Annotated in this window: 143 protein-coding genes, 1 tRNA gene and 2 pseudogenes (2 of these 146 only partly in view); 66 read left to right on the top strand and 80 right to left on the bottom strand. The window is 58.6% G+C overall.

The genetic code is table 11. The annotated features are described in order from the left end of the window. Window positions 1-1,147 carry the start of a heavy metal translocating P-type ATPase gene (locus Enr13x_RS35120; RefSeq protein WP_390621053.1) on the bottom strand. Its footprint begins 1,301 nt before the window's first position, so 1,147 of the gene's 2,448 nt are visible here — the first part of the coding sequence; its start codon is at window positions 1,145-1,147; its stop codon lies beyond the left edge, outside the window. A gap of 530 nt (window positions 1,148-1,677) precedes the next feature. Here Enr13x_RS35120 and Enr13x_RS35115 point away from each other — a divergent pair. Then, a tRNA-Arg gene (locus Enr13x_RS35115) sits at window positions 1,678-1,751 on the top strand. A 292-nt stretch (window positions 1,752-2,043) separates the two neighbouring features. On the opposite strand, the gene Enr13x_RS35110 is transcribed toward Enr13x_RS35115, so the two are convergent. Both Enr13x_RS35110 and Enr13x_RS35105 read right to left on the bottom strand, forming a co-directional pair. Continuing rightward, window positions 2,044-3,414: a FecR domain-containing protein gene (locus Enr13x_RS35110; protein WP_145391610.1), complete on the bottom strand. Its 1,371-nt coding sequence runs from the start codon at window positions 3,412-3,414 to the stop codon at window positions 2,044-2,046. 16 nt (window positions 3,415-3,430) lie between these two features. Next, entirely contained in the window at window positions 3,431-3,967 is a 537-nt protein-coding gene (locus Enr13x_RS35105) for a sigma-70 family RNA polymerase sigma factor (RefSeq protein ID WP_145391609.1), read from the bottom strand. A gap of 101 nt (window positions 3,968-4,068) precedes the next feature. Here Enr13x_RS35105 and Enr13x_RS35100 point away from each other — a divergent pair, with 101 nt between their 5' ends. Together Enr13x_RS35100 and Enr13x_RS38640 are read left to right on the top strand one after the other, a co-directional pair. Further along, window positions 4,069-4,425, top strand: coding sequence for a hypothetical protein (locus tag Enr13x_RS35100; protein ID WP_145391608.1), 357 nt, complete (start codon window positions 4,069-4,071; stop codon window positions 4,423-4,425). A 151-nt stretch (window positions 4,426-4,576) separates the two neighbouring features. Further along, a complete protein-coding gene (locus Enr13x_RS38640) occupies window positions 4,577-4,729 on the top strand; it encodes a hypothetical protein (RefSeq protein WP_197455594.1) in 153 nt (50 codons plus the stop codon). A gap of 205 nt (window positions 4,730-4,934) precedes the next feature. On the opposite strand, the gene Enr13x_RS35095 is transcribed toward Enr13x_RS38640, so the two are convergent. After that, the gene (locus Enr13x_RS35095; RefSeq protein WP_145391607.1) at window positions 4,935-5,633 is read right to left on the bottom strand and encodes a DUF1349 domain-containing protein; all 699 of its coding nucleotides are present in this window, start codon (window positions 5,631-5,633) and stop codon (window positions 4,935-4,937) included. A 49-nt stretch (window positions 5,634-5,682) separates the two neighbouring features. Next, on the bottom strand, window positions 5,683-6,531 hold the full coding sequence (locus tag Enr13x_RS35090; protein WP_145391606.1) for a hypothetical protein: 849 nt from the start codon (window positions 6,529-6,531) through the stop codon (window positions 5,683-5,685). A 458-nt stretch (window positions 6,532-6,989) separates the two neighbouring features. On the opposite strand from Enr13x_RS35090, the gene Enr13x_RS39970 reads away from it, so the two are divergent. After that, window positions 6,990-7,253 (top strand): hypothetical protein, encoded by a 264-nt coding sequence (locus Enr13x_RS39970; protein WP_390621122.1) that lies wholly within the window; start codon window positions 6,990-6,992, stop codon window positions 7,251-7,253. Here the strand turns inward: Enr13x_RS39970 and Enr13x_RS39965 are convergent. The 9 genes and pseudogenes from Enr13x_RS39965 to Enr13x_RS35045 all read right to left on the bottom strand — a co-directional run. Continuing rightward, window positions 7,138-7,377 (bottom strand): annotated as a pseudogene (locus tag Enr13x_RS39965) (carboxylesterase family protein); the annotation flags it as partial. The gene Enr13x_RS39970 and the pseudogene Enr13x_RS39965 sit on opposite strands and share 116 nt — an antisense overlap. Window positions 7,378-7,403: 26 nt before the next feature. Next, a complete protein-coding gene (locus tag Enr13x_RS35080; protein WP_145391604.1) occupies window positions 7,404-10,082 on the bottom strand; it encodes a DUF1592 domain-containing protein in 2,679 nt (892 codons plus the stop codon). 18 nt (window positions 10,083-10,100) lie between these two features. Then, on the bottom strand, window positions 10,101-11,168 hold the full coding sequence (locus Enr13x_RS35075; RefSeq protein ID WP_145391603.1) for a DUF1592 domain-containing protein: 1,068 nt from the start codon (window positions 11,166-11,168) through the stop codon (window positions 10,101-10,103). A gap of 22 nt (window positions 11,169-11,190) precedes the next feature. Further along, window positions 11,191-11,802: pseudogene (locus tag Enr13x_RS39960) on the bottom strand (DUF1552 domain-containing protein); the annotation flags it as partial. A 74-nt stretch (window positions 11,803-11,876) separates the two neighbouring features. Then, window positions 11,877-13,196: a hypothetical protein gene (locus Enr13x_RS35065; RefSeq protein WP_145391602.1), complete on the bottom strand. Its 1,320-nt coding sequence runs from the start codon at window positions 13,194-13,196 to the stop codon at window positions 11,877-11,879. Between the two features lie 488 nt (window positions 13,197-13,684). Next, a complete protein-coding gene (locus tag Enr13x_RS35060) occupies window positions 13,685-14,410 on the bottom strand; it encodes a rhamnogalacturonan acetylesterase (protein WP_145391601.1) in 726 nt (241 codons plus the stop codon). A 198-nt stretch (window positions 14,411-14,608) separates the two neighbouring features. Next, window positions 14,609-16,090 carry a sulfatase family protein gene (locus Enr13x_RS35055; RefSeq protein WP_145391600.1) on the bottom strand — a complete coding sequence of 494 codons (1,482 nt, stop codon included), beginning with the start codon at window positions 16,088-16,090 and terminating at the stop codon, window positions 14,609-14,611. 346 nt (window positions 16,091-16,436) lie between these two features. Then, entirely contained in the window at window positions 16,437-17,990 is a 1,554-nt protein-coding gene (locus Enr13x_RS35050; protein WP_145391599.1) for a FecR domain-containing protein, read from the bottom strand. Next, window positions 17,987-18,535: a sigma-70 family RNA polymerase sigma factor gene (locus Enr13x_RS35045; protein WP_145391598.1), complete on the bottom strand. Its 549-nt coding sequence runs from the start codon at window positions 18,533-18,535 to the stop codon at window positions 17,987-17,989. The genes Enr13x_RS35050 and Enr13x_RS35045 overlap by 4 nt, the downstream gene beginning before the upstream one ends. A gap of 375 nt (window positions 18,536-18,910) precedes the next feature. Here Enr13x_RS35045 and Enr13x_RS35040 point away from each other — a divergent pair, with 375 nt between their 5' ends. Next, window positions 18,911-20,002, top strand: coding sequence for an SGNH/GDSL hydrolase family protein (locus Enr13x_RS35040; RefSeq protein ID WP_231743960.1), 1,092 nt, complete (start codon window positions 18,911-18,913; stop codon window positions 20,000-20,002). A gap of 61 nt (window positions 20,003-20,063) precedes the next feature. Here Enr13x_RS35040 and Enr13x_RS35035 read toward each other — a convergent pair whose 3' ends face one another. Then, window positions 20,064-22,037, bottom strand: coding sequence for a sulfatase-like hydrolase/transferase (locus tag Enr13x_RS35035; protein ID WP_145391597.1), 1,974 nt, complete (start codon window positions 22,035-22,037; stop codon window positions 20,064-20,066). 96 nt (window positions 22,038-22,133) lie between these two features. Further along, the gene (locus tag Enr13x_RS35030; protein WP_231744474.1) at window positions 22,134-23,663 is read right to left on the bottom strand and encodes a sulfatase; all 1,530 of its coding nucleotides are present in this window, start codon (window positions 23,661-23,663) and stop codon (window positions 22,134-22,136) included. Between the two features lie 699 nt (window positions 23,664-24,362). On the opposite strand from Enr13x_RS35030, the gene Enr13x_RS35025 reads away from it, so the two are divergent. Together Enr13x_RS35025 and Enr13x_RS35020 are read left to right on the top strand one after the other, a co-directional pair. Beyond that, window positions 24,363-25,235 (top strand): DUF1206 domain-containing protein, encoded by an 873-nt coding sequence (locus Enr13x_RS35025; RefSeq protein ID WP_145391595.1) that lies wholly within the window; start codon window positions 24,363-24,365, stop codon window positions 25,233-25,235. Window positions 25,236-25,343: 108 nt separating this feature from the next. Beyond that, complete coding sequence (locus tag Enr13x_RS35020) at window positions 25,344-26,732, top strand: phospholipase D-like domain-containing protein (protein WP_231743959.1); 1,389 nt, start codon at window positions 25,344-25,346, stop codon at window positions 26,730-26,732. 126 nt (window positions 26,733-26,858) lie between these two features. On the opposite strand, the gene Enr13x_RS35015 is transcribed toward Enr13x_RS35020, so the two are convergent. The 4 genes from Enr13x_RS35015 to Enr13x_RS35000 form a co-directional block, all read right to left on the bottom strand. After that, on the bottom strand, window positions 26,859-27,878 hold the full coding sequence (locus Enr13x_RS35015) for a YheT family hydrolase (RefSeq protein ID WP_145391594.1): 1,020 nt from the start codon (window positions 27,876-27,878) through the stop codon (window positions 26,859-26,861). Between the two features lie 90 nt (window positions 27,879-27,968). Continuing rightward, entirely contained in the window at window positions 27,969-28,307 is a 339-nt protein-coding gene (locus Enr13x_RS35010) for an ATP synthase subunit B family protein (RefSeq protein WP_145391593.1), read from the bottom strand. A 185-nt stretch (window positions 28,308-28,492) separates the two neighbouring features. Next, on the bottom strand, window positions 28,493-32,134 hold the full coding sequence (locus Enr13x_RS35005) for a protein kinase domain-containing protein (RefSeq protein WP_197455592.1): 3,642 nt from the start codon (window positions 32,132-32,134) through the stop codon (window positions 28,493-28,495). 357 nt (window positions 32,135-32,491) lie between these two features. Next, window positions 32,492-33,238 carry an RNA polymerase sigma factor gene (locus tag Enr13x_RS35000; RefSeq protein ID WP_197455591.1) on the bottom strand — a complete coding sequence of 249 codons (747 nt, stop codon included), beginning with the start codon at window positions 33,236-33,238 and terminating at the stop codon, window positions 32,492-32,494. A 456-nt stretch (window positions 33,239-33,694) separates the two neighbouring features. Here Enr13x_RS35000 and Enr13x_RS34995 point away from each other — a divergent pair, with 456 nt between their 5' ends. The 4 genes from Enr13x_RS34995 to Enr13x_RS34980 all read left to right on the top strand — a co-directional run bounded on the left by Enr13x_RS34995 (window position 33,695) and on the right by Enr13x_RS34980 (window position 46,085). Further along, window positions 33,695-35,698 (top strand): O-linked N-acetylglucosamine transferase, SPINDLY family protein, encoded by a 2,004-nt coding sequence (locus Enr13x_RS34995; RefSeq protein ID WP_197455590.1) that lies wholly within the window; start codon window positions 33,695-33,697, stop codon window positions 35,696-35,698. Then, a complete protein-coding gene (locus Enr13x_RS34990) occupies window positions 35,695-39,768 on the top strand; it encodes an Ig-like domain-containing protein (RefSeq protein ID WP_145391589.1) in 4,074 nt (1,357 codons plus the stop codon). Before Enr13x_RS34995 ends, Enr13x_RS34990 begins: the two co-directional genes overlap by 4 nt. A gap of 99 nt (window positions 39,769-39,867) precedes the next feature. Next, window positions 39,868-40,536 (top strand): PEP-CTERM sorting domain-containing protein, encoded by a 669-nt coding sequence (locus Enr13x_RS34985; protein ID WP_145391587.1) that lies wholly within the window; start codon window positions 39,868-39,870, stop codon window positions 40,534-40,536. 56 nt (window positions 40,537-40,592) lie between these two features. After that, window positions 40,593-46,085: a beta strand repeat-containing protein gene (locus Enr13x_RS34980; RefSeq protein ID WP_145391585.1), complete on the top strand. Its 5,493-nt coding sequence runs from the start codon at window positions 40,593-40,595 to the stop codon at window positions 46,083-46,085. A 143-nt stretch (window positions 46,086-46,228) separates the two neighbouring features. Here Enr13x_RS34980 and Enr13x_RS34975 read toward each other — a convergent pair whose 3' ends face one another. From Enr13x_RS34975 to Enr13x_RS34940, 8 genes are all read right to left on the bottom strand, one after another. Further along, entirely contained in the window at window positions 46,229-47,776 is a 1,548-nt protein-coding gene (locus tag Enr13x_RS34975) for a sulfatase family protein (protein WP_145391583.1), read from the bottom strand. Between the two features lie 97 nt (window positions 47,777-47,873). Continuing rightward, complete coding sequence (locus Enr13x_RS34970) at window positions 47,874-49,265, bottom strand: sulfatase (protein ID WP_145391581.1); 1,392 nt, start codon at window positions 49,263-49,265, stop codon at window positions 47,874-47,876. A gap of 116 nt (window positions 49,266-49,381) precedes the next feature. Further along, window positions 49,382-51,892 (bottom strand): DUF1588 domain-containing protein, encoded by a 2,511-nt coding sequence (locus Enr13x_RS34965; protein WP_197455589.1) that lies wholly within the window; start codon window positions 51,890-51,892, stop codon window positions 49,382-49,384. Between the two features lie 45 nt (window positions 51,893-51,937). After that, window positions 51,938-53,209 (bottom strand): DUF1552 domain-containing protein, encoded by a 1,272-nt coding sequence (locus tag Enr13x_RS34960; protein WP_145391578.1) that lies wholly within the window; start codon window positions 53,207-53,209, stop codon window positions 51,938-51,940. An 84-nt stretch (window positions 53,210-53,293) separates the two neighbouring features. Beyond that, on the bottom strand, window positions 53,294-54,646 hold the full coding sequence (locus Enr13x_RS34955; protein ID WP_145391576.1) for a DUF1552 domain-containing protein: 1,353 nt from the start codon (window positions 54,644-54,646) through the stop codon (window positions 53,294-53,296). Window positions 54,647-54,699: 53 nt separating this feature from the next. Further along, window positions 54,700-57,255, bottom strand: coding sequence for a DUF1592 domain-containing protein (locus tag Enr13x_RS34950; protein ID WP_145391574.1), 2,556 nt, complete (start codon window positions 57,253-57,255; stop codon window positions 54,700-54,702). Then, window positions 57,252-58,634 carry a FecR domain-containing protein gene (locus tag Enr13x_RS34945; RefSeq protein ID WP_145391572.1) on the bottom strand — a complete coding sequence of 461 codons (1,383 nt, stop codon included), beginning with the start codon at window positions 58,632-58,634 and terminating at the stop codon, window positions 57,252-57,254. Before Enr13x_RS34945 ends, Enr13x_RS34950 begins: the two co-directional genes overlap by 4 nt. Then, on the bottom strand, window positions 58,631-59,167 hold the full coding sequence (locus tag Enr13x_RS34940; RefSeq protein ID WP_145391563.1) for a sigma-70 family RNA polymerase sigma factor: 537 nt from the start codon (window positions 59,165-59,167) through the stop codon (window positions 58,631-58,633). The genes Enr13x_RS34945 and Enr13x_RS34940 overlap by 4 nt, the downstream gene beginning before the upstream one ends. A 348-nt stretch (window positions 59,168-59,515) precedes the next feature. Between Enr13x_RS34940 and Enr13x_RS34935 the strand changes: the two genes are divergently transcribed. Together Enr13x_RS34935 and Enr13x_RS34930 are read left to right on the top strand one after the other, a co-directional pair. After that, complete coding sequence (locus tag Enr13x_RS34935) at window positions 59,516-60,595, top strand: DUF3500 domain-containing protein (RefSeq protein ID WP_145391561.1); 1,080 nt, start codon at window positions 59,516-59,518, stop codon at window positions 60,593-60,595. 109 nt (window positions 60,596-60,704) lie between these two features. Beyond that, window positions 60,705-62,183: an arylsulfatase gene (locus tag Enr13x_RS34930; RefSeq protein ID WP_145391560.1), complete on the top strand. Its 1,479-nt coding sequence runs from the start codon at window positions 60,705-60,707 to the stop codon at window positions 62,181-62,183. A gap of 36 nt (window positions 62,184-62,219) precedes the next feature. Here the strand turns inward: Enr13x_RS34930 and Enr13x_RS34925 are convergent, their stop codons facing one another. The 5 genes from Enr13x_RS34925 to Enr13x_RS38630 all read right to left on the bottom strand — a co-directional run bounded on the left by Enr13x_RS34925 (window position 62,220) and on the right by Enr13x_RS38630 (window position 72,526). Next, window positions 62,220-64,739, bottom strand: coding sequence for a sulfatase-like hydrolase/transferase (locus tag Enr13x_RS34925; protein ID WP_145391558.1), 2,520 nt, complete (start codon window positions 64,737-64,739; stop codon window positions 62,220-62,222). Window positions 64,740-64,742: 3 nt separating this feature from the next. Then, complete coding sequence (locus Enr13x_RS34920; protein ID WP_145391556.1) at window positions 64,743-66,488, bottom strand: arylsulfatase; 1,746 nt, start codon at window positions 66,486-66,488, stop codon at window positions 64,743-64,745. Between the two features lie 55 nt (window positions 66,489-66,543). Further along, on the bottom strand, window positions 66,544-66,885 hold the full coding sequence (locus Enr13x_RS34915) for a hypothetical protein (protein WP_145391554.1): 342 nt from the start codon (window positions 66,883-66,885) through the stop codon (window positions 66,544-66,546). Window positions 66,886-66,988: 103 nt separating this feature from the next. Then, window positions 66,989-68,575: a hypothetical protein gene (locus Enr13x_RS34910; RefSeq protein WP_145385934.1), complete on the bottom strand. Its 1,587-nt coding sequence runs from the start codon at window positions 68,573-68,575 to the stop codon at window positions 66,989-66,991. Between the two features lie 48 nt (window positions 68,576-68,623). Further along, complete coding sequence (locus Enr13x_RS38630) at window positions 68,624-72,526, bottom strand: sulfatase-like hydrolase/transferase (RefSeq protein WP_197455588.1); 3,903 nt, start codon at window positions 72,524-72,526, stop codon at window positions 68,624-68,626. Window positions 72,527-72,819: 293 nt separating this feature from the next. Between Enr13x_RS38630 and Enr13x_RS34900 the strand changes: the two genes are divergently transcribed. Further along, window positions 72,820-74,205, top strand: a complete 1,386-nt coding sequence (locus Enr13x_RS34900) for an IS4 family transposase (RefSeq protein ID WP_145391552.1) — start codon at window positions 72,820-72,822, stop codon at window positions 74,203-74,205. Window positions 74,206-74,236: 31 nt separating this feature from the next. Here Enr13x_RS34900 and Enr13x_RS34895 read toward each other — a convergent pair whose 3' ends face one another. The 3 genes from Enr13x_RS34895 to Enr13x_RS38625 all read right to left on the bottom strand — a co-directional run bounded on the left by Enr13x_RS34895 (window position 74,237) and on the right by Enr13x_RS38625 (window position 77,119). Beyond that, window positions 74,237-74,917 (bottom strand): transposase, encoded by a 681-nt coding sequence (locus tag Enr13x_RS34895; protein ID WP_145391550.1) that lies wholly within the window; start codon window positions 74,915-74,917, stop codon window positions 74,237-74,239. A gap of 339 nt (window positions 74,918-75,256) precedes the next feature. Beyond that, entirely contained in the window at window positions 75,257-76,642 is a 1,386-nt protein-coding gene (gene tnpC, locus Enr13x_RS34890; RefSeq protein ID WP_197455587.1) for an IS66 family transposase, read from the bottom strand. Window positions 76,643-76,894: 252 nt separating this feature from the next. Beyond that, window positions 76,895-77,119 carry a hypothetical protein gene (locus tag Enr13x_RS38625; RefSeq protein ID WP_197455586.1) on the bottom strand — a complete coding sequence of 75 codons (225 nt, stop codon included), beginning with the start codon at window positions 77,117-77,119 and terminating at the stop codon, window positions 76,895-76,897. A 224-nt stretch (window positions 77,120-77,343) separates the two neighbouring features. Between Enr13x_RS38625 and Enr13x_RS34885 the strand changes: the two genes are divergently transcribed. After that, window positions 77,344-78,789 (top strand): IS1380 family transposase, encoded by a 1,446-nt coding sequence (locus tag Enr13x_RS34885; protein WP_145385855.1) that lies wholly within the window; start codon window positions 77,344-77,346, stop codon window positions 78,787-78,789. A gap of 154 nt (window positions 78,790-78,943) precedes the next feature. Here Enr13x_RS34885 and Enr13x_RS34880 read toward each other — a convergent pair whose 3' ends face one another. From Enr13x_RS34880 to Enr13x_RS34870, 3 genes are all read right to left on the bottom strand, one after another. Then, complete coding sequence (locus Enr13x_RS34880) at window positions 78,944-79,702, bottom strand: imm11 family protein (RefSeq protein ID WP_145391546.1); 759 nt, start codon at window positions 79,700-79,702, stop codon at window positions 78,944-78,946. A gap of 442 nt (window positions 79,703-80,144) precedes the next feature. Continuing rightward, the gene (locus tag Enr13x_RS34875) at window positions 80,145-81,056 is read right to left on the bottom strand and encodes an IS3 family transposase (protein ID WP_145391544.1); all 912 of its coding nucleotides are present in this window, start codon (window positions 81,054-81,056) and stop codon (window positions 80,145-80,147) included. Between the two features lie 47 nt (window positions 81,057-81,103). Beyond that, a complete protein-coding gene (locus Enr13x_RS34870) occupies window positions 81,104-81,418 on the bottom strand; it encodes a transposase (protein WP_145391542.1) in 315 nt (104 codons plus the stop codon). A gap of 269 nt (window positions 81,419-81,687) precedes the next feature. On the opposite strand from Enr13x_RS34870, the gene Enr13x_RS34865 reads away from it, so the two are divergent. Then, window positions 81,688-82,719, top strand: a complete 1,032-nt coding sequence (locus Enr13x_RS34865; protein WP_197455584.1) for a DUF1573 domain-containing protein — start codon at window positions 81,688-81,690, stop codon at window positions 82,717-82,719. Window positions 82,720-83,133: 414 nt separating this feature from the next. On the opposite strand, the gene Enr13x_RS34860 is transcribed toward Enr13x_RS34865, so the two are convergent. Further along, the gene (locus Enr13x_RS34860) at window positions 83,134-84,720 is read right to left on the bottom strand and encodes a hypothetical protein (RefSeq protein ID WP_145384871.1); all 1,587 of its coding nucleotides are present in this window, start codon (window positions 84,718-84,720) and stop codon (window positions 83,134-83,136) included. Between the two features lie 425 nt (window positions 84,721-85,145). Here Enr13x_RS34860 and Enr13x_RS34855 point away from each other — a divergent pair, with 425 nt between their 5' ends. After that, window positions 85,146-85,961 carry a hypothetical protein gene (locus tag Enr13x_RS34855; RefSeq protein WP_197455583.1) on the top strand — a complete coding sequence of 272 codons (816 nt, stop codon included), beginning with the start codon at window positions 85,146-85,148 and terminating at the stop codon, window positions 85,959-85,961. 320 nt (window positions 85,962-86,281) lie between these two features. On the opposite strand, the gene Enr13x_RS34850 is transcribed toward Enr13x_RS34855, so the two are convergent. The 3 genes from Enr13x_RS34850 to Enr13x_RS38620 all read right to left on the bottom strand — a co-directional run bounded on the left by Enr13x_RS34850 (window position 86,282) and on the right by Enr13x_RS38620 (window position 88,871). Beyond that, window positions 86,282-86,752: a DUF1016 domain-containing protein gene (locus Enr13x_RS34850; RefSeq protein WP_231744473.1), complete on the bottom strand. Its 471-nt coding sequence runs from the start codon at window positions 86,750-86,752 to the stop codon at window positions 86,282-86,284. Window positions 86,753-87,093: 341 nt separating this feature from the next. After that, window positions 87,094-88,650 carry an IS66 family transposase gene (gene tnpC, locus Enr13x_RS34845; RefSeq protein WP_145385599.1) on the bottom strand — a complete coding sequence of 519 codons (1,557 nt, stop codon included), beginning with the start codon at window positions 88,648-88,650 and terminating at the stop codon, window positions 87,094-87,096. Window positions 88,651-88,709: 59 nt separating this feature from the next. Then, on the bottom strand, window positions 88,710-88,871 hold the full coding sequence (locus Enr13x_RS38620; RefSeq protein ID WP_197455582.1) for a hypothetical protein: 162 nt from the start codon (window positions 88,869-88,871) through the stop codon (window positions 88,710-88,712). 1,041 nt (window positions 88,872-89,912) lie between these two features. Here Enr13x_RS38620 and Enr13x_RS34840 point away from each other — a divergent pair. Then, on the top strand, window positions 89,913-90,938 hold the full coding sequence (locus Enr13x_RS34840; RefSeq protein ID WP_145385672.1) for an IS630 family transposase: 1,026 nt from the start codon (window positions 89,913-89,915) through the stop codon (window positions 90,936-90,938). A 513-nt stretch (window positions 90,939-91,451) separates the two neighbouring features. Further along, window positions 91,452-93,008, top strand: coding sequence for an IS66 family transposase (gene tnpC, locus Enr13x_RS34835; protein WP_145385599.1), 1,557 nt, complete (start codon window positions 91,452-91,454; stop codon window positions 93,006-93,008). Window positions 93,009-93,323: 315 nt separating this feature from the next. Here tnpC (Enr13x_RS34835) and Enr13x_RS34830 read toward each other — a convergent pair whose 3' ends face one another. The 7 genes from Enr13x_RS34830 to Enr13x_RS34800 all read right to left on the bottom strand — a co-directional run bounded on the left by Enr13x_RS34830 (window position 93,324) and on the right by Enr13x_RS34800 (window position 102,707). Further along, window positions 93,324-94,004: a transposase gene (locus tag Enr13x_RS34830; RefSeq protein WP_145391536.1), complete on the bottom strand. Its 681-nt coding sequence runs from the start codon at window positions 94,002-94,004 to the stop codon at window positions 93,324-93,326. A gap of 500 nt (window positions 94,005-94,504) precedes the next feature. Next, entirely contained in the window at window positions 94,505-94,909 is a 405-nt protein-coding gene (locus tag Enr13x_RS34825; protein WP_145391535.1) for a hypothetical protein, read from the bottom strand. A 13-nt stretch (window positions 94,910-94,922) separates the two neighbouring features. Next, window positions 94,923-96,824 (bottom strand): RHS repeat-associated core domain-containing protein, encoded by a 1,902-nt coding sequence (locus Enr13x_RS34820; protein ID WP_145391533.1) that lies wholly within the window; start codon window positions 96,822-96,824, stop codon window positions 94,923-94,925. Window positions 96,825-97,200: 376 nt separating this feature from the next. Continuing rightward, window positions 97,201-98,466, bottom strand: coding sequence for a peroxidase family protein (locus Enr13x_RS34815; RefSeq protein WP_197455581.1), 1,266 nt, complete (start codon window positions 98,464-98,466; stop codon window positions 97,201-97,203). A gap of 1,327 nt (window positions 98,467-99,793) precedes the next feature. After that, on the bottom strand, window positions 99,794-100,654 hold the full coding sequence (locus Enr13x_RS34810; protein WP_145391529.1) for an Rpn family recombination-promoting nuclease/putative transposase: 861 nt from the start codon (window positions 100,652-100,654) through the stop codon (window positions 99,794-99,796). Window positions 100,655-101,215: 561 nt separating this feature from the next. Next, window positions 101,216-101,818, bottom strand: coding sequence for a hypothetical protein (locus Enr13x_RS34805; RefSeq protein WP_145391527.1), 603 nt, complete (start codon window positions 101,816-101,818; stop codon window positions 101,216-101,218). Between the two features lie 556 nt (window positions 101,819-102,374). Beyond that, on the bottom strand, window positions 102,375-102,707 hold the full coding sequence (locus tag Enr13x_RS34800; RefSeq protein ID WP_145391526.1) for an RHS repeat-associated core domain-containing protein: 333 nt from the start codon (window positions 102,705-102,707) through the stop codon (window positions 102,375-102,377). Between the two features lie 479 nt (window positions 102,708-103,186). Here Enr13x_RS34800 and Enr13x_RS34795 point away from each other — a divergent pair, with 479 nt between their 5' ends. From Enr13x_RS34795 to Enr13x_RS34780, 4 genes are all read left to right on the top strand, one after another. Then, a complete protein-coding gene (locus Enr13x_RS34795) occupies window positions 103,187-103,369 on the top strand; it encodes a hypothetical protein (protein ID WP_145391524.1) in 183 nt (60 codons plus the stop codon). Between the two features lie 211 nt (window positions 103,370-103,580). Continuing rightward, window positions 103,581-105,191, top strand: a complete 1,611-nt coding sequence (locus tag Enr13x_RS34790; RefSeq protein WP_145391522.1) for an ArnT family glycosyltransferase — start codon at window positions 103,581-103,583, stop codon at window positions 105,189-105,191. A gap of 411 nt (window positions 105,192-105,602) precedes the next feature. Then, window positions 105,603-106,865 (top strand): DUF1559 domain-containing protein, encoded by a 1,263-nt coding sequence (locus tag Enr13x_RS34785; RefSeq protein WP_145391520.1) that lies wholly within the window; start codon window positions 105,603-105,605, stop codon window positions 106,863-106,865. Between the two features lie 150 nt (window positions 106,866-107,015). Further along, a complete protein-coding gene (locus Enr13x_RS34780; protein ID WP_231743957.1) occupies window positions 107,016-108,188 on the top strand; it encodes an SGNH/GDSL hydrolase family protein in 1,173 nt (390 codons plus the stop codon). A 20-nt stretch (window positions 108,189-108,208) separates the two neighbouring features. On the opposite strand, the gene Enr13x_RS34775 is transcribed toward Enr13x_RS34780, so the two are convergent. After that, window positions 108,209-109,606, bottom strand: a complete 1,398-nt coding sequence (locus Enr13x_RS34775; protein ID WP_145391518.1) for a multiheme c-type cytochrome — start codon at window positions 109,604-109,606, stop codon at window positions 108,209-108,211. 389 nt (window positions 109,607-109,995) lie between these two features. Here Enr13x_RS34775 and Enr13x_RS34770 point away from each other — a divergent pair, with 389 nt between their 5' ends. Further along, window positions 109,996-112,026: a multiheme c-type cytochrome gene (locus tag Enr13x_RS34770; RefSeq protein WP_197455580.1), complete on the top strand. Its 2,031-nt coding sequence runs from the start codon at window positions 109,996-109,998 to the stop codon at window positions 112,024-112,026. Window positions 112,027-112,078: 52 nt separating this feature from the next. Here Enr13x_RS34770 and Enr13x_RS34765 read toward each other — a convergent pair whose 3' ends face one another. After that, on the bottom strand, window positions 112,079-112,492 hold the full coding sequence (locus Enr13x_RS34765; RefSeq protein ID WP_231743956.1) for a hypothetical protein: 414 nt from the start codon (window positions 112,490-112,492) through the stop codon (window positions 112,079-112,081). 663 nt (window positions 112,493-113,155) lie between these two features. Between Enr13x_RS34765 and Enr13x_RS34760 the strand changes: the two genes are divergently transcribed. Next, window positions 113,156-115,684 (top strand): U32 family peptidase, encoded by a 2,529-nt coding sequence (locus tag Enr13x_RS34760; RefSeq protein WP_145391516.1) that lies wholly within the window; start codon window positions 113,156-113,158, stop codon window positions 115,682-115,684. Between the two features lie 38 nt (window positions 115,685-115,722). Here Enr13x_RS34760 and Enr13x_RS34755 read toward each other — a convergent pair whose 3' ends face one another. Then, the gene (locus tag Enr13x_RS34755) at window positions 115,723-116,220 is read right to left on the bottom strand and encodes a response regulator (protein WP_145391515.1); all 498 of its coding nucleotides are present in this window, start codon (window positions 116,218-116,220) and stop codon (window positions 115,723-115,725) included. A gap of 230 nt (window positions 116,221-116,450) precedes the next feature. On the opposite strand from Enr13x_RS34755, the gene Enr13x_RS34750 reads away from it, so the two are divergent. Continuing rightward, on the top strand, window positions 116,451-117,731 hold the full coding sequence (locus tag Enr13x_RS34750; protein ID WP_197455579.1) for an OmpP1/FadL family transporter: 1,281 nt from the start codon (window positions 116,451-116,453) through the stop codon (window positions 117,729-117,731). A 15-nt stretch (window positions 117,732-117,746) separates the two neighbouring features. Here the strand turns inward: Enr13x_RS34750 and Enr13x_RS34745 are convergent, their stop codons facing one another. Further along, entirely contained in the window at window positions 117,747-123,677 is a 5,931-nt protein-coding gene (locus Enr13x_RS34745; protein ID WP_145391511.1) for an ATP-binding protein, read from the bottom strand. 195 nt (window positions 123,678-123,872) lie between these two features. On the opposite strand from Enr13x_RS34745, the gene Enr13x_RS34740 reads away from it, so the two are divergent. Further along, entirely contained in the window at window positions 123,873-125,318 is a 1,446-nt protein-coding gene (locus Enr13x_RS34740) for an SAM-dependent methyltransferase (RefSeq protein WP_145391509.1), read from the top strand. 441 nt (window positions 125,319-125,759) lie between these two features. Here the strand turns inward: Enr13x_RS34740 and Enr13x_RS34735 are convergent, their stop codons facing one another. Together Enr13x_RS34735 and Enr13x_RS34730 are read right to left on the bottom strand one after the other, a co-directional pair. Further along, window positions 125,760-127,355, bottom strand: coding sequence for an NfeD family protein (locus Enr13x_RS34735; protein ID WP_145391507.1), 1,596 nt, complete (start codon window positions 127,353-127,355; stop codon window positions 125,760-125,762). Between the two features lie 138 nt (window positions 127,356-127,493). After that, window positions 127,494-128,087 carry a hypothetical protein gene (locus tag Enr13x_RS34730; RefSeq protein ID WP_145391505.1) on the bottom strand — a complete coding sequence of 198 codons (594 nt, stop codon included), beginning with the start codon at window positions 128,085-128,087 and terminating at the stop codon, window positions 127,494-127,496. Window positions 128,088-129,142: 1,055 nt separating this feature from the next. Here Enr13x_RS34730 and Enr13x_RS34725 point away from each other — a divergent pair. From Enr13x_RS34725 to Enr13x_RS34685, 9 genes are all read left to right on the top strand, one after another. Continuing rightward, window positions 129,143-130,162, top strand: a complete 1,020-nt coding sequence (locus Enr13x_RS34725; protein ID WP_145391503.1) for a glutamine synthetase beta-grasp domain-containing protein — start codon at window positions 129,143-129,145, stop codon at window positions 130,160-130,162. 743 nt (window positions 130,163-130,905) lie between these two features. Continuing rightward, window positions 130,906-135,264 carry a PVC-type heme-binding CxxCH protein gene (locus Enr13x_RS34720; protein ID WP_197455578.1) on the top strand — a complete coding sequence of 1,453 codons (4,359 nt, stop codon included), beginning with the start codon at window positions 130,906-130,908 and terminating at the stop codon, window positions 135,262-135,264. 830 nt (window positions 135,265-136,094) lie between these two features. After that, entirely contained in the window at window positions 136,095-136,682 is a 588-nt protein-coding gene (locus tag Enr13x_RS34715) for a peptide chain release factor family protein (RefSeq protein WP_231743955.1), read from the top strand. Further along, window positions 136,682-138,442, top strand: coding sequence for an FMN-binding protein (locus tag Enr13x_RS34710; protein ID WP_145391500.1), 1,761 nt, complete (start codon window positions 136,682-136,684; stop codon window positions 138,440-138,442). The genes Enr13x_RS34715 and Enr13x_RS34710 overlap by 1 nt, the downstream gene beginning before the upstream one ends. A 318-nt stretch (window positions 138,443-138,760) precedes the next feature. Continuing rightward, window positions 138,761-139,792, top strand: a complete 1,032-nt coding sequence (locus tag Enr13x_RS34705) for a zinc ribbon domain-containing protein (RefSeq protein WP_145391498.1) — start codon at window positions 138,761-138,763, stop codon at window positions 139,790-139,792. A gap of 90 nt (window positions 139,793-139,882) precedes the next feature. Then, on the top strand, window positions 139,883-140,305 hold the full coding sequence (locus tag Enr13x_RS34700) for a GntR family transcriptional regulator (protein ID WP_145391496.1): 423 nt from the start codon (window positions 139,883-139,885) through the stop codon (window positions 140,303-140,305). Window positions 140,306-140,343: 38 nt separating this feature from the next. After that, window positions 140,344-141,288: an ABC transporter ATP-binding protein gene (locus Enr13x_RS34695; protein WP_145391494.1), complete on the top strand. Its 945-nt coding sequence runs from the start codon at window positions 140,344-140,346 to the stop codon at window positions 141,286-141,288. 242 nt (window positions 141,289-141,530) lie between these two features. Further along, a complete protein-coding gene (locus tag Enr13x_RS34690; RefSeq protein WP_145391492.1) occupies window positions 141,531-143,942 on the top strand; it encodes a hypothetical protein in 2,412 nt (803 codons plus the stop codon). Between the two features lie 13 nt (window positions 143,943-143,955). Next, window positions 143,956-146,424: a hypothetical protein gene (locus Enr13x_RS34685; protein WP_145391490.1), complete on the top strand. Its 2,469-nt coding sequence runs from the start codon at window positions 143,956-143,958 to the stop codon at window positions 146,422-146,424. A 417-nt stretch (window positions 146,425-146,841) separates the two neighbouring features. Here Enr13x_RS34685 and tnpA read toward each other — a convergent pair whose 3' ends face one another. After that, window positions 146,842-147,294: an IS200/IS605 family transposase gene (gene tnpA / locus Enr13x_RS34680; protein ID WP_145391488.1), complete on the bottom strand. Its 453-nt coding sequence runs from the start codon at window positions 147,292-147,294 to the stop codon at window positions 146,842-146,844. A gap of 726 nt (window positions 147,295-148,020) precedes the next feature. Here tnpA and Enr13x_RS34675 point away from each other — a divergent pair. Further along, window positions 148,021-148,743 (top strand): redoxin domain-containing protein, encoded by a 723-nt coding sequence (locus tag Enr13x_RS34675; RefSeq protein ID WP_145391486.1) that lies wholly within the window; start codon window positions 148,021-148,023, stop codon window positions 148,741-148,743. A 156-nt stretch (window positions 148,744-148,899) separates the two neighbouring features. Then, complete coding sequence (locus Enr13x_RS34670; protein ID WP_145391484.1) at window positions 148,900-158,682, top strand: tetratricopeptide repeat protein; 9,783 nt, start codon at window positions 148,900-148,902, stop codon at window positions 158,680-158,682. A 374-nt stretch (window positions 158,683-159,056) separates the two neighbouring features. Here Enr13x_RS34670 and Enr13x_RS34665 read toward each other — a convergent pair whose 3' ends face one another. Beyond that, window positions 159,057-160,586 carry a TrkH family potassium uptake protein gene (locus Enr13x_RS34665; RefSeq protein WP_145392857.1) on the bottom strand — a complete coding sequence of 510 codons (1,530 nt, stop codon included), beginning with the start codon at window positions 160,584-160,586 and terminating at the stop codon, window positions 159,057-159,059. Window positions 160,587-161,182: 596 nt separating this feature from the next. On the opposite strand from Enr13x_RS34665, the gene Enr13x_RS34660 reads away from it, so the two are divergent. Further along, window positions 161,183-161,923 (top strand): SOS response-associated peptidase, encoded by a 741-nt coding sequence (locus tag Enr13x_RS34660; protein ID WP_145391482.1) that lies wholly within the window; start codon window positions 161,183-161,185, stop codon window positions 161,921-161,923. Between the two features lie 358 nt (window positions 161,924-162,281). On the opposite strand, the gene Enr13x_RS34655 is transcribed toward Enr13x_RS34660, so the two are convergent. From Enr13x_RS34655 to Enr13x_RS34640, 4 genes are all read right to left on the bottom strand, one after another. Next, a complete protein-coding gene (locus tag Enr13x_RS34655) occupies window positions 162,282-162,854 on the bottom strand; it encodes a sigma-70 family RNA polymerase sigma factor (protein WP_145391480.1) in 573 nt (190 codons plus the stop codon). Between the two features lie 50 nt (window positions 162,855-162,904). Then, a complete protein-coding gene (locus Enr13x_RS34650) occupies window positions 162,905-163,765 on the bottom strand; it encodes an ATP-grasp domain-containing protein (RefSeq protein ID WP_145391478.1) in 861 nt (286 codons plus the stop codon). A gap of 22 nt (window positions 163,766-163,787) precedes the next feature. Then, entirely contained in the window at window positions 163,788-164,570 is a 783-nt protein-coding gene (locus tag Enr13x_RS34645; protein ID WP_145391476.1) for a superantigen-like protein SSL4, read from the bottom strand. A gap of 447 nt (window positions 164,571-165,017) precedes the next feature. Then, a complete protein-coding gene (locus tag Enr13x_RS34640) occupies window positions 165,018-165,626 on the bottom strand; it encodes a hypothetical protein (RefSeq protein WP_231743953.1) in 609 nt (202 codons plus the stop codon). On the opposite strand from Enr13x_RS34640, the gene Enr13x_RS38615 reads away from it, so the two are divergent. Further along, a complete protein-coding gene (locus Enr13x_RS38615) occupies window positions 165,625-165,930 on the top strand; it encodes a hypothetical protein (RefSeq protein WP_197455577.1) in 306 nt (101 codons plus the stop codon). The genes Enr13x_RS34640 and Enr13x_RS38615 overlap by 2 nt on opposite strands. Before the next feature lie 359 nt (window positions 165,931-166,289). Here Enr13x_RS38615 and Enr13x_RS34635 read toward each other — a convergent pair whose 3' ends face one another. The 5 genes from Enr13x_RS34635 to Enr13x_RS34615 form a co-directional block, all read right to left on the bottom strand. Then, window positions 166,290-166,925 (bottom strand): PDZ domain-containing protein, encoded by a 636-nt coding sequence (locus Enr13x_RS34635; RefSeq protein WP_145391474.1) that lies wholly within the window; start codon window positions 166,923-166,925, stop codon window positions 166,290-166,292. Window positions 166,926-167,148: 223 nt separating this feature from the next. After that, window positions 167,149-167,760: a hypothetical protein gene (locus Enr13x_RS34630; protein WP_145391472.1), complete on the bottom strand. Its 612-nt coding sequence runs from the start codon at window positions 167,758-167,760 to the stop codon at window positions 167,149-167,151. Between the two features lie 438 nt (window positions 167,761-168,198). Further along, window positions 168,199-171,975 (bottom strand): serine/threonine-protein kinase, encoded by a 3,777-nt coding sequence (locus Enr13x_RS34625; RefSeq protein WP_145391470.1) that lies wholly within the window; start codon window positions 171,973-171,975, stop codon window positions 168,199-168,201. A 159-nt stretch (window positions 171,976-172,134) separates the two neighbouring features. Next, complete coding sequence (locus Enr13x_RS34620; protein WP_145391468.1) at window positions 172,135-173,145, bottom strand: hypothetical protein; 1,011 nt, start codon at window positions 173,143-173,145, stop codon at window positions 172,135-172,137. Further along, window positions 173,142-174,263 carry a vWA domain-containing protein gene (locus Enr13x_RS34615; protein WP_145391466.1) on the bottom strand — a complete coding sequence of 374 codons (1,122 nt, stop codon included), beginning with the start codon at window positions 174,261-174,263 and terminating at the stop codon, window positions 173,142-173,144. Before Enr13x_RS34615 ends, Enr13x_RS34620 begins: the two co-directional genes overlap by 4 nt. Window positions 174,264-174,388: 125 nt before the next feature. On the opposite strand from Enr13x_RS34615, the gene metK reads away from it, so the two are divergent. Both metK and Enr13x_RS34605 read left to right on the top strand, forming a co-directional pair. Continuing rightward, entirely contained in the window at window positions 174,389-175,573 is a 1,185-nt protein-coding gene (gene metK / locus Enr13x_RS34610) for a methionine adenosyltransferase (protein WP_145391464.1), read from the top strand. A 273-nt stretch (window positions 175,574-175,846) separates the two neighbouring features. Then, window positions 175,847-176,641 carry a metallophosphoesterase family protein gene (locus tag Enr13x_RS34605; RefSeq protein ID WP_145391462.1) on the top strand — a complete coding sequence of 265 codons (795 nt, stop codon included), beginning with the start codon at window positions 175,847-175,849 and terminating at the stop codon, window positions 176,639-176,641. A gap of 319 nt (window positions 176,642-176,960) precedes the next feature. On the opposite strand, the gene rplL is transcribed toward Enr13x_RS34605, so the two are convergent. The 4 genes from rplL to Enr13x_RS34585 form a co-directional block, all read right to left on the bottom strand. Then, entirely contained in the window at window positions 176,961-177,374 is a 414-nt protein-coding gene (rplL, locus tag Enr13x_RS34600; protein WP_145391461.1) for a 50S ribosomal protein L7/L12, read from the bottom strand. 75 nt (window positions 177,375-177,449) lie between these two features. Then, a complete protein-coding gene (gene rplJ / locus Enr13x_RS34595) occupies window positions 177,450-177,974 on the bottom strand; it encodes a 50S ribosomal protein L10 (RefSeq protein ID WP_145391459.1) in 525 nt (174 codons plus the stop codon). A gap of 39 nt (window positions 177,975-178,013) precedes the next feature. Then, on the bottom strand, window positions 178,014-178,691 hold the full coding sequence (gene rplA, locus Enr13x_RS34590; protein ID WP_145392856.1) for a 50S ribosomal protein L1: 678 nt from the start codon (window positions 178,689-178,691) through the stop codon (window positions 178,014-178,016). Between the two features lie 646 nt (window positions 178,692-179,337). Next, a complete protein-coding gene (locus tag Enr13x_RS34585; RefSeq protein WP_145391457.1) occupies window positions 179,338-179,823 on the bottom strand; it encodes a CinA family protein in 486 nt (161 codons plus the stop codon). A 174-nt stretch (window positions 179,824-179,997) separates the two neighbouring features. On the opposite strand from Enr13x_RS34585, the gene Enr13x_RS34580 reads away from it, so the two are divergent. Beyond that, complete coding sequence (locus Enr13x_RS34580; protein WP_145391455.1) at window positions 179,998-180,852, top strand: hypothetical protein; 855 nt, start codon at window positions 179,998-180,000, stop codon at window positions 180,850-180,852. Between the two features lie 19 nt (window positions 180,853-180,871). On the opposite strand, the gene Enr13x_RS34575 is transcribed toward Enr13x_RS34580, so the two are convergent. Then, a complete protein-coding gene (locus Enr13x_RS34575; RefSeq protein WP_145391454.1) occupies window positions 180,872-182,689 on the bottom strand; it encodes a response regulator in 1,818 nt (605 codons plus the stop codon). Between the two features lie 1,229 nt (window positions 182,690-183,918). Here Enr13x_RS34575 and Enr13x_RS34570 point away from each other — a divergent pair. The 7 genes from Enr13x_RS34570 (at window position 183,919) to odhB (ending at window position 196,460) form a co-directional block, all read left to right on the top strand. Next, window positions 183,919-186,039 carry a hypothetical protein gene (locus Enr13x_RS34570; RefSeq protein WP_145391452.1) on the top strand — a complete coding sequence of 707 codons (2,121 nt, stop codon included), beginning with the start codon at window positions 183,919-183,921 and terminating at the stop codon, window positions 186,037-186,039. A 208-nt stretch (window positions 186,040-186,247) separates the two neighbouring features. Beyond that, window positions 186,248-186,577, top strand: a complete 330-nt coding sequence (locus tag Enr13x_RS34565) for a hypothetical protein (protein WP_145391450.1) — start codon at window positions 186,248-186,250, stop codon at window positions 186,575-186,577. Further along, a complete protein-coding gene (locus Enr13x_RS34560) occupies window positions 186,574-188,937 on the top strand; it encodes a hypothetical protein (RefSeq protein WP_145391448.1) in 2,364 nt (787 codons plus the stop codon). The genes Enr13x_RS34565 and Enr13x_RS34560 overlap by 4 nt, the downstream gene beginning before the upstream one ends. A gap of 59 nt (window positions 188,938-188,996) precedes the next feature. After that, window positions 188,997-189,923, top strand: a complete 927-nt coding sequence (locus Enr13x_RS34555) for an ABC transporter ATP-binding protein (protein WP_145391447.1) — start codon at window positions 188,997-188,999, stop codon at window positions 189,921-189,923. Next, the gene (locus tag Enr13x_RS34550) at window positions 189,920-191,629 is read left to right on the top strand and encodes an ABC transporter permease (protein WP_145391445.1); all 1,710 of its coding nucleotides are present in this window, start codon (window positions 189,920-189,922) and stop codon (window positions 191,627-191,629) included. Before Enr13x_RS34555 ends, Enr13x_RS34550 begins: the two co-directional genes overlap by 4 nt. Window positions 191,630-191,674: 45 nt before the next feature. After that, on the top strand, window positions 191,675-195,052 hold the full coding sequence (locus Enr13x_RS34545) for a DEAD/DEAH box helicase (RefSeq protein WP_231743952.1): 3,378 nt from the start codon (window positions 191,675-191,677) through the stop codon (window positions 195,050-195,052). Window positions 195,053-195,164: 112 nt separating this feature from the next. After that, window positions 195,165-196,460: a 2-oxoglutarate dehydrogenase complex dihydrolipoyllysine-residue succinyltransferase gene (gene odhB, locus Enr13x_RS34540; protein ID WP_145391443.1), complete on the top strand. Its 1,296-nt coding sequence runs from the start codon at window positions 195,165-195,167 to the stop codon at window positions 196,458-196,460. Between the two features lie 151 nt (window positions 196,461-196,611). On the opposite strand, the gene proC is transcribed toward odhB, so the two are convergent. Beyond that, a complete protein-coding gene (gene proC, locus Enr13x_RS34535; RefSeq protein WP_145391441.1) occupies window positions 196,612-197,418 on the bottom strand; it encodes a pyrroline-5-carboxylate reductase in 807 nt (268 codons plus the stop codon). Window positions 197,419-197,610: 192 nt separating this feature from the next. Between proC and argB the strand changes: the two genes are divergently transcribed. The 4 genes from argB to Enr13x_RS34515 all read left to right on the top strand — a co-directional run bounded on the left by argB (window position 197,611) and on the right by Enr13x_RS34515 (window position 201,384). Further along, the gene (gene argB / locus Enr13x_RS34530; protein WP_145391439.1) at window positions 197,611-198,474 is read left to right on the top strand and encodes an acetylglutamate kinase; all 864 of its coding nucleotides are present in this window, start codon (window positions 197,611-197,613) and stop codon (window positions 198,472-198,474) included. A 59-nt stretch (window positions 198,475-198,533) separates the two neighbouring features. Beyond that, window positions 198,534-199,469, top strand: a complete 936-nt coding sequence (gene argF / locus Enr13x_RS34525) for an ornithine carbamoyltransferase (protein WP_145391437.1) — start codon at window positions 198,534-198,536, stop codon at window positions 199,467-199,469. 183 nt (window positions 199,470-199,652) lie between these two features. Further along, window positions 199,653-200,348 (top strand): ribonuclease PH, encoded by a 696-nt coding sequence (rph, locus tag Enr13x_RS34520; RefSeq protein WP_145391436.1) that lies wholly within the window; start codon window positions 199,653-199,655, stop codon window positions 200,346-200,348. A 7-nt stretch (window positions 200,349-200,355) separates the two neighbouring features. Then, window positions 200,356-201,384 carry an L-threonylcarbamoyladenylate synthase gene (locus tag Enr13x_RS34515; protein ID WP_231743951.1) on the top strand — a complete coding sequence of 343 codons (1,029 nt, stop codon included), beginning with the start codon at window positions 200,356-200,358 and terminating at the stop codon, window positions 201,382-201,384. A 7-nt stretch (window positions 201,385-201,391) separates the two neighbouring features. Here Enr13x_RS34515 and Enr13x_RS34510 read toward each other — a convergent pair whose 3' ends face one another. Together Enr13x_RS34510 and Enr13x_RS34505 are read right to left on the bottom strand one after the other, a co-directional pair. Then, window positions 201,392-202,813: a coiled-coil domain-containing protein gene (locus tag Enr13x_RS34510; protein WP_145391434.1), complete on the bottom strand. Its 1,422-nt coding sequence runs from the start codon at window positions 202,811-202,813 to the stop codon at window positions 201,392-201,394. Between the two features lie 18 nt (window positions 202,814-202,831). Beyond that, window positions 202,832-203,209 carry a DUF6384 family protein gene (locus Enr13x_RS34505; protein ID WP_145391432.1) on the bottom strand — a complete coding sequence of 126 codons (378 nt, stop codon included), beginning with the start codon at window positions 203,207-203,209 and terminating at the stop codon, window positions 202,832-202,834. Window positions 203,210-203,369: 160 nt separating this feature from the next. Between Enr13x_RS34505 and Enr13x_RS34500 the strand changes: the two genes are divergently transcribed. The 4 genes from Enr13x_RS34500 to Enr13x_RS34485 all read left to right on the top strand — a co-directional run bounded on the left by Enr13x_RS34500 (window position 203,370) and on the right by Enr13x_RS34485 (window position 209,349). Further along, complete coding sequence (locus tag Enr13x_RS34500; RefSeq protein WP_145391430.1) at window positions 203,370-204,587, top strand: cell surface protein; 1,218 nt, start codon at window positions 203,370-203,372, stop codon at window positions 204,585-204,587. Window positions 204,588-204,591: 4 nt separating this feature from the next. Then, window positions 204,592-204,858 carry a hypothetical protein gene (locus Enr13x_RS34495; protein WP_145391428.1) on the top strand — a complete coding sequence of 89 codons (267 nt, stop codon included), beginning with the start codon at window positions 204,592-204,594 and terminating at the stop codon, window positions 204,856-204,858. Window positions 204,859-205,044: 186 nt separating this feature from the next. Then, on the top strand, window positions 205,045-208,962 hold the full coding sequence (locus Enr13x_RS34490; RefSeq protein WP_197455576.1) for an FtsK/SpoIIIE domain-containing protein: 3,918 nt from the start codon (window positions 205,045-205,047) through the stop codon (window positions 208,960-208,962). Between the two features lie 54 nt (window positions 208,963-209,016). Next, window positions 209,017-209,349 carry a histidine triad nucleotide-binding protein gene (locus Enr13x_RS34485; protein WP_095739753.1) on the top strand — a complete coding sequence of 111 codons (333 nt, stop codon included), beginning with the start codon at window positions 209,017-209,019 and terminating at the stop codon, window positions 209,347-209,349. 170 nt (window positions 209,350-209,519) lie between these two features. Here Enr13x_RS34485 and Enr13x_RS34480 read toward each other — a convergent pair whose 3' ends face one another. Then, entirely contained in the window at window positions 209,520-210,104 is a 585-nt protein-coding gene (locus tag Enr13x_RS34480) for a hypothetical protein (protein WP_145391426.1), read from the bottom strand. 353 nt (window positions 210,105-210,457) lie between these two features. Between Enr13x_RS34480 and Enr13x_RS34475 the strand changes: the two genes are divergently transcribed. The 4 genes from Enr13x_RS34475 (at window position 210,458) to thrC (ending at window position 216,934) form a co-directional block, all read left to right on the top strand. After that, window positions 210,458-210,691 (top strand): hypothetical protein, encoded by a 234-nt coding sequence (locus Enr13x_RS34475; RefSeq protein WP_145391425.1) that lies wholly within the window; start codon window positions 210,458-210,460, stop codon window positions 210,689-210,691. 216 nt (window positions 210,692-210,907) lie between these two features. Next, window positions 210,908-214,759: a chemotaxis protein CheB gene (locus Enr13x_RS34470; protein WP_145391424.1), complete on the top strand. Its 3,852-nt coding sequence runs from the start codon at window positions 210,908-210,910 to the stop codon at window positions 214,757-214,759. A 2-nt stretch (window positions 214,760-214,761) separates the two neighbouring features. After that, on the top strand, window positions 214,762-215,481 hold the full coding sequence (locus tag Enr13x_RS34465; RefSeq protein WP_145391423.1) for a response regulator: 720 nt from the start codon (window positions 214,762-214,764) through the stop codon (window positions 215,479-215,481). Between the two features lie 91 nt (window positions 215,482-215,572). Then, window positions 215,573-216,934, top strand: a complete 1,362-nt coding sequence (gene thrC, locus Enr13x_RS34460) for a threonine synthase (protein ID WP_145391422.1) — start codon at window positions 215,573-215,575, stop codon at window positions 216,932-216,934. A gap of 69 nt (window positions 216,935-217,003) precedes the next feature. Here thrC and Enr13x_RS34455 read toward each other — a convergent pair whose 3' ends face one another. After that, window positions 217,004-217,693 carry a class I SAM-dependent methyltransferase gene (locus tag Enr13x_RS34455; RefSeq protein WP_145391421.1) on the bottom strand — a complete coding sequence of 230 codons (690 nt, stop codon included), beginning with the start codon at window positions 217,691-217,693 and terminating at the stop codon, window positions 217,004-217,006. Between the two features lie 15 nt (window positions 217,694-217,708). After that, window positions 217,709-218,173, bottom strand: coding sequence for a hypothetical protein (locus Enr13x_RS34450; RefSeq protein WP_145391420.1), 465 nt, complete (start codon window positions 218,171-218,173; stop codon window positions 217,709-217,711). Window positions 218,174-218,420: 247 nt separating this feature from the next. Between Enr13x_RS34450 and Enr13x_RS34445 the strand changes: the two genes are divergently transcribed. The 4 genes from Enr13x_RS34445 (at window position 218,421) to Enr13x_RS34430 (ending at window position 225,862) form a co-directional block, all read left to right on the top strand. Beyond that, window positions 218,421-220,046: an outer membrane protein assembly factor BamB family protein gene (locus Enr13x_RS34445; RefSeq protein ID WP_197455575.1), complete on the top strand. Its 1,626-nt coding sequence runs from the start codon at window positions 218,421-218,423 to the stop codon at window positions 220,044-220,046. 804 nt (window positions 220,047-220,850) lie between these two features. Continuing rightward, complete coding sequence (locus Enr13x_RS34440) at window positions 220,851-221,714, top strand: GxxExxY protein (protein WP_145391418.1); 864 nt, start codon at window positions 220,851-220,853, stop codon at window positions 221,712-221,714. 876 nt (window positions 221,715-222,590) lie between these two features. Continuing rightward, window positions 222,591-224,102 (top strand): sulfatase family protein, encoded by a 1,512-nt coding sequence (locus Enr13x_RS34435; protein ID WP_145391417.1) that lies wholly within the window; start codon window positions 222,591-222,593, stop codon window positions 224,100-224,102. 314 nt (window positions 224,103-224,416) lie between these two features. Beyond that, entirely contained in the window at window positions 224,417-225,862 is a 1,446-nt protein-coding gene (locus Enr13x_RS34430; RefSeq protein WP_197456221.1) for a sulfatase family protein, read from the top strand. A 118-nt stretch (window positions 225,863-225,980) separates the two neighbouring features. On the opposite strand, the gene Enr13x_RS34425 is transcribed toward Enr13x_RS34430, so the two are convergent. Together Enr13x_RS34425 and Enr13x_RS34420 are read right to left on the bottom strand one after the other, a co-directional pair. Next, complete coding sequence (locus Enr13x_RS34425) at window positions 225,981-228,284, bottom strand: glycoside hydrolase family 2 protein (RefSeq protein WP_145391415.1); 2,304 nt, start codon at window positions 228,282-228,284, stop codon at window positions 225,981-225,983. A gap of 102 nt (window positions 228,285-228,386) precedes the next feature. Next, window positions 228,387-230,686, bottom strand: partial view of a DUF6797 domain-containing protein gene (locus Enr13x_RS34420; protein WP_145391414.1) — the 3' portion only. It continues 2,245 nt past the right edge of the window; only the last 2,300 of its 4,545 coding nucleotides appear in the window; its start codon lies off the right edge, out of view — the gene reads right to left on this strand; its stop codon occupies window positions 228,387-228,389.

The raw sequence follows: 230,686 nt of genomic DNA, 5'->3' as shown, positions 1-230,686 counted from the left end.
TAGCCTCAATCACGAGTGCTCCCGTTTGGTTTAGCGTACCGCCAGTCACATCATCGTCTTCTGATTTTTTTACCGGAATCGGCTCACCGGTCAGCATCGATTCGTCCACACTGCTCGAACCACTCACGACCTTGCCATCAACGGGCACCTTCTCTCCCGGACGTACTCTCAGTCGATCACCTTTTTGAACTTCATCGAGCGAAACTTCTTCTTCACCATCGTCAGTAATTCGGTGTGCGGTGTCCGGTGCCAACTGCATCAACTCACGGATGGCCCCGCCGGTCTGCTGCCGGGCTCGCAATTCCAAAACTTGCCCCAAGAGTACCAAGGTGATGATTACCGCAGCCGCTTCGAAATAGAGCGGCGGAACGCCATTTTCGAAAAAGGCTTCGGGGATTGCTCCAGGAACCAGCACAACAACAAGACTGAAGAGATAGGCGGCCAGCGTTCCGACCGCTATCAACGAGAACATATTTAGGCTCATCGAGCGAAACGACTTCGCTCCGCGCGCCAATAGTGGCCATCCACACCAGAACACGACTGGAGTAGCCAACACGAGCTGCAGCCATGATGACACGCCACTTGACAAAAAATCCGTCAAACGAACTCCTACCATCGGACCCATCGCAATCACCAACAGCGGGAGCGACAGCGTAACGCCGACCCAGAAACGTCTCTTCATATCAATGTACTGATCGTGATCGCCGTGGCTTTCCACTTGGGCAACCTTCGGCTCCAAATCCATCCCGCAAATCGGGCAGTCTCCCGGCCCAGCCTGCTCGATTTCAGGATGCATCGGACAGGTGAAAATCGCCGTTGACCTTTCTAGAGTATCGTCCGCACCGGTCGACTCCGATGCACCACTTTCATGGCCACCAGGCGACAAGGGGTCGGAGTCACTCATCGCCTGTGTCGATTCTTTTTCGGCACGTGCCGCCAACACGCCAGCAGGATCGGCCTCAAATTTTTTCTGGCACCCCTCGCTACAAAAAAAGTAAGAGGTCCCCTGATACTCCGTGTGTCGCGCCTGCCCCGACTGCACGTTCATTCCACATACAGGGTCCTTTGTAGCTAGCTCGCGGGTAGACATCGTTGCTTTCCGGGCGGTTGAATTGGCATGAAACGCATACCCTACCATGGTATGCATGGTTAGGCTCAGAATTGTGCGAGAGTAATTGGCGAATCAGAGTTTTTTTCGACTTATTTTGCGGAGCACTAACCAGATGCTTTGACTGGCCTCCTACACGGTAAGCCCGGCAACAGAACGGTAGTGTTGACTAGCCGGAGCAAGGCTCCAATGCATGACGCGGCATTGGGAGGCTACAAGGACTCAGCTTCAATGCTGCTAGCTGAAGCCGTCAACAACGATTTGCAAAATCAGGAGCTCATACATCAGATCTGCTTCGTAGCGGAGCTGCGCGGCACTACCGAAACAGCTAGCTTAGTTCGTTCCACCTTCATTACGAAATTGCCAAAGTGGCTGAACCGGTATGAGCTGTACTGAAACTTTCAATCCCAAATGATTGCATCATGATTTGTCCGAGAAGTGTCCGAGAAGTGTCCGAGAACTCCTGTGACAAGTCCGAAAACTATGTAAAATCTGGACTGTTGGTGACTGAACTAGCTTCTTTTGATCTGCCCGTAACACATTGGACGGCAACGAGTTAGGAAAGACGAGCACCCGTGGCACAACTGGATAGCGCATCGGTCTTCGGAACCGAGGGTTGCAGGTTCGAATCCTGCCGGGTGTATTTCTTTTCTTTTGCGAACGCGGGACGCCCCGCTCGTTCGCTCTCTTTTCGATGCTGGCCGGCTTCGTTTGGGACACAACAAACACGCTTGCCCGCTCATCGAATTGTTTCGGGCGCAGTCCGATGGAACGGAGGGCATCGGCGATCGGCCGTTGTTCCAATCGGCATCGACTTGCGTGCAATTGCCCTGCATGTACACGCCGGTGACTGCGCCAGGATTGTCGGCGGGAATCGGGTCGGGGTCGCTGTTCACCAAAACGCCTTCAGTTCTTTTGGGCCACGCAATATGGTTTCAAGGGTTGCCGGGATTGGCGAGTGCGACTTCACTGATTCGCAGTCCCGATGGCGTCTCGGAATGGGTAAAGCTCCAAACTCCGTTGACAAACAACCCCTCGGGGGACGGTGCGAGTTTGTCCTTGTAGGCGGCAACGGACGGGTCGAGCCCGAAGTCGGAAAGATCCGCTCTGGCGACGAAATTGCCCGAATTGTCGCGCCGGACAATGCACTTTGCCCGAAACTTGCCTGCGAAATCGCCGTTGGCGTAGGCCACTTGAATTCCAAAGTAAATCTCCGTCTGGACGTCGATCTTTCCATGGATCTCGAAGCGTGAGTCCTCGTTCACTTCAATGGGAGCACCTTCATCGCTGCGGACTCCCAACCCCAACAAGTAAAGGACCACATTTGGATTTTGCTCGGGGACAAACGCCACGGCCTTCAGTAATGCCGGGGAAGTCTCGGTAGCGGCAATCCACTTTCCAAACGTCTCATCGGGACCTTGGTCGATGCGGCTTTCCCAGTTTCGAATCACGCCGGCGATTTGCCTGCGTTCGAAGTCCTGGTCGGCAGCCGCAACGACGCGATGATTTGCCGACACATCGATCTCCTTGCCGTCGCTGGTGCGCGTCACGCGCACCGTTCCTTCTCGGACGCTGACTGCGGTGGCCGGCAACTCGGCCTCGACGTCGAAACTCGTTCCCAACACGGTTAGCGTTGCAGAACGAGTTTGAATGACCATCGGCTTGCCAACCGGTTGCGGAGCCACATCGGCTGACATGCGGCCTTCACGCAGACGCAATCGCTTCTGTCCGTCGTCGCTAAACGTCAACATGGACGCGCCGGAGGTCGTGACCTCGGAGCCGTCGTTGAACTGCAATTCGAACCAGGAATCCGGTGAGAGCCCCTCAATCGTGCCTCCAGCCAACTCGGTGCTGACGCGAATGTCACGCACCAACTCGCCCCGATCACCGGTCCAAATCAGCGAACCGCTCAGCCCGGTAATGCGGGCGACAGAGCCGCTGGATTGATCAGTGGCGATTGTTTCGGGGGCGGCCTCTTGATTTACTAGTGCGTAGGACAGAGCAAGAATCGTCGTCGCGGCGACGGCCAGCAGTGCTCGCATGATTGCAGGCGTTCGCCGTGGCTGCATGTCATCCTTACCGGCGAGCAAGGTTGCCATCTCGGATTGACGATCACCGCCGCTGCGAACCACTTCGGTCAACTCGGTATCCCAGGTGGCCTGTCGCACAAAGTCTTCGCGAAGCGAGGCATCGCTGTCGAGCCATCCCGCGAGTTGTTCTTGTTCGCGCTGGTTCAGCTCACCTCGCAAGTGTCGCTCAACCAGATCATCCCATACGTCATCATCGGGTTTGTCAGAATCACTCATTGCACCGCACTACCCATTAGATTGGCCTCAGCTTCGATTCGACACACTCGCGCACCTGCTTCTTGGATCGGAACAGTGATTTCCGGACGGCTTCGATCGACATACTCAATCGCTCACCGATCTGTGGGTATCCCAGTTCATCTGCCATCCGCGCCTGCAAGACTCCTTGCGCCTGCTCAGAAAGCATTTCAACGCAGTCCGCCAAGGCATCTCTTCGCCGGTCGGCATCCATTTGCGACCGTGACTTTTGAAATTCTTCAAACGCAGCGTCAACGGAATCATCGAGCACTCGTTCGATCAGGCTTCGGTCGCGATGGTAGCGATCTTTTGCCTTCAAGACCTCGATTCGCACGATCGCCCGACACCACGCCAGCAACGATGTCCCCTCTTGGAAGTTCTCGTGTTTCTTGACCACGACCAGAAACGCTTCCTGGACGGCATCTTCGGCGGCGGCATAGTTACCCAATAAGGACCGGGCATACGCCAACAGATGCTCGCGGAGCTCGAAGGCTGCTCGTAGCACCTGTTCGCGATGTTCGTCGGAGCCAGTCATGGTTTCCTTGGGCCTCGAAAGACAAATGGAGCGTCACTGACCAATTTACCCTGGATCACGGCACATTCGTGGACATCAGATTTGCAGATTTTGGAAATCGAATGTCCACGATCACGGTGGCCGATTGGTCTAGTGGGTCACCCATCATTGCAGCAGGGCATCTCTACATTGCAGATGGGCGTGGTAGCATGCCGCAGAATTCTCTCGATACATTGATTTTGCCACCTCGCGCTGGTCGATGCATCCGCTGCCTTGGGGATTGCGACGACGTCAAACGGGCGACCATCACTGTTTCGAATCGGATGATGATGGCCGGCGACGACCCCTTCGGCAGTCCCACGCAAGCGTTTTCAATGGGCACGATCGAGCTCACCGAAAGCGTCCGAGTGGTCTTTGAATTGGACGCGGAGAAGAAAAGGGCTGCACCGCATGTGGCGCAGCCCTCGCATCGCGGGTGATAGCACTGCCCCTAGTCGTTGGATGATGCGAACGTCGCACGGAGGGTGACAGCAACAGTTCAGTCGTCCTGAGCTACGTGCCATTCGTTGGGCAACCCGACGCGAATTGCACGGGCAGCCAACTGTGTTCGGTGTTCACAACCGAAGCGGGATGCGCGGCATCATTCAAACGTTTCAGCGGTACTCGCCTTCGGCCCTGTTTCCATGCTTCGGTGGCGCGACCGATGCGACTTACACCGGCTCCTCCGGCGCGGCGGTCGATGCAACCGAGGAGAGTTACGCAACCGAATTGCCGAGCCTCTAATGGCCCATTCCACACCCTTGCGTCCGCTGGCGCGACCGATCAGTGTGATATTCAACTTGATAAGGCGACTCCGGCGCGCTGCGCAATGTCGCGGCTTCATGCGCTGTTCGCCCAACGAATTGCCGACTTCATCAAACCGTTGCTGGGACCTTCGCTTCCTTGTCGACATCGCGTCGTCGCGCACTCGGTTCCGAGACTCTCGAACCTAAATATCTGTTGTCTCAAGACTAAATCCTCGGAACTGAACCTTGGCACCGCGATCGGTGTTGCTGGTCATAGAGACTCCCACCTTAATTTTTCTCGGCCAATCTTTGAGTGACTGCTCCGGGAAACCTTTCCAGGTGTCGCCGTCATCCTGGCTGAACGAAGCCATCAATTTTGTGCCGCGACGTTCAAGTTTCAAAATCGTCGGAACGTCCTCGATACCGAAAGCGCGAATGAACGATTGTTTCCTATCCTTCCAGACTTCCAAGACGCAAGCTGGAGATTGTTTGCCTTCAAGGTTCTTGCTGATTCGTTCAAGTCGAACACAGCTTCGATCGTCAAGCCGGAGTAGCAAGGAACCTGCATGGTAGGCTGTTGGGAAACTTTTCAGGACTTTGTGGACAGAATTCGGCTTCGCTTCATCGACGTGGATCACGCCTACCTGCACGGTAAAGTCGCCCGAGACGTCTTGTAAAACGCGGGGCGCGTTGACTCTACCCGATGGATGGTTATCGACGTAGTCGTCGGGAGCGGTCAGTGTCAACGTCTTGTTATCAAAATCGATTTTGGATTCGTTTGTGGGATCTTCAACGAGGCCCCAGCCCTTGATTGTTTTCGCCGGTTCATCGGCCCGCGCAGTAACCGCATCAATGCCAGTCAAAAGAATCATGCACAGGAAAGGAAGAGTGTGAGTTCGCATTGTACGCTCCGACGAAGGCAATAGGTTTTTGAGATCAACTTGGTCCGATTTATTCGCCGGACGTTTTCTCGGATTGGAACGGATATGGAATTGGTTTCTCCCAGTAATGCCGATAACTGTTTTGGTGATCGGGATGGTTCAACTTTGGGACTTTATAGACGACATTTCCGTTTCGCTCAACGGTCAGCGCGTAACCGGTCAGCCGCGAGATGCCGCAGTGCCATTGAACCTGGTTATTGCGTCGAATAGCTTCGACAATGACGACCGCTTCTGGGTTTGTTCCTTGTACAAACGCAAAAACAGCACCATCCAGCAGGCCTGCCTCCTTTGATGCATACCGATATAGCGGTCGTGGTATTAATCTGAGTTGATACGGCTCACCGTCTCCCTCACCCCATGTATCCTCTATTGCAAAGTCCGCCGCCAATTGTCGCATTTGGACAAGTCGGCCTACGCTCGACTGCACAGGGCTCGAGTCGCGCTCGACCGACACGTGTTTCAATGCAGATTCTTTTGGACGCCAAATCGTCTGATCTTGATATTTCAGAAGCAGACTGTCGGATAAAAACACGCTGGACTCGACGTAGTGCTGCTTGCGATCGTTGACGTGGCATTTCGTCATCGCCACAGGACGTTCGTCGATTGTCCAGAGGAAAACGCCGCCCCTGGCACCGCTAATCGGGTTGTCCCATCGGAAGAGTGGAGATGTTTGCAGTACGGCAATTCGTTCGTCGCTAACGCGTTCCAGCGTGTAAGCTTGCTGGCGTTTAACGAGATACTCAAGATGTTGTTCGTTGCCGGTTTCTTGATCAGCCGCATCAGAATCTGCTGACACAACTTGCGGTATCGCAAGCCCAGCCAGCACAACACAAACCAATGCACGAAGCTTCGCAATCATACCTTCTCTCTCCGTAAATGGCGTTTGCAAGTAGTCACGAGCGATATCCGCAAAGGGACGGAGTCGCTCGCATCGGGGTGACTCGTAGGAAAGCCAATAAGGAGGCTGATTTTGCTTTGACGCCTCCTTGTGGCCGGCCCACACTCCAACTGCGACGTTAACGTTCTAGTGTATCAAATGTCGAGCTTCGGTGTCCTTTCTTCCGTTTGGGCGGCTTTCTCGCCTGCTTCGGTTAGTCAAACCGATTTTACGAAGCGTTTTCAGTTCGGCGCGGATGTGGTTTTCACCGACGCGACTTAGATCGGTTTCTTCGAGACAGCGGGCGATGCAACCGACTGCGTCATCAGTTGTCAGTCTTTGTTGCTCGACTGGACAACGAACGATGGGCACGATGATGGGGGCAAAACGATCAGAGCCTAAAATTGTTTTGCCCCCATTGTTTTGCCGTTGCTCCGAGGATGCCCGTTCACATCACGGCATGCCACCCGGCTGTGAAGGCCAATCGGAACCGAATCGCGCTGACGCGAGGTCCCTTTGTTCTCTGTGCCGAAGGAGTCGATAACGGAGGTACGACACAACGATTCTTCTTCGCAAGCCGAGAGCACCGAGGCGATAGTGGATGGTCACCACCACTGCGCCCCGCTTGGCCAGTTGAGTGCCGTCGTAGCCGCCCTGATGCCCGGAACCCTGTGCGAATCCGCCGCCGTGAATCCAAACCATGACGGGACGTTTGTCCTGCTTTCGCACTCGATTCGTCCAGACATTCAAATACAGGCAGTCTTCGCTCTGACGGGGGCGATCATTCTTCTGCAAAGACCTCTGTTGTGTGGACTTGAAGTTGATCATTGGGGCCGATGGTCATTTCATTGATTTTATTTCGTTTTAAACGCTTTGTGTTGCACGAGTGCGTGAACGAATTCGCTGAGTGCGAACTGTTTGCTCTTCGCGGAGCTGACCATTTCGCTGGCCAGGTCTTCATCCGTGAAGCCGAACGGGCGGCCTGACGCGTACTCAATCAGGTGTTCGGCAAAGCCGCGAGCGAAGTCTTCTTCGCGTTCGGCGATGAGGTCTCGTAGTTCGTTGTAGTCGCTGAAGGCCGGCCCCTTATGAAACGCTCCTGAAGCGTCGATCGTCCAGGTTTTCCCGTTCTTCCCTTTGCCTCCGGCATGGTCCGTGGTCCGCCACTTACCGGCGGCGCCCCAGTTCTCCAGGCCGAAACCGATCGGATCGATCTTGCGGTGGCAGCTGGCGCACTGGGCTTCTTCCTGGTGCGCCAGCAGGCGCTCGCGGGTGGTCAGGATCTGATCGTTCAGCCGTGAGATTTGCGGGACATTGGGTGGCGCCGGCGGTGGTGGGTCGTTTAAGAGATGGCGCAAGACCCAGGCTCCGCGCTCGACCGGACTGCTAACGATGCCGTCGCTGCCCATGGCGTGGATGGCGGCCATTCCGAGTAATCCACCGCGTGGCGAGTCGGCGGGCAATTTGATTTTTCGGAACTCGTCGCCCGTGACGCCTTCGATGCCGTAGTACGTGGCGAGCAGGCCGTTGACGAACACGTAGTCGCTCTTGATAAGCTTGCCGATGCGACCGCTTCCCTTATCGCGAAGCAGGTGGGCGAACGACTGATAGACCTCTTTGCGTGTGGCTGCCCTGGTGCTTTCATCGAAATCCCGGTAGAGGTTGACGTCGAACTGAAAGAAATCGAGTCGCTCCATGTCCAACCATTGGTGGACGAAGCCGGCCACGAATTCATTGCTGCGCGGATCGTCAATCAGTCGATCAACCTGCTGACGAAGGGTTTCCGGGATGTGCAGTTCGTTCTTTTCGGCGAGTTCGAGCAGTTCTGCATCCGGTGGTCCGCTCCAGAGGAAGTAGGAAAGCCGCACGGCCAGTTCGCGATCATCAAGCTGGCGTCGCAGAGCTTCGTCACCAGGCTCGTAGAGATAGAGGAATCCCGGCGAAGCAAGAATGACGCTTAGTGGCTTGCGAATGGCAACATCAAAGGAATCTCCCGCTGCAAGTCGGGTCTGAAAGATTCTGACGAGGCGATCGATGAATTCGGGTTCTGGCGACACGTCTCGAAAAGCGTGTTGCGCAAACTGCTCAAGTATCTTTCGGGCTCGCGGCGTTTCCTCACGGTCTGCATCGTGATGCGCCCACGAAGCTGTGAACGCGGATGGACCTGACGCGTTCGCGATCGGACCTTCGAGTTCCACCCAGTCGATCCAGATGGCGGGCGGGTGTCCATAGCCGTTCTCTTTCTTCCACCTGTTGTGCGCATCCCAAAGTGCTTTGAGGTTTCCGTTGTTGGGCTGTTTCTCCTGCACCGCGAACTCACGAATCGTATTGGCGGTGACCTCAAGCGGGATTTCGATCGTTTCGGGGTTCTCGATCGTTCCGGTGACTTGATGAGTACTGATCGCGCGGCCTTCGAGTCCCCAGTTTCTGCTCTCGATTTGGCGTTGAGGATGCCCTACCTGGATGAAACGTCGTTCGGCCGGAGTGCCTTCGACCGCTCCGACACGCACGCGGATGACATAGCTGCCGGGCGACAGATTCGTTTTCTTCGGAGGAACAATGATGCGACCGGTGCCGTGAGCGAGCTTCAAGTAAGTGCCACGGTCGCGATGTGGGAGGGCGGCGTAGTGTTTGTGATAGGCGAGGTTGCGACGGTCCCCCTCGGGATTGCCGCTAGCGGCTTTTGGCGAGTCGCGAAAACCAAAATCTTTCGGATCGGGGGTTTCCTCCAGACGATCGGCATAAGCGTAGAAGCGGATGGGGTGATCGATCAGGCGATCCGTCTTGCGAATCTCGGCAATCCTCGCCTGATTCTGCGGAGTCTTTGCGGCTGCATCCACTCCCTTTTGCCAGCGGGTGAAGCGGGCATATTCGTCTTCGATGTTCGCGATTTCTTTTTCGTTCGCCGGATTGACCGTCGTTTCTGGCTCGACGCGGAAGGGATTCGTTTCCCGTCCCGTTGTTTTCCGCCGCTCGAAGGCTTCATCGATCGCGCTGCGTCCAAGCTTCAGATACTGCTCGAACTGATCGCTGGAGATAAATTGCGATGCCCCCACCGTGTCAAAGGTGCCCGAGCCGCCATCGCTGGGCAGTGAGCCGACATCGACATGCGCGCCGGTCAAGTGTTCGATGGTGTTGCGGTACTCGCGTTGGTTAAGCCGTCGCATCGTGATCTTGCCGCCTGAATCCGACAGAGCCTGCCGCGCGGTCACCATGGTTCGAGCGAGGTCATCAAGGAAATCCGCCTTTTCCGTGTTGCCCGGCTGCTCAGAATCATCCGGCGGCATTTCACCAGCGTTTAGCGCGTTGAGTACCCTCTGCCAGAGTTCCGCCTGCTCGATGGTGGTGATGCTCAGCGGCAGCGTCTCCAGATCGACTTTTTCTTCCTGGGTCTCGGAGTCGTGACAGTCGAGGCAGTGTGCTATGAAGAACGCCCGGTGTTTCTCGGGAAGACTCGCTTCGGGCGGCGCAGCTTGCGCGAGAGAACAAAGCGAGAAAGATGTAATGCAGATTGTGAATACGATACGAGTCATTTGTGTATCCGTCGTTCTTTATCTCCGACCGAAGGCGGGGTGGGCGACGATGGCGTGGATGGCGGCGCGAAGTGAGAAGTCCTCTTGTGAAATCGACTCGAAGACTGCGTCGACATGCGGACGATCGGCCCGGGTGACTTCGCGGCCATGGGCATAGCTGATGAGTTTCCCGATGACGCCTTTCAGGATGTCTTCCTTGTCGGCCATCAGCGCGGCCTTGAGCGTGGGCAGGTCACGCACCTCGCGGCCGCCCGGAAGTTTCATGGCGGCGTCGATTGGAGCCTCGGTGAATTTGATCTTCTTCGTGAACGTGGTGCTTTTTACGTCGACAATCAACTCTTCCACATGACGATACTTGTCCCGCTTGCGCCCAACCGGATCGTAATATTCCAGGGCGAATCCCAGCGGATCGATCTTCGAGTGACAGCGCGAGCAACTCTCGAGTTCCTGATGTTTAAGAATGGCTTCACGAATCGTGGTGGTGCCACGAATGTCGGGCTCGTTGATCAACACGTCGGCGGGCGGTTCGATCCGTTCGTTGTACAGATTCTTGAGAATCCAGGAGCCCCTGTGAATCGGTGACGTGGCAAAGTCGGTCGACGTCAGCTTGAGGAAACCGGCCTGGGCCACGAGCCCGCCCCGTTCGCTTTCCTTGGGAAGCTTCACCGGTACGAAGGCATCACCCTCTACTGCGGGCAAGCCGTAGAAGCGGGCGAGTCGGTCGTTGGCCATGACAAAATCCGAATCGATGAAGTGTTCCATGCTCAGGCCGTTCTCGAGTAGGTGGCGGAAGAGTTCACGGCCTTCGCGGCCCATGGAATCGACGGTCATGCGGCGAACATCCTTGAACACACGAACGTCCGGCCCGAAGTCGTCGACCTTGTCGAGTTGCAGCCACTGACGGGTGAAGTCGTCGATGAAACGCCCGACCTTGGCGTCCTTGAGCATACGCTCCACCTGGGCCGATGGATCTTTGCTTAAGTCGCCGGACTTGGCAGTGCTGAGAAGCCTGGCATCGGGCGCGGAGTTCCAGAGGAAATACGACAGACGATACGCCCGCTCCACGTCGGTTAGCCACGTAGTCATCCACCGACTTGCGGTCGAAGTCTTCGATTTCGTAGTCCACTTGCGGCTTGGAACGATCGGCCCAGTAGGCGCGACGTTTCACGGTCTTCTCCACTTCGCGAACCGAGGTCAGATACTCATCCAATTTCGCCCGGTCAGTGGAATTCAGACGCTTTTCCATTGATCTGGCCTGGGCAAGCACCGCGTCGAGAATACTGCGGTCTTCGGCGAGTACTTGCTGTTGCGTCTTCTCGTTTTCGTTGACCTGGAAGAGCAGGTTAAAAATCTTGCGCGGCGAGTCGATTTGTTTCACCGGCAGTCCGTGCTTGTCCCAGGAGATCTGGGAAAAGTTCAGGTTCTCGCCGGCTTGAAAAACCAGCGATTTGAAACGCGTGTCGCCGCCAATCCGATCGGCGACCGCCTGGTCAATCGATAGTCGGTTCTTGCGCTCGAGCTTGTTGAAATAACCCGAGAGAATGCCGACGCACGGCGTGTGACCGAAACCGTTCTGGACCGCCGGGTTGTCCAGCCCGCTGAAGATCTTCAGGTGGTCAAAGTGATCGGATAACTCGTTCAGCAGGGGCGGGGCATTCTGGAATGCGCCCTCCGCCTGCGGGATCAACGCGGGCTGATAAAAGCTGAGGTGATTGACGATCGTGAGTAGGCGGCGCGGCGCATCGATTTCGCTAACCTGACCAATGAGGCAACCCCGTCTGAGAAATCAAGCGACTACGACGTCACAGCAGCACCGGGTGTTTGAGAATGCGCGTTCTGCGGGAAGTCAAAGGTCAACACGAGCGGTTCCGTTCCCGTGTTCTCGATTTCCACACCGCCGCTGGAAAGTGCGGCCTGAGTGATGAATCCGATCTCGGGATAGATCTCGCCAAGCTTCATATTCTGATGATATCGCACTTCGAGCTTTCCAACGCGGCCGCTTCCGCCATTGGTGTGGAACAGCGCGGGGCTCTCCGGGCAGAAATTTGTCTTGCCACCTGGCTCCACCGTGAGTCGGAGAATGGAGCACTTCTGGTCGCCGAGGAAATCGCCGTAAACGATCCACTTCGCGTCGACTCCGTCGCCCGCGAATTCTTCGGCGGTGATTGCCGGACGCGAATTCTTCATGACGAAGTCCGGGTCCTGGTTCGCATCGAAGTCGAGCTTTTCAACCAGGTACTCCCAGTCTTCGTGCCGGTCCTTCGGATAGTCCTCTTCCCGGCAGGCGTAAAACGCGTCCGCCGCTCCGATGCGTCCGTCAAGCGTCAGGTCCTCGGCCAGGAAGTGCTCATCCATCGTGACGTGCAGCTCATGCGTGCAGAGGTCCGTCGGCGAGTGCAGCACACCGTTGGGCATCACGAAACCGTTGTCGATATGCATCATTGTGTGCGGCGACAAATGCCGCACCCCGTTGTACTCGCCCTGTCCGAAACGCTTCATGCATTCGAGAAATTGGTCCTTTGTTACGAACGGGTACAAACCCATCGCCGTGGTGTGATAATGCGACGGGCTGACTCCAGGATTGTCAAAGGAATTGATGTCGTAGACTTCCCACTTTGTCCAGTGAAGATGATGCGGAATCGGATTCAGATTGTCGAACTTCTTTGACACAATCGGCCAGGTCGGATCGCCGAACAGCGATTTCGAAAAGGCTGTCATCTTCTCACCCATGACCGCTTCCGGATTCACGACGATCAAATCCTGCAGCGAGATGACTTGTCCGTTCGGGGTCAGGACGTGCGATTCCCCTTCGCGAAATGGTGCTTTCTTCGTGCGCGTATCGACGACCCCCGTCACGATGGGAACGGTGCAGCACATCCAAAGTTCATCGAGCCCCGTCCCATTCATGTAGTCCGGATAGTACGATCGTTCATCAAGGCGAAGGCGTTTGCCTGGCGTGCAAAATGTCCGGCCGGCGTAGCGGTGCAGCAACTGCAACACACCGCCATTCTTATCGAGGCAGTCATCAAGAATCGATGCCGATCCCCCGTCGATGACATCCTGTTGGGGGTACTCGTGCAGTTTATCCGCGAGAATTGCCGTCGACGTAGCCATGAGTGATTGACCTCAATGAGCCTGAAGAAGCGTGTCGCTTCCCAGGAAAGTTCTGGAGAGATGTTGGGGGGTTCGAATCTTCGACAACACAACGAGCCGGGCTGAGGACCGAACTATCCGAGGTGCTGGCAGAGCAGAAAGTGTAAAAAAAGAGTGGCAGGAGAGAAAGGACCGGGAGTCGCGCCGGCTCGTCGATTCACCCTGCATTTCAGGTAAAATGCAGCTTCGCAAGACCGATGGGTGTGTGGTTCATTCTAATTCGACTCCCGATTGCTCGGCAACAGTTGCAGAGCATCAAGGATCACGAATCCGACGGTGTTTGAGTTGATCGATCCAGAAGTCGTGGCCTCGCTCGCGGATCGGGTTTCCTTCGTTTCAGAACAGCCAGTTGTTTGGGCTACATCGTATCGCTTCCGCCACCGTCCCACCCTCGTACCAAGCCATGGCGTTCCCTTTTTCCAGCCGATATGCCTGCTTGGATCCACCTCCTACAAAGGCTGGTTCGATTCGTTTGTTTGGGGGCCAGCGACTTTCAAAAAGGTAGCAAGCTCCGGAACTTCCGTTTTGAGTTCGTCGAGTATCAAATCCGTGATCGCCTCCGCCCCTTTTTGATTGAAGTGGGTGGTGTCGCCCTCTTTGAAATTGTAGGCCATGCTCTGCTGGCGGCCGATCTTGTTGTGGTGCGCGATGCTGGATCGGTGCAGATCGATGAATGGCAAGTTCAATTCGCCCGCCACCGCTTCGGCGGCATTTGCGTAGTCTGTCAGCGTCCCTTGGAAGCTGTACTTTTCGTTTTTGATCAAGTTGGACACGATCTTCCCGTCAGCGCCGAAGCTGCGACGGGTGACCGAACTGACGATCACCGCTTTGCCGCCAGACTTCCTGATGCGCTGCACGTACGATCTCAGGTGATCGCTGTAGACAGTCGTGTCATATCGTTTTTGGTCATTATGGCCGAACTGAATCAGAACGTAATCGGGTTTGAGCCTGACGAGGTCATCCAGCTTCTTTGACAGAGATTGAAGCGTGGCTCCATTCTTCGCGTAGTTGAGAATCTTTGCGCGACGATCAAACCGCTCCGCAAAGGCCGGTCCCCACCCGGATTGCACCGCGACGGTGGAATCTCCTATGAGGCCAACGACGACAGCCTCCTCCTGAGCCTGACAGACAGCCGAAGTCACTAGTATTAATGCGATTGCCAAGACGTTTTTCATATCACTCTGTTGTTGTTACTCTGCGAATCCACCACGGTGCTCTTGTCTTCCCCGTGGGGGCACACCTGCTGGAGCTGAATGTGGGTAGGGTTCTCATTCTGACTTCTTTCTCCGCCTGATTGTCGGAGATGGCTTCGAACAAGGTGATGGCTCTTTTCGATTGGATAAAGTTGCGGGGACTCATGTTTTTTGTCTTTATCAATAATCCCCGCCCTTGTCGCTGGCGTTGACGGAGGCTTTCCACTGTTCCCAGGCGGCGACCATGGCTTGGAGTTTCTCGGATTGAGCCGCGGCGTGATTGTTCGTTTCCCCCGGGTCATCCTTCAGATTGTAGAGTTCCCAGTCGCGCGAATTGACCTTAGCGCAGTAGGCTTTCCAATCGCCGTCGTGCCAGGCGGCTTGGCCGCGGATGTGAAATCCGAGGGGACGCGGACGTGTCTCCATGCCGCCCTCCAGCAAGGGGACCAGGCTGACGCCGTCGAGCGGGCGGTCGTCGGGCATGTCGACGCCGACGATGTCGAGGATGGTAGGAAAGTAATCGACGGTGCAAGTGGCTACGTCGCTGCTGGTCCCGGGCTTGATCTTAGCCGGCCACTCGAGCAGGCCGGGCACGCGCACGCCGCCCTCGTACAGGCTTCGCTTGCGCCCTTTGAATCGTCCCTGGCGGCCGGGAGCCTTGTCGTTGCCCTCGGGACCGTTGTCCGAAGTGAACGCGACCAGCGTGTTGTCGGCGATGCCGTGCTCCCTGAGACGGGCGCGCAGCTTGCCGACGGCCCGGTCGAGCGCGGTGACGCAGCCGTAGTAATTGAGGTGGTATCCGTCCAGCTTGCCGTCAGCGTCGGCATAGCTGTCGGTGTCTGACTTGCTGGCGACGACGGGCAGGTGCGGGGCGTGGAACCAGACGACGGCGAGAAAGGGAGTTTCGCGATGCGTGTCGATGAAGCCGAGCGCGCGGTCCATGATCAGGCCTGAGTCGTCGCCGAGCAAATCCTCGGACTCGGGATCGATGAAAGTCTCCTCCCCGGTCCAGTAGTGGGTGCCATAGAATTCGCGGCCGGCGCCCTCGGCGATGGCGTGCCAGCCCTTGCCCGAGGCTCCGCGGAAATCCCCTTTGCTGACGTTGTTCCTTTTCGTGCCCTTCGAACCCGCCGGCTGCCACATCGGATCGTAGGTGGGCGTCTTGGCTTCGGTCGCGAAGGTGGTGTTTACCGCGTGCTGCCAGGGCGGTGAGTAGTTGGACTTGTCCTTGCCGCCGCGATTGGAGTCTTTTCTCTCGCGGGTCAGGGTGCCCATGTGCCACTTGCCGAAATGGCCAGTCGCATAACCCTCCGCGGCGAGCGCCTCGTAAAGGGTGAACTCGCCTTCACGGAGGTGGCCATTGTTGGCGGTGTAGATACCGGTGCGGTCGTGATGCCGGCCGGTCACCACCGAAGCTCGGGTCGGCGAACACACCGGCGCCTGGGCGTAGAAGCGAGTGAAATTGAGGCTGTTGGCCGCCATTTCGTCCAGGTGCGGCGTGCGGATGTGTTTCCCGCCGTTGAAGCCGACGTCGCCCCAGCCGAGGTCGTCGCACATGATCAGGATCACGTTGGGTTTCTCGCCGGCATTCGCTCCGGCGGGAAACGGTGCAGCAAGAATGGCTGTCAATAAGAGCAAAGGAATATAAGTGGCCAGCTTCATTGTTTATTTCTCCGGTCCAGAACCATTCGAGCCATCGACGCTGTGCTGGATGATACCGGCTTTGGGTCCGGCGATCACCTGGATGGCTACAGCGAAACCTTTGAAAGTGATGTCAAAGCTGTCGCCCGGCTGCTGTCCGATCAACTGCGGCCGCTCGTTCCGACCCACTCGCACCTTTCCGCCTTCTGTTGCGGCATCGTAGTCGGTCTGAACTGCGAACCCGTTCAGGTTTGTGAAGAACCGGAGGGCTCGCGCCCTGCCGCTAAAACCTCAAGAAACACATGGGGAAAATGCTTCACAGCGTTGCCGTGCAGGGTGCTCTTCATCGTCTCTCTCAGGCTACGATTTACTCAGCCACCCTCCACACCGCTTCTTCCGAAACAGAAAACGATCCCATCGTCCTCTGGCCCAAATGATCCACCAGCCGCTTGAACTCCGCAGCCTCTTCTGCACTCGGGGTTTCAGTCAGAAAGAGCGGCCACTTCGGCTGACCCCAGAGTGTCTCTTCGTAGGTCTCACCTTCCCGTTCAACGAGTAGTAGCCCAGACGTGGTGTTGCCACCGACTTCTCCAAACAGAATGTCGAGACGAACCGGATCATTCCCCACTTCGACCCACTCGCTGCAGGCGAAACCGGCCGGTGCAATCAGGCATGGCAAAGCAGGGTTATCGGTGCGTTCAATACCGAGCTCCTTGAAAGAAGAATTCTTCCGCGACCCTTCAAAGACAGGCTTTCCATTGATCGCAAGGAGCAGGTGGTTGTCTGCATAACCCCAGAATCGGTAACGTCCCGCACGAGCTGGAGTCACCTGTCCGTGGTACCACACCAGCCAGCCATCTTCGCGCGAGTACGGTGCCAGACCTGTTCGGTCAGGGAACTCGTGAAAGGCTCCCGCAATGCCGCGGAAACTGAGCGGCTCTCCTTGCTTGAGTGCTTCCAAATGCGAACCATCATTGAATCCCGAACGAATGAGCGGCAACAGTTCGCGTGCGATCACGTCCTCGTTCGGACCGTTCTTCGTCATTGCGGCCCGGCTTTCGTAACCCAGAACGATTCCCCGCAATGAACTGTCACCCGCACGTGTTGCTTCCAGAGACAGTTCGGGCAATGCCTGCGACAGGCGAGTCGGCGTTCGTTTCTTGAGCTTGCCATCGCGATCGAATCTGGCAAATTCTCCTTCGTTCATCAGCTCCGCAGAAGTGCCTTCGTGATCATCGACAGAGATTTGCCCATCGAGAACCAGAACCTCAGAGCCCTTCGCACCTGCCGTGACAACAAAACTCGTCCCGAGATCGACAAACTTCCGCTGAGCCGTATCGACAACAAATCCCACACCCTGCGGCGGGACGACCAGCTTGACCTGACCCTCATGAAGTGACACTCGCTGATCACTGCTGAGCATCATCCTAAGCGGAGCTGTCGCGACGACATGCACTCCGGTTTCGCGAAACGCCAGTTCGATCAGCCCTCGCTGCATTTCGAGTTCTTCGCCAGCGAACAGTTCCGTCCCATCGGCAACATTCCGGTCTTTTCCGGTGGTGCCATCGCCTTCGATCCGTATGACTCTGGCAATGCCGTGCCGGATCTCACCGGCGCGCTGTCCAGGGGCGCGAAACCAGCCGAACGCGCCGAAAATCACCGAAGCGGCGATAGCGCTGAAGGTCAGCCACCATGGAATCGCCTTCCTCGTCATTCGCGACGCGGTGACGCTGTCGCTGGGCGCCGCTACCAGCTCTTCGGTCGCAAGCTGTTGCCACTTCGCGTCAATCGTCGCGAGCGAACGCAACGTGGCACGAGCTTCCTCACTGGTCCGCAGCAGATCCTCCAAGGGCTCCAGCTCGTCAGGAGTGATTGCACCATCCAGATATCGATGCAGCAGATTGAGTTCTTCGTTTTTCATGATTCAGCTCCCGGGAGCGTACTTTGCATGCAGCGATACAACTCCTTACGAATGCGTGAGAGGAGTTGATATAGCGAGCCTTCTGTGCGTTTAAGCTGTGCGGCTAGCTCGCGAATGGTTGTGTCCTTTGCGTAGGCCGCTAGCGCCAATTCTCGATGCTCACGCGGCAGCTTGTTGATGCACTGATCCAAAGCTCGCAGCTGCCGCTCGCGCAAAGGCAATTCGTCGGACCCTTCGTCAGCGAGCAGCTCTACGATATCTTCCGCCAACACCAATCGATCCCGCGCAAACCGACGCCGAGCCGAAAGCAGTTCATATCGCGCAATCAGGCAAGCCCACGCCCCAAACGCCGAATGATCATCGAGCGTCGAAAACTTCCGCAAGGCCGCAACACTCGCCTCCTGCATCACGTCGTCCACCTCCTGAGCCTTCGGACAGCAAGATCGCACATACGCGCGCAACTCCGGCTCATGTTGCATCCACAACCGCAAGAAAATCTCATGCGGATCAGGGGGTTCGTCTTGCCGATCGGATTCTGTTGCCATCTTCACTCCTCACCTGGTCGCTACCGATCCACGCCGAATCTAACGCACGGTTTTTTGATTTTTTCTGAGCGCCCTCACCCAGCACTCGGCCACCTTGCCACCGCACACCACACGATTTTCATGCTCCCCTCTCGCACTCGAAATGGAGGGGAAACCGAGAGAGTCTTCACCAATACCGTTGCTTCCGCTGTATAGCAGGCTTCTCCTGACACGCCTGCACGTGCCGGGAAGGGGCTTTCAATTTCCCGCCCCGTTTTCTAGTTCACATTTTCACGGTCGATCCGCTTCCCGGCGCTCCCCTTTTTCTGCCCGCGATTTTTCTGCCATCTCCGTCGCTCCCTGTGAGACGGCTTTCACGCGATCAAGTCTCCGCATGTGGATCCAACGTGTCGCCTCGGGGATCCCTGTATACTAACGAAAGTCGACGGTCATTTTGTGGATCGATCGATTGGCAGCGAGGAGGGGGCGACCGACTGGTGGGGCTCCCTCACCGCAGTGGACGGCATGGCGAGCGGAATGAAGATGAAACAGCAGCGAGGCAAGACACGGCAGCTGATCCTGATCGCGACTGCATTGATCGTGATTCCCGGGTCATTGGGCTACATCGAGTTTTGTTTATCACGGCCGATCGGCGAAGGCCCGGCCGGACCCGAGGTCGATCGAACTCCGTTTGAAACGGTTTGGACGGATCGTGCCGTGCGCGTGGTCGGCATCGGAGACAGTATCACGGCGGGGCTGGGCGCGAAATCACCCAAGCACACGTTCTTCAACCGGTTGATTCAAAATCCATCGGATGAGTTTGATCCGATGCGTGGCGTCTGCCTTTCATCCGTGTTGCCAAATCTTGTCGCTGAAAACTTCGCCATCTCCGGCTCGGAATCGAATGTCCATCTGGACGTGATTCGTGAGACGCTTCCGACTTACCCGGACGCCTACGGAATCGTCCTGATGACGTCCGGCGGCAATGATTTGATCCACAGCTACGGTCGCAGCCCGCCTCGTGAGTGCGCGATGTACTCCGCGACGCTCGAGCAAGCGAAACCTTGGATCGACAATTTTCGGGACCGCCTGGACACGATGTTCCGGGAGATTGCGACAAAGTTTCCAGCGGGTTGTGAAATCTACATCGGTGATATCTACGACCCGACCGACGGTGTCGGCGATGCGCCAAGCATCTTCTTGCCGGACTGGCCCGACGGATTAGCGATCCACGCCCGCTACAACCAGGTGATACGAGATGTTGCGTCCAATTACGAGTACGTGCATGTCGTTCCTCTTCATGAAACGTTTCTTGGCCACGGATCGCACTGCAGGCAGTTTTGGCGTTCCAATTACGACAGCGACGACCCGCACTATTGGTTCTTCACCAACATCGAAGACCCCAATGATCGTGGATACGATGCGATCCGGAGAGTGTTTCTCAATACCATCCTTGCCAAGACGACGCTCAAACAGAAAAATGGATGACAAGAAAATCGGAGAGGATCGTCGAGAACAAGGAGTCCACGTCTGAGGCCGGCGCGATCGGTCAGGTTCCGTTTGGATACTTGAAGGTGAGGTTTTCAATCGTGCCGGTGTAGTGGTTCGGGGCGGTGTAGGTCCCGACGGGTTGGGCCAGGTCCGCACCGATCTGAATGGAGTCGTCGGGTTCGTGCGGGAGGATGCCTGCTTCCGCCTTGGCGGCAAGCTTGCCATTGACTTTCAGGAGCATCTGCCCCTTTGAATTCCAGTTGGCTTCGAAATGGGTCGGACCGGCGATCGCGGCGGAGGAACGGACCACGGTGCGCTCTTCGCCCGCGCACGCGGCAAAGCACAGATGTCCCTGATCGAGGTAGACGCTGTAGCCGGATCGGCTGTCGCCGTGAGCGAGGACCACGCCCGAGGGAGAATGAGAGTGAAGGGTCCCCTTGATCTGAAGTGCTCGGCCTCCCGCGACTTTCGGCGCACGAAACGCCGGCAGGTCGAGCCAAGACGTTCCATCCAACTGGAGCGAACCGGTGTCGCCTTTGACGCCATGGTTGACGAATCGAAGAAGTTGATTGCTGGCGAGGATTGCGATCGTGGGCACGGGTGCGTCGAGGGGAGCTTCGTCATCGAATGCAAAGCCGACGTCGTCGGCCCAGGCCGCGATCTGGCGGGCCATCGCTGCGGCCCGCTCCGGCTGCACCGAGAGAAGATTGGTCGTCTCGCCTTCATCCGATTCGAGATCAAACAGTTGGGCTTCACTGCCATCGGGATTGACCAGGAATTTCCAGTGACCGTCGCGAATCGCAAACGTGGGGCTCTGGTGCTCCGGCTTGCCGCCTTTGAGAATGGCGTGCGGATGGCCGTATTGCCAGAACACCGGTTTGCCGCGAGGGGCGGGATGGCCCAGAAGCACGTCGCCGCGGTCGACACCGTCGAGGTGATTCTCGACCGGAACGCCGGCGAAGCGACAGATGGTCGGTGAAAGATCAATCGCGGCGACGACGCTGGTGGTGTCTTCGATGCCGGCCGGGATCGTTCCCGTCCAGCGAGCGATAAAGGGCATGCGGATACCGCCTTCGAACAGGGACCACTTCCGACCTCGAAACGGGCCAGTGAAACCCGCCGGAGGACCTGTCTTGTATTTGCGCGGCCAGTCGGTGGGGCCGTTGTCACTGGTGAACAGAATCAGCGTCTGGTTGCCGAGATTCAGTTCATCAATCGTGGCGACGACTCGCCCAATGTGTTCATCCATGGCTTCCAACACCGCGAAGAAATCACGGACATAAGGGTCATCGGAAACGGATTTGAACTTGTCGGCACTGCCGGGAAGCGGCACGTGCGCGTCGTGAACGTCGTTGGGAAACAGCCTGACGTAGAACGGGCCATCGCGGTGGCGCCGGATGAAATCGATCGTGCGATCAGTCTGGATCTGCATCCTCTCCCAACGCTCACAGGGGATGATTTTTCCGCGACCCAGGGCATGCGCACGTTTGATGGCGTTTGGATTGTTTTCGATGATGCGGTCACCAAGGCCTTCGAATGAAACCAGGGACTCGTCGAATCCATACGCCTGAGGCAGAGGCGCGTCGTCGACGTCACGACCGCCTCCCATGTGCCATTTGCCGAAATGAGCGGTCGCGTAGCCGGCGGCTTTCAGTTTCTTTGCGGTCGTCGGGGCGGACGGGTCCAGGTAATCAGCCATGCTGCGGTTCGCGTTTCCCGCCCGAGTGTTCAGGTACGAATGGATTTTCCAACGCCCCTGATACTGACCGGTGGTGAGCGCGACTCGCGAGGCGGAACAGATCGGCGAGTTGACGTAAAAATGGGTCAACTTGATGCCATCGGCGGCGAGCTTGTCGATGTTCGGCGTCTGGATGAGCGGGTTACCAAAGCAGCTCGGATCGGCGAACCCCATGTCATCGATAAAGATGACAACGATGTTTGGCGTTCTGCTGCCGGAAGCTTCTGCAGCCGGCAACACGTGGCACGTCGACATTGCGGCAAACGCGAGAACGGCAAGAGTGTGTCGATTCATCGTGACAGGACCTTTCTCTCTGGGACAGGGCTCGATTCGGCATCAATACGAGTGGGATCGGAGTACCGTTCCACTGCAACCGCAGCACGCGCCGGTCTACCGGTTCGGTTTGGCGACGCGTGCCCCCGGTGCGGGCTTCGACGTTGCGGTTTTGGGATACGGCATCTTGGCATCGACTTCGTCACGCCAGTCGTGCAGCATCTGCTTCAGTTTTTTAACGATCATCGGCTGGGACTTCGCAAGGTCGTTCTGTTCTCTCATGTCATTTTCCAAGTCGAACAGCTGCACCGTTCCGTTTTCGTAGTACTCCAGCAATTTGTATCTTCCGCTACGAACAGCTCCACCCGGGCTTTGGAAGCCGTGATTGCTGTAGTGGGGGAAATGCCAATAGATGGGTCCGCGATCGTAGTCTTCTGCTTTCAATGCGGGGACGAAACTCCGGCCGTCAACGTGCTGTTCCGGTAACGCGGGAAGATTCAGCATCTCGAGCAGTGTTGGGTAGTAATCCGTTCCCGTGACGATCGCGTTTGAAGTGGAGTTCGCTTGAATCTCGCCGGGCCAGTGGACAATCAACGGCACTCGAATTCCGCCTTCGTAGTTCCAGCCCTTGGCCCCGCGAAGCGGCAGGTTGGAGCTTGCGAAACGTGAATTCAGGGTCTTGCGGGGATGATTGATGCCACGATACTGGTTCGAGGCCGCCATGCCTCCATTGTCGGACGTGAAGATAATGATCGTGTTTTTTTCCAGTCCGAGTTCTCTCAGCTTCGCGCGGATTCGACCGAGGCTTTCATCCGTCGCCTCAACCATCCCGGCGAATTCGACGTTGTCCTGTTTCTGCTTCACCCACCACACTCGCTCATTTTGGTGCAATGTGCCGTTGTCATTTTCTTCCAGGGCATTGAGCTTTTCCGCTGAGATAGCCGGTCCATCCGGGTTGGGTTCGAGGAGGTAGTCGGGTCCTTCCTGACGGGGCATCGTCGCAAGTTTCTTCTCGTACTTCTGAACCAGATCCTTGCGACCCTGGATCGGGTCGTGAACGGAGAAGTGTTCAAGGTGCACGAAAAACGGTCGATCTTTGTTCCGCTGAATGAAATCGAGGGCAGCATCGGTCAGCTTATCGGTGTAGTAGTCGCCCTGTTCGGCTGGCAACGTTTTGGTGTACGTTGGCGAGAACGGATGATAGTAGGATCGAACCCATCCCGTAATCGCTTCATCAAAGCCGTAGGTCTTCGGGGCCTTGTTTAAATGAGCCTTGCCATAGTTTGCAGTGGCATAGCCATGCTTGTGCAATGTCTCTGCCAGTGTTTGCTCTTCATCAGGCAGAGCCGTGAGCTTTTCTCCGTGATGCAACATCTCGTAGTCGCGCTCAGGCCGCCCGCCCAGCCACTCCGTCAGATTCGTGCGTGCCGGATACTTCCCGGTCAGGATACTCGCGCGACTCGGCGAGCAGACGTGGCATGTCGAGTAGGCATTCTCGAACAGCATGCCTTCTTTTGCCAACTGATCGATCGCCGGAGTTTCATAGAACTGGCTGCCGTAGCAACCCACGTCCCGCCAGCCAAGATCGTCGACGAGAAAGAAGATCACATTGGGCTTTGACTGCGCGTGCACGTCGGTGCAGGGCATCAGTGACAGCAGGGCGCAAAGCGCGAGCAACGGGGTGCTATTCCAGGTTCTCATCGTTTGTTTCTCTTGATCGTAGCCTCGTCCACTGCATCCCGTCACTTCATGTTCCGATGGCCGTTACTCCCTGACGACTTTCACTTGGTTCCGGTAGGCCCATTCGTTGCAAGTTGACAGGCTGGAATCGTATCGCACGTCGATTATTCATTATTCCACAGCGGCAGGGAAAAAGGGTCAGGAGCCGAATTGGTAGATTAGATAATCTGACTTTCACTGTCTCTTGGCTCGCGACCTCTTGGCTCGCGACCTCTTGGCTCGCGACCTCTTGGCTCGCGACCTCTTGGCTCGCGGCGGACGAGTGACGTGAATGCAGGACCGAGCCAACGGGAACGATTGAAAATTTGCATGGTTCGATTCCGTTGCGCCAGTGCCGTTGGGGGCCAGTGCCGTTGGGGGCCAGGCCCCAACCCCCGGGAGTTTCAGCGACGTTCTCCCTCTCGCCGTTGTGCTCGGGGATGACGCCTGGACCCCTGGCCAAGATTGTGAGTCCGTATCAGACGACAAACCGATCGCTGAGTGCGTTTGACAGGGAATTCTCCACAAGCCGGCACGCTGCTTCTGCGAACCTTGACTGACGGCATGACATTTGCGTCAGCTGCGTTGAACGTCTTCCAGTCCCAACTCAACCAACGGAGTTCCCTCATGTCCGTCAGTCAGCCCACGGCTCGTCGCACCGCTTCCGGCCAATCGTGGCATGGATTTGAAACCCGCTCGATGCCCGAAGTTCCATCGTGGATCGAATCGCTTGGGCGTGCCGGACATCTCGCCAAAGGAATCGTGTATTTCATCATCGGATTCTTAGCGTTTCAGTTGGCGATCGGCGCAGGAGGCGAAATCTCCGGTTCTCGTGACGCGATTCGAGAGATCGGGCAACAACCGTTCGGCCGCGTCTTGCTTGGCGTGGTTTCGATCGGGTTGCTCGGTTACACCGCATGGCGATGGGTGCAGGCCGGAAAAGACACCGAGGGAGTCGGGCAAGATGTAAAAGGTGTCTGCAAGCGAATCGGCTATGCAGTCAGCGGACTAGGGTATCTGGCGCTGGGGATCTTCGCCGGATCGCTGGCCTTGGGCTTTGGTTCCGGATCGGGAAGTTCGCAAAACAGTGCGTCAAGCCCGTTATTGGATTCATCCTGGGGGCGAGTCGCCCTGGGGATCGTTGGTGTCATCACGATCGGCGTCGCGATCTACTTCGTTTACAAGGCCTATCAGGCCAAGTTCATGACGAAGTACGACTTGTCCGCAATGAGCGAAACGACTCGCAAGGTCGCGTTGCATGCCGGGCGGATGGGACTCAGCACTCGCGGGATCGCAGTTGCCATCATCGGAGCTTTCATTCTCGTTTCTGCAATTCGCGGCACCGCCGACGGAGAAATCGCTGGAATGAGCGATGCGTTGGCTGCTATCGCTGCACAGACGTACGGAAAGATTTTGATCGGCATCACCGGCTTCGGGCTGATGTGCTATGCCGTTCATATGATGCTGATGGGCTGGTTCCGCAAGTTCAACGTGGCGTGATCAGATGTCCGATCAATGGATTTCCATGTCGCTGGCCCAACTCGCCGGCCGAGTATCGTGCGGCGAGCAGTTAGCGGACCCGGGAATCGAATAATCATCAAGGAAAACATGATGCTTTGGATCGTCGCCTATTTCAGTTCCGTTTTGGGGGCGTTCTTAACGATTCTGGCGATGACCATGATCCGGAACGAGCAGCGGCATAGCATCGGTCGGATCGGGTGGTTGGGGTTGATCCTACTTTCACCGCCCATTGGGTTGGTACTCTTCCTGTGGCTTGGGGGTCGAAAGATCTCGGTGGAACATGAGCAACGCAAGCTCGTCGAGATACCAAGTCTTCCTGGTGCCGAAAAGAATCCCATCGACGCGTTCGAAACGTTGCTGCTGGCAAGGAATCTCTGTCCGCCGACATCGGGCAATCACGTGCGTCTGCTCAGTCATCCTTCAGAGGTGCGTGAGGCATTCATGGAACTGATCGACTCGGCCGAAGAGGCGATCTACGTCATGACTTTCATCTTGGATGAAAAGGATAGTAGCGATGCGATGATCGATCGCTTGTGCGAAAAGGCGCGAAGCGGTGTCCAAGTGCGACTGCTGGTCGATGGATTTGGATCGTTCGTGTTGTCGGAAGACCAATTGCAACGGGTTCGCGACGCCGGCGGAAGAGCCCATCGGTTCAAGGCGATGTCAGCACTATCGAGGCTGGCATACCTGAACTTTCGCAATCACCGAAAGTTAGCAGTCGCGGATGGCAAGCGCGCCATCCTCGGCGGCGCAAACATCGTCGAGGACGAAGTGTGCGACGACCCCGGTGAGGATGCTTGGATCGACTTGAGCCTGTGGATCGATGGACCCGCAGCGACTCAATTGCAGTCGGTCTTTTGCAGCGACTGGAATTTCGAAACCGAGGAGGACTTGCCGCCCAGCAAATTGGAGGAAGACGATGCCTGTGAACCGGAAGAGGGTTCGCGACTGACGATCATGCCGATCGGCCCCGACGGACCTGACGAAATCCTGGAAGACTTCTGGCTGTTCGCGATCCACCAAGCCCAGAAGCGGATTTGGATTTGCACGCCATACTTTATTCCGCCGCCGCAGACGATGCGGTCGCTGGAACTGGCGTGTCGACGTGGAATCGACGTTCGAGTCGTTGTGCCACAAGTCAGCGACCTGCGTCCGGTCGACTATGCCCGTTTTGATTACTTCAAGGACTTACTCGACGTCGGTTGCAAGGTGCACCGGTTTCCCGACCGAATGGTCCATGCCAAGATTGGAATCGTTGACGACCGGGTCGCGTTGGTTGGGTCCGCAAATTTCGACGTCCGCTCGTTCTTCCTGAATTATGAGCTGTCGGTGTTGATCCACGATCAGGAAACCATCGCAAAAATCAGCGACTGGTATGAAGATCTGGCCGATCAGTGTGAACCTGGATTGACCAATCGTTCAGGTTTCCGATCGGCGATGGCGACCACGGTTCGTCTGTTCGCTTCGGAACTGTGACCCCGTAGCCACCGACACGGAACGTCAGGTGTTTCACCTCTGCTGATTGCGGCATCCTGCAGCGTCTCAGCATCGGCTGGCTGGAATCCTATCCCAGATATTTTTCACGCGTTGCTTGGCTTGCCGCTACCGTTGCGAATGAAAGAAACGCACGGCATTGCGCTCGTGCCAACGCCTGCCTTCGCGGTCGATGAATCCTGTGTGCCCCCCTGAATGCGCGAATGCCGCGAACAGCGGACCCTCCGGGTTCCAATCTCGTTTTGTGAACACGTCTTCATCCACGACGGGATCGTCCGCCGCGTGAAACAGCAAGGTCGGAGTGCAGATCTGATCCAGGACATCAATGGCGGAGTTGTCGCGATAGAAAGCCTCCGCTCCGTCATAGCCCAGTCGTCGCGACGTGAATTTGTCATCCAGTTCCCACACACTCGACGCGTTCTTGATTGCCTCGCGTTCCTCTTCGTTCAGCTCAGCGTTGGGACGAAGCAGTTCCTGTTTCTGTCGCTTCAATAAATACCGGTCGAATACCCGATTCCATCCTCGCCGCAAGTTCTGTGACGTGATCTTCATGTCGATCGGTGCGGAAACACTGACGGCAGTCGAGAATGCCGAGTCGTTGCATGTCTCGGCGAGATATTTCAACAGCAGGTTCGCACCCAATGAAAAGGCAACGGCATTCAATCCATGCTCGGTCCACGACGGATGGTTTTCATGCAAGTGATGGATTAACCGCTTGCAGTCTTCGGTGTATCCGGGGTGATGAAACCGCTGGCAGGTGCGAGCCGATCCTCCTGCTCCTCGGTTGTTCCAAAGGATCACGGGGAAGCCATCTTTCAGCAGGCATTCTGCCATCGAACGCATGTAGCCGCTTTTCGCATGGCCACCCATTCCATGAAACACAATGACCGTCGGCTTGCCCTGCGAGTCGTCTTCAGGGGGAAGGTAATAGCCGGAGAGCGTGTCAGGTGGCGTTTGATCGTCTGGCACATCGAAGGCGACGCAGCCAGGATGCGAGGAAACGTCAATCTTGGGACGCAGCGTCTTGATGGAAGCCGTTTGCAGCCAACCGCCGCGCCACAACGGATGCGGCTCGAAGCGATCAAGCCAATCAAAATGATTGACTGCTTGGTTATGTGATTGAGGCACAGAATCGTCCAGGTTGGAAGCGGATCGGTCAAATTGCCACAAGCTGCCGGCACGTAAGCTGTCTGGAGCCGACAAGCTGGCAGCTTGTGCCTACGGGGACTCTGATTCCGCATCTTCGCTTGGCCTCGGATCCACCGTCGATGACTTGCCAAGCGCATCCAGTTTCTCAGTCAATTCCTCCTTTGCGTCGGAGATCATCTTTGCCGCTTCTCGCTTTGCATCTTGCATTTCCTCTTTGGCCTCCACGCGTGCATCGGCAACGATGTCCACCGCCTCCTCTTCCGAATCGGCAATCACTTCCGCCGCCTGCACTCGGGCGTCTTCGAGATTCTCTTGAGCCTGCTCAGCTTCCTCACGAAGCGTTGTGGGTTCGCCCTGGCATCCGACAATCAAAAGGCACCACGCAGCGGCAAGGTATCGAAGTTTCATTGGTTTGATCTCCAGGATCAGGGACGATTGAATGAGGTCGCGAAAGTTGCCGACGCAATCTGCGTGCCAAGCGTCAGTCGTGCCTGCAGGTTGGAGGACTGTCAACATTGGCACTCCGGTCCGAGCAGGAACACACTTGAAAGCGTGGCCCCCTCTCGGTCTTTACCGCTATGACTCCGTAACCGTCAATGACCAAATTCCAGGTCGGGTGCGTTTTTCAGCCACTCCTGTGCCCACGTCGTGTAGTCATCCACTTCGGAGGAGTTTGCCAGACGGTCGCGCATCATCAGAAAGCTGGTTGGAGGTACCGTCGCGGTGATGTTGGTTCCCTGCTCAAATCGCAGTCCGGCAACAGCTTCCAGGAAGGCCGGGAACCACGCTGGGATATTGGGTGGCGGGACGGGGACATGCCAGAGCAGTGATTCGGGGCTGTCGCACGCAAGGAAGACCATGTTGCCGTCGGGCGTGAATCCAGGGCCTCCGGTGTTTGATTGGAAACCGATGCCACCCTGTAAGATTTGGGGCAGATGAACGGTCAGTGGATGGCCTGTGGCGACGTCCCATAGTTGCAGACCGCGAAAGTCGAGTGTCAAGAGTCGTTGACTGTCGGGGCTGAATCGCACGTTCCGAACGGCCTGTTTGTGCATCAAGCTGCCCGAGTGGGCACGTCCCGTTTCAGCATCCCAAATCACGGCGGTTCGGTCGCGGGACGCGGTTGCGATATAGCGTCCGTCAGGACTGAAGATTGCGTCGATGACTTCACCCTGGTGTGACAGGCGGGCGATCTCGTGGCCGCTTGTGGCGTCCCAAATCCGGGCCGTGAAGTCCTGTGACGCCGTGACCACGCGACGACCGTCAGGTGCGAACGAGACGGCCATCACTTCGTTTCCATGTCCTTTCAGCTCAATCTCACACGTACCTGTCTCCGTGTCCCAGAGGCGCGTGATGCGATCTTCACCCGCGCTGGCCAGTCGCGCGCCGTCGGGTGAAAAGTCTAACGCGTTGATTTCGCTACCGTGCTTCATGGCGTGAACGACGCGACCTGTCGCCGCATCCCAAAGTCTCGCGAAGCCATCGGTGGAACCGGTGGCGAAGTGACGGCCGTCAGTGGTGATCTCTGCAGGTTGAATCATGGTGTCCAGCTGCACCGGCGCGTCGACGAGTTTCCCACTCGCGACATCCCACACACAGACCTGACCGCGTGATGTCGTCGTGATGACGCGTTCGGAATCTGGGCTAAAGAGAAGTCCCCACGCACCGCCGTTCACCTTCAGTGGTCCACACACCGGATGACCCGTGGCGGTGTCAATGACCCAGGCCTCCTCAGTCGTCTTGCCGATGACGATCCGCGCGGCGTCGCGACTGAGTCTTCCTCCATCGTAAGTGGATGGCTCGACACCGACGTGCCTGCTGATCGGTTTGACCCTGTCGTGAATCCACCACAACATCGCCGCTCCCGTCCCGGATTCTCCTGGACGCATTTTCGTATGCGAGAGCGTCGTCAGGATGACGTCGTGATCGGACAGCGTGCCAAGTTCGGCATGCTTGACACGGTGAGTGTGTCTTATCGGTTCACACAGCTTACTGCCCGACGTTGCATCCCAAAGCTGCGCGAGGGAGTCGTCGGCCCACGTCAAAACGCGGTCTCCCCTCGCAGAAAACGCGACTCCGTTGACAAGATAGGAGTGCGAGAGTTCCGGTGTGACCGGCAGCCCGGTTGTTGTGTTCAAGATGCGGGCCCAGTGGTTTCGGCCCACGGCCGCAACACTCTCACCGTCAGGGCTGAACAGGACATCGGTCATCTCACCATTGCCGGTCGTGATCTCGTGCAACTGTTTTCCGGTGGTCGCGTCCCAGATCGAGGCCAAGCGGCCGGCCGTCACCGTCGCCACGCGCTCCAGTCCAGCGGAGAGATCTGCGGCGACGAGTGGACTCGTCGCCAGCCGCAGTCGCTGCTTGCCCGACGCGATGTCCCAAGCCTGGACAAGCGAGTCCTGTCCGGCGCGTTGGGCGGTGAAGAACGTTTCGCCATCGGGCAGGAATCTGGCTGCGACGACCTGCCCCTTGTGTTTTAAGGGGCCGACCAGCCGTCGCTGGTCATCGGCGTTGAAGATTGAAACGAAGTGATTGGTGCGGGTCAGCAAGTAGCGACCGTCGCGATTGAAATGGACGCGCAGCACGCGTTCGTCGTGCACAATCGGTTGGCCCTCAGGCTGGCCTGTGTTGATGTTCCAGAAACGCACCGTTTTGTCGTCCGAACAGGTCGCGAGTGTCTGTCCGTCGGGCCTGAACGACGCCCAGTTGACCACGCCTTCGTGCTGCAGTGCTGGAAGAACCTGTTTGGACGTGCGCGAATCCCAGAGCCGTGCCGTGGCGTCATACGATGTGGTGACGATCCGACGACCGTCCGGGCTCAGCCTTGCGGCGCGCAACTCGGCACCGTGGGGATGCCGGATGGGTGTCGAGACAGGGAGCGGAAAGCGATGCTGTTGCATGATCGACATGCCGAACATCGCCGCTTTCCAGTCGGTTTCGTCCTCGCGAATCAGTGAAGCTACTTTGGCCAGAGCGCGGGCGGACTCACCGGCCTGCAGCATGGCGGCGATCTCACGCCACTGTAGTTGTTCAATGCTGATGGTAAGATCAACGTTCGCTGTTTCAGCGCGTCGCCACTGCCACAGCGCCGAAACGGAGCCGATGACAATCGCCAGCAACAGCGACATGGTCATCACTGCGACGACCGGATTTCGTTGCATCCAACGCCATGCGTATTCGCTCCGGCCAATCGGTCGTGCACGAATCGGCTCGCCACGCATGAACCGTTCCAGTTCGTCCGCGACCGCGGCAGCACCTGCATACCGTCGCTCCGGCTGCTTTTCCAGACACTTAAGCGTGATCGTTTCGAGATCGGGGTGGATGTTGTGGCCGAATTGCGAGGGCCGGACCGGTGGCCGCTTGATGACCTGTTGCATCGTTTCCAGCGCCGTCGTGCCCACAAACGGAGGCTGGCCGGTGAGCAGTTCGTACAGCACCGCGCCGACGCCGTAAACGTCAGCGGATGTGGTTACCTGATCGAGACTGCCGACCGCCTGTTCCGGGGCCATGTAACTCGGACTGCCAAGAACGGCTGACGACAGTGTCAATCCGCTCGCTTCACGCCCCGTCAACTTGGCGAGGCCAAAATCTGTCAGGTGCGGTGCGCCGTCGCGATCGACCAGGATATTGCCTGGCTTGACATCACGATGCAGGACTCCACGTTCGTGCGCAAAGGCCAGCGTGCGGGCGATCTTTTCGATCAGCGACGCAATCACGCTCTGCCGCCGACGGGCCTCTGCCTCCGACATCGCCGCCGTCAATGCGAACTCGCCAAGCCGCTCTGACAGGCTCGCCCCGTCGATCAGCTTCATGCTGAAAAAGTGTTGCCCCTGGAACTCGCCAACTTCGTAGATCGGGACGATTCCTGGATGATCGAGTTTCGCGGCGGCTTCGGCCTCGTTGCGGAACCGCTGAATCGACTCCTCGGTGGCCAGTTGCCCGGCCAGAATCATCTTGATGGCGACCGGCCGACGCAGGCTAAGCTGTTCGGCAAGGTACACCACCCCCATGCCACCACGGGCAATCTCGTCGACCAATTCATAGTCGTCAAAGCGTGGTAACACGCCCTGTTTAAGGAATTCCAGTCCATCGTGTCCCGACAGAATACTGCCTGTCGAACTCTCTGCGCCAGCCACCAGTTTCAGCAGGCAGTGAGCGCATTGGTTGCCGGCAACGGTTGACAGGATCTCCTGACCGCACTCCACACACCGGTTGACTGCATCGAACGTCATGCGATTCGCGAATTTCAGGAGAGGGGAATTCAGAAAAGGCGATGCGCCCGGACACATCTGCCGTCAAACTAGTACAACGTGATTTGTAGAACGAAATAACAGATTATTTTGCAACGGCGACATCCGCAAAGGCTGCGCGCGAATCCGGTGGCCGCTCGTCGCCCAGGGTGACCCGTTGATGACCTGTACTTCCTGGCTGACGACCAACGGCAAACTGGCGTCTCGTGCAGGTCGTGCCGGAATTTCTGAGGACCGTCGGAAGAATAAGGTGGGATAGGCTTCCAGCCTGGCATGGCGAAAACGACAGGCTGGGAGCCTATCCCACAATCAATCCCCGCACCTATTCTTCCGACGGTCCTAAGTCGCCGCGAACACCGCCAACAGTCGACTGAGTTCATCCTCAATGTCCTCCGGATCGGCGACCGTGCTGGCAATTGCCTCGCGGATGACGTGTGCGTACCGCTGGCGTAACCGATGAATGGACATGGCGACGGCCGCCTTGGTCATCTCAAGTTGATCGGCAATGTCGGCCTGCGGGACCTTTTCGCTGCTGGCCACCAGATGCGGATGGATCGCTTCGAACAGCACTGATTTTCCGGCTTGAGCGTATTCGCGTCTTAATCGCTCGATCCCGCTGCGGAGCAGTGTGTCAATCCAACTCCGCTCGAACAACATTTCGGGAGTGCAATCATCGGCGAGTTGCTGCTGGTATTGCTGGCGAAACGCGTCGTTGTCCACGGACACCGTGGTCGTGTTGCCGCCGCGTCGAACCGCCCCGCGTGCGCGCCAGTCGTTCGTCATGAAGTTCTTCACCGACGCCAGTAAGAATGCTCGAAAACGGCCATTCTGCGGGTCCGCGTGATGGAGCGATTGCTTTTCCATTAGTTGCGTGAAGAAACCCTGGGTCAAATCCACTGCATCATGATGATCGTTCCCGCGCCGCCGAACAAATGCGTAAATGGGATACCAATACGTCTGGCAAAGTTCTCCAAGGGCGCTTCGAGCGTCCTCGCCACCGTCCACCCCGGCGCGCAGCACGACACTCCAATGCGTGCTTTGAAACGCTGATTGATGATGCGGCGTTGTAAGGCTGTCTTCCTGCATTGCCTCGCGTGGATTGTTCTTCGAACCAGGGATTCGCGGTCTCCCGTGCCGCTCGACCTGCCGTCGCGTCAACATTCTGCAAGTTTAATGGCGAAGAAAGCAGACCGCGTCTGCCATGCGTCCGTGTTGGCAACGCATTGTGACACAACAACTTGCGTCGATCCAGAAGCGATCGAACGAAAATCCTCAACGGCTTGTTGATCTAAGCCCGTACACGTTCGCAAGGGGCCACGCATCGCCGCTCGCTCACGCGTCGCGCCTGGCATCATCGGGTTCATTGCAGAACATCGATTAAATCGACAAACCGTCAATAAATTTCGTTAACTGACCTCAAGAAATGTTTTGAGCAGTACGGGCGAGGAGCGGTCCGAGCGCGATGTAGCGGTGGACCGCCGCATCGTCCTGGTTTTTTCGATGGCCAAGGGAAGCCACCACCACTCGATGGGAAAGCGAGCCATGAACACCATTCTTGCGACACAGCCGACGCGAGCCGACCTGACGGTGGATGAAGCATTGCAATTTGCGAATGACCGCCACCAAGCCGGCGACGTTCGCACGGCGGCCGAGGTCTATCAACAGATTCTGCGGAGCCACCCAGATCATGTGCGGACCCTGATTTCGATGGGTTTGATTGCTCGCCAAAAGGGTAGCAGCACGACCGCGCTTGAACTCTTTCGGCGGGCTCTCGATTTAAATCCGCAGGAGTCCGAAGTTCATGACGCCTTGGGAGAACTGTGGTACGGACAGGGGATGCTGGATGAAGCCATCGCCTGCTACCGACGCGCTCTGGAATTAAACCCCCAGCGGGTCGATTCGCTCACCGACCTGGCAAGCTGCCTGCGATTGTGCGGCGAACTCACCGCGGCGGTGCCACTTTATCAGCGAGCCGTCCAGCTACAGCCGGATTTCTCGGTCGCTCACAGCAATCTTGGCGAAACGTTGTTGCTGCTGGGCAGGCTGGACGAGTCGGCCAGCAGCCATCGTCGAGCCATCCAGCTGAGACCCGATGTCGCCGAGTTCCACAACAGCCTGGCCGTCGCTCTCAAGGAACTCGGTCGTTTGGACGAAGCCATCTGCTGCTGCCGTCGCGCGATAGAACTCAAACCGAATTTCTCAAAGCCGTACACGAACCTCGGCCTGGCGCTGATGGATCAGGCACGTGGCGACGAGTCGATTGCGTGCTACCGGCGCGCCCTCCAGTTGGATCCGACAGATCGCGTTGCCGGCAGCGGTCTGCTGTTTGCGCGAAATTATTTCCCGGGCAACGATCCGCACGTCGTGCGCGCCGAGCAGCGTCAGTGGAACGACACGCATGCGGCCCCACTGTCACAAGACATCCCGCCCCACACGGATGACCGCCGAACCGAACGGCCGTTACGGATCGGATACGTCTCGCCGAATTTTCGCGGCCATTGCCAGTCGTTGTTCACCACACCGCTGTTGTCCGCGCACGATCACGAGCAGTTCGAGGTTTACTGCTACAGCGACGTTGTGAACCCTGACGCCACGACTGAGCGACTGCGCGGTTACGCCGACCATTGGCGGCCGGTGCATCGGCTTTCCGACGAGCAGCTCGCCAACACGATTCGCGAAGACCGGATCGACGTGCTCGTGGACCTGACCATGCACATGGCCGGGAACCGCTTGCTGACCTTCGCCCGCAAACCGGCGCCGGTGCAGGTCTGCTGGCTGGCGTATCCGGGCACGACCGGAATGGCGGCGATGGACTACCGCTTGTCCGACCCTTCTCTCGACCCGCCCGGACAACACGACCAGCTCTATAGCGAGCAGACGATGCGGTTGCCGGACACGTTCTGGTGTTACGCTCCGCTGGAATCGTCGCCTCCTGTTAGCGCGCTGCCGGCAGCATCGGGATGTGGAATCACTTTTGGATGCCTGAACAACTTCTACAAGGTCAGCGACTTGGCGTTGCGGATGTGGGCCGCAGTGTTGAAGGAAGTTGTCGGTTCGAGAATCGTGATTCTGTCCGGCGGGGGCTCGCATCGCCAGCGCGTCCTGCGGACATTCGCCAGCGCCGGCGTCCACGCGGACCGTGTCGACTTCGTTCCTCGCCAGGCACCTGCCGATTATCTGCGTCTGTTTCACCAGATCGACATCACGCTGGACCCGGCTCCGACCAACGGACACACCACCAGCCTCGATTCATTTTGGATGGGCGTGCCCGTCGTCTCGCTGGTCGGCCGCACAGCGCCGGGGCGAGCCGGACTGTCGCAGTTGACGAATCTCGGGCTGCCGGAACTGATCGCCCACACACCGGAGCAATACGTTCGGATCGCGGCGGAGTTGGCGCGCGACCTGCCCCGGTTGATCGAGTTGCGCGGCACACTCCGCGACCGAATGCAGTTATCCCCGCTGATGGATGCGCCGCGATTCGCCGGCAACATGGAGGCTGTTTATCGACAGATGTGGAAACGCTGGTGCAGCGGAGGACAGCCATGAATTCAACACACAAGCTGGCGCTCGTCGTGCCGTACCGTGATCGCGAGGCACACCTTCAGCAGTTTCTGCCGCATATCAAACGCTACCTGCAACAGCAGCAGATCGACTACCACGTTCACATCGTCGAACAGGAAGCCGGCAAGCCTTTCAACAAAGGCGTGCTGATGAATCGACCCGCACTAACACTCAAAATCGCGAGCACTCCGTTGTCCCATCCCAATCCGTTTCCAAAACCTTTTTCCATGAAACGACGCAAGCCAAAGAAATCGCCCCGATCGTCCAGGCGACGGTCGTTGTCCCGCATACTCGGGCTCGAGCCTCTTGAACCGCGGAAGATGTGGGCGGTTGTCAATATCGGAGTGTCGGCAGCCGAGATTCAGGAGAATCCGGACCACGGCCTCAACAGCATCGTTGTCGCCGCGACGACGGACGAGCCGGTAAACGGCCAGCAGGTGGTGGACGTTGTTGTCAGCGGCAACGGAATCACCCCGGCCGACTATACGCTGTCAAGCGTCTCGATCGTCATTCCCGATGGTGAGTCGAGTGGCGCGGTGACGTTCACCAGCGTGAACGATCCGGACCTGGAGATTCGTGAAACGGCAACGCTGACGCTCACGAACCTCTCGGCCGAGCTGCAGCCGGGCGCGACCCTGTCGCAGGATGTCGACATTCGCGATTCGTTTCTTCCCGATCTCGAACTCTCCGATATGCAAGCCTTGCGCAATGCGCTATCGCCGGTCGTTAATTGGGTGGGGGACCAGCCGTGTACCTGGCAGGGCGTAACTTGCACTTCGACGAACGTCGCATCGTTAATCGTCGAAGGAGAGAACGCGGAACTCTTGACCTTGCCACCGACGCCCAACCTCACGGAAATGTTCAGTTTTCAGCTCACGAAGATTGAACTCACCGGCTCATTGCCAAACATCGAACACTTGCCACTTCGTATTCTTCGCCTCGATGACAATCAATTGAGCGGCCCCTTGAGGGAATTGTCCGATGACCTGGCGCGTAGCAACCCAGATATTGCTTTCTTCAATGCCGCAGCAAATGCGCTCACCGGCCCGATCCCTGCTGGCCTAGCGATCAACAACGCCGCCATGCAAGTCATTCTGAGCCGGAATCAGCTCAGTGGTCCTCTTCCGACCGATCCGAATGCCGTTGGCCATACCCGGTTTGACTTTTCTGGAAACATGATCGACGGGGTTGTCCCAGACTACATCACTGACCCAGATAGTCCGATCAGCCTGCTGCTTTACAACATGCTCGACGTTGTCAACTCGCCGCAACCGGGCACTTTTTGGAGGTCGACACAGACCGTCCCGCCAACGGACGTTCAGGTCAGTTCGCCGATCGACGGAACGGCGGTACTGACGTGGACACCGATCTTGTATCAGGGTGATGGCGGCCATTACGAAGTTCTGTCGTCAACGACGCCCGGCGGTCCGTACACCTCGCGCGGCACGACCGCCGCTTCCGGGGCCAAGACGGCCACCGGGCTGACCGTCACCGGCTTGCCTAGCGGCACAAACTACTTTGTCGTTCGGACATTCACCCCAAAGCACTCCCTCAACCCCAATGACCTGACCAGCATCTACAGCGAGGAAGTCTCGACTGATACCGGGCCGCTGACTGTCAGCCTCTCGGCATTCGACGCCGTCGCGGACGAAAGCGGCGACCCAGGCATGTTCCGGCTGACGCGTGACAACCCGAATGACGCGTTGACCGTCAACCTGACACGCAGCGGCGCCAGCACCGCCGCGGACAGCGAATTTGAATTGACCGTCGGTGCCGATCCGCCGATCGATGTCAGCGGCGGCAACTTCTCCGTCACGTTCCCCGACGGTCGGGATACGCTCGACATCACGCTGACCGCACTGGTCGATGCCAACGACGAAGCCGAAGCCGACGAAACCATCACACTCGACCTGGCGGCAGGTGACTACGTCATCGATGGTTCGGCCAATACAGCCGCGGTCACGATTGCTCAAAACGGTTTCCTCGTGACCACCGATAGCGACGGCGGCACCGGGTCGCTGCGACAGGCGATCCTGAACGCCGACGCGATTCCCGGCCCCAATACGATCACGTTTGGTGATGGTTCGGCATCAGGTGGAACGAACTTCCTGGATGCCACGCCCGACACGATTGGATTGAACAGCGAACTGACGATCACCGAAGATCTAACGATCGTGGGCAACGGATCGTCCCTGACCATTCTGGACGGGCAGGATGCCACGAGACTTTTCAGCATCCCAGCATCGGCCGGCGACGTGACCTTGCAGGGGCTGACCTTCACACGCGGTCAGGCGCCGGCGAACGATGTCGGCGGCGCGATCGCAAACAGTGCCAATCTTCACATCGACGATTCGGTCTTTACCGCCAACGAAGCCTCTCTCGGTGCGGCGATCAATACGGACGGGTCGCTGACGATCAACCGTTCGTCTTTCCTGACAAACCACGCCGGGGTCAACGGAGGAGCGATCCGCGTCTTCGGAACCGCGACCATCAGCGAGTCAACCTTCGCGTCAAACTCGGCCGGCAACGGCGGTGGCGCGATCATCAACCACGGCGGCTTGCAGTCGGCGAACGCTACGTTCTCTGACAACCAAGCGGTGACCGGCGGGGCGATCGAGAATTTCGGAGCCGGCACCACCGCAACAATCACCAACACCACGATCCACCAAAACTCTGCCACCCTGGGCGGTGGCATTTACAACAACGGAGGCACGGCAACGCTGCAGAACACGATCGTGGCCGGTAACCCGTCGGGCGGTGATCTGATTTCAACAACCGCGCCTGGATCGTTTTCGGGCACGAACAATCTGGTCGGAGACGGGAACGTTCCCTCCGGACTCTTGAACACCCTGACGAGCGATCCCCTGCTCGGCCCGCTGCAGAACAACGGCGGCCCGACCGCGACGCACGCCCTGCTGCCCGGTTCGCCCGCGATCAACACCGGCGCAGCCAGCGGCGCTCCCGTGACGGATCAGCGTGGTGTGACTCGCGATGCCGTACCCGACATCGGAGCCTTCGAGGTCCACAGCACGGCTGTTGTGGGAGCAGCAAACACCGTGACTGTTGCGGGGAATCAGATCACGATCGACATCATCGTCGAGAACTTCGGCACGGAAACGGCCGGCAATCTGACGCTGGTGAATGATCTGGACGGTACGTTTGGCGCAGGCAACTACGTGCTCGCATCGGCTCCCGTGTTGGTCAGCCATCCCGGTACGTTGACACTCAGCGCCTCGTATGACGGCAGCAGCACCACCGACCTCCTGTCTGCAGGCAGTACACTTCCAGCAGGCGAGACGGCGCAGGTCCGGATCGTTGTGACACTCACGACGATCACCGATCGAGGTCGCGGGCTCGGCGTTTACTCGAATCAGTCTGTCGTGACGTCAACGGATCCCGGCAGCGTGCTGTCCATCGATCGGTCTGACTCCGGTGCCGATCCCGACCCCAACGGCAACGGCGTGCCTTCGGAAGCCGGCGAAAATGATGCGACCGAGTTCAGGCTTGACACGGTCGCCCCTCAGGTTGAGCAGATCGAGATCAATGGCGGTGATACGCAGCGCAGCATGGTCTCCGAAATCACCGTTCGTTTCAGCGAGATCGTTTCGGCGGACGCCAGCTCATTCTCGGTGCAGAACACGACAACGAACACCACCTTCGTGCCCACGGTGTCCTCGCAAGTCGTGGCCGGAAAAACGGTCGCCACGTTGACCTTTAGCGGACCAGGGATCATTGGCGGGTCGCTGCCGGACGGGAACTACACGCTGACCGTGATCGACACTCAGGTGACGGACACGGCTGGCAACATTCTGGACGGTGACGGTGACGGCCAAGCGGGCGTCTCCGCCACCGACGATTTCTTCCGGCTCTTCGGTGACGCCGACGGAGACCGGGACGTCGACCGACGAGACTACCTGTTCCTGCTGCAAACGTACGACCGCGGCGTCGGCGACGCAGGGTTCAATTCAGCGCTGGACTACGACGGCGACGGCGATGTCGACTCCCAGGACTTGCGGTCGTTTCGATCCAACTATCGCCGGATCCTTCTCCCCTGACCGAATGGAAAGCACACAAACCCTTCCAGCGCGGCCACGTCGGTCGCCACCACGATCACCTTTCAGAGAACGTATCCGCTCACATTCAGGAATCTTCCGATGAAACGAACCTCTTTACTGTTTTTGATTCTGACCATTTTCGTGAGTCCGACCGCGTCAGCCGGACTGATCTTCACCTTCGACCAGGCAAACTACATCGTTCAGCCCGGTGCGACCGTGGAAACACAGATCTTCCTCACGCAAACGAATCCGGACACCGTGCTCACGACCGACGGTCTGTTCAGCGGCGGCGTCCGAGTGTTCTTCAATGACACACCGCCGACCGATCCGGCGACCGTTTTGTCGTTGGCCGACATCCAGCCGTCGGCGGCGTTCGACGACCTGCTGTTGGGACCTGACCTGAGCCTCGATCCTGGCATCAGCGCGGGCTTTGTCGACAGCGTTGCCGATCCGTTTGCGCCAATCACTGGCAACAGCCTTCTGTTGGGAACGCTGACCTTCACGGCCGGGAACGTTCCCGGAGAGGTCACATACCTTCGCGCTACCGACTTCGATCCCTTCACGGACGATCTGATTTCCGGCTGGGGAATCGCGTTGGATGCGCAGATCACCGACGGTTTCGCGACCATCACAACCAGCGCCATCACAAACAGCACTGTCCCCGAACCGAGCAGTGCCTTGATCTTTGGTTTCGCAATCGCGTGCCTAGCCTTCCGCCGATTCAGAAGGAAATTTGAATCCTGTGCGCACTTGCGTTCTGTCGCTTGAGAGGCGGCCAGACGTTGTTGGTCCGCGAAAACTTCACACCAAACGAAGAACTCACCATGTTGAATTCATTCATCGATACGCTGACGCGAGCTACCAGAAACAGACGGCGAAAGATCAAAGCGGCCCGCCGCGCGATGCGGCGGAGGGCGGGGCTGGAGCGACTGGAGGTTCGCGCGTTACTCGCCGCGTTCACACCCAGCGATGTGGCCGACCTGATCTCCGCCATCGACCAGGCCAACGTCAACGGCGAAGTGGACGAGATCGATCTCGGCGGCAACACGTTCACCCTGACAGCCGCCCTGCCTTTCCGGGATAGTGGACTCCCACGGATCGCTGCCGATGGTGGGAACGGGCTGACGATCCGCAACGGAACGATCCAGCGCGACACCAGCGCTGCCACGCCCGAATTCCGGATTCTCGAGGTGGGATCCGCCACGGATCTCACCATCGCGGAAGTCACACTCTCCGGCGGGAGCTGGATCTTCGGCGGCGGCGCGATCGACAACTACGGCACGCTGACCGTCACGGGCTCGACATTCTCCAATAATTCGGCGGATAGCGGCGGCGCGATCGAAAACGTTCTTGGCACGCTGACCGTCACGGGTTCAACATTCTCCAACAATTCGGCGGATAGCGGCAGCGGCGGCGCGATCGAAAACTTTCTTGGCACGCTGACTGTCACAGGCTCGACATTCTCCAACAATTCGGCGGATAGCGGCAGCGGCGGCGCGATCAGCAACGACCGAGGCACGCTGATAGTCACGCGCTCGACATTCTCTAATTCGTCCGCATTCACCAGCGGCGGCGCGATCGACAACTTTTTTGGCAAACTGACCGTCACAGGCTCGACATTCTCCAACAATGCGGCCGAAACTGGCGGCGCGATCTTCAACGGTGGCACGACGACTCTGATTCAATCGACGCTGTCGGGCAACTCTGCAACTTCGGTATTCGGGAATGGCGGAGGGGCGATCGCGAATTTTTCAAGGCTCAACGTCATTCAGTCAACCATCACCGGGAACACCACGAGCTCGGGTGCTGGCGGAGGAATCAGCGGCGTAAGTTCGTTTGACACCAGCCCCGTGACGAACATCCACAACAGCGTAATCGCAGGAAACACGGCGGGCGGCGCGAACGATGACCTCTCCCATCTCAGCTCTGTTGCGGGCACCCTCAACAGCAATGGCGCGAACTTCGTTGGCGTTCCGTCCAACATCACGCTCGCCGCGACGGACAAGACCTTCGCCAACACCTCCACCACGATTGCGGACATCCTCGACACGACCCTGGCCGACAACGGCGGCCCCACGCAGACGCACGCCCTCGTCCCCGGCTCGCCCGCGATCGACAGGGGCAGTAACGATCACGCGACCGCAGACGGCACGCCCGTGTCGTCCGGCGGCACGCCACTGACTACCGACCAGCGGGGCGCGCCGTTTGTCCGCAGCTTCGGTGCGAGTGTCGACATCGGCGCGTTCGAGGTCCAGTCGCTGATGCTGGAAGTCGATACGGCCGTGGACGAAGTGGACGGCGATTACAACGACGGCGACCGCAGTCTCCGCGAAATGATCCTGTTGGCCAACGCCAATCCCGGCCCCGATACGATCACGTTCGATCCATCGTTGAACGGCACACCGATTTTGCTGTCGCTCACGGGCCCGCTAGACGACACAGCGCAGTTGGGCGATCTGGACATCACGTCCGAGATCACGATCCAGGGTAACGGTGCGGCGAACACGATCATCGATGGCGGCAGTGACCTGGCCTCCGGCGGTAGCAATCCCGGTATCGGAGAACGTGTGTTGCACGTGCTCGACGGCGGCAACCTGGCGCTGGACGATGTGAGCATCACAGGCGGGAACGCCAACGGGACGTTTCCCGTCAGTCTGGGTGGTGGCATTTACATCGAGTCCGGTGGCGCGGCGACGGTCGCCAACTCAACACTCACGAGAAACTCGGCCATGCGCGGCGGCGGCGTCTACATCGAAAGCGGTGGCGCGATGACGGTCACCAACTCAACACTCTCCGGAAACTCGACCGAAGAACACGGCGGCGGCATCTTCAACCGTGGCACGGCGACGGTCACCAACTCAACACTCTCCGGAAACTCGGCCAACGGCGAGATCGGCGGCGGCATCGTCAACTTCGGCACGGCGACGATCACCAACTCGACGCTTTCCGGAAACTCGTCCGCAAGCCTTGGCGGCGGCATCTACAATGGTAGGACGACGGCGATCACGAACTCAACGATCTCCGGAAATACGTCCAACGTCGGTGGCGGAATCTACAACAGCGGCACGGCGACGCTGAATAACACGGTCGTGGCTGGCCCCTGGGGCGGGGATTTGCATGATGCCTTCGGCTCCGGAACATTCTCAGGGACCAACAACCTAGTTCAAGACGGCTCGGGAACTGGGCTGACCGGCACCGTGACCGGTGACCCGCTGCTCGGCCCGCTGCAAAACAACGGTGGCCCAACCGCCACGCACGCCCTGTTGCCCGGCAGTCCCGCCATCGACGCCGGCAGCAACGCCAATGCCACCGATAACGGCACGGTCGGCGGCACACCGCTCGCCACGGATCAACGCGGCGTGCGGCGGATACAGTTCGGCAGCGTCGACATCGGCGCGGTCGAGCAAACGCCGGAAGACATCGGATCCACCATCGTGACGACAGGAGACGCGTCCTGGTATCTCGGGCCTGTCGCCGTCGGCAACGACTTTCGAGTCTATCGTCAGCCAACGGACGAGGATCCCGTCTGGGTCGACGGTGGTCTGGCGACTCGCATTGGCCTGGCACAGGATGGTACCGTCGTCGTGCAAAACGACATCGGAATGGTCTTCGCACGCACCGGATCGGCCGACGGCATCGGAACGTCCTGGTCGCCACTGGTGTCCGTGACGGCCGGTGATGGTGCCACCTGGTTCGTGGGTCAAAACTCCCTGGCGGTCTATCGCTGGGCCGACGGCGAACTGCCCGTCGATTCAGGTGGAATCGGCGAGACCCTGTTGGTCGCCAACGATGGCTCGATTCTGACACGTAATTCAGCAGGCGACGTCTACCAACGCATCGGTTCGGATTCTGGACTCGGCACCCGTTGGCAACTACTCAGCGAATCGCTGATCGTCACCACACAAGTCGACGAAAACGACGGTGCCAGTGTTCCCCAGCTCGGCACCGGCGTCAGTCTCCGCGAAGCCATCCTTTTCGCCAACAACAACCCCGGCCCCGACACGATCACGTTTGGTGATGGTTCGGCATCAGGTGGAACGAACTTCCTGGATGCCACGCCCGACACGATATTGTTGAACAGCGAACTGACGATCACCGAAGATCTAACGATCATGGGCAACGGATCGTCCCTGACCATTCTGGACGGGCAGGATGCCACGAGACTTTTCAATATCCCCGGATCGGCCGGCAACGTGACCTTGCAGGGGCTGACCTTCACACGCGGTCAGGCACCGGCGAACGATGTCGGCGGCGCGATCGCAAACAGTGCCAATCTTCACATCGACGATTCGGTCTTTATCGCCAACGAAGCCTCTCTCGGTGCGGCGATCAATACGGACGGGTCGGTGACGATCAACCGTTCGTCTTTCCTGACCAACCAAGCCGGGGTCAACGGAGGAGCGATCCGTGTCTTCGGATTCGCGACCATCAACGAGTCAACCTTCGCGTCAAACTCGGCCGGCAACGGCGGTGGCGCGATCATCAACCACGGCAGCTTGCAGTTGGCGAACGCTACGTTCTCTGACAACCAAGCGGAGACCGGCGGGGCGATCGAGAATTTCGGAGCCGGCACCACCGCAATAATCACCAACACCACGATCCACCAAAACTCCGCCACCCTGGGCGGTGGCATCTACAACAACGGAGGCACGGCGACGCTGCAGAACACGATCGTGGCCGGTAGCCCGTCGGGCGGCGATCTGATTCCATCAGCCGCCCCCGGATCGTTTTCGGGCACGAACAATCTGGTTGGAGACGGGAACGTTCCCTCCGGTCTCTTGAACACCCTGACCGGCGATCCCCTGCTCGGCCCGCTGCAGAACAACGGCGGCCCGACCGCGACGCACGGCCTGCTGCCAGGTTCGCCCGCGATCAACGCCGGCGCAGTTACCGGCGCTCCCCTGACGGATCAGCGTGGTGTGACTCGCGATGCCGTACCCGACATCGGAGCCTTCGAGGTCCACAGCACCGCTGTTGTGGGAGCAGCAAACACCGTGACTGTCGCGGGGAATCAGATCACGATCGACCTCTTCGTCGAGAACTTCGGCACGGAAACGGCTGGCGATCTGACGCTAGTGAATGATCTGGACGGTACGTTTGGCGCAGGCAACTACGTGCTCGCATCGGCTCCCGTGTTGGTCAGCGATCCCGGCACATTGACACTCAGCGCGGCGTATGACGGAAGAAACGCCACCGACCTCCTGTCCGCAGGCAGTACGCTTCCAGCAGGCGAGACGGCACAGATCCGGATCGTTGTGGCACTCACGACGATCACCGATCGAGGTCGCGGGCTCGGCGTTTACTCGAATCAGTCCGTCGTGACGTCAACGGATCCCGGCGGGGTGCTGTACATCGATCGATCTGACTCCGGTGCCGATCCCGACCCCAACGGCAACGGCGTGCCTTCGGAAGCCGGCGAAAATGATGCGACCGAGTTCACCGTGACCGACATCGCTCCGCCGACGGTCGACATTGTCGATGTCACCCCGGACCCGCGCAACTCTCCGGCCGGAATCGTCACCGTGCAGTTCAGCGAAGACGTCAGCGGCGTGGAAATCAGCGACTTCACTTTGACGCACAATGGCCAAAGCGTCGATATCGGCGGCCTCGCTGTCAGCGAAATCAGCGCCAGTCAATACACGATCGATCTTTCGTCCGTCACCACCAACGATGGGACTTACGAGCTAAAACTCAGTCACGCCGGCTCGGGCATTGAAGACGCGGCCGGCATCGCATTGTCAACCGATGCGGCGGACCAGTTTATGCTTGACACGGTCGCTCCTCAGGTTGAGCAGATCGAGATCAATGGCGGTGATGCGCAGCGCAGCATGGTCTCCGAAATCACCGTTCGTTTCAGCGAGATCGTTTCGGCGGACGCCAGCTCATTCTCGGTGCAGAACACGACAACGAACACCACCTTCGTGCCCACGGTGTCCTCGCAAATCGTGGCCGGAAAAACGGTCGCCACGTTGACCTTTAGCGGACCAGGGATCATTGGTGGGTCGCTGCCGGACGGGAACTACACGCTGACCGTGATCGACACTCAGGTGACGGACACGGTCGGCAACATTCTGGACGGTGACGGTGACGGCCAAGCGGGCGTCTCCGCCACCGACGATTTCTTCCGGCTCTTCGGTGACGCCGACGGGGACCGGGACGTGGACCGCCGAGACTATCTATTCCTGCTGCAAACGTACGACCGCGGCGTCGGCGACGCAGGGTTCAATTCAGCGCTGGACTACGACGGCGACGGCGATGTCGACACCCAGGACTTGCAGTCATTTCAATCCAACTATCGCCGGATCCTTCTCCCCTGACCGAATGGAACGCGAACGCAAACGAATCCGGACACCGTGCTTACCGACGACAGTCTGTTCACCGGCGGCGTGCGAGTGTTCTTCAACGACTCACTGACGCTCCGCAACAGAATGCTCCAACGCGATATCGGCGTTCTTACTTCCTACAGGCCTTTTGGCTTTTTCGTGAACGGGATCACAGGACGCTTCATCTCGCTGTCGACATCGCGGAACACCCAAGGCTCCCAGATCTCTCGCACCGCTCGCCATTGTTGGAGTGTTCGCGTTGGATACCAGGAAGGAACTCCGTGGGTCTTGAAGTCATATTCATCTGCATGATCCTGGACCCATTGACCCACCGTTTGCTCCGCGGGACGCTCCAACGGGAAGACGCCTTCGGCGCGAAAAGCGTCGGAAACTCCCTGATCGCGAATCACTTCTTCTCGCCAACGATTGAGTTCGGTCAGTAATTCGGACTTCACGTCAGCGTATTTCGGATCATCGGCAATGTTGTTGACCTCGTGCGGATCACTGCGCAAGTCAAATAATTCAACCGGCGGCTTATTGGGTGACAGAAAAGCGGCTTGTTCAGGCGTGAGTTTGCCTTCCAGATTCAGGATGTTCAGTTCGGCGAGCGGTGGATACGCGCCCTCTTTGTAGAAACTGAATTGGCAGTAAGCCCGCTCCGGCATCAGATTCAAAATCAGCTTGTATTCCTTTGACCGAATGCTGCGCATCGCGTCGTGCGTCGTGTCCATTTTGTCACGGGCGGCAAAGGTGTAACGGCGATTCTTAACCTCGTCGCTCAGCAAGCTCTTGCCGTGCAGTGGCACCGGAGGGGTGACACCGGCCGCTTCGAGGACGGTCGCACAGATGTCGATCGACATCACCATATCGTCATTGACCTGTCCCGGCTGAACTTTTCCGGGCCAGCGCATGATCATGGGGATTCGCGTTCCTTCGTCGTAGAGAAACTGTTTTCCGCGAATGTGGCAGCGTCCATGATCGCCAATAAAGAACACAATCGTGTTGTCGGCCAAGCCTTCATCCTCAAGCCGCTTCAAAATCGCTCCGACTTCACGATCGACGAGCTGCATCTGCTCCAGCCCGTTCGCCCAATCGCGGCGTATGAACGACGTATCCGGGTAGTACGGTGGCAATTCAACGTCCTCGATCGCGATGGGCCGCTCGGGATCACGATTCCAAGATCGGTGTGTGCCACCGAACGTGATGCGGGCAAAGAAGGGCTGATCCGGCTGGCGGTTCTTCCAGTCCTTCACATCCATGAACAGCTCGTCCTTTTTGTCGGGAAGGAAATTGCAGTCCGTTTTCCAACTCATCAAGACGGTGTAATACCCGGCATCGGCAAGCAAATGCGGGATCGGACGGATGCCATACGGCAGCGGCTTTTTATCCTCGGTCCGGTGTTGATGCGCCCCGATGTAGTTCTGATGAAAACCGGTCATCATCGCCGAACGAGATGTCGAACAGACCGGCGAAGTCGTGAAGGCACGCTGGTAGCGAATGCCCTCCGCAGCCAGTTGGTCCACGTTTGGCGTGTGAATGCCCTTCGTGCCGTAGCACGAAAGATCGGGACTCCAGTCCTCAATCGTGATCCACAAAATGTTCGGCCGGGAGTCTGCCGCCAGCGCGGACACGTTGGCGGTGACAAGCAAGAGAACATTCAGGGCTGTGAGCAACAAAGATTTCATGTTTTGCAAATTTGTGTTTCGTGTTTCGTCATGAACCCTGGATGCCAACCTCGCCGGAGAGACCATGGGCGGCCTTCCATTCTTTCAAAGGATGACGTCACTTCACCCCGGAGTATTGTTCGACGTTCATCCGCTCCTCCCACTCGACCAGTTTCTTCGTGAGTTGCTTCGCGATGCCGGGCCGAGTTTGCGCGAGATCGTTTTGTTCGCTCTCGTCTTCTGCGATGTTGTAGAGGTTGACTTTGCCACTGCGGTAGGCGAGCAGTTTCCAATCACCTTCTCGGACGGAGGCGTAGAGGTCTTGATAGGCGCGGTAGCCGAATAGTGGTTCACCACGATCGAGCGTGCTGTTCTCGCGAATCACTGAGACCAGGGAAACACCGTCGAGGTCGGGATGCTTGGCATGATCACCGCCGGCAATTTCGACGAGCGTCGGAAACAGGTCCGTCGATTGAACGAGGCTGTTGTTCTTCGACTTCGGCTTCGTGACGCCCGGCCAGTGAATCAATAGCGGGACGCGAGCGCCACCTTCGCAGAGCGTGTCGACTCGTTTGTTTCCCCGAAGTGGCAGGTTCTGATACCAACTGCCTTGATCGGACAGGAAAATCACGATCGTGTTTTCACCGATGCCCTTTTCCCTGATGGCTTGACGAATGCGACCAACCGATTCGTCAACCGCTTTGACTTGAGCCGCATAGACTGCGTCGACTTTGCTGTACCCTTTCGCCTCGAAGTCCTTCACCAGATCGGCGCGTCCAACCGGCGGTCGGTGAACGTTGTAGTACCACATCGAAAGCATGAACGGCTGTGCCCGGTCATACTGCTCGATAAACCGGATTGACTGATCTGTCAACGCGTCCGTTAGATACCGGTCCTGCACGTCGGCGAAGACATCGGAGTTCTTGAAGAACGGTGGATCGTAAGACTTTGGATGGCCCGCGTTGGTCGTGCCAACTTGCCCGTCGAAGCCCTGCTTGATTGGATGGAAAGCTTCGTGACCAAGATGCCACTTGCCGAAGAACTGGTTGTAGTATCCGAGTTCATTGAGCGCCTCGGCGTAACTGGTGTGTTCCAGCGGAAGCCAGTTGCGGCAGGGGAACTTTGCAGGGTCGCCCTCCCAAAAGTTGAATTCTTTGTCCGTCCGTCCAAACTCGTCAAACCCATGCTTCGTGTCATTCGGGATGTGGCGGACCATTTGCAGCCGTGCCGGATGTTTGCCGGTCAACAAGGTCGCTCGACTGGGACTGCAAGTCGGGCTGGCGATGTACGCCCGCTGAAAATCGAGACTTTCGCTGGCGAGTTGATCGATGTGGGGCGTTTCAAATTTAGGGTTGCGGTATCCAAGGTCGTACCAGCCCAGATCGTCCACGAAAAACAACACGATATTCGGTTGCTTTCCGTTGTCCGCGTGCTCGTCGTTCGCACCTGCAATCGCCTGGCCGCAGGTCGACGCGATCAGGATTAGGATGGCTCTCAGTATCGAATTCATCTCGTTCGACCTCTCGGCAGTGTCTTCATATTGAAGGATCGTCGGAACAATAAGTGGGATAGGCTTCCAGCCTGTCGTTTCAGCATCGACAGGCTAGAAGCCTATCCCACTTGTCTCTAACGCTCGGATTCTGACGTTTTGCACTCACGGAACAGGGGGCTGTGGATGATGGCTGCCAGCGTTTCGATGCTGTTGTAGTCGTGCGACGCGGATTGTTTGACGATCGATTCCACTTCGGTGAAATTCTCAGGCTCGATTCCGTTCGCGTACGTCAGGACTTTCGTGACGAAGCAACGGACGAATCGGTCGCGGCTGGAATCGCTTTGCATCAGCTGGCGGAATTCGGTGATGTCCTTGTACTGGGCGCCGCTGACAAACGTGGAAGACGCGTCGATCGGAATTGCTTCAAATGAAGGCGTGCGGTCGCGACGTTTCTTTGAATTGCCAGCCTCATCCGCATCCGCTCTCTGGGATACATCGATGTACTCGTCACGCCATGCACCGACCGGGTCAAAATTCTCAAACGCGTATCCGAACGGATCAATGTTCAGATGACATGCGGCACAGGATGCGTCGCTTTTGTGGGCGTCCAGCACTTCTCGAATCGTTCGCGCCGAGCGAACATCGGGTTCCAGGATTTCTACATCTGCCGGCGGTGGAGAAGGGTGGATGCCCATGAAATTTTCCATCACGAAAACCGCGCGATGGATGGGCGAGGTGCTGAGCGTGTCGGCCGTCAGCGTCAAGAAAGCTGCCGCGCCCAGCAAGCCGCCGCGTTTGCCGTCGCCAAAGGTGACCTTCCGCAACACCGAATCGCTGGGGACACCTTCAAGCCCGTAGACTTTCGCCAGGTCGGCGTTGACAAAGGAATAGTCGCCGCTGAGCAATTCCGGTAGCGGCCGGTTGTTCTCCGCGACGTGACGAAACAACGCAAGCACTTCGTTGACCATATCTTCATTGAGCCGTTTTTTCTCGTACAACGGATACTGGTCAACATCGGGAGACATGAAGTTGATGCGGTCCAGTTCCAACCATCCATACGGAAACTCGCGAAGAAACGCGTTCGCCTTGCCGTTGGCAATCCGTCGCTTCAGCTCATCGCGAACTGCACCAAACGAGTCGAGTTCTCCCTTGCGGACCCGGGCAATCAAGTCAGCGTCCGGCGTGGTGCTGCCGAGCAAATAGCTGAACTTGACGGCAAACAGCTCTTCGGGAGTCACGTCTTCGGAGTTCAGCATTAGGAACGAAGGCGAAACGAAGAGCGCCACGATGCCTTCTCGGATCGCACCGAGTTCTCCCAGCGACGAGGATTGAGATTCAACCAGCCGGATGATGGGTGCCAGTTCCTGGTCGGAGACGTCGCGTCGCCAGGCTCGCTGGGCGATCGGTTTCAGAATCGCCGCCGCATTGGCGACCGTCGGTTGCCTGCCAACCAGGTCGACTTGTCGTTGCGGCGGCCACGATTGGTAAAACGGGCCTTCAATTTCCACGCTCGACAGAAGAGGTCTTGGCCCCTGCCAGTAGGGAACCCAGTGAACCCAATGACTCGGTTGAGTGCTTCGGGATTTCGCGTTGGGAACTTCTTCCTTGACGATGCGTTGGTACAAGTCAGGGTCGTGCGTCTTGATGTAATCGTGAGCGATCCGATGCTGGAATTTGAAGTTGCCGTTGCCGATCAGCCTCAGCCCGTCGGTTTGGAATGAAAACCGGATCGGTGTGTTTTCAGCCAGCCAATGGGTCGCGGTGAATTCCTGCATCGCTCCTTCATCCAGCGGCAAATCGACATGGCGGCTTCCCAGTTCCATCCTCAGAATCAATGGGTCGTCGTCATAGATGCCCGTCTTGTCTTGCGAGTAGACGTGCCGGTCGAGTGCTTTGGCTTTCACGGTGATCCGATACCAGCCAGCGGATTTCGTGTGGGGAAAGTTTTCGCAATAGAGTTGATCTTCAGGGTCTTTCAGCTCAACACCGTCATCACGACGGATCGTCTTGTCACCACGCCGTCGATTGTCCGTGTCGACGACAAACATCTGATCGGCGGTGGCCGTCAACTGCTGCGATGTGGGTTGTTCGTCCGACAGGATGACGTTGTCCAGCACACGCCGAATGGCGGTGACTTGCTGATCCAGATGAAATTCGCTCATGCCGAGAGATTCGCCATGAGTGTCAAACCCGTCATGCAGAGTGTCACCGGGCAGCATGGCAAGCGGATCGTGGGTGCCAATGTGATCGAGCGACAGGACGTCACGTACACTGTTCTCGAACTCTCGGTTATTTAATCGTCGCGGCGGCGTCTGCAGCGGTTGTTCAACGCGCTCTTCAAAAAGCACGATTTGCTTTTGCAGAAACTGTTGCAGTTCTGCAACTTCCTGCCTGGTCATTTTGTTTTCTTCGGCGGGAGGCATCTCGCCATCGCGAACCCGCTGGAGGCTTTCGACCCAATGCGCGAGGTTTTTTTGATCCGGTGACTTCCGCAAGTCGTGCAGGCTGAAATCGCCTTCCGGATTAGGGCCGGTGTGGCACGCTGAACAGTGCTGCTTGAGGATGCCCAGGTCAGCCTGAGCGAGATTCGGGATTGCGATCAGGGCGATCAGGCTCGCGATCACGATTTGAGTTCGTCGTGTCATTTCGATTGAGTTTAACGTCCAGTGGATCATGTTCTGCAGTTGAAGCTACGCCTTGCCGGTTTTGAAATCGAACGCCGCCGTGCTTTGGTTGAACTGCTCATATTCCAGTCCGAAATGCTGGAGCAACGCCAGGAACAGATTGCACAACGGCATGTTGTTGCCACTTGAGTCGCGTGTGTCGACGTGACCGCAATGTTCCAGCCCGCCGCCGGCGACCAAGATCGGAAGGTTTTTGTTGGAGTGGGTGCCTCCATAGCCCATGCCGCTGCCGAACATCACGACCGTGTGATCCAACATGCTGCCATCGGCGTTCGGTTCGGGAGTGTCATCGAGCTTCTTCAGACAGCGTGCCATCTGCTCGACTTGAAACGACTCAATGGCGACCAGTTCAGCGACCGTCTCTTCGTTCTTGCCGTTGTGTGTGCAGCCGTGATAACCACGGTTGACACCATCGACATCGGTGTAATTCAACTCTGGCGAATATCCAATGACGGCAACGCGAGTGAGATCGGTTTGGAATGCATAGGCCACCATGTCGAAAACCGCGTTGTAGTCGTTTTCGATGGTGATCTCACTTCCCTGAAAGTACTCCGAGAGATCGAGCGAGGGTTTATCGCGATCGACCCATTTTTCTCGGTTGACGAGGTTCTTCTCCATGTCTCTCAACGAATTCGCGTACAAGTCCAATCGGACCTGGTCGCTGCGTGACGCTCGCTTGCGTACGCCGGCGAACTGTTCGCGGACGGCGTCCAGAACGCTGCTGTTTTGATGCAGCAACTGCCTCGCCGTTTGCCGCTCTTTTTCGGTCAGGTTCTGGAACAGGTGGTCGTACATCCTTTGCACGTCGGTGAACGGTTTGATATCGACACCGTTCGCATTCCAACTCATCCGGATACTTCGCCCCAGACAGGCATGCAACGACGCGTATCGGGTGTTGGCGCCCACACGACGAGCCACGATCTGGTCGATCGACATGTTCTTTTCGGCAAATGCCGCACTCATGTCCGGCAACACACCGCTCAGGAATGAAATTTCCCGTCCATGCCCACTTTTCATATTGTGGTCGGTGTGCGACAGGATGCTGATCCGATCGCGAAGCCACTCCAGCGAACGGATTGTTTTGGGCAAGCGGAAGTCTTTGCCGAACTGCACTGGGAAGAAGTGCTCGGGGTGCGCGCCGTACGGGTTGCCTACGACCAGCAACCGTGAAGGCGTGTCTTTTGCGTTGGCCGCTGTCGCCATAGAGGTCGACTCGAGCAATGGCAGAGCGAGAGCGCCGCCTCCCAGCGTCTGGACAAATGAACGTCGATTAAACATGTGAGGTTCTCTATGAGTGTGAGGCATCAATTGTACCGTGAGGCCCGGCACTAAGGATCGTCGGAACACTAAGTGGGATAGGCATCACGATGTCTGAAACAGTTCGTCGATAACGCCAGTCGCGTCACCGAACGTTTCGGCTCGAACGCCGCTGCCGCGGAGGATGCTGAGCCAAAGGTTGCACAGCGGGGTCTTCTTTTCCATCACAAGGTGACGGCCGTGCTGGAATCCAGCACCGCCGCCGGTGACCAGCGTCGGACAGTTGTCCAGGCTGTGGACCGTCCGCAGATTGCTGCCAAACGTGAGCGTCGCGTTGTCGTAGAGCGAGGAACCATCGGGTTCTTTCGACTCCTTCAGCTTCCGAATGAATCCGGCCAGCAACTCGGCGTTCTTCTGGTCGCGAAGAATGGAATCGCGAGTGCGTTCCGGTGAACCGGGATGGTGACTCAGGTTGTGCACGGAGTAGCTGGAACCGAGGCTGCTCACGAAACTGTCACCCGGCATGCGGTAGGTGAAGACTCGTGACGCGTCGACCTGCATGGCGGCCAACATCAGGTCATAGGCCATTTCGACTTCCGGAATGCCCTCGAGTGTGTCCGATGGTTCTTTAATCGGGCTGGCTGGCTGCTTCTTCGGAACGGTCAGCCACTTTTCATCCTTGGCGATGCGGATTTCGATTTCGCGAATCGACTGAAAGTACTCGTCGATCTTGTCTTTGTCGGTCTTCGTGAGCCCCTTCGTCACCGACCGGGCATCGGACAGCACGGTGTCAAGAGCCGAACGGTCGTCGGCCAACAGTGCCTGACGCTCGGCCAGGGGCATGTTGTCGGACGAAAATAGCTTGTGGTACATCGCCACCGGATGCGGCATCCCGGCAATCGGCTTGCCCTGGTTGTTCCAGGAAATGGAACCAGGGCCATGACCGTTGTCGTCTCCGCCGTTGAGGTGCAGGGAAGTGAATCGGGTCCCGCCGCCGAACTGAGCCGCAGCCACCTGATCAACAGAAACCGTGTTGTGGAAACTCTGGCCGGGAATCGCGTAACGGTCCGCACCGGTCAGCCAGAAAGTGGAACCGGAATGCCCATCCCTCGAATTGGCATGTTCCAGGTTTTGAAAAATCGTGATGTCCTGTTTGTATTCGGCCAGCGGCTGCAGTGACTCCGGTAGCTCATAGTCGGCTCCGGGCGTGTTGATGTCCGGATACCAGGTGTCCGTTGTGACACCATATCCCATTCCCAAAAAGACCAGACGCTTGGGAGCGGTCGTCGTCGCTTCGGCGGCGGACGCAAACCTTCGGAAGCCGAATGATTCAAGGAATGGCAGAGCGATCAAGGCGCTGCTACTGGCAAGGAATGCTCTTCGAGAAGGAGGGAATGAGGGGCGGGGAGAGGGGGAGTTCGGTGACTGCGTGTTGCGGTTGACTTTTCTAGTGTTCATATTTTGCTCAATTTTGCTTTTAGCGTTGCGTTCAATCTCCCCATCCCTCTATCTCACTTCCTTCGGAAGGCTTTCGACTGTACCAACGCATGGATGAACGCGTCGATTCGATCGCCTTCTCGGGACGCTTGCTGTGTGATTTCGGTGGCGAGGTTGTGGTCAGAGATCTGGTAGGGACGCCCGAGCGCATACGCGATCAGATGTTCTGTAAATCCACGCGCAAAGGCGTCGTCGTAGCTGGCAATCGCATCGCGAAGCTCAAAGAAGTTGCTGAACGCTTCGCCTCGGATCAGTGCTCCCGACGCATCAATGTCAAACGATGCAGACTTGGGAAGCTTGAATTGTTTCGCATTAGACGACTCGACGTAAACGGTCTCTGTATCCCTCCAAAGACCGGCGGCAGTAAAGTTCTCCAAGCCGAATCCGATCGGATCGATCTTGCGGTGACATTGAGCACACTGCGGCGCCTCCTGATGAAGCGTTTGCAGATCGCGACCGCTGCGAGGTTCACCTGACAAGCGACTCAACTGAGGAATATTGGCCGGCGGAGGCGGCGGTGGATCGTGCAACAGATGCGTCAGAACCCACGCCCCACGGACCGCTGGCACGGATCGTGTTCCATCAGCACCCATCACATGCATCGCCGCCGTGCCGAGCAGGCCGCCGCGAGGCGACGTTGCGGGGAGAGGAACTTGGCGGAAGTGAGAGCCCTCAACACCCGGCAGAGAATAAAAGTCCGCGAGCACATCGTTGACCATCACGAAGTCTGCTTTTAACAGTGTCCCGAGTGGCAGCCTTTGATCCAGAACGTGACGGATGGTGGCGTAAACTTCCTGGCGGGCACTACGTCGAACGGCCTGGTCAAACTCTGGATGCAACCGGGCATCGAAGTCGAACATGTCCAGTCGCACCATGTCCAGCCACTGATGAGCAAAGCTGTTGATGAACTCACTGGATCTTTGGTCTTTCAACAGACGAGCCGTTTGAGCACGCAGCATGTCGCCATGCGAGAGTGTTCCTGCGTCCGCCGCCGCATACAACTCAGCGTCCGGCGGAGCACTCCAGAGGAAATACGCCAGGCGGACCGCAAGTTCTCGATCGGTCAGTCGCTTCGGTTGATCACTGCCTCGCGGCTCAAGCATGTAGAGAAAGCTGGGGGAGGACAGGACCAACGCATAGCTGTCGATGATCGATGCAACATGGTGATTGCCGTTCTTGCGTTTTGCCAGATACCGCTCGACGAGCTTGTCGATAAATTCATCGGCAGGCGGCCGCTTGCGAAAGGCTCGAGTCGCGAATGATTCGATCAGCCGTCGAGCGTAGCTCGCGTGATCCTCACCGCTGCGTCGCGGTGGTACCAGATCGTCCTTTGCCGGATTCAGCCACTCATCGAAGACAGGTCCTTCCACTTCCACCCAGTCCACCCACACGACCGGCAATTGACCGATACCATTGATTTCCCTCTGAAAGAGGTGAGTCACGAATCGGGAGGCCTGTTCTTTGTAGTCGCGCCACAAAATTTGAAACGCGCCCGATGTTCCCGGATCCAGATCGATGGGAACTTCGACGACCGTCGGTTTGGAAACCGTTCCCGGTATTTTGACCTGTCCCAGAACCCGATACTCCTTCGGATTGCCGATCCCGTATTCCAGGTATCGCTGCCGCTGAGGTGAATCGTCGTAAGCCCCGGCTCGGACTCGCAAGATGTAGCGCCCGCCGGCCGTGCTGACTTTGGGTGTGCTGATCGACGGTCGTTTATGCCCTTCATAGCGAAGCAGAAACGCACCATCTTTAGCCTGAGGACGGCGTGTGTAGTCCTGCATCTGCTTCAGGTGGACTCGCGATCTTTCCGATTGCTTCTTGGCATGGGCGAAATCGCGAAAACCAAAATCCTGAGGCGGTTTTTTGTCCTGTGCCAGGAACGCATCGGCTCTTTTGATGGCGTCAAGTAAACTCTCCTCCCGATCAAAGTATTCCTTCGAGTGCGTCTCTTCAGGCTCGACGCGATGGACCTCCGAGCGAGGCTTCTTTCGATCGGACAACGCGATCTTTAACGCGGACGTCGCCGTTGCGCGATATTGCTCAAACTGGTCGGCTGAGAAAAACAGAGACGCTCCCGCGGTATCAAATCCACCTGTACTGTCGTCGGCTGGAAGGCTGGAAACATCGGGGCGAAAGCCCAGCAGCGCTTCGAGCGTGTTCTGGTACTCCCGTCGATTGAGTCGCCTGAGAGTGATCTCGCCGCCGCTGTCACTGAGGATGTTGCGAGCCTTCACCATCTGAACGGACAGATCTTGCAGCAGCGCCGCCTTTTCGGCATCCGTGATTTGCTCGGCATCCATCGGCGGCATCTCGCCGGCATTGAGTGCCGCCAGAATCTGTGACCACCACTGGGCAGTCGGAATGTCCCGGCTGATCTCCAGTGAGAGCGATTCAAGGTCGAGCTGCCCTTCTTTCGATGCCGCGTCGTGGCAGTCGAAACAGTACTTTTCGAAGACCGCCAGATGTTTCGTCGGCATGACGGCCTGCTGCTCGGGCGATGGGCCGTCGGCACTGACAGTGCAGCAAAGCAGCAAGGCGAGAAGCGATAGTGATGAAGCAAGTCTCATGGCAAGGTGAATTCAAGCATGGGGCCGACGTATTCCGGGTGTGAGTCGCTGGCGAACACGTGAGTCAAGCCGGCACCAACACCTTCAATTTGCGTTGTCTCGCGGACAAGGATAAACGTGACAGGTCGGTCGTGGTTGGCTTTCAGGAAGTCCAGCAAGTGGTCGTTCTGAATACCAAAGGTCCCTCGCTGCTGGCTGCGAGGGACTTCGAACGTGCCCAGCAAGACACCGTCCTCGGGCCCCGGCGATTCGTCCCACGTGCCACCATACTTCCAGTCATCCTTGTCGCGATTTGTCAGGCCATAAATCCCGAACCGATTGACCGTTGGCAAACGCGATGCAAGTCCGCGTGTCGACGGTACGAGGTTCAACCGCAGTCGTGCCGCGGCAACCTGATTCAGGTCGACAGAACTCACGTCGAATGCAAAGAACGATCGGTGATCCCACTTTCCTGATTCGGTATGCTTCACCGACAGCAACTCTCTGGCGATGAACTTGTGACGCTTCTGATCTCGCCTCATGGCTGAACCGGTCCGCCCGCCTGTTCCGATTCGAATGACATTGGTCGATGGCTTTGTGACGTCGTCCTCCTGCTCGGGGTCCACGACAACCAGGGACTTGTCGGACACCGTCGCGGATTTGCCCTGGCCGGTCAGCCGTACCTCATTGCCGCTGCCTGGATGATGGACAGCGATTTCACCCTCGATAATCTCAAAATTCGATTGTTTCTCTTGTTGGTCGACACGCACGGCAAATCGAGTCCCGTAATCGACGGCGTAGCCATCCGGCGTTTCGATCACGAACCCAATCGCCGAGTCTGGCACGTCAATCACGGCCGCCCCGGACAACAATTTGCCGCGCATCGATGACACCAACTCCAATTGCGCCGGCGCCTCAACGATCACCTCTGCGCCCGAATGAAACCGTACCGTGGCGACACCGGTCCTCAGACTCAGCAACCCCGGCGTCAACTCCGATCCCGGTGTCGTCGGCAACTCGCTTTCCCAGGCTGCGTTCTCGCTCGACGTCAGCGTTGCAATCGATTTTGTCGCGGATGCCCCATGCCACCACTGAATCCCCACTGCGACAACCAGGCCTGCTGCGATTGCGGAAACCACCATCAGCCAGACCGGCCAAGGACGACTACGCAAGGTTCGGCTTCCGCTCTGCAGTGTTGCCGCAGGGATGTCGGAAACGCGCTCCACGGCGTCTTCAGCCGCGGCACAATGCAGCAAGCCGTGCAACCGCGACTCGGCCGAAAACGTTCGACGAGCTTCTTCGGACTCACGAAGAATCTGATTCAACGCTTCGGCCTGCGTTTCTGAGAGATCATCGTCACGCCATGCGTCGATCAACTGACTCAGCCGTTCAGCGTTCATAGAGCCTTCTCTCCGGATCGCCCGAGACATTCCCGCAGCGTGTTGCGAGCCCGCGTCAGGGCGACCCGAACCGCATTGGTCGTCCAGTCGATTTCGTCTGCAATCTGCTCGGGCATCAAGCCCGCGTGATAGCGAAGATTGACAAGCTCGTGGGATTTCGGAGCCAACTTTCTCAAGCATTCACGCAATGCCGAAACCTGTCCTTGAAACTCCGAAAAGTCGTCTTCGGTGTGCTCAGCCAGCAGTTCAACGACATCTTCCGCCAACCGACGGCTTTGACGTCCGCGGTCACGTTGAAAACCCATCGTCTTGAACCGTGCGATCGCGCAAGCCCAGGCCAGGAAGTTCGTCCCGGCGGTCCATGTCGCGGCTTTTCGACTGGCCGTGACAAACGTCTCCTGAACAATCTCCTCCGCGTCGTGAATCCCCGGCTCAAGCGACAAGACGAACGCCATCACCGCCTGCTGGTGCTGCACGAATAGGGTTTGAACCTGCAGAGTATGCTCGTCGAGATGGATTGGTGCTTCGCTCATCAATTAGTCATTCCAATACGCCACAAGGAATTAGCAGGAATTTCTGACATTTTTTTATTGTGAGCTCAACACCGCGAGGAGTCGTGGGGTGGCCCGGTGTGGACGCCAGCCACGAAAAATCAAAGAAACAGACGATTTGACACCAATTGCGAGAATGGATTCCGAATTTTGTGCTGCTGAGATGAGTAGCTGCATGCAGGGAACGTCTTGGACCAAGCTGAAAACGCACTCCTAACGGATTAAATGGCCGACTTTTGCGGTCTCAATGGCGAACCTAAGGTCGGTTTTGAGGAGTAAACTGGATGACCGGATCTCAACTTTCCCGAATTCCGCCAAGGAAAACTAAACATGAAACCATTCTTTCTCCCTGTGATTCTCCTCGTCGGCGTCACTGTCACCAATGCTCAAGAAAAGAAGGTGCCACACAAGGCTCCGGTGGCTGAAATTCGTCAGGCGGCGGTCGCCTTTCTTGAAGGCCTCGGCCCAGAGCTGCGACAACAAGCTTCATTTACCCTGAGCGACAAGGAGCGTCGGGCGTGGAGCAATCTCCCGGCGACTTCATTCAAGCGAGAGGGGGTTAGTTTCAAAGAGATGTCACCCCAGCAACGATCGCTTGCGCATCAACTGCTTCAAAGCACTCTCAGTAGCCAAGGTTATCTCAAAACGACAGGGATCATGCACCTTGATGAGCTTTTGAAGGCGATGGCTGCCGAGCGCCGCCCAAACAATACGCCCATGTTTGGACATGATCTTTATTGGATCGGCGTCTTTGGCGATCCGGCCAAGGACAGCTCGTGGGGATGGCAATTGGACGGACATCACCTTGCGCTGAATATCACGGTGATTGGGGATGAAGTTTCGGTCAGACCCGCATTCATGGGATCCGACCCTGCCCGACTGCCAGAGGGAACGTACTCGGGGTGGATGGTTCAAGGCGCGGAAGATGAAAAAGGGAAACAGTTCTTCGCATCTCTCGATAAGAAGCAGCGTGCCAAAGCGGTCATTGACGACATTGCACCCCGTGACGTGATCACCGGTCCGACACGCGGCGACCAACTGAAGACGCCGACTGGTTTGCCTGCATCGGATCTCGATGCTGATCAGCGACAACTCTTGATCTCTCTGATCAATGAATACGTTCACAACTACGAACACAACATTGCCCACATCCAAATGGATCGGATCTTAGCCGCCGGGTTAGAAAAGATTTATTTTGCATGGGCTGGCACAGAGGAGGGCAAGCCATATTACTACCGGATCCACGGTCCCACCGTTATCATCGAATTCGACAACCACTTCCCTCCCGGACGCAACTCCGGCGCTGTCAACCATATTCACACCGTGTTTCGCGAACCGGGCAACGACTACGGTGAAGACCTGCTTCGAAAACACCTGCTGGAAAGTCCGCATCACCAAGTCGAAGAGTGACGTCCACAGTGCGACGACGGTTTGCACAGCTTTGCGAGATGGATTCGTGGCGGCGCAACCGCCACTGTGGCGTGTCTCGAATTGAACGAGCCCATTGAAGGAACCAATCATGAAGTCATCTGTTGCATTGAGCGTGGGAATCCTCCTGCTAGTCGCCTTCGCTGGTTTCGCGGAAGCAGAAACCCTCAAGGGCAGTCGTCCGAACATCGTGCTGGTCATGACCGACGATCAAGGGATGGGCGATCTTTCCTGTATGGGAAACAAAGTCGTCAAGACGCCGCACATCGACCACTTCTATGAGCAGGCAACGCGTTTTACCGATTTTCAAGTTAGCCCCACATGCGCGCCGACCCGAGCCGCACTGATGAGCGGACGTGCTCCGTTTAAGAACGGCGTCACACACACCATCATGCAGCGAGAGCGGATGGCGCTGAGTACGTTCACGATGCCGCAGGCTTTGCAGAACGCCGGTTACAAAACGGGGATCTTCGGCAAGTGGCACCTGGGTGACGAGGAAGCGTATTTGCCCGGCAGCCGTGGCTTTGACGAAGTCCTGATCCATGGGGCCGGAGGAATCGGACAAGTCCCGCTGGGCGATTTTCCGCCTAATAAAGAAAATGTCTACTTCGACAACGTGCTGCTGCACAACGACACGATTGTCCAGACCAAGGGCTTTTGCACGGATCTGTTTTTTCAATCCGGTTTGGCTTGGATCAAGGAGCAACATCAATCGGGCAATCCCTACTTTGCCTACATCGCACTCAACGCGCCACATGCGCCGCTGGTTGCCCCAGAGAAATACACCGAGCGGTTTTTGGATCTAGGCTGGGACAAGGGAACGGCGGGCCGCTACGGAATGATCGAAAACATCGACGACAATTTCGGTCGCATGATGGAAAAACTTGACCAGTGGGGCGCACTTGATCACACGTTGGTCATTTTCATGACCGACAACGGGGCGACTCATTTGAGCGGCAAGTTGAACGGCAAGAGGGTCAAGCACTTCAACGCCGACCTGAAAGGCGGCAAGAATTCGCCCAACGAAGGCGGTTCGCACGTGCCCGCGTTCTGGTATTGGAAAGGTGTGTTGGGAGAAGGCGTCGACATCGATGCGCTGGCGGCACACATTGATCTGTACCCGACGTTTTGTGACCTGGCGGGCGCGAAGTTGCCTGATGATGCGCAAGAATTTGACGGGCGGTCACTCTTGCCGTTGTTGAAAGATCCCAAGGCCGAGTGGGCCGACCGCGAACTGTTCTTCCATTGTGGTCGTTGGCCGACTGGTGATCAGGATAAGTTCAAGTTCCAAAAGTGCGCGGTGCGGACCGATCGCTGGCGTTTCGTCAACAACGAACAGCTCTACGACATTTCTGCCGATCCGGGTGAGACGACGGATGTTGCCGACTCGCATTCTGACGTCGTCGGCAATTTGCGCATGTCCTACGACGCTTGGTGGGCGTCCGTGACTCCGCTGTTGGTCAACGAAAACCTGCCCAGGGTCAAGCCGGCGGAACAGCCGTTGGCGATCCGCTACCACAAACAACTCGAACAAAAAGGGATCCCTGAATGGGCGCCGGAAGGAATCTGATCGCGATGCAAGTCTCCCCGATCCCGAAATGTTTCATCATTGAATCGGCGTCAGCGGGATGTGAACGTTGAAGGAATGCGTCTTCTGTTTGGTTTCTTCAGCGGCACAGAACAGCACCTTCGGCACGCCGTTTTCCAACCAAAGTTGCGGACGTTCCAGTCGATGGAACGATTGTTCGCTGCCATCAGCCCATGTCACTTTTCGTTGCAACACCCATGGATGAGACGCGACGGACCAATCGAGTCCGTCGTTTGAGGTGAACAACGCCAATGAGTCTTCGCCGGTTTGGTTGAAATGGCCGTTGTGATCGTTGACGATGGCCCAACACTGCTGGCCGTCGAACCAAACATACGGATCTTCGGCCGGAAACTTGACGCCCGGTGCAGTGAACAGCGGTTTCAGCTGTTTCGTGAACGGCCCGGTGGGCGAGTCAGAGGTTGCAGCCAGATGCACGACGGGACCGCCGAAGGGTAACCGACCCTTCTTGCCGACCGCTTTGTAGATCAGGACGTAGGTGCCATCGGCTCGTCGCAGGATCGACGGATTGCTGGTCATCAGTGCATCCGGTGCGTCCGATGATTCGCTGATGTCGATAACGGGTTGGTCGAACCGCTTCCACGGGCCGCTGAGGTTGTCCGCCACCGCAACACCAATGCGTTGGTGGTTGCGGTGAATCGAATTCAGCTTTGCGGTCGCATTGCCGTCACCGAAATTTCCCATGTAATAAAGATAGTATTTGCCATCGAACTGATGCACCGTCGGGTTGTGGGTACACATGCCGTCCCAGTACTGGGAGCCTCGTGGCGGCAAGGCGACATCGACGTGCGTGTACGGCCCCAGCGGATCGTCGGCAACGGCATGAGCGATCTCGCTGTGCGTGACCCAAGCGTTGTGGCCCAGTTCACGCGGCCAGCGGCTGTAAAGCAAGTGACATTTTCCGTCAGCATCGCGAGCCATGCTGCCGCCCCAGATGTAGTAGTCGGGATCAATGAATTTGGCCGAAGCCGGTACCGGCTGAACCAACGCCTTGAAGTTGAGACTTGGCTGTTCGGCGGAGACTTGACCGCTTTGGCGGATGCGTAGGTATTCGTTTCTCAGTTGCTCGACCCGCTGAGCATGTGCAGGATCATCGACTTTGTTCCCTGCTGGATGCTCGGTCGGGTTTTTATCCAAGTTGAACAACGCGATCGGTTCAAATTTCGATAGCTGATGATCGCTTTGCAGGATCAGTTTCCAACCCTCTTTGCGGAACATCACTTCGTTTTTGCTGCCAGCCTGCATCGCCAGGTAGTCGCGAGGCTGAAAATCATCCTGTCCCAGCAGGAGCGGTAGCAGGTTCAGCGAATCCATTGCCTGTCCGTCAGGGATTTTCGTTCCAACCAACGCCGCAAGCGTCGCAACGAGATCCTGGTTGACCGCCAACTCGTCGGTGATGCCCGGATTGATGTGCCCTGGCCAAACGGCAAAGAACGGAACGCGATGCCCACCTTCTAGCGGTGAGTTCTTGTTGCCGTTCCATCCGCCGTTGGAAAAGTGACCCTGCTTGCCCGCCGCACCGTCGCTGAGACCGCCGTTGTCCGACGTCACCACGATCAGCGTGTTCTGCAACTCTCCAGAAGCGTCCAGCGCATCGACGATTCGCTTCACTTGCATGTCCAAGTCGAGAATCATGTCCAAGTGACGTGTCGGCGTTTCGCCTTTGATCGGTTTCCCATCAAATTCGTCCGGTGGGCAGTGCGGAAGATGCACCATCGGCGAGCAATAGTACAGAAAGAACGGATCGTCACCGGCAGCGGAATGTTTGATGAAGTCGGCCGCTTTGGCCGACAGCAGCTTGCCGATTTCGCGTGTGTCCCAGTTTGAATCACCGAGCCCCGGCCCCTTGTCGCTGATGCTTTTGGGGTCGATCGCGTTCTCCTCGCTGAGGAAAACGATGTGTGAATCGTCAGCCAAGGGACTCCAAACCTGGTTTTCGTACAGCAGGTAAATCGGCCCCTGGATTCCGCAGGGCGTGGTGAAGTCATAATCGAACCCGCAGTCTTTCGGGCCGCCCGAAATCAGACGTGTCATGTCGACCTTGCCGGTCAAGTCGCCATTCTTTTTGCCGCGGTAGATCTCCTCGCTTCCGGGAACATAAAAGTCGCCGCCAAGGTGCCACTTGCCGACGAATCCGGTTTGATAGCCGGCATCACGCACGACCGTGCCCAGCGTCGCGTGCCCTTGCTTGAACGCGGACTGACCAAACGTGCTCCAGACACCCCACGGAGCGTAGGAACGATAGTTGTTGTTGCCGCTCATCACCGCGTAACGAGTCGGAGCACACAATGCGGTCGCCGAGTGGCCGTCAGTGAACCAAAGCGATCGCGCGGCGAGCGCATCGAGCGTCGGGGTTTCAACGATAGGCTTCTGTTTTTGGATGGAGCGCACATGAAAGCTGACATCGCCCAGACCCAGATCGTCCGCCATGATGACGACGATATTAGGACGCTCGGCCGCACGAGACGGAATCGCTGATGCGACGACGCAAGCGGCGAGAATGGCTAAGAATCTGGTCATGGTCTAATCTCCGAATAACGGTTGCCGCTCGACATGCACAAAATACGCGCCGCGTACGACACCTGCTTGGCTGGTCAGCCAGGTTTGCAACGTCGCCGGTCCTTGCGGCAGGTCCAGCGTGAACGTCACGGACGTCTCATTGCCGTCGAGCTTCTTTTCAAGTTCCTGGTTTCCGATCTTCAGCCGCGCCTTGGTCGCCCGCATTGCCTGAGGGGCATCATCGGGGAACCTGGATAGCCGAATCGAATACCGGCCAGCTTGCACCACGTTGACAGCCCAAAAACCGTTGATGGCGAGTGCGTCATCGCTGAGTTGCTCTTGTTTCCAAATCACCCTTCCTTCGGTCGGATGCCAGTCGCGCACCGTGAATCGAGTGGGATTCTCTTCCGCCGCGCCGAGCTGAAACCGTGTGTAGGACGGGCCGTTTGGAAAGACATCGTTGAAATGGTCTTCGTAACGCGACCAGAGTTTTTCGACGATGTCCATGTGCTGCGCCGCCACGTTGTTTTGCTGCCCCGGATCGTCGATGACGTGAAAGAGTTCGCCGTCGACCAAACGCCATTTTTCGGTGAGTACTGCATAGTGCGGGAATCGGTTTCCAGATTCGGACAATTGCCTGAGCGTAGGGCGATCTTGCTGTCGATCGATGAACAGAGTGCGATCCGGCCAGTCGTCAGCATCTCCATCCATCAGCGGGCCGAGACTTTGTCCGTCGAAGTGGATGTCGCCAGAAACGTTCAGATCACACCACTCGATCAAGGTTGGAAGCCAGTCCCGACAAGAGGTGAGTTGTTCGATCTGCCGTCCCGCATCCAGTCGAGCAGGCCAACGCGCAAAGCAGGCGACTCGATGCCCGCCCTCGTAAACCGAGCCTTTCTTGCCGCGCATTCCTGCATTGAACCCGTCATCCGGCCCACGGCCGCTCGCACCAGCTGCCGTGCCATTGTCGCCCATGAAAATGACAATGGTATTCTCCGCCAGCTTTCGTTCATCCAGCCGGCCCAGCAATCGCCCCAGGTTCTGATCGAAATTGATGATCTGGCCAAAAAACTTGGCTCGCGCAACAGAATGTCCTTGGGCGACGAACGGAGCGGAATATTCGTCGGCGACCGTGTGCGGACTGTGCATCGCATTTAAAGGCAGATAAACAAAAAACGGCTTGTCGGAGGCTTGGTCAATGAACCGTTGGCACTCTTCGAAAAACACATCGGTACAGTAGCCTTCGATTTTCTGCGGCACTCCGTTTCGATAGTAAGTGTCGTCGAAATAGTCGTTGCCGATGGGATTGCCGATCTCATCAATGCCGCCGGCGAGATGACGCAGCACCTTCTGAAAGCCGCGGAATCTTGGCGCATACGGCCAAGCGTCACCGAGGTGCCACTTGCCGATCATTGCCGTCCGGTAACCCGCATCGGAAAACACTTGAGCCATCGTCACTTCGTCCGGCCCGAGCAATTGTCGGCCCTGGGTGACCGTCCAGGCTCCGACGCGAGACGAATAGCGTCCTGTCATCAGCGCCGCGCGGGTGGGGGTGCAAACAGGATCAACGTGATAGTCCTCCAGGCGAACACTCTCGGCGGCCAGTCGGTCCAGGTTGGGCGTTCGCAGCCAGGGATTCCCGTGACACGACATATCGCCGTACCCCTGGTCATCGGTGACGATCAGAATCACGTTGGGTCGATCGCTCGCCCCAGACGTCGTCGTCAGGCAGACGGTGATCAGCACGACAAGGTTGATGATAAATTTCATTCTCTTCACTGGCTTGACTCGTTAGCGATTTTCCGCGAACGTCTATTCACATCGACTATTTGCGTGATTCCTGTTTTGAAATCATTGGCAACGCGATTCGGCCATCGTTGGCGTCCGGAGCGTAGTTGCTGATGTGCACTTTGTCTCCCCCATGCTTCGTCCAAACGACTTCCACTCGACCGTCGCCGAGCACGATGTCTTGCAGTTTGGTGCGCAACGCATCGAGCACCGGGCGATAACGTGGATCAAAAGCAACGTTGTGAATTTCATCCGGATCATTGCGAAGATCGAAGAGCGTCGGTTCGATGTCCTTTAACTTCGCGTTCACCGCCCATCTAAAATCTTTCCCCGCAGTGGCCACGGTCATCGTGTGACCGGCTCGGGGACGTGTCTTCATGGCAAATTTGTAATCTTTGGTTCGGATGACGGCGCGTGGACCGATCACCCAAGTCGGTTCCGCGATGAGGGTGCATTCCCATTTAGTTGACGCAAAAATCACGTTAATCGTCGGCCGAAAGGAGTTGTTGGTCAGTGGCTTCAACTTTGCAGCTCATTGGACGAGGCTCCCAGTGCCAACTGTCGCTTGCCTGGGTGCGACGGAATTCGGCCAGCTCGCCGATTGATTCATCCCAACGATTAGGAATCAGATGAGCGCGAACTTGAAGCATCTGCTCCGCGTTTTCGCTTTTCCAAAACATTGCATTGCTCTTTAGACGCAAATTGATCACGCGGCGAATGCTGCTTTCGATCGCCCCGCTACCACAAGGGATTCCGCTGCGACGATAGGCAGGGTAACTCAACCGACCCGCTTCACCATGTCGGCAAAGGTAATGGATTTCTGTTTCCAGTTCTGTGGCCGATTTTCCGACGCGTTCTAGGCCGGCGAGCTCATCAACCACTCGCCGCCATTGACCGTTTCGCAGCAGCGTTCGGTACTGACGATAAAGCCCCTGGCGGACGTCTGCGTCGAGCCCAAGCGAAGCAAGCGCTTTGGAAACGTGATGCACCGCATGGCAGCAGTCCAAGACCTGATGCGTGACGACGCTCGTGAGTCCCGCATATTGAATGATGCGATCAATACGATCCCAAATCCAGGGGGCGCCATCGGCGACGAACGTCACGCTATGTGCCTCCGCGGCTCCGAGCCGATGCAGATGCATCGCAACCAATTCGGCGATCGCGTCGGGCCCAGTCAGGGTGCCATCGATCGTCGCTTCATGCTCCTTCACCATCCGCCCCTGCTCGTCGTGAACAAAAATCGTCATCAGTTTAGGCTCCCGCCAGTCCGCTTCAAACGAGCGTGCAGGTTTCTTTGCCGAGCGTCCGGGCGAGTCAGCTTGCCCCTGAGCGACATCATCGCTTGACGCATTGGAAGTCGATGCAGGTAGCATTTTGCCGCGTATTTTCATTCTTCCGCCATCAATTTGCACCGACACTCGTTTCCCGGCCAATTCACCGGTGCTCGCCAACTTGCCCTGCCGAAACAGTTTGAGCCGATGCCGTCGTAGGCGCAATAAGCCGTCGCCAGATTGATAGGCGATCCGTTTGACCGCCTTGATATCAAGTGTGATACCATCGCGAACCAGTTCTCGGTGAGCCACTTCGATCGAAGGACACAATGCCACTTGGCGTGCCACGCGACTCTCCAGCGCGGGCGAGACGCCTTTGCCGAACCCGAATTGAGCAAGCGAAACATGCAAGCCGACGCGGGGCGAATCGTCTCGACCAAGCAACTTTTTCTTAGGGGCACAGTAGAGCGCTGTGGCCCAGAACAGCATGCCGCCGAGCAATCGAACGGCGACCCTAGTCTCGCGCCCTTTCTGAAGCGGTCTTGAGAAGTTGACCCGACTCGATTGGCATGCTTTTTCAAAACCTTTTTCGATCATGGTCGCGGAGATCAGCCCGGCGACGACCATGTCCGCACCGCGGGCAAAGGCATCATGGATGGTTCTTTCCAGCGTTGCGAGTTGCTCGGGATGATCTGAGATCCGTTGTTTCCAGAGCGTAACTTTGGGAACCAACTGAGCGTAAAAGAGCGCGAGCATTTCTTCAGCCGACTCAATCCGCTCACCATTCTCTTGCCCCATGTCTAGTCCTTGCATTGTCGTCGGCATCCTTGCTAGGCGAGTGGAAAATCATCCTTGAATCGCCCAAGATACCGTCAACACCGGATCCAGAAACAGCAGCCAAGCCCCCGACGGGTTGCTAGCAAAAACGTCAACTAAATGGGAATGCACCCCCGCGATGATGTAGTCGCGAGGCGGCAATACACCAGCGGCGGTCTTGGCTAGGTCACGTCCGTCGAGATATTGGTACTCGGGCGTGTGAATGTCGATGCCGGCTGCGGACAGAAACGTCGGAGCCATGTCGACGAAGCAGGTAAAGTCTTCAACCACCTTGCCCGCCGGAAACCTCGCTTTGTCCGATGAAACGACAATGATCGGATTATGCAGGTCGATGTCGTAGTGCGAGAACTTGCTGACCATTCCGTGCTCGTTCAGTCGCCAGCCGTGGTCTCCGCAGACATACAAAATCAGCCACGGACGGTGCTGCTTGTTCGAGAACTCGATAAAACCATCCACCGCCTCGCCGACCAGCGAATCGCCATAGGCGCAGAACGCGTAATAGTCCACGATCATTTGGTGCTTTTCGGCATCGGTGAAATGATCGCTCTGCGAATTGTTGTACAGCCTCTTCAGTTGCGGCGGGAACGCGGCGAATTCTTCTGAAGTGAATTCTGGGATGTCATACTTCAGCTTCTGAAACTTCTCGCGAAAGTCGGCCGGCGGCAGCACAGGAGTGTGCGGGAACTCAAAGCCGACATACGCAAACAGTGGCTTGTCAGGCGCCGGTCCGTTTTGCTGTCGGTCGAGCATGTCGGTGTAGCGCTCGCCTGAATGTTCGAGATGATCCAACAGCGCCCTGGTGAAATTTCCGTCGCGAGTTCTTTCACCCGTTTGTGGGTTCACGCCGCCGAGGATACTGCCGCTCTGCTTGTCTTCGTCTCCCGGCATGTAGTGACGCAGAAGCCCGAGCCGCTTCTGAATCTCCGCGCGATCATTTGGCGTCGAGTCTGCAAACTCGGGCCAAATCAATTGATCGCCGCCGGGGAAGTAGAACGTTTCATTCTTTGGCCCCGGTTTGCCATCGACCCATTTCGATTCCTTGTTCCAGTCAACCAGTCCCTCGGCTGCGAACTCTTTTCGATAGCCCAGATTGGTTTGATAAAGCGGTGGCTTGGTTCCTCCCTTTTGGTTGGAAAAATGCTGAGCACGGATGCCGAGCTTGCCGACGGCCAGCGTTTGGTAGCCGGCTTTGTCACGCAAGATCTCGGGCACCATCGGACGCCAATGCGCTTGTCCGGTTGGGTTGTAATACTCGAATCCATAGACACCCGTGCGGTGCGAATACCGCCCCGTGTGCATCAACGTCCGCGACGGTGCACAGCCGGGATTCTGGTTGAAGGTGTTGATGAACGTCGTGCCCATCTTGGCCAGCCGATCGATGTTCGGCGAAAGCACCTTTCCCAATGGGCTGTTCGCCGTGCCGTGACGCATCTGATTGAACGCCACAATGGAATCGACTCTTTGATCGTCGGTGACAACCCACAGAATATTGGGTTGCGAATGCTGTGAGCCGCGACGCGTGAGCGGCCGGGCATCATCGGATTCGCGAATTCCCGAGGCCCGTGGGCTTACGCCCAGCGGCTCACTGTTCTCTCTGCCAACGCCCCGCGGTTCGTCGGACTTCAGCTGCCGAACCACCAAGTTGTCGAACTCGATTGATTGACCGTTGACGGTGAACCCGAATTTTGTTTTTGTCGGATGGGCAAAGCCGGGTGACTTCAGGCTGGTGATCAGTGCATCATCGAGAAACGCCTTCATCACATCGCCACGAATTCGGACCCGCAGTCGATGCCATTCGTTTTGCTTGATCGCGACCTTTGCCGACGATCGAGTTTGATTCAGCAACGTTTGCAAGGCGGCCTTGGCTTCGTCGGACAGATTCTTGTCCTGACGTTGCTTGCGAACCTCCAGGTTCATCGCCCCCGTTTTGTCATCACCGATCATCAAGGAATTTGCAAAGACCGATGCGCGACAAATGTGGCCGGCGTGAACCGATTTCTCGTTGGCGTCGTCAATCACCAAGTTGAAGCTTGTGCCGCCGGTGAATCGGAAGTCGAATTGGATGTCGACATCGTCGAACTCCAACTCGGTGCGAATCACTGCGCCGTGGTCGTCCTTGGTCTGCTTCCCGACCAGCACGCCATCGATGACACTCCACGAATCATCGTGACCGCGTGCTGTCGTGTACTGATCGCCGATTGCATCGCGGCCCTCGTAGTCGTCTTCAAAGGTCGTCGTCCACGATTGGGTTGGTGAGCCGTGACGCGTGAGCGGCCGGGCATCATCGGATTCGCGAATTCCCGCGGCCCGTGGCCTTACGGCCAGCGGCTCACTCCCGATGTCAGAGCCGGTGGCATGCTTCCCATGTGTTTTCTGATCGAAGCGAGGCAAGACTGCCAACAGTTTGTCACGCGGGGCGCGATGTTCGTCAGACACCGTCGTCCAGTCTTTGATCTCGGGGAAGCTGATCAGATCATCAGGCGTTTGTTCCACGTCCCACCATTTGCCACGGCCATCTCGCATGACTTTGCTGCCACGAATGATCTGCTCGTTGTCCTTGTATCCGTACAGCCACTCGCGGTGTTGTTGCTGGTCACCAAAGAGAAACGGAACCAGGCTCTTTCCGTTTACTTCGTAATCAGCCGGCAGTGTCGCGCCGGTCAGTTCGGCGATCGTCGGCAAGAAGTCTGACAGGTTGACCAGAACGTCTTGCTCGCCACGCTTCGTCATACCGGGTGCCGAAATGATACACGGTACGTGGGTGCCCTTTTCGCGGTCCGTGCTGTTCTTGCCGTATCCGCTGGTCCCGTTGTCCGCACAAAAGATGAAGATGGTGTTGTCCGCGATGCCGAGTTCTTCGAGCTTGTTCTGATAAAGCCACACCTGATAATCGAGATAGTTGACGTGATGGTGAATGCCTGGCGGTGTCACCGTGCCGTGCGTGTCATAGTCGCCGACATCCCCTGTGATGTTCGGCTGCGTGCGTGTGTATTTCTCGCCGTCCCAAGACACACTGGGAGTCCCCGGCCACTTGCTTTTCGAGTCGGGATTCAACCAATCGAATGCATCGTGTCCAAGGTGCGACGTGTGATAAACGAAGAAGGGTTCGCCTTCGGATGCGCGCTGGTCCATGAAGTCAAAAACAAAGTCCAGTTCGACGTCAGGACCATAGGTCTCGACGCCAAACTGCGCTTTCGATTCATCGGTATTCGGCCACCATTGAAAGTCTTTCGCATCGTGGTTCATCAAGCGAACATGCGGGTACCAGTACCAGCCGTGTTGTTGGTAAGTGTCGACAGGTTGGTTGGTGTCGGCGTTTCGCAAAACCTTCTCGCCGCTGGACTTATCAATCACCAACTTGAAGTCCGTGAATGGGTTGTCGGTGTCAGAAAGATTTCCCGGCGTGAAGCATCCCTGATCAAACCCGAAACGATTCAGGTCACCAGCCATTTGAGTCTTGCCCGACCAATAGGTTTTGTAACCTGCCTGCTGAGCGACATGACCAATCTGCGTAGGCGAACTCAAGTACAAGGGCCACGTTGATTCCTTGCCGCTTTCGTCGATGTAGCGGCCTTTCGACTTGTTGCCCCACCATTTGTGCAGGTGTGCGTAACGTCCGGTCATCATCATGGCTCGACTGGGCGAACAGACGACCGACGCCCACGCCGTTTTGATCCAGCAGCCTTCGTTGGCAAGTTGATCGAGTACTGGAGTAAACGCACGAAGATCAGGATCGCTCGTATTGCCTCCCGTGGGCGGACTCCACACCGACGATCCGTAAATTGGCAGCTCGCGCGCACTGATGTCGTCGGCAAAAACGATGATGATGTTTGGGCGATCAGCGGCGACGAGGCTCGGGCAAAGAATCGCCGCGAGAAGGAAGGTGCCGGTGAGCTTGATGATGGGCTGCATGAAAAATGCTTCGTTGGGTGAGTAAAAAGGGTCAGGAGCGAATGTCGTTGTCCATGCGGTTTTTGGTGTTTCGCACCTGGGAAATCTTCTCCACAGAATGAGAAAAAGGGTCAGGAGCGAATGGCACGGGCATTTGGCTAAACGCCTACCGGTAGTTGGCTCAGGACTTTGCTAGCCCTGCATGTAGTGCCAGCAAAAGCCAATTGCTTTTCTTATGCCAAAGTAGGTTGATCCAATGACAAATCCCCGTTGGAATCGAGGTGCTTCAACTACTCGCCCAACGAGGATTCATCATGAATGATCAGTCTAACGACTCCGCATTTACCGTGCAAAGCAAAGTCGGCCGAGCTTCGTCACTGGTGATCGACCTGCTTCTACCACACGCCAAAGTCCATGAGATTTGTGCCGAGATTGGGCACAAATTTAACGAGTCCCCGTACACTCCGATGGTTGTGGTGTGGATGTTCATCTCTCAAGTCCTTTCCAAAAATCACAACTGCCAGCAGGCCGTTATCAAACTCAACTCATGGCGTATCGTTCAAGGGTTGAAGCGGGTAAGTAGTGAGACGACTTCGTATTGCAAGGCACGACTCAAGTTGCCTGAAGCATTGTTTACCAAACTATTGAATTGGACATCGCAATGTTGCGAAGAGTCGAGCAACGAATCTTGGCTGTTCCGTGGGCGGATCGTTGAAATGGTTGACGGTTGGACGGTCACGATGGCTGATACCGCCAAGAACCAAGCGGAGTATCCTCAGCCTAAAAGTCAGAAGCCTGGGTGCGGTTTCCCGATGGCACGGATGATTGGTCTCTTTTCGTTGGTGACAGGCGCGGTGAACTCCGTCGCGTTGGGGCAGTACTCAGGAAAGCAAACGGGAGAGACATCATTGCTTCGACGGGTCTTACACCGCATTTCGCCAGGCAATATCCTGTTGGCTGACCGGTACTACGCAAGCTTTTGGTTTCTTGCACTGAGCAAAACTAATGGAATTGATCTCGTCGCTCGCGCCCACCATCGTCGTAAGATTGATTTTCGCAAAGGTCTTAAGCTTGGCTATCTTGATCAACTGATTGCCTACCACAAGCCCGCTCGGCCATCGTGGATGAGCAAGGATGAGTACGATGTGATTCCAGCGATCATCGTTGTCCGTCACTTGAGATACAAGGTTGAGCAAAAAGGATTCCGCACGCGCGAGATCACATTGGCGACAACGCTTCTTAACGCCAACGTATACACGGCGGAAGAGCTTGCTGATCTCTACCGAAAACGGTGGCAGGTTGAGTTGCACATCCGCAGCCTGAAAACTCAGATGCAAATGGAACACTTGCGTTGCAAAAGTCCGGCAATGATTCGCAAAGAAATCCACTGCCACATGATCGGATACAACTTAGTTCGAATGGCGATGCTTGCCTCGGCTTTGCGGTTTAACCTCCTGCCAAGTCAGATAAGTTTCACCGGCACCATGGAAGCGATTGAAGAGTTTGCTGCAAGTTTGCGTGACCAAACGGACCATCGAACGGCACTATGGGAGAACCTATTAATAACTGTCGCAGAAATCACAGTTGGAGACCGACCTGGTCGTCAAGAAAAACGCGAACTCAAACGCAGGCAGAAAAACTACAAGCTGATGAAAACGCCACGCGACCCTAACCGAAACCGTTACGCCACTGCGGCTTAGGTCAAATGCCCGTGCCATTCGGGTCAGGAGCCTATTTGGCAGTTTGGGGCAACTTGCGTGGTCGGCCGCGTTTGCGGAGGGTCGACTCGAGGTTGTATTTCCGGGCCGTCGTTTCGACCCACCCGGGCTCGCCGAAGGGCTGACTGCGCGCGATCGCTCGTTGCAGTCGCTCCCGTTCTTTCTCGCTCACAGGTTCGTTGACCCGTTTGATCCATCCGGGCAACCGCGGTAGCGGCCAACGGGCAAGCTTCACCCCGCAGTGTCCGCCGCTCCAATTGTACAGACTCCCGAATCGCCAGTCTTCGGCTGCGGTGACCAAGCCGGCCGCGAATGCGTTTCGCTCGACGTACCGGCAGACGACCAAGAAGTGCTCATCGCTCTGGATGGGGAAACTCTTAAACCGGCCTTGGTAGAGGTGGCCGTTTCCGGTGGTGTGATAGTGGGCGTGGTAACGCGCCGTGTGCGTCATCGTCACCCAATACATCAGTCGGCTCATCGCACCATCTTCGCGCGGCGAGAGCACCATGTGCCAATGATTGGGCATCCACTGATACGCGATCAAATCGACCGGATACTTCGCCAACCCTTCATCAAGGACGCGTTCAAGGGCGACGTAGTCTTCATCTTTGTGAAAGATCGTTTGCCGACCATTGCCGCGATTGAGTGCGTGATAGATCTCACCGGCAACATCCGCCCGGGGTGGTCTTGGCATGTTCGGGCCCCTCCAAGTTTCCAAAGGAAGGCCGAAAGCTACCACCTCATCTTTGCCCGTAACAGTTTAGTTGAATGACCTGGGGGACGGTGGTGTCGGACCATCGCTCGAACTGGGCATCGTCGAAGGATTGGATTCAGCTCTCCCCGCAGTCTGTCATTGGGCTTGCCGATTGGTTTGCCATCAGCGCAGCATTCAACGTCGTTTCACCGGAATCGTCCAGCGAACGTGACTACAGGTGAGTCGCTCGGCTGAGAATTTCGCTCGCTGCTTCTCCCGGAGTCGCAGCTTGTCTCTTCCTATGAAGAGGCGACACGATCGCCTGCACCGGCGTAGCCGCTACGCCGGTGCATAAAGCGAACGCAGTACTTCGTCCGGAGGCCGCGTGAAAAGACCGTAGTAGATGTCGCTGGCACGGTGCCCATGACGCCGCGCTGTCTCTGCAACGCTCATCAGATCTGCCATCCGCTCACCACCTTCCCGACTTCGGCTGCCGAAGCAGATCTTGCGCAACACGACTAATGGGCGAATAGCACGTTCTGCAAGGTTGTTCGTCGGCGAAACTCGTGGGTCGTCGATGAACACCAACCACTCTGAGAGGTGACGAAGAATTCGCCCTTGAAGTTGGATCGCTTTTTCGTCTTCGACATCAGTCAACGAAAGGCGTTCCAATTCGTTTCGCAGCCACAAGATCTCAGACTCAAGTGCAGCTCCTTTTAGCTTACCGGCTTTTCGTCGGCGGTGGAGGCGAGTACCGCGTTGGACGAATTGCTTGACATCTTCGAAGAACTGATAGTCGGCTGATTCCGGAGCAACGAGCTTTTGCCAATCACGCGAGGTTCGAGCAAGATGTGCCAAACATTTTTGCTTCGCGCCAGCGACCTGAGCATTGTAGCCACCGTAGCAGTCCGTTACCAAAGTGCCGCAAAAGTCAGGGCCAAGAACGTCGCGTGAAACGAACCCCGCACGCGTCGTTTCAAAAGTGAAATGGATGAACTGTTCGTTGCCGTGTACCCAAAAGTAGGCGCGATCGCCGTCTAAGGTCCAGTAGGTTTCATCCGCATAGACTGGCCCGTCAGTGCTGGCAAGCTTCTTGGCGATATCGTCGACAACCGGTTCGGCAAGCTTCGCAAGAGCCTTTTCGAAACCGATCAGTGCTGCCGCTGTGAACGTGATTCCAAATAACTCTTCAATCGCTCGTGGGACCTTGCGGTAGGTAATGCCAATGACATTGCGGAGATAGATCGCCTTGCTGCGCAACCCTGGTCCTATGCGACTTCCCAGAACCTCTCCCGGACCAGCTTTTTGCACAAGCGTATCACAGGCGATGCATTTGGCGACCACATGACGATAGAGCACGACGCGGAACTGTCCATCAACAATATCTTCCTGCAGGTGCTCCAATGGATCGGCATCCAACAAAATGACTTGGCGACTCGCGCAGCAGGGGCAGACTCGAGGAGCCTTGACATCAATGTCCCAATCGTACTCTTGGGGAGTCTTTCGAAACCATCCTGGATGACCTACCGGGGCGCCGCGTTTAGCTTTGCGACCCGAATCATCTTGGTTGGCCTCTTGCAATTCCGGTTTCGCATCGTCGTCAGACTGCTCATTGGTTGCAAACTTGTTCTGCCGCTCAATCTTCAATTCAAGTTTGACGCGTTCCAGTTGCTCTTGGAGGCTGACGACGTCGCTGAGCAATTCGCTATTGCGCGTTTCGAGCAATCGAATCTGGCGAAGCGATGATTCTCGGGTGCCCTCGCTTTGATTGGCTGCCATCGCAACAGAAATCGCCGAGGCGCCACCAAGATGCGGGCAATTCCCTACATTGGGGCAAGCGTGCTCGTGGTTGGGATAGATTGGAATAGACATTTCGCGGCAATCCTCGATTGCCACCAATTTATCCCGCCGCCCCAAAATCGACCAATAGCAGTTCCAAGAGGACTAAACTGTTACGAGTCTGCGACGCACGTTTTTTCATTCAATGGAATAGCGTTCTTCGCTGGCGTCGGGATCATCGAATCTGCCTTGGCGCACCGTCATACCGACACGGCCGGCCCAATCGACTTGCTCGATCCAAGGTTGCAACTTGCTCGCGAGCACTCCAGCGTCCGGGCAAGAGAGGAACAGGCGATACTGTCGATCCGTCAACTCATGGCCTTCTAATCTTCCAGCGTAGTGCCCCAGCTTCTCTTCAGCCAAAAGGAACTGATCTAGTCCTCAATCAAGCGAACACTGGATGATGAAAATCTGAAAAAACTCGAAACCCTCGGCGTTTTGCGGGTGTATTGGAGGTAACTACAACTTCAACGCACTCACTCAGCAGAGGATTTCGAGTGAACGACAATTTACGCCGTCGATTTCAGCGCCGCAAGCGAGTTCTTTTGCAACGTATCGATAAGAAGAAGGGCAAGACGCATACGCCCATGATTCGCCCTTTGCGGGCGAAGTACGAACTGGCCAATAAAGTTGAGGCGATCTCCTGCGGTGGAATCGGCATGATCATGCAGCTTGTCCAGCAACTCGGATTGCGAAAGCACATCAACCAGTCCGCGCCAGTGTTTAAGCTTCACGCGCCGTACGACGAAGCCGACCACGTGCTCAATATTGCCCTGAATCTATTGGCCGGGGGGACCTGCCTCGAACATTTAGAGCATCGCCGCACCGACCAGGCGTACCTGGATGCACTCGGCGCAGAACGGATTCCCGATCCGACAACCGCTGGTGACTTCTGCCGCCGTTTTGATGGTTTCAAGCTACTGCTCTTGATGCAGGGAATTAACGCGGCACGCAAGAAGGTTTGGAAGCAACAATCCGATGCGTTCTTCGAGCAGGCCACGATTGAAGCCGATGGTACGATGGTTGAGACTTGCGGTGAAAAGAAGGAGGGCGTCGGAATCAACTACAAAGGTCAGTGGGGATACCATCCACTGGTTGTAACGCTCGCGGAAACCAAAGAGTTGCTGTATCTGGCCAACCGCAGCGGCAATCGTCCCAGCGGTGAAGGCTCATCGTTCTACTTCGACAGGGCGATCGAATTGTGTCGCAGTGCCGGGTTTCGAAAGATCCTGTTGCGTGGTGACACAGACTTTTCGTCAACTCAACATCTCGATCGATGGGACGCGCAGGGCGTCCGTTTTGTGTTTGGTTATGACGCCAACAAAACACTGACTGCAATTGCCGATTCCCTCGACGAATCGGCATGGAAACCGCTCCGGCGGCAAAGATCGACTTCGAAAAATCCGCGTGCAAAACGTCCGAATTACAAAGAGCAAATCGTCGTAGAAAATGGCTACGAGAACAAAAAACTGCGTGCTGAAAGCTACGCTGAGTTTCCGTATCAGCCCGGCAACTGCAAGCGTCCCTACCGGATGGTTGCTGTTCGCAAAAACATCGACGTCACGACCGGACAGCAATTCCTGTTCAGCACCGAAAAGTACTTCTTCTACATCAGCAATGAACCAAAGCAAGAAAAGCAGTCGCGTGAATTGATCGGAGACGGCAATCATCGCTGCGATCAGGAAAACACGATTAGCCAGCTCAAGGCGAGTCACGCATTGACCGCGCCACTGGATTCACTGGAAAGCAATTGGGCGTACATGTTGTTCGCTTCTCTTGCCTGGACGCTGAAGCTTTGGAGTGGACTGATGGTCCGCGTCAAAGGGAATCCGGGTCAGAAGAAGGCGAGGAAGCGGCTCCGTGACCGCGTGATCAAAATGGAGTTTTCGACGTTCCTGACATCGTTGATCCAGATCCCGGCCCAAGTCATCCGCTCATCGCGTCAGTTGAAGTTGCGGATTCTGACATACCGTCTCGGCGTCGAAAATTTGTTCACGCTCAGTGACCATATTGCGATGCCGCTTCGAACGTGACACGTCGCAACCAACGAAGCCGGAGTCCGGACGCTCCGGTACCGCCGCTAACGCCTAACCCGAGAAACGAAACATTGAGCACCATACATTGCGAAATTTTTGATAAGGAGCAGTGCTCCCGCGTGCCCCGCTGCGCCTCGGAAATCTACAGCCGTCATCCAAAATCAACGCCCGCGTTCGCTTGATTGAGGTCTAGTTCGTCCAGTAAGCCCTTCAAGTGCTTCCTCTCTGTAGCGGACGGCTTGTCCGCCTTGGTTTCGAGAATAAACAACACACTCTCTCTTGCCAGAAGCTTCCCTGAGACCGTTTTCTGGTTACGATTCTCTTTAGTGCTCTGCGGCCAAACCGGCTGAAGATCAAAACCGTTCAGTCCGTGATCGGTGACACGCTGCGCGAAGACGTCGGTGACCAGAATGACTGCCGGATCCTCGGCGAGCCGGAAGATCGACTGTCCTCGCAGTTTCTCAGGGGAAAAAGCGTATCGTTCGACTTCCAGTGCCGTCGCATCCTTTCCAGGCATCCAGTCGATCTTCGATTTCTTACGATCGAGGGCGTCCGTCAGTTTTGTGGTGACGTTGTAGGCAAAGTAACATTGCCCCTCGAAATCAACAGGTAACAGTTCACCATTTTCCTCGAGCAGGTCCCTAATCGCTTCAACGGCGCGACCACTGAACGCTGGAATCGATAAGGCAATGCAGGGGAAATCATTGAACGGCCGTACGCGGCCCACGACAGTACGAGGTTTCCAATCTTTCGCCAGGGACCGTGGTTTCCACGAAAGTTTGTCTGAATCGACAGGATCGAAGTCATCTTCGGGGAAGTCTTCCCCGAACGACGAGGTTTCCTGATCAGCGAACGCGAATCCTTCATACAGCGGGTGATCGAGAATTTTATCCAGTTTGTAGACAGTCATTGGCATTAAACGAAGTCACCTCGCTCAATCTCTTTCCACAGTTTTCCCAATGCAGCCTTCACCTGAGTCTGAGACTTTGCCTTACTAAGTAGTTGATCCATTCGTCGAAAATAGGCGTCCGTGTGTGTACCTGCGTATTGGTTCAGCGTGAATTGGAGTCGATCGTGATCGCTGTTATTCAGGAGTGGAAGCAAAGTGGGGCTCATGTTGAAGTGAGCCCCCGTTTCAAACGTCAAACAGTGGGATCCAAAACCGAATAGGCGATGGATCCAGGATGGAAGGTTTTTCGCATTATGGAAACATCGAAGGGAAGAGTAGCGGCATCCCAAGACGCCGCCGCCCTTCGACGTTTCACTTGGCACGGCGCTCGAGTTGGTCCTCACCAGAGCTCTATCCTCCGACCAAGCGGTTGCATTTTATCTCGCGCTCACAATGACCGCAATCAAGCAGCGGCCTGCTGAAGTCGCTTTCGACGTTGCTCACGTGCAGTTTCTAACTTGCGGTCGCGTGAAGCGAAGACTTCCGTTTCCGCTCCGGCGAGTTTCGTGTGCGGTGTCACGTACCCGATGGCACTGTGAAGACGCACTTCGTTGTAGTGCCTGACATACTCCGTCACGATTGAACGTGCGTCGTCAAGCGATTCAATGTACTTCTCGCGGATGCAATCGCTTTTGATCGTGCGGTGGTAACGCTCGATCTTGCCATTGCTTTGCGGGTAATAGGGCGACGTTTTCACGTGTGTCATTCCGGCAATCCGAATGAATTCCTTGAAGTCACGCGATATGAACTGGGGGGCGTTGTCGGTGATGACCCGAGGTTTCACTTTGGGGTGTTTTTCCCTTGCTCGCTCAAGAATCACTTCGATGTCGACCTCTTCCATTTTCTCGCGAATCTCCCAGTGAACAATACTGCGCGAACAGCCATCCAGCACGCTGCACATGAAGTAGAACGTTCCACCGATGTTCAAGTAACTCACGTCCACATGCCAGTGATCGTGAGGTTTCGAGGGCTGACCGAAGCCAGTGCCCTTCTTGGACTTCTTGCCATTAAACCTGTCCATCACGCCGGCTTCTCGCAGGACGCGGTAGACGCTTGATGGGCTTACGGCAACGACATCAGCATCGAGCATCATGAACGCCAACCGTCGATAACCTTCCAGAGGGTTGGCGTGATGGAACTTGAGAATCGCTTGCTTTTCCCAGTCTTCCATCCAGAAGTCGCGGGGAATGGCACCGTTGTGCTCGTTCACTTTGCCGTATCGTTTCTTCCAGTCAAAGTACTTACTTTGCGAAATGCCGATCCATTTCACGATCTGCTTGGCGGGCGTCTCAGCCCGGCTGGACCAGTACTTGATGTAGTCGACGATGGAGTCTCGCGTGTCATGGGGAACCCACGCTCCAGTTAGGGCTCCCCAAGTTCTTTTTTTAGCTGAACGTGCTCCTGGAGAAGTTCAGCAACGACTTCGTTTTTCAACAAGATTTTGGCCTCAAGCGCCTCGATCTTTTTGTCTTTGCGGTCGTCCGTCTTGCGTTTCCGGGCGGGCCTGGCAAACGCGGCTTCGGCGTTTTCAAAGAGCTGTTTCTGCCACTGATAGACCTGAGTGGGTTGCAGCCCAAGTTCGTCGCAAAGGTCAGAAACGGGGATTTTGTCGACCAAGTATCGCTTCACGACAGCGGCTTTTTCTTGGGCGGTGAACGTGCGTCGAGATCGTGTCATCGAAATGTCCTCCTTCGGACAATAGAATAACTCGATCAGGAGCAAACTCCAGATTCAGCTGAGGCAAAACAGTTCATTGTGTGAGTTTGTTTAGCACCCTCCGTTTTCTAATTTTTTGGTTCTTGCCGACGGTGGCTCTTGCGGATACAAAGTTGTGTGTTGACGCGTAGAAGTCGCTCCGCAACGGGGTTTGAAATATGGGGTTATGTTTCCGCGATCGGCTCGGGTCGGTCAGACAGATTTTCCGGGAATGCATCAATCGTCCTGGATTGGCTTTCGCGGCTACGTTCTCGCACCTTGTTTTTATAGGTGTCGTCGCGCTGGGAGTGGAGAATCAAGCGAGTCAAGTCCAGGCGATAGATTTTGTACCGCCTCCGAACACCAAGAAACTTTCAGCGATCGATATCGATCTTGCCAAAACGGATTCGAGAAAGATCTCGGTTGGCAAAGTCGAAGAATCCAAACTGGCCGTGTTCGCGCTGCCAATCAAGAATGCTTCGGACCAGGAGATCGTGATTGACGGAATCGAAACAAGTTGCGGGTGTTTATCGCCGGTTATCACCGACCTCAAGATTCCGAGCGCAGAATCAGCAACCCTCTATCTGCGGTTTGTCCCAGACGACGATGGCAAGTTTGTAAAGACCGTGACGCTTCGATTGCAATCCTCAAAGCGACTCGTCCTGCGAGTTGTCGGGTCCGTGAATCCTCGGTTCTCGTTGGAACCGAACGGAAGCATCGCGATCCTTCCAAAAAAAGGAATGCCCATCAGCGTTACTGCAAATTTTGGTTCAAAGCTTTTCACGGCGAACTTCGCACATCCCAGCCTGTCACTGACTCGCGTGAACGATTCGAAGGTTCCGAACACCTTTCTCGTCGAGTTTTCAAAGGATGCAAAGGCACCAATTCCCTTTGAAATCTCTGCCACGCTCGAAGTCACCGCCGATGGAAAAACCTTCTCGTATCCGTACAAGGTATACAATTTGGAGGGCATACGGATTCGCCCGGAGCGCCTTGTTCCCAATGTGAGGGGAGACTCACTCCAGGGAACTGTCATCATAACGTCGATTCAACAAAAAGACGGGCTGTTTACGTGTGATACGATCGACAAAGGGGTCGACGTTGAGCTTGTTCGCCGGATGGACATGAGCGATCTTATATGTGCGTATACATACAAGATTACCGGCGACCTGAAGAACCGTGACAAAGTGCTCATCCGCTGGAAAAACGCCAAAGGCAAGCAAATGGCCATCTCCACGGTATATGTAGATCCATACGCAAGATCGAATGTCTTAACGAAATGAATGGTGTGCGAATACTCCACTTTTCTCCTAAAAGAGGGTGCAAAAATGTCAATGCGAGTGACGCTAATCGCGGTAGTTTTGGTGCTTGGTGTGCAGTCGTTGGCATTCGCCAACTGCTACGAATTCACCCAGCAGACTGAATAATGTCAAACCGGCACGAATTCCAACTGCACCAACAAGAATTGTATCCAAGATCCCCTCGATCCCACCAAGCACATTTGTTTATGGCCTGAGCACGTCTACGTCTCCAATCCCGCTTGGGACGGTGTACAGGGTGCGCCTTCAGGATATCCTTTAGCCCAGGACTATGAGTACATCTGCGCTCACATTGGCGTGTGCGGTTGTACGAACTACTACGGTCAACAATAGTGCTACAATCGGGTGCATTCCCATTTTGTTGACGCAAAAATCACGTTAATCGTCGGCCGAAATGAGTTGTTGGTCAGTGGCTTCAACTTTGCAGCTCATTGGACGAGGCTCCCAGTGCCAACTGTCGCTTGCCTGGGTGCGACGGAATTCGGCCAGCTCGCCGATTGATTCATCCCAACGATCAGGAATCAGATGAGCGCGAACTTGAAGCATCTGCTCCGCGTTTTCGCTTTTCCAAAACATTGCATTGCTCTTCAGACGCAAATTGATCACGCGGCGAATGCTGCTTTCGATCGCCCCGCTACCACAAGGGATTCCGCTGCGACGATAGGCAGGGTAACTCAACCGACCCGCTTCACCATGTCGGCAAAGGTAATGGATTTCTGTTTCCAGTTCTGTGGCCGATTTTCCGACGCGTTCTAGGCCGGCGAGCTCATCAACCACTCGCCGCCATTGACCGTTTCGCAGCAGCGTTCGGTACTGACGATAAAGCCCCTGGCGGACGTCTGCGTCGAGCCCAAGCGAAGCAATCGCTTTGGAAACGTGATGCACCGCATGGCAGCAGTCCAAGACCTGATGCGTGACGACGCTCGTTAGTCCCGCATATTGAATGATGCGATCAATACGATCCCAAATCCAGGGGGCGCCATCGGCGACGAACGTCACGCTATGTGCCTCCGCGGCTCCGAGCCGATGCAGATGCATCGCAACCAATTCGGCGATCGCGTCGGGCCCAGTCAGGGTGCCGTCGATCGTCGCTTCATGCTCCTTCACCATCCGCCCCTGCTCGTCGTGAACAAAAATCGTCATCAGTTTAGGCTCCCGCCAGTCCGCTTCAAACGAGCGTGCAGGTTTCTTTGCCGAGCGCCCGGGCGAGTCAGCTTGCCCCTGAGCGACATCATCGCTTGACGCATTGGAAGTCGATGCAGTTAGCATTTTGCCGCGTATTTTCATTCTTCCGCCATCAATTTGCACCGACACTCGTTTCCCGGCCAATTCACCGGTGCTCGCCAACTTGCCCTGCCGAAACAGTTTGAGCCGATGCCGTCGTAGTCGCAATAAGCCGTCGCCAGATTGATAGGCGATCCGTTTGACCGCCTTGATATCAAGTGTGATACCATCGCGAACCAGTTCTCGGTGAGCCACTTCGATCGAAGGACACAATGCCACTTGGCGTGCCACGCGACTCTCCAGCGCGGGCGAGACGCCTTTGCCGAACCCGAATTGAGCAAGCGAAACATGCAAGCCGACGCGGGGCGAATCGTCTCGACCAAGCAACTTTTTCTTAGGGGCACAGTAGAGCGCTGTGGCCCAGAACAGCATGCCGCCGAGCAAACGAACGGCGACCCTAGTCTCGCGCCCTTTCTGAAGCGGTCTTGAGAAGTTGACCCGACTCGATTGGCATGCCTTTTCAAAACCTTTTTCGATCATGGTCGCGGAGATCAGCCCGGCGACGACCATGTCCGCACCGCGGGCAAAGGCATCATGGATGGTTCTTTCCAGCGTTGCGAGTTGCTCGGGATGATCTGAGATCCGTTGTTTCCAGAGCGTAACTTTGGGAACCAACTGAGCGTAAAAGAGCGCGAGCATTTCTTCGGCCGACTCAATCCGTTCACCATTCTCTTGCCCCATGTCTAGTCCTTGCATTGTCGTCGGCATCCTTGCTAGGCGAGTGGAAAATCATCCTTGAATCGCCCAAGATACCGTCAGCACCGGACCCAGGAACAGCAGCCGAGCCCCCGACGGGTTGCTAGCAAAAGCGTCAACTAAATGGGAATGCACCCGCTACAATCCCCAGACGGTACCAATAAAGGAGACCGTGCGAGTTCTTGACACGAGTAATGGTTGTCCGTAGGCAAAACATGGCAACTGAAGTTCATCGTTGGGCAGTCCTTGTCCTCACGGTTGGGATTCTGTCGACGTGTTCGCACGCACAAGGGACAGGGATACTAAATCGCCCTGATCCCAAGGAGAAAGCCTTTTCAAGTCTAGCCGACTTACAGCTCGCGTTTTCGGATTTGCCTACCGATCGAGTGGTTGTTGTGCGACAGTTTCGAATGACCTTGGCCGAACAGAGGGGGCTCGAAGAAGAGGAGATCAACATCTCTGCGTATTCGACGAAATCGGAGGATTTTCTTTTTGCAACAAAAAAGTCGTCATCCCCGATTGGCGGTTTGTCGGACGGTGGGAGTTGGGAGCAGGTGCTCCAAAGAAATTCCAGGCGCTATCATAGGCTTGGAGTAAAGAGTACGGGTCCGGGTGTATCAATGTCAGATGAGGCGGTCGATACTAAACGCGAAGATTCGACCATCCCCTATCTTTGGCCGCGTTTCGAACCATATTTCTTGCCGGTTTCCGGGCATCCGGACCGATACTTCGGTGATGTGGACAAACGATATGTCTCGTTCTTGTTGAGGCATATCGACCTGGATGACGCCGAATGGATGAAGGACGGATCTCTTCTGAGCAGATGGACGCTGTACAAGCAAAGAATGGAGATCATCTTCCATCCGAAAGTCAATTTCCTGCCAGTTAGAATTCTACGATTTTTGCCAGTCAAGACTCAAAGTGGGGCGCAAGCAAGGCAGATGATAATGGATCAGGAAATACTCTGGGAGGAGTTCCCGGGTCACGCCGACGGCGATGTGCTGGTACCGACGCGTTTCCACGGAATATCGTTTAACGGATCAGAAAGTACGGAGATCGACGCGTATCTCGTGTGGCGGGATCCTACGGATGGGCAAGTGCCTGAAGCAGCGGACACTGATTGGCTCGAAAGCATTCGTTCGCAGTTCGACGAAGACTGGGAGTTGACATTCGATGAATGGAGAGAGATACACGCGCGTAAGTCGGCAAGAGTTCAAACGCGTTAGCTACAATCGCACTCTGCATACCCCATGAAATGCGCTGTGCGGCTAATGAACATTCGGCGGACTCAGCTCCAAACGCCAATGCGGTGAAAATCTTTTGACAGTGGTCGCTGACACCGAACGCAATTCCGTCACAGTTCAAGTGGCTGAGGGTGGACAAATCTCAGCATCCATTGAAATCCACCAATCGCGTTCGGTGCGAGTGACCGACGCGAGTTTCGATGCTCCGGCGGCCGACGCCGGTGATTATTTTTTGACGGAAAGGACAGCTTGTGTCCTGTTCGTTGACCGGACCTTCAGATTTACCACACAGCAATATGACCTCACTCATCGTCCCAACCGCCCAGTTCTGCTTCAATTTGCTCGATGCTGGGGATCGAAGATCTGAACTGTTCGGGGAGGTTTTCGGTGATTTGGTACTCGCTGACTCCGATGGGTTTGGTGAGGTCGCGGAGGGAGTACTCGACTTTGATGTCACTCTTGGATTTGCAGATCAGGATGCCGATCGTCGGGCCGTCGGTGTCGGTGCGGACTTGGCTGTCGACCGCCGAGACGTAGAAGTTTAGTTTCCCGGCGTACTCGGGTTTGAACTTTTCTACCTTCAGCTCGATCACGACGTAGCAGTGCAGCCGTAGGTGGTAGAACAGCAGGTCGATGCTGTACTCGTCGCCGTCGACGGTAATTTTGTATTGCCGGCCGACGAAGGCAAAACCGGCGCCCAGTTCGAGCAGAAATTTAGTCAGGTGCTCGATCAGGCCGTCCTCCAGTTCCCGTTCGTTGTGCCGCTCAGTCAGGGTCAGGAAATCAAAGTTGTACGGGTCGCGGAGCAGCTGCCGGGCGAGATCACTCTCGGGGTAACAGTTTAGTTGAATGACCTGGGGGACGGTGGTGTCGGACCATCGCTCGAACTGCGCATCGCCGAAGGATTGGATTCAGCTCTCCCCGCAGTCTGTCATGGGGCGTGCCGATTGGTTTACCATCAGCGCAGCATTCAACGTCGTTTCACCGGAATCGTCCAGCGAACGTGACTACAGGTGAGTCGCTCGGCTGAGAATTTCGCTCGCTGCTTCTTCCGGAGTCGCAGCTTGTCTCTTCCTATGAAGAGGCGACACGATCGCCTGCACCGGCGTAGCCGCTACGCCGGTGCATAAAGCGAACGCAGTACTTCGTCCGGAGGTCGCGTGAAAAGACCGTAGTAGATGTCGCTGGCACGGTGCCCATGACGCCGCGCTGTCTCTGCAACGCTCATCAGATCTGCCATCCGCTCACCACCTTCCCGACTTCGGCTGCCGAAGCAGATCTTGCGCAACACGACTAGTGGGCGAATAGCACGTTCTGCAAGGTTGTTCGTCGGCGAAACTCGTGGATCGTCGATGAACACCAACCACTCTGAGAGGTGACGAAGAATTCGCCCTTGAAGTTGGATCGCTTTTTCGTCTTCGACATCAGTCAACGAAAGGCGTTCCAATTCGTTTCGCAGCCACAAGATCTCAGACTCAAGTGCAGCTCCTTTTAGCTTACCGGCTTTTCGTCGGCGGTGGAGGCGAGTACCGCGTTGGACGAATTGCTTGACATCTTCGAAGAACTGATAGTCGGCTGATACCGGAGCAACGAGCTTTTGCCAATCACGCGAGGTTCGAGCAAGATGTGCCAAACATTTTTGCTTCGCGCCAGCGACCTGAGCATTGTAGCCACCGTAGCAGTCCGTTACCAAAGTGCCGCAAAAGTCAGGGCCAAGAACGTCGCGTGAAACGAACCCCGCACGCGTCGTTTCAAAAGTGAAATGGATGAACTGTTCGTTGCCGTGTACCCAAAAGTAGGCGCGATCGCCGTCTAAGGTCCAGTAGGTTTCATCCGCATAGACTGGCCCGTCAGTGCTGGCAAGCTTCTTGGCGATATCGTCGACAACCGGTTCGGCAAGCTTCGCAAGAGCCTTTTCGAAACCGATCAGTGCTGCCGCTGTGAACGTGATTCCAAATAACTCTTCAATCGCTCGTGGGACCTTGCGGTAGGTAATGCCAATGACATTGCGGAGATAGATCGCCTTGCTGCGCAACCCTGGTCCTATGCGACTTCCCAGAACCTCTCCCGGACCAGCTTTTTGCACAAGCGTATCACAGGCGATGCATTTGGCGACCACATGACGATAGAGCACGACGCGGAACTGTCCATCAACAATATCTTCCTGCAGGTGCTCCAATGGATCGGCATCCAACAAAATGACTTGGCGACTCGCGCAGCAGGGGCAGACTCGAGGAGCCTTGACATCAATGTCCCAATCGTACTCTTGGGGAGTCTTTCGAAACCATCCTGGATGACCTACCGGGGCGCCGCGTTTAGCTTTGCGACCCGAATCATCTTGGTTGGCCTCTTGCAATTCCGGTTTCGCATCGTCGTCAGACTGCTCATTGGTTGCAAACTTGTTCTGCCGCTCAATCTTCAATTCAAGTTTGACGCGTTCCAGTTGCTCTTGGAGGCTGACGACGTCGCTGAGCAATTCGCTGTTACGCTTTTCGAGCAATCGAATCTGGCGAAGCGATGATTCTCGGGTGTCCTCGCTTTGATTAGCTACCATCGCAACAGAAATCACCGAGGCGCCACCAAGATGCGGGCAATTCCCTACATTGGGGCAAGCGTGCTCGTGGTTGGGATAGATTGGAATAGACATTTCGCGGCAATCCTCGATTGCCACCAATTTATCCCGCCGCCCCAAAATCGACCAATAGCAGTTCCAAGAGGACTAAACTGTTACTAGGCAAGCAGGTCAACGGGGTGCTTTTCGAGTCCTTCATGCAGGACACGCTCAAACGCTTCGTAGTCGGCGTCTTTGTGAAACAGCGTCTGGCGTCCATTACCACGGTTCAGCACGTGGTAAATTGCACCGGCAACATCAGCACGAGGCGGTCTGGGCATCCGAAAGGGCCTCAAACATTGGCTCCAAAGCCGCCAAGCTAACACCCACAAACTACCCAGTCAACCAAAAAGGCTCCTGACCCTTTTTCTCGTCCTTTTTCTCGTCCTGACCCTTTTTCTCATCCGGGAGAGCATATCACACGCAACGACGCCCAAAAAGACCCGCGTCCCCTTTTCTCTTCCGTCCCCTTTTCTCTTCCGGTGGTCATAATTCGTAAGGATATCCGTCAAGGCTTAGGCCGGTGTTTGGCCGAGCTTTCTTAAACCGAAAACACTGTGTTTCCGTGATTTTCGAATCGGAGATACCTACTGACTTAAGTAAATCAAGCTTCTTGATTGTTCGTAAGGCCTTATCAGTTAGGTCCCGGCAACCACTAATAGAGAGCAATTCCAAATTTGTGTTCTTGCACACCGCACTCACGTCGTCATCTCGGAAGATAACTCTCCGTGTGGTCAAGAACTTGAGATTTGGCAAGAACGCAAGTTCTTCACGGCAGTCGCTCAAAATATCTGCATAAAAAGCTGTATTAGGGACTCCAATCTCCAAGCGAACGAGCGATTTGGCCCACGAACGTAGCATGAGCTTTAGCGGCAAAACCATTGGTTGTATATCGGCTTTCCGGGGAAACGAGATCTGCAAACTAACAACCGACCGACATTGAATTATCTCGATGGTTGTTGGTGCATCCGTATACGCCAAGCCTATATGATACCTGTCATAACCGGTATGGCTCTTGCTCCTATGCATGCGCATCACCTCCCCGGGTTCTCGGCCGTCGATCGCCTGCGAAACAAGTTTTTTCGTCCTCGCAAATGATATGGCTTGTGGTTGTTTGGCATCCACTTTTACCCCAGAACGGAGAAGTTGCTTGATTTCTGCTGTATTCGCTAAGCACGTGAGCATGTGTAGTTCATGGAAATTGGCAAGGCTTTTGCAGGTTTGTCACGATGGGCGCGGTTCGTTCTTTTGCTAGCTAATTGTCCGGTCGTCGGACGGGCCTGGCAAGGTCGGTGCCTCCCGACAATCACGGGAGACTTACCATGGCAAGACCTGCAACCGTTTTCGCGAAAATCACGAACCAGCAGCAACGTGACCGTCTGATTGAGCTTTGGAAACAGCATCCAAACCATTACACACGAATACGGGCACACGCGATTCTTCTGAGCGATGCTCAATACGAAATTGAGCAGATCGTCGATATTCTTAGTGTCAGTAGAGACAGCGTGCGAGCTTGGATCAAACACTTTGAACAAGACGGACCAGACGCCCTGCTGGACGAAAAGCGACCAGGCGGACCGAGGAAGCTCAATGAACAGGAAGAGCAAATCCTCAAAGATTTGTTGCGGCAATTTCCCTCCCGGCCTGCCACAGTCCTGTCGCGTTTGCGAACACGGACCGGCAAATCGATCAGCCGACATTCGCTGCGTCGTTACGCCCGACGATTCAATTTGAGCTGGAAGCGGTTTCGGCGCAGCCTGCGGAAAAAACGAGACGAAAAGGCTTTCCGGTTGGCTCAAGAGGAACTCGCCGAGTTGCTCAATGAACCTGAACTGGATGTCGTATACTTTGACGAAGCGGGATTTTCGCTTAAGGGCGTGGTGCCATACGGATGGCTTCCCATCGGCGAACGGACCGATGTGCCAGTCACCGGCGCCCATGGGGCGACGGTTCAGGCACTTGGCTTTGAGCATCAAGATGGAACCACCCATACCTATCTTCACAAAGGGTACGTCAACACGCAAACGGTCATTGAAATCATGGATGATTTTTGTGAGACGATTGACCAAACAACGGTGGTCATCCTCGACAATGCATCTTGCCACACCAGCGGAGCTTTTGAAGCATCGATCGAACGCTGGGCAGAGCGTGGGCTGCTGGTTTATCATCTTCCGCCGTATAGTCCCGAACTGAATTCGATCGAGCGACTATGGAGGCAACTAAAGTATCAACAAATGCCCGCCACGGCCTGGGAACGATTCAAAACCTTGTTACAAACGCTGACGACGAAGCTATGCGAAATCGGTGAGGTAACCTACATGCCATCACTTGAAAGTTATGCCGAATAACTCGTGCTGACGTGCTTAGCCATTCGTTCACGATATGCTTGGGATGTTTGCGACTCTGCTTTGGTTCTTTTGAGACGCTAGCGATTCGGTCGATCGCACCGGCAACACTGTCAATCTGTTTGGCCGAAAAGTCTTGTGGTGATGAAAGCAACCAGTCTCCAACTTGGGGGCAATTGCGAACACATTTGTAGTATCCAACAGTTCCTGCTGTAATCGCTGCCGCAGCTGCCAATTTTTGATAATGCCGCAGAGACGCCTCCTTGCTCTTGACACACTTGTTGATTGTATTCCACGGTCTTTGCGATCGAATTACATCATCCGCAAATGCGTGCGCCTGCATATTGTCAAAACAATCTGGGCCCCAAACGGCATTCTGCACGTCGTTCATTCAATTCAGCCTAAATCTTCAAAAAGGTGGCGTCAGTATCCGTGATCAAATTCCGTGAACAGTTCGTAACAGTTTAGTCCTCTTGGAACTGCTATTGGTCGATTTTGGGGCGGCGGGATAAATTGGTGGCAATCGAGGATTGCCGCGAAATGTCTATTCCAATCTATCCCAACCACGAGCACGCTTGCCCCAATGTAGGGAATTGCCCGCATCTTGGTGGCGCCTCGGTGATTTCTGTTGCGATGGTAGCTAATCAAAGCGAGGACACCCGAGAATCATCGCTTCGCCAGATTCGATTGCTCGAAAAGCGTAACAGCGAATTGCTCAGCGACGTCGTCAGCCTCCAAGAGCAACTGGAACGCGTCAAACTTGAATTGAAGATTGAGCGGCAGAACAAGTTTGCAACCAATGAGCAGTCTGACGACGATGCGAAACCGGAATTGCAAGAGGCCAACCAAGATGATTCGGGTCGCAAAGCTAAACGCGGCGCCCCGGTAGGTCATCCAGGATGGTTTCGAAAGACTCCCCAAGAGTACGATTGGGACATTGATGTCAAGGCTCCTCGAGTCTGCCCCTGCTGCGCGAGTCGCCAAGTCATTTTGTTGGATGCCGATCCATTGGAGCACCTGCAGGAAGATATTGTTGATGGACAGTTCCGCGTCGTGCTCTATCGTCATGTGGTCGCCAAATGCATCGCCTGTGATACGCTTGTGCAAAAAGCTGGTCCGGGAGAGGTTCTGGGAAGTCGCATAGGACCAGGGTTGCGCAGCAAGGCGATCTATCTCCGCAATGTCATTGGCATTACCTACCGCAAGGTCCCACGAGCGATTGAAGAGTTATTTGGAATCACGTTCACAGCGGCAGCACTGATCGGTTTCGAAAAGGCTCTTGCGAAGCTTGCCGAACCGGTTGTCGACGATATCGCCAAGAAGCTTGCCAGCACTGACGGGCCAGTCTATGCGGATGAAACCTACTGGACCTTAGACGGCGATCGCGCCTACTTTTGGGTACACGGCAACGAACAGTTCATCCATTTCACTTTTGAAACGACGCGTGCGGGGTTCGTTTCACGCGACGTTCTTGGCCCTGACTTTTGCGGCACTTTGGTAACGGACTGCTACGGTGGCTACAATGCTCAGGTCGCTGGCGCGAAGCAAAAATGTTTGGCACATCTTGCTCGAACCTCGCGTGATTGGCAAAAGCTCGTTGCTCCGGTATCAGCCGACTATCAGTTCTTCGAAGATGTCAAGCAATTCGTCCAACGCGGTACTCGCCTCCACCGCCGACGAAAAGCCGGTAAGCTAAAAGGAGCTGCACTTGAGTCTGAGATCTTGTGGCTGCGAAACGAATTGGAACGCCTTTCGTTGACTGATGTCGAAGACGAAAAAGCGATCCAACTTCAAGGGCGAATTCTTCGTCACCTCTCAGAGTGGTTGGTGTTCATCGACGATCCACGAGTTTCGCCGACGAACAACCTTGCAGAACGTGCTATTCGCCCACTAGTCGTGTTGCGCAAGATCTGCTTCGGCAGCCGAAGTCGGGAAGGTGGTGAGCGGATGGCAGATCTGATGAGCGTTGCAGAGACAGCGCGGCGTCATGGGCACCGTGCCAGCGACATCTACTACGGTCTTTTCACGCGACCTCCGGACGAAGTACTGCGTTCGCTTTATGCACCGGCGTAGCGGCTACGCCGGTGCAGGCGATCGTGTCGCCTCTTCATAGGAAGAGACAAGCTGCGACTCCGGAAGAAGCAGCGAGCGAAATTCTCAGCCGAGCGACTCACCTGTAGTCACGTTCGCTGGACGATTCCGGTGAAACGACGTTGAATGCTGCGCTGATGGTAAACCAATCGGCACGCCCCATGACAGACTGCGGGGAGAGCTGAATCCAATCCTTCGGCGATGCGCAGTTCGAGCGATGGTCCGACACCACCGTCCCCCAGGTCATTCAACTAAACTGTTACAACAGTTCATCAGATGAGAAAAAGGGTCAGGAGCCTATTTGGCAGTTTGGGGTAACTTGCGTGGTCGGCCGCGTTTGCGGAGGGTCGACTCGAGGTTGTATTTCCGGGCCGTCGTTTCGACCCACCCGGGCTCGCCGAAGGGCTGACTGCGCGCGATCGCTCGTTGCAGTCGCTCCCGTTCTTTCTCGCTCACAGGTTCGTTGACCCGTTTGATCCATCCGGGCAACCGCGGTAGCGGCCAACGGGCAAGCTTCACCCCGCAGTGTCCGCCGCTCCAATTGTACAGACTCCCGAATCGCCAGTCTTCGGCTGCGGTGACCAAGCCGGCCGCGAATGCGTTTCGCTCGACGTACCGGCAGGCGACCAAGAAGTGCTCATCGCTCTGGATGGGGAAACTCTTAAACCGGCCTTGGTAGAGGTGGCCGTTTCCGGTGGTGTGATAGTGGGCGTGGTAACGCGCCGTGTGCGTCATCGTCACCCAATACATCAGTCGGCTCATCGCACCATCTTCGCGCGGCGAGAGCACCATGTGCCAATGATTGGGCATCCACTGATACGCGATCAAATCGACCGGATACTTCGCCAACCCTTCATCAAGGACGCGTTCAAAGGCGACGTAGTCTTCATCTTTGTGAAAGATCGTTTGCCGACCATTGCCGCGATTGAGTGCGTGATAGATCTCACCGGCAACATCCGCCCGGGGTGGTCTTGGCATGTTCGGGCCCCTCCAAGTTTCCAAAGGAAGACCGAAAGCTACCACCTCATCTTTGCCCAGTCAACCAAAAAGGCTCCTGACCCTTTTTCTCATCAGCGCTACTTCAATCGGTTGGCAACGTCTTTCGGTGATCCGACCTTTGAACCACTGGAGAGATCAACGACGATTCGCCGCTTCGTGTCGCGTTCCGCCGGGCGGCGTCCTGCCACCGGGCTAGCTCATTGGCGGGCCATCCGGGCCCGCCTGCCTTCGGCGAGTGCGCTCTAAGTTGCGCGTGGCGGCTTCCTGCCGAAGATTGCGACGCACTTCGTGTGCGTCGCTACGGTCGCCTTCGGCTCCCGGAAGACGCAAGCGGTCATCAAGCCGCGTTGTGGTTCCGACGGCTTGCAAGTCCGTCCCGATAGAAAGTCGTTTGGCCGTCGGTTTCAGTTGGAACATCAACCGCGGTTTCGCCGCGACTGGTCAATCAATCGCTTCGGTCACATCGTTTGTCGCGGCGATTAACCCACAGTTGCTGAAACGGCTGCTGCATCACGAAGATAGAACATTCCTGTTTCAATGTAGAAGTCACCACCTTCGATAACACACTCGGCGATGTGACGATACATCGAAGAATGCCGGCTGTCAGCCAACACGCTGGCTAAATAGTACTTGGCAAACGTTCGTACAAACGGCGAATACTCCGGGTGCTCCACCATCCAAGCTTCAATACGATCAGCCAGTTTATCCGGAAGCGTCACACTTCCATCCGTTACATCGAACAGCACAGGTCGGTCAGGAAACAACGAATTCTTTTCGTCGACGTACTGTCGCAACTTCGACTGGTAAAGATTCGCCTTGTCGTAATCAAACGGCTTCGCTGACTCAAGAGCCGACATTGCCGCATCTGCTTCTAGTAATGCCATTTCACTTCCTCAACTATTGCGAAAAGAACTCATCCCACAACCTGAGCTGCCCTGGCCCAAGCTCTCCAGACCACGGGTTGGGAGACAAGTTATGAGCGCTAACTCCCATTCCAGATGGATTGCCTGGTGGCCTGAATGGAAGCCCACCGTGCTTCATCAGCGTGCTTTCCAAGTATTCGTGCCCAAGCAGATTTCGGAATGCATCTCTGCCTTCGCCACGAAGCGCGGATTCCCAAACGTCCGCGATCTCATTCATCGGGGTAAAACGACCACGCCTCACAACACCTGGAGCCGTCTGGATCGGATGCACCGTTTCAAAGAGGTGCGACTTCACGCTACGAATGACATTTTCAGGTACGTTCGCGTGCCGCGAAAGCTGACTAATCGTTGCATCATCGAGTGAATCGACAATTCGACCGTAACGGGCTACGGCCCCTGGATCAGGAACGTCCACGTACCCGGCTCCCGTCGCTAGCCTGTTTGGGGCAATTGTACCTAGATCATCTACATAATGCAATCCTTTTAAACCACGTGCAAGCGTTCCAAAACCAAGCGTTGCAAGCTCCATCGCAATCGCTTCTTGGAGATCGTCGACACGTTGGTCTAAAATCGAAGCTCGTGGCTTTGCCCCAATCTCCGACTCGACAATAGAATGTCTTCGGCGTAGCGAATTCGCGCGGGCAGCACGATGGTTACCACGTTTTGCAACAAGTGGGTCGAACCTGTCTTCGTAGTAGTCGCTCCATTTGGCGGCATGTGTGTCAGCAATGTTGTCTTCAATATCCTTCAGAAGACTTTTCTTCCCTGCCAGATATTTCGTCAGTTCCTGCGCATTCTTTCGGGCCTCTGGGGTTCCTGAGGAATTGCGGGCAAAGTGCTTTGTCGAGTAATAGTGGTGACGACTGATAGACTCAAGTGCGTAGTAGTATGCAAGTACCTCTGCTCTGGCCCGCCGTAATTCATCAAAACTATATGAGTCAAAACTGCCTGAATCATAAGCTTTGTAATACTGAGGTAGCGGTCGAAGATTAAATCGTTTCGCTAGCAATTTGTCTGTTTGATCCTGCGTCTGTTCTTCCAAACCATTAGGATCCACCGAATTCCCCGGCCCATTTCCGACATACCGATACAGGTTCGCATCGCCCGCGGCGAATCCAATCGGGTCTTGGCTGATGAACCGGCCGGTGGTGGGGTCGAACCAGCGGGCTTTGGCTTCGATCAGGCCGGTGTCGGGGTCGACGTGGTGGCCGGCCCAGATCGCCGTGGAGGTCAGCGCCGCTTCGGTGTCGTCGCCGAGTTTCTCGCGGTTGCCGCCGTATTCGCTGGTCACGTTGTGGACGACTTTCCAATCCCCGGATGCCTTGCTGGCGACCGTGGTCAGGCTGCCGAGCGCATCGGTGTAGCCCCAGACCGTGTCGAAGGCTCCGCTTTCGAGCACGTCGGTGGCAACGATCTCGTTGGGTTGTGTGCCGTGCAGGTACAACTCGGTGATCTTTGCATCCGTCCCGGTGAGGTCCAATTCGGCGATTCGCTGTAGACCGTCATGCAAGTAGCCGGTCTCGGACGTGACCGCGCCGCTGGCGTCCATGACTCTACGACCGCTCATCAGACCGTTGGCGTCGTAGCCATATTCGATCGTTTTGATAATCGCCGCAGTGGTATCGTAGCGGGCAACCGTGATCAATCGTCCGGCCGGATCCCAAGTGAACTCGTCAAAAGCTCCGAGTGACGGCGTCAAACGCGACGTTCGCTTCGTCAGGCGGCCTTCGTTGTCGTAGATGTAGTCATACGAGTCATCTTGGTCGAGCCGATTGTCGGCGCTGATCGTCCAATCTGCGCTGGTACTACTTTGGCCGTTCGTGTAATCACGAACCAGCGTGGTTCCGGCGTCGATCGTTTCGCTGACCTGTTCCAATTGGCCGGCCTGATCGTATTCAAAGGCTCGATTCGTCGTGCGGTACGTCGTGCCGGTACCGTTCGTGTAAAGGTCGTTTTGACGGACGACTCGGCCGACGCGTGAGCAAAAAGGGTCAGGAGCCTTTTTGGCAGTTTAGGTTGACGTGCGTGGTCGATCTCGCTTCCGCAGGGGCGACTCGCGGTTGTGTTTTCGTGCCGTCGTTTCGATCCGTCCGGGCGCGCTGAATGGCAGTGAAGCTGGTCGGCCAGCCAGCGGGCACCGTCGCATCGCGGGGGTTTCCCGGCGTCACATTCAAGTGGATCCGCGCTATGGCGAGAGGGCACGGGCGAGCGATTTGAAAACGAGCGGTTCGAGACGGTTCGAGACGGAGCGATCAGTACCGGCCAACGTATCGCAGTACATCGGCCAGAGTCAGTCGGTGGTCGGTGCCGACAACTTCTTCCGATGGCGACCATCCTCGTTCAGATAAGAAGGAGTCGGTGCATAGTGAAAGCACTCCGCTGAAGACCTCCATCAGAATCGCGCTGCCAACGGGGCCCAGGTGCGCTCCCTTGTGAACAACGTTGGATTCTCTCAGGATGTAGAAAAACAACGGCGTCGTTTCGCGGATCTCCTCCCGAATCGCGGGCGGAAGCCCTTTCCACCCATGGACGCTTTCTAATTTCAAGTCGATTGATTCGACGGGATAGTCGGTGTCGGCAATCTGTCGTGCAACGTCTTGCCCCGACGGCAGACCGAGACTTCGGCCACGAACCAAATTCCGAAACGGGAGTGAATGGTTTAGCTCATCAGGGTCTTCAACGACCGGCCCGGGCAAATGCAACAGTTCATCGGTGAGCAGTTCGTCGATCTTGCGGCTCCGGTTTGTCGTTCCCTTTTCAAAGAGAAACTTCCATTCCACTGTCAGTTTCTCAGGGACTGCACTGAAACCAAGTGTGCCGAACTGTTCGTCGAACAAGCCGATCGTCTTTTGCTTCGTGTTTGGCTTGTAGGCAGAACGCACCAGGCTGTGACCAAAGCGATAGGCCGCAACACTGAACTCAACCGGCATCGGAAGGTCACCGTTCTCGTCGCGAGAGTAAAAGAGGGGTGGCTCACGTCGATACAGACGTTCAATCGCAAAGCGGTAAACACTCGGGTCGCACACGCGTCTGAGAAAGTCATGCAGCACGATGTATTGGTAGTGAAAACGCGCCTGTCGCTGAACCTCCTCAAAGCGGCGATTCCCATTGTCCATCAATCGGTTGTGAAACAAATGAAACGCAAATTGAAGCTGGCTGACGAATAGGTTTTCGTCGTTGCGAGGGTCACCAATCAATGCGCGACCGATCTCAACGTTACCTGACATTTCGCCGGTGACGACGCGGGCCACATCGTTGGGATTTTGTGCGTTCCCAACCAACAAGCGTCCCGTTCCATCGTAGAGATACGGCGAAGCTTCGGGACCAAAGGCGTACACACAGTCGAGGTCGAGATTGGGCGATCGCAGATTTGGCAGGCTCGCTGCGTCTTGTACCTGCGTGCTGTTTAGCTGGGACGTCGTGTCCAGTGTGATATCGTGATCAACGAACTGGGCAAAGAACGTGTATGCAGCCGGAATTCCACTGTCGCTCGACTTCGCACTGCCTCGTTCATGCATCAATCCACCGGGTTTTCCTAACGCCTGGAGGGCTTCGTCGGAAACATACGAAGGGCTCAAATCAAACAGACGGCCAAAACGGCCAAGGGCCCGTTGGGCGCACCCACGCCCCGAGGTCATTCCGTGATGCGATACTGGACAGGGCATGATGGTGGCTCTGGTTGTTTGGTGACGGGAAACGCTTCGAGCCAATCGTAAGGGTGTCAGCACCCCCCGTCAAACATTCGGCGAATTTTGTAACCGCACATCAGAGCCAACTAGCGACGCCTGGTTGACGTGCTTTTTCTGCTCCAAATGAAATCCGAAATCGTTGTACGACGTCCTTTCGAGGTCGTCGCGGGCGCAAAAAATCGTTCCCGTTCCATTTCACGCACCGGTTCGTTCACCCGTTTGATCCATCCGCGCAGTCGCGGCAACGGCCAGCGGGCAAGATTCACCCCCCACAGTGCCCGCCGTTACAGTGCCCGCCGTTCCAATTGCAGAGGCTTCCGAAGGACCCGTTCGAAGGCTGCTGACCCTTTTTCTCGTTCTCGGTGGCGTTGGTGTCTAGGCTTTAGCCGATCTTTGTCCAGGCGTGCGAGCGCCGGAGGCGTCGTGGAGAGGCGCCTGAAGGCTGGACACCAACGGTTTGGATCCATAGCCGTGACTGCCGGGGAGCCTGTCGGAGATTCGCAGAGGGCTTTGGCCGAACAGACAAGCTGTCGGTTGAGGGTTGACCGAGCGTCTCGTTCCCGGCTTACCTCGCTTGGGCTCGGACGCGGTCACCTTCGCCCTTCTTGATAACGAACTCGGCATCCTGCCTCGCACTGTTCTTATCGGGCTCCGCCCTCGGCGTCGATGCTGCTCGCTCGCGCTCGGCGCTGCCCTCATCCTTCGGTCGTTGTCAGCACCTCCGCGGGCCGTCGGCTCCGCTCGGTCGATCCCTTCCTCACTGCGGTCGGCGAACGATGGCCCGCTACCTCACTCCACGACCATCTTCACTCTACCACTCCTTGTCTCCCCCTCTCCTTGTCTCCCTCTCTGCCTTCCCGCTTCCTGCCAGCGTTCTCCGACGGACATCCTGTCCCCGACGGGTTTCAGCCGACGGGCATCCTACCCGCCGTGCCTTCGGCGTTCTTTCGTGCGTCCGGGTGCGCGGCCGGTCTTGTGGCAAGAACAAGCGGCCTCCCATTGCGGCGGACGTCGACTCGGTCCTGTAGTCACGTCAATCGTCCGCCGCTGATTTGCGGGATCCAACCCCCGTCCCCTTTGATTCGTCCCCTTTGATTTATCGTCCCCTTTGATTTATCGTCCCCTTTGATTTATCCGTGGATTGCGGCTGAGGTTTTTAGCTGCGCTCACGAAGCTGATGTTTCAACGCGACTTCCATCGCCGCAAGTTCCTCCGATGAACGCATTCGCAGGTCTTCGATCGTTGATTCTGCAACGCCCGCAAGCGATTGAAGCACTCTCACCCGGCCAATTGCCTCACCACGTTCCTCAGCCGCTTCCAGACGCGCCTTTTCATCACGCTGCATTTTCAAGCGTGATTCGTAGAATCGCTTTTCTTCTGGGTTTCGGGCAATCATCTCCAAGACTCCTGTCGCTTCAGAAAAGACCGGATCGGGTAGTATTTGCCGAAGATCGTCGGCACTCGAGGTTGCAGCGAATCGGAAAAAGTGAATCCATTGAAGGATCGGATCGGCGATCACACCATTATCCGCATCGGGCTCGTACTTCGGCAACTCTAAAAGGTGGATTTGCAGACAATCGGTTAGCAATTCGCCGCTAAGGGCTCGAAGTTGGAAGTCGAGATGCAGGGCGGGCGACGCACGAAACAGGATCGCATCGAGGATGCAGATTCCGATCGAGGGGCGCAATTCCCGGTAGCTGTCGCCCTCGCCGAGTTGTTCGACCAACTGGCTGGCCGCGTAATACGTCAGTCGCTCGGAGAGCCCGGCGGGCAGCGTTGTCTGGATCTCGATGTCGATAAATCGTCCGTGATCATCGGTCGCCAAGACATCGAGAATCGAAGCTTTGTCATCGTCAAAGCTTTTGCCGATGATCGGGTTCAGGATCTGCACGGTGGTGATCGGCGGTTCTCCACCCAAGACCGCATTGAGAAAATGAAGCGTAATCGCCGGATGATCAGGACTTCCCAAAAGTCGTTTACACGCAAAATCGACCGTCGGATCAATTCCAATCGTCATTTCGGACAGTCCACTGTCGTAAAAGAACTGGTCATGAACAGTTCCTGATCATGAGCTCAATCAGCCGCTTTGGCAACGTGCTGCAACCCAGCCCCTGCAGCCTTACCGCGCGTTATCCTCATCCTTCGGTCGCTGTCAGCACCTCCGCGGGCCGTCGGCTCCGCTCGGTCGATCCCTCCCTCGCTGCGGTCGGCGAACGATGGTCCGCTACCTTACTCCACGACCATCATCACTCTACCACTCCTTGTCTCCCCCTCACCTTGTCTCCCTCTCTGCCTTCCCGCTTCCCCGCCATCGTTCTCCGACGGACATCCTGTCACCGACGGGTTTCAATCGGCGGGCATCCTACCCGCCGTGCCTTCGGCGTTCGCTGTGCGTTCGGGGGCGCGGTCGGTCTTGTGGCAAGACCAAGCTGCCTCCCATTGCGGCGGAAGTCGACTCGGTCCTGCGATCACATCAATCGTCCGCCGCTGCATTTGCGGGATCCAACCCCCGTCCCCTTTGATTTATCCGTCCCCTTTGATTTATCTGTGGTCACGTCAATCGTCCGCCGACAGAGATTCAGGTCCGATCGCAGTTGATGTCGCGTATAAATCCCCTCTTCCCCATTTCTCGCTTTTTTCTGTATATATATGCGATTGACAGCGGTGAAACGGCACCGCCGACAACAAATAGCGTAGTCGAAATAACCAGGGTGTAAAAATCCAATGGATGAGTTGCGATATCCATCGGGTGTTTCTGGCCGGTCACAAACCGTCGAAGTGTGTACAGCGGAAACTGCTCTAGCGCACAAATCCAGCCCAAGAGCGTTAGTCCCAACAAGCTTCCAACGATCATCCCAACAACGGAAAAGAGCAATCTGCCAAACCTCGGTATCCCTTGTGTATTGACGTTTGATGATTCTCGAACAGATTGATAGGGGTTTTCCATTTTAGAAAGAAGGGCGTGTGGGCTGCCATGGATCCGAGTCGGGAATCGGTACCGGGTTTCCATCTGGACCGTAAGGCTGGACAGGTTCACACGACTCTCCATCTTCTCGCGGAACAATAGGAAAAGACCATGGGGGCGCTCGATGGCGCCCACCCAAGTGATAGACATATACGCCGGGATAATTTGCGCAACCAGCGTCGCCTCCGCCATCGACGCCACAAGGCCGAGACTCATGGCAGTACTCTCCTAAATGGTAAAATCCATCGTCAATAAATACCTCTTGTCCACTCTCGCACTTCGAAGTGATTCTGACCCACTGATGAATCTTTCCGTGCATAAATGGGTTGTTAGAATATACAGAGGCCTCCTCGACTTTCACCTCGAAACAATCGCTGGACATCGCTGCCCCCAATGCGAGATAAAAACCCCATGCCCATGCGTAGCAAAAATGGCCGTCCACTCGTTGATCCCACGGCAACGTGAAGACGGGGGATTGCTATTGTGGTCATATGTGTGCCTAATCGCCTCCAATGCGCGAAAGACACTATTCCGACACTCTTGATAATCGCAGTCTGCACTACAGGTGCAACTATCGCAAAATTCCAGCAGATCGCTTCGCATCTGGTCGGCGATTTCCTGCCCGGTCGTACGGGGCCTTCTTGGACGAGTTCGTGGCGGAAAATACGGCTCGCGAGGGTCGTCCTCGAATGTACGTGTCCCAAAAGGATCCAATCGCTGGTTCCCCAAGTACGACACATAAAGTGAAAAAACATCCTCGTAATGAATCGGATCACGCCTCAAAAACCGACCGACCGACCATGGCATCGTACATTCTAACGCGGAAGTGATAGAGCCCAAGCTCCTCATCCCACTCACGACCTGTGTATGAATACCGGTTTCCTTCGGCCGTCGTCGTACGCGCCGTGCCGCTTCCATCGAAGATCGACAACCCACCATACGCATCATGCGTGTACCGTTCCTTGATCGCCCCGCTCGAATCGGTCAGTGCGTTGACACTGTACTGTTGGGTGTGATGGTAGTAACGCAGTCCGCCGGTGCCGTCACGGACGACGGGTTCGTCGATGTAGCTGGCGTAGACGTCGTCGTAGCCGCTTGTTCCCATGAGCGAATCCTTGCCGATCATCGCTGCGGTGATACTCTCACTGGTCTTGTTTTTGTTGTCGTCCCAGCCGTCGCTGAGATTTCCGATCGCTGCCCCAGTTTAACTGATGCTCGACAGCGTGAACTTGGGCTGCGCTTGCGCGGCCCTCAAGCTTTGATGTGGCACGCCGCTGGCGTGAAACCGCTGCCGCGGTGGAACGAGAAGTGCGTCAGTCATGCAGTTGATGTCCCGAGCGATCATCAACGAACGGGCACGCCAACGTCGCGTGGTGGGTGGCACCATCATCTTCCAGCACCATCATCTTGCATTTTTCTTGTTCGATCCGGATTTCAGAAACCGGCGTTTCAGAATCACCAGAAGAGTGGGGGGGCCGTTTCAGGCGCAAATTGACGCGGGGCTACTTGCGGGACGGGGCAATTCGGAGAAGAATAATAGCCTTCCTAAAGTTTGCCCCCCTCTTTCACGAACGAGCAATCGCAATGTCACGCTTGGTTTACTCAGCCTTGTTTGCCTTCAGCCTTTCTGTCCTTTCTTTCTCTGCCGTCGGCTGCGGTGGTTCTGGAAACGAGGTCATCGAAGACACCCGGTCAGAAGCTGAAATCAATCAAGAGATGGAAGATTACGAAAAGCAAATGGAAGAAGCCGATCAAATCACGCAATAGCCCTCGATTGCTGATGGCTTCGTGAATCGTATGGCGTTTTTAGATGGCTAGACGCGGAAATCAATCGCACACCGCCCGTCGAGCGCCTACGACTGCAAAGATTGCGACTGCAAAGACGACCTCTGGGGATGCGACGGTTGAAAACCGTCCCTCCTTTGCGATCCTCCTGGCGAGCCTCTGTGGGCTCGCTTTTTTTCTGCGTTTGCTGCACGTGTTGCAGACATTTGAAGTCCCGACGCTGGTTCAATTGCTGGGAGACGCCAAAGGGTACGTCGACTGGGCGGTCAAAATCAGTGATGGCGATTGGTATGGCACCGAGACCTTTTACCAGGCCCCGCTGTATCCCTATTTCCTGGCGGTTCTGATCTCGATCTTCGGTCCCAGCATCACTCTGGTCCGACTGGTTCAGATGATGCTGGGTGTTGCCGGCGTGGCCTTGATCGGTCTGGCGGGTCGTAAGTTGTTCTCGGAGCGCGTCGGGCTGGTTTCGGCGCTGATGTTGGCCGCCTATCCGCCAGCCATTTACTATGACGGCATCATTCAAAAAGCCGCCTTGGCGACGTTTCTGTTGTGCGCCTTGATCGCAGCCTGCGTTTATCTTCAAAGCGAGCAGCGTTGGTGGTACGCGGTTTTGGCTGGAATCTCACTCGGCCTGTTGGTGCTGGCGCGAGAGAATGCGTTGCTGTGGACCCCGTTGATCCCGGCTTGGATTGTATTGGGGAGACGCGAAACGCATCGGCACCGATGGAAACTGGTCGGTTGTTACGCGGGCGGCCTTGCCTTGATTTTGCTACCCGTCGCGGCTCGAAATGCTTCCCTGGGAGGCGAGTGGTCGCCGACAACCTTTCAGGCGGGGCCCAATTTCTACATCGGCAACAACATCGAGGCGAACGGAATCTACGTGCCCTTGGTTCCCGGTCGCGGGACACCGATGTACGAGCGTGCGGACGCCGAGCGTCTGGCCGAACAAGCGGTCGGCCATGAACTGTCCGCCCGCGAAGTCTCTCAATTTTGGATGTCACGAGCCTGGGAAGACATTCGGCAGGCCCCCGGTCGCTGGCTGCAGTTGATGGTCGCGAAGACGTTCATGGTGTTCAATCGCTATGAAGTTCCCGACGTCGAAAGCATGTACATCTTTCGCGAGTACTCCGCGCCGTTGAAACTGAGCCGAATCTGGCACTTCGGCACGCTTTGCCCGCTGGGGATCTGGGGGCTGGTCGCGACTCGGCGGGAGTGGCGAAAACTGTGGCTGTACTACCTGCTCTTGCTGACGATGATCGCAGCCGTTGTGGGGTTCTTTATCTTGGGTCGCTATCGCAACCCGGTCGCCATCCTGTTCATTCCGTTTGCGGCCGCCGGGGCGGTCGACCTGTTCGTGCGCGTCAGGGAACGAAGATGGCGATCGATCCCCGTTGTCGCGGTCCTGTTGGTCTCAGGCGTCTTTTGCAACATTCGCGTCCATGAAGAACGCTCCCTGCACGCCAGTTGTTACATGAACATGGGGATTTCGGCCTGCAAGGCGGGCAATTTGCCGGCCGGGATCCAGTTGCTGCAAAAGGCGATTGACGGGTTTCCGGAAATGGCAGAGGGGTACGTCAATCTTGGCCGGGCGTACATGTTGAATCGCCAGCCGGATCTCGCGGCACAATGTTTTCAAACTGCGCTGGCCCTTGACCCGCGCCTTCTGGGGGTCCATTTCCAGCTCGGCGAAGCACTCGAGTATTCCGGTCAGCGACAGCGAGCGATCGAGCAGTACCAACGAGCCTTGGCAGAAACCCCGCCTGATGCACGCGCTGCGGAAGCATTGAGTCGAATCCGCTAGCACCTGTTCGTTTCCCTGGTTAGCGGTAGGGCGCAAGCCCTCCGGTTTTTCATGGTGTTTTGAAGCGCGACCGGACGGCTCGCGTCGTTTTTTTTACACCTTTTAGTGATTTTTTGCAGTAAGGCGCGAGTCCTCTGGTCTTTCACGGTGTTTCAAAACGTGACCGGATGGTTTGTGCCGTTCCGCTCACACACGAGGGCCATAGAAGGTGACGTGAAACTTAGTTCACCGCCCTCATTGCGGCCGACATTGGCCCCACCCACGGGGGCGTGTCAGACCGGGCGAAAATCGGGAATTTTTCGGGTTGCTCCCTCGCAGTAATCCGGTTCACGGTTATTCTGAACGGCCCTTATCAGGGAATTTCTGATTTCAATTCTATCTCTATCTCTATTTCAATTTTCGGAGTCTAGCATGCAAAGATCTCGTTCTTCGCGACCGGGTTTCACACTGGTGGAGCTGTTGGTCGTCATCGCCATCATCGGCATTCTTGTCGGCTTGTTATTGCCGGCCGTTCAGGCAGCCCGCGAGGCTGCACGGCGCATGTCGTGTAGCAACAATTTCAAGCAGATCGGGCTTGCGATTCACAACTACCACACGGCATTCAAGCAGATTCCTACGAACGGAACGGGTACGGCGCGGACTCCGTCCACTCCCAACGGAACGCAAGACTGCAACCGACTTTTCCTCAGCTGGTTGGTTCCCATCCTTCCCTACATGGAGCAGCAAGCGTTGTGGGATCAGATCTCGAACCCCAGCACCCAAGCGACTCCCGGCCAGAGCGTGCAAGCGACCGGCGGTGTTTGGTTTGCGATGGGACCCTGCCCCTGGGAAACGCGCTACGTTCCTTGGGTGACCCAGGTTCCGGCATTCCGTTGCCCGAGCGACCCCGCAAAAGCGCTCGGCCCCGGCCAACTTGCGCGGACGAACTACGCCTGTAATCTCGGCGACGCGGTGGACCAATCGCACAATGGCGGTGTTAATGACTATGGATTCTTCGGTAACTTCAACAACCGAGACGAGAACTGGTCCGTTGAACGTTCGCGAGCGGCACAGCGTGGATTCTTTTGGAATCGCAATGAGATGAAGTTCCGCGACGTTTTGGATGGACTCTCCAACACCATCGCTGCCGGTGAAGTGGTGACGTCGGGCGGCAAGCGTGAGGTCAAAGCGGACTTCGTCCGAAACATCTCGGCCATGGCCGACCCGAGCGCGTCCATCTTGATTCCGGCTCGCTGCAAAACGGGTGCTCACATTGATCCGGAACGCCCTCAGTTTTACGATGACACTGCAACGGTTAGCGCATCGTTGTCTCAGGCGAAGCACGCTCGCTGGGCGGATTGTCGGGCATACTACACCGCGATCCACACCATCCTTCCGCCTAACAACCCCAACTGCGTTCACGCCAACAACGACGGGAACCATCCCGGTGTGATCTCAACGGTGGGGAGTCGCCATACCGGTGGAGCTCACGTGTTGATGGGTGACGGTGCGGTGATCTTCATGACCGATAGTGTCGACGGTGGTGATCCCGAGCTGCCAACGGTCTGTGTCCAGCGTAGCGGGTGTTTGTTCCCCATCTCGTCGATCCCTGGTACCGAGAGCAACTACGGTTTGTGGGGTGCTCTTGGCACACGTGACTCGAGCGAAACCATCGAGGAACAGCTAAATCAATAAGGTGAAAGCAACCGATTGATCATCGAAACCTCGTCCGCGCTCCGCGGGCGAGGTTTCTTTTTTGGCGATCGTGTCTCAATCGAGCGAAAGTTCAGTATCGGATGCATCGCCGTGGGAAAGGCTTCGAGCCTGTCATGCGCTGGCTAAATCATGAATCAGAACAGAGTCAGGCTGAGCCTGAAAAAACGGATCACGTTTGGCGTCGGCGTCACATTGGCATTTTTTTGTCTTGCCGAAGTCGGCTTCCGAGCGATGGAGATCGTTTGGCCTCCACGTCATGTCGATTTCGGACTTGGCTTCAACGACGACAGCCGGATCTTTGTCGCATCGTCGCTCCATCCGGGATACATGGAAACGGACCCAGCCAAACGGGTCAGTTTTGTGCGACAACGGTTCCTCCGTGAAAAACCGGCGGATGTATTTCGGATCGTGGCGCTGGGCGGTTCCTCGGTGAATCAATTGGAGCCGGAATTCAGGAAGCTTGAGCGTGACTTGAGTGCTGAATTCGATCCGTTTGACCAGGTCGAAATCATCAATTGTGGTGGCTTGGCGTACGGAAGCCATCGGCTGGTCTTGGTCATGCGCGAGATGCTCGAGTACGCCCCCGACCTGATCCTCCTGTACAGCGGGCACAATGAATTTGAGGAGATCGAACAGCTCTCACTTTCGGGGCTCGAGCAGCTAGGTTTCGAGCGAACGATTAGCCATTCAGCGATCATTCGGTTCATTCGTGATCGCAAGGCCGACTATGAGCTCAGTCGATTGGAGAAAGAGCACAATCAACGGCTGCTGTCGCGAGAAGAACCGGTCAGCGATTCCAACTTTGCCCGCGCTTGGTCGTACGAGTTCGGCGCTCAAGACGTACAGGATCGCATGCAGAGCTACAGGCACAATCTGAGATTGATTCTGACGACGGCACGGAATCAGCAGGTTCCCGTCATCATGGGAACGGTGTCGTCCAATTTGCTTCGCCCCTACCTGCCCCGTGATGCGGCGCTGCGATACGAGCAGGTGTATGCTTTGTGGAAGGCGGGCTCGGCGGAAGAAGGGATGCGCCTGGCCAAGCAGATTTTGGCCGAAACAGCAGGGCGGCATCAGTGCAGCGATTTGGAAAACAACATTTTGAGAGAACTGGCCGACGAATTTTTACTTCCCATCGTTGATGTCGAAGCCATGGTCGCCAACCAGGAACCACACGGAATCCCCGGCGAAACACTTTTTGATGACCATTGCCATCTCAACGCCGCGGGTCGGGCCGTTTGGGTATCGGGCTATGCTCCGGAAATTCGCGAAGCCGTTCAAGCGGCCCTCGATGCCCCCTGACTGACGCTCGCAGCGATTCCTCAGTCTCCGTTGCTCAAGCTGCTCATGAACCGCATGGTCGCCGTTTCATCGACGCGAATGTAGTGATCACGAAGCGGCGGAAAGACATCGCCCTCGATGCTCTTCAGACGCAGGTTTTCGGTCGGGCGTTGCGGCATGTGACAGTCGACGCAGTTCTCGGCAAAATCGACGCCTTGCTGGGGAAAGAAGCCGCAATCACTTTCGTTTTCGTGGCAGGTCATGCAGCGGCTGGAAAACAGTTTTCGATCCCCACGCTCGCTGTGGTGTGGGTCATGGCAATCGATACAGGTCATCTGCGATTGCAGAAAGCAGGGGCTTTGTGACAGACGATTCAATTGATTGCTGGTGTGAACGCTGTTTTTTGCGTCGAGTTCATCGTCCGGGGGATGGTAGTGGTCTTCCAGGCGATCGCCGGGTCGAAAACTCAATGCGTTGCCTTTGAGTTCCCTCGACCCTCCGTGGCATTGCCCGCAGATTTGCATTTGAACCTGGCGGTCCAGGTCGGCCGGATTGGTGATCCCGACCGCTTTGGTAGCGTTTTGGTTTTCGCGGTGAAACTCCACATGCCCCTTTGCCGGGCCGTGGCAACGTTCGCAGGTCACGCCCAGAATCAATGTTCCCGGGGTGTAGTGATTCTTTTCGCCGCGGAAATCAAAATACGTCAGGTGGCATTCCATGCAGCGTTGCGGGATCGGTCGGGCATAGGCAGCATCGCCGTCGATGTATCCGGGGCTGTTGATCCACTGGTTGCCATCGGTGATGTGCGTGACGTTGTGTTGATAGAGACCGTCTTTGTGCCAATACAAATAGGTCTGAGCCATTTTGGACGATCCCATGATGATTTCCATCGGGACCTCAAAGCTCCAGTTATAAAAATGGACGCGTTGCAGAAACTCATCGTCTTTGCGAATCATTTCAAAGGACACGTTGGGGTCGGAGGTCTGGAACGTGTTGGAGCCGGGTTCGAAGCTTCCGTCGATCGTCGTCTCGTTGACCGGCCGGCTTGTTTTGTAGTGCGCCGTTGCGAGGAACGACTGGTACTTTTCTCGGTGGCATTCCTGGCACTGTTCGGGGCCGACAAATCCCGGATTGTCATGCACGGGAGTGAGGTCCACGCTCTTCTCCGGAGCGTCCCCGGGACGAAACGGGATTTCGACGCCGCCGCCGTCCTCGAATTTGCCGACAAACCAATTGTTTCCGGGAATCCGGTTGACCACCATGTTGCTGGGCGGTTCAGAGCGAGCCGGCGCTTTCGTTTCGTTGTCACTCTGCTGTTGCCGCGCGTCCATCAGATCACGGACCAGGGCATCGTCGCGTTTCTTTTGCATCGCATCGTAGCCAAACCAGGCGACGACCGCGACGATCGAAATGAGTGCGAACCAGCGTTTCAGATTCAAGGTTTTATCCCCAGCGACGAACATCGATCGACAAAACTCGATTGGACCAAACGAACGAGAAAACGACAAGCTTTGGATCCGCATCGGTCTGCAATAGCTTACCCCAGTCGGGCATCATGTGACGGCCGAGTGTTGCAGGACGGGGACCGAACGGGGGCGAGCCCGTCCTGTTCATCGGCCCACCAAACGACGGCGTCTCGCAAACGGCCAGCCCTTGCGAGGAAGCGCGTTGCAAAAGAAGGATCGCGACGGCATACTCAGACAGGAGACCCGACCGGGGAGGGGGAGGCCAGGCGTGAATCGAATGTCGGGCGAATTGCTTTCTCACATTCAAGTGAATCGCCCGAGCCCCGCAGCAGTGAAGCAACGATTTTGAGAGAAGTGCGAGCATGAATGGAGCAGTCCTCTGCTTGAGTGTCGTCATCGGGATGGTTTGTGGCGGGCTTGTCTGGTGGCTCAAGCGTTCGATCCTCGCCGCGGTCCTGGTGCCCGTTGTCGTGGTGGCCCTCGTCGCGCTCGCTCTGCCCCCGGCGGCTGCGCCGGTTGCGCCGCGGCCAGATGCGCCGCGAGCAGATGCGCCGCGGCCGGATGCACTCGGGTCGGAACCGCTGACACCGCAACCGCAGCAAGACGTGCCGACGTCGGCAAAGCTTGCGGCATTTCGTCCCATTGAAGTTCCTGATCATGGCTATGTCGCATCGGATGCCTGTCGCGAATGCCATCCCCAAAACCACGCGACCTGGTTCGCTTCGTATCATCGCACGATGACTCAAGTGGCCGACCCCGAGGTGGTGCTGGGCGACTTCGATGACGTGAAGCTGTCGCAACATGGGCGCGACTATCAGCTCAGAGAATTCGACGGGGTGTGCTGGGTAGAAATGCCCGATCCCGCGGCCATTGCGGGGACGGCCGCGGCGTCACAACGCGTGCAACGACCGATCGTGATGACGACCGGTTCGCATCACATGCAGGCCTATTGGTTTCCTACCGGCGCGCGACGCACGTTGGCCATTTTTCCGTTTGTCTTTCTGACGGAAACGCAGGAATGGATCCCGAGGTCGGCTGCGTTTCTGAAGCCGAACGACGGTGGCGTTTCGCACGAACGAGGACGCTGGAATTCCGCTTGTAGTCAATGCCATTCTACGCACCCCCAAACGCGTGCATTGCCCCGAGGGGAGTGGGACACGCGCGCGGCTGAATTCGGGATCAGCTGCGAAGCCTGCCACGGCCCCGGACAGCCGCACATCGCCTACCATCGGGATTCGGCTGCGAACCAAAACCCAGCCGCCCGGTTGTCAAGCGATCCCATCGTGAATCCCGAGAACCTCTCGCACGTCCGGTCGTCGCAAGTCTGTGGTCAATGCCACTCCGTGCTGACCTTGAAGGGCGACCCAAGCCGGATCAACGTTGAAGGGGCGACGTTCCGGCCGGGCATGGATCTGCGAGAGTCACACGATCTGTGGCAGCTTCACAGCTCAGAAATGAACGAATTGCTGCAGAACGAGTCGATTCGCGACCGCGTGGTCAGCACCAACCGCGGAACGTTCTATTCCGACGGTGTGGTGCGTGTGTCGGGACGAGAATACACGGCGTTGGAGCAGTCGGGGTGTTTTCAACGCGGCGAGATGAGTTGCCTGTCCTGCCACCAACTTCATCAGGCGGCAGACGACACACGCAGCGACAAAGACTGGGCCAACGATCAGTTGAAACCGAGTTCCTATGGAAACGATGCGTGCCTGCAGTGCCACGACCAACAGCAGTATTCCACGGCGCACACCCATCACGCGGCGGATTCGTCGGGATCGAATTGTTACAACTGCCACATGCCACACACGGCGTATGGCTTGCTGAAAGCGATTCGCAATCACACCATCAGCATCCCTGACTTGAAACGGGACTTGGCCGCCGACCGCCCCAATGCGTGCAACCAATGCCACTTGGACAAGACCCTGAAATGGACGGCGGACTATCTGAACGAGTGGTATGCGATCGAAGAACCCGATTTGGATGCGGAGCAATCGGAGGTCGCCGGGTCCATTTTGTGGCTGTTGAAGGGGGACGCCGCCAACCGGGCGATGGCGGCTTGGACGATGGGCTGGTCGGATGCGCAAGCTGTCTCTGGCAACGACTGGCAATCGATCTACCTGGCTCAGCTCTTGAACGATCCGTATTTGGCAGTACGGATGATCGCGCGACGTTCGTTGCAAGCACTGCCAGGATTGGCTGATTTAAAGATCAAGCCCTTGGGATCCGATTCCGAACGCGGCGATGCGATTCGCTCCATCATCGCTCGCTGGAACCAGGAACATCACACCGCCAATCCGGCGTTGCTGATCGGTCCGACAAACGCCGTCAAGACCAAGCGGATCGATGCGTTGATGAAACAGCGTGATGACACGCCCATGGCGCTGACCGAATAAACGCCAGCGCCAGTCGAAACGGTAGCTCGTGATTGGTTTCGAACGGTGGAAATCATCCGCAACGGCGGTGCAACCAAAACATCAAACCGCCTCCGATGATCGTGCTGACGGATTCTCCGGCGGTCCACCAGACCGGCATGCCGGATTGGAAATCGATCAGCCCTTGTAAGAGGCCGAAGGCGATGATGCCGATTGCAAGCGCACCGATGAATGCGCGAAATGCTGTGATCCGATAGGAGACCACGATCAAGGCGATCCCGATGAATCCGTACAGCAGTGACAGATGCCGGGCGAGATAAAAGGCCAGCGGCGTATCGGGGAAGGGTTCGAGTCGCAGTTGGTCCGTGATTTCGACGATCCAGGATTCCGGCATCACGGCGGCCACGAATGCCAACTGTGAAACGACGCCGACGAGCCACAGGAACCAAGTCAGCCAGGAGACGGGGTACTTTGCGGTTTCGGTCACGTCAGATCGGCTCTCGTCGATGGGGGCGTTCGTTGCAAGGAGTTCGGGCGCCGGAAAACGGCGGCGCGTGGCTGTTGATGGAGGTTCAGTATCGCCGAATTGCGGCGCAGCGGAAGTCGCGAAGGCTTTCGCGAGCCGCCGGCCCTCTCTGGCGTTTGCTTGCTGCGCAAACGCCCTCTCTCCCAGAGGAGGTTCTTCGTGGATTTTAATGGCTAATCACTCAGGACCGAGGTTTTTTGAGGCATTGCTGCGATGTCCGAATGGGTGTTGGACGACAACCGCTCGGTTCAAACGCCCCTCCGTTGGCGCGGGCCGGTGGAGGGCACCAAGCACCTTCGCCGCATCGCAGAGCAGGTGATTCCTAGGCGGGTTGCTCCTCCGCAGAGCCCGTCTCCGCTACAGCTGGCTTCGCCATCAGACCGAACAGAACCATCGGACATCGCAGTCATCCCTCAAAAAACCTTCCCCGAGTATCCGAGAGCAGCCACTAAAATCCGCGAAGAACCCCCAGAGGGAGAGAATTGAAATCGGTTGCCAAATCCTGCAGGAAACGAATCGACGTCCCCCAGGAGTGTGGCTTTGGAATCTACACGACCTCGCCGGGAGGGGAACGTTTGAGATTGCCCCTTCGCATTCGTTGACGCCTGCGCCATACTTTTTCACATGAGTTCAGATTCCCCACCCGTCCCGCCTGAATTGCTCGCCCCGGCGGGGGACTGGGACTGCGCGCGGGCGGCGATCGAAAACGGGGCCGACGCGATCTATTTCGGTCTCGATTGCGGGTTCAACGCCCGCCATCGGGCGAAGAATTTTCATCTGGATGATCTGCCCGAATTGATGAAGCTGCTTCGCAGCCGTGGCGTGCGTGGTTACACGACGATGAACACGTTGGTGTTTCCGTCGGAATTGCCGCGACTGGTTCCGGTGATCGAGCGGATCGCCGAGAGCGGCGTCGATGCGGTGCTGGTGCAAGATTTTGGCGTCGCCCGGTTGGTCCGCGAGATGTGTGGCGAGTTGGAAATTCACGCCAGCACGCAAATGAGTCTGACCAGCGCCGAGACGATCGCGGTGGCGTCTCAGTTGGGACTCGCTCGGGTGGTGTTGGCGCGGGAATTGTCGGTCGCCGAAATCAGCAAGATCGCCGCGGCGACGGAGATGCCGTTGGAAGTCTTCATTCACGGGGCGCTCTGTGTCGCCTACTCCGGCCAGTGCTTGACCAGCGAATCGTTGGGCGGTCGCAGCGCCAATCGCGGGCAGTGCGCCCAAGCGTGCCGATTGCCGTATGAAGTGATTTGCGACGGCCAAGACGTGGAGCTGGACGACGTGCGGTACTTGCTCAGCCCCCAGGACCTGGCCGGCTACGATTCGATCGTCGCGCTGATGCAAGCCGGCATCGCATCGTTGAAGATCGAAGGCCGCTTGAAGACTCCGGAATACGTCGCCAATCTGACCAAACATTATCGCCGTTCGATCGATCAAGCCGTCGCGGAGGGACGCGTCACGGTCAGCGACAAGGCCAAGCAAGAGATGGAGCTTTCGTTTTCGCGTGGTTTCACACCGGGTTGGTTGGAAGGCAACGATCACAAGCGATTGGTGCCCGGCCGCCACAGTGCCAAGCGCGGCATCTTGCTCGGACGGGTGCAGCGGTTCGAAGGCGACCGGATCCGGACGCGATTGGCGGCCGACGTTTCACTCGGTGATGGGCTGGGCATCGAGTCAACCGAAACCGATGGCAGCGACCAGGCGATGCAGGGCGGGCGGGTGTATTCGTTGCACAACGACCGCGGTGAGAAACAGAAAACGATGCGTTCCGGCCAGACGGCTTGGATCGGATTCGGTCGCGGCGAGATCGATTGGTCCAAGATCTCTGATGGCGGTTCGGTGTTCAAGAATGATGACCCCAAATTGAATCGACGACTGCGAGCGTCTTTTAATGTCGCCGATCCGGTGACGCGTCGTGACATCGATTTCACCGTCGTCGCGGAAACCGGTGCGCCGTTGCGGGTGACGGCAACGTTGTCCGATGTTGCCCGGTTGACCGAAACGGTTTGTTCCGACGTTGCGCTCGAGCGGGCGAACAAGCACCCCGCGACCGAATCGATGCTGGCCGAAAAATTGTCGCGTCTCGGTGCCACGGCATTTCGGATGCGAACCCTTGATGCGGTGATCAGCGGGCAGCCGATGGTACCGGCCAGTCTGATCAACGAGCTGCGTCGACGTGTGATGGAACAACTGGCCCGGCGAATCGAACAACCGCCGCAGCGATCGATTCGCGTGGCGGCCGGTGAGGCGATGTTGGAACCGATTCGGTCCGACGATCTGCCCGTGGAATCACCCCAGATCTCTGTCTTGTGTCGATCGTTGGAGCAGGTGAAGGCGGCAACCGAAGCGGCGGTCGATCTGATCTACGTCGACTTTCATGACGTCCGGCAATACGCCAGGGTGTCGGAAATCGTCGCGGCGGAATCGATCCCATTTGGAATCGCGACGGTGCGAATGCAAAAGCCGGCGGAGATGGGATTGTTGCGAGTGTTGTCGCGTCACCGACCGGATTTCATTTTGGCGCGAAACCTCGCGGCGCTGGAGTTTTTTCGACCTTCCACGATACCGACGATCGCCGATTTTTCGTTGAACGTCGCCAACCATCGATCGGCCCAGTGGATTCGCTCGCTGGGAGCGCGCCGGGTGACGGCGTCGTATGATTTGAACTGCGATCAACTGGCTGATCTGATCGATTCGGTGCCGCCGGATTGGATGGAGGTCGTGTTGCATCAACACATTCCGATGTTCCACATGGAGCATTGTGTGTTTTGTTCGGTGCTTTCGCCGGGGACGAACAAGACCAATTGTGGGCGGCCCTGCGATGACCACGCGGTGCAGTTGCGCGATCGGGTGGGCGCCGAGCACACGCTGCAGGCGGACGTCGCCTGTCGCAACACCCTTTACAACGCCACGCCGCAAAGCGGTGCGGAAACGGCCGGCAGGTTAATGGAGCAGGGAATCCGCTGGTTCCGATTGGAGCTGCTCGAAGAGTCACCCGCGGAAGTGATCAAGACGGTTTCGTTGTACCGCGATCTGTTGAGTGGTCGTTTGACGGCCGAGCAGGTTTGGAAGACGCTCGGCGCGACCAACCGGATGGGCGTGACGCGTGGGACGCTGGAATCGAAACGGAACCCGTTGGCGGTTCTGTGAGTTACGGGATTTAGGTCGCGACACGCGGCCGAGACCGCTCAGGAGAGGCGGCCGCCCAGACCGCGCAGCTCGTTGTATTTCTCATTGACCGGTTTGCAGCGCGCCTGGCGTTGATTCAGGGCGGAGACATCGAGCGCCAGTTTTTGGCTCAGTGCGTTTTCGACGCGCCCGACCAGGATCCCGGGTTGCAAAGGTTTGGTCAGCACTTCGTCGGCGCCCAGTTCGAGCGCTCGCCGATGCGTTTCTTCGGAGTCACTGGCCGTGACGACGATCAGCGGGACCGTTTTCAGGTTCGGGTCGGCGCGGGCGATCTGGATCAAATAGTTTCCGCTGACGTCCGGCATGGAGATGTCCAACAGCACCATGTCGGGGTTTTCCTGTTTCATTCGCTGCACGGCGTCGATCGAATCGCTGATTCCGACCACGTTCCAAAACCCGGCGACGTTCAGGTGAGCGGTGATCACATCGATGATGATCTGTTCATCGTCGATGACCAGGATCTTGCTATTAACGATTTGTTGTCGGCCGTCGAACATTCAATTCTACCGGTAGTCGGAAACCACTGAGCCATCTGGGCGCGTTGTCGTGATCGGTGCCACGACTCTTCAGGTAAAACTAGGTCAAAGCAACGGGGGTCCACTGCGTGGCGTGTGAGGGAGTTCCCTCCGCGGCGACCTTTGTTCACGTCGGGTCAAGCGATGACCCGAAAAACCCCTAATATGGGAAAGGATGAGCTATGGGGCTGCTAACCGCGGGACGCAGGACGATGGATCGATCAAGATGGACGGCTGGCATGGCGACGCTTGCCAGTCTGGTCATGTGTTCGGTCGCCGTGGCCGACGGCACGATCCGCGACGGGGTGAGCGCCCGCAGCATTGGGCGCGGCGGAACCAATCTCGCCATGAGCGACAACGCGCACGTGATGCTGGACAACCCCGCGGGGTTGGTTCGAAACGAAGCGGATTGTTTGCTGGAGTTCGGCGGGCACTTGTTGTTGACCGATTTGGAATACGATGACGCGGACAATTCACGCGTCGGTGACATCGACAATCCGTTTCCGATCGGCGAGTTCGCGATCGCCAAGAAGTTGGATGAGCACATCACGATCGGTTTCGGCGCGTTTTCGCACGCCGGGTTTGCCGCCGAATACATGATGAATGGCCCGGCTCCCTTTTCCGGACCGCAGCACTACAAATCCATCGGCGCCCTGGCCCGTCTGCTGCCCACCCTCTCGGTCAAGTTGACCGAGCGGCTGTCGATCGGGACCACGCTGGGTGCGGCGATCAATCACATCGAGCTGGAGGGACCGTACACGCTGCAGGGTCCCAACGCGTTTGCCGGAACTCCGACGCGGATGGATTTGCAGGGTACCGGTGCGGGGATGAGTTGGTCGATCGGGATGCAATACGACTTGAATGATCGCACCACCGTCGGTGTCAATTATCAACACGAAACCACCATGGAACTCGATGGAACGACGGTGGTCGAGATTCCGGGACTGGGCGCGTCTCGATACGATTCGATGTTGGATGTCAAATGGCCGCGTTCGCTAGGAGTCGGCCTGTCGCACCGCACCGACCGGCGGCGAACGTATTCCGCGGACGCGATTTGGTACGACTGGTCGAGCGCCTACGACCACTTTGATCTCTCGCTGAAAGACCCCCTCAATCCGGTCTACCAGATCGTCGCCCCGACGTTGTTGGAATCGTTTCCACTCGACTGGCGCGACACGGTGTCGCTGCGATTCGGGATCGAACAGCAGCTCCGTGACGACCGTGTGATTCGCGTCGGATATGCCTACCACCGCAACCCGATTCCGGACGCCACGGTCACGCCCTACATTCAAACGATTCTGGAGCATGCGTTGTCGTTCGGCTATGGATGCTCCTGGCGGGGGATCGCCGTGGATGCGGCGTATCAGTGGTCGTTCGGGCCGACCCAATCGGTCGATACCAGTGGCTTCATGGGGGGCGACTTTGATGACGGTTGGCATTCGGTCAACGCCCACCAGTTTTCACTGAGCTTTCAGCGGGCGCGGATGAAGTAGCCGTCAAAGGGTCACTCAATCCAGATGCGGCGCGGCGTTTTCGGACGCCTGCGGGTTGGGCAGCTCTTCGCCGCATTCTTCGACCAGCAGGTTGACGTACGATTCGATGGCGTCCAACCGCTCGGTCAGGGCGTCGGTATCGGACGCTTTGGCCGCTTGTTCACAGGATTTGGCCAGATCCGTCAGCGTGTTCAGTCCGACGGTTCCGCCGGACCCTTTGATCCAATGGAGTTTTCGCGCGACCTCGTCGTAGTCCGCGCAGTCATAGGCATTCTTGATGGCCGGCATTTGGAAGTGAACTTTGGCGACCAGATCGATCGCGAACTGTCGCAACCAGTCCGAGGGTAGCAGGGGGGCGTGTGATTCGTCGGTGATCGGCGGGGGCGACATGGTTTCGCTTGTCGGTGGCTGTGAAGGTGGTGATCGGTCGACCGCTGGGGTGGATTGCGGTGGGTCGGAGTGTCGGGAGTGTGGCACGATCGAATCGGCGCACCAGCTGCGGACCATTTCCAGCAGTGCATCCAAGTCGATGGGTTTGGAAAGGTAGTCTCGGCAGCCGACTTGGCGGCATTTGCTGTCGTCGCCCACCATCGAGTTGGCCGTCATGGCGACGATCGGTGTTTTCAGCCCGGCGCCGACCAGTTGTTGCGTCGCGGAATAGCCGTCCAGGACGGGCATTTGCATGTCCATCAACACCAGATCGATCGAGTGAGACTTGAGGGTGCCGTTGGGGTCGAGAAAGAAATCGACGGCTTGCTGGCCGTCGGCGACGGATTGAACGCCGGCGCCGGCACTGGTCAGCAAGCGGTGGATCAGGTCGCGATTGGTTTCGGCATCATCGACGACCAGCACTTTCGCGCCGGTCAAATCGACGCGCTGCCATTGGGCTTCGTGACGACCGGTTGCCAGCTCGATCACTTCCGAATCACTCAGCAGCCGATCCCCGGGGCGTGTGTCGGCCGCGATGTGAATGGTGAACGTGCTGCCGACGCCGGGGATGCTTTCCACTTCCAGACCGCCGCCGAGTGATTCGGCCAGTCGTTTGCTGATCGACAGTCCCAGACCGGTACCGCCATACTTGCGCGTGGTGGACGTGTCGGCTTGGGCGAAGGGGTCAAAGATCCGCTCGAGTTGATCGGCGTCCATCCCGATGCCGCTATCGCGAATCGCGACAACGATCTGATCGGGCAGCCCGGTGGTTTCATCCAAGCGGGTCGACAGCCGAACGGTGACGCCGCCACGGTCGGTGAATTTGATCGCGTTGCCGATCAGGTTGGTCACGATCTGTCGCAGTCGAGTCGGGTCACTGGTGATCGTTTCGGGGATCTGGGATCCGGAATCGATGCCGAGCGTGATGTTCTTTTGCGCCGCTTTGCCTTGCAGCGATTTGATGACCTCACCGATGACTTTTGCCGGCACGCAGCTGATCTGTTCGACTTCGATTTTATCGGCTTCGATTTTGGACAGATCCAGAATGTCGTTCAAGAGATGCAGCAGGTGGCTTCCGTTGCCATGGATCGTTTCCAGGTGCTGTCGTTGCTCTTCGGGATCGGTGACGATTCCGCGGAGCATCAGTTCGGTGTATCCGAGGACGGCGGTGATCGGGGTGCGAATTTCGTGGCTCATGCGTGCCAGGAATTCGCTTTTGGCGCGATTGGCATGCTCGGCAAGATCTTTCGCCTCGCGGAGGTTGACCTGTGTGGCGCGGAGCCGGTCGGCGGTCCGCTCGATTTCTTCGTTCCGCAGTTGCAGCGTTTCGGTGCGTTGGGCGACCTTGCGTTCGAGCGTTTGGTTTAGTTCTTGCAGTTGCGTGAAACCGTCCGCTTTTTCAAAGGCCGCTCCCGCGGCCGAGGACAGGTAGTTGGCGATCCGCAGTTCGTCGTCGCCGAACATTCCCATCATGTAGGAGTTGGCGATGTACAGGTACGAGTGAATTTTTCCGTGCACCAAGACGGGACAGCACAGAAACGTTCCGTAGTTGTGATGCGGGTCGCTATGACGGGAACGGACATCGCACAGATCGCTGCGTTCGTATTCACAGATGATCGCGGAGCCCTTGGTCTGGGTCTGTTTGACGATGTCGGGATCGTAGACCGTGTTGGGCGGAATGGTGGTCGCCGGGCCGTTTTCGGTCGCCGGCTGGATCAACAGGACCCGATCGCCACGGAGCAGTTTCGAGGCCGCGGCGATGATCTCGTCGCGGATGACATCGATTTCCGTGCCGACCGCGATGCGGCGCCCGGCTTCCAAGAGCGAATCGAATCGATCGACCAGCGACAGCGAGCCATCCTCGTCGACGGAGCCGACGGACGTTTTCAGTTGCTGCAACGCTTCGGAGGCTTCCCGGACCAAGGCTTCGTCGACGGCCCAGCCGGTTTCTTTGGCCAGTTCTGCGTGCAGCAGCGTGGTTTGGATCTGTTCCAACCGGGCGCCTTGTTGATCGGCGATCCGCAAGGAACGGCGGAAATGCCGCAGGGCTCGGCGGGTTCGGCCCTGGAACGCCGAGACGGCGGCGAGTTCTCGCAACGCGTGGGGCAGCTCATTGGTGTAGCGGTTGGCCAGCCGGACGGCTTGCCGGCAGGCCGATTGGAGTTCACGGAGTTTTTTCCGCCGCATCGCATCGGTCTTGGCGGGTTCGGTTTCCAGCAATCGCCTCAGTGCGGTGGCGCGCCACGCGTAACAGGGGCTGATGTAGGCATTGACGACCGAGGCGTCTTCGGCGATTTGAACCGCTTCGGTGAATGCGTTGACGGCTTCGGCGTATCCGTGTTGGTAGAAGTGATAAACACCGTAGGCGAGTTTGACTTCGCAAATCCGCTGGGCATCGTCGACATTCCGTTTGAGCTCGATTTGCAGCACATCCAGGGGGATGTTCCCCAAGGCCGCGCGGGCCCAGACTTCGACGATGTTGCCGGTGCCTTGGAAATCGCTGCGTCGGACCGCCGAGCGGTAATTGATGCGAGTTTGATCCAACGCTTCGCGCAGGTTGCCTTGCCGATAGAGCGAGGCGGCGAATTGGTAGCGGGCGATGTGGACTTCCCAATAGTCACCGGTGCGTTCAAGGATCGCAACGGCCTGGCTGGCTTCGTGGATGCATTGCTCGTAGTTGCTAAACGAGTAATGCAGGATGCTCATGAAGTTTCTTGATTGGCCTTGTCCCCAGACGTCGTGCAGGTCTTTGCGGATTTGCAGGGAGCGTTTGGCATAATCGATGCCGCGTCGGTACCAACCCAACAGGGTCATCGCCGGAGCGTGTTCGCTGTAGGCGTGGGCCAGTCCGGCGGAGGGGCGATAGCACTCGCCGCGGTTCATGCCCCGCAGATGCGCCCACAGCGTGTAGTACTTGTCTCGCGTGTACCAATAGCCGCGGGCGATGTTGCTGTAGAGCCGCAAGCGGAGCTGTTCGGTGTCGTCGGGTGAACGCGTCCGGGAGCGGACCAGCAGCGGCACCGCGGTGTGAACGGCTTGGACGGTGATTTCCCGCAGCAGGTTGGTGAACAATTGAAAGCGGTTTCGGCAGACCGGTTGTCTCAAGCGGGTTAACGCAGATTCAAAGAACTCCACCGCCTGGACTTTGTCACCGCGTTTGAATGCGAGTTCGCCGCGTCGTGTGGCGACGACCGCATCGTCCATTTCCGTGGTGGCGGTTTTGGAAGCCGCGACCAACCACTGCTGGGCTCCGTTGTATTCTCCCTGCAGCATCAGCACTTCGCTCATCATCGCTTCGACTTGATGGCGCGTCGCCGAATCGGTGACGTGAAATGCGCGGGCGGCGATTTCGAGTTGCCGCCGCGCACTGCCGAGGGAGAATTCTTGGCGTGCTTTGGAGGCGGCGTTTAAGGCATGCGGAAGTGCTTCGCGGTGCATGCCCGCCGCGTCGAAGTGGTAGGCCAGGTCGTAGATTCGATCCGGTTGGGTTTTGGCGAAGTATTGCCCGATCCGGCCATGCATGCGTTGTTTGACGTCGGGCGTCAGGTGTGCGAGCACGGCTTCGCGAATCTTGTCGTGGGCAAAGGCGTAGCTGCCGTCGGGCTTGCTCCAGAGCATCCGATGGCGACGGATATCGGCGAGCAACTCAAAACTTTCCGACAGATCAATTTGGGAGAGTTCGACGACGGCGTCGAGCGTGAATTCGCTGCCGATGACGGCGGCGGCATCCAGAAAATGCCGTGCCTTGGGCGGCAGGTTCTCCAGTCGCCCCGCCAGGACTTCGCCGGCCTCGGCGGTGGTTTGGAAATTTTCCAGACGCTCTCGGTCCAGCACCCAACGTTCTTTGTCGGAAACCAGCACCGAGGATTCGACCATGCCGCGGAGGATTGCGGCGGCCATGAACGGACTGCCTTCGGCGAAATCCTGAATCACTTTGATCGCTTCATCGGGAAGCACACCGGCCATCGATTCGCTCAACCGACGAATGCTATCCGCATCAAGCGGTCCCAAATCCAGCATGTGGTCCAGCTGCGCGGCGTCGCGGACACGTGCCGTTTGGCCTTCGTCGGTGCGTGCCGAAAGCAGCAGCAGTTGGAAGGGTGCGTCGGAGCGTGCGACACGTTGCAGCACCCGAATCGATTGGTCGTCCATCCACTGGCAATCATCCAAGGAGATCATCACGGGGCAATCGCCCGATCCCAGTTGGGTCAGCAGCGCGGCGAAGGCCGCCACGACCCGGCCTTGGCCGAGTTCGTCCGGGCCGGAAAGCGTGCTGCCGGTCCATCCGAACACGTCTGCCAAGGAAGGCATCGCCGTGATCACTTCTTCGCGATAGTCCGACATGGTTTCGCGCAGACGTTGGCGGGTGTCCGGATGGGAGACACAGAATTGCGCGACTTGGTTGACGACTTGCATCCACGGCGCGTTGGGCTCGGCGGCCGCATGATGGATCGATTCCCCTTGGAAGACGAGAAAACCGTGTCGCGTGGCCAGCCGTGTGATCTCCTGGTTCAGCCGGCTTTTTCCCATCCCCGAAACGCAGGAGATCAAGGCTTGACGCCAACTGCCCGCGGCGACGTCGGTCAAGTTTTCCTGCAAGGTTTGCAGTTGTGATTCACGGCCGACGAATGCGGGGTCGACCAGATCGGAGCGGGCGTCCGATCGGCCGATCACCACCGGTGTGGCCGAGTCGCCGTCTTGGATCATGTTCAGGATCGCCGTCGCGTCGGCCAACGCGGCGGCCGCCGATTGGTAACGCTCACGCGGCTCTTTCTGGGTCAACCGCTCGATCATCGAGACCAGTTGCGGCGGCGTGTCGCCGGGGAAGCGGTCGGCGTCCAGATCCGAGGTCGAGTGTTGGAGCAGGATGTCGCCGACGGTGGTCGCGTCGCACATCGGTTCGCCGGCGAGCGCCCAATAGAGGATCAAACCCAACGAGTAGAGGTCCGACGCCGGGCCGATATCATGCCGAATGATGCCCGCCATTTCGGGCGAGGCGTAACGCACGGTTTCGATCCCGATGGGGCTGTCGCCGGCCGCCAAGTTCGCCCGCCACACCGGTCCGTAGCCCGACAGGATCGCTTCACCGGTCGGGGTCAAAATCACGTGGGACGGCCGCCAGTCGCGATGCACACAACCCTGCCGGTGAATCTGGATCAACGCCTGCAACAGGTCACACGCCAACCGCAGCGTCGATTGGGGTGACATCGCCGATTGCGCGATCAGCCGCGAGAGACTGATGCCATCACGGTAGCGATAGACCAATCGAATGCGATCGTCGTCGATGTCATAGGAGACCATCGAGTTGTAGCTGTCGCACTCGATCTCGCTCAGCAATCGGGCTTCGTTTTGAAACCGGATTCGCAGTCCTTCCTTGAACATCGCCGTCGGCAAATCGCGGATCACCAGGCGGCCTTCGCCCTGCAGATCCTGGACAAGCCAGCAGTGCACTCCGGCCACATCCGGCAACTCTCGTAGAGTTCGGTAGCGGTATTCGGTGGACTCGGCGGACTGCATTTGGATCGCTCAACGCGGCATCTAGACAGAATGATCTATCCAACAGTAGGTCTGCCCTGCTTTACCGAAGTGGCATCTTTAGAGAGGGTTTGCCCTCTCGGGGCGCGAAAAAAGTGGTCGCCGCATTGAGCATTCTTTTTCAACCTCCATAGTGGGTGCTCGATTCTCGATTTCACACACCACATGGGGGCAACAATGGCTGTGATCGAAACTGATAAAGAGATCAGTTGGGAAAAAGACTACGCGGATCGTATCAATCCCGAACTGATGAACACTCTGCTGCACCGCGCGGTGCCGGTGCTGGACTGGACCGGTTGGAAGATCACCCGGGTCGGTCCCGGGTTTTGCGAGTCGGTGCTGCCGCTGGCGATCGAGACCACCAATCAACATGGCACACACCAAGCCGCCTTGATTTCACTCTCGGCGGATTATACCGGTGGCATGGCGTTGACGACGCTGTTGACCGGGACACCGTTGACCGGCATCCATCGCGGGCGTCCGGATGAATCGGCGTCGTTGTGGTTGGTCGGGATGGACGTCAAGTACGAAAACCCGAGCACCAGCCATCTGCGGGCCGTCAGCCGCGTCGATCCGAAAACCGCTCGGCGGATCCAGTCGCGATACTTTTCCGGGCGCGTCGTGTTGGCGACCCTCAACGTCGAGTTCTGGTCCGAAGACGGCGAGCGTGTCGCCACCGCGGTGATGCGTTACTTCGCCCAAGCGACCCAACGATTGCTCGAGCACCGCAGCGGCGGCGAGCGATCGACGATGACCAAGTTGAACTTGAAAACATCGGCGCGTATCATCGCGGGGTTGCGGGCTATGGACAGCCCGGCGGGGTCGAAGACGATGTCGGATTCTCAGGGACGACAGCTTCGTATCGACGCCCCGCATGACAAGGCGGCCGCGGGAACGCACGGCTTGTTGCAGGCGAAACGATTGCAAAAGGTGCTGCCGCAACTGGGCGCGATGGTCGGGGCTCGCACCCGGCATTGCGATGAAGTGTTGCGATCGATCCCCGGCATCGAGCAACTCGTGATGCTCGGCGCGGGATTGGACATGCGGCCGCTGCGACGCGCCGCAGAACTTTCCGGCGCGACGGTGTTCGAATTGGACCTGCCCGTCATGCTGGCCGAGCGGCAACATGTCATCGAACGGCTGGAAACACAACTCGGCGGCCCCGCCGCGGCGCCGGAGCGACACCAGATCGCCGCGGACTTCTTGCAGGACGATGTGGGCGAGTTGCTGCAACGGCACTTTGCGTTTTCCGAGACCGCGTTGACGCTGTTCGTCTATGAAGGCTGTTCGATGTACTTCGACGAGCAGCAGAACCGACGTCTGTTGAGCTCGATCCGGCGACGCATGAGACATCCTGAGAGCGTGCTGTGGATGGACTGTGTCACGCCGGCGGTGATCAATGAAGGGACCGGCGACCCGAATATTCACGAGTTCGTCGATCGGATGGAAATGATCGGAGAGCGATTCGTTTACGGACCGGCGGACCCCGAAGCGTTTCTACGCAGCTGTGGGTTCGTCTGTTGCAGCGACGACACGGCGCAGGATTACCTCGGCAGCGAGGACCCGACGCTGGGCGAGTACCGTTTCGTGACGGCCCGTCAGGATGTGCTGGATTTGAGCTGACGCGACGTGACGCTTCAACGCGTGTTCGGTGCGGAACGATGAAACGATTCCTTGACCCACCGATGGTAGCGCAAACCCACGGATTTTTCGCACCCTGTCATCCGTGGGTTCACGCTGCTATCGGTGGGTCTTCATTTTGATGGATCGCGCGGAGCGGAAAACGGGTCACCGATCGACCTCCCCTCGCTTCGCTCGACCCTCCTGCCAGGAGGGTGACTTTCAAACCGCACGACCTTCACGCAGGTGTGTCGATCGGCGAATCGCCGAAAGCCTAGATCTGGCCAGAGTACTAGTGCTTTGTCAGCTTTCAATTTTCGAGCCTGCGTTTGTCGAGCGGAAAAGGGGTCAGGTACCAAAAACCAAATGGCCCGCAGGGTGCTTCGCATTTTTGGTACCTGACCCCTTTTCCGCGGTACCCTAAGAATAAAAGTTGACGAAGCACTAAACGGGTCGGACGACGATCCGTGTGCCTTGTTTGGCGATCACTTTCACGCTCGTGCCGTTGTCCACGAAGTCGCCTTCGGTGACGACGTCGACACTGTAATCGTCGACCATCATTTTCCCGCCCGGCCGCAGCGGGCTGGTGGCGGTTCCGACATCGCCGACCGAAACGCGTTGCCAGCCCGGCAGCAGTGCGGCTGCATCGGCGTCGGCCGGTTCACCCGGTCCCGCGTCGGCTGCGACCATGGCCACCTGGGGTTTGAGCGTCAGCCGACCCAACCCGGGGATGTCGCCGATGTAATTGGCCAGGATCAGCATGGCGACCATGAAGCCGACAAACGCGCCCAAGACCGTGGCCAGGTCCCAGCCCAGGCTGGCGAGTTCTTCGGTGCTGCCGGGGACGAGAAATCGCCGCGAGGCCATCACCAGCGAGCCCAGCATCAACCCCAGCCCGCCCACACCGGCGACGCCGAAGCCGGGGATCACAAAAATTTCCATGCCGATGAAGATCAGCCCGAGGACAAACAGGGTCACTTCCAACCAACCGGCGGTCCCGCCCAGAAACCGGCTCCAGAAAAACAGTCCGAAACACAGCAGTGACGTCAGCCCGCCGATGCCGATGCCGGGGGCCCCCAGTTCGATCACCAGCGCGACCATGCCGATGACCAACAGCAGAAAGGTCACGAATCCCGAGTTGAGGATCATGATGGCGGTGTCGACGCCGGTCCGCTCCATCACCGGGATCGGGGTTTTGACGCCCAGCACCTCGGCCAATTCGGTTTCATTTTCGACCGTTTGGTCGGCCATGCCCAGTTCGACTGCGCGGGCACCATTGACGGTGAAGAACATTTCTTTGCCGGCTTCGCGGATCGGTTTTCCCTGTTCCCACTGGTCGGTGTTTTCCATCGACGCCCATTCTTTGTCGCTGATGTAACGCACCGTGCCGTCGGTCTTGTGAACGGCGCGAAAGACGACCATATCCTTGTCGGTCATCTTTTCCGCCAGCGCCAGGGGGCGGCCGGTGGCGCGGGCGGTGTCGCGGACTTTCTGGGCCAGCACGCTGCGGCTTTTGGCTTCGGTGTATCGAAACGCCCCGTCGGCCCCCATCACGATTTCACCGGCATCGCCCATCCGGGCCCCCGGCAGCATGATGATCTTGTCACAGGCCAACGAGATCAGGGCGGCGCCGCTGATGGCGTCTTTTTGGATGAAGGCGACCGTCTCGACATCCTTGGCGTCGGAGATCATGTCCATCAGTTCGAACGTCACATAGACCAGCCCGCCGGGGCTGTGGATGTCCAGGATGATCACGTCGACGTCCGAATCGACCGCCTCGGCAAACTTGCGCTTCAAAAGCGCCCCGCTGAGCGGATTGATGTCTTCGTGCAGGGGGATGATCACCGCCGACCGCTCGGCCGGCTTGGCGGCGGCATCCGGATCGGCATTTGGGGCGGCATTTGGGGCGGCATTTGGGGCGGCATTTGGGGCGGCATTTTGTGCGGCAGAGGGGCTCGGGGCTGGAACCGCGCCGAAGACCAGGCCGATCGTGAGCAGCAGGGTTGAACATCGAACCGAGAAGGAGCTTGGGCGAACCATGGCAAAATTCAAACCATCGAGAGACAGAGGAAGCCGGGGTACTATTGTAGGCTCAAAACAGCCCGCTTAGTGGCACCACGACGTCTGCGTCGGCCAGCCGGTGCCTTCGGGGGCTTGCTGATCAAATCGACAGCCCGTTCACGGTTGGTCCGTTTCGGGGGTTTCGACGGTCTCTGTGGGCTCCGTTTGGGTCTCGCCAGGGGCGATCGATTCGGGCTCTCCCGGTCCCTCCAGTTCGCCATTTTCCACCGGCTCGCCATCACCCTCCAGCTCGGTCTCCAAATCGCCGAACGTTTGGCGGACTTCCAGATCAAACTCCTCGCCGTTTTCCATCACCAGTTTGACGGTCACTTGCTCAGTCTGGTCGTTGGTGCGATGGATCAGTTTGCCGCGGCCCTTGTCGCCTTCGATGGTGAACACCATCGCCGTGCTTGTCTCGTCCTGGGTCGATTCCTCCATCGCCTCCCGCAAGCTCATTTGGCTGCTTTGGATCGTGCCGATTTTTTCTTTCAGAATCGGGTCATCGGCGTATTCTTCCACGGCCACTTGGGCGATCACGCCCGATGCCTGGTCCCAGGCGTAAAACATCAGTCCGCAGCAGAGCACGGTTCCGAACAGAAAAACGGCCCCGATGATGCCGAGCACCCACAGCCAGGTCTTGCTGCTCTCGGAGGCCGGTTGCCCGAACTGGTCGGGGGCCGTTTCGAAGGGGTTGTGTGGAGCTCGTGACATCTGCGGATTTGTCGTGCCGGGGGTGTGATGCGGGGGATCAACGGTCGCCGATGGCGGGCGACGGCAGGGTCGACGGCATCGATGCAATCGGGTTCAGCGCCGGTGAAACATTAGAACGGCCCCCGCGGCCAACTGGAAGAGCCGACCCGGGCAGGGGCGCCCGCTGCCGGCATCGACAGCCGTCTAACCCAGCGGTCCATGGGTGGGGCATTTCCCCCTGGGGGTTCTTCGCGGATTTTAGTGGGTGCTCTCGACTACTCGGGGAAGGTTTTTTAAGGGATGACTGCGATGCGCCGAAGGTGCTTCGTGCCCTCCGCCGGCCCCCGTGTCGGCGGAGGGTCGTTTGAACCGAGCGTTTGTCCTCGCTCTCCCCATTCGGACATCGCAGCAATGCCTCGAAAAACCTGGGTCCTGAGCGATTAGCCACTAAAATCCACGAAGAACCCGCCCAGGGAGGCATTTTGGGTGGGTTCCCGCGCCTCTGGTCGCCAGCGTCACAGGCGATTCACGGTTCTCCTGTCCCCTCGTTGCGCTCGACCCTCCCTGCCAGAGAGGGTGACTTGAGTGCGTCGACACCCATGCCGCCGGGCAGGGTGATGCCTGAACAGGATGCGTCCGGTCAACTTTCGCGTTCGGATCCCCGCGAAAGTAGAGCTTACGGGGTGACGACTTGACTCTTTCGTGGTAGAAGAGTTGGGTTATCGTATGTTCTCTGGAGGGTCGGCGGCGCGTCATTGAGTTGACGTTGCCGGCGCTGCGTCCGCGAGGGCACCGGAGAACATCAGGAGCACGGTTCTTGCGGTAATCCGATCGAAAGATCGGGGTCGGTACTTGCTCAGAGGCGGTTGATACCACACTTGCAACTGGGCGCTGGCCGGATGGCGGAGTGAATGGTTTGGCGGGTCCTTTCGGATTCCCGGTGATCGGTTCGCAACGTCGTCTCGGATGCGTTAGGTAGACGTAGACATTGTTGTTACACGAAGGCACGTCGCACTTGAAACGACACGTGCTTTCCCAGGTCCACTCGTTTGATTCACCTAGGGAGAATCTGATTTATGACCAAGTGCAAGTTGGAATACATCTGGTTGGATGGCTATCAGCCGACGCAAAGCTTGAGAAGCAAGACCAAGATTATTGAGAATTTCAGCGGAAATGTCGAAGACGCCCCGATGTGGTCGTTCGACGGATCCTCCACCGAGCAAGCGCCCGGCGGAGCATCGGATTGCCTGCTGAAACCCGTCAAAATCATCACCGATCCGGGCCGCTTGGGCACCTCGTACCTGGTGATGTGCGAAGTGCTCAACGCCGATGGGACGCCGCACCGCACCAACGGCCGGGCGACGATCGACGATGACGACGGCGATTTCTGGTTCGGATTCGAACAGGAATACACCCTCTGGGATCCCGGCACCAACCGACCGCTCGGTTTCCCCGCCGAAGGCTACCCCGGACCGCAAGGCCCGTATTATTGCAGCGTCGGCAACGGCAAAGCCGTGGGACGCGAAATCATCGAAGAGCATCTCGAGATGTGCTTGGAAGCCGGCCTGAACGTCGAAGGCATCAACGCCGAAGTGATGATGGGCCAATGGGAATTCCAAGTCTTTTCCAAGGGTGCCAAGGACGCCGGTGACCAGGTCTGGTTGGCCCGTTACATCCTGGATCGCGTCGCGGAAAACCACGGCGTCGGCATCAACTATCACTGCAAACCGGTCCCCGGCGACTGGAACGGCAGCGGGATGCACGCGAACTTCTCCAACACGACGCTGCGAACCTGTGGCAGCCAAGAGATTTACGAAGCGATTTGCCAGGCGTTTGAGCCGCGGATCAAGGAGCACATCGACGTCTACGGTGCCGACAACGAGCAACGCTTGACCGGTCTGCACGAAACGCAGTCGATCGACAAGTTCAGCTACGGCGTCTCCGACCGCGGTGCGTCCATCCGAATCCCGATCGGAACCGTGGAAAACGGCTGGAAAGGCTGGCTGGAAGACCGACGTCCCGCCTCCAACGCCGACCCGTACATGGTCGCCAGCGCGATCATCGCGACCGTCAAAACGGCCGCGGTTCCCGCCTAGCGGATCAAGCCTCGGGTGATCTCGCCCGAGAATCAAACCCAACTGAACCCGGCAGCGGACGCTCCGCTGCCGGGTTCTTTTATTGGACGTGGGGTAAGCATCCTGTTTGCCACCCTGGCCGGCAACGCCGGTGAAGCATTTTTTCCATGTGTTTCTTGAGGTGTTAGCGGCAGGGCGCGAGCCCTCCGGTTCTTCATCGTTTGCCACAACACCGGAGGGCTCGCGGGCTGTCGTTTTAGTCGGGATCCGCTGAGTCAATGGTGAGCCGTTGGCCGTAAGGCCCCGGGCAGCGTCGCAGTGCCCGGCCGCTTACGCGTCGCGGCTCACAAAATCGACAGCCCGCTCGCGCCCTGCCGCTAAAAAATGCTTCGCAGCGTTGCCTCGCCGGCAACGCCGGTCGCCTCGGGATTCGGCCAGGAGGCGGGAGCCTCCATGACAGTGTGTTCCCAGGCGGGAGCCCGGGAACAAGGGACGTGTGGTCAGCGGACCGATGTACGACGTCCTTTCCAGGTCGTCGTCGGGAGTTTAGCGGACGACGGCCCGGAAGGGCCATCGTACTCGAAAACCGGTCGCCCTAAGCTGGACGGTCTCGAAAGCCTAGACACCAACGGGGACGCGAACCAGGTGCCGGACGATCCGTCCAACGGACCGATGGAATGACCCCGCGGTCCAGATACAATGGGTGCTCCCCGCCTTCCTGTCGTCACACCCTTTCTCGCTGCTTCCCACCACGGACCGACTTGATGATTTCGTCTGGCCCTCGCGCCTTCTCCGTCTCCGACACCTTTGCTTCGTTGGCGTGTTCATTCCTGCCGGTCCTTTGGGCCGTCATCACCCTGGCTGCCCCTCCCTCCGCGGCGGCGGACGACCCGTTCCAGCTTCGCGACGGGGATCGAGTCGTCTTGATCGGCGACGGTCTGATCGAGCAAGAACAGTATTTCGGCTGGGTCGAAGTGATGCTGACCACCGCGTTCCCCGACGCCGATGTGACCTACCGCAATCTCGGTTGGAACGGCGACACGCCGGCCGGTGATTCGCGATTCGGACTCAGCCTGCTGCAGGCCGGCCGCGAGCCCGACGGTGAAGGCTGGCGGCAATTGCAAAAGCAACTCGAATTGACCCGGCCGACGGTTGCCGTGCTGGGCTACGGGATGGCCAACGCCCTGCAGACTTCGACTCGGACGACGGACGTCGAAAAGGTCGAATCGATCATCCAATTCACGAAAGATCTGCAGCGATTGGCTGACACGATCCGGCAAAACGATCCCGATTGCCGCTTCGTGTTCCTGTCTCCGATCTCACCCGTCGGGCCCTCCGTGTTGACCCCTGAAATGGCTGCGGCGTACGCCGAGCTGATCGAACAGGTTTGTGCCAAGACCGGCGGTCAGTTTGTCGATCTGACCGGCGTCGCCGTCAAGCCAAGCCAGCGCAAGGATCCCGTTCATTTAAATGGTGACGGATACAAAGCCTTGGCCGACGCGATCGGAACCTCGCTGGGCATCGATCGCGGTGTCTGGCAAAACAGTCCGCAAACCGAACCGCTGCGGAGTGTGATCCTGGAAAAAAATCGGCTTTGGTTTCACCGTTCGCGGCCGGCCAACATGGCGTACGTGTTCGGATTTCGAAAACACGAACAAGGCCAAAACGCCGTCGAGATCCCGCAGTTCGATCCGTTGATCGAACAGGAAGAAGCCAAGATTGCCTCGCTGCGGCAACTCAAAGCGAACGGTGTGGAAGAGCCGACGCCACGGTTGGAATCCAAGTACGCGGAATTCACGCCGCAGCCGACGCCGGACTTTGTCGTCGCGGAGGGGTTGGAGGTCTCGTTGTGGGCCGAGAACCCGATGCTGAACAAACCGATTCACATGAACTTTGACCCGCAGGGTCGTTTGTGGGTCGCCAGCAGCGAAGCCTATCCGATGATCGAAGTCGGCCAGGCCATGCCCGACAAGATCCTGGTGTTGGAAGATTCCGATCACGATGGCAAGGCGGACACGTCGACCGTGTTCGCCGACGGGCTGTTGATTCCCACCGGTGTCGCGCCCGGTGACGGCGGGGTGTATGTCGCCCAAAGCACCGATCTGCTGTTCCTGGAGGACACCGATGGGGATGGCAAAGCCGATCGCCGAGAGCGCGTGCTCAGCGGATTCGGTACCGAAGACACCCACCACAACTTGCACACGCTGCTGTTTGGCCCCGACGGCCGGTTGTACATGAACCAATCGGTGTACACGCGGACGGACGCCGAAACGCCCTACGGCGTGGTGCGGTTGAAAGCCGGTGGCGGGTTTCGATTCGACACCCGAAACCGACGGATGGACGTCTTCTTTCACGGCTTGTGGAATCCCTGGGGACACCAGTTCGATGCGCATGGCAATTCCTTCATGACCGACGGAGCGGGTTTCGCCGGCATCGCTTATGTCTTTCCCGGTGCGAGGTTCAATCCCACCCCCGGCACCCGACGCCAGTTGGATCTGATCAGCCCCGGCAACTATCCCAAGTTCTGCGGCGGCGAAATTGTCCAAGGGGAGAGCTTTCCCGAGGATTGGCAAGGTTCCTTTGTCACCTGTGATTTTCGCGCCAATCGCGTGACACGTTTCTCATTGTCGGAAACCGAATCGGGGTTTGTGACGACGCAGCAGGCCGATTTGATCCGCACCAGCGCCAGCACGTTCCGTCCGATCGATATCAAACAAGGCCCCGACGGGGCGATGTACATCGCCGACTGGTCCAACCCGATCATCAATCACGGTGAAGTCGATTTCCGTGATCCGCGACGCGACCGCTGGCACGGTCGGATTTGGCGCGTCACGGCCAAGGGCCGACCGCTGCGCCAGCCCGTCGACCTGACCGGCCAGTCGATCGAATCGTTGATCGCCGGACTCTATTCGGGCGATCGCTATCTGGCCGATCAATCGCGTCGCGTCTTGATCGAGCGTGGCGATGACACCGCGGCCGAGCTGGATCGGGTGTGGAGTTTGGCCAAGACATCCGAAGATCGCTTGGCCGCCGCGCGTTTGTCGGCGTCGGTCGGCGAGCCGAATGTCGCGTGGTTGCAGGCGTTGTTGGGCGATTCCGAAGGCGCCGTCCGCGCCGCCGCGACGCGGATTTTGGCCGACTGGTCCGATCCCACCGACCCGACCGCAAGCATCCAACGTGCACCAGCGATCGAGTGGTTTGCCGCCCGGATCGATGACTCGCACCCACGGGTTCGGCTGGAAGCGGTGCGTGGCTTGGCGAAACTTGGCGGCGTCGACGCGATCCGACTTTCCCTGCGGGCGCTCGATCACCCGGTGGATCGATTCATCGACCACGCCTTGTTCCTGAACGTCGATGAAAATTCGGCCGCACTGATCAAAGACCTTCGCAAACCGCTGTGGAACGCGGCGGAAAATCAAAAGCAACTCGAGTATGTTCTGACCAGCGTCGAACCGGCCAAGGCGACCGAGTTTCTGGCGGCCTACCTTGCCAAGAACGGTCTCCCACGTGACGGCGGGGGGCCCTGGATCGGTCTGATCGCCAAAGCAGGGAGCGTCAAAGAGTTAGAGATTCTGTATCAACATGCGATCGGCGGCCGGCTGGACGCCGCTGCGACGGCCAAAGCGTTCAGAGCGCTTCAGGACGCCAAGCGATTGCGCCGTCTGAAGCCGGAACTGGTCGGCCAGCCGGCCGATCAGTTGAAACCGTTGTTGTCGAGTTCGGATTCGTCGGTCCAGGCCGCCGCGATCGAATTGAGCGGTGCCTGGCAACTTCGCAAGCTGATCCCCACGTTGGCCGATCTCGCCGCCGACGGACAACTCGATGCTTCGACGCGCATCAAAGCGATCGCGGCGCTGCGAGCTTGTGGCGGAGCGGCGGCGACCGAGGCATTGCTATCGCTGGTCCGTGCCGAGGCATCGCTGGCGATCAAGTCGTCGTTGGTCGGGGCACTCGCCGGAACGAATCCGCAGCTGGCCGTGCAGCCGTTTTATGACACATTGGCGGGCATCGAAGAGGAACAATCGGCGCTCGTGCTTTGGCGAGCGATGTTGTCGGCGAAAGAGGGCGAAGCGTTGCTGACGGGTTCGTTGCCGGCCGAGGGGCTTTCCGAAGTCGCCGCCCGCGCCGGGGTTCGTGCGGCTGGGGAAAGCGGTCGCAACGCACAATCCTTGATCGACGCGTTGATGCCGATGAGCGGCTTGACGATGACCGCGGACAAATGGTCACCCCAGCGCGGTGCGGAACTGCGCGAACTGGTGGCGACCAAGGGCGATCCAGCACGCGGCGAAATGATTTACCGCCGCAGCAGTCTGCAGTGCGCCACCTGCCACGCGATCGGCGGTGTGGGAGGCAAAGTGGGGCCGGACATGACCAGCTTGGGCGCCAGCGCGCCGGTCGATTACATCATCGAATCGATGTTCGATCCGAATGCCAAGATCAAAGAAAACTATCACGCGATCACCGTGTTGACCGAAGAAGGTCAGGTGTATTCCGGGATCGAATCGGGCAGCACCGAGGAAGAAATGGTGCTTCGTGATGCCTCGAACAAACTGGTGCGAATTCCCGAGGCGGAAATCGTTCAAGTCAAACCCGGCAAGTCGCTGATGCCCGCCGGGTTGCTCGATCGCGTGCCGCAACAGGATCAATTGGATTTGATCAGCTTCATGACCCGGCTCGGTAAACCCGGCGAGTACGACGCCAGTCGGCAGACCGTCGCCCGCGTCTTGGAAGTGTTCGCCGGGTCGCACCGCATCGAACAACAGGGCAACGAGGCGATCGTGGCGGGCAAGCCAATCAAGGGTTGGAAGCCGTTGCTGGCCCGGGTGAGCGGGAAGATCGAAAAGACGACGTTGGAAGCATTGACCGCTCAGCACAAGTACACGTCGCTGGTCAACATCTACCTGCGGACGCAAATCGAAGTCGGCTCGGAGACGACCGCGAAATTTTCCATCGACAACCTCGATCGGGCAAACGTTTGGATCGATGGCCGGCCCAACGGGACGATTGCCGATCCGGTCAAGCTTTCGCCGGGTAAGCACACCGTGCTGTTTCAGATCGATGGCCGAGGGTTGCCCGAATCGATTACGATCCGCAGCGAGGACGTGACGTTCGTCAGCGAGTGAGGTGTGTCGGGTTCCAACTCGTTCCAAGGCTCCGCCTTGGAACGCAAGGTCGGTGTGGCTCTGCCACACGTCGATGGCCGGTAGGAGGCGGGAGCCTCCAACGCATTGTGTTCCCAGGCGGAGCCCGGGAACAAGGCCGGTTCTTCGAGTACGATGGCCCTTCCGGGCTGTCGTCCGTTGGACTCCCGGCGACGACCTAGAAAGGACGTCGTACAACATCAACTCGTTCCAAGGCTCCGCCTTGGAACGCAAGGTCGGTGTGGCTCTGCCACACGTCGATTGCCGGTAGGAGGCGGGAGCCTCCGTCGCATTGTGTTCCCAGGCGGAGCCCGGGAACAAGGCCGGTTCTTCGAGTACGATGGCCTTTCCGGGCCGTCGTCCGTTGGACTCCCGGCGACGACCTAGAAAGGACGTCGTACAACATCAACTCGTTCCAAGGCTCCGCCTTGGAACGCAAGGTCGGTGTGGCTCTGCCACACGTCGAAGGCCGGTAGGAGGCGGGAGCCTCCGTCGCATTGTGTTCCCAGGCGGAGCCCGGGAACAAGGCCGGTTCTTCGAGTACGCTGGCCCTTCCGGGCCGTCGTCCGTTGGACTCCCGGCGACGACCTAGAAAGGACGTCGTACAACATCAACTCGTTCCAAGGCTCCGCCTTGGAACGCACGGTCGGTGTGGCTCTGCCACACGTCGATGGCCGGTAGGAGGCGGGAGCCTCCGTCGCATTGTGTTCCCAAGCGGAGCCCGGGAACAAGGGAAAGGCTGGACACCAATGTGTGACTGAATTCCCTATACTGGAACGGCTCGCGTTTTTGACTCTTTAACCAGTTCCGTCATGCCTTCCAAACCGACCGCGATCGTTCCCGATGAAGCATCACGGATGGAGTGCCGTGTGATCGATCCGCCGCATCCGGCGGTGATCGATAGCGATCGCTTGCTGGAATCTTGTGAGTTGCGGACCCAGCGCCGCAGCGGGCCGGGCGGGCAACATCGCAACAAGACCAGTTCCGGCGCGTTCTTGACCCACCGTCCGACGGGACTGGTCGGCGAAGCGACCGAGCGGCGCAGCCAGGCGCAAAACCGCGACGTGGCGCTGCAGCGGTTGCGGTACCTGTTGGCGATCGAAGTTCGCACACCCAGCCCGCTCGATCCGTCTGGCTGGCAAGCCGATCGCGACGAAGCGACGATCCGCCAGCGGTACACCAATCATTCGTTTCGGCTGAATGAATCCAACGGTGACAAGCCTGCGGTGTTGGCCTTGGTGTTGAATGATTTGTGGACCGCCGGTGGGCAACCGAGCTTGATCGCCGAGACGTGGGCGGTGTCGACCAGCAAGGTTGTTTCACTGATTCGATCGTACGCCCCGGCGTTGACTTGGGTGAACCGAGTTCGACATCACCACCAACGGTTGCCGCTGCATTGATGGAACGCCCACGTCACATTCGTGCGATCGTGGTGCACACCGTCAGGGTTTCAACGGTCGCCGCACTGTTGCTGCTGATTCCCTCGCCGCGACGTGATCAGTCCACCGCGGAGGGCGGAGCGTCACCGCCGGCGGTTGAATGGATCCGCCCCTTCTTGCCGACGGCGAGTGTCGTCGAACCTGGGAAGGACGCCAACGGATTTTGGACGGTCAAGGACGGCGACGGCTTTTCGTTGGCACGCGTCGCCAGAACCTTGCCCGAGGCCGCCAACGTCATCGGTTACCGGGGACCCACCGAAGCGATGGTCTTGCTGGACCGGGACTACCGATTGATCGGCGTCGACCTGATCGAGAGCGCGGATACCGAGGAGCACGTCACGGCGGTCCAGAATGACGACGCGTTCTTCGAGCAGTTTCACAGCTGGACATGGACCGGCCCGGAGCCGGGAACCAGCGTCGATGCAGTCTCCGGAGCGACGCTGACGTCCCTGGCCCTGGCCAAGGGGGTGCTGCGGCGAATCGGGGATGACCTGCCTTCGTTGGTGTTTCCCGATGCCGTCACCCAGGAAGAATTGCAGCGCTGGTTTCCCGAAGCCTCGGCAACTCGCGTCGAAGGTGATCGCGTCATCGCGCTGGATCGATCCGGCAACGAACTTGGGACGGTGATTCGCACCGGTCCGCTATCGGATTCGATCATCGGGTACCAGGGGCCGACCGAGTTGTTGATCCGAGTCGACTCGGCGGCGGACGCCGAAGACAACGAACAGCCGCCGTTGACGGTCGCGGACATCAAGATCCGATCCTCGTTCGACAACGAACCCTACGTTGGCTATTGCAAGACGGAGTACGGGTTCTGGGCGCTGTTCACCGGCCGAACCCTGACGGGGCTGGCCGACATGGATTTGGACGCCGAACGGGTCGAAGGTGTTTCCGGGGCAACGATGACCAGCATGGCGATCGCCGAAACCCTGGTCGCGTCGGCGGGCCGGTTTCAAGTCCGCGAGCAGCAGCGGGAAAAAGCGAATCAGGCCAGTCGATCGAGTTGGGGCCACTGGCGCAATCGCGTGCTGGAGATGCTTGAGATGCGGCTCACGGCGGCGGAAGTCGGCTGCGTGCTCGTTTTGTGTTTGATCCCGTTGTTTCGGATGCGGGGTTGGTTTCGTCATCAGCGAATCCGCAAGCTGTGGTTGGTTGCGGTGATCGCGGTGATCGGGATTTGGTCGGGCAATTTGATTTCGATGGCGCTGGTAGCGGGCTGGAGCGGTGGTGGGATCGCTTGGCAGTTGGCACCCGCACTGGCCGCGATCACGATCGTTGCGTTTGTCGCGCCGGTCGGCTGGAAATCCAATCCCTACTGCAATCATCTTTGCCCGCACGGGGCACTCCAGCAATTGCTGCGGCCGCACCACCAGAGCAAACGATATTGGAAGCCGCCCGCTCGGTTGGTTGCGGTGCTGAAGGTCTTGCCAGGAGCGCTGCTGGTGCTGGCGTATCTGACGCTGTTGTGGCGTCCGGCGATCGACCTGTCATCATGGGAACCCTTCCATGCGTACCTGTACCGGATGGCGCCCTGGACGGCGGTGGCGCTGGCAGGTTTGACGCTGTTGTTTTCAGCCTTTGTGCCGATGGGCTATTGTCGTCTGGGTTGTCCCACCGGCCGATTGCTCGATCACTTGCGGCGCAGCGCCGGCAGCGATCGGTTGCAGTTGGCCGATGGCGTTGCGATCGGGTTGCTGGTGGTGGCGCTGTTTGCGGCCTAGCGCTTTGTCAGCTTTCAATTCTCGAGCTTGCGTTTGTCGAGCGGAAAAGGGGTCAGGTACCAAAAACCAAATGGCCCGCAGGGTGCTTCGCATTTTTGGTACCTGACCCCTTTTCCGCGGTGCGGTGTCTGGTAAGGCCGTTACCAATGCCATCTACTTTGACGCCAAGCGGGGTGTTTTTTGTTAGCGGTAGGGCGCGAGCCCTCCGGTCTTTCAAGGTGTTTTTGAAGCGCGACCGGAGGGCTCGCGCCCTGCCGCTACCATCGACGTCAAGCACATTCCCCACCGCACATGTCCGCGCGATGTTAGACTGCGGCAATGAGCTCGTTCCAACAATCCTGTCCGTCCTGCAACGCGTCGCTCGAATTGCCGATCGAAGCGGACGGCAAGGCGGCGGTGTGCCCGGCCTGTCAGACTCAGTTCACCGCTGCGGCACCACCGGCCGCGGCGAGCAGCCCGGTTGCGGCGAGCAGCCCGGTTGCGGCGAGCAGCCCGGTTGCGGCGAGCAGCCCGAATGCGGCGAGCAGCCCGAATGCGGTGGTGACGCCGACCGCGGAGTCGCCACCGGTCCCGGTCGAACGTTATCGCAAGATTCCGATCGAACACATTTTGGCGGACACGCAATCGGTCTTTGTCGAAAGGCGTCGTCCGCTGCTGATGCCGTTTCTGATGCCATCGGTTCTGGTGGTGTTGGGCTTGCTGTTTCCACTGGTGTATCTGAGTGACTTGGCAAGCACGGATCTGAAGCGGGCGTTGGTGTGGTTGGCGGTGGGGTCGCCGTGGTTCTTGTTGGTGACGGTTTATGCGGTCTGGTTCGCGCTAAACCTGTCGCTGGATGTTTGTGACGCGGGGCCTGATGTGGAAGACGATCCACCGCGGAAGACTCGGTCATGGTTCGTCCCCAGGGCCGCAGTTTTTCTCGCGCTGCTGATCGCGCTGACGATCACGATGGCGTTTGCGGCCGTCGTCGTGGGTCTGGCCATCACGATCATGAATGCCGGCAGCAACGTCCAGGCACCCGAAATCCATTTGTTGATGACGGTCGGCGCGTTCGTGGGAGCGATCCTGTTGCTGACCCTCTCGGCGATGCGATTGTGGCCGGTCATTCCGCTCGCCATGGACGGCCGCTTCGGCGGGGATGTCGTACGGGAATCATTGGAGATGACCAAGTCGAATCTGATGACCTCGTTTTTTCTGGTCGTCGGAATTTTCTTTCTGGTCGGATTCGGTTTCAGCGTGTTCGGACTGGGGTTGCCGTTGGCGATACCGGTCGCCGCGTTGGCCTTGGTCGTGGCATTGCGTTTGATCCAAGGACGCAGGATCCCGGCGTTCGACCGAGAGGAGTTGTAGCCTCTCCCACTTTTTTGCTTGACGCCCGGAGAGACGTGGTGTACCATGACACGGGTACACCGAAGGCCGCTTTCAAACGGGATGGCTTGGATGTTCTTTTCAATCGACGCCGATGGCGATATTCCGATCTACGAACAACTCGTTCGTCAGGTCAAACTGGCGGTCGCCGACGGGATTCTCGTCGGCGGTCAAATGGTTCCCAGCGTCCGACAGCTGGCCAATGACTTGGCGATCAATTCCAACACGATCGCCCGGGCCTATCAAGAGTTGCAGTCCGATCACGTTCTGGAACCGTTGCGGGGCCGGGGGATGGTGGTCCGCCGCGACGCGATGAAGCGTTGCACCAAGGCCCGGAATTCTTTGGTCGCCGAGAGTGTTCGGCGGGCGCTTGCCGATGCGTTGGCCGGCGGCATGACGACCGCGGAACTGCGCGATTTGTTTGAAGCGGAATTGGACCGGCAATCCGCGATGATCGAAAACGCGAAACCCGTCTCCGGCAATGGCACCTCCTGACCCTTCTCCACTTGTCTTTCATTGGGAAGCACGCTGACATGAACGCCGTCATTTCCTTGCAGAACATCAGTAAATCGTTCGGTCGCAATCGGGCACTGATCGACGTGACTTTGGACATTCCCCAGGGCGTCGTGTTTGCGTTGCTTGGCGAAAACGGGGCCGGCAAAACGACCATGATTCGAATCTTGACCGGTTCGCTGAAGCCGGACAGCGGCACCGCATCGGTGCTGGGATTGTCGTGTTTGAAGGACGGCCAAGCGATTCGTCAACAGACCGGCTATGTTTCGGATTCGCCGGCGATGTACGAATGGATGACGGCGGACGAGATCGGTTGGTTCACGTCGGCGTTTTATGACGACGAGTTTCCGGGTCGTTATGCGGAAACGTTGATGGGTTTCGACGTCCCGCCCGGCGTCAAGCTGAAGAACATGAGCAAGGGGCAGCGTGCCAAAGTCGCGCTCGCCCTGGCGACGTCTCACGATCCGGAGCTTTTGATTCTGGATGAACCGACCAGCGGGCTGGATCCGATGGTTCGTCGACAATTTCTCGAATCGATGGTCGACCGCGCATCGCTGGGTCGCACGGTGTTGCTTTCCAGCCATCAGATCAACGAGGTCGAGCGCGTCGCGGATTGGATCGGCATTTTGCATCAAGGCGATTTAAAACTCGTCCAGCCCTTGCAGGCCTTGCGTGATTCCACGCGTGTCGTCACGGCGACGCTGGAGCATGGGGATGCGGCCGTGCTGATGCCTCGCGGCGAAGTCTTGACCGAAGCCAAAAACGGCCGCCAGATGCGCTGGATCGTCCGCGATTTGGCCGACGACTGGCGCAGCGACTATGGAGACGCATCGGGCGTGATCAAAATCGACGAGGAGACGCCGACGCTGGAAGAGATCTTTGTGGCGGTCTGCGACACCAATGCCGTCCGGCCGACACAGCAACGAGAACAGGTGAAGCCGACGTCGGGCGTGTCGGCGGTGTGAAGATTTGGAGATCGTGCTGATGATGCACCAGCGCACGTGAACGAGTGGAGTCACTCTCCCCTTGGGAGAGTCGAGCGTCAGCGAGGAGAGGGTCAGCCGTGGTGCTTGTGCCGCGGCCTGCTGCAGGTATTGTGAACGCGATGTTTCACCGATCGACCTCCCCTCGCTTCGCTCGACCCTCCTGCCAGGAGGGTGACTTTGGGTGAAGGAATCGTGAACCATAGCCAACGAGGGGCGGAAAGATGAATCAAAAAGTGATGCAGCGATTGATCTGGAAAGACGCTCGAACGCTTGCTCCGTTGGCGATCGCGACGCTGGCGGCGATCTTCGGATTCAACGCGCTGTTGTGGTTGATCGCCGACGCGGTGATGGACGTGGACAATCAAGTGCGGCTCGGCCTGTCGCGAATGATTTGGATCGTGCTGCCGAATCTGCTTGCCTTTGGCGCCCCGGCGCTGTTGGTCGGGAGTGAAGAGGAGAGTGGGTCGCTGGCGTGGTTGCGGACGCTGCCGGCCAGTTGGCGCGGCGTCGCGATCAGCAAGTTGTTGGTCGCCTTCGGCACGCTGCTGGCCGGATGGATCTTGGCCAGCATGCTGTATTGGTTGCAGTGGTCGATTCTGCCCGACCATGTGATCGCGTGGGCCGAGAACACACGCAACGTTCCGGATTGGTCGGCCGTCGCTGTTGTTTCGCAGTGGGTGTTCAGCATCGCATTGTTGCTGACCGGTTTTATCATGGCGTATTGGTTCCGTTCACCGATCAACGCGCTGCTGGCGGTGTTGCCGGCGATGGTTGTGTTTGCGATCGCGTTTGTCAGTGTTGAAGAATACTGGCTGGGAACGAGGCTGCAGGGGCGGCCGCGATGGGTATCGATTTCTGCCTTTCAGTTTTGGTCCGTGATGACGGTCCCGATCGTCGGTGCGATCGGTGTGCTGTTCGCTCTGCATCAATGGATGGCCAAGCGACGGCTCACGGGTCCCGAAGAATCGCTCGGTCGGCGGATCAAGCAACGTGTTTCCGGCGACGCCTTTCGGCCTCCCAGCACGTTGCCGATGTCGTGGTACGGCGTTTCGCTGGCTTTGCGGCGGCCGACGAAGACGCACGCGCTGTTGTGGCAGGCGGCGCGGCAGAACGTTTGGATTCTATTGATCCTGACCGTTGTCGGCGTGCTGGGCGTCACGTTCGCCGTCTGGGGTGGAGGCAATTGGGAAGAACTGGCCAGCTTGATGACGGCTGTGGCGTTGTTTGGGATCGCCGGTTCAACGTTCTATGGAGATTCGGTTCGCAAACGCTGTGTGTTCTTAGCCGATCGCGGTGTTTCCTACACGTTGATTTGGCGGACGCGGTTGATGCCGACGGCGATCGCATGCGGGTTGATTTTCCTGGCGCTGCTGGTCAGTCAGCTGCTGAGCGATGTGCTGTACAACGACGGACTGCGGTTCAATGAATTTTTATTGTGTACGATGCTGATGCTGGTCGGTTACGCGCTCTGCCAATTGGTGTCGCAGTGGGCGCCTCGGCCGGTGTTCGCGTTTTTGGCCTCGCCCGTGTTCGCCGTGCTGGCGTTCCTGCTGTTTTATCCGTTGTTCGACGCATACCGCGAGGGAGCCCTGTGGGCCGCGATGGTGTCGATCCCCGTGTTTCTGTTCGCCTCGTGGCGACTGACACCGCGCTGGTTGTCTGGGGCGACCGGGCGGAGTGACACAATGCGGTTTGTCGGGTATTTCGCACTGTCAATCGTTTTGCCGTACATGCTGGTCCTTGGCATCCGAAGTGCGACGATCCCGGCCGAGCAGACGCAGTGGCGGACGCGGATGTTGGCGTACGAGTTCCCGCAACGACCCGCAGACGATCGACTCGTCGAAGTCCATCGCGCCGCGATTCCGGAGCTAGCCTACTTCTGGAACGGGTTTCGACGCGACGAATTGCTCTTGTCTCCCAAGAGCGATCAATTCGACGAAAGATTGGTCCAAGAGTTGGCGTCGGAGACATCCGTCGGGGAATTTGTGTCGTTTAACGAATTGGTCGCGCGTGTTCCCTATTGGCCCGAAGGGTATGCGCCGAGTGCGGGGGCGAGTTCGTTTAGTCGCTTCGGCGCCGATCAACTCGCGTTGGAATTGCGGATCGCACGGGTGTTGCTGAAGTGGTCCCAGATGGTTCGCCACGAAGCTCGCTTCGGCGATTCGTCGTTTGAGCGGCTGGCGCAGATCTCCGAGTACGCCGAATGGATCGCCGCGGTGATCCTCAATCGACACCTCGATGAAGGCGCCATGACGCCGGAGATCAAGGAATTGGCTGGCATGTTTCCCGACGATTCACTCGTCTTGGAATCTCGCCGCAACAGCTTGATTGCGTCGTGGAAGTGGCAGACAGGGGCAACCGGTTTCAATCGACCGATGTCGTTGGGTAACAGGTCACCGCGGCCGCGGACCGAGTTCATCGCAAGGATCGAGGCCTTGAGACGCGAGCGATTTGTCGATCAGACCGTCAAGCTCGCGGAAACACATTGGCGATCAGGGTCGATGAAAGGCGTATGGGAGATTCCCAATTTTGTGCACTCAGCGGAGCAAGCGGAACTGTCGCAAATGATGCGTCCGCTGTACGAGTTTCAAGCTCAAGAGTCGATCAAACGTTTAAAGAATCGCGTCAGATGAGGGGAGCATGACGATGAATCGAAAAATCCTGCAGCGAATGATTTGGAAGGACGCGCGAACGGTGCGGACGTTGGCGATCGCCACGCCGGCGTTGATCGTGGGGTTTTTTGTGTTGTTGGGGCTGTTCGCCGGCGTGAGCGACGTCGGCACCGAGCGGATGGGGTTGGCCTACGCGATCTGGATGTTGCTGCCGATGTTGATCGCCTGTGGTGCACCGGCGGTGTTGATCGGTGGCGAGGAGGAGAGCGGTTCGTTGGCGTGGCTGCAAACCCTGCCCGCCGGCTGGAAGACGATCGCGACGAGTAAGTTGTTGGTCACAAGCGCCTGTTTATTATTGGCGTGGGTCGTCGCAACGATCTGCTTTCTGGCGTATTGGTCTGCGATGAGCGATTATTGGATCGATCGGATTCGCCAGAGTAGCGGACTGCCCGAGCCGTTCTGGATTCACTGCGGCGGTGCGGTGACGTTGAGCATCGCGGTGATGCTGTCCAGCTTTACGACGGCCTATTGGTTTCGGTCCCCGATCACGGCCCTGGTCACGTTTGTTCCGCTAGTGATCGTGTCGGTTTGGGGCGTGATGTACGCAGCGGTGGTCATGCTGCCCTCGGCACAATTTCGCGGTCCGCCGCAGCGTGTGGTTCAGCAAAACTTTGGGACGTTCGCCCTGCTGATTGGGGTGGGCTTGTTCGTGCTCGCCGGGCTCAGTTTTTTTGCGGCCTGGCGACGATTGACTTGGCCGGAATCTCGGCGTGCCGGACGTGCGCTGGGAGAGGTATCGACCGGCGCGTTTCGGCCTCCCCAGGACGTGGCGTCGTCCAAGCTGGCCGGGGCGATGGTTTTCGGGCGACCGCGACCGCTGCTCGCGCTGTTGTGGCTGCAGGTGTGGCCGATTCGTTGGCAGCTTACCTTGCTGACGATGGTGGCGATCGTCGGTGCTTTGTTCACCGGCTCCTCGAGCGAGGAGATGTTGGTGGTCGGCCATTCCATTTGCATCTTGCCGCTGTTCATGATCGCGGCGCTGACGTTTTACGGCGATTCGGTGCGAAAACGATGCGTGTTTTTGTATGACCGAGGTATCTCGCCGACGAGGGTCTGGCTGACTCGCGTCGGACCGACACTGTGTGTCACGGCGATCATTCTGGCAAGCCTTGTGTTGGCGGGAGTTTATCGCGATGCGGCGGATGCTGACCACGCGGTGGCGTGGACCTGGGACGACCGGTTGACGATCACGGTCATGGTCGTTTTTGCGGGGTTTGCGCTGACGCAGTTGGTTTCGCAGTGGTCGCCACGACCGACGTTGTCGTTCTTCGCCGGGCCGGTGTTTGTTCAGTTGGCGGCGTTCGTTCTCGCCGGCCTGTTGATGTTCTACACGCGTGCCTCGGCTGTTTTGTTGCTATCGTCGATGATCTTGCTGCTGGCATCGTGGCGACTGACGCCGAAATGGATGGCCGGCGAGAAGGGCAAAGAATACGTGGTGCCGATGGTTGGATTTATCGTCGTCGCGTTGTTTTTGCCCTATGTGGTGGTACTCGGGGCACGGTACGCCACCACGCCGAGCCCGCGCGTCGCCTGGCGACAACAGATGTATTCCATCGATCTACCCCGCGTCGATCCGACAGCCGACAAGGTTGCGATCTTGGACCCGGCATACGTTCGAAGGCTCGAGACCCTGGTCTTGAAAGCGGCTGTGAGCCCGGAAGGTCGTGATGATCGCATCGCAAAGGAACTGTCGGCAACCGATAGCATCGGCCGGCACCTGTCGTTCAAGGAGGTGCTGCAAATCATCAACGTGCGATCCTATTATCCATTACAGTTTCATCAGAACGACGCGCAATCCAACCTCGCGGCCTATTCGGAGCCCCATGTGTATCCGGCCGCGCCGCGGTTCGCAGACGCGCGCGAGAAACAGTTCGATGCGGTCCGGGTGTTGTTGAAGTGGTCGCGTCTGACTCGGGAACAAGCCGTCAGCGGCGGAGCGGATTTCAACGTCTTGATGGGTGTGGCAGAGATCTCGGATCTGATCGCGGCCCGCGCGATTTTTGCCTATGTCGAGCAGGACGGGGAGACGCCCCAATTGAAGGCGTTGATTGAGTTGGTGCCCGATCGGGAGCTCGTCAGAAAGTCTCGGCGCAACAGTTTGATCCGCAGTTGGCGACAATATCAGTCCCAAACGCTTGGCCAACGATTCGCCGGAGAATACAGCCACAAGCCGACGCAGTGGTGGTTGGGTGTCGAACGGACACGGGCAGATCGTTACGTCGACGAGCTTTGTCGATTCCTGTTGGATCGATGGCTGAGTGATGAGAATTTGGCGTTCGGCGGCGAGTTGGCCGAGGTGCAGAGGTTGGAGCGCGAGGCGTATCTGATCGGTGGGCAAGCGATTTCGAAGTATTTCGAAGACCCGGAGTTGAGCGACCGCATCGCGATTGCCGTCGACGCCGATGGGTGGATGGATCAGTTGCGACGACAAGTGATGGATTGAAATCGGATCCGTCGATGTCGGTCCGCACGGATCGATTCGGCCAACGGCCGTTGACATCCGTAGCCTAGGGCAACGCCCTAGGTCTCGGGTCACGAGGGATCGGTTTGGCCGGCGGCCATGAACAATGCGTCGTCGACCGATGGTGTTGTGCATGGCCGTTGGCCAATCGGTCCACTCGCGCGTCGCGTTCCTGGGGCGTTGCCCCAGGCTATGGGTATACATGGCCGTTGGCCAATAAGCGTGCCGTTGGCACGGTTTGGACGAACGGTTTTTCAGAGGACCGTGAACCTCCGTCGATGCGGGTCCGCACGGACCATTTCGGCCAACGGCCGTTGACATCCGTAGCCTAGGGCAACGCCCTAGGTCTCGGGTCGCGACGGGTTTGGTATGGCCAACGGCCATGGGCAATCATTGTCCTCAATCCCACACGTAACGTTCGTCATATTGAATGTCGTAACGCCGTAAAAAATCACGATACTCTTCCTGGAACGTCTTGACGCGGTGATGTTCCTCCTGATTGCGAATGTAGGCTTCGACGGCGGACCGATGGGGTGGCGAAACTGAGAAAATTCCGTATCCGCGTTGCCAATAGAACTTCGAATGTTTGCCGCCGAACGTTTTGATAAACTTCGAAGATTCCCGTTTGATTTCTTCGCTAAAGTCCTTCGCCGCGTGAACGCGACCCATTTCAAACAAGAGGTGGACATGATCGGCGACTCCACCGACCAGCGAGAATGACGATCCCATATTGCGAACCGTTTCGGCCAAATAGGCGTGCACACGGTCTCGAACGGAGGTGTCGAGAAACGGGTAGCGGTCTTTGGTGCTGAAGATCAGATGAGCATACAGACAAGCGTGCGATTGGGGCATGAGTCCCTCCTTAAGTGAACAAAAGGTGGTGGTTCGAGGGCCCTCTCGAGTGCTGTCATTGAACCATGTGTATGGCCGTTGGCCAACCCGTATTTCCGTGGTCGCGTTCCTGGGGCGTTGCCCCAGGCTATGGGTATACATGGCCGTTGGCCAATAAGCGTGCCGTTGGCACGGGATTGGACGAACGGTTTGTCCGGGGGTCGTGAACCTCCGCCGATGTCGGTCCGACCGGATCGATTCGGCCAACGGCCGTTGACATCCGTAGCCTAGGGCAACGCCCTAGTCTCGAGAACGCGACGGGTTTGGTTTGGCCAACGGCCATGGACAATGCGTTGGCGACCGATGGTGTTGTGCATGGCCGTTGGCCAATCGGTCCACTCGCGCGTCGCATTCCTGGGGCGTTGCCCCAGGCTATGGGTCTGCATGGCCGTTGGCCAATGCGTGCCGTTGGCACGGGATTGGACGAACGGGGCGTCCGAGGGTTGTGAACCTCCGTCGATGTCGGTCCGCACGGATCGATTCGGCCAACGGCCGTTGACATCCGTAGCCTAGGGCAACGCCCTAGGTCTCGAGAACGCGACGGGTTTGGTTTGGCCAACGGCCATGGACAATGCGTCGTCGACCGATGGTGTTGTGCATGGCCGTTGCCCCATGCGTGTGGGTTTAACCGTGACCTACGATTGATGACGGTTCGTCTATACCCGCCTGAATGGAAAGTCTCGTTCGATGGTTCGTTTGATCAAATCAATTTTGACGATTGTTGTCGGCACGGTTCTGTTGATTCCGATCGTGTTGGCGGGGTTGAAGGCGACGGGCAATTTGCCCCGACCGTTGATCGACCGCGCGGTGAACCATCTGCCGATCGAATTGACGTCGGCTGTCGGTTTGCGGTCGGCCGATCCGGTCGTGCTCGGCGAGTGGCCGCCGGTTCGCGGTGACAAATTCCCTGACCTGGTTCTGACCGATCAGACCGGCCAGACGGTTCACCTGTCGGATTTCGCGGGCAAGATCATCTTGGTTGAATACGCCGCGATCCCCTGTCAGGGTTGCCAGGCCTTTGCCGGCGGAAAACAACACGGCGCGTTTGGTCACCACACGGTGCAGTCGGGATTGGAGTCCATCGAACATTACGCCCGCCAATATGCCGGGGTCACACTCGGCAGCGAGGATGTCGTGTTCGTTCAGGTCTTGCTGTACGGAGACTCCGTGTCGGCCCCGACGCAGGCTGAGGTCGCAGGGTGGGCCGAGCACTTTCAGATGGATCGCGAGGCGAACCAAATCGTGCTCCGCGGTGATCCCTCGATGCTCAGCCGCGAAACCTATGAAATGATTCCGGGGTTCCACTTGATCGATCGTGATTTCGTGTTGCGTTCCGACTCATGCGGACATCATCCGCACGATGATCTGTACAAAGATCTCTTGCCGATGTTGCGGACGTTGGCGCGGTAGCTGTGTCCTGGCGGTCAGACGTCCGCATCAATCTAGACAGCACATCTTAAACTTTGCCGAATTGGCTCAACCGGCCGCGAAAACGCTTGCGAATCGTTCCCGGGGGGCTTCATACTGATCCCCATTCGTTTGCTGTTCTACTTCGTGGGGATCTCCGTGACACGTCCATTGTCCCATCGCGCGCCGATCACACCGCTCGCTCGCACCGTCGGGCTACTCTGCCTGCTCTCGATCTTGATTCCGCTATCGCTCGGCGCCCAAGACTCGGATGAACTTTCCAATCGCGAACGCATCGCGGCGGATCGTTATCTACAGGTGTTGCTGCGTCGGCCGCGTCCCGGTGTGGCATTGGATCGCGTGTACGGATACCACGTCCAAAACGATTCGCTCGACGAACTGGAAAAACAACTCTCTGATCCCCAGGCCGACGACGCGGGTCAGCGTCAGATGGTTTGGGGATTGGTTCAATTGCAGCGCGGTCGTGCGGCGGAGGCGGCACAGGTTTTGACGGCAGCGGAATCAACATTGCCCGACGATGCCGCCTGCAGTTTTTATCTTGGTCGCGCCTACTTGGCGGTCGGCCAGACCGAGCAGGCGGCCGCCGCGATGGAACGGGCGCTCGATCGCGGGCCTTCACGCGTCGAAGCGCTGCCGATGTTCACGCAACTGGGGCGGATTTACAGCCGCGCCGGCGAGCGGGAGAAGTCCCTGGCGGTGTGGACCCGGTTGGAACAACTGTTTCCCGGCGACACACGGGTTGGCAGTCAAATCGCGCGGACGCTTGCCGAAGAAGGCAACTATGACGAAGCCTTGCGGCGCTACGAACAACTCGCGAAGACTTCCAAACAGCCCGATGAAAAAATCGCGATGGCGGTTCAGGCTGCCGAAATGCGACGGCGACAGGGAAACGCCGAAGAGGCGACCGAGCAACTGGAATCGATTCTGGCGCGGTTGAATCCCGGCAGTTGGCTGCACACCGACGTTCGCAACCGGATCGAAGCCGGCTTTTTAAAGTCGGGTGACTACGACGCCTTGGCGGACTACTACCAACAACAACTTGCCGATCGGCCTGATGACCTGGCGCTGCAAACGAGATTGGCGCGGATCCTGATCACGGCGGGGCGGCTGTCGGAAGCCAAGACGCTGTTGGATGCGGTCGTCGTTCGTGCACCGGATGATACCGAAGCGCGATCGACGTTGATCGATGTGTTGATCCATCAAAACAACGTCGCCGAAGCGGCGAATCAGTTTCAGGAACTCGCCAAACGCGACGCGGACAACCCCGATCACCTGGTGCGTTGGGGACAGGTGTTGTTGGAGGATGCGGAGACGCCGCTTGAAGAGCGGCGCGACGCAGCGGCGGACGTTTGGTCACGGCTGGCCGACACCCGCAGCGATGACGCGGTGACGCTCTCGCAAGTCGCCGACTTGATGCGTGGCATCGACCGCAGCGACGACGCGATCGAACTGTATCGCAAATCGATCGAGCTGGATCCCGCGTCGCCCCAGTATCGGGAGTATTTGGGCGAGTACCTCCATTCGCTCGATCGCAAGGACGAAGCCGTTGAAGTCTGGCGGTCGATCGCGGACGGTGATCGCCGCGGTCGTGAGTCATTGGTCCGATTGGCCGAAGTGTTTGGGGCCTTCAAGTTGCCGGGGCTGGCGCTCGACGCGTGGGGCGAAGCCGCTCAATACGATCTGACGTTTGCCCAAGAGCTACGCTACGCGGCAAAGCTGACCGAAGCCAAGCAATACGAAACGGCTCTGAAACGTTTGGACGCGGCGGCGACCATCGCCGAAACGCCGGATGAACAAGAACAATTGCTCAAAGACCGGATCGCGGTGTATCAGGCGTCGGGGACGTTGGAGCAACAGATTCGTGATCTAGCGGCCGAGCCGGAGTCCGCCGACTCGCTGCGAACGTTGGCGTTGATGCACGGTGCGGCCGGCGATCTGGTCAACGCGGAACGCTCGATTCAACGAGCGCTGAAGATGGCACCGGACAACACCGACGTGTTGCTGGTTGCGGCTGATCTTGCCGAACGTCAGAACCGGTTGGGTGACGCCGCGGGGCTATTCGAACAACTCGCCACGGCGGACAGTCGGTTCCGGACCAATTACTTGCAACGTGTGGCCGGTCTGCAAGTGCGATTGGGACAGACCGATCAAGCGATCGAGACCTGCGAAGCCGTCATTGATGCCAATCCGGCCAGCCCCGAATCGTATCAGTTCTATGCGCGAACCGCGTTTGGCGTCAATCGAGACGAAGAAGCGATCGCCGCACTGCGCCGCGCGATGACGGTCGCCCCCCGAGACAACTCGCCGCGACGGATGCTGGCGAGTCATTTCGCCGATCGCTATCGCACCGACGAAGCGATCGAATTGTATTGGCAGGCGTTCGGCTATGAAGTCAAGCTTGATGACAAAATCAATGTGATCCGGGCGCTCGCCCCGCTGTACGATCGCAAGACAGACCTGCAGACGTTGCTCGGTCGAATCGAAGAGATCAACCGCAAGGACGGCAACGCCCGAACGACCAGTCTGATGGTCGCGGCGGCTCACGAGTCGGTTCAGGACTTCGGCGCGGCGATCAACGCGATCGATCAGTTGCTGGCCGTCCAGCCTCGCGACGTCGCCTTGTTGGAAACGATGGTGCGGCTGGCTGATGCGGCCAACGAAGTGGAACAGGCGGCGGAGTACCAAAAGCGGATCACGGAACTGGCCAACACGCCGGAGAATCGTTTCAAGCTGGTGGAGTATCAATTGGAAGCCGGCACGATCGATGTCGCCCAGGCGCTTTCCCAGCGGTTGTCGTTTTTGTCGGATCCCTCACGGCTGGGCGGCATGGTCCGTTCGGCGGCGCGACGCGGCGATCTAAAAACCGCGCGGGCGATCTGTGAAGAGGCTCTGCGAGCCGACGAGAGTTTGTGGGATATCAAGCTGTCGCTGGCACAAATATTGCTGTTGGACCGAAGCGAAAAGGAAGCCGATGCGAACCGCGAGCGGGCGATGCAGTTGGCCCAGCAGATTCGTGCGGCCGACGTGCCGATGGATGCCCCGGCACCGACGCGACGCAAAAACACGGTCACGCGGTCGGCCGTCAATCCATTGCCGGCCGGCTATCAATCCAACCCGATGTACTGGAGCCAGTCTTCGTACCAGCTGGCCCAGATGTTACGCGTCGGCCGATACGCCAACGCCTCCTATTCGTATTCCACACCCACGGCGACGCTCGAACCGACCTCATTCGGCCATGCCCGTGTGATCGCCGCGTCGTTGATTTTGATGAATGAAGCGATTGGCAAACCGGACGATCAGGTCGGCGACGCCGTGCAGGCAAAATTGGATGCCGAATTTGCCGTCCAGGACTGGGAATCGATCACCGATGCGATGGAGATCTGGGAGCACTTCGCGTTGATGAACGTGATCTCGTTGGTCAGCAATCAGCCCGTTTCCGGTCCGTTCGGCCCCTTGCCGTCCAACCTGTCGGGGGCGGCGAAAGCCAAAGCGGAGGCGTTGCGCCAGAATCAGATGAAGATGATTTGGCGGCTGGCCGAAATCGATCCCGCGTATGGCATGACGCCGCTGTTGCAGCTCCTTTCTCAGCGGATGATGTCCGATGCAATGCCTGCCGAGCGGAAACCGGACATGACGCCGCTTGCCGCGCACGAGCTAGAGCTTCTGGCCGCGATCAACAAGCGTGTGCAAACATCGGGAATGGCGTCCACGGCACTGATGGGGGCTCCTCCCGGCGCGGCCGAAATGATGATGCAGGCGATCCTCGGTCACGAATTCAAGTTGGCCGGCCAAGAAGAAACGGCCGCCCAGTTCGCACCCGAGCCTCCCGGTGCGGACGCCAGCTATGACGAAATCGTCGGCGCGATTCAGTTTTATCTGCGTCTGGGAAAACCGGAGCAAGCCGACGGATTGGTCAAGCAACTGTTGCCGGCGGCACGACGTGAAAAGCCCAAGGCACCGGTTCAGGGATTCAGCCCCATCACACAAGTCATGATGGGCGGCGGCGAGGCTGCCCAAGCGTTTAGCGAACGGCACGAGCAGGCGATGGTCGACGCCGTGATCGCGGGTTGGTCCAAGTCGACGCTCAATGCGGCCAGTCGCTCGACGACACTCGGCGATGGCTACGTCAATACCTACGCACAGACCGGAAGCGGCGGGTTTCGGTCGGTCCGGATTCGTGGACCGCTCTCGCCCCGGTTGCTGGATTCAACACTCGCACAACAGGTGCTGGCCTTTTCCGCCAGCGACAGTGATGGGTCAACGAGCCAAGCTCAAACGCTCAGCGGCCAACCTCAAACGCCGACGCTCTCGTCGGACCTGATCCAACATCTGCAGACCCCACTCAGCGACGCACCGCCGGAAGAACGGAAGACGCGGCGGGTCGTCGCCGCCTATGCCCATTGGTGGGCGGATCGACCGCAGAAGTGTTACGAACAGCTGGTCGACCTGTGCACCGAATTCCCCGGCGATGTCGACTTGCAAATTGAGCGTGCCCGTTTGGCGAGCGAGCTGAAACAACCCCGTTTGGCGCTTGAGACGCTGGATTCCTTCAGCCCGCTGGACAGTCGCATGCTGGTCCGCAAGGAGATGGCGGCGATGAATCTGGCGGCCGAGATCGGGGACACCGAGCGAGCCAAGGTTGCCGCCGAGCGGTTGTTCGGCATGCGGTTGGACGTACAGATGCAACTCGCCTTGGCCGACCAGCTGAAACGATTGGGGTTGAATGATCAAGCCAACGCGATGCTGGCGCGGACCCGTAGCGGCCGCGTCCGGGATGAGAACACCGAGCTGCAGATTGCACGCGCGTTTCTTTCCGCGGGGGACAAAGAGGCCGCGGCCGAGGTCGCCTATGCGCTCATGCGACGACTTTCCTCCGGCCGGTCCCAACGCAGTAATCAGTCGTATTATCAGCAACAAGTCGTCTCGATTCTGCAGTCGGCCGGCCGGTTGGAGCCACTGATCGAGCGTGCCAAGCGACGTGTCGAATCGTCGCCCAAGGCGATTCGCCCGAAGCAGGAGTTGGCGGAATTGTATGTCGCGGCGGGGCGCAGTGACGAAGCCAACCAGGTCTGGGAAAACCTGTCCGAGGACGTGCCGGTCAACGCCGCGCAAATGATCGCTCGCGCCGATGCGATGGTCAAAGCGAAACGAAACGCCGATGCCGTCAAGTTGTACTTGGATGCCTTCGAGAAAGATCCCAGTCGGTTCAACAACGATTACTACAAGATGAGCAATGCCGCGCGGTCTGCGGGGGAAGAGACGATCGACGAAATGTATCGTCGGCTGATCAAGATCCCGGTGGCAAGTATTCCGACGTATCGGATGGACGAATTGGCCCGGTTGGGATCGCGGAGCACGTTGAGTGATGCCAAACGGAATTTCATCGCGCACCTATTGAAATCACCCGCCGCCCAGACACAGGTCTACAACATTGTCCGCAATTTGCCGGAGGACCAGCGCAAACAGATTCCGGAATACCGCGAGGCGATTCTGGATGCCGTCTGCAGCAACGACGCATTTTCAGCCAATTCACAGCTGTGGAACGTTAACAGTCGCAGCAGCGGAGGGTATGCGATCGGGCCGCTCGCGGACACGTTGGCGATGATTCAAGCCGACGCGGACGCGAATCAAAGGTTCCGTGAGTCTGCAGAGATCGCGAAAGAGATGGAGTCGTACAAGCTGGGGGCGACGTTCCTGTTGGCACTGCTCGACACCGGGAAAGCGGAGAAGGTGGCGGACAGTCTGGCGTCGATGCGGGCTTGCATCGAGCGCGAGCCGGACGACTCCTCCAAAACGCCGACGGTCAGTTCCGGGCTGTTGTGGCAAGCCGGTCAGGTCCTGGAAAACGTCGATGGGGTGCCCGCCGATTTTTTGATCGATCTCTATCAAGAGGCCAAACGAAGCACTACCTCTTCGAGTAGCAGCCCGCAGTACACGTTGGATCATCGCTTGATCGAAACCTATAAAAAGGCCGAACGATTCGACGATGCCCGGACGCTGTTGTTGGAACTGTATCGCGTCACCGATTTTTCGAGCCAGAATCAGTACAACCCGGGATATGGTGACTATCAGCAACTGCAGTTGGATCAGTGGGTTGCCGAGCAACTGCTTGCCTGCAATTCACCTGTCGACGCCTTGATCATTTATCACGCGGCTTTATCCAAGCCCGAACGTTTTGACAGTGCGCGGCGTTGGGGCGGCAGTCGCAATTCGAAGGAAGCGTTTCAAAACGGGGCGGACACGGCGGCGGAAAAAATCACCCCAGAGGTCGCTGCAAATCATCTGATCCGCCAGCTTGAGGCTTGGGAGAAGGACGTGGAATCCAGCCCGGTCGAGTTGATGGAAGCGTCGGCTGATACGATCCTGACCTCGGACGCTCCGTCCAGTTTAGGGCTGGCGATCCGCGTCGCAGTCGCGGACGAGAAAGCCCGGGAGTCCGTCAGAGCGTTTGCCGAACGAGTGGGCAAGCTGGCCGAGCTTCACAGCGCATCGTGGCAATTGGCGGCGCTGCAACTGATGACGGCCTGTTACCTGGAGGATGATTCCACCACCAAGCTTGCCAAGACGTTGTTCGAGCGTTTGCCGACTGAAACAGAACTCGTCAACAAGGGCGATCAGGTCGTCGACCGCGTCAAGACCACCGCACTGTTTGATCTGTATCCGGTCGCGCGGGCGGCCAGTCGATCGGACAATCAAACCAACCAAGAGATCGGCGCGCGATTGGTCGACTACCTCAGCAAGGTTGCCGAATCCGCGAATGACTCATCGATCGCGCTGGCGCTCGCGGAAATCACTGGAGACGCGTCGCAGGCCATCTCCCGGATCTTGGATTTAATCACCGCCCAGTCCGCACCGGATGCGCCGCTGTCGCAATCGTTGGTCGATCAATGCTTGCAGGTCGCCAAGGACGCCGCCAAGGCAGGCGAAATCGACACGTCGATGCGGGCATTGCAACTGGCGCTTCAAAACGGTCCCCCGCTGCGAAAGCTTTCCACCGGCGGCGATGCATTTGCGATTACTGCGTCACGCAGTCAGCCGACGTTCAACTCTCGCGAACAGCAGACGGAAATGGATCTGTTGGCCGCCAAGGTTTCCGCCGTGACCGATGCCTTGTCCCAAGCGATGGGCGTTCCGTTTGAATTCAAACTCAGTTCCTACCAGACCGATCGCGACCGTCAGATCGATCGCCAAGCGATGGGCCGCGTGGCCGATGCCTACCTGGCGATCTTCGCCCCGGCCAATCGGCCCGACACGGTTTTCAACTATTCCCAAAAGATTGCCACGTCGTCTTACGATCGGATTCGGTCCGACGATGACATCGTCGTCTCCTCGGCATCGATGGTGTTGGCGACTGCGGCGGCGGCCAGCGGTCGGGCCGACGAGGTCGCCGCGACGCTGGAAGAACGTTTGGGATCGGCCGATGAAAACGCGGAATTGTCGATCGCGTTGGTTCAACTCGCCTTTGCCGCTGGAAACATGGAGCGTCTTGCCGCGTCGTTGGATCGCTTGATCGCCGCAATCGACAAACAGCTTCCTCCGCTGGGGCAACGCCCCACGGGCACAGGGCCGGTGACGACGATCACCAGTCAGATGGCCAGTGAATCGCAAAAGAAGTCGGAAGTGGTTGATCGGGTGATGCATGCCATCTGGCCGATCCTCGCGTCTGACATGATCAACGCCGCGAAAAACACTGGTGGTGAAAGCCTGGTAGATGTCACAACAAAAGTCGGCGAATTGTCGCGACGCACCGAATCGCTGATCGGTTCTGATGGCTACACCGCTAACCGGCACCGCGAAATCCGGCGGCGACTCGCGCTCCGGTACGTGGCCATCGCCAAAGCCAGCGGCGATCGTCAAGTCATCGACGACTACATCCAATCCGAGTTGGAAACGATCGAGACGCAGGCCTACCCCAGTGGCGTCGACCTGCAAGATTACAAGCGGCGGGCCCTGGAGCGGTTGACCGTCAGCATGATCGATGACGGGTTGACCGAGCAGATGGATCCCGTTTTCCGCCGATCCATCCTCGAGCATTTCACGACGCAGCGAAATTATTCCAATCGGTTTGAATCCCATGTCTGTCTGGCGATTTCGCAGTTGCCCGCCGACAAACGAATCCGGCTGTTAGAGAATTTGGCTTTCGGCCGCGACGGCGATGATCCGATCGCATCGTTCGACGCGTTGGTCAGTTACGAAATTCCGCCGCCGCTGGTGCGGAGGCAACATCCGCTGCTCGATGCAGTCATCAATCTGCCCACCAGCACCGAAGACTACCCGGTTGTCAATTCGCTGGTGATGTTGATCGATGACGCGGTCGCTGCGGGGCAAACCGAGTCGATTCTTGAGAAACTGCAGCGCAATCGAAAGACGGTCGGGGATGAAGCCGATATGGCGGCGGCGTTGTTGAAATTGGCGGCGGCCAAATCGAACGCTGACGAAACGGCTCCGGTGCTGAAGGAAATCGAGCCGACGTTGCGTGCGGTCGGGGATCGATTGGCCAAGAACCTTCCCAAGCAGAACGACAAAGGTCTTTGGTTCCCGGCGTTGGAGACGCATTTGATCGTTCGCGCCTTTGAAGCAGGGCTGCCCGTGGCGATTGCGGAACCGATGATTCGCAATGTAAAAGTTTACGCGGTTCGCGGACAGCGGAACTTTATGATTTCCGCCGTCGCCCGCGCGTCGGCAAAGATGGGCGTCGGTCGGGCGGCGGGCGGGACGACGGATTCACCGTTGGAACATTTTGACGTCGTTCCCATCTCCGCTCGCTATCGCGGAGACAACGTGCTTTTGCCGCCACTCTACGCCGTCGGTCCCGACGGCTGGATCAGCGGGACCAGCGGGTATGAACAGTCGCACCTGATGTTCAAGTATCCGCTGAGCGGTTCGTTCACCTTTTCGGCGGAGATTCAAGACGGGGGCTGGGGCGAAGCAGACATCGCCTATGGAGGCGTGATCTACCAAGGCAACGGATGGCAACAATCGGCCAAAATTTTGGGGATGGGCAATCGTGGGCAAGTCGAGTTCAAGGTCGGTTCGATCCGCCAGGGCAAGCCGAACGTCGAAGCGGTTGCGGTTTCTGACGACCGGGTTGAAGCGTTGTGCAATGGCGAGCCCTACGTCAGTGACACGGTGACGGGATCGTACCCCTTCGTCTCGATTCATCACCACAAGTATCGCACGGCGACGCATTTTCGTGACGTGCGATTCTCGGGGTCACCCACGATTCCCGATGAAGTCAATTTGATCGATCCGACCATGCGTGGTTGGGGCGTGCTGACGCGCGGCAGGTCGATTCCAAAGATGTTGCTCCCGATCGGACCGAAGCAAAACGAGCAATCGATTCTCAAGTTCCGCAAAAAGATGGAGGCTGACTTGGCAAAAGGTCCCTTGCCGAACGGTTGGAGTGTGCGTGAAGGACAACTGCACTACAACGGCAAGCCCGCCGATTCGAGCAGCCGCGCGTCCGAGTCGGCCAGCCACATCGAATACCTGCGACCGATTCAGGACGGGGAGTCGATCGAGATCGAATTCTATTGGAAGAGCGGAGAAACGGAGTTTTCGCCGACGATCGGGCGGACGGTGATGCGGTTGGGGGCGGAAGGAACGACGCCCGATTGGATCATCGCCAATGGGGACTTGGCATCCGTCGGGTTTGTCAATGTCGCAAACCTGGACCCGCCCTATTCGGCGATCGCACCGGACAACGTGCCGAAGAATGAAGCTTGGAACACCTTGGTGATGTCACGCGAGGGCGACCAATTGGCGCTCACGCTGAACGACCAACCGCTGACGACGATTCCGGTCCGAGGCCACGAACGACCGGGCATTTATCGTCACGAGAAGTGTGACGTGACCGTTCGCACGATTCGATTGACCGGTGACTGGCCCGACGAGGTCCCGGCGGAGTTGATGGGGCGGTAGCGGAGGGACTCGTTCCCAGGCTCCGCCCTACGCTGTGAACGATTTATTTCCTGTGTTTGACGTGGTTTTAGCGGCAGGGGGCAAGCGGGCTGTCGGTTTCGTGAGCCGCGACGCGTACGCGGCCGGGCATCCAGACGCCCGCCCGACGCCTTACGGCCAGCGGCTCACCATTGCCTCGACTAATTCCACTCAATCGACAGTCGCGAGCTCTCCGGTTCCTTGTTATTGCCAACCCACCGGAGGGCTCGCGCCCTGCCGCTAACAAATCGTTCACGGCGTAGGGCTCTGCCTCTTAATCGTCGTGACGCGCGAGGCGGAGCCTCGCCGGCAGTGCGTTCCAAGGCTGAGCCTTGGAACGAGAGGGCGCGGTGGCCTCACGTCCGTCGCCAGAAGGTCGGGAAGACCAACACCAGCACGCTAAACACTTCGACGCGTCCGAGCAGCATCAGCCAGACGAACAGGAACTTGGCGCCTTGGCTGAATCCGGCGTAGTTCTGCGTCGCGCCGACGACGCCGAGTCCGGGACCGATGTTGTTGAGCGTGGCGGCGACGGCGCTGGCGCAATCCAACAGTTTTTCGTCCAGCGTGCTGTCTTCGGCCAGCGCCGCTGATTCCTCGGAATAGCCCCACGTCGAGCTCGGTTCGAAGGTGACCAACAGCATCCATGAGGCGATGAAAATTCCCAGGATCAAACAGAAGTAGACCATGATGCCGCGGAGCATCGCCGGATCGTCGGCGGTGTTGCCGCCGATCCGAATCAGTCGGACGACGCGGGGGCGGTACGAAAGTTCGATCTCGCGAAGCAGGATCTTGTAGAACAGCACGTGCCGAATGACTTTCATTCCGCCGCCGGTGCTGCCGGCGCATCCGCCGATGAACATCAACACCAGCAGGCTGCCGCGGGCGAAGTTGTTCCAGCGATCGAAGTCGGCCGTCCCGTAGCCGGTGGTCGTCATCACCGAGACGACTTGAAACAGCCCATTGCGAAATCCTTGCCCGAGCGATTCAAAGCCGACATCACCGGCACGCATCCCGAACAGCAAGATGCACCCGCTGAGTCCGGCGATGATTCCGATAAAGGTTTGAAACTCCACGTCTTGAAACAACTGTCGTGGCCCGCCGGCCAAGGTCAAATACAGCAACGTGAAATTGGTACCGGCCAGGATCATGAAGAGGATGGTGGTGTACTCGATCAGTGGACTGTCGAATCCGCCCAGCGACCGGTTGTACGTGCTGAAGCCCCCGGTGGCCATGGTGCCAAAGGCGTGACACAGCCCGTCAAAGAGCGTCATGCCTTCGAGCATGTAGATCACCGTCAGGATCGCGTTCAAGCCGCAGTAGATGCCGGCAAAGACGAGCGCGGTGTGTTGCATCCGGGGCATGCTACCTTCCTTGCTCGGCCCCGGCATTTCGGCGCGGACCATCGCCTTGCCGGCGGAACCTTGGCCGAGGATGGCGACGAACAACACGACGATCCCCAATCCGCCCAGAAAGTGTGTCCAACTGCGCCAAAAGAGGATGCAGTGTGGAACGGAGCTCGGGTTCTCCAAGTCCGTCAGAATCGTCGCGCCGGTCGTGCTGAAGCCGGACTGAGATTCGAACATCGCCTCGATGAACGTGATCGATTGATCGGCGGCGATTTCGGTTCCACTCAAGTAGTACGGCAACGCGCCCAGCACGGTCGCCAGCACCCAACTGAGTCCGACCACGGCCATCGCCTCTTTGCGAAACAGCGGTTTACCGCGATTGCCGCGTCCGCTGACCAACAGCAGTGTTCCGACCAACAAGCTGATCGCCATGCTCAAGACCAGACCTTGGATCCCCTCGCGTTCCAACGCCTCGGCCGCGGGCAGATGGGTCCGGTTGGCCAGCAGCGGAAACGCAAACGGCAGACTGAAACTCATCGATCCGCCGATCAGCAGACAGACGATGCCGAGCACGCGGCTGAGAAGTCGAAAATTCAAGGCTTGCGGGTCCTGTCGGGGGAATCAGCGGTTTTCCGCCAGGATTGTAGTGCGTTTGTGCAGAATGTCGCGGGTGGCGTTTGGCATCCGGTTTGCTTTTCAACTCTCCCGGCCTCGAATAACCCTTCCCCAGGGGATGAACGACGGTCAGGCGGTCGGCGCTGGAGGCGGCGTCGATCGCCACTTTTTGCGTGTTTTTCCGTGTCTGATTCGGTTCGATTCGGCCCGAGGCCGGCGCCGAGACGATGCGGCAATCGATGCATTCTGCAACACGCAAATTGATACACTTGTTGGGGCATCGAAGGGGTTAGCGGAACGGCGCGAGCGGGCTGTCGTTTTTGTGAGCCGCGACGCGTAAGCGGCCGGGCACTGCGACGCTGCCCGAGGCCTGACGGCCAGCGGCTCACCATTGACTCAGCAGATCCCGACGAAATCGACAGCCCGCGAGCCGTCCGGTGCAAGCGTTGAGAACGCGGTGAACGACCGGAGGGCTCGCGCCCTACCGCTAACAAAGAGCACGCCAGAGACTCGTCATCATGTGTGGTCGCATCAATCTTCGCACTCCCGCGGCCGCTTGGACGCAAGAGTTTTTGCCCCTGTGGTCGGACGAGGAGATCGCAGCCAAGGCCGCCGAGTATGAAAGCACCGCGCGGTACAACATCGCGCCGACCCAAAACGTGTCCTGCATCCGCGCCGCGGAGGACCCACGTCGCGAGTGGGTGATGCTGCGTTGGGGACTGGTCCCATCCTGGGCCGATGACCTGGCAATCGGCAATCGGATGATCAACGCCCGCAGCGAAACGGTGCATGAGAAACCGTCGTTCAAAAAAGCGTTTGCCCAGCGACGCTGTCTGATCCCCGCCGACGGTTATTACGAATGGATGAAGACGGCCGATGGGAAACAGCCTTACTTGATCGAGCCCAGCGATGGCAGCGTGCTGGCGCTGGCCGGGCTCTGGGAACGCAACCGCAAAATTCACGGTGATGATCGGCCGATCGAAACGTTCACGATTTTGACCACCTCGGCCAATGACACGACGCGGTCGATACACGATCGGATGCCCGTGATCTTGGACGCCGACGGGCAAGCGGCATGGCTGGAAACAGGACTCGACGATCCGAGTTCCCTGCGCGAGTTGCTGCGACCGGCGCCTAACGATCTGCTGACCGCCTTTCCGGTGTCAAGGACCGTCAACAGTCCCCGCAACGATGTGCCGGAGTGCGTCGAGCGCATCGAGTTGTCGGAAGGGGCATCGCAGCAGCAGGATCTGTTCTAGTGCGTTGACGACGTTCAAGTTTGACGTTGCGTTTGTCGAGCGGAACAGACGCCAGGTAAGAATGGTACGGGATTCAGCAACCGTTGGTGTCCAGCCTTTAGGCGTTCCTACTCGCTGCGGGGGACGTCGATTGTATAAGTGGCGGAGTTGATCGTCGCGGAAGTCGATAAGACGTTTGCAGCGCGGGCCCTCTCTGGCGTTTGCTTGCTGCGCAAACGCCGTCTCTCCCAGAGGGAGGGAATCTATATATAGGTTGCCAAATCCGGCAGTAATAAAATCGACGTCCCGAGCAGCGACACCGGGCGGCTAAAGCCTGCACACCCACACGTAGGCCCGTGCCATCGGTGGGTATGGCTTTCTATTCTTCGCGCAGTTGCTGATACAACTTGGCCCTGGCCAAACGCCAATCGCGTTCGACGGTCCCCTCGCTGACGCCGAGCACCTCGGCGGTTTCGGGGATCGACAATCCCGAGAAGAACCGCAGTTCGACGACTTCGCGCTGCCGCGGCGAGTCTTTTTCGAGTACTTCCAGAGACGCTTCCAAGTCTTCGAACCGGCAGCCGTTGCTGTTCTCAAAATTCTCCAGCACGACGTCCAACGATCCGCGCTGGTACTCGCCGCCACGTTTGGTTGTGTTCCGTCGTCGCGCGTGGTCGATCAAGATTTGACGCATCGCGCGGTTGGCGGCGGCGAAGAAATAGCGGCGGTCGGTCGCGTTGCCGATCGCATCGGAATCGAGCAACCGAATGCAGGCTTCATTGACCAGCGCCGTGGCCTGCAGCGTGTGGTCGCTGCGTTCGCGGCGCATCAGCGCCGAGGCCATTTGTCGAAGCTCGCTTTGGAGTTGTTCGAACAGTTGTTCTTTGACGGAATCATTGCCGCGTCCGAGTTCACGCAGCATCATCGAGACGTCGTTGGGGGGCTGATTCATTCCTGCCGACCTTGCAAATAGCGGTGAAAGCCAGCCGGCAGTGTACTCTTTCAGACCAGAAACTCCAAAATCGCGTCGGCAAGCCTGTTTTCGCAGGCGTCGTCGAACGCCACAAACATCGGGAACGAGTTGATTTCCAAGAACACCGGATCGCGGAATCCGTCTCGACAGCGGAAGTCGAGCGCGCAGTAATCGAAACCGATTTGTTCGACCAATTGATGGACCGATGCAACAATCTGCTCCGGAACCGCGGTGGCGTGGACGACCACGTCGTCGTCGGTTCGATAATCAATTTCGGTCGTTTGCAAATGAAACGCGTGCAGTTTGCCGCCGATCGAAAAGACGCGCAGGTTTTCGCCGTCGAGTCGTTCCTGGACGAACTGCGGTGCGAGTCCGGGGAGCCGCGAGGGGTCAGTGATGACATCGCCGGCGATGAAGGCGTGGTCGCCACCGGCCAGCGGTTTGATGATCTTGAGATTCGGGTCGGGGACGCTTTCCAGCGGCGACAGGTCACCCAACACGGTGGTTTGTGGAATCACAAGCCCGCAGCGGCGGGCGCGGACCAGGTTGCGCGACTTGTTGTTGCCGTCACCGGTCGTGCTTCGGTTGAGCAACCGAATGTTTGCCCAAGCAAGTGCGAACGATTCGGCGACGTCGTAGGCGGCGTGATTGGCGGCCGCGTCGGAGTCAAACACATTGAAACGCAGAAACATTCCCGCAGGCCGCAACGCCACGTCGCCGAAATCGATTTCCGGCGATTGAAAATCCCAGGCGATCTGACGCGCGCCCGGCCGGTCGGTGTCCCAGAAAAAATAATCGACGCCGCGGAGGTGGGCCTGGTCGACGATCCGCCGGGTGTTGGGGTCGGATTCACCGCCGACGATCACCAAGTCGATGTTTCTTGCATTCATGTCTTGCGTTTCGCTCGGACGATCACCAACGGCGAAAGTTTTTCCACGGCCGGGGGATGTTCTTGAAGGGACTCGAGGGCACTTTGAATTGCGGCTTCTTGATCGAGCCTTCTTCGCCCCAGGCCAGCGTGGTGGCTTTCGGGACGCTGTTGGATTCTTCACCCACCGCATGGGTTGTCACCCGAGACTCTTCGCCGGACCAGTTGGTCGTGGTGGGTTTGGGCGTCGGTCGGCCTTCTTCCCCCACGGCCATCGTCGTCGCACGTCGTCCGTCTTCGCCCAATCCATAGGACAGTGTCGTCGGCGGCATGGTTGATTCTTCGCCGACGGCTTGGGTCGTGGGCCGAGGGGTCGGCGGTTTGGATGATTCCTCGCCGACGGCATAGGTCGTGGCCCGAGGGGTCGGCGGTTTGGTTGATTCTTCGCCGACGGCATAGGTCGTGGCTTGAGGCGTCGGCGGCTTGGTCGACTCCTCGCCGACGGCGCGGGTGGTGACTTGGTTTGCCGGCGGCTTCGTCGACTCTTCGCCGACCGCTAGCGTCGTCATCGGAGGGTTCGGCGAAGGTTTTTGAGTCGGCGGCTTGGGCGTGCTGCCTTCTTCACCGATGGCAAAGGTGGTGATCCGCCCTGAGCCACCGGATTGTGCCGCCGCTGTGGTTTCATCGAGGACCTGGTACGCAGCCGCCGAAGACAGTCCGGCGACGACCAGTCGACGCAGAAAATCGCGACGGGGGACTTCACCGCGAAGGGCTTGTTCGACGATCGCGTCCACAGCAGGATCGGTGTTGGGATGGGGGTCAGACATGGCGGATCCGGGGGTAAGGGGGGGATCGGTATCTACTAGTTTAGGATCGAGCGGGCAGAAGTAAAAAGGGATTCGGCAATCCGTTGGTGTTTTGTCTTGAGGGACCGTCCATCTTAGGACGACCGCTTTTCGCACGTACGATGGCCCTTCCGGGCCGTCGTCCGGAGGACTCTTCCCGACGACCTAGAAAGGACGTCGTACAACGATCGGCTGATCGCATCACACTCAATCGACCAGATCGCTGTTTTGAGTCGCGTTTCGCGTTTTTTCTATGCTGGACCGTTCCGATAGCCCAATACCAACCTCCATGGTCGCGCCATTCGAGGCTGGAAGCCTCTCCCACTGAATTGACAGGCTGGAAGCCTATCCCACTGGATGGTTCGGATGACAAAGAAACCCCGCACCGATAACGGTGCGAGGCCGGGAGAAATGGTTTCGGCGTCTGGCTCACCAGCCGCGTCGGACGCTGCGGCTGCGGAAGACGGTCGCTCGTGGTGTCGAGTTTTGGTAGACCGTTGCCGTCGTTCCGCTGCTGTAATTGCCGCCGGTGTAGCTGGGCGTGTTGGTCGGATAAACGGGATTGGTGGACCGGCGATTGTCGATCGCTTCGGAGGACGAACTGCCGTAGGTGCCCCAGGTTCGGGTGACGGCGTTGGAGCGGGCGTTGGCCCAGTTGCCGTTGGCGACCGCGTTGCTGTTGCTGCGGGCAAATCCGCCGACGGTGCGAGCCTGGGAATTGGAGTGCGAGCGGGCACCCCAGCCGTTGGCCGACGAGTTGCCGTTGCTGATCGCCACACCGCCGTGGGAGACGGCTCGACTGTTGCCGCTGGCGAAACCGCCGTTGACTCCGCGGCCGGTCATCGTCGATCGGGCGTAGCCGCCGCCGCTGGCGTAAGCCGAGGAATTCAACCGCGTGTTGCCGCGGCCGTAAGCACTCGAGACGGCGGTGCCGCCGGTCGAGTAGCTGGATGCAGAGACTTGGGCGTGGGCGTTGCCGGTGAATGCAGCGGTGGCGAGGAGGGCGACAACGGCGAAGGTGGTTGCGAAGCGTTTCATGGGTCTGTTCCTGATGGACAAGCGGGGTAAAGAACTGGGTTTCGTGGGTGGCGGCCAGTGTTGTCGGCCTTCACCAGACACCTGCGTCGCGACCCGTCAAACCCCTGAACGATTTTCGAAAACTTTTCTCCCCGTGGCGTACGCTTCCAGCTTGCGTTCCAAGGCGGAGCCCTACGCCGTGAACGACTTTTCAGCGGCAGGGCGCGAGCCCTCCGGTGTGTTGGCAAAGATGCGCAAGCCGGAGGGCTTGCGCCCTGCCGCTAAAACCTCGTCCAACACAGGAAATAAATCGTTCACGGCGTAGGGCGGAGCCTGGGACCGAGTTGAACGGAGTGGACCGTCTAGCGGTAAACGTCATGCGCCGGTCATCCGTCTGATTGGATCGCGGAGTCAAACCGGCGGGTTGCATCGCGACGCTGGAAACACCAGCCTGAGGACAGCCCCGAGTGCCCGATTTAAATGAACCCACGGATGGCAGAGCGAACCCACGGATAGAAAGCAGCCTGGGATCCGTGGGTACGCGCTGCCATCCGTGGGTGTGATCCATTGCTGTGGTACCGGAGATCGTCTGTTCGATCAGATCGATCGAGGGAAGCGGATCTCACGTGTGATCGGATTCAATCAACAGGCCGCGTGACATTGACCGCCCGACCGGTCACCACCCTAGCGAGACTGACGGAGCACCGTTCGGACCTCGCGTTTGACCGCTTCGCCGAGCGTGCTCTGTCGCAGTTGTTGCTCGATTTCCGCCGCCGTGCCTCGAAATCGGATCGGGCCCTCGGCCAGTTCCGGCAACGACATTTCGATCGCGATCTGGTCACCGGCGCGACTGACCGAAACGGCGCGACTGCCAGAACCGGAACTGATCGCCGAAGAACTGACGCTGGTCCCGCTCCGTCGATTGCCCGGCATCGGGGGACCGAACATCCGATCAAAGAACCGGTTTTCCGTGGCCGCCGGTTGCAACACCTGCGTGCGGCCGCGGCGCAGCACCACGATCGGAAACGCCGGGTCCGGCTGCTCCAGTGCATCGCCTGTGATGACGGCTCGCCCACCGGCTTCCAAGATGACGTCGCCGGCACGGAGTCCGGCGCCCGCGGCAGCCGACTCCGCGGCGACGGCCTCGACCAGCACGCCGCGTTGTTCACCCAGGATGGGCAGATGCAGACGCAGCAATGCCGGAACGGGTTGGAGGGTGAGTTCCGGTTCGGGCTCGGCCGCCGCAGGTGGCGTCTGGGCCAAGACGGCAAACGCGACGAGCAGGGTGGCGGCACTGCCGCTGAAGAGTCGAAGGGTCATGGGAACGGTCCTGAAAATGGAGTCGGGATTGGAAAACGAAAGCGGGGGAAAGCAGGGTGATTCGTGCAGTTTGAAAGTCACCCTCCTGGCAGGAGGGTGACTAAAGAACGAGGCTGCCAAGGAGGGTGACGTCGTTGGCGGGGCGCTCGCGGCAGCCACCCGTTGGCCAACGCAAAAAAGCCCCCGACCGTGGGTCGGAGGCTTGGTTGCGGGTGTGTTTCGTTTAGCGGCCGAACATTCGGATCCCGCCGCCGCGGATGACGCGGGCCGGCATCGACCGGGAACGGGTCGCGTTGGGTTGGCCTTGGTAGGCCCGGTATTGATTGACCTGTCCTTGATAGACCTGGCCACCCCACTGTCGCGTCTGGCTCTTGGAGTACGCTTTGGTGTGTTGTCCGTAGCCGGTCGAATGGCTGCCGCCGTACACTCGACCTCCCGATGTGCCGGTCTGTCCGCCGCTGACCACGCGTCGGTTGCCGCCCTGCGTGACCACTCCGCCGTGGCTGACGTGGGCACCGCCTCGTCCGATGTTCAGTTGCACGTTGTGGGCCGCTCCGGCTTGGCCGCCGCCGACACCGATCGAGTTGCTGATGGCAAGCCCGTTGGGGCCGGCTCCGAGTGCGAATCCGTGGCCGAAATCGACGCCGTTTTTCGAACTGCTGCGAGACTTGGCGATTTGGATCATGCCGTCGGCGTTGGCGCCGGCTCCGACACGTCCGCGGGCGATGTCGACCCAAGATCCGGCCGATTGGGCGGAAACTTCAGCGGGCGAAGCCGCCAAGGCGAGGGTGAACAGGGTGGCGGCGGCGACGGTGCAAAGGGTTTGACGTTTCATGGTTTTGTCTCGGTGGAGTGTGTTTCGAATCGGGTGAGTTGCCTGACACACGACCCTGCGGCAGTCGCCGCAAAACCCCTGAAACAAAACCTGAAAAAAAAGTGTCGGAAGATCAGCCGATTGGCGCGAACGCGTTACCTGGAAGAGGTTAGCGGAACGGCGCGAGCCGTCTGTCGGTTTTGTGAGCCGCGACGCGTAAGCGGCCGGGCACTCCGACGTTGCCCGAGGCCTTACGGCCAGCGGCTCACCATTAACTCAGCTGATCCCGACTAAATCGACAGCCCGCGAGCCGTCCGGTTTCAGCGTGGAAGACCGGAGGGCTCGCGCCCTGCCGCTAACAAAAGACACCCCGCTTGGCGTCAAACGACATGGCATTGGGTTCGCGCTCTGCCGCTGACGAAAGCCACGCCATTGGTGCGGAAAGCATGCACTACGCGGCTACGGCGTGCTCTGGCACATGAAATCGTCCAGCCACAGCGTCCCGTCCCCGCGGGCGACGATTTGGATCCGGACCGGGACGATGGTACCGGCAGCAACGCGTCGGCCGTCGGCGGTTTGCGTCACGATCAACGGTGCCGCCACCCGGCGCCAGTCATAGCTGCCGGGATCGAACTCGATCAGTGTCTCGCCGGCGGGACCGACGATTCGCATCGCACCGGCGGCCAGTCGCTCGGCTTTGGCCCAACAAGAGAGTCGGTAGCGCTGGCCGGCGACGACGGAAAACTCCTGGCCGGTTCGGCCCGAGGCGTTGGCGACACCGTCGCCGTCGGCAGCGGACACGGTGAGACGCAGCGAGCGGTTTCCCGAGTGGGCCTCCGGGCTGATTTGGGCGGAGGATGCAAACCCAGGCGTGGTTTCCCACTTGGCTCCGGAAATGGAGTTCCAGTAGCGGATCGAATCGAGTTCGAAGCCGCCATTGAGGATCGAGGCCGCGGACGATCGTCGGGGGTCGGCGGCGGGCATCACGTCGATCTTGGTCGCTCGAGGCAATTTGGCGAGCGATTTGATGAACGCTTCCAACGCGGCGATTTGCATTTCGTCGACGTCTGGGGAACGTTTTCGGCGACTCAGTTCGGTCGCGATGGAGCGAACGGAGGCGAGGAGATCGCAAGCGGGTTCGAGGTCGATCGCGCGTCCAACGGCAGCCTCCGCAGCGGCCAGATCGCCGGACAAGGCCGCGGTGCGGCAACGTCCCAGCGCGGCCGCGGCCTGATTTTCGCCGGTCAGTGCGGCATGCTCTGCGATCGAAAACATCTCCGCTGCTTCGCTCAATCGCCCCTCGTGTTCACGGCACTGCGCCAGGCCGAATGTTCCCAGGGGATGATCGGGATCGGCATCACACACGGCCTGGAAATCGGACTCGGCCGTTTCGAAGCCGCGCTGACGCAACAAGATCATGCCACGGATCGCCCGCGCGTGCAGGTTGTTCGGATCGATGTCGAGCGCCGATTCGATCGCCGCGAGCGCCTCGTCCTGGCGGGTTTGATTGAGTCGAACGCCGGCCAGTGCGGTGAAGCCGTCGACCGGGTTGAAACGAATTTGCGATTCGGGTCGAGCGAGTTGTTGTTGCAACCAGTCGCCGATTGCTGCCCGTCCCCGCAGGTCGTCGACGGCGACGAAACGCATGTCGGCGATTTCTCCCAGGGGATAGGTATCGATGGCGGTTTGAATCCAAAGCTGTAGGGCTCGATCGACTTGCGCCAGTTCGGCGAACGCCTGGCCGGCCTGCCATCCGACCCAGGGATGCACGTCATAGGATTGCATCGCCCGCTGGGCGTCCTCGAGACTCCATTGCAGCCGTTCGGTCGCACGGCGGCGACGTTCGGCCGGGCTGTAACGTTCGTCGTCGGCGATCAATCGGGCCTGCCAACGATAGATGCTGGAGCGATCGGCGAAGGCAAAGCAGCGTTGGGGCAACAACGTGATGCACTGACCGAAGGAATGCAGCGCCGGAGCCAGGTCTTCCCATTGCAGATCGTCGGGACGCCGATCGCTGATCCGCTGGGCGATCAAATAATGGACTTGCCCGAGCCCCAAATGGGTTCCGTAATAATTCGGGTTCAGTGCGGCCGAGCGTCCGAACAGATCGCGTGCCGTGAGCAGTGCGTCGTCACCCTGGTAGCCGCGAAAGACCAATTTAAAACTGGGGTCGATCGCGGCGATCATGCTGAGCACGGCCAGGGAATGCGCATCGGGGCCGTTGCGTGTCTGCCCCAAATCCTTTCCTTGCAATCGGGCGCCCGTGCCCAGTCGCATGTTTGCGATCGATCGATACAGGCGTGTGGATTCGGATAGTCGAAACCGATCGATGCGGTCACTGACCACCAGCGCCGCTTCCGCTTCGGCTTTTCCGGCATTGGTCGTCAGCAATCGGCCGGCGGCACGCAGCAACGCGCTCGGGCCGCCGACACGACCCTCGCCGGTCAGCCGGATTCCGATCGATTTGACCAGCATCGCATCCATCAACATCAGCTGTTGATAAACATCCCATCGCAGGCGATCGATCTGTTCGGCCGAGAGGTCTTGATCGGGCAGCCCGGTCCACCAATCGGTGCGGTCCCAGATGCCGAGTCGTTTCAGTGCGGTGGTGCAGGCCAGCAAGGCCTTGGTGTCTCGGCTCAGCACGTTTTGTTGCTCGACGGTTTCGGCGAGCGCATAAAAATCGACGAGCGACTCGATTCGATCGGCTTGCTGTTCGATTCGATCGGCTTGTTCGATCAGCCGAGGTTCCGATCGCACACCCGGCAGCGTGTTCCGCAAGACGTTTAGCGCCGAGGTGTATCGATCGCGAGACACCTCGATCGCCGCCAGGGTTTCGGCGGCGTCGGCGGTGGTTTGCAACTCCGCGATCCGTTGTCGGTCTTTGGCATCGAGTTCCAGTCGCTTGCTGCGCCGTTCCTGTTCGGCTTGCAGTTTTCGCACGTTGGCCACATTCCACAGAATGGAACCGAAGACGCCGCCGATGGCCAACAAGAGCAGCGTCACGGCGAGCGTGCTGGTGGCGGTGCGGTGTCGTCGCATCCAGCGATTGACGCGAACTGAAACGGGATCCTTGTGGACCGAGACCGCTTGATCGGCCATCCAGCGATGGACGTCGTCGGCGATCTGGTTGGGATCGGCGTATCGATCGCTGGGATCGGCAGCCATCGCTTTCAAGCAGATCGACTCCAGCGGCGGCGCGATGTCGGCCGCGATCTGGCGTGGCCGGGTCAACGTTCCGGCGGCGATTTTTTTCAGCAACCGTGAGATCGAATCATCCTGATGCGGCGGACGGCCGGTCAGGATTTGATACAGGGTGGCGCCCAGCAAATAAACGTCCGTCCGCGTGCCGATGGATTCCAGTTTTCCCTGGGCTTGTTCGGGACTCATGTATTGCGGCGTGCCCACGGTTCCGCCGATGCGTGTGGGCGTTGATCCGCTTCCCTTGGCAATCGCTCGGGCCAGATCGGCCGTCATCGATTCTTCGACCGGTTCGTCCAACAACTTGGCCAGCCCCCAGTCGACGACCAGTGTTTCACCATAGGGGCCGACCATGATGTTGGACGGTTTGATGTCCCGGTGCAGGACGCGTTTGCTGTGGGCGTACTGAATCGTGTTGCAGACATCGACGAATCGTGACAACAGCTCGCGCAGTTGCAGCCCTTTGACGTCGGTGGAGTCGGAGTGTTGCAGCGGTCGATGGTAGCGATCGATGCTGTCTTTCATCGTGTCGCCTTCGATAAAACGCATCGCGTAATAGTGCTGACCATCGGGCCAGGTGCCCATCGCATAGACGGGCACGATCCCCGGGTGCTCCAGCCGACCGGTCACCTTGGCTTCTTGAATGAACCGCTGCCTCGCTTCCTCGCTGTCGGCCCAGCGGGGTTTGATTTGTTTGATCGCGACGTCGCGATCGAGTTGTCGGTCATGGGCCAGCAGCACTTCGCCGAGTCCTCCCTGGCGATAGGCACGGAGGATCCGGAAACGATCCGCGTCGTCGTTGGTCGGCCTGTCGGGAATCGGAGTCGCGGCTTCGTCGAGGTTGTCTTTTGTGAACAGTTGAGACCGTAGAAACGCCCCGTCGCCCGCTTGCCGGTCGGCTTCGATCAACTCCATCACCGCGTCCCGCAGTTCCCTATCACCACCGCAGCGGCGATCGAGAAACGATGCAAGCTGGTCCGCCGGCAGTTCGACGGCCTCCAGAAAAATCGTCTCGATGGTGTTGCGGTCGGGCATGCCGGTTTCAATTCCTTGGATTCGTCTCGGGATCAGCCGTTTCGCGCCGGCCTATGCTCGATCCATCATTCTGCCCCGAATGATTCTGCCATCCCTCCCCTGATTCCCACCGGCTTGGCTGGGCACGGTGTCTGGGTGGAGAGGTAGGTCAATCGCCCCCTACGGCCCGGCGACGCCGGCCGCCAGATCCGGATGCCAGTTCGGTGCGGCCAACTCCAACGTCAGCTTCCATTGCTTCGCTTGATCGGTCAGCCCCGCTTGGCGGACTAAGTTCAAGAGGGAAATTATTGGGGCGGTCTGCAGCGCCATCGGCAGCGCTTCGATCTCGTTTTCCATGCGTCGCAGGTTGGCTTCGATGGCGGGCGGCGGTTGGGTGCGAAACGTCAGCTGTTTGGCCAGTAAGGCGATCGTTTTGCGGTCGCGTTGCTCGGCCAAACGCTTCAACGCGGCCTCCGCCGCACTGTGATACTTTGGGGATCGCAGCAACCAACTGGCCACGACCAGCTTGACCGCCAGCGAATCCGACGCGGCGCGCCCGGCGGCCATCTGGACCATGGATTCATCACCGCCGATGGCTCCCGTCCAATCGATCGGCAGGATCGCCAGCGTCATCATCGGCAGCGGGCGGGCGTCGAGTTGGCTGACCAGTTCCAGCGCGATGTCACCCTGTCCGCCGCGCATCGCGGCTTGAGCGGCCACCATCGAGAGCCATTGTTGCCGCCAGACGGCAGGCCGGCTGGAGGCATCGTGATCGCTGATGCTGCGGACCAAGGCGGGGAGCGCGGCGCTAAAGTCGCCTTGATGGAACGACTCCAACGCGGCGGCTTGATCGGGTGGCACTTCGGTCAGCTCGACCGCGATCACACGCCGGGAAGACACGCGCGTGGGGACGCTCTGGCCATCGAGCACGATGGCCAGTTGTTCGGCGTCGTAGGTTTCGATCGTCCCACGAAGCGTGGTCAACGGCCGCGGGTACCAATGCTCCGGTGACGAACGCCCCGAGGACTGGGATTTCGTCTCCACCGGCGGCGCCAAACGGACGCGATGCGGCGGTTCGGTCGTCGGCGGTGTTTGAGCCTGAGCCGGGGCGGATCCGGCGGCCGACAGGCTGACCAAGACGGCCGCGACGAGGTGCGGCCACGTGGCGATGGGGAATTGAGATCCGATCACGGCGCGGGTGCCTCGTCCGCGCCGGGTTCCGCGGCGTTCGGCTGCACCGGTTCAGACCGCAGCTGCCGGACGTCGACGTATTGGTATTGCCCGTTGTTCATCGCGGCCAGATCTTTCAAAAAACTATCCGCTGCGGGACCGCCGCGGCTGCCGAATTCGATGGCGTGAATCGTCGTCCCGCTCTGTTCGGCGCGGTCTTGCACCAGCTTCAATTCCAATTGGGAAAGGCGTGGGATGTGCGCGTCGGTCAAAAAGAAAATGACATCCGGGGAAAGCCGCAGGGCCATCAGCAAGGCGCCTTTGTGTTTGGTGCCGCCGAACGCTTGGATCGCTTCGACGTAACGTTGCGCCCGTTTCAGGTTGTTCGGTTCACCGGCGACCATGGTCATCGGCATCCCCGACATCTGAAAGGGTTTGACGTTTTCGTTGTAGAAAATGATCTGGAACTGCTGCTGGGGGGACAGCGACTGCAGGCTGCGGATCAATTCTCGTTTGGCACTTCGGAGCGGCAATCCGCCGAAGCCGTTCATGCTGTCGCTGCGGTCGAAGACGTAGACGAATCGCGTTCCGCTGCCGGAGACGCCGAACAGCTTTGCCGTTGCTTGTTGGCCGGAGGACGGGGCCGCCGTGCCCGCGCCGTCGCCGAATGCGTCGCCGGCCAGTTTGACGTCGCCGGCAATGCCGCTGCCGCTGACCGGGGCGGGGGTCGATTGCATCGCCGACAGGATGCCTTGCAGATCGATCGGCGGTGATAGATCGGCCGGTGGAGCCGCGGCAGCTGCCGCGCTGGAGGAGTCTGCGGCGGTATCCTGGACCGTTTCCTTGGGGTCCGCGGTGACTTCTTCGTATTGGTCGCGATCGGGCAGCCGATGGACCACCGCGATCCCGATCTGGCGGTCAATTTCCCCCTGGGATCCCTTAGGGGCGGAGGAAGCCACCCAGGCGATCAGGAACAACAAAACCAGGTGCAGCACGAAGGAAAGCAGCAGCGGCGGTGTAGGATGGGGCTGGATTTCCGGCCCCAGCTTGGTAGGCGGTGAATCGTTTCGGGGCGGCGTTGCGTTCAAGCTGGTACTGTATCCTGTGATCCGAGACAATTCCGCTGTCAGACTCGCCATCGGCGGTTCTCAGCAGAGCCTCTCCAAATTACGTTATTAGATCAAGATTGTAACGATTTCACGCCGGCGCCGACGTCTCCGAGTTTCCGGACCGACGGCTTGAGCGCCCCTATTGGAGTAAATCTGTGAGCCAAGCTCGTTTTTTGTTTACCAGCGAATCGGTCAGTATGGGCCACCCAGACAAGTTGGCCGATCGGATTTCCGATGCCATTCTGGACGCCCTGTTCACCGAAGACCCTAACAGTCGCGTTGCTTGCGAAACCATGGTGACCACCGGCGTTGCAATCATCGCCGGCGAAATCTCCACCAAGGCCAAAGTCAACTATGCCGACGTGGTTCGTCAAACGATCAATGAGGTCGGGTACACCGACGATCAAATGGGCATCTGTGGTGACACCTGTGCCGTGATGGTTTCGGTGGACACCCAAAGCCCCGATATCGCCCAGGGCGTTGATTCGGACGACGCCAGCGGAAAAGACGTCGGCGCCGGAGACCAGGGGCTGATGTTCGGCTATGCCTGCAAGGACACTCCGGAATTGATGCCGCTGCCGATCGCACTCTCGCACCGCATCATCAATCGCATCACCGAAGCGCGTTTCAACAAGGAAGTCAGCTGGTTGCGGCCGGACAACAAGGCCCAGGTGACGGTCGAGTACGAAGGAAACACCCCGGTCCGAGTCGACACCGTGGTCGTCAGCGCCCAGCACGACCCCGACGTCACGAACGACGAGATCAAAAAGTTCATCATCGAAAACGTGATTCAGCCGTCGCTGCCCGAAGGCTTGGACAAGGGCGACATCAAGTATCACATCAACCCGACCGGCAAGTTTGTCGTCGGCGGCCCCCACGGTGACTGTGGCCTGACCGGGCGCAAGATCATCGTCGATACGTACGGCGGCTGGGGACGTCACGGCGGTGGGGCGTTCAGCGGCAAGGATCCGACAAAAGTCGACCGCAGTGCCGCCTACATGGCGCGCTATGTCGCCAAGAACATCGTGGCAGCCGGGTTGGCCGAGCGTTGCGAAGTCCAGCTGGCCTATGCGATCGGCGTCACCGAGCCCGTCAGCGTGCACGTCGACAGCGAGGGAACCGGAACCGTTCCCGACGAGCGACTGTGCGAACTGGTTCGCGAGCATTTCCCGCTGACCCCCTCCGGGATCATCGAGCACCTGAAATTGCGCCGCCCCGTATTCAAAGTCACCACCGCCGGCGGTCACTTTGGACGCGAAGGCGACACGTTCACGTGGGAAAACACCGACAAGGCCGACGCCCTGGCGGCCGCCTCGAAGCTGGCCGCTGCGGCCAACTAACTCTCGTGTCCGTTGGGCGTGACCGATGGCGACCGCGTAGGTCACGCTGTGCGTGACGCAGGCATGCACAGCATGCCCTACGTGGTAGGCATGCACAGCATGCCCTACGTGGTAGGCATGCACAGCATGCCCTACGCGTGAGAATGGCATGCACTGCATGCTTCGCGACTGCCGGAGGCGGAGCCTCCAAGACAGCTTGTTCCCGGGCAGAGCCCGGGGAGCAAGGCTTGGAATGTTTGTCCGCCAGACGAGCCCCCCTCCTGGAGTCCAGCAATGCGTTTGGTTTGGACCTCCGATCTTCATCTCAACCACGTGAATTTGAGAGCCTGGGACACTTGGATCGCCCAGGTCTCTCGCTGCGGTGCCGACGCCTTGGTGATCACCGGCGACATCTCGGAAGCCGAAGACGTGGTGTTTCAGTTGCGCCGTCTGGCCGAATCGATTTCCCTTCCGATTTACTTCGTGCTCGGCAATCACGATTTCTACGGATCGTCGATCGGGTCGACGCGACGCGACGTGGCCTCGGTCGCACGCGAGCTGCCGTCGCTGTGTTACCTGACCGACGCGAGCTTGATCGAACTGACGCCGGGGCAGTTCCTGGTCGGGGAAGACGGCTGGGGCGATGGGACCGAAGGCGACTACGAAAACTCACCGGTGCGTCTGAACGATTTTGTCGCCATCGAGGACTTTCGCCAGGTCGACCCGGCCAGTTGGCCTCGCCTGTTGCGTGAGCAAGGCGCCCAGTCGGCGGATCGGTTGCGGCAAAAATTGCTGGCGCTGCCCGAGTCGGCGCGGGGCGTCACCGTCGCGACTCACGTGCCGCCGTTTCGCGAATCGTGTTGGTACGAAGGCCGGACGACGGATGACCTGTGGGCGCCGTTTTTTGTCTGCGGCCAGGTCGGCGCGGTCTTGAAGCAATTTGCCGTTGAGCATCCGGCGATCGAGATCACGGTGTTGTGCGGCCATACCCATCACGCCGGCAGCGCCGAGATGGCGCCCAACTTGGTGGTGCATACCGCAGCCGCCGAATATGGTGCCCCGCGCGTCGAGCGTGTGCTGGAGTGGTGAGCTGAGGTTGTAGCGGAAGTCGTCAACGGGCTGTCGGTTTAGTCGGGATCCGCTGAGTCAATGGTGAGCCGCTGGCCGTCAGGCCTCGGGCAGCGTCGCAGTGCCCGGCCGCTTACGCGCCCGCGGCTCACAAAAACGACAGCCCGCGAGCCCTGCCGCTGCCATCTTGTAAAACGCAGGCAATCAATGCTTCGCAGCGTCGCCCAAGGGTATCGTCCAGGCGGTGAAGTCTCGGCGCATCAAAAAACTCTGCGGTCCGGGGTGTGGTTCCGAACGCAGAGTTTTTTGGAATGCAATGAAGCAGTCGGGCGGGAGTGAACTACTTGAGTTCGACTGAACCGCCGGCTTCTTCGATTTCGGCTTTGACCTTTTCGGCTTCTTCCTTGGAGACGGCTTCTTTGAGGGTCGCGGGGACGCCTTCGACCATCTTCTTGGCTTCCATCAGCGAGGCGCCGGTCAGGTTCTTGACGACCTTGACGACGTTCAGCTTTTTGTCGCCGAAGCCGGTCAGGACGACGTCGAACTCGGTTTGCTCGACGGCAGCTTCGCCGCCACCGTCACCACCGGCGGCCGCCATCACGACTCCGCCGCCTGCGGCGGGCTCGATGCCGTGGACTTCCTTCAGGTAGTCGCTCAGCTCTTTGGCTTGCTTGAGGGTCATTTCGGCGATCTTGTCGCCCATTTCTTTAGCTTCGGCGCTGAACTCAGCAACCGCAGTGGCTTCATCAGACATGACAGGTTTCCCTTAAAAAACGAATGGTCGGTTGTTTGAAAAACGGAATGGGGGGGTGATAGCTGTGGCGGTCGACTACTCGTCGCCTTCGCTGATCTTTTTCAGCTGGCTGTTCAGCGTCTTTCCGGGGCCCAGCATCGCGGCCGATAGCGTGGATCCGGGTCCCAGAATTTGGCCGACGAGCATCGAGATTTGTTCTTCGCGGCTAGGCCATTTGCTGACCGCCTTGACACCATCGGCGTCAAGACGTTCACCGTCCATGACACCGCCGGTGGTGGTGAACTGCTCGTATTTCTCGCCGTCCTTGTCCAAACGGACAACTTCCTTGACCAGCGACACAAAGTCTTCGCCGCCGTAGCACACTGCCACAGGGCCACTGGCACCTTCGAAGGCCGGGGCCAACGAGGTTCCCTCAGTGGCGCGTCGGGCGAGAGAGTTCTTCACGACAAACATCGTGATGTTCCTCTCGGCCAATTCGCCACGTAGTTCATTGGTCGTGTTCGCGTCCATTCCGACGGTGCTGACCAGGACGGCGTCTTGGACACCGTCAAGTTGCCGCTGGATGTCGCGGGTCACGAGTTGTTTGACGTACTTACTCATCAGATTGGTTCACTGAAGTAGGGATGATGGGGGCGCCGACTAGCAAGTGACTCGCACACTCGGGCTCATCGTTGCACAGATCGCCACACCTTTGACGTACGTGCCCTTGATGGTTTGCGGTTTCAGGCCGTCCACGAATTGGATGAAGGCGTTGATGTTGTCGACAAGCTTGTCCGCTTCGAAGCTCATCTTGCCGACCATCGCGTGGACGTTGCCGCCCTTGTCGTTGCGGAATTCGACCTTACCGGCCTTGTACTCGCCGACGACTTTGCCGACATCGGGAGTGACGGTTCCGGCACGAGGGCTGGGCATCAAACCGCGTGGACCCAAGACGCGTCCGAGCGGTCCGACCAATCCCATCATGTCGGGTGCGGCGATGCAGACGTCAAAGTCTGTCCAACCGTCCTTGATCTTCTTGGCCAGGTCTTCTTGACCGACTTCATCGGCACCCGCTTCTTGTGCTGCCGTGGCGGCATCGCCCTTGGCAAACACGACGACGCGTTGCTGTTTTCCGATCCCATGCGGAAGCACCAGTGAACCGCGGATGATCTGGTCCGCCTGGTTCGGATCGACGCCGAGACGCATGTGGATTTCGACCGTTTGATCAAACTTGGTCGAATCGTACGACTTCAGCGCAGTGACCGCTTCATCGAGAGGAAGCGTGTTGGCTGGTTGCTTTTCGAGCGCGGCGCGATACCGCTTTGATTTCTTACCCATATGGTCACGACTCAATGGAGGTCGGGTGGTGTTAGCAAAATCACCAGGCCCGAGGCGAAAACGCACCCCGGCGGCAAATTCTCCCACTTCACAGAAAACCTATCGGCTTCTGACGAGACGAGAATATTGAGAAAGTCGGTGAAAGCGTCAACGCCAATTGTGCAACTTGCCCAGAAGTTTTTTCGCCGCCGGGATGATGGTCGTCCGTTTGGACGTCTCTCCGCGGGGGGGAGGGGAGTCTTTGAGTCGTTGATTTCAAAGAGGTTTCGTCACTCTCCCTCTGGGGATTCTTCGTGGATTTTAATGGCGAATCACCCAGGACCCAGGTTTTTCGAGGCATTGCTGCGATGTCCGAATGGGTGTTGGACGACAACCGCTCGGTTCAAACGCCCCTCCGTTGACGCGGGCCGGTGGAGGGCACGAAGCACCTTCGCCGCATCGCAGAGCAGGTGATTCCTAGGCGGGTTGCTCCTCCGCAGAGCCCGTCTCCGCTACAGCTGGCTTCGCCATCCTACCGAACAGAACCATCGGACATCGCAGTCATCCCTCAACAAACCTTCCCCGAGTATCCGAGAGCAGCCACTAAAATCCGCGAAGACCCTCCTGCCACGAGGGTGACTGAAGAATTGCACGACACAGCGTTCGGCTACAACGTTCCCAGCACCCGGATCAGTGTGTCGATCACGACCAGGGCGGATTCCCGTTGTCGGCCGACCCGTTTCTTCGCGTTTAGCTCGATGCCCCAGGTCCTCGGCGGTTGGCCGCGTCGCCCCACGCCGACAAAAATACGGCCGTCGAATTCGGCCGGGGCGTTCGGCCCCAGATGCCCCGTCACCGATGCCGCCAGGTCCGCATGCGGCGTCATCTGCAACGCACCGGCCACCATTTGATGGGCGACCGGGGCGCTGACGGCGGTGTGCTGAAGCAGCGTGTCTTCGGCCACGCCCAGCCAACGCATCTTGCTGGCTTCTTGGTAGACGACAAAGGAACCGGCCAGCCAGGCGGACACACCGGGCACCGTGGCAAGCGTTGCCGAAATCAATCCGCCCGTGCAGCTTTCCGCCAAGACCAGCGTTTGTTGTTTCTCCCCGAGCAGCTCGACGAGTTGTTGGGATTGGGAGTCGAGATCCATGGCAGTCCGATGAATGATGCGTTGGGGGAAGGGTCGGTTTCGGGCGCGGCCTAATCCGAACCGCTGCACGGCCAACTTACCAGCCCGGACCAAAAATTGGTTGGGAAACCGGCGGCGGATCGTTAACCTGGACTCCGATCCCCGACGCGCCCCCAATGCTCGATTCCCCGACCCATGCACCAGCCCCCCACCGAATCCTGCTTGGCCAGCATCACCCCGGTTCCCGAGCGGGAAGCCGGGCGGGTGCTCACGCTCGGTTGGAAACTGCTGCTCAATGCATCGTTGCTGCTGGTGCCCGTGTTGATGGTCGGCCTGGTCTGTCCGCTGTTTGCCCTGTCGCTGTGGATCGGGTCCGGTCGCGCCCTGTTGGCCTCGGCTGTCGTGCTTCCGTTGGTCGTCGTGGCCCAGGTCTCCTGGGCGGGCACGTATCCGGAATGGCCGATGAACCAGTGGTTGGTGCGTCGCTTGCGTCGCTCCTGCCGTTCACGCTCGCGCGGGACGGACGAGCGTCGGTTGCATTGGATCGAGACGGCTCGGCTGGTCGAGTGGGTTCCGCGAGAGAATTGGAACGCGACGAAGCTGGACACGGCCGAGGACGTGATGCTGATTCACGTCGATGGCCGGGGGGTGGAAATGGAAGGAGATTTTTCGCGTTACCGGTTCCCGGCGGCGTCCATCATTGACGTGCACGTGGAGTCGGTGCGGCCGACCGGTTGCTTTCATCGTTTGCACTTCGTGGTGTTGACGGCGCGTACCGAAGAGGGGCCGCTGGAGTTTTCGCTGGCCTATCGAGACCATCGATTGGGCGGCTTGCGTTCACGCCATCGCCAGCGACAGACCGAGGAGCTGTGCGGGGAGATTCGCCGCATCGCCACCGGCGGCGATTTCAGCTATCGCGACCCGGACCTTGATCGCCCAGCCGGTGACCGCCAGCTGCATCGCGATCCGGCCCACGTCGGTGTTGAGGCCCCGGCTGGGCAGAAAGCGGCGGTGCGGTTGAATCCCTACGCGGCGCCGCGGTCGTTGTAATGCCACGCGGGACGGCGGTTCAACGGGTGTGAATCTGCCCGACGGTCGGCTGGCTGGCCGCGGGATCGGCTCCGGCATTCGGGGCGACCCCGCCGGCCAACAGGACGGTTTGGACGACGTCGATCAGCTGGTCCAGTCGGAACGGTTTGAACAACCGCGCCTTGGGGTGAAGTCCGTTTTGCAGCGCGTGGACGATCGAGTGGCCTGGGTCGTAGCCGAATCCGGTCATCAGGATCATCGGCACCGGGTCGACGATCTCTTTCAGACGCATCATCAATTGAAAACCGCTGTGTTCGGGCAGTTTGATGTCGCTGATGATGACGTCGTATTTGTCGTCTTCGCCGGCATCGCGAACCATCAAGACGGCCTGGTCTGCTCCGCGAGCGGTTTCAACGATGCAACCGTAGCGTTCCAGCAGGGTGTGGGCGTCCTCGCGGACGGTGCTGTCTTCGTCGACGACCAGGATGCGTTTGCCGCGTAGCAGCGCGTGTTCGTCCGAGGAGATGCCCGGCGGAACGGCTTCCAAGGGCGTCAGCCGCTGCCCGATTTGCTGGATGGTTTGCTTGATGTCGCGGGCGTTCTTCAGGATCCGGCGGATGCGATCGACCATTTCCGGCGAGTGGCCGATGTAGTCCTCCATCACGTTGACCGCATCGTTGAGGATCTCGTCGACGGGCAGCGCGACGGCGCTGTGGATCGCATTGCAGCTCTGCTGGGCGGTGTCGGCCTTCTGGGCAACGAGCAGTTCCAGCGTATTGAGTGCGAAGCTGATGTCGCGGGCAAAGATCTCTAGGAACTGCAGATCGCTCTCGCTGAACGCGGCGACTTCGGGGCTTTCGACGTTGATCGTTCCGAGCACCTGGTCGTTCAAGATCAGCGGAACCGTCAAGGAGCTTCGCGCGTTGGCGACGCCGGGAATGAACAACGGGTCGTTGATCACGTCGTAGCACAAGTAACTCGTCCCGCTGGATGCAGCATACCCGGTGATCCCGTTGCCTTGCGGATGGGCGAACAGTTTTCGGTCCGCCGCTTCCTGGTCGATCCCGACACTCAACAAGGGGACCAGGTTGCCGCTGGCTTGTTCGAGCAGCCGGATTTCGATCCATTCGAAGTTCAGCAGGTCGGTCAGGTAGTGGCGGATGTTGTCTTTGAGCAAATCGATCCGCTCGTCGACGCCCATCTGGTAGATTTCGGTCGGCCGCAAATCGGCCAGTTCGCGTCCGGCGCGGTGGATGGCGGCGAGTTTCTGCTGCTGCAAAATCTCGTCGGTGATGTCACCGACGGTCACCACCAGATGGGGCTCGGCGGCGTTGTCGCCGACCGGCGCGGCACGGACTTGAAAGAAGCGGTTGTCCGAGGTTTGGAAGGTTCCGCTGCTTTCTTCGCCGGTGGAAAAGGCGGTGTGGAACGGGCAGAGGTCCGATCCCATGATGTCCGGATTGCCCAGCAGGTCGTAAATCGTTTCGCCCGTCGGGTCTTCTTCCAGCTTGCCGGCCCAGGCTTTGAGGCGGCGGTTGGCCCACAGCACGCGAATCTTGTGGTCCAGCAGCGCGGCACCCTCGGGGAGATCGCGAAGCATCAAGCCGCTTTGGCAGAGCCCCCGCAGCTCGCCGAGTTCGGGAAGCAGCTCTCGGGCGATCCATACACCCTCAATCGAAGGGCTGGCAAGTTGATCGAGAACCGTCGCCGAGGAATCGAGCGCCAACACTTCCTCGTCCGAGAACCCGCGCGGGAGCGTTTGCTTGTCGCCTACGCAAATCAGCCGAATCGCCTCTGTCGACTCACCGGTCTGGCCGGTCCTGTCTTCAGTGCCGAACGGGGAAGTGGATCGAGTCATAACACGCCTCAGACCACGCAGTAAAAATCGGTCGAAGGCGACTCGCCTTGGGCCGCCTTTAGAAACTCACCGATGAACGCACATCCATACATACGTCGGTTCATCGGCACAACCTCACCAAAGAATCATACGAGAAAACGCGTGAACAGCCACCGTTGAACCCAGCCGAATACGCCCATTGACCACGCAAACCGCTTCAGCTGCCTGTCAACCCGCCTTGTGGTCGGATCATCCGCCCTAGCCGGAGGCCGTTGACATGGCTGCCGACTCCCGAATCCGTGGAATGTCAGTCGATGCGCGCCGCGGAACGCCGATCGCTGATTCTCTCTCGTCCAATCGCACGGCGTTTATCCAGCTTTAACACGGCCGTTTGACTCTTGTTCATCCCACCTGGGTGATGGGAAACCGTTTTCGCGTCCCAAGCGGACTGCCGATTGAGTCGGGATCTGCTGAATCAATGGTGAGCCGCTGGCCGTAAGGCCTCGGGCAGCGTCGCAGTGTCGCAGTGTCCGGCCGCTTACGCGTCGCGGCTCACCAAAGCGACAGCCCGCTCGCACCCTGCCGCTAAATCCTCAAGAGACATCTGGGGAAAAGCTTCGCAGCGATGCCTCGCAGGGCTGTCACCGCGGGCGGTCTTCATCCGCCGCCGGTGTTCCTACGCCGGGACGGGCATGTTAGTGCGTGGTCAACGCCTGATTTTCGTTACCGCCAAGATCCCGCCCGTGAGCTTGCTGGGGCCGCCGTCAGATCGATTTGCTGCAGTGTAGTCAATGCGATCGCGGCGCGCGGTCGATTGCGGGCGTTGATGCACATCAGCAAGTCACCTGCGGGGCTGCTGCGACATTTCGTGCAACTCAGTTTGACACCGCGAAAAAACCGGGGTCGATGTCGTCCATTGGGGGCGTGTCGCTTGAGAAAAAATTGATTTTCCTGCGGGGAATTCCGGGTGTTTTCGCTTCAGCGGGATAGGGCAATCGATCCCTGTCGGATCGAGATGCGCTGGCGGCCTGCTTCGGCTTCCATGGTTCCGTTTTGAACACCTGGGTAAAACTCGCGATTTGCGTCGTCTCTGCGTCGCGTGTTTGTTGACAGGGGTTTGAGCAGGTTTACATTCATGGGGCTGGGCAGTAGCCCATACTACGCAGCCGTTAAAAACCACTCGTATTCCCATCATCGGCTCACTGGCTGTGAGATCACTGGCTGTGAGACTTTTTAGGAGGACTCACTGAATGAAGAAAAGTATCAATCGAGGACTGGCAGGACTTTGCACCGCACTGTTGTTTGCGGCCAATGTCTTTGCCCAATGCGGCGATTGCGGGGGCTGCGCAAGCGGTTCTGGCTGCGTCACCGCCGGAGGGGCCGCCGGCCCTGCCGTCACGTACGAAACCCGGACGGTCATGCGACCGCAACTGGTGTCGGAAACCCGCCTCGTTCCGACGACGACCTACGAAACCGAACAGCGCACCCGAATGCGTACGGTGACGCGGCAAATTGCCAAAGTGCAAACCCGCGAGCAGACCTACACGGTCAATGTGCCCGAAATTCGTACCAAAACCGAGTCCTACACGGTTTGCGTGCCCGTCACGTACACCGAGGAAGTGCCTTACAAGGTGCAGGTCCCGGTGACGACCGAGGTCGAACAGACCTACACGGTGTGCGTGCCCAAGACGACCGAGGTCGAACGGACCTACACCGTTTGTGTCCCCTACAAAGAAACCGAGACGTACATGGCGACCGTCCCGGTGACCGAGCAGGTGGAGCAGGAATACACCGTTCACGTTCCGGTTCAAAAGACGAAGACCGAAACGTATGACGTTTGTGTCCGCTACACCGAGCCGGTCGAGCAGGAATACACCGTGCAAGTGCCGGTGAAAAAGATGCGGACCGAAAAATACCAGGTCTGCGTCCCCTACACCGATACGGTGACGCAAACGTATGCGGTCCGCGTGCCCTACACCGAACCGCACACCTACACCGTCCAGGTTCCGTATTGCGAAACGGTTCAGCAACCGTATTCGGTGAGCGTTCCCTACACCGATCAGGTCGAGCAGCCGTACACGGTGATGGTGCCCTACACCGTCGACGTCGAGGAGACCTACTCGGTTCAAGTTCCCGTCACGGAAACCAAGACCGCGACCCGTACGGTCACCAAGTGCGTGCCGGTGACGACCGTCAAGACCGTCACCGAGGACCACGGCAGTTACCAGAGTCAAGCGGTTGAAGCGGGTGCTGGTGCTGGTGCAGGCAGTGGTTGTGGAGCCTGTGGCGGAACCGCGGCTTGCAATCCTTGCGGCGGATGTGTCGCCGCTTGCAACCCTTGCGGCGGGTGCGCCACCGCTTGCAATCCTTGCGGCGGATGTGGCGGATCGGCCGGCGTCGTCGGCGGCAGCGGTTGTGCACCGGCGGTCAGCTATCGACAAGTCTGGGTGCCCAACTTGGTCACCAAAGAGGTCCCGGTCACGACGTACCAGCGTCAGACCACCGAGGAGCCGTACACCTACACGACGACCCGCTACGTCACCGAAACCAAGACCCGCACGGTCCCGGTGACCAAGTGTCGGCCGGAAACGAAGAAGCGTCTGGTGAATGTCACCCGCTATCGCACCGAGCAACGCATGCGAACCGTCCAGGTTCGAAAAATGCGTACCGAGGAGCGAACCGTCAACGTGACCAAGTACAAGACCGAAACGCATACCCGCGAAGTTCCGGTCCGACGCACGCGGATGGAAACGCATGAGCGACAAGTTCCCTACTGCGAAATGATGACGGAGACTCGAACGCGAACGGTCAACGTTCCCAAGACGCGGATCGAAACTCGCACCCGCGAAGTCCCGTATTGCGAAATGGTCCCTGAGACTCGCAAACGCATGGTGACGAAGTGCTCGACCCGCCAAGAGGAGCGGACGCGCGAAGTGACCAAGTATCGCAACGAGACCAAGACGCAGATGGTTCCGGTCACCAAAATGGTGAACGAAACCCGCACCCGCATGGTCCCTCAGACGACCTACAAGACGGAAGAAGGCACGCGGACGGTCACCAAGACTCGGATGGAAAACCAAACCCGCGAGCGTGAGGTCAACTACACCGTTTGTGTCAAACAGGAACGTGTCCGAACCTACAACGTCACCGTTTATGAAAACGTGACCGAAGAAGTTCCGGAAACGTACAATGTTTGCGTGCCCAAGACGACGATGAAAGAAGTGCAGGTGCAAGTCTGCAAACCCGTTCCGACCACGGTCCAAGTGCCCGTCTACAGCTACGGCTCGTCCGCCGCTCCTGGAGCCGGCTGCGTCAACTGTGGCGGCACCGCCCCGATCGCAACCGGCGCCGGTTGCACCAACTGCAACTGATCCTGCCACGACCCAGACGCTGAGCCCCGCTTCAAACGCAGCTCAGCGTTGGCACGATCACCCGCGAGACGGCCCCGACAAGGAAACTTGTCGGGGCTTTTTTTTGTGGTTGTGAGTCCTGGGTCCTGAGTCCTGAGAACCCCACCGCGGCGATCGCTGGGGTTTGCTATGCTGGGGGGCCTACATCGCCACAGGGAAAGAGTGCTTCATGACCGATCCGACTGCAACCGAACCGTTTCTCCCCAAAATCTCGCTTCGTTGGTTGATCGGATTGGTCACGGTGTGCGCCGTTGCGATGGGGGTGATTGAGCAAGCGATCACGACGGGGCAACAGTGGGCGGTGTTGACGACGGTCTTGATCGCGGCGCTGACCCTGCCGTTTTTGATGTACGTCGGATCGTTTTCGTTGGCGAGTTTGTTTTCGACGATCGGCTCGGCGGCCGTCGGTCCGGAACAACCGCTGCGGGTGCATGTGCCCACAACGGAAATGCCCGTCGCGATGGCGGATCGAAATCGCCGCGATGGCGCAACCTCATGAGACGTTTGCTTCGTCTGGTCGTCGTGTCCCTGGGGGCGCTGATCGTGGTCTCGGCCGGCGCCGAAGAGATTCAACTGGGGACGGCACCCTCCAATCCGGCCCAAGCCGGGTTCACGATGTTCGTGAGCACCGAGCGGTTGGGTAACGAGGGGTTTCAGCCGATCATGCTGCGGTTTCGGGCGATCGGCAAGTCGTTTACCCGCCAGCGACAGCTGCGCATCGTGTTTCGGCCACGGACCCAATACGCGACCGAGATCGATTTTCAGTTTTCCTGCCAGGTGACGGTGCCCCAAGGCGTCAAGAATTACGGCGTGCCGGTCCAGGTGCCGCACTTCTATCGCTGGGAATCCTGTTCGGTCCAGGTGATCGAAGACGGCCGGCGGTTGGGAAAGGTCACGTCCAGGTTGGCGATCCCGGCGTCGGTGCAAGACTGGGGGCAATACATGTCGATCGGGGTGATGGTCCCCCGAGACGCCGCGACCTCGACCGACACGTGGACCCGCTTTCCCGACCTGCGTTCGATCGCAACGATCCTGGGCGAAGCCGCGATCAGTGAAAAGGCCGACGTGCCGCGACTGTCCGAGAAGCAGTCGCGAAAGTTCCTCGACGACCTCGTCTACGGCTGGGCACGGTTCCGCGTGATCGACGAAGACGCCCTGCAGGCCTCGTGGATCGGATACAGCCAGTTGGACCTGATCCTGGCACCGTATCCGTTGCTGCAGCGAATTGAACAAGAGCAACCCGACCGATTGGCGGAACTCAAACGCTGGGTTTCCGCGGGCGGGCAGATCTGGGCCTACGCGGCACCGTTGCAAGCGGCACCCTCGCAGGCGGCACCCAATGACATTTCCGTCGACTCTGAAGCTGTTCGCGGAACGGGGCGAGCGGTCCAGGTTGACGGGGAACGACCGGAGGGCTCGCGCCCTGCCGCTAACAAGAATCCCCCGCTCGGCGTCACGCCGCTTGACCGCTCGCCGGCCGGGGCTGATCGGCCGAGTTGGCTCGGGGGCGCGCGAGGGGATGTCAACAAGTCGTTCCGGTATTGGGCCAAGCCATCCTCCACGATGACGCTCAGCCAGCCCAACGACACCTCGGCGATCCAGTACCAGCCTTGGAACTATGGGACCTATTACTCCAATTCGTACGCCTACGGTTCCAGTGAGAAGACGCGGAAATCGGTGTACGAAGATCTGGTGGCGGTCAAGCATCCGATGGTTCAGACGGTGACCAAAAAGAAACTCCTCGCCGGGCTGGGGGTGATGCCGTACGGTTGGGGGCGTGTTGTCCTGATCGAGCAAGAGGATCCGTTTCCGGGGTCGTTCCAGCTTTGGAAGTCGTTGGAGATGGACAAGCAGAAATGGGGCGAGCGGAACGGCGTGGACTACGCCACCGGTAACGACAGCTACTGGGCCTGGTTGATGTCGACGGTGGGCCAGCCGCCGGTGACCATGTTTGTGATCCTCAACGGTCTGTTCGTGTTGATCATGGGACCGCTGCTGTACTTCGGGTTGCGGCGTCGCGGGCGGCTGTACTTGCTGTACTTTCTGGCGCCCGCGCTGGCGTTCTTCGCCACGATGGGATTGTTTTTCTACGCCTTTCTTTCCGACGGTTTTGACAACCGGGCTCGGATCCGGCAATTGACCTGGATCGACGGTCGGCATCCCGTTTCGCCCCCAGGCGACGGCCAGCCGCGACGCGTCCCGGTGATCGACCAGTCGCGTCAGACGTATTACACCGTGGTCGACAATCAACGGGGATTGCGGTTCCCCGGCGACGCGTTTGTGTTGCCGGTCCATCATTCGGAAATGATGAACAACTACAACTACTATTCCGCCGACGACTCGCGGCCGGGTGATTATTTGATCGATCAAGTCGGCGACGGCCGGCTGTACTCGGGTGACTTCCTGCCCACACGGACTCAGGTTCATTATCTGGTCACGCGTCCGCACGTCGGAGTGTCTCCGGTCGAGATCCGTTTCGACAACCAGGGCGTTTCGCTGACCAACCATTTGCCGACGCCGCTGTCGATCGTGGGCGTGCGCGACGACCAAGGCAAGTACTGGATCACCCGGAACGTGGCGTCCGAAGCGACGGTGGCGCTGGAACAGGCAAACTCCAACACACTTTCCATGATCGCACTCGGGGTCGTCGATCCGGATTCGTCCCAGATGCCGACGCCGTATCAAAACCGTGTCTCGATGAACGACCGAACCGGGATCGAAGAGCGGGTGTTGGATTTCTCGCGAAATCCGCAGCGGCGTTCCTTTCTGGCGCTGACCGAAGTGCCGGCGGACCAGTTTGCGCTCCGCGAATGTGTGCAAGATGAATGCGTCCGGATGATCGGAGGGCTGCTGCCGTGACGGGGTTGAAGACCGCTGTCCCGCCAACATCTGTCCCGCCGACACCCTGGCAGGGACCGATGATCGAATTGCAAGACGTGACGCGATTGTTCGGCAGCACCCGCGCGGTCGATCACGTTTCGTTCATGGTGCCGCGGGGCAGCGTGTTCGGCTATATCGGTCCCAACGGGGCGGGGAAAACGACCAGCATGCGGATCCTGGCGACGCTGGAATTGCCGACCGCCGGCGACGCCTTCATCGAAGGCCTGTCCTCGGTCAACGATCCCGACCGTGTCCGCCGGCGACTGGGGTTCATGCCCGACGCGTTCGGTTCGTACAGCGACACGAATTGTGCCGAGTACCTGGATTTCTTTGCGCGTTCCAACGGGCTGGTCGGACGCGAGCGGACGCGGCGGATCCGCTGGGTGATGGACTTCACGGGCCTGCGTTCGATGGCCGAAAAACCGATCACCGGCCTCAGCAAAGGAATGCGCCAGCGTCTCTGTCTCGGTCGCGCCCTGATCCATGACCCCTCGGTGCTGATCCTGGATGAACCCGCCGCCGGGCTGGACCCGCGGGCTCGGATCGAATTGCGGCAGATCATTCGATCGCTGGCCGCCGATGGCAAGACGATTTTGATCAGCAGCCATATCTTGAGCGAGTTGGCCGAGATGTGCGATCGAGTCGGCATCATCGAGCAGGGGCGGTTGCTGGCCAACGACACCGTCGCGGGTCTAAAAGGCAATTCGCAAACGCATTTGGATTTGATCGTCGTCATCGACGGTGAAACCGAGACCGCCAAAACGATCCTCGCGCAGTGTGAGCAAGTGTCCGATGTCGTGGAACTCAATCGCACGCTGCAGTTTCGCGTCGCCGGCAATCGACAGCACCAGATCGAGATCTTGCATCGTCTCTGCGACGCCCGCGTGAACGTTTTGGAATACCGAGTGGTGGATGAATCGTTGGAGGATCTGTTCCTAAAGGTCACCGCGGGGAACGTGCAATGAGCGATCCAGGTGCATCGAGACCTGCTGGGGACGGCGCCGACGGCGATCCCAGACCGGCGGCCGACCAAGCGGCGCCAGCGGTTGCCGAGCTTTCACTCGGCGGCGGTGGCCAAGCGATTCCCTATCCGGCACTGGCGCTGGATCCCGACGCGAGCGGTTTTTGGGGCGGGGTGGATCGGGCGACCGATCGGTTGACGAGTCTGTTGAACCCGATCTTGGTCAAGGAGGCCCGGCAGTCGCTCAAGAGCAAGCAGTTCCTGATCACGTTTTTTTGTTTGCTGGCCGCGTCATGCGTCTGGACGATCATGGGGATCGTGTTCAACGCGCCGGATGTGTATTACATCCCGACCGGTGAATCGATGATGATCGGCTACTTCATGATCTTGTCGGTTTCGATGTTCGCCTTCGTGCCCTTGGTGGCGTTTCGGTCCTTGGCCGCGGAGCTGGATGAAGGGACGTACGAGATGTTGGCGATCACACGCTTGACGGCCTGGCGGATCGTGTCGGGGAAAATGAACAGCGCCGTGCTGCAGATGCTGATTTACTTTTCCGCGATCGTGCCCTGTTTGGCGTTTTGCTACCTGCTCCGTGGGATCGGGTTGCTGACCATCATCTTGGTCGTCGCGATCATCTTTATCACGGCGATGGTGCTGACCGCGCTCGCCCTGGTGCTGTCGACGCTGGCCAAGGGTCGGACGCTACAAACGTTTCTGCTGGTCGGCTTGGTCGCGTTCATCGTGGTGGTGGAGTTCACGTGTTGCGGTTTTGTTTTCTCACTGGTGTTACCCGAGCAATGGAGTGGGACTTGGTTCGGGTTTCTGGCGTGGTTCACCGTCGCGGCGTCGTTCGTCGTGCTGTTTGTGGGCGCGGCGGCGGCCCGGATCGCGCCGGTCACGGAGAATCGCTCGACCCGGTTGCGCGCGATCTTGTTTTTCCAACAGGCGATCTGGGTGGTGACAATGGCCTACACCGCCTGGGCGAGCGGCGATTTTGAATGGATCAATGACGGGCTGCTGTACCTGGGGATTTTTTGGCTGGTGGTCGGGATGTTCATGTGCGGCGAAGCGTCGGATCTGAGCCCCCGCGTGCGGCGTGGATTGCCGGCCACCTACGGGACTCGGATGCTGTTCACGTGGTGGATGCCCGGGCCGGGGACCGGATTCATGTTTGTCGTCGCCACGGGCGTGGCGGGTCTGGTGGTGTTGGCCGCGGTGGGTGTGTTTGGTGTCCGGACGGGCATCGCCGGGGGGACGAGTGTCGACACGCCGCCGCCGATTTTTGCCGCGATGATGATGGGCTATCTGCTCGGTTATCTGGGCATCATTCGTTTGCTTTCGATGCCTTTTTTGAAGCGATTCGGGCCCTCCTTCGCCGCCCCATTGATTGCCGCCTTGGTCGCTTACTTTTTAGGCGTGATCGTGCCGGCGATTATCGATGTGGCGATCCAAGGCCGTGTCTCGTTCAACTACTCCGCCTTGCACGCGAGCAATTGGATGTGGACTTGGAACGAAGCCTTTAGCTCACGGGGGCTGCCGGCGGAAGTCGCGATGTTGATCCTGGCGGTCGGTGCGGGAGTTTTGGCGATCAATTTGATTCCGCTGTTTCGCGAGTTCCGGCTGCGGAAAATCGCAGTCCCGTTGCGTGTCAAGCAGGATTTGGCGGACGAGTCGGAAAACCAACTCGTCCAAAGCGGTGGCGGACGTTAGATTGATTCGGCGTCGACCACAAAACCATTCGAAACGGAGTTCCCGGTGTCGCGATCGAAAATCCAAATCGACAAGCTTCGCAAAGTCCTCTCGCAAGCAAAGAACCAAAACAGCTTGCTCGGGTTGCAGTCCTTGATCGATGACGAGGAGGACTGGTTCGATGAACCCGAGTTTGACTGCCAGGACGTCAACGCTTGGTTTGTCGCGATCCGAGAGCTGTTGGAAAGCTTTCCCCACCAGATGAGGTCCGAGCAAGCTCGCCAGCGGACCAACGGGACGCTGCCGGCCAAAATCCACATCGAAAGGATTTATCGTTGCGGGGAAATGCAGGGAACGTGGTCACTCGATGGAGTCCGTCACAACGTCTACTTGACCGTGGACGCGGAGTCGGCGCCGGCGGGTTGTGATTGCCCCGCATCGGGCGGATTCGAACCCTGCTTGCACTGCTATCAATTTGTGACGCACGCGCTCGCACAATTGCAGCACAACCAACCCTTGCGGTCGCGGATCGCGCAAGGCGTGCTGGAGTCGGGGACGCCGCCGCGCGACGCCTATTCGCTCGACCCGTCCACCCTCGCGATCGCCGAGCTGAATCGAATTGCGGCCGAGCAAAGCGATCTGTTCTCCGATGTCGCCGACGAAGATGACGATCTGCTTCCGCCGTTGGCGGAGAACGTGCCGCGCCGCATCCTCTGGGATTTCACCGAGAGCAGCGGTGGCTATCTGTCGGTCCGACCGCTGTTGCAGCAAAAAAAGAAACGTGGCGGTGGGTTCACCAAGGGCAAGAAGATCCGTCTCGATAAGCTGTTGACGGATCGTTCCCTTCCGTTGACGGACGCGGATCTGGCGGTGGTCGCCAAGATCGAGCGTGCCGAGCGGTATTACTACGGCGACTCCAGCTACCAGTTGGACGCGATCGAAGCGATCGAGCAACTGGTGGGGCAGGACAATGTGGCCTGGGATTCGGATCCGATCGCGATCCGAGAGTATCCCAATTACCTTGCCGTCGGGACGTCCAAGGACAGCCACCGCGTCCTGTTTTCCAATGAAGACGGATCAAAGATCTATTCCAAAGTGATCGCGTCGCGCGAATCGTTTTTGCGAATCGACCTGGACGCCGACGAGATCTTGGTCGGCAAGGCGACGTCGCAGGAAGCCGAGTTGATTCGTTCGCTTTGCCAATTGCCCCCGGTCGCGTTGGACCGTCTCGAGGACCTGCTGGAGCCGTTGGCCAAACTTCAAAAACAGATCTCCATTCTGTTACCGCCTTCGGTGGCAGGCCCGGTCAGCTTTGTGGACGCCCGTGCGGCGATTTTGCTTCGCAGTCGAGCCGACGGCAGGCTCGATTTCGGGCTCCGCGTCCGCGACGCCGCCGGCGTGTTGCGTCGACCGCTGGCCGGGCCGATGGTGGTGGCGACCGAGCGCGAGGGCAAGAAGCGGCAATTGGCCCGCTCGGTCACTCGAGAGTCCGGGCAAATCGATCGGTTGCTCAAACGCTGGCGTCTGTCGGTGGACCGCGAGAATTGGTTCGGAACGATCGATGACTTCGGCGACGCGCTGCGTCTGATCGAAGACCTGCAGTCACCCGAAAGTGGCGTTGAGGTGTTGTGGGATCGCACCGGCGAAAAACCGGTCTCGGTGCTCGGAAATTTGTCCAGCAGCAACGTCAAGGTCGACATCACCAACAAACGCAATTGGTTCGGCGTCTCCGGGGAATGCACGTTCGGCGAGCACTCGATGCCGTTGGCGGATCTGATCAACGGGCTGCCGGCGGACGATCAAGGCGGCGTCGGCGATTACATCAAATTGGCCGATGGGCAATGGGCCCGGATTTCCGAAGGGTTGCGGAAGCGACTGAAACGATTGCAGGACGCGACGCACAAGGATCGCAACACGCTGAAGCTGGATGCGACGGCGGCTCCCGCGATTCGTGAATTGGTCGATTCCGACGTCGCCGTCAAAGCCAGCCGGGCTTGGGAAAAGTGCATCAAACGATTGGCCAAGGCGGAGAAGCTGGATCCGCGCGTGCCGAAAAATCTGGATGCCGATTTACGCGATTACCAGGTCGACGGTTTCAAGTGGTTGCGGAAGTTGGCCGAGTGGGGTGTCGGCGGCATCTTGGCCGACGACATGGGGCTGGGCAAAACGCTGCAAACGCTTGCCGTCTTGCTGGATCGATCCGCCGACGGACCGGCGCTGGTGATCGCGCCGACCAGTGTCGGGTTCAATTGGCAGCGTGAGGCCGAACGGTTTGCCCCCGACCTGGACGTCCACCTGTATCGCGAAACCGAGCGCGGCGAATTTTTGCCGACGGTCGGGCCCCGGTCGCTGGTGGTCTGCAGCTACGGTCTGGCCTTGCGCGATGCCGAGGCGCTCGCCGGCGTGTCGTGGTCGACGCTGGTGTTGGACGAGGCCCAGGCGATCAAGAACAGCCGCAGCAAGACCAGCAAGGCGATCGCCGGGATCGATGCCGACTGGACGGTCGCGCTGACCGGAACGCCGGTGGAAAACCACCTCGGTGAATTGTGGAGTCTGTTCCACGTCGTTTCGCCCGGCGTCTTCGGCGGTTGGGAACAGTTTCGCAAGCGGTTCGCCGGGCCGATCGAAAAGGAAGGCAGCGAGTCGGCGCGCCACGCGCTCGCCGAGCGGTTGCAGCCCTTCGTGCTCCGCCGCACCAAGTCCGAGGTGTTGACCGAATTGCCGCCCCGCACCGAAATGAACCTGTATGTCGATCTGAGTCCGGCCGAGCGCGCCGAGTACGAGAAGGTGCGTTTGGCGGCGATCGGCGAAATTGAAACCCTGGAAGCCCTGCCGGACATCAAAGACCAACGGTTCAAGATTTTGGCGCTGATGACACGGCTGCGGCAAATCGCCTGCCACGCCGGTTTGGTCAACAAGCAGTGGACCGATTCGTCGGCCAAGCTCGATCAGCTCTGTGAAACCTTGGACAGTCTCCGCGAAGAAGGGCACCGGGCGCTCGTGTTCAGCCAGTTCACCGAGCATCTGGCTCTGATCCGCAAGGCCCTCGATGAGCGTGGGTTCACATACCAGTACCTGGACGGGTCGACGCCCGCCAAGGCGCGGCAGGTGGCCGTCGACGAGTTCCAAACCGGCACCGCCGACGTCTTCCTGATTTCGCTCAAAGCCGGCGGAACCGGTTTGAATCTGACCGCCGCCGACTACGTCATCCACATGGATCCCTGGTGGAATCCGGCGGTGGAAGACCAGGCGACCGACCGGGCCCACCGGATGGGGCAAGACAAACCGGTGATGGTCTACCGGATCGTCGCCCGGGGGACGATCGAAGAGGAAATCTTGGCGCTGCACGAATCCAAACGCGATCTCGTCGCCGGCGTGATGGCCGGGACCGAGGCCGCCGCCAAACTGTCCAACGACGATCTGATCCGGATGCTGAGAACGTAATTGGGCCGGTTTCCGTCGATGACACCTTGGCATTCGCCCGCTATCCTGTGACGATGCCCGCGTTTGACGGGAAAAATTCGATCTTCATCTTTGATTGGGACATCCGGAAGCCGTGAGCGAAATCGTAGACGTTGAAGTGCCGACCGTTGGCGAATCCATCACCGAAGTTCAATTGGGGGCTTGGATCAAGTCCGAAGGCGAATGGGTCGATTCGGGCGAAGACTTGGTGGAGATTGAGACGGAGAAGGCATCGGTCCAGCTGCCCGCCCCGGCGGCGGGATTTCTGGAAGGGATCAGCAAGCAGGAGGGGGATTTTGCCGAGATCGGCGAGCTGATCGCAAAAATCCGTGTCGCCCCAAAACCCGACTCAGACGCATCGGCGTCCCCAGGCTCGGGCTCGGCCACCGCGTCAGCCGATTCCACTGCTGGAACCGGGGCGGGCGGATCGGCCGCCAGCTTCGTGATGCCTGCCGCCCAACGCCTGCTCGACGAGAACGGTTTGTCGGCCTCGGACGTCCCCGCCAGCGGACCCGGCGGCCGGCTGTTGAAAGAAGACGTGCAGAAGTATCTCGAATCGGGCGGGGCGAAGCCGGCGTCCCAACCGGCTAAGGAATCGCCCGCCGCAGCACCGGCCGGCAAACCCGCCGCCTCGACAGGCGTCACCGCACCGTCCAAGCCGACCAGCACGTTGATGACCGGGGCGCCCGACCGCAGCGAAGAGGTCAAACCGCTCAGCATGCTGCGCCGAACCATCGCCTCGCGGCTGGTCAACGCCCAGCAAACCGCCGCACTGCTGACGACGTTCAACGAGATCGACATGCAGCCGGTGATGAGTCTCCGCAAGAAATACAAAGACGCGTTCTTGGAAAAGCACGGCGTCAAACTGGGTTTTATGTCGTTCTTTGCGAAAGCCGCCGTCGAAGCACTGCGGCGTTTTCCGGCCGTCAACGCCGAGATCCGTGAAGACAGCGCGATCTACCGCAATTACCAAGACATCGGCGTTGCCATCGGCGGCGGAAAAGGATTGGTCGTGCCGATCATCCGCAACACCGAACGATTGTCATTTGCCGAAATCGAGTGGACGATCGCCGATTTCGCCAAACAGGCGACCGAAAACCGGCTGCAAGCCGAAGACCTGATCGGTGGCACGTTCACCATCAGCAACGGCGGCGTCTACGGTTCGCTGCTCAGCACCCCGATCGTCAATCCGCCGCAAAGCGGGATCCTGGGTCTGCATTCGATCCAAGACCGGCCCGTCGCGATCGATGGCAAAGTCGAAATCCGGCCGATGATGTACGTCGCGCTGACCTACGATCACCGCATCGTCGACGGCCGCGAAGCCGTCGGGTTCCTAAGAACGATCAAAGAAGTGATCGAAGATCCGGCGAGATTGTTCTTGGAGCTTTAGAAAAGTTTCAGGTTTCGAGTTTCAAGTTCCAAGTCAGTTGGCGACCGGCAAGTGACGGAAAAATGGAGGGCAGAAAACTGGTGGACGGACGAAGAATGGCCAGACAAGAAAATATCGGGCAACAATGAAACCTGAAACCTGAAACCTGAAACTAACCCAACTCCCCGCTGCGTCGCGCGCTTGTTTCGACGGCGTTGATCAGTGCCGCACGCAGTCCCCGTTCTTCCAGCACCTTCAGCGCGGCGATCGTCGTGCCGCCGGGGCTGGCGACGGCGTCTTTCAGTTCTCCGGGGTGGCGACCGGATTCCATCACCATCTTGGCGGTGCCCATCACGGTTTGGGCGGCCAGGGTCATCGCCAACTGTCTCGGTAGCCCGGCCAGCACGCCGCCGTCGGCGAGGGCCTCGATCACCAAGCAGATGTAGGCCGGGCCGGAGCCACTCAGTCCGGTGACCGCGTCCATTTGCGATTCGGCGACGCGGGCGACCGTTCCGATACCGGCCAAGGCCTGTTCGATCCACCGGCAATCTTCCTCCGTCGCCCCCGGGCCCACACAAAACGCACTCGCCCCGGCGCCGACCAGGCTGGGGGTGTTCGGCATCACGCGGATGACGCGCTCGTGACCGACATGCTCGCACAAGGTTTGCAGGGAAACCCCGGCGGCGATCGAGATGACCAGTTTAGTCTGGTCCACCAATCCGGCGATTTCGGCGGCCACCTGCGGGACCAGGTGCGGCTTGACCGCCAGCAAGAAAATGTCGGCCTGGGCGTCATCACCACCGAGCCTGTCACGGAACCCGACGGTCGGGTGTTGGCTGGCCCACCACTGGCGGCTGTCGGGGCTGGGGTCCACGATGGTGATCTGTTCGGCGGCGGCGAAGCCCGATGCCAGCATCCCGCCGACCAAGGCGCGGCCCATTTGTCCGCCGCCGATCACTACAACAGTCGCTTTCTTCATCTCGATTTCTTTTCGGTGATTGCCCCTGGGGGGGCGGGATTCAGTTACAGCCGCGGATCTTTTCGGATACCTGGGCCCAGCGGGCCGGCCCGCAATTGACCCCCATCGGGCGGGCACCTAGCATGGTCCGTTTTTCGTTTTGCCCATTTCGACGTGCACAGTTTAACCTTCTCACGGTTTGGAGTCTCCCGCGTGCAAGAAGCGATCGCCAAAGCTGACACCCTCATCGAAGCGATGGGATGGATCCGCAGGTTCCGCGGCAAGACCACCGTCATCAAGCTCGGCGGCAGCGTGCTGGACGACGAGAACGCGTTGATGCACATCCTGTTGGATGTGATCTTTATGGAAACGGTGGGGATGAAACCCGTGGTGGTTCACGGCGGTGGGAAAGCGATCAACCGGGCGTTGGCCGAATCGAACGTGGAGCCAAAATTCATCCACGGCCGGCGCTACACCGACGATGCGACGTTGGAGGTCGTGCGGCGGGTGTTGGCAGGTGAGGTCAATCAGTTTTTAACCGACGAGATCGAACGGCTCGGCGGCCGGGCGATGAATCTGTCCGTGCACAGCACCAACGTGCTGTTCGGAGAGCAGTTGCATTTGGACAGCGGAGAAGACTTGGGGCACGTCGGCCAGGTGACCGAAGTCGATCGCAGCGTCATCGAAGGGCTGTTGTACACCGACCAGGTCCCCGTGATCCCCAGTTTTTGTGAAGGCAAAGATGGGCGTTGTTACAACGTCAACGCGGACACCGCGGCGATGGCGGTCGCCCAGGCGCTCGGTGCCGAAAAGCTGGTCTTCCTGTCCGACGTCAACGGCGTTCGCATGGACAAGGATGATCCCGACACGATCATTCACTCGCTGAGCGAGACCGAAGCCCGCGCGCTGATTGACTCCGGTCACATCGCCTCGGGTATGATTCCCAAAGTCGAAGCCTGTTTGGAAACACTCGGACGGGGCGTCGGCAAGGTGCACATCGTCGACGGTCGACTGCGACATTCGTTGCTGTTGGAAATCTACACCTCCGAAGGCGTCGGCACCGAAATCTACAAGTAACTAACCTTGTCGTGTTCAGGCACATTTCTCATCACGCTGGCAAGTGAGTCGTTCTTCTCATGCAACACTTTTTATCCCTGTTCGATATCAGTCCCGACGACTTGCAGCTGATTCTGCGGACGGCCGGTGTCGTCAAGAAAAAGTTGGCTGCCGGTGACCGGCCCAATATTTTGAAGAACCAGGTCATCGCGCTATTGTTTGAAAAGCCCAGCTTGCGGACGCGGGTCAGTTTCGAGGCCGGGATGGCGCAGCTGGGGGGCGAGAGTCTGTTTCTCGGTTCCGATGTCGGCTGGGGGAAACGTGAAGCACCGTCCGACTTCACCAACGTGCTCGGCCAATTCGTCGACGCCGTCGTCTGTCGCGCCAAACAGCACGCCAAAGTGGAATTGCTGGCCAGTTTCGACGCGATGCCGGTGATCAACGGATTGACCGATCTCTGTCATCCCTGCCAGGCGCTGGCGGATATTCTGACGATCGAGGAAGTGTTCGGCTCCTACGTCGGCAAACATCTTGTGTTCGTCGGCGATGGCAACAACGTGGCGCAGTCGCTGGCGTTGATCTGCGCCATGCTGAAGATGCGTTTCACGTTGGCCTGTCCCGATGGCTACGAGATGGATTCGGATTGGATGGCAAAGCTGCGGGCGGCCTATCCGAACGCGGAAATCGAATCCGTGCGGGACCCGGCCGCGGCGGTGAAGACGGCCGATGCCATCTACACCGATGTCTGGACCAGCATGGGGCAAGAGGCCGAGATGGTGGCCCGTCGCCAGGCCTTTGCCGATTTCCAGCTCAACAAGACGCTGCTCGCCGCGGCCCCCTCCTCGGCCCGCGTGCTGCATTGTTTGCCGGCGGTTCGTGGCGAAGAAATCACCGACGAAGTGATCGACGGGGATCAAAGCGTCATCGTCCGTCAGGCCGGAAACCGGATGCATGCCCAGAAAGGCTTGCTCGTCTGGCTGCTCGGTCGCGATTGGATCGCCAAAAACGTCGTCTAAAAGCCCCCAAGTGGCGCAGGCTTCCAAGTGGCGTAAGCTTCCAAGTGGCGTAAGCTTCCAGCTTGCGTCCCCTGAGACGCGCCAGCGTCCAACCCTCCCCCACCGACCCGCAAGCTGGAAGCTTACGCCACTTCACCGACCCTTCTTTCCGCAACACTTCCTCCCCCTCCACTCCGATTCCCCATGCGCCCCGACGATCAACTACGCCCGGTCGAGATTCAACTCGGTTACTTGGCCCATCATCCCGCCAACGTGCTGTACAAGTCCGGCAACACGATCGTCCTGTGCACCGCATCGGTGGAACCCAGTGTTCCGCCGTGGATGGAAGGCAAGGGGAAAGGCTGGGTGACCGCCGAATACAACATGTTGCCCGGCAGCACCGTGCCGAGAAAACGACGTGAGCGGAGCAAGGTGGACGGGCGGACGACAGAGATCCAGCGGTTGATCGGTCGCTCGTTGCGTGCCGTGGTGGACCTGAAAGCGCTCGGCGAACGCTCCATCGTCGTCGACTGCGACGTCTTGCAAGCCGACGGCGGCACGCGTACCGCATCGATCACCGGCGGCTTCATCGCGCTGGCCCAAGCCGTCAGGAACGAATTACCCGATGCGAAGATCGGCGAAGGGCCGCTGTGTGACAGCATCGCCGCGATCAGCGTGGGCGTGATCAAGGACACCGTCAAATTGGATCTCGACTACGAACTCGACTTCGCCGCCGACGTCGACATGAACGTCGTCATGACCGGCAGCGGCAAGTTTGTGGAAATCCAAGGCACCGGTGAAGAAGCGACGTTTGACGACGACCAATTGGCCGCGATGCTGGCGATGGCCCGCAAAGGAATCGCCGAGCTGACGACGTTGCAACGCGATGTGATCGGTTGACCGTCGCGTGTCCAGTGCCAAGATCAAAGCCGCATCGAACGCTTCGATCTCCGAAGCGGCCCTGCACCTTGCCGAGGGTCGATTGGTCGGTGTGCCGACCGAAACCGTTTATGGATTGGCCGCCGACGCCACCAATCCGGTCGCGGTTCGGAAAATCTTTGAAGCCAAGGGGCGGCCGTCCAATAACCCGCTGATCATCCACGTCGACTCGGCCGAATCGGCGCGGCGCTGGGTTCACGTCGATCATCCCCCATGGCTGGCCGACCAATGGCAACGCGCCGCCGCGTTTTGGCCCGGGCCGTTGACCGTCGTGGTTCCCCGTTCGGCCGAGGTGGTCGATGAAGTCACCGCGGGGGCGCCGACCGTTGCCATTCGCGTCCCCAGCCATCCGGTGATGCGATCGCTGTTGGCCGCGTGCGAGTTTCCGATCGCCGCGCCCAGTGCCAATCCGTCCAACTACGTCAGCCCGACCTGCGCCGAGCATGTTCGGCAAGGGCTCGGTGACAAGGTCGCGATGATCCTCGATGGCGGTGAATGCCAATGCGGTTTGGAGTCCACGATCATTCGGCTGCGGAGTGAAGGCGTCGAATTGCTGCGCCCGGGAAGCATCTCGGTGGAGCAGCTTCAAGACGCATTCGGGTTCGTCCAACTGCCGCACGAGGACGACGCGAACGCAGCCGGTGACGGTTCCGGGCGAACCGACCCGGTGGCCGCGATGCCCGCACCCGGGATGTTGGCCAAGCATTATTCGCCGACCAAGCCGCTCAGGATCGTGGACGCTTGGCAACCCGAGAAACTTGAACCGTCGCGGGTCGCGCGGATCACCTTCGCCCCACTGCCCGATGCCCAGGCCGGCCGTTTCGGTTGGTATCGGTCGCTCAGTTCGACCGGTGATTTGAACGAAGTCGCCCAGCACCTGTTCACGGCGATCCGCCAAGCCGACGCAACGGCGTGCGAGTTGATCGTGATCGACCGCTGCGACCGCTCGGGCATCGGCCGAGCCATCATGGACCGCATCGACCGCGCCGCCGGCTAGTGCAGACCTAACGGCGGTTCTGGCCGCGGCGGCGGGCGGCTCGGTCGGTGTGATCTTTCTTTGCCGCTCCGGCGGCGAGTGCCATCGCGCCGATCAAGACTTGGGACATCGGGTGCGAGGCGACATTGCCGAGTTGCCGGCTGAGCGTCGGCCCCCAGCGTTGGGCGCGGCGGAGTCGAGCCCAGGCGTCGTCGATGTCGCGTTCGTTCTTGGCCCGTTGCAACAGGTCCTGGATGTCCAGCGAGGGTTCGAACTGTGACCGCGCGGCGTCGAACTTGGCCGCGCGGAAACGCTGGATCAGCCGGCCGAGCGCTTCGATACAACGTTGCATGTCGCGGATCTCGTCGTGATGTCGACGGGTGTCGCCGTCCAGGTCATCGAGTTTTTCGTCGACTCCTTGGATTCGTGCGACGATCTGATCATCGGTCAGCGAAGGGGTTCGGCGGGCGGTGGAGGCCAGGTCGCGGGCGTCGATCTCGGCAAGCCGTTCGCGGATCGCCGACACGGCCTCGCGGTAGTACTCTCCGCGGGTGTCTTCCAGGTCCATCCATTCGTGTTGCAGCGATTCGGTCTCGTCGCGGAGTTTGTCCAGCTCGAGGAGTTGCCGTTCGCGGCGTTCGCTCAAGTGTTCGGCTTTGGTCACGGCGGCTGTCAGCCCGAGTCGTTTGACGACCAGATCGCGTCGCTTTTCCAGTTCCTCCATCACGGTATCGAGCGCCGCGCGGTCCTCGGCGATCAGCTTGCGCATCTGTTCGGGCGTTTCGGCCAGGAATTGGTAGCTCTGGCTGGCTTTGTGGTAATCGATGTATTGGGCCAGCCAGCGATCCATCCGTCGTGTGAAGCCGCGTTTGCCGTATTGGTCGGTGCCGTATTTTTGGTCTCTCAGGTAGGTGAACAGGGTGCTGTTTTCGTAACCCGGCAATTTCCGCGCGGCGTCCTGTTCGATCTCATTCAAGTTGGCTTCGGCCCGCTCCAAGGCGGCTTCGGCCATGGCGGCTTGATTGGAAAGGGAGGCAAAGGTTTCGTCGGCGGCCAATTCGGATTCGACTTGCGAGGCCAGTTCGTCTTGTTCGGCTTTCGCTGCGTCATAGTCGGCATTGATTTCCAGCAAGCGGTCCTCTTGCAGCGTGCGCCGATCGTTGGCATCGGCCAGGGCGGCGGACACGCGGCGGCGGTGGTCTTCTTTTCGCATCAAGACCCGCTGCACGCGATCACGGACTTCACCCCAAGACGACTCGATCGCGTCGCGGGTCAGTTCGGGCAGGTAGTATTCCGCCAGATTGACGAGCGCGTCGCTGCGGTCGTCACCCAACTGGTCGCGTTGGGCGTCGATCGAGGAGAGCCCCGACTGCATCCCCTCGATGCGCTGTTGAATGTCTCTGTAACCGTCCATCAGCAGACGGTGCATTGCCGGACCGGAAATCGTCATGTTGCACGCAATCCTGGGCTAACCGAAGAAGTACCAAAGGCCGCCGGCGATTCCCGCGGCCAACGACCAGAGAATTCTGCCCCGCCAGACCCAACAGTGGGCCAAAAACCGTTTCAATCCCGGCGCGGGATCCTGGTAGGTGTGCAGGGTTTCCATGTACTGGCCGATCGCCGCATCGATTTCCGCCTCGGTGACGTTGTCACCGGACAATCGCGCGGTCCGCATCAGTTTTTCACGCAGGGCGACGCGGATGTCGTCCCGGCGAAACATCTCCTCGGCTTTCTCGCGTTGGTCCCGCATTTCCCGGGCGACGTCCATCACCCGCAGCGTTTCCTGCAGCGTCAGGTGTTGGCCGGGGAGTTCGATTTGCGTCTGTTTGGCTTGTGCTTGGCTCATCGCGGTTGATGATCGGAAAACGAAGGCGTGGGAGCGATGCCCGAGGATACAAGATACCGTCTCGATTGCGTCTGGGGCATCGGTGCGCTAACTTGGTAGGCGTGTTGACGCCCGTCGTCGGTTTCTTTCGCAAACATACATCCGTCAAAGACCCAAAAACATGTCCCAGCAAGCTCAAGCGTCTGCATCGCAAGCCCAGTCTCAGCCACGCGATACGAGCAAGATGCGGAAATACCTCAACGATGCGGTTCAGGTGTTGAAGGATTTCGGCGTCGACAGCAAAAGCGGTGCCCCGCAGGAATTGATTTCCCTGCTCGAAGGCGTCAAACATCTCGATGAGGGCAAAGTGTTGGCGATCGCGGACGTGATTCAGCACATGGGGGCGTTCAACGCGTTGGTGCGTGAGAATGTCGAAAGCATCGAGGTCGGCAACCGGTACTTGCAGATTTCTCAGGAATTCGACTCCGTCCGCGAGGACAGCAAGCGGTTGATCGCCCAGTTGGATGACGGTCGCATCAGCGGCACCGAAAAACTGTCCAACTGGTGGATGAAGATCCGCCGGGGGACGCCCAACGACCGCTTCGAAAAAATCGTCGAAATCTATTCCGACGTCGCCAAGGACACCAAGCAGGCGCTCAAGAGCGAAGACCAAATCATGGACGCGTACATCGATTTTCGATTCGCGCTCAAGGAGGCCGAAGTGCTGGCGCGGGAGTTGCTCGATGCCCATTCCCCACGCATGGAAGCGGCTCAAAAGGCACTGGCCGATGCCCAAGACGCGCTGGACAACTACAGCGGCAGCGACGAAGGGGGCAAGAGCCAGTTGGAACTGGCGCGTGACGAGTCGCGTCAGAAGTACGAAGACGAGGACGAGACCTACCAATTGCTCAAGGACATCGCCGAGAACCTGGAGATCGGTTACGACGTCGGTGAAACGTTGATCAGCAAGCTGAAACAGACGCACGATGTCAAAGAACGGGTGTACCGCCGTGCGGTCACGTTTTTCACCACCAACGAACACGTCTTCACCATCCTGGGGACGGTCTATCAAAGCCAGCACGGGCTACACGAAGTCACCCAGGCGACCGAGGCGATGAAGGACGGCGTCAACAAGGGGTTGGAAGACGTCGCCAACTTGGGGCGTGAACTGGAACGCGCCGCGTTGAAAGCCGGGTACGGCAGCACGATCAATCCGGAATCGGTGCAGAAACTGGTCGATGCGATCAGCGATTTTCAGATCGAGTCGTTGGAGATGATCACCGAGTTGCGCAAGGAGAGCGAAGAGAGCACACGGGCGATTCGCAAAAGTGTCGAAGCGGGCAAAAAGAAGTACCAGGAAACACTGGCCCGCCACGCACGCGATCAGATCAAACGCTAAAGCCATGCCACTTGATCCACTGAACCTCGCCCCCCTGACCGATGCCCAGAATCGATTCCGGCGTGAATTCAACGATTTCGCCCGGTTGTGGCAGGAAACCAAACAGGACTGGCGCGACGACCGCGCGGTCCAGTTCGAGCGGGAGTTTCTCGCCCCTCTGGGGCCGAGCCTGTCCCGGTTCGCCTCGACGCTGGCCGAATTCACCGAGACCTTGCGGAAATCACAAGCCGCGATCAACGACACCGACCAACGCTCCGGCGAGCTATACTAACGTCGGTATCCCAAAATTGTTGTTTTGGGGTAGCGGCACCGGCGACGAGTTTCGGACGCTCTTCCTTGTTTGGCAGACCGACTGTCGGCGGAGTCCGAGACGAGAGGACCCCACGCGATGGAGGCGACGGGTCTGCCCGGTTGGGGATTTTTTCCTCGTCTTTTCTCCTCGATTCTGATCCGCACCATGAAAGACTTCTCGGTCGCTCCCGCCGGGCTGTTCTCGCCCGAGCGACAACGCCGCCTGATCGATGCCCTGGTCGCGCGGTTTGAAACCTGCCAAGCCCAGCGCCAGGAACTGATCAACCAGCATGCCGCCCAACGCGACGAAGAGGAGCACCAGTTGCTGTCCGATCGCAGCGGTGTGACGGCCGAGTGTCGACGACAGCGGCGGATCACGCTCGGCCAATGGGACGCGGCCGAGGAAAAGGTGTTCGCCGGCTATGAAGAGGAAACCGTGCGGTTGCGATCGGAGATCAATCGTCTCGCGTCGCTGTATCGCAAAAAGACTGCCGAGGGAAAGGTCGCGATCGAGCGAAAAGTCGAAGCGCGGCGCGAAGCCGTCCTGCATCAATTCGAAGGCCGGCGCCACCAGCCCGGCGAGCAGAGCAAAAAAGAGATCGAGCAAATCAATGCCTCGCTGGTTCCGATCGGCGAAGACGTGGCTTGGGCGCGCGATCTGACGATTCGTCGACTGGACCGGTTGCCCAATGTTCCACCGGCCCAGACGCCGGAAGAGGACATGAGCGAACCGCCACCGGAGTCGATTGCGGAATCGATCGACTCGGTGTATCAGCTTTCGCGAAAGTGTCGCGGCTTTGTCACCGAGCTGCAAACCAGTGCGGCGGCCAAATTCGATGATTCGTTTTATTTGCCCGGCGGCGTCGCGGTCGCGGTCGTGTTGTGGTGCATCGGCGTGCAGGTCGCCCAGCCGGCCGAGTATTGGTTGTACATGGTCTCCGGCGTCGTGGCGGCGGCCGTGATCGGGTTTTGCATCTACGCGACGTTGCTGATTCCCCTGCGGCGGCAAACCCGGCGGATGTACCCGATGATCATTCGAACGGGCCAAGCCGCCGAAGAAGCTGCCGCGGCGGGGCGGAAGATCTCTAAAGACGCTGCCCGCGACGCGTTGGCCGAATTAGAAGACCGACGCGATCGACACCTGGAAGCGGCCGACCAATGGCGTGAAGACCAGTTGGAGCATCTGACGCAGAAGTTGGCGGCCGAGCAGGCGGCGGCCCGGGCAGAATTGATCGAGCAGTTGGAGCAACTCGGCGACGATTTTCAGTCGGGCTACGGCAAAGTGAATTCAGAGATGCACCATCGCGCCGAGCAGGTCGCGGCAACCATCACGGCACAGCTTGCCGATACCGACCAAGCCTTGCACCGGCAACGGGAGGCCAATGCGCGTCGACGGCACGAAGAATTGCAGCGGGTGACCGATCGCATGCGCGACGGCGTGCGGGGCGGTTTGGAACGCATCAAGTCGGCCGGGAAAGCCTGCGCCACCCGGTTTCCCCAGTGGGACAAGGTCGCCGACCAGCCGCACACCGAATGCGACGAATTGGATTTCGTGCCGTTGGGGCATCTGGAAATCACCCAGTTTCTGGCGCGGACGCTGACCTCCGAACGCATCGCGGATGCACCCGACGGGGCCGGCAACCACTCCGGCCAGGTCAAACCGCTGTTTCGCAGTGGTGATCTTCCCGACGAAATGCCGGTGGCGCTCCATCGACGGCTGCACAGCGGTTTGATCATTCACGCCGCCCCGGACCAGATGACCAAAGCGGTCGAGCTGGTTCATCAGGTGTTGTGGCGGATGCTGTCGGGGACCTCCGGCGGGCGGACCAAGTTGACGCTGATCGATCCGATCGGCCGCGGCCAGAATTTTACTTCGTTCATGTCATTGGCCGATCACGATCCTACGCTCGTCAGCCATCGTGTCTGGACGACCGAGAACCAAATCGAAACGCGTTTGGGCGAAATCGCGCAACACGCCGAGGATGTGTTGCAGTCCAGTCTGCGTGACCAGTTCGAGCGCGTGGAGGATTACAACCAGATCGCCGGCTCGATGGCCGAACCCTATCAAGCCGTTGCCGCGGTCGGGTTTCCCGAAGGCCTGACTCGGGGCGGGTACAAGCACCTGAAGGCACTGATCGAGAGTGGCGTTCGCTGCGGCGTTTTTGTGTTCATGGTCTGCAACGAGAATCAGGTTTGGCCGAGCGATCTGCCGTTACCCCACGACAGCCGTGTGTTGGAATTGTCGGTGGACAAAGACGGCCATTGGACCGTGCGGCACGCGGGCCTGGAGCGATTGGAATTTGTACCGGCGGCGAATGTTGCCGCCGATCTGCGCGGGGAACTGGCCGACCAGATCGGGACGGCCGCCACCATGGCCGCACGGGTGGAAATCCCGCTGGAGTCCATCCTGCCGGCGCAGGGCGGCAAGGGACGGACCGACGACGGGATCGAGATCACGATCGGCAGCCAAGGCGGACAGCGTTCGCTGGCCTTGGACTTGGGCGAAGGCGTCCGCCAGCACGTGTTGATCGCCGGGAAAACCGGCTCGGGCAAAAGCACCCTGCTGCACTCCATCATCACCTCGGGGGCCCATCACTACACGCCCGACCAATTGCACTTTTATCTGCTGGATTTCAAGAAAGGCGTCGAATTCAAAACCTATGCCGACAGCGGATTGCCGCACGCACGGGTGATCGGCATCGAAAGCGAACGGGAATTCGGTCGCAGCGTTCTGCAGCGGCTGGACCAGGAACTGCAACAGCGCGGTGAACTGTTCCGGGCACAATCGACGCAAGAGTTGTCGGACTATCGGTCGGCGAGCGGTCAGCCGATGCCGCGAATCATGCTGGTGATCGACGAATTCCAAGAATTGTTCATTCGCGATGACAAGGTCGCCGCGGAGTGTTCGATGTTGCTGGACCGTCTGGTTCGCCAGGGCCGGTCGTTCGGGATCCACGTGATCCTGAGCAGCCAGTCGCTGGCGGGGGCCTATTCGTTGCCGCGGGCGACGCTGGGGCAGATGGCCGTTCGAATCGCGATGCAATGCAGCGAATCCGACGCGGCGTTGATCTTGTCCGATGACAACACCGCCGCACGATTGATCACGCGCCCGGGCGAAGCGATCTACAACGACGCGGGCGGATTGATCGAAGGCAATCAGCCGTTCCAGGTCGCCTGGCTGAGCAACGACGAGCATCGAAAGTTGCTGTCCAAAATCGCACAGCGGGACAAAGTGTTTCTCGACAAACTTCCTCCGCCGGTCGTGTTCGAGGGCAATCGACCCTGCAAATGGTCAGCGGCGTTGGCCGCAGCCGCGATCGGCGATCGGGCCCGGTCGGGTGACGAGTTGCGCGGGTTGTTGGGAGAGTCCGTTGAAATCGGTCCACCGGTCGCAATCGAATTGTCACGCAACGCCGGTCGCAACGTGGTGATGATTCCGCCGTCGGAAGCCCGGCCCGGATTGCTCTCCGCTGTGCTTTCCGGATTCGCCCAATCGAACTCGGATTTGGAAGTGATCTATTTCAACGGCAACCGACCCAATGAAACCCAGTCCTTGTATCCATGGTTGCAGCGGGCGGGATTCAACGTCCGGGAAGTGAAGCCGCGTGAGAGTGCGCCGGAGATGGGCAAGTTGGCCGAGTTGGTCAAGGAGCGGGGGGACGAGGCCGAGGGCGTCCATCCGATCGTGATCGTGATCGACCCGTTGGATCGGTTTCGGGACTTTCGACACGAAGACGCCTTTAATTTTTCGCTCGACGCGACGCAAGGCAGCATGTCCGGCGGCCAGGCGATGCGCGAGGTGCTCAAGGATGGACCGCCGGCGAACGTCTATTGCATTCTGGTCTGTGGCGGCGTGGAAATCATGACGCGTTGGTTGCCACGGCAATCACAACATGACGTCGAATTGCGTGTGCTGGGGCAATTGAACGCGTCCGATTCGTCGTTGTTGATCGATTCGCCGATCGCGAGCGAACTGTCCGCCGCGACGATGCTGTTGTACGATGAACCGGCCGGCCGAATCAGCAAGTTTCGCCAGCCCGATCAAGCCGATGCGATGGACGTCAACGCTTGGTTGCAATCGTAGCACCTCGTTCAAGTCCCACCATCGGGTTCCCCACCGTCGACCACGCCACCGACCATGCCATCGATCTTTAGCAAAATCATCGACCGCGAAATCCCCGCCGACATCGTCTTTGAAGACGACGTGTGCCTGGCGTTTCGGGATATCAATCCCAAGGCGCCGGTTCACGTGTTGGTGATCCCCAAAAAAGAAATCGAATCGTTGGCGCACTTGTCCGACGAAGACGAATCGATTGTCGGTCACTGCGTGTTGGCGGTCGCCAAGATCGCCGCCCAAGAAGGCTTGGCCGATGGCTACAACATGGTCGTCAACTGCGGCCAGGCGGGAGGCCAGGAGGTGCCGCACTTGCACTTTCATCTGCTCGGTGGAGCGAAGCAGACGCTGGTTTAAGAGGAGGCGCTGGTGTCCAGGCTTTAGCCGCCCGGGGACGCAGCTTGGGGTACGACGGCCCTTCCGGGCGGTCGCGTGTCGCCGCTTGGTACGACGGCCCTTCCGGGCGGTCGCGTGTCGCTGCATTGCAGCGACCGGGAGATCGCCTAAAGGCTAAACACCAACGTGTGCTACGATCGATCAACCATTTTCCCTTGCCCATGCCACAGCGAATCCTCCGTCGTCAGCCCCGCGAGGGCTTGCGCGAGGATGGCGGTGCGGCGCAGGGCGTCGTGCAGTGGTTCGGCCCAGGGGCCGAGGTTGGCTCGCTGCCAAGCGTCCCTGGCCAAGGCGAGCGCTTGAACGTCGTCGCCGCCGCTGAGCGGATCGGCCGGAAGCCGGTCGTAATAGGAACGAAACTGGGTCGTTGCGGCAAAGAACGAGCGCAGGCCGTATCGGTCGGCCAGTGCCGCTTGGAGCCGGAGGCAGGCGTGTTCGTGGAACTTTTTGGACGGATCAAAACTTTCCAGCCCCCAGTCCGGTCGATGCACGCTTTCAGGACCTTCACAAAGGGAGTGGCAGACCTCGTGCAGAATCATCTGCGCCAGGGAGTCGTCCGGGTCTAAGGTTTCGGGCGTCCCAATCGTCAGGACGCCGTGCCCGTCCCACGACGCATTCACCTCTGCACTCCGCTGGATCTGCATGCCCATGCGGCCGGCGGCGTGAATCCAGATCAGCCCCAGCGGGTCGGTGTAGGTCTTGTCGATCTTTCGCAAGGGTGAACTCGGCGGGTCAGATGGCACAATCAGGCCAGCAATCGGGCCGTCATTGTGTGGGAATCCTGTGGGAATCCTGTGGCCGCGTCAACTTGCCGAACAGATAAATTGGGCTGCGGGATCCACGACCGCACACGGGGCCGGTTCGGGTTGTCGAGCGTCGACGCCGAGATCGCGTTGACGACGCGGGCGACCGATGGGGCGACTTGAGCTGCCTGTGATTCAACGGGTGTGGTGAAAATGACTACATGGGAATCACCTTTTTTGTGACTTCCGGCTGCTTCAGGTGACGGTAGGTTCAGCTGTAACTCGTTTGCTCTACCTCGCCGCTTCGCCGTCACAAGAGAGACTTGATGAGACAGGAGAAACTAGCGCTGCCGCGGAACAAGACGATTGCGCAGCTCAGGCGATTGCGAAAAATGGGGTGCGAATTCATCCGGACCGACGACGACGGTGAATCGTGGATCGGGACCACGGACGCGGAAGACGGGATCCCGATCGACTTGCTGATCATCAGCGGGGCGTTCCAAGGGAAGATCGTGATGCCATGCGAGAAGTTACTCGAATTATCCAAAACGGTTGACTGAAAGTCGCCACGGCGACGAGAACGCGTCTGCGACAGGCCCGCATCTGGCCGAGGCGATTGGTCGGGTGGCCACGCTGAAGCGGCGCTGGTTCTGCGGTATCATGGCCTCCATTCGAGCGAGTGCTCGCGCCCACCCGGCATGGTGTGTGGTGGACCACAGACGTCCACTGCGCGAATACCCGAGGGTGGGGAAACGGTTTAGTGCGAACGGAAGACCATGGCCAAGCAAACGAACGCGACGCCCGCAGACATGGAGGGGGAGACGAGATCGGGCGGCAGAAAAGAGCAGCCGATTCGAACCGGCCCCGCCGGCAACCGCGGCGTGGCCGTCGTGGGGATCGGCGCATCAGCCGGGGGGCTCGATGCGTTCCGGCGGTTTTTTTCTGCCGCTCCGGGGGATCTGGGCGTGGCGTTTGTGCTGATCCAGCATCTCGACCCCACGCATGAAAGCCTGACCGCAGAACTGTTGGGCAAGCACACCGAAATGAGCGTGGTGCAAGTCGTCGAGGAGATGGTGATCGAGCCGAATCACGTCTACGTGATCCCACCCAACAAGTATCTGACGATCAGCGGCAAGACGCTGCATTTGTCCGAACCGGTCCAGCGTCGCGGTGTCCGGGTGCCGATTGACTTTTTCTTCCGCTCACTGGCCGACGACCAGCAAAGTCGAGCGATCGGCATCATCTTGAGCGGGACCGGCAGCGACGGGACGCTCGGCGCGGGGGAGATCAAGGCGGCCGGCGGCATCGTCATGGTTCAATCGCCGGACACGGCACAATACGACGGCATGCCGCGCAGCGCGATGCTGGCCGGCGTCGTCGATTGCGTGTTACCGGTGGACGAAATGCCGGACATGCTGCTGCGCTATGTGGGGCATTCGTATGTCAACGACCAGACGACGCAAACGCGTTTGGAGCGGTCGGTGACCAAGGCATCGAGCGATTTGACGACGATCGTTGGTCTGTTGCGGGCACGCGTCAAGTACGACTTCAGTTACTACAAGAAAGGAACGCTGACCCGCCGAATCCAACGTCGCATGGGGCTCCGGCACGTCGAGGCAATGGATGAGTACATCGAACGGTTGCGACAGGACGATGCCGAAGTCACGGCGCTTTACAAAGACCTGTTGATCAGTGTGACCAACTTCTTTCGCGATCCGCCGGCCTGGCTGGCTTTGGAAAAACACGTGATCGGACCGTTGGTGGCGGGCTTGGCGCCGGACCCTCATCGGCACGACGAGACACACCGCAACACCATTCGCGTCTGGACGCCGGGCTGTGCCAGTGGCGAAGAGCCGTTTTCGCTGGCCATGCTGCTGACCGAGAGGATGCAAGCCGCGTCGAAGGATGGTGAATTGAATCTGTTTGCTTCGGACATCGACCATGACGCGGTGGCTTTCGCGCGAGCCGGGGTCTATCCGGAAACGATTGCGGCCGATGTCACGCCCGAGCGATTGCAGCGGTTCTTCACCAAGGGCGAGCACACCTATCGGATCAACAAGGAGATCCGCGAAACGGTTGTCTTTGCCGAGCAGAATGTGATCAGCGATCCGCCGTTCTCGAAATTGGACTTGATCAGTTGCCGCAATTTATTGATCTACCTGGAACCGGACATCCAGAAAAAAATCTTGTCGATGTTCCACTTTGCCCTGCGTGACGGCGGGTATCTGTTTCTCGGCAATGCCGAGACGATCACACAGCAATCCGACTTGTTCGTACCGGTGTCGCGGGAATGGCGGATTTACCAGCGGAGCAATTCGGTCGAGCGCGAATACAGCGTGCCCGCCCGTGCCTCCAGATCGCCGCCTCCGGAAATCGCCCTGCCTGCCCGGGGCGTTCAACGACGCGCCCCCCGGTTGCCTGCGGCGGCCCAGCAGTTGGTGTTGCAACGATTTGCGCCCGCCTGTGCGCTGGTCGATCGCTCGCTCAAAGTGGTTTACCTGCACGGCCCCGTCGACGACTACTTGCAGCTTCCCAGCGGAGAGCAGACGTATGACTTGATCGCCATGTCACGCCAGGGATTGCGAACCAAGTTGCGCGTGGCCGTTCAGCAGGCGATCCAGACCAACAAACCGGTGGCGCTTGAGAACGTGCAGGTCCGGCGGGGGCAACAATTCTGTCCCGTCCGAGTCAGTATCGAGCCGCTGCGTCAACCGGACGAACTGTCGGATCTGCTGTTGTTGGCGTTCGAAGAAGCGGACGCGGAACAGCGCGTGCGGCTGGTCTACGTCGAACCGAGCGAAGCGATCCCCCCCGACGAGCCCGACACGGTCGCCGAGTACCAGGCCGTGATCCGTCAACTCGAACGCGATCTGACGGAAACGCGAGAGGATTTGCAAACCTCGATCGAGGAGTTCGAAACCAGCAACGAGGAGTTCAAGGCGGCCAACGAAGAAGTCACGTCGATCAATGAAGAACTGCAGTCGACCAACGAAGAATTGGAGACTTCGCAAGAGGAACTGCAGTCACTCAACGAGGAGATGCAGACGGTCAACAACCAGTTGGAATCCAAGGTCGGCGAATTGGAATCGGTCAACAACGACTTGAACAATTTGCTGTCCAGCATCGATCACGCGACACTGTTTCTTGATCGACAGTTCCGCGTGAAGCGTTTCACGCCGGCGACCGCCAACTTGTTGCGGGTGATCGAAACCGATATCGGCCGGCCGTTTTCCGACTTTGCGAAAAACTTTTCGGATGAGGATCTGCTCGATGACGCGGCGAACGTGCTGAAGCACCTGGCGCCGATGGACAAAGAGATCCGCGACGAGCGGGGCCACTGGTACGTCCGACGGATCGTCCCCTACCGCACCGAAGAGGACCGCATTGATGGCGTTGTGATCACGTTTATCGATATCACCGAGCGGAATCAGGCGCGGGAATCGCTGCAGTTGTTGAACGCGTCCCTGGAACAGCAGGTGATCGAACGAACGAAGTTATTGCAGCTTGTCCATGACATCACGGCGTTCGCCAATCAAACGCAAACCGTCGATGAGGCGTTGTCGTATGCCATCGATCGGATCTGTCAGTACGACGGTTGGCAAGCCGGCCAGGCGTTTCGGATGGCCGGCGATGGCAGCGGCGCGATCCTGCCGACGGAGATCTGGCACCAGGCCGAAGGAATGGACGTTTCGCAAATCCGACGCGTGACCTGTCGCCCGAGCTACGCTCATTCGAGCGACAATCTGATCGACGATGTCGTTGCCGGCGCAGCATTGCGGTGGGTCGCGGACATTCAGACATCGACCGAATATCCACGACACGATCTGCGTGATCTGGGGGTCCAGGCGATCATCGCGTTCCCGGTGCTGGTGGGGAACGAGGTTGTCGCCGTGCTGGAGTTTTATTCACAACAGTCCGCTCCACGCGACGAGAGATTCGTTGACGCGATCAAGAACATCGGCGTTCAGCTCGGCTATGTCGTGGCGCGACGAGCATCCGATCGCCAAATGGCCAAAGTCACGTTGGAGGAACGGGAGCGATTGGGGCGAGAATTGCACGACTCGCTCGGCCAACAAATCTCCGCCTTGGGCATGTTGGTCGAGTCGCTCAGACACGACATGGCGGACGATTCGTCGGCCAAACAAGAATTGCTCGAGAAACTGAAAACGCATATCGAAACATCGCAACGGCAGATTCGTTCGCTGATGGTCGGGCTTGAAGTGGTCAACGTCGAGGGGGGCGGATTGCCGGCGGCTTTAGAGCGTCTGGCCGTCGAAACGTCCAAGCCCCACGGACCGGTTTGCCGTTTCGTCGGCGAGCATGACGTCACCTCGATCGACAGTTTCGCAGCGACCCAGCTGTTCTTGATCGCCAGCGAGGCGGCGCACAACGCGGCGAAACATGCTCAAGCCGACCAGATCGTGATTCGATTGACCAATCGCGCCGGCATCCAGCTCAGTATTGCCGACAACGGGGTCGGCCTTGCCTCCGACAGCGAACATTCCTCCGGCATGGGCATTCGAATCATGCGACACCGCGCCAGCCTGATCGAAGCCGCACTGCGATTCGAATCGCCCTCGCAGGGCGGTACCCTCGTCCGTTGCACGTTGGCCGGGAAGATGGGATAAGCATGACGAAACGGCGAATCACAGAGGCCAAGCCTGCCACCGCATCGACGACTCAACGCGCCGTCGGCGTCATGATTGTTGACGATCACGAACTGCTGCGCGACGGGCTGCGGCAATTGATCAGTCGTCAGCCGTATTGGAAGGTTTGTGGCGAAGCCGACAGCGAACACCAAGCCCGCATCCGATTTCGCGAACTGCAACCCGATCTGGTCATCGTCGATCTGACACTGCGAGAAAGCAGCGGACTGGATCTGATCAAGTGGATTGTCGACCAGCGGCCCCAGACCCGAGTGATCGTGTCCACGATGCACGACGAGCGGGACTACGGCGAGCGGGCGATGAAGGCCGGTGCGTCGGGGTATGTGAACAAGCATTTGCCCGCCACCACGATTCTGGAGGCCATCGATCGAGTCCTCCGCGGCGGGCTGTTCTTTAGCGAGGAAATGACCAGCCGGCTGATGCACAGTGCGGTGTCCGGGGCCGATCCCCGCTCCGATCCGGGCGACCCCGGCCGCTCGATCGTGGGCGCCCTGTCCAATCGTGAATTGCAGGTTTTTACGCTGATCGGGCATGGATACACCACCCACGAGATCGCCAAAAAGCTGCACATCAGCCCGAACACGGTCGGAACGCATCGCGAACGACTCAAAGGCAAGTTGGACTTGAACTCCAGTGCCGATCTGAACCGCCAAGCCACGCTGTGGGTCGTGCAAAACGGCTGACCCCGCGGCCTTTTCAATGCACTTGCCCTTTGCCAGATCTGGTCGGTTTGGACATAATGCGATCTTATTCTGCACTTACCGGGATTTCACCATGTCGTCCGCTGTCGAGTCCAAGTCGGATTTAGAGAACCAGACCGTTTATTTTCGTTGCATCGCGGGTTGCTCCGCCAAGCACTCGATCTTCGACGTCATCTACACCTGCCCGTCCTGCGGCAGTCTGCTGGAGGTCTATCACGAGCGCGAGCCACTCCGCAAACGCAACCCCTACCAGTGGCAGCAGCTGTTCGACTCCCGCGCCAGCACTTCGGATTGGCCCTACGGCAGCGGCGTGTGGGGCATGCGTGAGTGGGTGATTCCCGCGTTGGCTGACGAAAACGTCGTCAGCATGTTCGAAGGAAACTCCAATTTGTTCTGGGCCGAGCGATTGGGGCGGCAACTGGGCGTTCCGGATCTGTGGATCAAATTGTGCGGCAACAGCCACACCGGGAGTTTTAAAGACCTGGGCATGACGGTCTTGGTCAGCGTCGTCAAACAGATGATGGCGCAAGGCAGCCCCGTCAAAGCGGTCGCCTGTGCCAGCACCGGTGACACCAGCGCCGCGCTGGCCGCCTACGCGGCCTATGCCGGAATCCCCGCGGTCATCTTCTTGCCCGCCGGCAAGGTCAGCACCGCACAGTTGATTCAGCCGGTCGCCAACGGCGCCCACGTGCTGGCACTGGACACCGACTTTGACGGCTGCATGAAAATCGTCCAGGAAGTGACGCAGGATAATTCGATCTATCTGGCCAATTCGATGAACAGTCTGCGGATCGAAGGTCAAAAGACCGTCGGCATCGAAATCGTTCGTCAGTTCGATTGGGAAGTGCCCGATTGGATCGTGATCCCGGTGGGCAATCTGGGAAACATCAGCGCGCTCCACAAAGGGTTTCGACTGATGCTGGACTTGGGGTTGATCAACCGCATGCCCCGGCTGGTCGCCGCCCAAGCGGCCAAGGCCAATCCGTTTTACGAATCGTACAAAAACGGATTCAAAGAGAAGGTTCGCGTGACCGCCCAGGACACACTGGCCAACGCCATCCGAATCGGTGACCCGGTCAGTTACGCCAAGGCGGAACGGGCGATCGTGGAAACCGACGGCATCGTGGAACAAGCGACCGAAGACGAGTTGGCCGCGGCGGCCGCCCACGCGGACTTGACCGGCATGTTCACCTGTCCCCACACCGGCGTCGCGCTGGCCGTGCTCAACAAGCTGATCAAGCGGGGCGTGATCAAGTCGGACGACAAGACGGTCGTGATCAGCACCGCCCACGGTCTGAAATTCACCGATTTCAAGGTCGCCTATCACGAATCAAGGCTGGACGAAGTGACCAGCCAGTACGCCAACCCCGCGGTGCACTTGCCCGCCGACGCCGACGCGGTGAAAGCCGAAATCGAAAAGCGACTCGCTCATTAACCCAGTGGCGTAAGCTTCCAGCGTGCGATCCGTGGCGTAAGCTTCCAGCTTGCGAGTGCCATGCCGCCGCTACCGCGTTGCCGTTTTCGACGCAACGACCATGTAGTGCGGCGTCCGAGCGGTCTGGTTCCACCGCTCAGTCAGGTCGACGGATTCAATCGCAAATCCAACCGTTTCCAGTAAATACGGGACCGTCGCCAGCGACTGGCTGGCCGACAACGGCAACACGTCGACTTCTTTGGCCCAGTCGCCGATGTAAGAGTCGCGTCCGAACAGGCCGTCGATGATCACCACGTGACCGCCCACGCGTAACCAATGGTGCCAGTTGCGAAATGCGGCCAGCGGATCAAACAAGCTGCTGACCACTTTTCTGGACGCGATGACATCAAAACTGGAGGCGGCGAACACGGCTCGGTCGTTGGCATGGTCGCAGCAGCCAACGATGGGGCTGACACGTTTGAGTTCCGGTTTGGCTTTCAGTCGGTCCAACATCGCGTGCGACGGTTCCAGCGCGGTGATCGATCCCACGGGCAAGTTCACCAGCGCACTGCTGAGCGCGCCCGTGCCGGCACCCACGTCCAAGACATCGGCGTTTTCGGGAAACGTGTAAACGCTTTGCAAATCCGTCAATAAATCGGACTGCATCTCCACGGACAACGTTCCCAACCCGATGTAGTGATCATATTCCTCGGCAGCCTGGCTGTCGTACCGGTCTGCACAGCGGCCCCGTGCGGCCTGTCGATCGATTTTCCAATCCATTGCATCCCTTCGATGTCACTTCGCCGAGAGTGCCGGTTTGGGCGTGTAGCCGCGAAGGGCCGGCCGGGGCGTGTAACCGCGAAGTGCGGGTTGCGGTGTGTAGCCACGCAGTGCGGGTCCGGGGGCGTAGCCATAAAGTGCAGGTCGCGGGGCCCAGCCGTACAGTGCCGGTCGCGGTACGTAGCCTTGGAGCGCCGGTCGCGGCGTGTAGCCGCGCAGCGCCGGTTGCGGCACGTAGCCGCGCAGTGCCGGCTGGGGCACGTAGCCATCGAGTGCGGGGCGAAACCGATTGGTCTGGGCCGATCGCGTGGCCTGCGGGGCCGACTGCTCAGACAGTCGCTGTTGCCGCCGCATTTCCAACGCGGCATCGCGACGTTGCTGCAGCCGAGCTCGATATTCAGCAAACTTTTCTGGATCTCCCACGGCCCAGGCGTCCTGGCTGAGGATTGCGAGTGCAGCGATCAATAAAATCGATCTCATGGCTCAATTCCCGGGTCGTGTTGGGGGCGGGGCGAGGCTGCTAGGTTTCCGCAGCCGATGGCGGGGGAGAATCCAAAAGCCATTGTAGGCGCCCGGCAAGTCCGGAATCCACTACGAAAAGCCGGCGATCGTCGAAACAAGGGGCCGGCAAACAGCGGCGCACGACTCACGGGCCTGTAAAATGCCTCGATTCCTCCCGTTTTTCATGCCCCCGCGGCAACCACGTTTCACCCGCCGAGGACCTTCGATGACCGTCAGAACCGGATTGCTGCTCGCCGGAATTTTCCTCGCAGGATTCAACCTGTTAAGGGCCGAGGATCTCGAGTCCGAGGATCTCAGGGCCGCGAAACATTGGCATCAGGCGGCCGGGCCGAACGGCAACTGGCAGACCGACGGGGACGCGCCGCTGCGTTGGAGCGTGACGCGGGAGGAGAACATTCGCTGGCGGACTGCGATGCCCGAAGCCGGGATGAGCAACGTCACGGTTTGGGCAGACCGTGTGTTTGTGACGACCCATGTGCCGATTCAAACGCTGGATCAGAAGAACGCGGTCACCGACATCATCGGTTTCTGCCTGGACGCAAACACGGGCGAGAAGCTGTGGCAGGTGACGTTGCCGGGCAGCGTCTTCATCTCGCTGGCCGGTGGATTCACCGACGGAACCGTGTTCGCCCCGATCACCGATGGCCGCCACGTCTGGTTTTTCAATCGCTGCGGATCGATGGCGTGCTACGATTTCGAGGGCAACGAGATCTGGATGCGGGAGTGGACGCCGCGTTTCAAGCACAACAATCGCCAGGCAGAACCGTTTCTGGCGGGAGACGCGATCTTGTACGTCGAGGTGGCGGACAAGGAGGCCGGAGCGAAAATCCAAAAGTGGGCCGCACCGGGCAAAAAATCCAAAGGAATCGCTGTGCCCGAAGGCGTCGACGAGAAAGACGTCTGGACTTACCTGCACGGCATCGACAAACGAACCGGCGAAGTGCTTTGGCGCGAACCCGTCGGGACTTCGGTGCACAACACGCCGACGGTTGGATGGACCGCCGACGGAAAATGGGCCGTTGCCCATGCCCGCGGTGGACCACACGGTCCGTTGGAAAAACCCTTCGGACAAAGTCTCACCAGTCTGGAGCCCGGAGAAGCGGGCAAGACACTTTGGAGCACCGAGCTCGAGGGCTATGATCCGTCGTTCGCTTGCCACTGGAACGGTCGCTATGTCTTTGGCTTTCAAAAGGGCAACCATCTGGTGATGGATGCCTCCTCCGGCAAACTGCTCCGCACGCAACCCTTGTACGACAGTGCGACGCTTTGGAAGTTCGAACCGAACGCCGGGGACTGGTCGAAACAAACCGATGTGGCCGTCAAAGCTGGCAAAGGGCATCCCAACACCAATCAGGCGAATCTTGCCGCCGGCAAGTGGCATTGGTTTCTCTCCCACAACGTTCACTACCTGGGACGAGTCAACGTCGAAACCGGCGCCGTGGAGTACCTGGAACTGCCGGCACAATTGATGCCCAGTTCAGAGTCGCGTGAAGAGGATGTGTGGTTGTGGGGAAAAGGGAACCCCGACAATCGGCCCACCAATGCGTCGGGTTTTGCCGTCGGAGACAAGGGACACCGTGGAACGGGCTGGGGGCACATTTCAGCGGCCAGTCCGACGTTGGTCGGACGCTATCTGTTTCTGCCCGTGGTGACCGGAACGGTCTACGTGATCGACACGCAAGTCGAACAACTCACGCCGGACGCCCTCGTCGCCGTCAACGATCTCGGCCCCGGCGGAGCGACCTGGACACTGGCATCGTTGACCTACGCCAAGGAGCGTCTGTACGCACACACGATGAAAGAGATCGTCTGCATCGAAGCAGATGATTGATCGAGAAATAACGAGGGGAAGAAAACGAAAGCTGAGACGACACGCGACAAACGGTCAGCCGTCGTGGTTGGGATTCTTCCTGCCCTCAATTTTCCTACCTCTCAACTCGGGCGTGCGCTGAGGCCTGCTGCTCCGCGGATGCTCCGGCGGCGTGCTTGAAGGCGTGTGGACGAGCGGTGGGGAGTTTTTGAAGGTAGGAAGATTTTGGGTAGGAAAACGGATGCTGGAAAGATTTGTGATAAACGGGGCAACGGTTGTGGCTAGGATTCTTCCTACCCTCAATTTTCCTACCTCTCTCTTGGACGTGCGCTGAGGCTTGCTGCTCCGCGGATGCTCCGTTGGCGCGCTTGAAGGCGTGTGGACGAGCGGTGGGGAGTATTGAAGGTAGGAAAATTTTGGATAGGAAAACGGATGCTGGAAAGATTTGTGATAAATGGGGCAACGGTTGTGGCTGGGATTCTTCCTAGCCTCAATTTTCCTACCTCTCTCTCGGACCTGCGCTGAGGCCTGCTGCTCCGCGGATGCTCCGGCGGCGTGCTTGAAGGCGTGTGGACGAGCGGTGGGGAGTATTGAAGGTAGGAAAATTTTGGGTAGGAAAACGGATGCTGGAAAGATCTGTGATAAACGGGGCAACGGTTGTGGCTAGGATTCTTCCTACCCTCAATTTTCCTACCTCTCTCTCGGACCTGCGCTGAGGCCTGCTGCTCCGCGGATGCTCCGGCGGCGCGCTTGAAGACATGTGGACGAGCGGTGGGGAGTGTTGAAGGTAGGAAAATTTTGGGTAGGAAAACGGATGCTGGAAAGATGCGTGGCAAACTCATCGGCTATTTTAATTGCATTTTCCGCTCCCAGATCTTCCACTGCCTCCGGAGGACGGTCATGCCGATCACCTGTCCAATCGACTTTCACCCACTGAGTACAGAGGAGTTCGCCACACTGGACTACACGGTCATGGCGCACGCCTTCTCCTCTCAACGGGACCTTGGGAGCCTTGCAGACGAAATTATTTACCAATCAGACTTTTTCGAAAGGCTGGATGGCTCAGGATTCAACGTTGCTCGGGAAGTACCAGTGTTGGTGCGGTTCGAATCTTTCAGCAAAACATACAAGCTGGATCTGGTCGTCAACGACATGGCGGTCTACGAACTGAAGACGGTTGCTGAATTGACGAAAGAACATTTGGGGCAACTGTTGAACTATCTGTTGCTCCTGGACATTGAACGCGGAAAACTGGTTAATTTTCGTCCAAATTCGGTGGATAGCAAGTTCGTCAATTCACCATTGTCCGGTTCAAGTCGCCGATGCTTTTCAACTACGAAAGAGCGGTATCACGGACCGCAAAGCTTGGTTGATTTAATTGAAGCATTGCTCAGTGATTGGGGGACAGGGCTTGAGTTACCGCTCTATCAACAAGCGATCGTCCACTTGCTGGGAGGGAGAGAGCAAGAGAGTGTCAAGCTTCCGATGAATCGCCGGGGTAGGGAGCTGGGGAATCAGCGGTTCCATCTTGTTACGGCTGACTCAGCGTTTCGTCTAACCGCATTCAGTAAATTTCCCAGAGGTTACTCCTCTCAACTTTCACGACTGCTTCGAGCAAGCCCATTGGATGCCCTTCACTGGATCAACATTGATTACCACGAAGTGACAATGACAACAATCCAAAGATGAGCCGTCGAGATTTTGATACGTAGGAAAATTTTGGGTAGGAAAACGGATGCTGGAAAGATCTGTGATAAACGGGGCAACGGTTGTGGCTAGGATTCTTCCTACCCTCAATTTTCCTACCTCTCTCTCGGACGTGCGCTGAGGCCTGCTGCTCCGCAGATGCTCCGGCGGCGCGCTTGAAGGCGTGTGGACGAGCGGTGGGGAGTGTTGAAGGTAGGAAAATTTTGGGTAGGAAAACGGATGCTGGAAAGACTTGTGATAAACGGGGCAACGGTTGTGGCTGGGATTCTTCCTACCCTTAATTTTCCTACCTCTCAACTCGGGCGTGCGCTGAGGCCTGCTGCTCCGCGGATGCTCCGGCGGCGTGCTTGAAGGCGTGTGGACGAGCGGTGGGGAGTGTTGAAGGTAGGAAAATTTTGGGTAGGAAAACGGATGCTGGAAAGACTTGTGATAAACGGGGCAACGGTTGTGGTTGGGATTCTTCCTACCCTCAATTTTCCTACCTCTCTCTTGGACGTGCGCTGAGGCCTGCTGCTCCGCGGATGCTCCGGCGGCGTGCTTGAAGGCGTGTGGACGAGCGGTGGGGAGTGTTGAAGGTAGGAAAATTTTGGGTAGGAAAACGGATGCTGGAAAGAATTGTGATAAACGGGGCAACGGTTGTGGTTGGGATTCTTCCTACCCTTAATTTTCCTACCTCTCTCTCGGACGCGCGCTGACGGCTGATGTTTTTCAGGGCCTCCTGTGGCGTGTTTGACGATTCGGGGAGGGCCACGCGAATTGATTTTCAACGGGGCACTCGACGGGGGCATCGGCGGGCTGTTTGGTGTCTAATGGTGGACTCACCTTCGATTTCTCCATCTGAGTCTTGCACCTGGAACCATGACACGACCGATCCAACGATCCATTACCTCCGGGGGCTTTTTTGCCTTTGTTCTGCAAGCTTGCGTCGGGCTCGGGGCCGGCCATCTGATCGCGGCCCCTCCCAATCTTGTCTTGATCATCGCCGATGACATGAACTGGGATGACTGCGGCGCCTACGGTCACCCGGCGATTCGCACGCCGAACATCGACCGTCTGGCAACCGAAGGGCTGCGGTTCAAGCACGCTTATCTGACCACCAACTCATGCAGCCCTTCGCGGTCGAGCATTTTGACCGGCAAGTATCCGCACAACACGGGGGCCGAACAGTTGCACTGGCCCTTGCCCGAGGGCAGTCGGACCTTTTCTGCCGAACTGCGAAAGCTCGGCTACTACACCGCCGCGGCCGGAAAGTGGCACCTCGGCGATGCGGTGCGAGACCATTTCGACCGGATTTACGAAGCGTCGACGGCGGGTTTTGTGTTGCCATCGGGGCAGGACGGCCAACCGCCAAAAATGATCGCCAAGCAACCCAGCGGATGCGAGGACTGGGAACAAGCGATCGAGGATCGGCCTCTCGATCGACCGTTCTTCCTTTGGCTGGCCGCTCTCGATCCACATCGTGAATACACCGACGGAGCCCTCGACCCGCCGCATCGCGCCGACGACGTGATCGTGCCGGCCCATCTGCCCGACACCGCGGACGTCCGCGAAGACTTGCGACTGTACTATGACGAAATCGGTCGGCTGGACACCTACGTCGGCAAAGTGGTCGCAAAGCTGAAACAACAGGGCGTCGCGGACAACACCTTGATCTTGTTCATCAGCGACAACGGACGCCCGTTTCCACGCGACAAGACGACGCTGTACGACGGCGGCATTCGCACGCCTTGGATCGTTCGCTGGCCGCAAGCCGTCAAGCCCGGCGTGACGACCGACGCGCTGGTCAGCGCCGTGGACATCGCGCCGACGTTCTTGGAGCTTGCCGGTTCCCCGTCATCACTTGCGACCGAAGGGCAAAGCTTTGTCCGTGTGCTTCACGATCCGACGCAGCCGCATCGCGCGTTCGCCTTCGCCGAAGACCACTGGCACGATTACGAAGATCACGCCCGCAGCGTGATGACACCGCAGTACAAGTTGATTCGCAACGACTATGTCGATCTGCCGCCGACGCCCTCGGCCGATGCCGGGCGGGGACTGAGTTGGCAAAACATGCTGCGACTGCAACAGGCTGGCAAACTGGTGCCGCATCAGCAAACGTGCTTTCGGGCACCACGCGACAAGTGGGAACTGTATGACCTGCAGCGTGATCCCGGCGAGTTGCATAATCGTATCAACGACCCCGCCTACCAAAGTGCCCGTGATCGTTTGACAGCCGCCTTGCAGGACTGGAGCAACGAGACCGGCGACTATTTGCCGACGCGACGAACGCCGGATGAATTCGATCGCGTGACGGGTGAACCGGATCACAGCGTCCGCGTGCGTCCAAGGCCATCGAAAGTGGAGATGTTTGGAACCAACGGAAAGTACTGAATGCAACCGCTGTGGAACGTCACTCTCCCCTCGCTTCGCTCGACCCTCCCAGGGGGCATCGGTTCTTTTACTGCGCGATTTGGCAACCAATTCGATTCTCTCCCTCTGGGAGAGACGGCGTTTGCGCAGCAAGCAAACGCCAGAGAGGGCCGGCGTGCAATCGTCTTGGCGCCTTGCGCTACGATCAAATCCGACATTTATACAATTGACGTCCCGACGGAGCGTGACGAAAACCCTTTCCTATCACCCACCACCCACTACCGAGAGACCTCATGTTGAATCGAAGCTACCTTTTCTCGGCCGCTTTCCTGGTGATGTTGGCCGGTCTGCTGGCTGGTCCAGCGTCACGAGCCGACGAGCCTCGTAACGTTTTGATCATTCAGACCGACGAGCACAATTTCCGCACGCTGGGTTGTTATCGCCAGACGCTGCCCGAGGAGCAAGCATTGGTGTGGGGCAAAGAGGCCTTCGTCGAGACTCCGGCGATCGATTCGATTGCCCGACGCGGCGCCATCTGTACGTCGTTTTATGCGACCAGCCCGGTTTGCACGCCCTCCCGCGCCGCGTTCTTCACCGGGCTGTATCCGCACCAGACCGGCAGCCATACCAACAATGAGCCGATGGACAGTGACATCGTGACCTTTGCCGAAGTGCTTCGGCGCGACGGCTATGCCACCGGTTACGCCGGCAAATGGCACCTCGACGGACCCGGCAAACCGCAGTGGGCGCCGCGACGTCAATTTGGTTTCAGCGACAATCGGTTCATGTTCAACCGTGGACATTGGAAGAATTTCCAGTTGACCGACGCCGGCCCACGAGTCGGTGCGCGAGACAAAAACGACGCGCCCAGCTACAACGTCGGCGACGCCGATGACCAGACCTTTGCAACCGACTGGTTGGCCGATCGTGCGATGGACTTCATCCGCGAGCACGCCGACGAGCCGTTTTGTTATCACCTCAGCCTGCCCGATCCGCATGGACCGAACACGGTTCGCCCGCCCTACGACACGATGTTTGCCGACAGGGTGATTCGTGCGCCCCTGTCGTTTTCGATGGCCAAAGAGAATCCGGCTTGGGCAGCGGTCGGAGGCAAAAACTCGGCGGCAAAATTCAACCCGGCGTTGATGGCGATGTACTTCGGCATGGTCCGCTGTATCGATGACAACGTCGGTCAGATCCTGGAAACGTTGGCGGAACTGAAGTTGACCGACAACACCATCATCGTGTTCACCTCGGATCATGGTGACCTGTGTTTCGAACACGGACGGCTGAACAAGGGCAACCCGTATGAGGCGAGTGCGAAGATCCCGATGATCATCGCCGCTCCGGGGGTGATCCCGGCGGGAACGCGCGTCGACCAGGCGCTCGGCACGGTCGACTTCGCCCCGACCCTGTTGTCGTTGCTTGGAAAACAAGCGACGACGGGAACGGCCGGTCGCGATGCGTCACCGTTGCTGACCGGTCAAAACCAGGCGAAATGGGACGACGTCGCGATCATTCAATCGTCGGGACTGAAGCCATCTTGGTTTGCGGTGATCACCGACCGCTACAAACTCGTGCTCTCGGTGTCCGAACGCCCTTGGCTGTTCGATTTGCAAACCGATCCCGACGAACTAAAAAATTCCATCGACCTGGAACAGAATCGGGACGTCGTTCGTCAACTGGCCGGTCGTTTGCACGACTACGCACAAGCGCAGGACGCCGGGTTCTTGAATCCGAAACTGAAGCAGCAGATCAACACGTTGGTGTCTAGCCTTTAGGCCGTCTGGCTTAGGAGCGACCGGTTTCTCCAGTACGATGGCCCTTCCGGGCCGTCGTCCGCTGGACTCCCGACGACGACCTGGAAAGGACGTCGTACATCGGCAAGGCGGGGGCGTCTTACTTGCTCGATTGAAACAACAACTGATGCAACTGCGCCAATTCCTTCGCCGGAATCTTGATGACCTTGCGATCGTAGGTCATCAAACCGTTGATCTCGCCTTCGACGTCGGTCGTCTGGGTGTAAACACCGGCGGCGATGCCTTGGCCACGCAGTTCGTTCAGCATCTTCAATGACGTGACGTAGCGGGCTTTGTATTCGGCTTCGTTTTGCGGCAATCCGCCATAGCCCCAGTTGCGACGATTGGCGTCCCAAAGATGGCCTTTGACGGGATAGCCGTGACCTCCGAATTCTCCCATGACTTTGATGTAGTCATCGAAGCGTCCGCCGTCGCCTTGGTGAAACGGGAACTCGGGGTGGGGGTACGCGTGTGCGTCAACGACATCTCCGACCGGCCAAAAATTTCCGCCGCTGGCGATGTTGATCAATCGTGACCGGTCACGATCGACGGTCCACTTGCCGACTTCGAGCGTGCGATGTTGTCCCCAGGCTTCGTTGAAGGGCACCCAGACCACGATCGATGGATGGTTTTCCAGCAGCGCGATCATGCGTTCCAGTTCGACCATGAACTGTCGGTGGTGCCGGTCGGGCCACTCGGCGTCCTCCGGGTCGCGTTGCAGACGCGTCCACTTGGGGTTGTTGCCAGCGCTGACCTGGTCCTGCCAGACCATCATGCCCAGTCGGTCGCAGTGGTAATAGTAACGTCGCGGTTCGACCTTGATGTGCTTGCGAATCATGTTGAATCCGGCGTCTTTGAGCCATCGGATGTCGAACAACATCGCTTCATCCGACGGGGGCGTCAGCAAGCCGTCGGGCCACCATCCCTGGTCCAGCGGTCCCCAGTGAAACAGGGTGTCGCCGTTGAGTGTGAATCGCCAGTGTCCGTCGGCGTCTTTGACTTTGCCGACGCTGCGAATGCCTGCATAAGATGCGACGCGGTCGAGCGTCGCTGTGTCGCTGCCGACCAGAGTTGCTTCGATGTCGTACAGGTGCGGTGAAGAGGGCGACCAGAGTTTGGCATCGGCAATCGTCAGCACGATGGCGTCATTTCCCGAACCCTCCGCCACAACGTTGTCGCCGTCCTTCACGACAACCTGGACCTTGCCGTTGCCGGTGACCGTCGGGGTGACGGTGATCGTGCCGGCTTCGGCGTCGGTGGCGATCTTCAGATCCCCGATGTGGCTCGATGAGACTTCCTCCAACCAAACCGTTTGCCAGATTCCCGAAACCTGCGTGTACCAGATGCCGCGGGCGTTGAGTGTTTGTTTGCCGCGCAGTTGAAAGTTCTCGGTTTCATCTTCGACGCGCACGACCAGCTCATTGCCACCATCTTTCAAGGCGTCGGTCACGTCAAATGTAAACGCCGTGTTGCCACCTTGGTGTTTGCCGACCGAGCGGCCGTTGACGTAAACCTGGCAGCGATAATCCACGGCTTCGAAGTTCAGCAACGTCCGCTTGGCTGCGGAGGGCGTTGCAGAAAACGTGCGGCGATACCAAAGTGCTTCGGTCGCATCGAGCAGCCGTTGCACGCCGCCGAGTTTTGATTCCAAACAGTAGGGCACCAGAATCTCGCCGTCCCACTGGTCCGGCTGCTGGGTTTGTTCGACCGGCGTGATCGCATAGTCCCAGTTGCCGTTCAGGTTGATCCAGTGGTCTCGCCGCAATTGCGGACGGGGATACTCCGTCCACGCATTTTCAGGCGTGACGTCCGCGCCCCAGGTGGTGATCAATTCGGATTGAAACGGCTTGGTGTCGCGTGGCGGAGCCGGCAGCTTGGGAACGTTGTCGCCGTCGACCACGTGAACGTCAATGAACTGGCCGCCACCGGTTTGACGACAGTGAACGGCCAAGGTGTTACGACCGAGTTTCAACGCGGATTGTTTCTGTTGGTCGATGGAGACGACTTGGTACTGCGTGGTGTAGCCTTCCAGCTCGGCGATCGGGGTGCCATTGAGGAAGATTTCGGCGTCTTCGTCGTGGTGAATCAGCAGGGCGGGATTGTTGGGCATCGCCTGCAAGTCAAACGATTTTCGCAGCCAGATGTCGTTGGTGGCCCAGACGGTTCCGACCCGCGCCCCCGGCGTGTCTCGGGTGCCGAATCCGCCGCCGGCTTCCTGCCAGTCTGAATCATCGAATCGATCTGACTGCCATTGGGCGGCGGGCTTGCGGAGCGTGTAACGCCAGGTGTCGTTGATGGCTTGGGCATGGCAAATGCTACCGGTGACCAGCAGGAACGACAGGGTCAGTAGCACGCGTCGCGATCCGCACTTCAAGTGCGTCGCGAGTGACGATCGATGGGGCATGGGGGGCAGTCTCGTGTGGGAGAATTGGACTTGGCATTCTAGCAAGCCAAACCGTCTTCAGAATGAGACACGCCGTCGGAGTGTTTAGAGATGTTGTCAGATCTACTCCACAATCATGACTCCGTTCATCACTTTCCAGTGTCCCGGAAACGTGCACAGGTAGGGATAATGCCCGGGTTGTGTGGGGGCTTGGAAATAAATCGTAAATTGCTCGCCCGGCAGCACCACGTCGGTGTATGCCAAGACATCGGTGGTGGAAGGGATGTAATGACGAAGCGCCGCTTCGGGATCCGAAATCGATCGGTCCGCCAAGACGCCGACACGCTCGATCGTTCCGGGTTTGGCCAAGGCCCAATTGTGCGGGACGACGTCGGGGTTGGACAGCGTCAATCCGATCGGCTCACCCGCGCTGACCCGAAACGAGCGCGTCGCGTAAGACAGGTTCGTGCCAGTTTCGATCTCGATCTCGCGTGCCCCGGCAAGCTTCTTTTGAAACGGGTTGGGCACGCTGCGGGTCGCCATGGCAAGATCCGCGTGGATCGGATGGGGGGCGATCGTTTTGCGAATTGAGACGTAACCCGGGAAATCCGCGTAGGGCTTGTCGAGTTCGTGAACGGTGATGAACAACTGATGAAACTGATCGGGCGACGATTGCACGGACAGGTGCAATTGATTGACTCGCTGGAGTTCAGGTAGTTCGAGGAACAGGGTTTGACGATCGGCAAGGACATGGGCGGATTGGATCGGCAGACGATCGTGTCCGCGCACGCCGGGGTGCCGTGTCGAAAACTCGGGGGAGCCATAGCCCGGACCGTAGCGATAGTTCCAGGTTTGTGCGAAGTGATTGCCGGGGTCGGCGACCGTCGCGGCGTCCAACGGCATGGAAAACGAAAGGGCGATTCCATTTTCATGGACGTGAAATCCGGTCGGCAGTTGGGCATCGCCGCCGTCGTAACGCACGCGTTGGAAGCAACCGTCGTCGGGCGTGTAAGAGCCCCACCCCTGCATGCCGCTGACGTACAGTTGGCCGTCGATCGGGTGGAAGCGTCCGCGGTGGGCGCCCGAGCGGAACTCGCCGGGCAGCGGCACGACCGCGGCTTGGGCTTGCCCGTTGACGTGGTCACGAAGCACCAGGAAATGTGAGCCCGCGCCGAACGAGAAATGGAGCAGTTGACCCGACAGCGGACCCCAGGAATCGCTTTCGACAAAGACCTGGCCGCCGCTGGAATTGTCCAGTCCGCGCGGCAGGTAGGCCAACGGCAGTTGCGGGGTTTGGCCGTCGCGTGGGCCGCCGTAGCCGTAGTGGGGCACCGGCTCGTTTTCACGTGTCGGCAAGCGGGCCGCGTCGCTGGGAACTGACGTGTTGGCAACGGCGCAAATCATCGAAGCGGGGGTCCAGCTGCCTTCCGAGGCGGGGACGGTCACGGTTCCGTCGGGCAGCAGGCCCAGGCCATCGGGGTTGCGAAATCCGGTCGCGATCACCTCGGCCCGTTGGCCGTCCGGTGAGATGCGGACCAGACCTTGATTGCCTGAGGCGATGTAGAAGTTGCCGCGCGAGTCGCGTTGCAGACCGCAAATGAAGTCGTGTCCGGCCGCGGACGTTCGAAACGCGTTGCTGAAGCATTCGTAATAGTCCGCTTCGAAGTCGCCGTTCAGATCGTGCAGACGTGTGATCTGGTCGCGGCCCAAGACGAAGATGCCGTCTTGGTCGACCACGATGCCCAAGGGGTGGTGCAGCCCGGACGCGAACCGTCGCCATGTCGCTTTGGTCGATGGGGACTCAATGCCGGTCACCCGCCAGACGTCGCCCTGCATCGTGCAGACCAGTGCGGAACCGTCGGGCAAGAACGCATGGCCGCCACAAAACAGCAAGGCGTTCCATGGGTTTTCCAGTGGCAAACCGATCGTGTCCACCGCGTAGGGTTTCGCCGATCCGAACTGGATTTCGGTTTCGATGGTTTGTGGCCATTGGGTCGGCGCGTTTTTCAATTGATGGCGCAGCGGATGTTCTTCGGCCGGCGCAACGACGCGAACCAAGCGTCCGTTTTTGACATCGGGCGCGTCGAGGAAGGTTTCATTTCCGATGCGATAGGAAAACACCGTTCGTTCGCCGATCCGGTAAAAGCCCAGGTATTGAAACGGCTGGCCGGGTTTCGGTTGCCGTGGCTGGCTGAGTCGTTCGCCGTCGATTTTCAGTCCGTCCAAGAAGCCGTGTCGGTGCGAAGAGAAGGTGACAAATCCGTCGCGCCAAACCGCGTCGTAGGTCAACGTGTCGGGATTGAAACAGGTTGCCAGTTCACCGTGTTCGCCGACACGCACGCACACGCCACGAGGGATCGTCGTCTTGCCGACGCGGACGACACCGCACATCAGGCTGCCGAGTTCGGTCTGGTTCCATCGGT

This window comes from Stieleria neptunia (assembly GCF_007754155.1).
Lineage (GTDB): Bacteria > Planctomycetota > Planctomycetia > Pirellulales > Pirellulaceae > Stieleria > Stieleria neptunia.
This window is presented reverse-complemented; position numbering and strand designations above follow the sequence as displayed.

Bases quoted from the DNA above. Each gene is read 5' to 3' on its own strand.
- Enr13x_RS35110 (WP_145391610.1), bottom strand. From the start codon at position 3,414: ATGAGTGATTCTGACAAACCCGATGATGACGTATGGGATGATCTGGTT.
- Enr13x_RS35105 (WP_145391609.1), bottom strand. From the start codon at position 3,967: ATGACTGGCTCCGACGAACATCGCGAACAGGTGCTACGAGCAGCCTTC.
- Enr13x_RS35100 (WP_145391608.1), top strand. From the start codon at position 4,069: ATGTCCACGATCACGGTGGCCGATTGGTCTAGTGGGTCACCCATCATT.
- Enr13x_RS38640 (WP_197455594.1), top strand. From the start codon at position 4,577: ATGCGCGGCATCATTCAAACGTTTCAGCGGTACTCGCCTTCGGCCCTG.
- Enr13x_RS35095 (WP_145391607.1), bottom strand. From the start codon at position 5,633: ATGCGAACTCACACTCTTCCTTTCCTGTGCATGATTCTTTTGACTGGC.
- Enr13x_RS35090 (WP_145391606.1), bottom strand. From the start codon at position 6,531: ATGATTGCGAAGCTTCGTGCATTGGTTTGTGTTGTGCTGGCTGGGCTT.
- Enr13x_RS39970 (WP_390621122.1), top strand. From the start codon at position 6,990: ATGCCCGTTCACATCACGGCATGCCACCCGGCTGTGAAGGCCAATCGG.
- Enr13x_RS35080 (WP_145391604.1), bottom strand. From the start codon at position 10,082: ATGACTCGTATCGTATTCACAATCTGCATTACATCTTTCTCGCTTTGT.
- Enr13x_RS35075 (WP_145391603.1), bottom strand. From the start codon at position 11,168: ATGACTACGTGGCTAACCGACGTGGAGCGGGCGTATCGTCTGTCGTAT.
- Enr13x_RS35065 (WP_145391602.1), bottom strand. From the start codon at position 13,196: ATGGCTACGTCGACGGCAATTCTCGCGGATAAACTGCACGAGTACCCC.
- Enr13x_RS35060 (WP_145391601.1), bottom strand. From the start codon at position 14,410: ATGAAAAACGTCTTGGCAATCGCATTAATACTAGTGACTTCGGCTGTC.
- Enr13x_RS35055 (WP_145391600.1), bottom strand. From the start codon at position 16,090: ATGAAGCTGGCCACTTATATTCCTTTGCTCTTATTGACAGCCATTCTT.
- Enr13x_RS35050 (WP_145391599.1), bottom strand. From the start codon at position 17,990: ATGAAAAACGAAGAACTCAATCTGCTGCATCGATATCTGGATGGTGCA.
- Enr13x_RS35045 (WP_145391598.1), bottom strand. From the start codon at position 18,535: ATGGCAACAGAATCCGATCGGCAAGACGAACCCCCTGATCCGCATGAG.
- Enr13x_RS35035 (WP_145391597.1), bottom strand. From the start codon at position 22,037: ATGAATCGACACACTCTTGCCGTTCTCGCGTTTGCCGCAATGTCGACG.
- Enr13x_RS35030 (WP_231744474.1), bottom strand. From the start codon at position 23,663: ATGCCCTGCACCGACGTGCACGCGCAGTCAAAGCCCAATGTGATCTTC.
- Enr13x_RS35025 (WP_145391595.1), top strand. From the start codon at position 24,363: ATGTCCGTCAGTCAGCCCACGGCTCGTCGCACCGCTTCCGGCCAATCG.
- Enr13x_RS35020 (WP_231743959.1), top strand. From the start codon at position 25,344: ATGATGCTTTGGATCGTCGCCTATTTCAGTTCCGTTTTGGGGGCGTTC.
- Enr13x_RS35010 (WP_145391593.1), bottom strand. From the start codon at position 28,307: ATGAAACTTCGATACCTTGCCGCTGCGTGGTGCCTTTTGATTGTCGGA.
- Enr13x_RS35005 (WP_197455592.1), bottom strand. From the start codon at position 32,134: ATGACGTTCGATGCAGTCAACCGGTGTGTGGAGTGCGGTCAGGAGATC.
- Enr13x_RS35000 (WP_197455591.1), bottom strand. From the start codon at position 33,238: ATGCAGGAAGACAGCCTTACAACGCCGCATCATCAATCAGCGTTTCAA.
- Enr13x_RS34995 (WP_197455590.1), top strand. From the start codon at position 33,695: ATGAACACCATTCTTGCGACACAGCCGACGCGAGCCGACCTGACGGTG.
- Enr13x_RS34990 (WP_145391589.1), top strand. From the start codon at position 35,695: ATGAATTCAACACACAAGCTGGCGCTCGTCGTGCCGTACCGTGATCGC.
- Enr13x_RS34985 (WP_145391587.1), top strand. From the start codon at position 39,868: ATGAAACGAACCTCTTTACTGTTTTTGATTCTGACCATTTTCGTGAGT.
- Enr13x_RS34980 (WP_145391585.1), top strand. From the start codon at position 40,593: ATGTTGAATTCATTCATCGATACGCTGACGCGAGCTACCAGAAACAGA.
- Enr13x_RS34975 (WP_145391583.1), bottom strand. From the start codon at position 47,776: ATGAAATCTTTGTTGCTCACAGCCCTGAATGTTCTCTTGCTTGTCACC.
- Enr13x_RS34970 (WP_145391581.1), bottom strand. From the start codon at position 49,265: ATGAATTCGATACTGAGAGCCATCCTAATCCTGATCGCGTCGACCTGC.
- Enr13x_RS34965 (WP_197455589.1), bottom strand. From the start codon at position 51,892: ATGACACGACGAACTCAAATCGTGATCGCGAGCCTGATCGCCCTGATC.
- Enr13x_RS34960 (WP_145391578.1), bottom strand. From the start codon at position 53,209: ATGTTTAATCGACGTTCATTTGTCCAGACGCTGGGAGGCGGCGCTCTC.
- Enr13x_RS34955 (WP_145391576.1), bottom strand. From the start codon at position 54,646: ATGAACACTAGAAAAGTCAACCGCAACACGCAGTCACCGAACTCCCCC.
- Enr13x_RS34950 (WP_145391574.1), bottom strand. From the start codon at position 57,255: ATGAGACTTGCTTCATCACTATCGCTTCTCGCCTTGCTGCTTTGCTGC.
- Enr13x_RS34945 (WP_145391572.1), bottom strand. From the start codon at position 58,634: ATGAACGCTGAACGGCTGAGTCAGTTGATCGACGCATGGCGTGACGAT.
- Enr13x_RS34940 (WP_145391563.1), bottom strand. From the start codon at position 59,167: ATGAGCGAAGCACCAATCCATCTCGACGAGCATACTCTGCAGGTTCAA.
- Enr13x_RS34935 (WP_145391561.1), top strand. From the start codon at position 59,516: ATGAAACCATTCTTTCTCCCTGTGATTCTCCTCGTCGGCGTCACTGTC.
- Enr13x_RS34930 (WP_145391560.1), top strand. From the start codon at position 60,705: ATGAAGTCATCTGTTGCATTGAGCGTGGGAATCCTCCTGCTAGTCGCC.
- Enr13x_RS34925 (WP_145391558.1), bottom strand. From the start codon at position 64,739: ATGACCAGATTCTTAGCCATTCTCGCCGCTTGCGTCGTCGCATCAGCG.
- Enr13x_RS34920 (WP_145391556.1), bottom strand. From the start codon at position 66,488: ATGAAATTTATCATCAACCTTGTCGTGCTGATCACCGTCTGCCTGACG.
- Enr13x_RS34915 (WP_145391554.1), bottom strand. From the start codon at position 66,885: ATGAAGACACGTCCCCGAGCCGGTCACACGATGACCGTGGCCACTGCG.
- Enr13x_RS34910 (WP_145385934.1), bottom strand. From the start codon at position 68,575: ATGGGGCAAGAGAATGGTGAGCGGATTGAGTCGGCTGAAGAAATGCTC.
- Enr13x_RS38630 (WP_197455588.1), bottom strand. From the start codon at position 72,526: ATGCAGCCCATCATCAAGCTCACCGGCACCTTCCTTCTCGCGGCGATT.
- Enr13x_RS34900 (WP_145391552.1), top strand. From the start codon at position 72,820: ATGAATGATCAGTCTAACGACTCCGCATTTACCGTGCAAAGCAAAGTC.
- Enr13x_RS34895 (WP_145391550.1), bottom strand. From the start codon at position 74,917: ATGCCAAGACCACCCCGGGCGGATGTTGCCGGTGAGATCTATCACGCA.
- Enr13x_RS34885 (WP_145385855.1), top strand. From the start codon at position 77,344: ATGATTCGCCCTTTGCGGGCGAAGTACGAACTGGCCAATAAAGTTGAG.
- Enr13x_RS34880 (WP_145391546.1), bottom strand. From the start codon at position 79,702: ATGACTGTCTACAAACTGGATAAAATTCTCGATCACCCGCTGTATGAA.
- Enr13x_RS34870 (WP_145391542.1), bottom strand. From the start codon at position 81,418: ATGACACGATCTCGACGCACGTTCACCGCCCAAGAAAAAGCCGCTGTC.
- Enr13x_RS34860 (WP_145384871.1), bottom strand. From the start codon at position 84,720: ATGGGGCAAGAGAATGGTGAACGGATTGAGTCGGCCGAAGAAATGCTC.
- Enr13x_RS34855 (WP_197455583.1), top strand. From the start codon at position 85,146: ATGACCTTGGCCGAACAGAGGGGGCTCGAAGAAGAGGAGATCAACATC.
- Enr13x_RS38620 (WP_197455582.1), bottom strand. From the start codon at position 88,871: ATGCCCAGACCGCCTCGTGCTGATGTTGCCGGTGCAATTTACCACGTG.
- Enr13x_RS34840 (WP_145385672.1), top strand. From the start codon at position 89,913: ATGGCAAGACCTGCAACCGTTTTCGCGAAAATCACGAACCAGCAGCAA.
- Enr13x_RS34830 (WP_145391536.1), bottom strand. From the start codon at position 94,004: ATGCCAAGACCACCCCGGGCGGATGTTGCCGGTGAGATCTATCACGCA.
- Enr13x_RS34825 (WP_145391535.1), bottom strand. From the start codon at position 94,909: ATGGCATTACTAGAAGCAGATGCGGCAATGTCGGCTCTTGAGTCAGCG.
- Enr13x_RS34815 (WP_197455581.1), bottom strand. From the start codon at position 98,466: ATGCATGAACGAGGCAGTGCGAAGTCGAGCGACAGTGGAATTCCGGCT.
- Enr13x_RS34810 (WP_145391529.1), bottom strand. From the start codon at position 100,654: ATGACGATTGGAATTGATCCGACGGTCGATTTTGCGTGTAAACGACTT.
- Enr13x_RS34805 (WP_145391527.1), bottom strand. From the start codon at position 101,818: ATGAGTCTCGGCCTTGTGGCGTCGATGGCGGAGGCGACGCTGGTTGCG.
- Enr13x_RS34800 (WP_145391526.1), bottom strand. From the start codon at position 102,707: ATGGGAACAAGCGGCTACGACGACGTCTACGCCAGCTACATCGACGAA.
- Enr13x_RS34795 (WP_145391524.1), top strand. From the start codon at position 103,187: ATGTCACGCTTGGTTTACTCAGCCTTGTTTGCCTTCAGCCTTTCTGTC.
- Enr13x_RS34785 (WP_145391520.1), top strand. From the start codon at position 105,603: ATGCAAAGATCTCGTTCTTCGCGACCGGGTTTCACACTGGTGGAGCTG.
- Enr13x_RS34780 (WP_231743957.1), top strand. From the start codon at position 107,016: ATGAATCAGAACAGAGTCAGGCTGAGCCTGAAAAAACGGATCACGTTT.
- Enr13x_RS34770 (WP_197455580.1), top strand. From the start codon at position 109,996: ATGAATGGAGCAGTCCTCTGCTTGAGTGTCGTCATCGGGATGGTTTGT.
- Enr13x_RS34760 (WP_145391516.1), top strand. From the start codon at position 113,156: ATGAGTTCAGATTCCCCACCCGTCCCGCCTGAATTGCTCGCCCCGGCG.
- Enr13x_RS34755 (WP_145391515.1), bottom strand. From the start codon at position 116,220: ATGTTCGACGGCCGACAACAAATCGTTAATAGCAAGATCCTGGTCATC.
- Enr13x_RS34750 (WP_197455579.1), top strand. From the start codon at position 116,451: ATGGATCGATCAAGATGGACGGCTGGCATGGCGACGCTTGCCAGTCTG.
- Enr13x_RS34745 (WP_145391511.1), bottom strand. From the start codon at position 123,677: ATGCAGTCCGCCGAGTCCACCGAATACCGCTACCGAACTCTACGAGAG.
- Enr13x_RS34740 (WP_145391509.1), top strand. From the start codon at position 123,873: ATGGCTGTGATCGAAACTGATAAAGAGATCAGTTGGGAAAAAGACTAC.
- Enr13x_RS34735 (WP_145391507.1), bottom strand. From the start codon at position 127,355: ATGGTTCGCCCAAGCTCCTTCTCGGTTCGATGTTCAACCCTGCTGCTC.
- Enr13x_RS34730 (WP_145391505.1), bottom strand. From the start codon at position 128,087: ATGTCACGAGCTCCACACAACCCCTTCGAAACGGCCCCCGACCAGTTC.
- Enr13x_RS34725 (WP_145391503.1), top strand. From the start codon at position 129,143: ATGACCAAGTGCAAGTTGGAATACATCTGGTTGGATGGCTATCAGCCG.
- Enr13x_RS34720 (WP_197455578.1), top strand. From the start codon at position 130,906: ATGATTTCGTCTGGCCCTCGCGCCTTCTCCGTCTCCGACACCTTTGCT.
- Enr13x_RS34715 (WP_231743955.1), top strand. From the start codon at position 136,095: ATGCCTTCCAAACCGACCGCGATCGTTCCCGATGAAGCATCACGGATG.
- Enr13x_RS34710 (WP_145391500.1), top strand. From the start codon at position 136,682: ATGGAACGCCCACGTCACATTCGTGCGATCGTGGTGCACACCGTCAGG.
- Enr13x_RS34705 (WP_145391498.1), top strand. From the start codon at position 138,761: ATGAGCTCGTTCCAACAATCCTGTCCGTCCTGCAACGCGTCGCTCGAA.
- Enr13x_RS34700 (WP_145391496.1), top strand. From the start codon at position 139,883: ATGTTCTTTTCAATCGACGCCGATGGCGATATTCCGATCTACGAACAA.
- Enr13x_RS34695 (WP_145391494.1), top strand. From the start codon at position 140,344: ATGAACGCCGTCATTTCCTTGCAGAACATCAGTAAATCGTTCGGTCGC.
- Enr13x_RS34690 (WP_145391492.1), top strand. From the start codon at position 141,531: ATGAATCAAAAAGTGATGCAGCGATTGATCTGGAAAGACGCTCGAACG.
- Enr13x_RS34685 (WP_145391490.1), top strand. From the start codon at position 143,956: ATGAATCGAAAAATCCTGCAGCGAATGATTTGGAAGGACGCGCGAACG.
- tnpA (WP_145391488.1), bottom strand. From the start codon at position 147,294: ATGCCCCAATCGCACGCTTGTCTGTATGCTCATCTGATCTTCAGCACC.
- Enr13x_RS34675 (WP_145391486.1), top strand. From the start codon at position 148,021: ATGGTTCGTTTGATCAAATCAATTTTGACGATTGTTGTCGGCACGGTT.
- Enr13x_RS34665 (WP_145392857.1), bottom strand. From the start codon at position 160,586: ATGAGTTTCAGTCTGCCGTTTGCGTTTCCGCTGCTGGCCAACCGGACC.
- Enr13x_RS34660 (WP_145391482.1), top strand. From the start codon at position 161,183: ATGTGTGGTCGCATCAATCTTCGCACTCCCGCGGCCGCTTGGACGCAA.
- Enr13x_RS34655 (WP_145391480.1), bottom strand. From the start codon at position 162,854: ATGAATCAGCCCCCCAACGACGTCTCGATGATGCTGCGTGAACTCGGA.
- Enr13x_RS34650 (WP_145391478.1), bottom strand. From the start codon at position 163,765: ATGAATGCAAGAAACATCGACTTGGTGATCGTCGGCGGTGAATCCGAC.
- Enr13x_RS34645 (WP_145391476.1), bottom strand. From the start codon at position 164,570: ATGTCTGACCCCCATCCCAACACCGATCCTGCTGTGGACGCGATCGTC.
- Enr13x_RS38615 (WP_197455577.1), top strand. From the start codon at position 165,625: ATGGGTCTGTTCCTGATGGACAAGCGGGGTAAAGAACTGGGTTTCGTG.
- Enr13x_RS34640 (WP_231743953.1), bottom strand. From the start codon at position 165,626: ATGAAACGCTTCGCAACCACCTTCGCCGTTGTCGCCCTCCTCGCCACC.
- Enr13x_RS34635 (WP_145391474.1), bottom strand. From the start codon at position 166,925: ATGACCCTTCGACTCTTCAGCGGCAGTGCCGCCACCCTGCTCGTCGCG.
- Enr13x_RS34630 (WP_145391472.1), bottom strand. From the start codon at position 167,760: ATGAAACGTCAAACCCTTTGCACCGTCGCCGCCGCCACCCTGTTCACC.
- Enr13x_RS34625 (WP_145391470.1), bottom strand. From the start codon at position 171,975: ATGCCCGACCGCAACACCATCGAGACGATTTTTCTGGAGGCCGTCGAA.
- Enr13x_RS34615 (WP_145391466.1), bottom strand. From the start codon at position 174,263: ATGGCGAGTCTGACAGCGGAATTGTCTCGGATCACAGGATACAGTACC.
- Enr13x_RS34605 (WP_145391462.1), top strand. From the start codon at position 175,847: ATGCGTTTGGTTTGGACCTCCGATCTTCATCTCAACCACGTGAATTTG.
- rplL (WP_145391461.1), bottom strand. From the start codon at position 177,374: ATGTCTGATGAAGCCACTGCGGTTGCTGAGTTCAGCGCCGAAGCTAAA.
- rplJ (WP_145391459.1), bottom strand. From the start codon at position 177,974: ATGAGTAAGTACGTCAAACAACTCGTGACCCGCGACATCCAGCGGCAA.
- rplA (WP_145392856.1), bottom strand. From the start codon at position 178,691: ATGGGTAAGAAATCAAAGCGGTATCGCGCCGCGCTCGAAAAGCAACCA.
- Enr13x_RS34585 (WP_145391457.1), bottom strand. From the start codon at position 179,823: ATGGATCTCGACTCCCAATCCCAACAACTCGTCGAGCTGCTCGGGGAG.
- Enr13x_RS34580 (WP_145391455.1), top strand. From the start codon at position 179,998: ATGCACCAGCCCCCCACCGAATCCTGCTTGGCCAGCATCACCCCGGTT.
- Enr13x_RS34575 (WP_145391454.1), bottom strand. From the start codon at position 182,689: ATGACTCGATCCACTTCCCCGTTCGGCACTGAAGACAGGACCGGCCAG.
- Enr13x_RS34570 (WP_145391452.1), top strand. From the start codon at position 183,919: ATGAAGAAAAGTATCAATCGAGGACTGGCAGGACTTTGCACCGCACTG.
- Enr13x_RS34565 (WP_145391450.1), top strand. From the start codon at position 186,248: ATGACCGATCCGACTGCAACCGAACCGTTTCTCCCCAAAATCTCGCTT.
- Enr13x_RS34560 (WP_145391448.1), top strand. From the start codon at position 186,574: ATGAGACGTTTGCTTCGTCTGGTCGTCGTGTCCCTGGGGGCGCTGATC.
- Enr13x_RS34555 (WP_145391447.1), top strand. From the start codon at position 188,997: ATGATCGAATTGCAAGACGTGACGCGATTGTTCGGCAGCACCCGCGCG.
- Enr13x_RS34550 (WP_145391445.1), top strand. From the start codon at position 189,920: ATGAGCGATCCAGGTGCATCGAGACCTGCTGGGGACGGCGCCGACGGC.
- proC (WP_145391441.1), bottom strand. From the start codon at position 197,418: ATGAAGAAAGCGACTGTTGTAGTGATCGGCGGCGGACAAATGGGCCGC.
- argF (WP_145391437.1), top strand. From the start codon at position 198,534: ATGCAACACTTTTTATCCCTGTTCGATATCAGTCCCGACGACTTGCAG.
- rph (WP_145391436.1), top strand. From the start codon at position 199,653: ATGCGCCCCGACGATCAACTACGCCCGGTCGAGATTCAACTCGGTTAC.
- Enr13x_RS34510 (WP_145391434.1), bottom strand. From the start codon at position 202,813: ATGACGATTTCCGGTCCGGCAATGCACCGTCTGCTGATGGACGGTTAC.
- Enr13x_RS34505 (WP_145391432.1), bottom strand. From the start codon at position 203,209: ATGAGCCAAGCACAAGCCAAACAGACGCAAATCGAACTCCCCGGCCAA.
- Enr13x_RS34500 (WP_145391430.1), top strand. From the start codon at position 203,370: ATGTCCCAGCAAGCTCAAGCGTCTGCATCGCAAGCCCAGTCTCAGCCA.
- Enr13x_RS34495 (WP_145391428.1), top strand. From the start codon at position 204,592: ATGCCACTTGATCCACTGAACCTCGCCCCCCTGACCGATGCCCAGAAT.
- Enr13x_RS34490 (WP_197455576.1), top strand. From the start codon at position 205,045: ATGAAAGACTTCTCGGTCGCTCCCGCCGGGCTGTTCTCGCCCGAGCGA.
- Enr13x_RS34485 (WP_095739753.1), top strand. From the start codon at position 209,017: ATGCCATCGATCTTTAGCAAAATCATCGACCGCGAAATCCCCGCCGAC.
- Enr13x_RS34475 (WP_145391425.1), top strand. From the start codon at position 210,458: ATGAGACAGGAGAAACTAGCGCTGCCGCGGAACAAGACGATTGCGCAG.
- Enr13x_RS34470 (WP_145391424.1), top strand. From the start codon at position 210,908: ATGGCCAAGCAAACGAACGCGACGCCCGCAGACATGGAGGGGGAGACG.
- Enr13x_RS34465 (WP_145391423.1), top strand. From the start codon at position 214,762: ATGACGAAACGGCGAATCACAGAGGCCAAGCCTGCCACCGCATCGACG.
- thrC (WP_145391422.1), top strand. From the start codon at position 215,573: ATGTCGTCCGCTGTCGAGTCCAAGTCGGATTTAGAGAACCAGACCGTT.
- Enr13x_RS34455 (WP_145391421.1), bottom strand. From the start codon at position 217,693: ATGGATTGGAAAATCGATCGACAGGCCGCACGGGGCCGCTGTGCAGAC.
- Enr13x_RS34450 (WP_145391420.1), bottom strand. From the start codon at position 218,173: ATGAGATCGATTTTATTGATCGCTGCACTCGCAATCCTCAGCCAGGAC.
- Enr13x_RS34445 (WP_197455575.1), top strand. From the start codon at position 218,421: ATGACCGTCAGAACCGGATTGCTGCTCGCCGGAATTTTCCTCGCAGGA.
- Enr13x_RS34440 (WP_145391418.1), top strand. From the start codon at position 220,851: ATGCGTGGCAAACTCATCGGCTATTTTAATTGCATTTTCCGCTCCCAG.
- Enr13x_RS34435 (WP_145391417.1), top strand. From the start codon at position 222,591: ATGACACGACCGATCCAACGATCCATTACCTCCGGGGGCTTTTTTGCC.
- Enr13x_RS34430 (WP_197456221.1), top strand. From the start codon at position 224,417: ATGTTGGCCGGTCTGCTGGCTGGTCCAGCGTCACGAGCCGACGAGCCT.
- Enr13x_RS34425 (WP_145391415.1), bottom strand. From the start codon at position 228,284: ATGCCCCATCGATCGTCACTCGCGACGCACTTGAAGTGCGGATCGCGA.